The sequence below is a fragment of the Hymenobacter sp. BT18 genome, from assembly GCF_012273015.1.
Taxonomy (GTDB): domain Bacteria; phylum Bacteroidota; class Bacteroidia; order Cytophagales; family Hymenobacteraceae; genus Hymenobacter; species Hymenobacter lutimineralis.
Genome location: NZ_CP050954.1, coordinates 3,350,423 through 3,578,303 on the forward strand (window position 1 = coordinate 3,350,423; position 227,881 = coordinate 3,578,303).

Annotated in this window: 205 protein-coding genes, 1 tRNA gene and 1 pseudogene (1 of these 207 only partly in view); 98 read left to right on the forward strand and 109 right to left on the reverse strand. The window is 61.0% G+C overall.

The features are described 5' to 3' along the window. The first annotated feature begins 40 nt into the window (after window positions 1-40). The gene (locus HER32_RS14365) at window positions 41-358 is read left to right on the forward strand and encodes a thioredoxin (protein WP_149072175.1); all 318 of its coding nucleotides are present in this window, start codon (window positions 41-43) and stop codon (window positions 356-358) included. Between the two features lie 129 nt (window positions 359-487). Here the strand turns inward: HER32_RS14365 and HER32_RS14370 are convergent, their stop codons facing one another. Together HER32_RS14370 and HER32_RS14375 are read right to left on the reverse strand one after the other, a co-directional pair. Further along, window positions 488-874: a group III truncated hemoglobin gene (locus HER32_RS14370; protein ID WP_149072174.1), complete on the reverse strand. Its 387-nt coding sequence runs from the start codon at window positions 872-874 to the stop codon at window positions 488-490. A 20-nt stretch (window positions 875-894) separates the two neighbouring features. Then, window positions 895-1,386 (reverse strand): hypothetical protein, encoded by a 492-nt coding sequence (locus HER32_RS14375; RefSeq protein WP_197748841.1) that lies wholly within the window; start codon window positions 1,384-1,386, stop codon window positions 895-897. Between the two features lie 183 nt (window positions 1,387-1,569). Here HER32_RS14375 and HER32_RS14380 point away from each other — a divergent pair, with 183 nt between their 5' ends. The 11 genes from HER32_RS14380 to hemF all read left to right on the forward strand — a co-directional run bounded on the left by HER32_RS14380 (window position 1,570) and on the right by hemF (window position 12,542). Continuing rightward, window positions 1,570-3,981, forward strand: a complete 2,412-nt coding sequence (locus HER32_RS14380; RefSeq protein WP_168682366.1) for a heavy metal translocating P-type ATPase — start codon at window positions 1,570-1,572, stop codon at window positions 3,979-3,981. 22 nt (window positions 3,982-4,003) lie between these two features. Continuing rightward, a complete protein-coding gene (gene ccoS / locus HER32_RS14385; protein ID WP_168682367.1) occupies window positions 4,004-4,153 on the forward strand; it encodes a cbb3-type cytochrome oxidase assembly protein CcoS in 150 nt (49 codons plus the stop codon). Between the two features lie 118 nt (window positions 4,154-4,271). Beyond that, window positions 4,272-6,482 (forward strand): cytochrome-c oxidase, cbb3-type subunit I, encoded by a 2,211-nt coding sequence (gene ccoN / locus HER32_RS14390; protein ID WP_232066263.1) that lies wholly within the window; start codon window positions 4,272-4,274, stop codon window positions 6,480-6,482. Window positions 6,483-6,517: 35 nt separating this feature from the next. After that, window positions 6,518-6,721, forward strand: coding sequence for a hypothetical protein (locus HER32_RS14395; RefSeq protein ID WP_149072170.1), 204 nt, complete (start codon window positions 6,518-6,520; stop codon window positions 6,719-6,721). Beyond that, window positions 6,715-6,981, forward strand: a complete 267-nt coding sequence (locus HER32_RS14400; protein ID WP_149072169.1) for a hypothetical protein — start codon at window positions 6,715-6,717, stop codon at window positions 6,979-6,981. The genes HER32_RS14395 and HER32_RS14400 overlap by 7 nt, the downstream gene beginning before the upstream one ends. Continuing rightward, window positions 6,975-7,835 carry a cbb3-type cytochrome c oxidase N-terminal domain-containing protein gene (locus HER32_RS14405; protein ID WP_168682368.1) on the forward strand — a complete coding sequence of 287 codons (861 nt, stop codon included), beginning with the start codon at window positions 6,975-6,977 and terminating at the stop codon, window positions 7,833-7,835. The genes HER32_RS14400 and HER32_RS14405 overlap by 7 nt, the downstream gene beginning before the upstream one ends. A 70-nt stretch (window positions 7,836-7,905) precedes the next feature. After that, on the forward strand, window positions 7,906-9,315 hold the full coding sequence (ccoG, locus tag HER32_RS14410) for a cytochrome c oxidase accessory protein CcoG (RefSeq protein WP_149072167.1): 1,410 nt from the start codon (window positions 7,906-7,908) through the stop codon (window positions 9,313-9,315). 41 nt (window positions 9,316-9,356) lie between these two features. Next, complete coding sequence (locus HER32_RS14415; RefSeq protein WP_168682369.1) at window positions 9,357-9,833, forward strand: FixH family protein; 477 nt, start codon at window positions 9,357-9,359, stop codon at window positions 9,831-9,833. Window positions 9,834-9,869: 36 nt separating this feature from the next. Further along, on the forward strand, window positions 9,870-10,625 hold the full coding sequence (locus tag HER32_RS14420; RefSeq protein ID WP_168682370.1) for a sulfite exporter TauE/SafE family protein: 756 nt from the start codon (window positions 9,870-9,872) through the stop codon (window positions 10,623-10,625). A gap of 40 nt (window positions 10,626-10,665) precedes the next feature. Continuing rightward, window positions 10,666-11,586, forward strand: coding sequence for a universal stress protein (locus HER32_RS14425; protein WP_168682371.1), 921 nt, complete (start codon window positions 10,666-10,668; stop codon window positions 11,584-11,586). Window positions 11,587-11,612: 26 nt separating this feature from the next. Then, on the forward strand, window positions 11,613-12,542 hold the full coding sequence (gene hemF / locus HER32_RS14430) for an oxygen-dependent coproporphyrinogen oxidase (RefSeq protein ID WP_232066264.1): 930 nt from the start codon (window positions 11,613-11,615) through the stop codon (window positions 12,540-12,542). A gap of 151 nt (window positions 12,543-12,693) precedes the next feature. Here hemF and HER32_RS14435 read toward each other — a convergent pair whose 3' ends face one another. Further along, window positions 12,694-13,902 (reverse strand): acetate/propionate family kinase, encoded by a 1,209-nt coding sequence (locus HER32_RS14435; RefSeq protein ID WP_149072162.1) that lies wholly within the window; start codon window positions 13,900-13,902, stop codon window positions 12,694-12,696. 614 nt (window positions 13,903-14,516) lie between these two features. Here HER32_RS14435 and HER32_RS14440 point away from each other — a divergent pair. After that, the gene (locus tag HER32_RS14440) at window positions 14,517-14,936 is read left to right on the forward strand and encodes an SRPBCC family protein (RefSeq protein WP_149072161.1); all 420 of its coding nucleotides are present in this window, start codon (window positions 14,517-14,519) and stop codon (window positions 14,934-14,936) included. 18 nt (window positions 14,937-14,954) lie between these two features. Further along, window positions 14,955-15,416 (forward strand): MarR family winged helix-turn-helix transcriptional regulator, encoded by a 462-nt coding sequence (locus HER32_RS14445; protein ID WP_168682372.1) that lies wholly within the window; start codon window positions 14,955-14,957, stop codon window positions 15,414-15,416. 118 nt (window positions 15,417-15,534) lie between these two features. Here the strand turns inward: HER32_RS14445 and pta are convergent, their stop codons facing one another. Further along, window positions 15,535-17,628, reverse strand: a complete 2,094-nt coding sequence (gene pta / locus HER32_RS14450; protein WP_168682373.1) for a phosphate acetyltransferase — start codon at window positions 17,626-17,628, stop codon at window positions 15,535-15,537. Next, the gene (locus HER32_RS14455) at window positions 17,625-18,644 is read right to left on the reverse strand and encodes a universal stress protein (protein ID WP_168682374.1); all 1,020 of its coding nucleotides are present in this window, start codon (window positions 18,642-18,644) and stop codon (window positions 17,625-17,627) included. Before HER32_RS14455 ends, pta begins: the two co-directional genes overlap by 4 nt. A gap of 360 nt (window positions 18,645-19,004) precedes the next feature. Between HER32_RS14455 and HER32_RS14460 the strand changes: the two genes are divergently transcribed. Next, a complete protein-coding gene (locus HER32_RS14460) occupies window positions 19,005-20,330 on the forward strand; it encodes a cystathionine gamma-synthase family protein (RefSeq protein ID WP_168682375.1) in 1,326 nt (441 codons plus the stop codon). Window positions 20,331-20,447: 117 nt separating this feature from the next. Here HER32_RS14460 and HER32_RS14465 read toward each other — a convergent pair whose 3' ends face one another. The 5 genes from HER32_RS14465 to HER32_RS14485 all read right to left on the reverse strand — a co-directional run bounded on the left by HER32_RS14465 (window position 20,448) and on the right by HER32_RS14485 (window position 24,746). After that, window positions 20,448-20,810, reverse strand: a complete 363-nt coding sequence (locus HER32_RS14465; RefSeq protein WP_168682376.1) for a hypothetical protein — start codon at window positions 20,808-20,810, stop codon at window positions 20,448-20,450. Between the two features lie 24 nt (window positions 20,811-20,834). Further along, complete coding sequence (gene uvsE, locus HER32_RS14470; protein ID WP_168682377.1) at window positions 20,835-21,755, reverse strand: UV DNA damage repair endonuclease UvsE; 921 nt, start codon at window positions 21,753-21,755, stop codon at window positions 20,835-20,837. Between the two features lie 84 nt (window positions 21,756-21,839). Further along, entirely contained in the window at window positions 21,840-22,517 is a 678-nt protein-coding gene (locus tag HER32_RS14475; RefSeq protein WP_168682378.1) for a carboxypeptidase-like regulatory domain-containing protein, read from the reverse strand. A gap of 165 nt (window positions 22,518-22,682) precedes the next feature. Beyond that, window positions 22,683-23,345, reverse strand: coding sequence for a hypothetical protein (locus HER32_RS14480; RefSeq protein ID WP_149072153.1), 663 nt, complete (start codon window positions 23,343-23,345; stop codon window positions 22,683-22,685). A gap of 162 nt (window positions 23,346-23,507) precedes the next feature. Then, entirely contained in the window at window positions 23,508-24,746 is a 1,239-nt protein-coding gene (locus tag HER32_RS14485) for a metallophosphoesterase (protein ID WP_149072152.1), read from the reverse strand. A gap of 149 nt (window positions 24,747-24,895) precedes the next feature. Between HER32_RS14485 and radC the strand changes: the two genes are divergently transcribed. The 6 genes from radC (at window position 24,896) to rny (ending at window position 31,602) form a co-directional block, all read left to right on the forward strand. Then, a complete protein-coding gene (gene radC, locus HER32_RS14490; protein WP_149072151.1) occupies window positions 24,896-25,633 on the forward strand; it encodes a RadC family protein in 738 nt (245 codons plus the stop codon). 81 nt (window positions 25,634-25,714) lie between these two features. After that, window positions 25,715-26,362, forward strand: a complete 648-nt coding sequence (locus HER32_RS14495; RefSeq protein ID WP_168682379.1) for a DUF1684 domain-containing protein — start codon at window positions 25,715-25,717, stop codon at window positions 26,360-26,362. A gap of 112 nt (window positions 26,363-26,474) precedes the next feature. Continuing rightward, the gene (gene pheT / locus HER32_RS14500) at window positions 26,475-28,910 is read left to right on the forward strand and encodes a phenylalanine--tRNA ligase subunit beta (protein ID WP_168682380.1); all 2,436 of its coding nucleotides are present in this window, start codon (window positions 26,475-26,477) and stop codon (window positions 28,908-28,910) included. 262 nt (window positions 28,911-29,172) lie between these two features. Then, a complete protein-coding gene (locus tag HER32_RS14505; protein WP_168682381.1) occupies window positions 29,173-29,469 on the forward strand; it encodes a hypothetical protein in 297 nt (98 codons plus the stop codon). Between the two features lie 30 nt (window positions 29,470-29,499). Next, window positions 29,500-29,790 carry a cell division protein ZapA gene (locus HER32_RS14510; RefSeq protein ID WP_149072147.1) on the forward strand — a complete coding sequence of 97 codons (291 nt, stop codon included), beginning with the start codon at window positions 29,500-29,502 and terminating at the stop codon, window positions 29,788-29,790. 114 nt (window positions 29,791-29,904) lie between these two features. Beyond that, the gene (gene rny, locus HER32_RS14515; protein ID WP_168682382.1) at window positions 29,905-31,602 is read left to right on the forward strand and encodes a ribonuclease Y; all 1,698 of its coding nucleotides are present in this window, start codon (window positions 29,905-29,907) and stop codon (window positions 31,600-31,602) included. A gap of 122 nt (window positions 31,603-31,724) precedes the next feature. On the opposite strand, the gene HER32_RS14520 is transcribed toward rny, so the two are convergent. Next, window positions 31,725-32,465, reverse strand: a complete 741-nt coding sequence (locus HER32_RS14520; protein WP_168682383.1) for a hypothetical protein — start codon at window positions 32,463-32,465, stop codon at window positions 31,725-31,727. A gap of 448 nt (window positions 32,466-32,913) precedes the next feature. On the opposite strand from HER32_RS14520, the gene HER32_RS14525 reads away from it, so the two are divergent. Continuing rightward, entirely contained in the window at window positions 32,914-33,663 is a 750-nt protein-coding gene (locus HER32_RS14525; RefSeq protein ID WP_168682384.1) for a hypothetical protein, read from the forward strand. Between the two features lie 151 nt (window positions 33,664-33,814). Here HER32_RS14525 and HER32_RS14530 read toward each other — a convergent pair whose 3' ends face one another. Then, the gene (locus HER32_RS14530) at window positions 33,815-34,252 is read right to left on the reverse strand and encodes a hypothetical protein (protein WP_168682385.1); all 438 of its coding nucleotides are present in this window, start codon (window positions 34,250-34,252) and stop codon (window positions 33,815-33,817) included. A 131-nt stretch (window positions 34,253-34,383) separates the two neighbouring features. Next, window positions 34,384-35,787 (reverse strand): mercuric reductase, encoded by a 1,404-nt coding sequence (locus tag HER32_RS14535; RefSeq protein ID WP_168682386.1) that lies wholly within the window; start codon window positions 35,785-35,787, stop codon window positions 34,384-34,386. 123 nt (window positions 35,788-35,910) lie between these two features. On the opposite strand from HER32_RS14535, the gene HER32_RS14540 reads away from it, so the two are divergent. Together HER32_RS14540 and HER32_RS14545 are read left to right on the forward strand one after the other, a co-directional pair. Continuing rightward, complete coding sequence (locus HER32_RS14540) at window positions 35,911-36,642, forward strand: hypothetical protein (protein ID WP_168682387.1); 732 nt, start codon at window positions 35,911-35,913, stop codon at window positions 36,640-36,642. Between the two features lie 175 nt (window positions 36,643-36,817). Continuing rightward, the gene (locus HER32_RS14545; protein ID WP_149072140.1) at window positions 36,818-38,050 is read left to right on the forward strand and encodes an NADP-dependent isocitrate dehydrogenase; all 1,233 of its coding nucleotides are present in this window, start codon (window positions 36,818-36,820) and stop codon (window positions 38,048-38,050) included. A gap of 100 nt (window positions 38,051-38,150) precedes the next feature. On the opposite strand, the gene HER32_RS14550 is transcribed toward HER32_RS14545, so the two are convergent. From HER32_RS14550 to sucD, 3 genes are all read right to left on the reverse strand, one after another. After that, entirely contained in the window at window positions 38,151-38,951 is an 801-nt protein-coding gene (locus HER32_RS14550) for a hypothetical protein (RefSeq protein WP_168682388.1), read from the reverse strand. Between the two features lie 279 nt (window positions 38,952-39,230). Continuing rightward, the gene (locus tag HER32_RS14555) at window positions 39,231-39,599 is read right to left on the reverse strand and encodes a DUF4870 domain-containing protein (protein WP_168682389.1); all 369 of its coding nucleotides are present in this window, start codon (window positions 39,597-39,599) and stop codon (window positions 39,231-39,233) included. Window positions 39,600-39,747: 148 nt separating this feature from the next. After that, window positions 39,748-40,629, reverse strand: coding sequence for a succinate--CoA ligase subunit alpha (gene sucD / locus HER32_RS14560; RefSeq protein ID WP_149072193.1), 882 nt, complete (start codon window positions 40,627-40,629; stop codon window positions 39,748-39,750). 246 nt (window positions 40,630-40,875) lie between these two features. Between sucD and HER32_RS14565 the strand changes: the two are divergent. Next, window positions 40,876-41,850, forward strand: a pseudogene (locus HER32_RS14565) (PLP-dependent cysteine synthase family protein); the annotation flags it as partial. A gap of 44 nt (window positions 41,851-41,894) precedes the next feature. Continuing rightward, the gene (locus HER32_RS14570) at window positions 41,895-42,302 is read left to right on the forward strand and encodes a response regulator (RefSeq protein WP_149072136.1); all 408 of its coding nucleotides are present in this window, start codon (window positions 41,895-41,897) and stop codon (window positions 42,300-42,302) included. 103 nt (window positions 42,303-42,405) lie between these two features. Here HER32_RS14570 and ade read toward each other — a convergent pair whose 3' ends face one another. Beyond that, a complete protein-coding gene (gene ade, locus HER32_RS14575; RefSeq protein WP_168682391.1) occupies window positions 42,406-44,061 on the reverse strand; it encodes an adenine deaminase in 1,656 nt (551 codons plus the stop codon). Window positions 44,062-44,342: 281 nt separating this feature from the next. On the opposite strand from ade, the gene HER32_RS14580 reads away from it, so the two are divergent. The 7 genes from HER32_RS14580 (at window position 44,343) to HER32_RS14610 (ending at window position 49,225) form a co-directional block, all read left to right on the forward strand. Further along, window positions 44,343-44,981: a hypothetical protein gene (locus HER32_RS14580; protein WP_149072134.1), complete on the forward strand. Its 639-nt coding sequence runs from the start codon at window positions 44,343-44,345 to the stop codon at window positions 44,979-44,981. 16 nt (window positions 44,982-44,997) lie between these two features. Next, complete coding sequence (locus tag HER32_RS14585) at window positions 44,998-45,393, forward strand: hypothetical protein (RefSeq protein ID WP_168682392.1); 396 nt, start codon at window positions 44,998-45,000, stop codon at window positions 45,391-45,393. A gap of 129 nt (window positions 45,394-45,522) precedes the next feature. Then, the gene (locus HER32_RS14590; RefSeq protein ID WP_149072132.1) at window positions 45,523-45,936 is read left to right on the forward strand and encodes a hypothetical protein; all 414 of its coding nucleotides are present in this window, start codon (window positions 45,523-45,525) and stop codon (window positions 45,934-45,936) included. Continuing rightward, window positions 45,933-46,661 carry a (d)CMP kinase gene (gene cmk, locus HER32_RS14595; RefSeq protein ID WP_149072131.1) on the forward strand — a complete coding sequence of 243 codons (729 nt, stop codon included), beginning with the start codon at window positions 45,933-45,935 and terminating at the stop codon, window positions 46,659-46,661. Before HER32_RS14590 ends, cmk begins: the two co-directional genes overlap by 4 nt. A gap of 65 nt (window positions 46,662-46,726) precedes the next feature. After that, window positions 46,727-47,611 (forward strand): 4-hydroxy-3-methylbut-2-enyl diphosphate reductase, encoded by an 885-nt coding sequence (locus HER32_RS14600; RefSeq protein WP_168682393.1) that lies wholly within the window; start codon window positions 46,727-46,729, stop codon window positions 47,609-47,611. A gap of 81 nt (window positions 47,612-47,692) precedes the next feature. Continuing rightward, the gene (locus HER32_RS14605) at window positions 47,693-48,244 is read left to right on the forward strand and encodes a DUF502 domain-containing protein (RefSeq protein ID WP_149072129.1); all 552 of its coding nucleotides are present in this window, start codon (window positions 47,693-47,695) and stop codon (window positions 48,242-48,244) included. Window positions 48,245-48,433: 189 nt separating this feature from the next. Beyond that, window positions 48,434-49,225 (forward strand): alpha/beta fold hydrolase, encoded by a 792-nt coding sequence (locus HER32_RS14610; RefSeq protein WP_168682394.1) that lies wholly within the window; start codon window positions 48,434-48,436, stop codon window positions 49,223-49,225. Between the two features lies 1 nt (window position 49,226). On the opposite strand, the gene HER32_RS14615 is transcribed toward HER32_RS14610, so the two are convergent. Next, entirely contained in the window at window positions 49,227-49,790 is a 564-nt protein-coding gene (locus tag HER32_RS14615; RefSeq protein ID WP_168682395.1) for an O-acetyl-ADP-ribose deacetylase, read from the reverse strand. 163 nt (window positions 49,791-49,953) lie between these two features. On the opposite strand from HER32_RS14615, the gene HER32_RS14620 reads away from it, so the two are divergent. The 10 genes from HER32_RS14620 (at window position 49,954) to HER32_RS14665 (ending at window position 61,751) form a co-directional block, all read left to right on the forward strand. Continuing rightward, entirely contained in the window at window positions 49,954-50,244 is a 291-nt protein-coding gene (locus HER32_RS14620) for a 2TM domain-containing protein (RefSeq protein ID WP_149072126.1), read from the forward strand. A 66-nt stretch (window positions 50,245-50,310) separates the two neighbouring features. Then, window positions 50,311-51,435 carry a PQQ-dependent sugar dehydrogenase gene (locus HER32_RS14625; RefSeq protein WP_168682396.1) on the forward strand — a complete coding sequence of 375 codons (1,125 nt, stop codon included), beginning with the start codon at window positions 50,311-50,313 and terminating at the stop codon, window positions 51,433-51,435. A gap of 285 nt (window positions 51,436-51,720) precedes the next feature. Continuing rightward, window positions 51,721-52,194: an ATP-dependent zinc protease gene (locus tag HER32_RS14630; protein WP_149072124.1), complete on the forward strand. Its 474-nt coding sequence runs from the start codon at window positions 51,721-51,723 to the stop codon at window positions 52,192-52,194. Window positions 52,195-52,261: 67 nt separating this feature from the next. Beyond that, window positions 52,262-53,206, forward strand: coding sequence for a 30S ribosomal protein S6--L-glutamate ligase (rimK, locus tag HER32_RS14635; RefSeq protein ID WP_149072123.1), 945 nt, complete (start codon window positions 52,262-52,264; stop codon window positions 53,204-53,206). Between the two features lie 168 nt (window positions 53,207-53,374). After that, complete coding sequence (locus tag HER32_RS14640) at window positions 53,375-55,744, forward strand: hypothetical protein (RefSeq protein WP_232066265.1); 2,370 nt, start codon at window positions 53,375-53,377, stop codon at window positions 55,742-55,744. Between the two features lie 249 nt (window positions 55,745-55,993). Further along, on the forward strand, window positions 55,994-57,082 hold the full coding sequence (locus HER32_RS14645; protein WP_168682398.1) for a succinylglutamate desuccinylase/aspartoacylase family protein: 1,089 nt from the start codon (window positions 55,994-55,996) through the stop codon (window positions 57,080-57,082). Between the two features lie 109 nt (window positions 57,083-57,191). After that, window positions 57,192-57,824, forward strand: a complete 633-nt coding sequence (locus HER32_RS14650) for an OmpH family outer membrane protein (protein WP_168682399.1) — start codon at window positions 57,192-57,194, stop codon at window positions 57,822-57,824. A gap of 265 nt (window positions 57,825-58,089) precedes the next feature. Then, window positions 58,090-60,453 (forward strand): TonB-dependent receptor, encoded by a 2,364-nt coding sequence (locus HER32_RS14655; protein WP_168682400.1) that lies wholly within the window; start codon window positions 58,090-58,092, stop codon window positions 60,451-60,453. A 10-nt stretch (window positions 60,454-60,463) separates the two neighbouring features. Next, window positions 60,464-61,456: a DUF4249 domain-containing protein gene (locus HER32_RS14660; RefSeq protein WP_168682401.1), complete on the forward strand. Its 993-nt coding sequence runs from the start codon at window positions 60,464-60,466 to the stop codon at window positions 61,454-61,456. 67 nt (window positions 61,457-61,523) lie between these two features. After that, the gene (locus HER32_RS14665) at window positions 61,524-61,751 is read left to right on the forward strand and encodes a hypothetical protein (protein ID WP_168682402.1); all 228 of its coding nucleotides are present in this window, start codon (window positions 61,524-61,526) and stop codon (window positions 61,749-61,751) included. Window positions 61,752-61,815: 64 nt separating this feature from the next. On the opposite strand, the gene HER32_RS14670 is transcribed toward HER32_RS14665, so the two are convergent. From HER32_RS14670 to HER32_RS14695, 6 genes are all read right to left on the reverse strand, one after another. After that, window positions 61,816-63,183, reverse strand: coding sequence for a T9SS type A sorting domain-containing protein (locus HER32_RS14670; RefSeq protein WP_168682403.1), 1,368 nt, complete (start codon window positions 63,181-63,183; stop codon window positions 61,816-61,818). Between the two features lie 276 nt (window positions 63,184-63,459). Further along, the gene (locus HER32_RS14675; protein WP_168682404.1) at window positions 63,460-64,026 is read right to left on the reverse strand and encodes a hypothetical protein; all 567 of its coding nucleotides are present in this window, start codon (window positions 64,024-64,026) and stop codon (window positions 63,460-63,462) included. Between the two features lie 73 nt (window positions 64,027-64,099). Further along, on the reverse strand, window positions 64,100-64,768 hold the full coding sequence (locus HER32_RS14680) for an NAD-dependent epimerase/dehydratase family protein (protein ID WP_168682405.1): 669 nt from the start codon (window positions 64,766-64,768) through the stop codon (window positions 64,100-64,102). 68 nt (window positions 64,769-64,836) lie between these two features. Further along, entirely contained in the window at window positions 64,837-65,379 is a 543-nt protein-coding gene (locus HER32_RS14685; RefSeq protein ID WP_168682406.1) for a hypothetical protein, read from the reverse strand. Beyond that, the gene (locus HER32_RS14690) at window positions 65,379-66,209 is read right to left on the reverse strand and encodes a S1 RNA-binding domain-containing protein (protein ID WP_149072544.1); all 831 of its coding nucleotides are present in this window, start codon (window positions 66,207-66,209) and stop codon (window positions 65,379-65,381) included. Before HER32_RS14690 ends, HER32_RS14685 begins: the two co-directional genes overlap by 1 nt. Before the next feature lie 126 nt (window positions 66,210-66,335). Next, the gene (locus HER32_RS14695; protein ID WP_168682407.1) at window positions 66,336-68,237 is read right to left on the reverse strand and encodes a hypothetical protein; all 1,902 of its coding nucleotides are present in this window, start codon (window positions 68,235-68,237) and stop codon (window positions 66,336-66,338) included. 244 nt (window positions 68,238-68,481) lie between these two features. Between HER32_RS14695 and HER32_RS14700 the strand changes: the two genes are divergently transcribed. The 6 genes from HER32_RS14700 (at window position 68,482) to HER32_RS14725 (ending at window position 76,703) form a co-directional block, all read left to right on the forward strand. Continuing rightward, window positions 68,482-69,747 carry a putative DNA modification/repair radical SAM protein gene (locus tag HER32_RS14700; RefSeq protein WP_168682408.1) on the forward strand — a complete coding sequence of 422 codons (1,266 nt, stop codon included), beginning with the start codon at window positions 68,482-68,484 and terminating at the stop codon, window positions 69,745-69,747. 62 nt (window positions 69,748-69,809) lie between these two features. Continuing rightward, window positions 69,810-69,977, forward strand: a complete 168-nt coding sequence (locus HER32_RS14705) for a hypothetical protein (RefSeq protein WP_168682409.1) — start codon at window positions 69,810-69,812, stop codon at window positions 69,975-69,977. A 52-nt stretch (window positions 69,978-70,029) separates the two neighbouring features. Continuing rightward, window positions 70,030-70,908 carry an alpha/beta fold hydrolase gene (locus HER32_RS14710; RefSeq protein WP_168682410.1) on the forward strand — a complete coding sequence of 293 codons (879 nt, stop codon included), beginning with the start codon at window positions 70,030-70,032 and terminating at the stop codon, window positions 70,906-70,908. Window positions 70,909-70,918: 10 nt separating this feature from the next. Continuing rightward, window positions 70,919-71,872, forward strand: coding sequence for a TIGR03915 family putative DNA repair protein (locus tag HER32_RS14715; RefSeq protein WP_168682411.1), 954 nt, complete (start codon window positions 70,919-70,921; stop codon window positions 71,870-71,872). Window positions 71,873-71,913: 41 nt separating this feature from the next. Then, a complete protein-coding gene (rfbD, locus tag HER32_RS14720) occupies window positions 71,914-72,768 on the forward strand; it encodes a dTDP-4-dehydrorhamnose reductase (RefSeq protein WP_149072549.1) in 855 nt (284 codons plus the stop codon). A gap of 473 nt (window positions 72,769-73,241) precedes the next feature. Beyond that, window positions 73,242-76,703 carry an Ig-like domain-containing protein gene (locus HER32_RS14725; protein WP_168682412.1) on the forward strand — a complete coding sequence of 1,154 codons (3,462 nt, stop codon included), beginning with the start codon at window positions 73,242-73,244 and terminating at the stop codon, window positions 76,701-76,703. Between the two features lie 87 nt (window positions 76,704-76,790). Here HER32_RS14725 and HER32_RS14730 read toward each other — a convergent pair whose 3' ends face one another. Both HER32_RS14730 and HER32_RS14735 read right to left on the reverse strand, forming a co-directional pair. Beyond that, entirely contained in the window at window positions 76,791-78,005 is a 1,215-nt protein-coding gene (locus HER32_RS14730; protein ID WP_149072551.1) for an MFS transporter, read from the reverse strand. Window positions 78,006-78,108: 103 nt separating this feature from the next. Continuing rightward, the gene (locus tag HER32_RS14735) at window positions 78,109-79,038 is read right to left on the reverse strand and encodes an AraC family transcriptional regulator (RefSeq protein ID WP_149072552.1); all 930 of its coding nucleotides are present in this window, start codon (window positions 79,036-79,038) and stop codon (window positions 78,109-78,111) included. Window positions 79,039-79,241: 203 nt separating this feature from the next. On the opposite strand from HER32_RS14735, the gene HER32_RS14740 reads away from it, so the two are divergent. Next, the gene (locus HER32_RS14740) at window positions 79,242-80,768 is read left to right on the forward strand and encodes an aldehyde dehydrogenase family protein (RefSeq protein ID WP_168682413.1); all 1,527 of its coding nucleotides are present in this window, start codon (window positions 79,242-79,244) and stop codon (window positions 80,766-80,768) included. A 67-nt stretch (window positions 80,769-80,835) separates the two neighbouring features. Here the strand turns inward: HER32_RS14740 and HER32_RS14745 are convergent, their stop codons facing one another. Beyond that, window positions 80,836-81,210, reverse strand: a complete 375-nt coding sequence (locus tag HER32_RS14745; RefSeq protein WP_168682414.1) for a four helix bundle protein — start codon at window positions 81,208-81,210, stop codon at window positions 80,836-80,838. 75 nt (window positions 81,211-81,285) lie between these two features. Between HER32_RS14745 and HER32_RS14750 the strand changes: the two genes are divergently transcribed. Further along, window positions 81,286-81,684: a DUF779 domain-containing protein gene (locus HER32_RS14750; RefSeq protein ID WP_232066266.1), complete on the forward strand. Its 399-nt coding sequence runs from the start codon at window positions 81,286-81,288 to the stop codon at window positions 81,682-81,684. 82 nt (window positions 81,685-81,766) lie between these two features. Here the strand turns inward: HER32_RS14750 and HER32_RS14755 are convergent, their stop codons facing one another. Both HER32_RS14755 and HER32_RS14760 read right to left on the reverse strand, forming a co-directional pair. Further along, window positions 81,767-82,234 carry a YybH family protein gene (locus HER32_RS14755; protein WP_149072555.1) on the reverse strand — a complete coding sequence of 156 codons (468 nt, stop codon included), beginning with the start codon at window positions 82,232-82,234 and terminating at the stop codon, window positions 81,767-81,769. A 96-nt stretch (window positions 82,235-82,330) separates the two neighbouring features. After that, on the reverse strand, window positions 82,331-82,879 hold the full coding sequence (locus HER32_RS14760; RefSeq protein ID WP_149072556.1) for a glycine zipper domain-containing protein: 549 nt from the start codon (window positions 82,877-82,879) through the stop codon (window positions 82,331-82,333). Between the two features lie 209 nt (window positions 82,880-83,088). Here HER32_RS14760 and HER32_RS14765 point away from each other — a divergent pair, with 209 nt between their 5' ends. Then, on the forward strand, window positions 83,089-83,373 hold the full coding sequence (locus HER32_RS14765) for a hypothetical protein (protein ID WP_168682416.1): 285 nt from the start codon (window positions 83,089-83,091) through the stop codon (window positions 83,371-83,373). Window positions 83,374-83,375: 2 nt separating this feature from the next. Here HER32_RS14765 and pbpC read toward each other — a convergent pair whose 3' ends face one another. Next, on the reverse strand, window positions 83,376-85,676 hold the full coding sequence (pbpC, locus tag HER32_RS14770) for a penicillin-binding protein 1C (RefSeq protein WP_168682417.1): 2,301 nt from the start codon (window positions 85,674-85,676) through the stop codon (window positions 83,376-83,378). Between the two features lie 24 nt (window positions 85,677-85,700). Next, window positions 85,701-86,165, reverse strand: coding sequence for a hypothetical protein (locus tag HER32_RS14775; RefSeq protein WP_168682418.1), 465 nt, complete (start codon window positions 86,163-86,165; stop codon window positions 85,701-85,703). 203 nt (window positions 86,166-86,368) lie between these two features. Here HER32_RS14775 and HER32_RS14780 point away from each other — a divergent pair, with 203 nt between their 5' ends. After that, window positions 86,369-87,016, forward strand: a complete 648-nt coding sequence (locus HER32_RS14780) for a Uma2 family endonuclease (protein WP_168682419.1) — start codon at window positions 86,369-86,371, stop codon at window positions 87,014-87,016. Window positions 87,017-87,072: 56 nt separating this feature from the next. Here the strand turns inward: HER32_RS14780 and HER32_RS14785 are convergent, their stop codons facing one another. From HER32_RS14785 to HER32_RS14795, 3 genes are all read right to left on the reverse strand, one after another. After that, window positions 87,073-92,604 carry an alpha-2-macroglobulin gene (locus HER32_RS14785; RefSeq protein ID WP_168682420.1) on the reverse strand — a complete coding sequence of 1,844 codons (5,532 nt, stop codon included), beginning with the start codon at window positions 92,602-92,604 and terminating at the stop codon, window positions 87,073-87,075. A 117-nt stretch (window positions 92,605-92,721) separates the two neighbouring features. Next, on the reverse strand, window positions 92,722-93,471 hold the full coding sequence (locus HER32_RS14790) for a YqjF family protein (protein ID WP_197748842.1): 750 nt from the start codon (window positions 93,469-93,471) through the stop codon (window positions 92,722-92,724). Window positions 93,472-94,137: 666 nt separating this feature from the next. Then, window positions 94,138-94,347 carry a hypothetical protein gene (locus HER32_RS14795; RefSeq protein ID WP_149072564.1) on the reverse strand — a complete coding sequence of 70 codons (210 nt, stop codon included), beginning with the start codon at window positions 94,345-94,347 and terminating at the stop codon, window positions 94,138-94,140. Between the two features lie 340 nt (window positions 94,348-94,687). Between HER32_RS14795 and HER32_RS14800 the strand changes: the two genes are divergently transcribed. From HER32_RS14800 to HER32_RS14810, 3 genes are all read left to right on the forward strand, one after another. Further along, a complete protein-coding gene (locus HER32_RS14800) occupies window positions 94,688-95,593 on the forward strand; it encodes a LysR family transcriptional regulator (RefSeq protein WP_168682421.1) in 906 nt (301 codons plus the stop codon). Between the two features lie 69 nt (window positions 95,594-95,662). Then, complete coding sequence (locus HER32_RS14805) at window positions 95,663-96,859, forward strand: threonine synthase (RefSeq protein WP_168682422.1); 1,197 nt, start codon at window positions 95,663-95,665, stop codon at window positions 96,857-96,859. Between the two features lie 56 nt (window positions 96,860-96,915). Further along, window positions 96,916-97,464: an RBBP9/YdeN family alpha/beta hydrolase gene (locus HER32_RS14810; protein ID WP_168682423.1), complete on the forward strand. Its 549-nt coding sequence runs from the start codon at window positions 96,916-96,918 to the stop codon at window positions 97,462-97,464. 22 nt (window positions 97,465-97,486) lie between these two features. On the opposite strand, the gene HER32_RS14815 is transcribed toward HER32_RS14810, so the two are convergent. From HER32_RS14815 to proB, 3 genes are all read right to left on the reverse strand, one after another. Continuing rightward, window positions 97,487-98,536, reverse strand: a complete 1,050-nt coding sequence (locus HER32_RS14815; protein WP_168682424.1) for an alkane 1-monooxygenase — start codon at window positions 98,534-98,536, stop codon at window positions 97,487-97,489. 129 nt (window positions 98,537-98,665) lie between these two features. After that, a complete protein-coding gene (locus tag HER32_RS14820) occupies window positions 98,666-99,910 on the reverse strand; it encodes a glutamate-5-semialdehyde dehydrogenase (protein WP_168682425.1) in 1,245 nt (414 codons plus the stop codon). 265 nt (window positions 99,911-100,175) lie between these two features. Further along, the gene (proB, locus tag HER32_RS14825) at window positions 100,176-101,267 is read right to left on the reverse strand and encodes a glutamate 5-kinase (RefSeq protein ID WP_149072570.1); all 1,092 of its coding nucleotides are present in this window, start codon (window positions 101,265-101,267) and stop codon (window positions 100,176-100,178) included. A gap of 137 nt (window positions 101,268-101,404) precedes the next feature. Here proB and HER32_RS14830 point away from each other — a divergent pair, with 137 nt between their 5' ends. Continuing rightward, a complete protein-coding gene (locus HER32_RS14830) occupies window positions 101,405-102,403 on the forward strand; it encodes a M28 family peptidase (protein WP_232066267.1) in 999 nt (332 codons plus the stop codon). Between the two features lie 3 nt (window positions 102,404-102,406). Here HER32_RS14830 and HER32_RS14835 read toward each other — a convergent pair whose 3' ends face one another. Next, on the reverse strand, window positions 102,407-103,612 hold the full coding sequence (locus HER32_RS14835; RefSeq protein ID WP_168682426.1) for a tetratricopeptide repeat protein: 1,206 nt from the start codon (window positions 103,610-103,612) through the stop codon (window positions 102,407-102,409). Window positions 103,613-103,654: 42 nt separating this feature from the next. After that, the gene (locus tag HER32_RS14840) at window positions 103,655-105,028 is read right to left on the reverse strand and encodes an ATP-binding protein (RefSeq protein WP_149072572.1); all 1,374 of its coding nucleotides are present in this window, start codon (window positions 105,026-105,028) and stop codon (window positions 103,655-103,657) included. A gap of 252 nt (window positions 105,029-105,280) precedes the next feature. On the opposite strand from HER32_RS14840, the gene HER32_RS14845 reads away from it, so the two are divergent. Then, entirely contained in the window at window positions 105,281-106,663 is a 1,383-nt protein-coding gene (locus HER32_RS14845) for an ammonium transporter (protein WP_168682427.1), read from the forward strand. Window positions 106,664-106,831: 168 nt separating this feature from the next. On the opposite strand, the gene HER32_RS14850 is transcribed toward HER32_RS14845, so the two are convergent. From HER32_RS14850 to HER32_RS20325, 9 genes are all read right to left on the reverse strand, one after another. Beyond that, window positions 106,832-107,629 (reverse strand): ZIP family metal transporter, encoded by a 798-nt coding sequence (locus HER32_RS14850; RefSeq protein WP_149072574.1) that lies wholly within the window; start codon window positions 107,627-107,629, stop codon window positions 106,832-106,834. A gap of 51 nt (window positions 107,630-107,680) precedes the next feature. Next, on the reverse strand, window positions 107,681-107,944 hold the full coding sequence (locus tag HER32_RS14855) for a DUF167 domain-containing protein (RefSeq protein WP_197748843.1): 264 nt from the start codon (window positions 107,942-107,944) through the stop codon (window positions 107,681-107,683). 8 nt (window positions 107,945-107,952) lie between these two features. Further along, complete coding sequence (locus HER32_RS14860) at window positions 107,953-108,153, reverse strand: hypothetical protein (protein WP_149072576.1); 201 nt, start codon at window positions 108,151-108,153, stop codon at window positions 107,953-107,955. Window positions 108,154-108,270: 117 nt separating this feature from the next. Then, on the reverse strand, window positions 108,271-109,020 hold the full coding sequence (locus tag HER32_RS14865) for an endonuclease III domain-containing protein (RefSeq protein ID WP_232066268.1): 750 nt from the start codon (window positions 109,018-109,020) through the stop codon (window positions 108,271-108,273). 84 nt (window positions 109,021-109,104) lie between these two features. Beyond that, entirely contained in the window at window positions 109,105-110,007 is a 903-nt protein-coding gene (locus HER32_RS14870) for a hypothetical protein (protein WP_168682429.1), read from the reverse strand. A 196-nt stretch (window positions 110,008-110,203) separates the two neighbouring features. Beyond that, a complete protein-coding gene (locus HER32_RS14875; RefSeq protein WP_149072579.1) occupies window positions 110,204-110,620 on the reverse strand; it encodes a response regulator in 417 nt (138 codons plus the stop codon). A gap of 18 nt (window positions 110,621-110,638) precedes the next feature. Further along, entirely contained in the window at window positions 110,639-112,165 is a 1,527-nt protein-coding gene (locus tag HER32_RS14880) for a sensor histidine kinase (RefSeq protein ID WP_168682430.1), read from the reverse strand. 118 nt (window positions 112,166-112,283) lie between these two features. Then, entirely contained in the window at window positions 112,284-114,044 is a 1,761-nt protein-coding gene (locus tag HER32_RS14885) for a gliding motility-associated C-terminal domain-containing protein (RefSeq protein ID WP_168682431.1), read from the reverse strand. 83 nt (window positions 114,045-114,127) lie between these two features. After that, the gene (locus HER32_RS20325) at window positions 114,128-114,250 is read right to left on the reverse strand and encodes a hypothetical protein (protein WP_262888168.1); all 123 of its coding nucleotides are present in this window, start codon (window positions 114,248-114,250) and stop codon (window positions 114,128-114,130) included. A 252-nt stretch (window positions 114,251-114,502) separates the two neighbouring features. On the opposite strand from HER32_RS20325, the gene HER32_RS14890 reads away from it, so the two are divergent. Beyond that, a complete protein-coding gene (locus tag HER32_RS14890) occupies window positions 114,503-115,318 on the forward strand; it encodes a TrmH family RNA methyltransferase (RefSeq protein ID WP_168682432.1) in 816 nt (271 codons plus the stop codon). A gap of 34 nt (window positions 115,319-115,352) precedes the next feature. Continuing rightward, entirely contained in the window at window positions 115,353-116,831 is a 1,479-nt protein-coding gene (locus HER32_RS14895; protein WP_168682433.1) for a hypothetical protein, read from the forward strand. 224 nt (window positions 116,832-117,055) lie between these two features. On the opposite strand, the gene HER32_RS14900 is transcribed toward HER32_RS14895, so the two are convergent. Further along, window positions 117,056-117,607 (reverse strand): hypothetical protein, encoded by a 552-nt coding sequence (locus HER32_RS14900; protein ID WP_168682434.1) that lies wholly within the window; start codon window positions 117,605-117,607, stop codon window positions 117,056-117,058. 126 nt (window positions 117,608-117,733) lie between these two features. Between HER32_RS14900 and HER32_RS14905 the strand changes: the two genes are divergently transcribed. Next, window positions 117,734-118,012, forward strand: a complete 279-nt coding sequence (locus HER32_RS14905) for an acylphosphatase (RefSeq protein WP_168682435.1) — start codon at window positions 117,734-117,736, stop codon at window positions 118,010-118,012. Between the two features lie 149 nt (window positions 118,013-118,161). On the opposite strand, the gene HER32_RS14910 is transcribed toward HER32_RS14905, so the two are convergent. The 6 genes from HER32_RS14910 to allB all read right to left on the reverse strand — a co-directional run bounded on the left by HER32_RS14910 (window position 118,162) and on the right by allB (window position 124,181). Then, complete coding sequence (locus HER32_RS14910; protein WP_168682436.1) at window positions 118,162-119,592, reverse strand: DUF6986 family protein; 1,431 nt, start codon at window positions 119,590-119,592, stop codon at window positions 118,162-118,164. A gap of 149 nt (window positions 119,593-119,741) precedes the next feature. Beyond that, a complete protein-coding gene (uraH, locus tag HER32_RS14915) occupies window positions 119,742-120,080 on the reverse strand; it encodes a hydroxyisourate hydrolase (protein WP_168682437.1) in 339 nt (112 codons plus the stop codon). Beyond that, window positions 120,077-120,583, reverse strand: a complete 507-nt coding sequence (uraD, locus tag HER32_RS14920; protein ID WP_168682438.1) for a 2-oxo-4-hydroxy-4-carboxy-5-ureidoimidazoline decarboxylase — start codon at window positions 120,581-120,583, stop codon at window positions 120,077-120,079. The genes uraH and uraD overlap by 4 nt, the downstream gene beginning before the upstream one ends. Window positions 120,584-120,715: 132 nt before the next feature. Continuing rightward, the gene (gene allE, locus HER32_RS14925; RefSeq protein ID WP_168682439.1) at window positions 120,716-121,462 is read right to left on the reverse strand and encodes a (S)-ureidoglycine aminohydrolase; all 747 of its coding nucleotides are present in this window, start codon (window positions 121,460-121,462) and stop codon (window positions 120,716-120,718) included. A gap of 120 nt (window positions 121,463-121,582) precedes the next feature. After that, window positions 121,583-122,842 (reverse strand): allantoate amidohydrolase, encoded by a 1,260-nt coding sequence (locus HER32_RS14930; RefSeq protein ID WP_232066269.1) that lies wholly within the window; start codon window positions 122,840-122,842, stop codon window positions 121,583-121,585. Window positions 122,843-122,846: 4 nt separating this feature from the next. Continuing rightward, window positions 122,847-124,181 (reverse strand): allantoinase AllB, encoded by a 1,335-nt coding sequence (gene allB / locus HER32_RS14935; RefSeq protein ID WP_168682440.1) that lies wholly within the window; start codon window positions 124,179-124,181, stop codon window positions 122,847-122,849. Window positions 124,182-124,402: 221 nt separating this feature from the next. On the opposite strand from allB, the gene HER32_RS14940 reads away from it, so the two are divergent. After that, entirely contained in the window at window positions 124,403-125,809 is a 1,407-nt protein-coding gene (locus HER32_RS14940; RefSeq protein ID WP_197748844.1) for a urate hydroxylase PuuD, read from the forward strand. 136 nt (window positions 125,810-125,945) lie between these two features. Beyond that, window positions 125,946-126,497 carry a fimbrillin family protein gene (locus HER32_RS14945; protein ID WP_149072876.1) on the forward strand — a complete coding sequence of 184 codons (552 nt, stop codon included), beginning with the start codon at window positions 125,946-125,948 and terminating at the stop codon, window positions 126,495-126,497. 297 nt (window positions 126,498-126,794) lie between these two features. Here the strand turns inward: HER32_RS14945 and typA are convergent, their stop codons facing one another. After that, window positions 126,795-128,603, reverse strand: coding sequence for a translational GTPase TypA (typA, locus tag HER32_RS14950; RefSeq protein ID WP_149072877.1), 1,809 nt, complete (start codon window positions 128,601-128,603; stop codon window positions 126,795-126,797). Between the two features lie 255 nt (window positions 128,604-128,858). Between typA and msrB the strand changes: the two genes are divergently transcribed. The 3 genes from msrB to HER32_RS14965 all read left to right on the forward strand — a co-directional run bounded on the left by msrB (window position 128,859) and on the right by HER32_RS14965 (window position 130,802). Further along, window positions 128,859-129,416 (forward strand): peptide-methionine (R)-S-oxide reductase MsrB, encoded by a 558-nt coding sequence (gene msrB / locus HER32_RS14955; RefSeq protein WP_149072878.1) that lies wholly within the window; start codon window positions 128,859-128,861, stop codon window positions 129,414-129,416. A gap of 161 nt (window positions 129,417-129,577) precedes the next feature. Next, entirely contained in the window at window positions 129,578-130,381 is an 804-nt protein-coding gene (locus HER32_RS14960; RefSeq protein WP_168682441.1) for a DUF3050 domain-containing protein, read from the forward strand. Window positions 130,382-130,457: 76 nt separating this feature from the next. Further along, the gene (locus HER32_RS14965; protein ID WP_168682442.1) at window positions 130,458-130,802 is read left to right on the forward strand and encodes a hypothetical protein; all 345 of its coding nucleotides are present in this window, start codon (window positions 130,458-130,460) and stop codon (window positions 130,800-130,802) included. 80 nt (window positions 130,803-130,882) lie between these two features. Here HER32_RS14965 and HER32_RS14970 read toward each other — a convergent pair whose 3' ends face one another. Then, window positions 130,883-131,464: a hypothetical protein gene (locus tag HER32_RS14970; RefSeq protein WP_168682443.1), complete on the reverse strand. Its 582-nt coding sequence runs from the start codon at window positions 131,462-131,464 to the stop codon at window positions 130,883-130,885. 198 nt (window positions 131,465-131,662) lie between these two features. On the opposite strand from HER32_RS14970, the gene metG reads away from it, so the two are divergent. Further along, window positions 131,663-133,711 carry a methionine--tRNA ligase gene (gene metG / locus HER32_RS14975; protein WP_168682444.1) on the forward strand — a complete coding sequence of 683 codons (2,049 nt, stop codon included), beginning with the start codon at window positions 131,663-131,665 and terminating at the stop codon, window positions 133,709-133,711. A 106-nt stretch (window positions 133,712-133,817) separates the two neighbouring features. Here metG and pth read toward each other — a convergent pair whose 3' ends face one another. From pth to HER32_RS15005, 6 genes are all read right to left on the reverse strand, one after another. After that, the gene (gene pth, locus HER32_RS14980; protein ID WP_168682445.1) at window positions 133,818-134,384 is read right to left on the reverse strand and encodes an aminoacyl-tRNA hydrolase; all 567 of its coding nucleotides are present in this window, start codon (window positions 134,382-134,384) and stop codon (window positions 133,818-133,820) included. A 198-nt stretch (window positions 134,385-134,582) separates the two neighbouring features. Then, a complete protein-coding gene (locus HER32_RS14985; RefSeq protein ID WP_149072884.1) occupies window positions 134,583-135,155 on the reverse strand; it encodes a 50S ribosomal protein L25/general stress protein Ctc in 573 nt (190 codons plus the stop codon). A gap of 454 nt (window positions 135,156-135,609) precedes the next feature. Then, entirely contained in the window at window positions 135,610-136,701 is a 1,092-nt protein-coding gene (locus HER32_RS14990; protein WP_168682446.1) for an alkane 1-monooxygenase, read from the reverse strand. Window positions 136,702-136,841: 140 nt separating this feature from the next. Further along, window positions 136,842-137,903 carry an acyltransferase domain-containing protein gene (locus HER32_RS14995; RefSeq protein WP_168682447.1) on the reverse strand — a complete coding sequence of 354 codons (1,062 nt, stop codon included), beginning with the start codon at window positions 137,901-137,903 and terminating at the stop codon, window positions 136,842-136,844. Window positions 137,904-138,023: 120 nt separating this feature from the next. Continuing rightward, entirely contained in the window at window positions 138,024-138,953 is a 930-nt protein-coding gene (locus HER32_RS15000) for a ribose-phosphate pyrophosphokinase (RefSeq protein ID WP_149072887.1), read from the reverse strand. A gap of 93 nt (window positions 138,954-139,046) precedes the next feature. Then, window positions 139,047-139,119, reverse strand: a tRNA-Gln gene (locus tag HER32_RS15005). A 277-nt stretch (window positions 139,120-139,396) separates the two neighbouring features. On the opposite strand from HER32_RS15005, the gene atpD reads away from it, so the two are divergent. From atpD to HER32_RS15030, 5 genes are all read left to right on the forward strand, one after another. Further along, a complete protein-coding gene (gene atpD, locus HER32_RS15010) occupies window positions 139,397-140,902 on the forward strand; it encodes a F0F1 ATP synthase subunit beta (protein WP_149072888.1) in 1,506 nt (501 codons plus the stop codon). Between the two features lie 102 nt (window positions 140,903-141,004). Beyond that, complete coding sequence (gene atpC, locus HER32_RS15015; RefSeq protein ID WP_149072889.1) at window positions 141,005-141,244, forward strand: ATP synthase F1 subunit epsilon; 240 nt, start codon at window positions 141,005-141,007, stop codon at window positions 141,242-141,244. Between the two features lie 97 nt (window positions 141,245-141,341). After that, complete coding sequence (locus HER32_RS15020) at window positions 141,342-142,469, forward strand: trans-sulfuration enzyme family protein (RefSeq protein ID WP_168682448.1); 1,128 nt, start codon at window positions 141,342-141,344, stop codon at window positions 142,467-142,469. A gap of 290 nt (window positions 142,470-142,759) precedes the next feature. Continuing rightward, entirely contained in the window at window positions 142,760-143,227 is a 468-nt protein-coding gene (locus HER32_RS15025) for a DUF2147 domain-containing protein (protein ID WP_168682449.1), read from the forward strand. Window positions 143,228-143,232: 5 nt separating this feature from the next. Continuing rightward, window positions 143,233-144,264 (forward strand): DUF6268 family outer membrane beta-barrel protein, encoded by a 1,032-nt coding sequence (locus HER32_RS15030; RefSeq protein ID WP_232066270.1) that lies wholly within the window; start codon window positions 143,233-143,235, stop codon window positions 144,262-144,264. Between the two features lie 310 nt (window positions 144,265-144,574). Here HER32_RS15030 and HER32_RS15035 read toward each other — a convergent pair whose 3' ends face one another. From HER32_RS15035 to HER32_RS15045, 3 genes are all read right to left on the reverse strand, one after another. After that, window positions 144,575-145,717 (reverse strand): DegT/DnrJ/EryC1/StrS family aminotransferase, encoded by a 1,143-nt coding sequence (locus tag HER32_RS15035; RefSeq protein ID WP_168682450.1) that lies wholly within the window; start codon window positions 145,715-145,717, stop codon window positions 144,575-144,577. 148 nt (window positions 145,718-145,865) lie between these two features. After that, entirely contained in the window at window positions 145,866-146,570 is a 705-nt protein-coding gene (locus HER32_RS15040; RefSeq protein ID WP_168682451.1) for a NeuD/PglB/VioB family sugar acetyltransferase, read from the reverse strand. Next, window positions 146,567-147,217: a sugar transferase gene (locus HER32_RS15045; protein ID WP_168682452.1), complete on the reverse strand. Its 651-nt coding sequence runs from the start codon at window positions 147,215-147,217 to the stop codon at window positions 146,567-146,569. The genes HER32_RS15040 and HER32_RS15045 overlap by 4 nt, the downstream gene beginning before the upstream one ends. A gap of 82 nt (window positions 147,218-147,299) precedes the next feature. On the opposite strand from HER32_RS15045, the gene ispE reads away from it, so the two are divergent. Further along, entirely contained in the window at window positions 147,300-148,112 is an 813-nt protein-coding gene (gene ispE / locus HER32_RS15050; RefSeq protein WP_168682453.1) for a 4-(cytidine 5'-diphospho)-2-C-methyl-D-erythritol kinase, read from the forward strand. Window positions 148,113-148,130: 18 nt separating this feature from the next. Here the strand turns inward: ispE and HER32_RS15055 are convergent, their stop codons facing one another. The 3 genes from HER32_RS15055 to tgt form a co-directional block, all read right to left on the reverse strand. Next, window positions 148,131-149,063 (reverse strand): DMT family transporter, encoded by a 933-nt coding sequence (locus tag HER32_RS15055; RefSeq protein ID WP_149072829.1) that lies wholly within the window; start codon window positions 149,061-149,063, stop codon window positions 148,131-148,133. Window positions 149,064-149,180: 117 nt separating this feature from the next. Next, window positions 149,181-150,257 carry an LptF/LptG family permease gene (locus HER32_RS15060; RefSeq protein WP_168682454.1) on the reverse strand — a complete coding sequence of 359 codons (1,077 nt, stop codon included), beginning with the start codon at window positions 150,255-150,257 and terminating at the stop codon, window positions 149,181-149,183. Between the two features lie 113 nt (window positions 150,258-150,370). Then, window positions 150,371-151,501, reverse strand: a complete 1,131-nt coding sequence (gene tgt, locus HER32_RS15065; protein ID WP_168682455.1) for a tRNA guanosine(34) transglycosylase Tgt — start codon at window positions 151,499-151,501, stop codon at window positions 150,371-150,373. 219 nt (window positions 151,502-151,720) lie between these two features. Here tgt and HER32_RS15070 point away from each other — a divergent pair, with 219 nt between their 5' ends. The 3 genes from HER32_RS15070 to rsmG all read left to right on the forward strand — a co-directional run bounded on the left by HER32_RS15070 (window position 151,721) and on the right by rsmG (window position 154,639). Beyond that, complete coding sequence (locus tag HER32_RS15070) at window positions 151,721-152,890, forward strand: glycosyltransferase (RefSeq protein ID WP_168682456.1); 1,170 nt, start codon at window positions 151,721-151,723, stop codon at window positions 152,888-152,890. Further along, on the forward strand, window positions 152,881-153,504 hold the full coding sequence (locus tag HER32_RS15075; protein ID WP_149072825.1) for an RNA polymerase sigma factor: 624 nt from the start codon (window positions 152,881-152,883) through the stop codon (window positions 153,502-153,504). The genes HER32_RS15070 and HER32_RS15075 overlap by 10 nt, the downstream gene beginning before the upstream one ends. A gap of 508 nt (window positions 153,505-154,012) precedes the next feature. Further along, window positions 154,013-154,639, forward strand: coding sequence for a 16S rRNA (guanine(527)-N(7))-methyltransferase RsmG (rsmG, locus tag HER32_RS15080; protein WP_168682457.1), 627 nt, complete (start codon window positions 154,013-154,015; stop codon window positions 154,637-154,639). An 11-nt stretch (window positions 154,640-154,650) separates the two neighbouring features. Here the strand turns inward: rsmG and HER32_RS15085 are convergent, their stop codons facing one another. Beyond that, on the reverse strand, window positions 154,651-155,640 hold the full coding sequence (locus HER32_RS15085) for a YheT family hydrolase (protein WP_168682458.1): 990 nt from the start codon (window positions 155,638-155,640) through the stop codon (window positions 154,651-154,653). 200 nt (window positions 155,641-155,840) lie between these two features. On the opposite strand from HER32_RS15085, the gene rpsT reads away from it, so the two are divergent. Continuing rightward, the gene (gene rpsT / locus HER32_RS15090; RefSeq protein WP_149072822.1) at window positions 155,841-156,098 is read left to right on the forward strand and encodes a 30S ribosomal protein S20; all 258 of its coding nucleotides are present in this window, start codon (window positions 155,841-155,843) and stop codon (window positions 156,096-156,098) included. Between the two features lie 162 nt (window positions 156,099-156,260). Here the strand turns inward: rpsT and pyk are convergent, their stop codons facing one another. Next, window positions 156,261-157,697, reverse strand: a complete 1,437-nt coding sequence (gene pyk, locus HER32_RS15095; protein ID WP_149072821.1) for a pyruvate kinase — start codon at window positions 157,695-157,697, stop codon at window positions 156,261-156,263. 152 nt (window positions 157,698-157,849) lie between these two features. Then, a complete protein-coding gene (locus HER32_RS15100; RefSeq protein WP_149072820.1) occupies window positions 157,850-158,272 on the reverse strand; it encodes an IPExxxVDY family protein in 423 nt (140 codons plus the stop codon). Window positions 158,273-158,427: 155 nt separating this feature from the next. On the opposite strand from HER32_RS15100, the gene HER32_RS15105 reads away from it, so the two are divergent. The 7 genes from HER32_RS15105 (at window position 158,428) to lgt (ending at window position 165,096) form a co-directional block, all read left to right on the forward strand. Beyond that, window positions 158,428-158,664 carry an acyl carrier protein gene (locus tag HER32_RS15105; protein ID WP_019948606.1) on the forward strand — a complete coding sequence of 79 codons (237 nt, stop codon included), beginning with the start codon at window positions 158,428-158,430 and terminating at the stop codon, window positions 158,662-158,664. Window positions 158,665-158,764: 100 nt separating this feature from the next. Beyond that, window positions 158,765-160,015, forward strand: a complete 1,251-nt coding sequence (gene fabF, locus HER32_RS15110) for a beta-ketoacyl-ACP synthase II (protein ID WP_149072819.1) — start codon at window positions 158,765-158,767, stop codon at window positions 160,013-160,015. Next, window positions 160,015-160,764, forward strand: a complete 750-nt coding sequence (rnc, locus tag HER32_RS15115) for a ribonuclease III (protein ID WP_149072818.1) — start codon at window positions 160,015-160,017, stop codon at window positions 160,762-160,764. Before fabF ends, rnc begins: the two co-directional genes overlap by 1 nt. Before the next feature lie 188 nt (window positions 160,765-160,952). Beyond that, the gene (gene nadE / locus HER32_RS15120; RefSeq protein ID WP_168682459.1) at window positions 160,953-162,887 is read left to right on the forward strand and encodes an NAD(+) synthase; all 1,935 of its coding nucleotides are present in this window, start codon (window positions 160,953-160,955) and stop codon (window positions 162,885-162,887) included. Window positions 162,888-163,087: 200 nt separating this feature from the next. Further along, complete coding sequence (locus tag HER32_RS15125) at window positions 163,088-163,723, forward strand: RNA polymerase sigma factor (protein ID WP_232066271.1); 636 nt, start codon at window positions 163,088-163,090, stop codon at window positions 163,721-163,723. After that, window positions 163,716-163,997 (forward strand): hypothetical protein, encoded by a 282-nt coding sequence (locus HER32_RS15130; RefSeq protein WP_168682460.1) that lies wholly within the window; start codon window positions 163,716-163,718, stop codon window positions 163,995-163,997. Before HER32_RS15125 ends, HER32_RS15130 begins: the two co-directional genes overlap by 8 nt. A gap of 145 nt (window positions 163,998-164,142) precedes the next feature. Beyond that, window positions 164,143-165,096 carry a prolipoprotein diacylglyceryl transferase gene (gene lgt / locus HER32_RS15135; protein WP_168682461.1) on the forward strand — a complete coding sequence of 318 codons (954 nt, stop codon included), beginning with the start codon at window positions 164,143-164,145 and terminating at the stop codon, window positions 165,094-165,096. Window positions 165,097-165,344: 248 nt separating this feature from the next. On the opposite strand, the gene fbaA is transcribed toward lgt, so the two are convergent. The 3 genes from fbaA to yidD form a co-directional block, all read right to left on the reverse strand. After that, the gene (gene fbaA / locus HER32_RS15140; RefSeq protein WP_168682462.1) at window positions 165,345-166,430 is read right to left on the reverse strand and encodes a class II fructose-bisphosphate aldolase; all 1,086 of its coding nucleotides are present in this window, start codon (window positions 166,428-166,430) and stop codon (window positions 165,345-165,347) included. A gap of 171 nt (window positions 166,431-166,601) precedes the next feature. Next, the gene (locus HER32_RS15145; protein WP_168682463.1) at window positions 166,602-167,498 is read right to left on the reverse strand and encodes a hypothetical protein; all 897 of its coding nucleotides are present in this window, start codon (window positions 167,496-167,498) and stop codon (window positions 166,602-166,604) included. 182 nt (window positions 167,499-167,680) lie between these two features. Then, window positions 167,681-167,902: a membrane protein insertion efficiency factor YidD gene (gene yidD, locus HER32_RS15150; RefSeq protein ID WP_149072812.1), complete on the reverse strand. Its 222-nt coding sequence runs from the start codon at window positions 167,900-167,902 to the stop codon at window positions 167,681-167,683. A 433-nt stretch (window positions 167,903-168,335) separates the two neighbouring features. Here yidD and HER32_RS15155 point away from each other — a divergent pair, with 433 nt between their 5' ends. After that, window positions 168,336-169,178, forward strand: a complete 843-nt coding sequence (locus HER32_RS15155; RefSeq protein ID WP_168682464.1) for a hypothetical protein — start codon at window positions 168,336-168,338, stop codon at window positions 169,176-169,178. Window positions 169,179-169,207: 29 nt separating this feature from the next. Here the strand turns inward: HER32_RS15155 and HER32_RS15160 are convergent, their stop codons facing one another. Both HER32_RS15160 and HER32_RS15165 read right to left on the reverse strand, forming a co-directional pair. Beyond that, on the reverse strand, window positions 169,208-169,729 hold the full coding sequence (locus HER32_RS15160; protein ID WP_168682465.1) for a hypothetical protein: 522 nt from the start codon (window positions 169,727-169,729) through the stop codon (window positions 169,208-169,210). Window positions 169,730-169,745: 16 nt separating this feature from the next. Next, window positions 169,746-170,711, reverse strand: coding sequence for a carboxypeptidase-like regulatory domain-containing protein (locus HER32_RS15165; protein ID WP_168682466.1), 966 nt, complete (start codon window positions 170,709-170,711; stop codon window positions 169,746-169,748). Between the two features lie 465 nt (window positions 170,712-171,176). On the opposite strand from HER32_RS15165, the gene HER32_RS15170 reads away from it, so the two are divergent. Beyond that, entirely contained in the window at window positions 171,177-173,318 is a 2,142-nt protein-coding gene (locus HER32_RS15170; protein WP_168682467.1) for a helix-hairpin-helix domain-containing protein, read from the forward strand. 4 nt (window positions 173,319-173,322) lie between these two features. Here HER32_RS15170 and HER32_RS15175 read toward each other — a convergent pair whose 3' ends face one another. From HER32_RS15175 to HER32_RS15195, 5 genes are all read right to left on the reverse strand, one after another. Next, window positions 173,323-176,538, reverse strand: coding sequence for a reprolysin-like metallopeptidase (locus HER32_RS15175; RefSeq protein ID WP_168682468.1), 3,216 nt, complete (start codon window positions 176,536-176,538; stop codon window positions 173,323-173,325). A 218-nt stretch (window positions 176,539-176,756) separates the two neighbouring features. Continuing rightward, window positions 176,757-178,688 (reverse strand): DUF3857 domain-containing protein, encoded by a 1,932-nt coding sequence (locus tag HER32_RS15180; protein WP_168682469.1) that lies wholly within the window; start codon window positions 178,686-178,688, stop codon window positions 176,757-176,759. 1 nt (window position 178,689) lies between these two features. Further along, window positions 178,690-180,705, reverse strand: a complete 2,016-nt coding sequence (locus HER32_RS15185; protein WP_168682470.1) for a DUF3857 domain-containing protein — start codon at window positions 180,703-180,705, stop codon at window positions 178,690-178,692. A gap of 33 nt (window positions 180,706-180,738) precedes the next feature. Then, window positions 180,739-182,712 (reverse strand): DUF3858 domain-containing protein, encoded by a 1,974-nt coding sequence (locus tag HER32_RS15190; protein WP_168682471.1) that lies wholly within the window; start codon window positions 182,710-182,712, stop codon window positions 180,739-180,741. Window positions 182,713-182,925: 213 nt separating this feature from the next. Beyond that, window positions 182,926-184,128 (reverse strand): MFS transporter, encoded by a 1,203-nt coding sequence (locus HER32_RS15195; RefSeq protein ID WP_149070163.1) that lies wholly within the window; start codon window positions 184,126-184,128, stop codon window positions 182,926-182,928. Window positions 184,129-184,234: 106 nt separating this feature from the next. Here HER32_RS15195 and HER32_RS15200 point away from each other — a divergent pair, with 106 nt between their 5' ends. Then, window positions 184,235-186,112, forward strand: a complete 1,878-nt coding sequence (locus HER32_RS15200; protein WP_168682472.1) for an ABC transporter ATP-binding protein — start codon at window positions 184,235-184,237, stop codon at window positions 186,110-186,112. A gap of 177 nt (window positions 186,113-186,289) precedes the next feature. On the opposite strand, the gene HER32_RS15205 is transcribed toward HER32_RS15200, so the two are convergent. The 5 genes from HER32_RS15205 to HER32_RS15225 all read right to left on the reverse strand — a co-directional run bounded on the left by HER32_RS15205 (window position 186,290) and on the right by HER32_RS15225 (window position 192,828). Next, window positions 186,290-187,069 (reverse strand): MBL fold metallo-hydrolase, encoded by a 780-nt coding sequence (locus tag HER32_RS15205; RefSeq protein ID WP_149070160.1) that lies wholly within the window; start codon window positions 187,067-187,069, stop codon window positions 186,290-186,292. Between the two features lie 342 nt (window positions 187,070-187,411). After that, window positions 187,412-188,410: an XdhC family protein gene (locus HER32_RS15210; RefSeq protein WP_168682473.1), complete on the reverse strand. Its 999-nt coding sequence runs from the start codon at window positions 188,408-188,410 to the stop codon at window positions 187,412-187,414. A 134-nt stretch (window positions 188,411-188,544) separates the two neighbouring features. Beyond that, window positions 188,545-189,042, reverse strand: a complete 498-nt coding sequence (locus tag HER32_RS15215) for a hypothetical protein (protein WP_149070158.1) — start codon at window positions 189,040-189,042, stop codon at window positions 188,545-188,547. Further along, on the reverse strand, window positions 188,991-191,321 hold the full coding sequence (locus HER32_RS15220; RefSeq protein WP_168682474.1) for a xanthine dehydrogenase molybdopterin binding subunit: 2,331 nt from the start codon (window positions 191,319-191,321) through the stop codon (window positions 188,991-188,993). The genes HER32_RS15215 and HER32_RS15220 overlap by 52 nt, the downstream gene beginning before the upstream one ends. Window positions 191,322-191,379: 58 nt before the next feature. Next, complete coding sequence (locus HER32_RS15225) at window positions 191,380-192,828, reverse strand: FAD binding domain-containing protein (protein WP_168682475.1); 1,449 nt, start codon at window positions 192,826-192,828, stop codon at window positions 191,380-191,382. Between the two features lie 228 nt (window positions 192,829-193,056). On the opposite strand from HER32_RS15225, the gene HER32_RS15230 reads away from it, so the two are divergent. Next, window positions 193,057-193,641 (forward strand): DUF4136 domain-containing protein, encoded by a 585-nt coding sequence (locus tag HER32_RS15230; RefSeq protein WP_168682476.1) that lies wholly within the window; start codon window positions 193,057-193,059, stop codon window positions 193,639-193,641. Window positions 193,642-193,666: 25 nt separating this feature from the next. Here the strand turns inward: HER32_RS15230 and HER32_RS15235 are convergent, their stop codons facing one another. Beyond that, complete coding sequence (locus tag HER32_RS15235) at window positions 193,667-194,584, reverse strand: hypothetical protein (RefSeq protein WP_149070154.1); 918 nt, start codon at window positions 194,582-194,584, stop codon at window positions 193,667-193,669. Window positions 194,585-194,738: 154 nt separating this feature from the next. Between HER32_RS15235 and HER32_RS15240 the strand changes: the two genes are divergently transcribed. Together HER32_RS15240 and HER32_RS15245 are read left to right on the forward strand one after the other, a co-directional pair. Continuing rightward, window positions 194,739-196,706 carry a peptidylprolyl isomerase gene (locus HER32_RS15240; RefSeq protein ID WP_168682477.1) on the forward strand — a complete coding sequence of 656 codons (1,968 nt, stop codon included), beginning with the start codon at window positions 194,739-194,741 and terminating at the stop codon, window positions 196,704-196,706. Then, window positions 196,706-197,533 carry a phosphatase PAP2 family protein gene (locus HER32_RS15245; protein ID WP_168682478.1) on the forward strand — a complete coding sequence of 276 codons (828 nt, stop codon included), beginning with the start codon at window positions 196,706-196,708 and terminating at the stop codon, window positions 197,531-197,533. Before HER32_RS15240 ends, HER32_RS15245 begins: the two co-directional genes overlap by 1 nt. Before the next feature lie 89 nt (window positions 197,534-197,622). On the opposite strand, the gene HER32_RS15250 is transcribed toward HER32_RS15245, so the two are convergent. Then, window positions 197,623-197,964 (reverse strand): cupin domain-containing protein, encoded by a 342-nt coding sequence (locus HER32_RS15250; RefSeq protein ID WP_168682479.1) that lies wholly within the window; start codon window positions 197,962-197,964, stop codon window positions 197,623-197,625. Between the two features lie 173 nt (window positions 197,965-198,137). On the opposite strand from HER32_RS15250, the gene HER32_RS15255 reads away from it, so the two are divergent. From HER32_RS15255 to HER32_RS15265, 3 genes are all read left to right on the forward strand, one after another. Further along, the gene (locus HER32_RS15255) at window positions 198,138-198,980 is read left to right on the forward strand and encodes a serine O-acetyltransferase (protein ID WP_232066272.1); all 843 of its coding nucleotides are present in this window, start codon (window positions 198,138-198,140) and stop codon (window positions 198,978-198,980) included. Window positions 198,981-199,089: 109 nt separating this feature from the next. Beyond that, window positions 199,090-200,010 (forward strand): cysteine synthase A, encoded by a 921-nt coding sequence (gene cysK / locus HER32_RS15260; protein WP_168682480.1) that lies wholly within the window; start codon window positions 199,090-199,092, stop codon window positions 200,008-200,010. Between the two features lie 341 nt (window positions 200,011-200,351). Then, a complete protein-coding gene (locus HER32_RS15265; protein WP_168682481.1) occupies window positions 200,352-202,493 on the forward strand; it encodes a carboxy terminal-processing peptidase in 2,142 nt (713 codons plus the stop codon). Window positions 202,494-202,599: 106 nt separating this feature from the next. On the opposite strand, the gene HER32_RS15270 is transcribed toward HER32_RS15265, so the two are convergent. The 9 genes from HER32_RS15270 to HER32_RS15310 all read right to left on the reverse strand — a co-directional run bounded on the left by HER32_RS15270 (window position 202,600) and on the right by HER32_RS15310 (window position 209,957). Next, window positions 202,600-203,721, reverse strand: a complete 1,122-nt coding sequence (locus HER32_RS15270; protein WP_168682482.1) for an acyltransferase family protein — start codon at window positions 203,719-203,721, stop codon at window positions 202,600-202,602. Between the two features lie 909 nt (window positions 203,722-204,630). Further along, window positions 204,631-204,780 carry a hypothetical protein gene (locus HER32_RS15275; protein WP_168682483.1) on the reverse strand — a complete coding sequence of 50 codons (150 nt, stop codon included), beginning with the start codon at window positions 204,778-204,780 and terminating at the stop codon, window positions 204,631-204,633. Between the two features lie 6 nt (window positions 204,781-204,786). Then, the gene (locus tag HER32_RS15280) at window positions 204,787-204,894 is read right to left on the reverse strand and encodes a barstar family protein (protein WP_168682484.1); all 108 of its coding nucleotides are present in this window, start codon (window positions 204,892-204,894) and stop codon (window positions 204,787-204,789) included. Between the two features lie 446 nt (window positions 204,895-205,340). After that, window positions 205,341-207,152: an ABC transporter ATP-binding protein gene (locus HER32_RS15285; RefSeq protein ID WP_168682485.1), complete on the reverse strand. Its 1,812-nt coding sequence runs from the start codon at window positions 207,150-207,152 to the stop codon at window positions 205,341-205,343. A 347-nt stretch (window positions 207,153-207,499) separates the two neighbouring features. Further along, window positions 207,500-207,637 carry a hypothetical protein gene (locus HER32_RS15290; protein WP_168682486.1) on the reverse strand — a complete coding sequence of 46 codons (138 nt, stop codon included), beginning with the start codon at window positions 207,635-207,637 and terminating at the stop codon, window positions 207,500-207,502. Window positions 207,638-208,299: 662 nt separating this feature from the next. Then, the gene (locus tag HER32_RS15295; protein ID WP_168682487.1) at window positions 208,300-208,440 is read right to left on the reverse strand and encodes a hypothetical protein; all 141 of its coding nucleotides are present in this window, start codon (window positions 208,438-208,440) and stop codon (window positions 208,300-208,302) included. An 11-nt stretch (window positions 208,441-208,451) separates the two neighbouring features. Next, complete coding sequence (locus tag HER32_RS15300) at window positions 208,452-208,832, reverse strand: hypothetical protein (RefSeq protein WP_149070146.1); 381 nt, start codon at window positions 208,830-208,832, stop codon at window positions 208,452-208,454. 115 nt (window positions 208,833-208,947) lie between these two features. Next, the gene (locus HER32_RS15305) at window positions 208,948-209,346 is read right to left on the reverse strand and encodes a hypothetical protein (RefSeq protein WP_168682488.1); all 399 of its coding nucleotides are present in this window, start codon (window positions 209,344-209,346) and stop codon (window positions 208,948-208,950) included. A 230-nt stretch (window positions 209,347-209,576) separates the two neighbouring features. Next, on the reverse strand, window positions 209,577-209,957 hold the full coding sequence (locus HER32_RS15310) for a hypothetical protein (RefSeq protein WP_149070144.1): 381 nt from the start codon (window positions 209,955-209,957) through the stop codon (window positions 209,577-209,579). A gap of 355 nt (window positions 209,958-210,312) precedes the next feature. On the opposite strand from HER32_RS15310, the gene HER32_RS15315 reads away from it, so the two are divergent. Further along, window positions 210,313-212,688, forward strand: coding sequence for a PAS domain-containing hybrid sensor histidine kinase/response regulator (locus tag HER32_RS15315; RefSeq protein WP_168682489.1), 2,376 nt, complete (start codon window positions 210,313-210,315; stop codon window positions 212,686-212,688). An 80-nt stretch (window positions 212,689-212,768) separates the two neighbouring features. Here HER32_RS15315 and HER32_RS15320 read toward each other — a convergent pair whose 3' ends face one another. Beyond that, window positions 212,769-213,512, reverse strand: coding sequence for a LytR/AlgR family response regulator transcription factor (locus HER32_RS15320; RefSeq protein ID WP_168682490.1), 744 nt, complete (start codon window positions 213,510-213,512; stop codon window positions 212,769-212,771). 111 nt (window positions 213,513-213,623) lie between these two features. Then, entirely contained in the window at window positions 213,624-214,016 is a 393-nt protein-coding gene (locus tag HER32_RS15325; protein ID WP_168682491.1) for a hypothetical protein, read from the reverse strand. Between the two features lie 1,308 nt (window positions 214,017-215,324). On the opposite strand from HER32_RS15325, the gene HER32_RS20445 reads away from it, so the two are divergent. After that, entirely contained in the window at window positions 215,325-215,504 is a 180-nt protein-coding gene (locus HER32_RS20445; protein WP_410503878.1) for a T9SS type A sorting domain-containing protein, read from the forward strand. A 301-nt stretch (window positions 215,505-215,805) separates the two neighbouring features. On the opposite strand, the gene arsS is transcribed toward HER32_RS20445, so the two are convergent. The 6 genes from arsS to HER32_RS15360 form a co-directional block, all read right to left on the reverse strand. Next, window positions 215,806-216,852, reverse strand: coding sequence for an arsenosugar biosynthesis radical SAM (seleno)protein ArsS (arsS, locus tag HER32_RS15335; protein WP_168682492.1), 1,047 nt, complete (start codon window positions 216,850-216,852; stop codon window positions 215,806-215,808). A 121-nt stretch (window positions 216,853-216,973) separates the two neighbouring features. Further along, window positions 216,974-217,312: an arsenosugar biosynthesis-associated peroxidase-like protein gene (locus HER32_RS15340; RefSeq protein ID WP_168682493.1), complete on the reverse strand. Its 339-nt coding sequence runs from the start codon at window positions 217,310-217,312 to the stop codon at window positions 216,974-216,976. Between the two features lie 64 nt (window positions 217,313-217,376). Further along, window positions 217,377-218,258 (reverse strand): SDR family oxidoreductase, encoded by an 882-nt coding sequence (locus tag HER32_RS15345; RefSeq protein WP_168682494.1) that lies wholly within the window; start codon window positions 218,256-218,258, stop codon window positions 217,377-217,379. Continuing rightward, window positions 218,251-219,252 (reverse strand): NAD-dependent epimerase/dehydratase family protein, encoded by a 1,002-nt coding sequence (locus HER32_RS15350; protein WP_317169641.1) that lies wholly within the window; start codon window positions 219,250-219,252, stop codon window positions 218,251-218,253. The genes HER32_RS15345 and HER32_RS15350 overlap by 8 nt, the downstream gene beginning before the upstream one ends. Continuing rightward, window positions 219,252-219,944 (reverse strand): TIGR04283 family arsenosugar biosynthesis glycosyltransferase, encoded by a 693-nt coding sequence (locus HER32_RS15355; protein ID WP_168682495.1) that lies wholly within the window; start codon window positions 219,942-219,944, stop codon window positions 219,252-219,254. The genes HER32_RS15350 and HER32_RS15355 overlap by 1 nt, the downstream gene beginning before the upstream one ends. A 45-nt stretch (window positions 219,945-219,989) precedes the next feature. Next, complete coding sequence (locus HER32_RS15360) at window positions 219,990-221,081, reverse strand: BamA/TamA family outer membrane protein (protein ID WP_168682496.1); 1,092 nt, start codon at window positions 221,079-221,081, stop codon at window positions 219,990-219,992. Between the two features lie 108 nt (window positions 221,082-221,189). Here HER32_RS15360 and HER32_RS15365 point away from each other — a divergent pair, with 108 nt between their 5' ends. From HER32_RS15365 to HER32_RS15375, 3 genes are all read left to right on the forward strand, one after another. Further along, window positions 221,190-221,972, forward strand: a complete 783-nt coding sequence (locus HER32_RS15365; RefSeq protein WP_168682497.1) for a DUF547 domain-containing protein — start codon at window positions 221,190-221,192, stop codon at window positions 221,970-221,972. A gap of 244 nt (window positions 221,973-222,216) precedes the next feature. Then, complete coding sequence (locus HER32_RS15370) at window positions 222,217-222,843, forward strand: DUF6134 family protein (protein ID WP_232066273.1); 627 nt, start codon at window positions 222,217-222,219, stop codon at window positions 222,841-222,843. A 323-nt stretch (window positions 222,844-223,166) separates the two neighbouring features. Beyond that, a complete protein-coding gene (locus tag HER32_RS15375; RefSeq protein WP_168682498.1) occupies window positions 223,167-223,574 on the forward strand; it encodes a hypothetical protein in 408 nt (135 codons plus the stop codon). Window positions 223,575-223,674: 100 nt separating this feature from the next. Here HER32_RS15375 and HER32_RS15380 read toward each other — a convergent pair whose 3' ends face one another. The 3 genes from HER32_RS15380 to HER32_RS15390 all read right to left on the reverse strand — a co-directional run. Then, on the reverse strand, window positions 223,675-225,138 hold the full coding sequence (locus HER32_RS15380; protein ID WP_168682499.1) for an IPT/TIG domain-containing protein: 1,464 nt from the start codon (window positions 225,136-225,138) through the stop codon (window positions 223,675-223,677). Window positions 225,139-225,337: 199 nt separating this feature from the next. Further along, window positions 225,338-227,581, reverse strand: a complete 2,244-nt coding sequence (locus HER32_RS15385) for a DUF2309 domain-containing protein (RefSeq protein ID WP_168682500.1) — start codon at window positions 227,579-227,581, stop codon at window positions 225,338-225,340. Between the two features lie 17 nt (window positions 227,582-227,598). Continuing rightward, window positions 227,599-227,881: the 3' portion of a proton-conducting transporter membrane subunit gene (locus tag HER32_RS15390; protein ID WP_168682501.1), read on the reverse strand. The gene runs 1,055 nt beyond the window's last position; 283 of the gene's 1,338 nt are visible here — the last part of the coding sequence; the start codon falls outside the window, past its right edge; it ends in the stop codon at window positions 227,599-227,601.

Genomic DNA, 227,881 nt, shown 5'->3' on the forward strand with positions numbered 1-227,881 from the left:
CAGCAGGTAATTTTACGGCTACACGTTAATTTCTTCGTTGATGCCCTTTTCTCCGCCCTCACCTGCCTTGTCCTCCGATACGGCTGTGCTGCTGGTGCTGTTGGCCCCGGCCAGCGAAGCGCAGCAGCAAACGCACGTGGCGGCCAGCCTGCGAGCCTTGCAGCGGCGGCTGGGAACTGCCGTGCGCGTCATGAAAATAGATGAGGCCCGCCACCCCACCGTGGTACGCAGCTTCGGCACCCCCGAGCTGCCGGCCTGCGTGCTGGTACGCCAGGGCGTGGAGCTGTGGCGGCAGCAGGGCCTGCCCGAAGACGAGGCCAGCGTAACCAGGCTGCTGGCCGCCGCCGGCCCGGCCTGAGTTGGCCGCAGTTCCCTGCCACCCCGCAAAGTCTAGGCTTACGTACTTGAAACGCCGTTCTCGTTCGGCAGCAAGCTCCCAGCGGGCGTTGCCGCCGAACAAGAACGGCGTTGTTTGCTAAGCCAGTGCTTACAGCAAAGACAGCGGATTGGGGCGCAGTCGGCTTTCAAAAACGTGGGCAATGTTTTGGGCCCGCAGCTTGGCCTCGGCGGCTACCGGCCCAGCAAACAGCTCATCAACGGTAGCAAAAAACAGCTCGAGCCAGCGCTGGAAATGCTCCCCCGCAATGGGCAGGGGAATGTGCTTGAGGAAGGGCCGCCCCCGGTAGCGGGAAGTGTGCAGCAGGAGCCCACTCCAGAAATCGTACATCTGCGGCATGTGGGCTTCCCAGTTCACGCGGGCAAAGTCGTTGAAGATGGGCGCCAGCAGCGGGTCGGCATTCACCTTGTCGTAGAAGGCGTCTACCAGCGTTTTTACGTCGGCTTCGGTGTGAATATCGGGGCGGAATGGGGGCATGGCAAAAGCAGAAAGGAATACTACGAGAAAACGGCAGGCCGGGGCTGCACCGCGCCAACGGCGGCTGGGGCCGGCTGGAGCAGCCAGTAAAACGCCGTGCTGCCGGTGTACAACAGCGTCAGCAGCTTGGTAATTTCCAGGCCGATGTAGGAAGGGTGAAGCAGGGTGGGGGCCACCTCCCGGCCGGCTTGCAAAGCCAGGGCGCGGGCATCGAGGGCGGGCAGCAGCCCCACAGTTTGTACTAGCAGTACCAGGCTCAATACCCCCAGGCCCCACCACACCCGCGTCGGGGCGCGCAGCCCGGCCGCGCTTAGTAAGACCACGGCGCACAGGCCAAGCTCTAGTTTGTTGAGGGCGGCAAACACAATGCGCCCGATGCCGACGCCCAGCACGGTGGTGATGTGCGGAGCCGTAAACTTCAGGGGAGCTTCCAGAAAGGAAATACCGACCACCAGCCCGGCCCACAGAAACAGGGCGGCTACCAGCAGCAGGGCAAGCAAAGCGCGTGACATAACGAGAAAGAAAAGAGAGTAGTACGAAAAGAGAAGGCACTATCGGGAAGCGGCACCTTGCTGCAAAGATGTGGCACGCAGGCCTACGAGTACCTGATATCAATCATGGCGCGGCGTGACATCCCTCATCGGACCGGGCGCCACCGGGGCGGAGCTTTGTAGCTAAACTTTTCTGTGCCTGCCGTGCCTGCCGCTGTTCTTGCTTTCCCCGCTACTCACCTTGCCTGCGCCCACTGCGGCGACGACTGCCCGCCCGAGCCGCTACTGCTGGGGGAGGTGCCCTTTTGCTGCGCCGGCTGCCGCACCGTGTACGAGCTGCTGGAGGCCAACAACCTGTGCACCTACTACCGGCTGGATGCGCAGCCCGGCCTGAAAGTGCAGGACGTGGAGCTGCCCGTCCGCTTCGACTACCTCGACACCGCATCGGTGCAGGAGCAGCTGCTGGCCTTCCGCTCCGACACGCGCGCCCGCCTCACGCTCAGCATCCCGCAGATGCACTGTACCTCCTGCATCTGGCTGCTGGAGCACCTGCCCCGCCTGAATGCCGGCATCGTGGAGGCGCGGGTGCAGTTTCTGCGCAAGGAAATTACCATCACTTACCTCACCGCTGAAACCAGCCTGCGCGCCGTGGTGCAGCTGCTGGCCTCCGTGGGCTACGAGCCCCAGATTACCCTGGCTGCCCTGGGGGCCCAGCCCCACCGCGCCAGCCGCACCCTCTACTACCAGCTGGGGCTGGCCGCCTTTGCTTTCGGCAACGTGATGCTGCTGGCCCTGCCCGACTACTTCTCCTTCGTGGAAAGCTTGCAGCAGGGGTTCGGGCGGTTTTTTGGCTACCTCAGCTTGCTGCTGGCTTTGCCCGTGCTGCTGTTCAGCGCCCAGGGCTTTTTTCGCTCGGCCTGGCAGGGCGTGCGGCAGCGCTACATCAACCTCGATTTTCCCATCAGCCTGGGGTTGGCCTCCCTGTTTGGGGTGAGCACCTACGCCGTACTCACGGGCAGCGGCCCCAGCTACTTCGACTCGTTTACGGGCCTGGTTTTCTTCATGCTCATTGGCAAGTGGGTGCAGCAGCACACCTACGACGCCCTGCGCTTCGACCGCGACTTTACGTCTTATTTCCCCGTGGCCGTCACCTGGCTCACGCCCGCCGGCGAGCAGCCCATTTCGGTGAAGGAGCTGAAACCGGGCTACCGCATCCGGGTGCGCCACCAGGAGGTTATTCCGGCCGATGCCGTGCTTTTGCGCGGGGCTGGGCAGATTGACTACTCCTTTGTATCGGGGGAAAGCACGCCGGTGGCCCGCGCCTCGGGCGAGCTGGTGTACGCGGGCGGGCGGCAGCTGGGCGAGGCCATCGACCTGGAAGTGACGCGGGAGGTGTCGCAGGGCTACCTCACCCAGCTCTGGAACAACCCCGCCTTTGCCAAGGAAGAAACGCACCGCACCCTCGAAACCTACGCCAACCGCGTGGGCCGCTACTTTGTGGCCGTGACGCTGGTGCTGGCGGCCGGAACCCTGGCCTACTGGGCCCCACGCGACCAGGCCCTGATGTGGCAGGCCTTCACCTCGGTGCTGGTTATTGCCTGCCCGTGCGCGCTGTCGTTGGCCACGCCGTTTGCCCTGGGCGCCGCCCTGCGCGTGTTGGGCCGCCACAAGCTCTACCTGAAAAACGCGGGCGTGGTAGAAACCCTGGCCCGGGCCGATACGCTGGTGTTCGACAAAACCGGCACCCTCACCGACGCCCACCAGGCGGAAGTAGCCTACGAGGGCCGACCCTTATCAGAAAAGGAAAAGCAGCTGGTGGCCACGGCCGCAGCTCAGTCTACGCACCCGCTAAGCCGGCGCCTGGCCCAGGAGCTGGACGTAAAACCACTGCAGCCGACGGACTGCCGGGAAGTGGCGGGGCTGGGGGTAACGGCGGTGGTGGAAGGGCAGGAAGTTCGGCTGGGCTCGGCGGCTTTTGTCGGGGTGGCTCCGGCCGCCGGCGCTACCTCAGAAACCCGCGTGTACGTGGGGCTGAATGGGGAACCGGCCGGGTACTATACGTTTCACAATGTGTACCGGCCGGCCTTACCGGCCTTGCTGGCCAGCCTCAAAGGGCGCTACGCGCTGGCCGTACTTTCGGGGGATACGGCCGCCGAGTATAATAGGCTGCGCACTCTGTTCGGGGAAGATGCCGAACTGCACTTCCAGCAGACGCCCGCCGACAAGCTCGCCTACATTGCGGCGCGGCGCGCCCAGGGCCACACCGTGGTCATGATCGGGGACGGCCTCAACGATGCCGGGGCCCTGCGCGCGGCCGATGCTGGCATTGCCCTCACCGACAAGCTCACCAACTTCTCCCCGGCCTGCGACGCTATTCTGGACGTCAGCGCCTTTGGGCAGCTTACTACGTTTCTGGGTTTCTCGCGGGCGTGTTTGCGGGCCGTGCTCATCACCTTCGCCCTATCGTTTGCCTACAACGGGTTTGGCCTGGCCATGGCCGTGCAGGGCAAGTTCACGCCCATCGTGTCGGCCATTCTGATGCCCATCAGCTCCCTGAGCGTGATGGTGGTGGCCACCCTGCTCGTGCGCTGGGCAGCCCGGCGCTATCGTCTCTAACACCTATCAAGCCCCAAGCCCCATGACCATTATATTCCTGTTGATTTTCGTGAGTCTGCTGGTGGCCCTCACGTTTCTGGGGGCTTTCCTGTGGGCCGTGCGCAGCGGGCAGTACGACGACGCCTACACGCCCTCGGTGCGCATGCTCTTTGATGAGGAAGAGCAGCCGTAGGTGAATTTGAAAAGCGGGCGGTATTGACATCTATCAAGCGGGGCCTTGACGTTCGTCATGCTTCCGGCGGGCAGCAGGCAAGACCTTTGAAGAAGTAAAACCACTACTTCTTCGCCCCATGCAAGCTGCCTTTACTTCGCCTCTCACCGCTCCTGAGCCGCCGCTGGTTCAGAACCGGGTGTCCCGCGCGGTCGACGAGTTTTTCTACGACAACCAGATTGTCCGCGACTTCGGCATTGCCACCATTTTCTGGGGCATTGCCGGCATGTTGGTAGGTATCCTGGCCGCGTTTCAGCTGGCCCAGCCCGATGCCAACCTGCACACCTCGTTTACCACGTTTGGGCGCATCCGGCCCTTGCACACCAACGCCGTCATCTTCGCTTTCGTGGGCAACGGCATCTTCATGGGGGTGTACTACTCGCTGCAGCGCCTGTGCAAAGCCGCCATGTACTCCAAAACCCTGAGCCGGGTGCACTTCTGGGGCTGGCAGCTCATTATTCTGAGCGCGCTGATTTCCCTGCCCCTGGGCTACACCACCAGCAAGGAGTACGCGGAGCTGGAGTGGCCCATCGACATTGCCATTACCTTGGTGTGGGTGGTGTTTGGCTGGAACATGTTCGGCACCATTGCCCGGCGCCGGGAGCGGCACCTGTACGTGGGCATCTGGTTTTACATTGCCACCTTCCTGACCGTAGCCGTGCTGCACATCGTCAACTCCATGGAGGTGCCGGTGAGCTTCATGAAAAGCTACTCGGCCTACGCCGGCGTGCAGGATGCCCTGGTGCAGTGGTGGTACGGCCACAACGCCGTGGCTTTCTTCCTGACCACGCCCTACCTGGGCCTGATGTACTACTTTCTGCCCAAGGCCGCGGGCCGGCCGGTGTACTCGTACCGCCTGAGCATTATTCACTTCTGGTCCCTGATCTTCATTTACATCTGGGCCGGTCCGCACCACTTGCTCTACACGTCCCTGCCCGACTGGGCCCAGAGCCTGGGCGTGGCCTTCTCCGTGATGCTAATTGCGCCCAGCTGGGGCGGCATGATCAACGGTCTGCTCACCCTGCGTGGGGCCTGGGATAAGGTGCGCGAGGAGCCCGTGCTCAAGTTCATGGTGGTGGCCATTACGGCCTACGGCATGGCCACCTTCGAAGGGCCCATGCTCAGCCTGAAGAACGTCAACGCCATTGCCCACTTCACCGATTGGATTGTGGCGCACGTACACGTAGGCGCCCTGGGCTGGAACGGCTTCCTCACCTTTGCCATGCTTTACTGGCTGTGGCCCCGCCTGTACCGCACGCCCTTGTACTCTAAGAAGCTGGCCAACGCCCACTTCCTGATTGGCACCCTGGGCATCCTATTCTACGCCCTGCCCATGTACTGGGCCGGCTTTACCCAGGGCCTGATGTGGAAGCAGTTTAATGCCGAGGGCATGCTGCAGTACCCCAACTTCCTGGAAACCGTGCTCAACTTGGTGCCCATGTACTACCTGCGGGGCATTGGTGGGGTGATGTACCTGAGCGGCGTGTTTCTGATGCTCTATAACCTGGTGAAAACGGCCCAGGCCGGCTCCCTCCTGGCCGCGGAAAAAGCCCAGGCCCCCGCCCTGCTGCCCGCCGCCGAGGACCCCCACGCCGACGCCGGCCACTGGCACCGCTGGATTGAGCGCCGCCCCGTGCAGATGGCCGTGTGGGCCACCGTAGCTATTGCCATTGGCGGGGCCGTGGAAATGATTCCCACCTTCCTGATCAAGTCGAACGTGCCCACCATAGCCTCGGTGAAGCCTTATACCTCGCTGGAGCTACAGGGCCGCGACATCTACATCAAGGAAGGCTGCTCGAACTGCCACACCCAGATGGTGCGCCCCTTCCGCTCCGAAACCGAGCGGTACGGTGAGTACTCCAAAGCCGGCGAGTTCGTGTACGACCGGCCCTTCCTGTGGGGCAGCAAGCGTACCGGTCCCGACCTGCACCGCGTGGGTGCCAAGTACCCGCACTCCTGGCACTACAACCACATGCTCGACCCCACCAGCATGTCGCCGGGCTCCATCATGCCGCCTTACCCCTGGCTGTTTGAAAACGACATCGACTACTCCACCCTACCCAAGAAAATACGGGTGCTGCAGCAGCTGGGCACGCCATACCCCGCCGGCTACGATAAGCAGGCCGTGGCCGATGCCCGCCGCCAGGCCCAGGGCATTGTGCAGGAGCTGAAGAAGGAGGAAATCGAAGTAAGGTCGGACAAGGAAATCGTGGCCCTCATTGCTTACCTGCAGCGCCTGGGCACCGATATCAAAGTGAAGCCGGAGCAGGCTGCCGCGGCTGCTCAGTAAAGCCCGGTACCTACCTCCCAACCTGCGCTACTGCCATGTACAAGAACGTTTTGCAATCTATTGCCGGCATTGAGATATACCCGCTTATCTCCTTCGGCATCTTCTTTCTCTTCTTCCTGGGCTTGCTGGTCTGGGTGGTCATTGCCAACCGCCAGCACCTGCACACCATGAGCCTGATGCCCCTGCTCGGCGACGACGAAACCGCGGCCCCTCACTCCGAACCCGACGCGCTATGCTAACCAAACGCACCGTGCTGCTGACGGCTACCGGCCTGCTTACCGGCTACCTGGCGGGGGCGCAAACCCCCGCCGCGGCCCCCGCTACCTCGGGCTCTACCATTCTGTTCTGGCTGCTGCTGGGCGTACTAGGCATCGTGCTGGTGCTCACGCTGGTGGCCGGTGCTTCGGTAGCCTCCGCCGTGCAGCGCCCCCCGGCCGCCCAAACTCCCGCTACTCAAGACCAAACCCCCTCCACGCAGAAAGGAGCTGCTGTATGTTAAGTTTTTCCCTGACTTCTCTTCGGGCGCTGGCCGCTGCGGTCCTGCTGTTGCAAGCCGGTACCGCCCTGGCGCAAGCCCCAGCCGAATCCGCCAAGCCCGCCGGGGCCGACACGCAGATGCTGCTGTTCTGGTTTTTGCTGAGTACCCTGGCACTGGTGCTGCTGGTGTTTGTGCTGTTCTTCACCATGATCATCGTGAAGATGAAGCCCCAGCTGCGCAAGCTCTACGAGCTGCCCACGGTGCACGACACCTGGAGCGGCCAGGTACTGGGCCTGCTCATCGGCGACCCGGCCCTGGTAACCGGTAAGAACAAGGATGAGCTGATGGGCCACGACTACGACGGCATCACGGAGTTCGACAACGACCTGCCGCCGTGGTGGAAGTACGGCTTCTACGTCACCATTGTGTTTGCGGTGGCTTACATGGGCTACTACCACGTGGCCCAGGCCGGGCAGCTGCAAACGGCGGAGTACGAAACCGAGATGCAACAAGCCACGCTGCTGGTGTCGGCTGATAACGACGACCCCAACAAGCTGACTACCTACGCGGCCCTGAAAGCCCCCGCCGACCTGGATGCCGGCAAAACCATCTTCACCACCAACTGCGCGCCCTGCCACGGCCCCAACGCCGAGGGCAAAGTAGGCCCCAACCTGACGGACGAGTACTGGCTGCACGGCGGCGAAATCAACCACGTGTACAAAACCATCAAGTTCGGCGTCACCAGCAAAGGCATGGTGGCCTGGAAGGGCAAGCTCTCGGGCAAGCAGATTCTGCAGGTGTCGTCCTTTATCGCAAGCCTGAAAGGCTCCAAGCCCGCCGGCGCCAAAGAGCCTCAGGGCGAGAAGGAGCTCTAGCCCGGGCTGCCCGCCCCGCATTTCCTACCCACCGTTCAGGCGCCGCAGCCACCCGCTCGCGCCACCCGCCATGTCCGTTACCACCTTTCATCCCAACGACGACTTCCGCGACTCCATTGCTACGGTGGATGCTGACGGGAAGCGCGTGTGGCTGTACCCGAAGCAGCCCAGTGGCCCGCTCTACCGCGCCCGTAAGTGGATCAGCTACGGCCTGCTGGCTTTGCTGTTTGCGGGGCCCTGGCTGCGCTTCCGGGAGCTGCCCCTGCTGATGCTGAACCTGCCCGAGCGGAAGTTCATCATCCTCGGGCAGATCTTCTGGCCCCAGGATTTCTTTATCCTGCTGATAGGGGCGCTGACCTTCCTGCTGTTTATCATCCTGTTTACGATAGTCTACGGCCGTATTTTTTGCGGGTGGGTGTGCCCCCAGACCATCTTCCTGGAGTTTGTGTTCCGGCGTATCGAGTACTGGCTGGAAGGCGATGCGCCCCAGCAGAAAGCCCTGGACCGCGCCGACTGGACCTGGAACAAAATCTGGCGCAAAACCAGCAAGCACGCGCTGTTCCTGCTGATTTCGTTTCTGATTGCCAACACCTTCCTGGCTTACATCATTGGCTCGGATGCGCTGGTGAAGATTGTGACCGATCCGCTAACCGCGCACCTGGGCGGCCTCACCTCCATGGTGGTGTTCACGGGGGTATTCTACGCGGTGTTTGCCCGGTTTCGGGAGCAGGTGTGCACCATTGCCTGCCCCTACGGCCGGCTACAAGGTGTGCTCCTGGACAAAGACAGCCTGGTGGTGGCCTACGACTACAAGCGTGGCGAGCCGCGCGAGAAGCTGCGCAAAAACCAGCAGCGCACCGCCGGCGACTGCATCGACTGCCACCAGTGCGTGCAGGTGTGCCCCACGGGTATCGACATCCGCAATGGCGCCCAGCAGCTGGAGTGCACCAACTGCACCGCCTGCATTGATGCCTGCAACAACATCATGGCCATGATAGATCTGCCGAAAGGGCTGATCCGCCACGCCTCGGAAAACGACATTGCCAATGGCACCACGTTCCGGCTGACGGGCCGCATGAAAGTATACTCGGGGGTGCTGGTGGTGTTGCTGAGCGTGCTCACCTTTCTGCTGGTGTCGCGCTCCAACGTGCAGGCCACGGTGCTGCGCACCCCGGGGCAGCTGTTCCAGAAAACGGAGCGGGGTACCATTTCCAACCTCTACAACATCTCCGTCATCAACAAAACCAACCGCCCGTACCCCATCACCCTGCGGGTGCTGGAGCCGGCCGGCGGCACCATTGCGCTGGTGGGCAAAGACGGCCTCACGCTGCCCGCCCAGGGCCTGACGGAAGGCGTGTTTTTTGCCGAGCTGCCGAAGTCGGCCCTGCACGCTACCAACCAGGAAATTCGCATTGGGGTGTTTAGCGGCGGCCAGCTCATTACGGAAACCGATACCAAGTTTCTGGGGCCGCCGCAGTAGCCCGCGCTCTGCCTCCCCAACGATTCTCACCCTTCTTTGCCATGGTTACCCCAGCTCCTCCTAAACGCACCCTCTGGCCCTACGCCATTATTGCGGCCTTCGTGCTTTTTGCCGGCTACATCGGCTTTATGGTGCAGCAGGCCATGCGCACCACCGTCGACCTGGTAAGCCCCGACTACTACCAGCAGGAACTGGCCTACCAGCAGCGCATGGAGTCGGTGGCGCGCACGGCGGCCCTGCCCGCGCCGGTGGTCGTCACCCACGAGGCCGCAGCTCACCGCCTGAAGCTGGCGCTGCCGGCCGGCCTGAGCGGGCAGGCTATTGAGGGCACGCTGCACTTCTTCCGGCCTTCCGATCAGAAGCTGGATTTCAAGCTGCCCTTTGCGCCCACTGGCACTCCGGCCCTGCAGGAGCTGAACACCAGCAAGCTGCAGCCCGGTCTCTGGCGCCTGCGGGTTGATTTCACGGCCGGCAACCAGCAGTATTTCCTGGAAAAAGAGCTTTCTATCAGCGAGTAAGCGGGCTTACTGCCGTATCCATTCCCTCCTTCACGTATGCTCTGGGCTGGTTTCTTATTTGGGTTTTTGGGTAGCTTCCACTGCGTGGGCATGTGCGGGGCTATTGCGCTGGCGTTGCCGGGCCAGGGCAACCCCGTGGGCTGGCGGTACGTGCGGGGACGGGTGCTCTACAACCTGGGCCGCGTCACGACCTACTCGCTGCTGGGCGCCGTGGCCGGTATGGTGGGGCAGGGGTTGCGGCTGGCTGGCTGGCAGCAGGGACTTTCTATTGCCTCGGGCCTGCTTATTCTGCTGCTGGTGGCCGTGCCGGAACGCTACACCAGCCGGGCATCTATGGCGCTGGGGCTGAGCCGGGGGCTAGGCGCCGTGAAAAACCAGCTGGTATACTACTTCCAGCAGCCCACGGCCCGGGCCCTCTACACCACCGGCCTGCTCAATGGCCTGCTGCCCTGCGGCATGGTGTATTTGGCCCTGGCTGGAGCCATCAGCGCCCCGGGGGTGCCAGGCGCCGTGCTCTACATGGCTTTGTTTGGGCTAGGCACCGTGCCGCTTATGCTGGCTTTGTCCCTGAGCGGGCAGCTGGTGCCGCTGCCGTGGCGTATGCGCCTGCGCCAGGCCGTGCCGGTAATGGCCTTGGGCCTAGCGGCCCTGTTTATCCTGCGCGGACTAGGGCTGGGTATTCCGTATCTGAGTCCGCAGCTGGGCACGGCCGGGGCAGTAGCGGCGCCCGTAGGCCAGCCCGCCTCGGTGCACTATTGCCAGAGCGTGCCTCAGGCCACCTCCGCGCGCTAATTGCTTCTCCCGTTTTCCTTTTCCTTACCTCTTTCTCCCGATGCAGACCCTCCTCGTGCCCATTGACTTTACTGCCGCCGCCGAAAACGCGCTGGGGTATGCCAACAAACTGGCGCTACGCCTGCCCGCCGAAATTGTGCTGGTGCATAGCTGCCCGCCGGGTACCGGGGCCGAGGGGCGGGCGGCGCTGCTGCGGCAGCTGCAGGCGTTGGCCGAGCGGCTGCGCTACCAGCAGCTAACCCGGCAGAGCGGCCGGCGCATCACCTATCACTATCATTTGCTGGCTGAGCCCCTGGCCCAGGGCCTGGAAGTGCTGGTGAATGGTTACTGCGCGAGCCTGGTGGTGCTGGGCCTCACGCTCATGGACTGCGCCACGGCCACGGCTGAAGGCACCACGCCCATGCTGCTGCCGGAACACGTGAGCTGCCCGGTGCTGGTGGTGCCGCCCGGCCGCCACGAGCTGCCCAGTCGCGTGGTGGTGTCGGGAGATTTTACGCACCTCGATGCGCGCCGCCTGCCTTTCCTGACCCAGCTCACGCGCCCGGCCGGGGCCCACTTCGACCTGGTACAGTTCTACGCGCCTACCCACGTGGGCTTAGCGCCCCTTAAAAAGGCGTTGATGGAAGCCCGGGCCCACCTGCCCGAGGCTACCGGGCACTTGCTGCCGGAGGAAGACGCCCTGGAAGGCCTCAGCGACTTCTGCGCCCAGCAGGCGGCTCAGCTGCTGGTGCTGGCTACTGCCGATGGCTGCCTGGTGCGCCGCTTTTTTCACCCGCACTACACCAAAACCAACGCCTACCATCTGCGCATTCCGCTGGTGCTGCTGCCCACCAGCCAGCTGCCCACCGAGTCCTGCTGCGCCCAGTGCCACCTGCGGCAGGCGGCCGAGAACCGGCGGCTGGCCCAGGCTATGCCCCTTATGCCAGCGGTGGGGCGCTTCATCCCGGTTACGGCCGGCTAATCCTGCCGCCTTTTACGTTTTCTTGTATGATACTTGACAATCAAACAATGGTCGCGCCGCCCGCCGTGCGGGCTACGGTAGCGGAGTGGATGCGCTGGTTTCAGGACTGGCTCTGTGAGCAGCTGGCAGCGGCCGACGGCGGCGCCGCGTTTCGGGAGGATACCTGGGTGCATGCGGGTGGGGGCGGAGGCCGCACGCGCGTCATCAGCAACGGGGCCGTGCTGGAAAAAGGCGGGGTGAACTACTCGGCCGTGTGGGGCGAAATGAGCGAAGCGGCGGCCCGCACCCTGCTCATGCCCGACCCCAGCTACTTTGCCACGGGCGTGTCGGTGGTGCAGCACCCGGGCAGCCCGCACGCGCCCATTTCGCACATGAACGTGCGCTACTTCGAGGCCGGCAACGGGGAAGCCTGGTTTGGCGGCGGGCTGGATTTGACGCCCATCTACGTGGATGAAACCCAGGCCCGTTGGTTTCACCAGCAAATCAAGCAGGTCTGCGACCAGCATAACCCGGCCTACTACCCGCGCTTCAAGCAGTGGGCCGATGAGTACTTCTACTTGCCCCACCGCCAGGAAACCCGCGGCATCGGCGGCATCTTCTTCGACCGGCTGACGGTGGGCCAGGATGGCACGTTTGAGGAGCTGTTCGCCTTCGTGCAGGCCGTAGGCGAGGTGTATGGGCGTACGTATTCTACCCTTATGCGCCAGAATGCCGGCCTTCCTCACACCGAGCGGCAGAAGCAGTGGCAGTTGGTGCGCCGGGGCCGCTACGCCGAGTTCAACTTGGCCATCGACCGGGGCACGAAGTTTGGCCTGGAAACCGGCGGCCGCACCGAAAGCATCCTGATGAGCCTGCCGCCCCAGTGTGAGTGGCACTACAACTTTCCCATCGAGCCCGGCTCCCCCGAAGAAGCTACCCAGCATTGGCTGCGCCCTGGCATCGACTGGCTGAGCTAAGGGCGGGTTTGGGAAGTATGCTGCTTTGGCTGCGCTTAGCATGACGTAACGAGTGTTTGGCGCAATCTTCAACCACGCTTCAAAGACCAGTATTTCCCGCTGCTAGCGTACCATTACGGTATACCAGCAGCGGGAAATTCGTGCTTCTGGCTTAAGCCAGCAACTGCGCGCACTGCCGCGCAATTTCCAGCTCCTCATTGGTCGGCACCACCAGAATCTTCGCCCGGGAGGAAGGCAGGCTGATTTCCCGCAGGCCAGGGATGCGCTGCTGATTGGCTGCCTCATCCAACTCCAGCCCAAAGAAGCCCATGTCCTGGCACGCGAGGCGGCGCACCAAGGCGTCGTTTTCGCCCACACCGGCCGTGAAGACTACCGCATCCAGTCCGCCCAGCACGGCCACGTAGGCCCCAATGTACTGGCGGATGCGGTAGGCGTAGAGGTCGTAGGCCAGTTGGGCGCGGGCGTCGCCAGCCGCCAAGGCCGCCCCGATGTCGCGCATGTCGCTGCTACCCGTGAGGCCCAGCATCCCGCTTTCCTTGTTCAGCAGGGTGCTCACCTGCTCGGGAGAGTAGCCCAGCGGCCCCAGCAAATGCAGCAGCACGGAAGGGTCCAGGTCGCCGGTGCGGGTGCCCATCACCAGGCCGGCCAGGGGGCCAAAGCCCATGCTGGTATCCAGGGAAAGGCCCCCGCGCACGGCCGCTACGCTGCAGCCGTTGCCCAGGTGTACCGTAATCAGGCGGGCATCGGGGAGGCCCAGGTACGCTGTGGCCTGGGCGGCTACGTACTGGTGGCTGGTGCCGTGGAAGCCGTATTTGCGGATGCGCTGCTCGGTGTACAACGCCTCGGGCAGAGCGTAGCGGAAGGCGTACTCGGGCAGGGTCTGGTGAAAAGCCGTGTCGAACACCGCCACCTGCCGGGCCTGCGGAAACAGCTGCTCCGCCACGTCGATGCCCAGCAGGTTGGCCGGGTTGTGCAGGGGGGCCAGGGCAAACAGCCGCCGGATTTCGGTTTTCACTGCTTGCGTAATCAAAGTAGTAGCCGCAAATGCCTCCCCGCCGTGCACCACCCGGTGGCCCACCACGGCAATGTCAGCCGGGTCCTGAATCACGCCATTGGGGGCGGCCGTGAGCAGGCGCACAACTTCTCGCAAACCGGCCTCGTGGTTGGGTAGGGGCAGGGTGAGGCGCTGCTCAGTGGCCGGCATCTCCGGAGCATCCAGCGCAAAGACTTTGTGGGTGATGGTGGCTTGGTCCGCGCCGATGCGCTCTACCAGCCCGCTGCACACGGGCCGCTCCTGGGGCCAGCGAAACAGCTGGTACTTGATGGAAGAGCTGCCGGAGTTGATGACGAAGATGTGCATGTAGATCCTGAGGAGGGTTGTACCGGGTTTGGCAAGTTTCTATGGTTAGTTAGTTGCCATAAGCAGCAAAAACAAAGTAACGCTGGTCGGCTACCAGTATCTGCTTCCGAAAGCTTGCTTCTGCAGCACTGATTTCAGACGCCGGCAAAACTAGCAGAGAAAGTAGGCTGTGTGCGAAGCTTGTATCAACTGACTGCGTGTACTTGCCCTGCGGTAAGCTCGTTGTCATAGTGTCTGAAATGGCTCCTGATGGGATTAAAAAGTACAAGAGGTTAATCCATAGTTACTGCTCGTCTTCCTAAGGAAGACAGAGCCGCGAAGTGACCTATGTAGTCGGTATATAAGTTGGTATACTCAGTATGAGCTGTATGAAATACGATGTCTAGCCTATAGAAGGCCATTCATGGCAGAAAGCGTTAAGTAGACATTGTTTCTAAAAAAGCTTACGGTGTAATTGATTAATAACAAATAAGTTGCGTGCTATTTATAAGCGTTATGCTGCGCGGCAATGTCCTGGCCGTGTGGTTAAGCAGTAACTCAGAGCGAAAAAGTCATAGTTGATGTTTGATATGATATGTATACATATTATATTTGTACATATCATATCAAAAACTATGTGGACTAAGTCGCACTCAATCGTCACCACTGCCGTGACCAAAGAACAAATGTGGAAGCTCTTTGCTGATGTCAACAACTGGCACCAGTGGGACGAAGGCATCGAATTTGCCCGACTGGAAGGCCGATTCGAAAAGGGCAGCCACTTTACTTTAAAGCCCAAAGGTGGCCCTAAAGTGAAAGTGAAATTGTTGGAAACGGAGGTTAACCAACATTTCCTCGACGTGACCAGCTTCCCACTGGCTAAGATGTACGACAAGCACACGTTTGAAGAAACGCCCGAGGGCCTGCGCATCACCAACACCTTATCGGTTCAGGGGCCTTTGTCCTTTCTATGGATTAAGCTTGTTGCGCAGACTATTGTGGACGCATTGCCAACTGATATGCAGAAGCAGATTGAAACCGCCAGCGCGCTGTAAGGGCTTTAATCAGTCGATATGAAAAAAGTAGCTAACGACTTCAGCGTAAACGCGGCCGAGGAAAGCTCCGGCTTTCTGCTTTGGCAGGTGACCACCCTTTGGCAGCGAGGCATCAAGAAGGCACTGGATGGTATTGACTTAACCCACCCGCAATTCGTCATACTGGCCAGTTTGCTGTGGTTGTCGAAGCAGAAAGACAGCATTACCCAGATTGATTTATCGGTGCACAGCAAAATCGACCCGATGACGACCTCCACCATTATCCGGACGCTACAGCGGAAACAGCTAGTCAACCGGCAGGAGCATCACTCCGACACGCGCGCCAAGACCATAACCCTCACGCCAGAAGGAGCAGCAGCAACCAAGCGCGCCGTGGGACTAATCGAGCAGTTCGATGCGGATTTCTTTGCCGCTCTGGAGACAAAGAAATCCAGCTTCAACCAAGAGCTGTTGACTCTGCTGAAAGCCCACGCGAAGTAAGCGCGGGCCGAAAATCCCATCATATTGCTGCGCGGGTTATTGAAATTTGCTGCTTCGTAGGGTTTGCCACACTAGTGAGATGGTTCGGCTCCGCTCAGCATGGCGTTCTAACGTCTTTTCACCCCAGCTGGCTCTGAATAGCCGTAATCACCACGGTGTTAAACACGTCGTCCACGGTGCAGCCGCGACTGAGGTCGTTCACGGGTTTGTTGAGGCCCTGTAGTACCGGGCCGATGGCCAGGGCGCCGGTTTCGCGCTGCACGGCTTTATAGGTGTTGTTGCCGGTGTTCAGGTCGGGGAAGATGAGCACGCTGGCCTGGCCGGCCACTTCGGAGCCGGGCAGCTTCTGACGGCCCACCAGCGGGTCCACGGCGGCATCGTACTGGATGGGGCCTTCCACTTTCAGGTCGGGGCGGCGCTGGCGCACCAGCTCGGTGGCCAGGCGCACCTTCTCCACGTCGGCTCCGGCGCCTGAGGTGCCAGAGGAGTAGGAAAGCATGGCGATGCGCGGCTCAATGCCAAAGGCTAGGCTGCTTTCAGCCGAGGAAATGGCAATTTCGGCCAGCTGCTCGGCCGTGGGGTTCGGGTTCACGGCGCAGTCGCCGAACACGGCTACCCGGTCGGGCAGACACATAAAGAACACCGACGACACCACTGACACTCCCGGCTTGGTTTTGATGAACTGCAGGGCTGGCCGGATGGTGTGCTGAGTAGTATGCACCGCCCCCGACACCATGCCATCGGCGTGGCCCTTGTACACCATCATCGAGCCGAAGTACGACACGTCGCGCAGCAGGTCGCGGGCCATGTCGTGGTTTACGCCCTTGTCTTTGCGCAGCTGGTAGAAAGTTTCCACGTAGTCGGCGTAGTACTCCGAGTTCACCGGGTCGATGACGCGCACGTGGCCGGCTGGCAGCTGCACCCCCAGGCGTTTGGCCGAGGCAGCCACGTCGGCGGGGTTGCCCAGGATGGTCAGGTCCACTACATCCTGATGCAGGAGCAGGGCGGCGGCCCGCAGAACCCGGTCGTCGTTGCCCTCGGGCAGCACAATGTGGCGGCGCTGGCGGCGGGCCCACTGCAGCAGCCGGTATTGGAACATGTGGGGCGTAATGCCCTCGGGCTGGAAGCTGATGAGCTTTTCCTCCAGCGCCTTTACCTCCACGTACCGCGCAAAGGTGCTGATGGCCAGCTGAATCTTCTTCGGGGTATCGGGGGTGATACGGGACTTGATGGCGCCCACGCGGGTGGTGGTTTCGAAGGTGCCGGTGGGCATGGTAAGGATGGGCACCACGTTGGGCAGGCCTTCGAGCAGGCGCATGATGGGCTCGTCGGGTTCGGCCCCGGCCGTAAGCACAATGCCCGCCACGCGCGGGTAACTGGCCGACTGGTTGGCCTGCAGGGCGCACACGATGATGTCGCCCCGGTCGGCGGGCGTCACAATCAGTACGTTTTCCTTGAGGTAGTTCAGGAAGTTGGGTACCTGCATGGCCCCAATCACGTAGTTATCGACCTGGTTGCCCAGCCCGGCTTCCCCAAACAGCAGCTTACTGCCCAGCCCGGCGTGAATTTCGCGCATAGTGGGGTGGCGCAGCTGCGGATCCTCGGGAATCACGGCCAGCAGCACCTCCTCGGGCAGCTGGGCCCGCAGCAGGGCTTGCACGTCGGCGGCCTGCTCGGGGGCCACGCGGTTGGCCACGGCCAGCAGCACCGGCACCTCGCGGGCCTCGAAGGTGCGCAGCAGCGTCAGCACCGAGCTGACCACCTGCGCCGTGCTCTTTCCTTCGCCCGACACCACTAGGATAACCGGTACGCCCAGGTTTTTGGCCATGGACACGTTGGCGTCGAACTCAATGGCCGTACCCGGCCCCAGGAAGTCGCTGCCTTCCACCACCGTGAAGTCGTAGGCTTCTTCCCACTGCTTGAACTTGTGAATGACCACGTCAATCAGCTCGCCCTGGGCATCGGCTTCCAGCAGCTGCAGGGCCTGCGGCCGGGTGTAGGCGTAGGTATCGGCGTAGGCGAAGGGCAGCTTAAAGTACCGGGCAACGGTATCGATGTGCGGGTCGGGCTCCTGGGCGGGGTCGTAGTCGATGATGGGCTTGAAGTAGCCCACCCGGCGTGCCTGGCCCAGAAGCATGTTCACCAGCCCTAGGACTACCAGGGACTTGCCACTATACGGTTCGGCGGTAGCAATGAAAACGGCTTTCGTCATGCCGACTGTAACGTAGCACCCGCGGCCGGTGTTGGGTCGGCCAGGCCGCGGCTATGTCCCAGCCGGAACGTGAGCACCGGCGGAAAGGCGTGGGTGGCTACCTGCTCGGCAATGCTGGACTGCAAAAACCGGCTCAGGCCCGTGCGGCCGTGGGTGGGCAGAATAACCAGCCCGGCCGGCACCTGCTGGGCATACTCCGGAATGCCCACGCTGGGGCTAGCCGCTTCTACCACCGCCGACAAGGTGCGCGCCAGCTGGTGGCGGTGGGCAAACCGGGTAATTTTCTCCAGGGCCGGGGCGCGCTGGGCCGCACTTGGTACCACGTTTAGCAGGTGCAGGGTGGCCTCCGGGAACAAAGCCAGCATGGCGCGGAGCTCCGGGGCCGCGCAATCGGCTTCGGCCGCGAAATCAGAGGGGAAAACAAGGTTCTGCACGTCCAGATTGGGCATGGGGTGCTTCACGGCCAGCACCGGGCAGGGTGCGGTGCGCACCAGCCGCTCGGTGTTCGAGCCCATAAAGAAGTGCTCGGCTACAGTATGACCCTGGGCACCCATCACCACCAGGTCGATTTGCTTTTCCTCAATCACCTGCATAATGGCCGTATGCAGGCGGGTGGTGTGCACCATATCCTGCACCGGCACCCCGGGAGCCAGCTCGGCGGCTTCGGCTATCAGCTGGTGCATGCGGCGCTTGGTAGCCTGCAGCAGCTTCAGCACGAATACATCCTCCAGGCTGCCGTGCGCACCCGTGGTATCACCGCCGGCCACGGGGCCGCCATAAGTGCTAAACTGCGCGGTTTCGGGCATCTCTACCACGTGCAAAACCAGGACGCGCCCGCCCGTGCGCCGGGCCAGTTGTACGGCAACTTCAAAGGCATGATGGGCCTCGGGCGAAAAATCGGTGGGAACGAGGATGTTTTTCATGGTGGTAGAGAAAAAGAGGTAGGACAGCTGGCCCGCCAGGATCTGGCCCCGGAGCTGCGCACAAAGGTGCCGCCCCCCGGCAACCAGCTCCATGACTGGTATCAGTAGTTTACCTGATTTTTCTCACGTTTCAAAGCCGAGCTTACGGCTTTTTGCGGGTTGTTGAAAACGCCTTCAGCGTGCCCGCCGTCACCGGCCTAAGCAGGAGCTTGGGCCCGCGCCCCTGGGTGAAAAAACAGCCGCAATGAGCCTTAACGAGGTAGTATCTACGGCCGCTGGTAAAAAGTAAGCCCTGGGTATTCCTGCTACAGCAGCGACTGGCAATAGGCGGGTGTTGCAGCCCGGGTTTGGGGCCAGAGCAGCTCGACGGTAACGCGTTGCAAGCCGATAAAGTACCGCCAGCTATAAGCAAATTTCTACCTTCGCAAACCCATCCACCCATCCCCACCCACCATGAAACCCTTACAGGAAGCGGCCGAAATCAACGGCCACCGTCTCCGGCCCGAGAGCCTGATGATGAGCTACGGCTACACCCCGGCCTGGAGCGAAGGCGCCATCAAGTGCCCGATTTTCCAGACATCCACCTTTGTTTTCAGGAACGCCGAGGAAGGCAAGGCTTTCTTTGAGCTGGCCTACGGGCTGCGCCAGGCTAACCCCGACGAGGAAATGGGGCTGATTTACTCCCGTCTCAACAATCCTAGCCTGGAGATTCTGGAGCACCGCCTCACGCTATGGGACGGGGCCGAGGAAGCAGCCTCCTTCGCCAGCGGCATGGCCGCCATCAGCACCACGCTGCTAGCTTTGCTCAAGCCCGGCGACGTGATCCTGCACTCCGAGCCCGTGTACGGGGGCACCGACTTCTTCCTCAAGCAGGTGCTGCCGCGCTTTGGCATCACGGCCGTAGGCTTTTCGCCCAAGGCCAGCCAGGAAGAGCTGTCGGCGCAGGTAGCCGAAATTGTGCAGGGCCGCCTAGCCATGATTTACGTGGAAACGCCCGCCAACCCCACCAACCACCTGGTGGATCTGCGAGCCTGCGCCGAAGTAGCCCACCAGCATGGCTCGGAGGAGCATCCCGTCCGCGTAGTGGTCGACAACACATTCCTGGGGCCCGTATTTCAGCACCCCCTGCACCACGGGGCCGACGTGGTGCTGTACTCGGCCACCAAGTTCCTGGGCGGCCATTCCGACCTGATTGCCGGGGCCGTGCTGGCCTCCAAGCCCTTGATGAAGGAAATCAAAGCCATGCGCACCTTCATGGGCACCATGTGCGACCCGAACACGGGCTGGATGCTGATGCGCAGCCTCGAAACCCTGAAACTGCGCATGGAGCGGGCCGCCCAAAGCGCCCAGGTTATTGCCGACTGGCTGCGGGAGCACCCGCAGGTGGCGCGTACCTACTACCTCACGCACCTGGAGCACGACCCCGCCCAGCAGGCCATCTACGAGCAGCAGTGCCTTTCGCCCGGCTCCATGATTTCCTTTGACATCGAAGGCGGCGAAGCCGAGGCTTTCCAGTTTCTCAACCGCCTCAAGCTGATCAAGCTAGCCGTGAGCCTGGGCGGCACCGAGAGCCTGGCCGAGCACCCGGCCACCATGACGCACTCCGACATCATGCCCGAGGTGCAGCGCGAAATGGGCATTTCTTCCCAGATGATTCGGCTGTCGATAGGCGTGGAAGACCCCCAGGACCTTATAGCGGATCTGGCCCAGGCCTTCGGCGCAGAAACCGATGGCGTTGCCGCCAGCTACCAACCCGACGCGTACGCTATGTACATCTAGCCTGCCCGGTAGCCGGAACACAAAACCGCCTCAGCGTCCTGCTAAGCAGAATGCTGAGGCGGTTTTACGTTCGGATGGTTTTAAAGCAGAAGCTGCTCTGGCCTAGCAGTAAGAAGTTTATTGACCGTTGTTGTCGGTTTCCAGCTCCCCGCCCAGGCGCAGCAGTAAGGTGCTCAGCTGCGAGAGGCCCAACTGGCGTTCGGCCGGGGCCGCCGCCGTTTGCTGGCTTACCTGGCTGCCCAGCAAGCTTAGGGAGCGGCCAATGGCGGGACCATTCAAAGGCTTTTCCGTCAGCAACGACTGCAGGTTGCCGATTTCGCGGGCTATGTCCTGGAGCTCCGGCTGGCCGCTTTGCAGGAACTGCTGCTGCCAGGCCTCGGTAGCATCCATGGCCGCGCTGAGAGGTACCTGCGTAAGCCCCGATTGCAGGGCATGAATGGTGCTGGCCAGCATATCGGCCGATGTGGGGTCCTGTGCCATATAGAGAGGAAAGGGAATTAGGAGTTAAGATGAAACAGTGGGCGAGGCGGCGCGCACCAGCAAGCCTATATCGTGCATGATGGCGCAGGCGCGGTGGGCACTGGCTTCCTTGTCTTTGATTTCGAGCATGATGTCGGCGTCGTGGCCGTGCAGGTGGGTGAGAAACTCCCGAAACAGCTCCTCGTCCAGCGAAGCCGTGTGCTTGCCCTTCCGCTCGCCAACGGACTGCGCGCTGTAGTCCATCATGGGTACGCCGTCCCGGGTAGGATGCCAGGTGGCAAACGCCATTCGTAATGCCTCAGCCATAGGTTCCCCGTGGTTGAGGCACTCGTGGTGCAGGTTGTCGAAGAGAATCGGCACGCCCACGGCTTCGTGCAGGCGCAGGCAGTTGCGCAGGCTGTAGAGCCGGTCGTCGTTTTCCACTACCAGGCGGGCTTTCACGGCATCGGGCAGACGGTGGTAGGTGGCTATCCAGCGCGCCAGCGCCGACTCCATATCCCCGTACAGGCCCCCGGCGTGAATTTGCAGCTTCATGGTGGAGTCCAGCCCCATCAGATCCAGCAAGGAACCCTGGTATACCAGCTCCTGGATGCTGCGCTCGACAATGCCCGGGTCAGGCGAATTCAGCACCACAAACTGGTCGGGGTGAAACGAAACCCGGAGATTGTTGGCTTTGATATAGTCGCCTATAGAACGCAGTTCGGCCGCAAAGTGCGTTTGCCAGGGAAAGGTGTTGATAGGGTGGGAGCCAAACGGCACCAGACCGGAACCCATGCGGAAAAACAGCAGCCCGTGCGCTACGTTGTACTTCAGGATATTTTGCAGGCACGCCAAGTTGTTGCTGACGGCCTGTACCAGCCGCTCCTCGGAGTAGGAGGCCAGCCGGAAAGTGGAAGTCGAGGTGCACGGCAACGATTCGTTGACGCAGGGATAACCAATTCGCATACCCCAACTGTACGGCAGGCTGGGTGAATGGTTGAAGGTAACTGCCGCGGAAATGACCACATTGGGCCCTGACAGCATCAGCCCTTACTCCACCTCGTAGCCCGTATTATCCTTGAAGTTACGGTTGTATTGCTGGCGGGCTTTGCGGTTTTTTGCCGCTTCCGCGGCGGCCTGCTCGGCCGCCTGAATCTCTTCCATTTTGCGCCGCTGCTTGCCTTCCCGCGAAAACTGGTCGTAGAGCAAGCTTATCGGGCTTTGCAGGGAGGGAGTCGGGGGCTTGGGCGCCATGGAATCGACGGGGAACAGGGGCTTGGGTGCCGGGGGGCGTTTCACGGCGCTGGTGGGAGCCGTACTGGGGCGCTTGATATTGCGCAGGGCCCGGTTGATGGTAGCTTCGTCGGGGCGGCCACTGCGCACCTTCACTTCGCCCAGCTGGATACTGTCGCGTACCAGCTTGATCTGCACGATCAGCTGCGACAAGCCCGTGCCACCCAGCGGCAACCGCTGCGACTTAAAACCTACGGCCCGAAAAATGAGCGTGTCGGTGCGGCCGGCTGTAATGCCGAAGTCGCCGTCCTCGTTGGCTACTACGCCCTGACGCGTGCGCTGCACCACTACCGAGGCCCCGGGAATTGGCTTGCGCGTAGCTGCTTCTTCTATGGAGCCCGTCACGCGTACCTGGGCCGCTGCCTGACTAGCGAGCAGCAGGCCCAAAAAGCCCAGTAGGGTGCGTAAAACAACGGGCAGCAATCGAAAAGACATCCTGGGTACAAAGCTAATACAACCCCCGGGCAGGAGCTCAGGGAAAAACGCCCAGCCGGCCGTTTTCATCGACGGGCTGGCTCCAAAGGAGGCAAAAAAAAGCCACGCCGTTGCACGGCGTGGCTTTTGAAGAGCAAGGATCCGGCCAAGGCAGCCGGACTGAGCTTACTTAATAACGGTTTTGTCGCCGTTCTCCGGCTTGTCCTTCACGGTGCCGTCGTCGGCGTCCATTTTGGTTTTGTTGCCTTCGGCGTCTTTGATTTTTACGTCACCGTCGCTTTTTACTTTCACTTTCGAGCCATCGTCGTACTTGGTCTTCGAGCTGGCTTCCATGCTGGCATCGGAAGAGCCGGAAGCATCAGCCGACATGCTCGTGTCGTCCATGTAATTGGTGTCGTAGTAGCTCATCCGGTCGGTTTCGTACTGCGTGTACATGGCCGGATCTACGAATACCTGCTTCATTTCCATATCGGCCTCGCTGTATACGTTGCGCATATCAGCGGCCATGCCGGTCGTATCAGAAGCGTATTTGTTGGCCAGCTCGCTCATGCGCATGCCGCGGTTCACATAGACGGTCCGCACTTTGGTGCGCATGGCGTCGTCCAGCTTCATCTTAGCTGCCATGTCAGCCGCCATCCGGTCGGCGCGGCTTTCCACGGCTTCCTTGGTGTACATAGCCGGCGACATCGTCGTTGTCGTCGTGGTGGTGGTGGTCGTCATACCGTCACCTTCCATGTTGGTGGTGGCGGTGTCGGTTGTTTTTTCCTGCGAACAGGCGCCCATCGTCAGTGCCACGGCACACGAGAGCAAAAGCAAGGTCTTTTTCATTTGATAAAGAGCAGTTTGGTGGGAGGGGGAAGGGAGAGTTAGGGAAGATGGAGCCTATACGGTAGTGCTTGGAGCACGGTTACCAATAGGGCTAACCCCTACAACGAAAACGCCACTGGGCAAAAGACCAGTGGCGTTTCAGAAGTAAACAAAAAGAACGGCTTAAGCGCGCTTCAACTCGAACACGGTGATTTCGGGTAGGAAGCCCACCCGGCCGTGGTAGCCGATGAAGCCCAGCCCGGTGTTTACGTACAGGTACTGCTTGCCGCGCTGGTAGAGGCCCGCCCACTGCTTATAAGCGTACTGCACCGGGCTCCATTTCAGAAACGACAGGTTGATGCCGAACTGCATGCCGTGGGTGTGGCCCGAGAGCGTCAGGTCGATATCGGGGTACTCGTGCACCTGGGCATCCCAGTGGGAAGGGTCGTGGGAAAGCAAAATCTTGAACGGGGCGTCGCCGGAAGTGGCGTGGGCCTTGGCCAGGTTGCCGTACTTGGGAAAGCGCATCTGCGCGCCCCAGTTCTCCACCCCGATGATGGAAATCTTTTCGCCGTTGCGCTCCAGCGTGTGGCTTTCGTCGAGCAGCAGGCGCCAGCCAATCTTGGCGTGGTTTTGCTTAAGGCGGTTCAGGTTGGCCACCTTTTCCTCGCGGGTGGGCCACTCCACGTAGTCGGCATAGTCGTGGTTGCCCAGAATGGAGAAGATGGGCAGTTTGGACTGGATGCCCGCCAGCGTATCGATGTGCTCTTCTACTTCCGTGGCGAGGTTGTTTACCAGGTCGCCGGTCATCACCACCAGATCGGCCTGCTGCTGGTTGATGAGGGCCACGGCCCGCTGCAGCGGCTCCTTGGTGTGAAAAGAGCCCGAGTGCAGGTCAGAAATCTGCAGCAGCTTGAACCCGTCGAACGAGGCCGGTAGGTTGGGAAAACGCAGCGTTACGCGCTTCACCGTGTAATCGGTGCCGCCCTTCACCATGCCCCAGAGCAAGGACACGAAAGGCACGGCCCCGGCCAGCAGTGCGGCTTTGCTCAGAAACTCACTCCGCGAAATAGCGGGCCCGCTGCCGCTACCCGCTGGCCGGCTCACCGCCTGCCAAACCCAGCGGCCCAGGCGCACCAGGTCTTCCAGCAGCAGCGGAATGAGCACCACCAGCTTGGCGGCCAGCATGGCCAGCAGCACCCCGCCCAGGTACGACTTAAAGGAAGGATGCTCGCGCCGGTTGCTCATGGCCCAGATGCCCAGCGCCCACACGGCCACCGTCAGCAGCCAATAGCCGGCCAGCACCAAACGGCGTGCCGGGGAGCCGGGCGCGGGGGCCAGGGCCCGCACGGCTTGAAAACTATACCATTCGGCCGCCAGCAAGGCCGCCAGGAAGAAAAGAGAACCAGTTAGTCGAGACATATCAGGAGGCAAAACCAGGCGCAAGTCTTTTAGTTCAGGGGCGCCCTGGCAAAAGTAGAAGACGAAAATTTTGGCTTTTTACTTTATTGATCTGGGTGTTATTGTATTTTTTGCATAATTCCGTCGGATTCTATCTTAGGCAGCCTTCTATGACGCTATCCGAATTAATATCCGACACGGCCCCCCTGCACTACGCGACGCCGACATCCTTCAGCATCAAAGCCTGGGCCGAGGAAGACCGGCCCCGTGAAAAGCTGCTGCAAAAAGGCCGGTCGGCCCTTTCCGATGCCGAGCTACTGGCCATTCTGCTGGGCTCCGGCACCGCCCGCCTCTCGGCCGTAGATGTAGCCAAACTGGTGCTCAGCGCGGTGCAGAACGACTTAAACGCGCTGGCCCGCATGTCGGTGAAAGAGTTGATGCGGCAGAAAGGCATTGGCGAGGCGAAGGCTATTACCATTGTGGCCGCGCTGGAGCTGGGGCGGCGGCGCAAAGAAACCGAAGCCGCGGCCCGCCCGGTTATCGGCTCTTCCGCCGATATCTACCGCGTCATCAAGCCCCACTTGCAGGACTTGCCCCACGAGGAGTTCTGGGTGGTGCTACTGAACCGGGCCAACGTGGTGATGCGCACGGTCAGCATCAGCCGCGGCGGCGTAGCAGGCACGGTGGCTGACCCGAAGCTGATTTTCAAGGAAGCCCTGGAGCAGCTGGCTTCGTCGGTTATTCTGGTGCACAACCACCCCAGCGGGAACCGTAACCCCTCGGCGGCCGACATTGCTCTCACCCGCAAGCTCAAGGAAGCCGGGCAGTTCCTGGATCTACCCATTCTCGACCACCTTATCTACACCGACGCGGGCTACTACAGCTTCGCCGATGAAGGCATGCTGTAAGGTGAACTGGCCATTAGGTGAGTAGGGCCTAATCTGGAAACGGGCTACGGACAACAGGCAACGAGCAATTACCTTTGCCGCATGCGCCTTACTCCCAAATTCCTCATCGGCCTGGGCCTGCTGGTTGTTATCGGCTACTTCCTGACCGACCTTGTTTTCAACGATAACCAGTACGCCGTGCGCCTGCGCAAAACCCGGCAGGAGAAAAACGACGCCTTCCGCCGCGTAGATGGCTCCCCGCTCAGCCAGGAGCAGCGCGACACCTTCGACAGCCTGCGCTATTTTGCCCCCAACCCGGACTACCGCGTGGAGGCTCAGCTGGAAGTCTACACCCGGCCCGATACGGTGCGCATGGCCCTGACCGATGGCAAGGCGGAAAACTACCTGCGGTGGGGCCGGGCGTCCTTTCAGCTCAACCAGCAGCCCCAGCAGCTCACGTTATTTCTGAAGGCCGATGGGCAGGACTCCACCTTGTTTGTGCCCTTCACCGATAAAACCAACGGCTTCACCAGCTACGGCGGGGGGCGCTACCTCGATGCGGCCCTGCCCCCAGCCGGTGCCACCGAGCTGGCGCTGGACTTCAACGAGGCCTACAACCCTTACTGCGCCTACAACGACGCCTACGCCTGCCCCGTGCCGCCCACCGATAACCGGCTGCCTATTGCCATTGAAGCCGGCGAAAAGGAGTTTCACGACCACGCCGACCACGCTGCCGGAGACAAAGAGTAACCTGACCGTAGGCAAAAAACCGGGCGTTTTGCGGTAGCGCAAATCCGTACCTTTGCCTGGCCTGTTGGCCTGGACCAACGCCAATTACTGATTTCTGACGACTGCATTTCTAATGAAAATTTCCCTCGACTGGCTCCGTACCCTGATTCCAACCGACAAACCCGCTGAGGAAATCGGGCGCCTGCTCACCGGCTCGGGCCTGGAAGTAGAAGGCATTGAGGAGCTGGAAAGCGTGCCGGGCGGCCTGCGGGGTGTGGTGCTGGGCACGGTGCTCACTTGCGAAAAACACCCCGATGCCGACAAGCTCAGCCTGACGACGGTGGACGTGGGCGACGCTACCCCGCGCCAGATTGTGTGCGGTGCGCCCAACGTAGCGGCCGGGCAGCGGGTAGTAGTCGCCCTGGAAGGCGCTATGCTGTATCCCAGCGAAGGGGAGCCGTTCAAAATCAAGAAATCCAAGATTCGGGGGGCGGCCTCCGAAGGCATGATCTGCGCCGAGGATGAAATCGGGCTGGGTCACTCGCACGCCGGCATTATGGTGCTCACCACCGACCTGCCCAACGGTACTCCCGCCGCCGAGTACTTCGGCCTGGGCTCCGATTCAGTGTTCGAGATTGGCCTGACACCCAACCGCGCCGACGCGGCTTCGCACTTTGGTGTGGCCCGCGAGCTGCGTGCCCTGCTGCGCCAGCCCTGCCACCTGCCCGATATTAGCGGCTTCCATGCGCCCGCTGAGGCCGCGCACAACATCCGCGTGACCCTGGAAGATGCCGCGGCCAGCCCGCGCTACGCCGGCTTGCTGCTGGATAATGTGCGCGTAGGTCCCTCGCCGGAATGGCTGCAGCGTCGCCTGCGCAGCATTGGCCTCTCGCCCATCAACAACGTGGTGGACGTGACCAACTTCGTGCTGCACGAGTTGGGCCAGCCCCTACACGCCTTCGATGCCAGCCAGATTACCGGCAGCCACGTACGCGTGAAGCGGGCGGAAGAAGGGGAGAAGTTCGTGACGCTGGACGGCGCCGAGCGTACCCTCAAAGCCGCCGACCTCGTCATTGCCGACGCGGAGGGCCAGCCTATGGCCCTGGCCGGGGTGTTCGGGGGCAAAACCTCCGGGGTGTCGGAAGGCACTACGCGCGTGTTCCTGGAAAGCGCCTATTTCAGCCCCGCCGTGGTGCGCAAAACCGGCCAGACCCACCAGCTCAAAACCGATGCTTCCTTCCGCTTTGAGCGTGGCACCGACCCCAACATGGTGCTCATTGCCCTGAAACGCGCTGCCCTGCTGCTGCAGGAAGTAGCCGGCGCAACCGTGGCCGCGCCCATCGTAGATGAATACCCGGCGCACATTGGCCACACTCTGGTGCGCCTGCGTCTGCCCCGAGTGGAAAAGCTCGTGGGCCAGTTCATTGCCCCGGAGCACATCCGCCAGATTCTGACGGACCTCGACATCCTCATCAGCGAGGAGCTGACCGACGAAGCTGGCCAGGCTGAGTGGATCCTGTCGGTGCCGCCGCACAAGGTGGACGTGACCCGGGAGGCGGATATTATTGAGGAAATTCTGCGCATCTACGGCTACAACCACGTGGCGCTGCGGCCGTACAACTCGGCCAGCTACCTGGCCAAGTTCCCGAATCCCGACCCGGAAATCATCCGGCAGAACACGGCGCGCCTGCTGAGCGGGCAAGGCTTCTCGGAAATCATTACCAACTCCATCACCAACTCGCTCTACTTCGAAAAGAACGGGGAGCGGGACGAAACCCTGGTGCCGCTGCTGAACTACAACAGCGCCGAGCTGAACGTGCTGCGCCCCACCATGCTGCACAGCGGCCTGGAAGTGGTGCGCTACAACGTGAACCGTCGCCAGCGCGACCTGAAGCTCTACGAATTCGGCAAAACCTACCACCGCCAGGCCGATGGCCAGTACACCGAGCAGAACAAGCTGGTACTCTACCTGACGGGCAATGCATCGGCGGAAACCTGGCAGCAGAAATCGGAAAAAGCCTCTTATCACCAGTTGGCGGGCGCGGTGCAGCAGGTGCTGGCCTCGCTGGGCTTTGGGCAGCCCGCTTCCCAGCCCGTGCAGCACCCCTACTTGGCCGGTGGGCTCACCCTGCTGGCCCAAAACCAGCCGGTAGCGCAGCTGGGCGCCGTGTCGGGCACGGTGCTCAAGCAGCTGGACGTGTCGCAGCCGGTGTGGTACGCCGAGCTGGACTGGGACTGGCTGATGCGCAAGTACAAGAACACGCTGGTGGCCCGGGAGTTGCCCAAGTTCCCGGAAGTGCGCCGCGACTTGAGCTTGGTAGTTGATAAAACCGTCACCTTCGACCAGTTGCAGCAGATTGCCCGCCGGGCCGAGAAAAAGCTGCTGCAGCAGGTGAATGTGTTTGACGTGTACGAGGGCGAAAACTTGGGCGCCGGTAAAAAGTCTTATTCCGTGAGCTTTCTGCTGCAAGACCCTACCCAAACCCTCACCGATCAGGCCATCGATGGCGTAATGCAGCGCCTCATTGACCAATTCGAGAAGCAGGCTGGCGCGGTCATTCGCCGTTAAGGAAAACGGGTATCGTATACTTCCTGGCTGCCAACGAACCAGCCGGGAAGCCAGCTGCCTTGGTCCTGTGCTGGTATCGAGCAATGGCGCTGTCGCGTCTACTTAGGACATCCAGGGTCTGGAGCCAGGTTCCGCTGGAAACGAGGGAAGAAAGGAGTTGCGGTGATTGGGAGTGGGCAGGAAGTTAAAGCGCAACTTTAAGTGCGGAGTACTACAGCCCGTAACTTCGTCTTACATTAGCTTCCAAAATATTTCCCAGTCAATGGCCTCCACTCAGCAACTTGCCCAACTCGACCGCCTGGAGCGGCAGGTAACCACCTTAGTGGCTGCTTATCAGCAGTTGCGCGAGGAGTTGGCCGATGCCCACACCACGGTTCAGCAGCTGCGCGCCGAGGTGCGCGACCGGGAGCGGCAGTTGAAGGATTTCCAGAATCAGGAGAATATCACTAAACTTGTCAATACCATAGCAGGAGAACCTGCCAACGTTAACGAGCTAAAACTTCGCCTCAACGAATACATCCGCGAAATAGATAAGTGCCTTGCCTATTTGAGGGAGTAACGACCATCTACCCTGCCAGCCCGCCTGCTGATGACTGAATTATCCATCAAAATCCGCGTTGCCGACCGTGACTACCCCATGCGGGTGGCCGCCCAGGACGAAGAGCGTTTGCGCCTTGCCGGGCGCATGCTGAACGAGCGGCTACGCGAATTCAGGGACCAGTACGGCATTCAGGACAAGCAGGACCTGCTGGCCATGTTGGCCCTGGCCACCATGGCCGACCGCCTGAAAGTGGGCAAGGAGAAGGACGGTACCGATGCCGCTCTAACCGAACGCCTCGCGCGCTTGGATGAGCTGTTGTCGGGGGTAGTACTCGGGTAGCGGCGTAGCCGCGTGCGTTTAGGAGCCCGCGGGGCCAGGGAGCAAACGGCTCCGTGGCCCCGCGGCTTCGCAGTTCTCTGCTATGGTTTTCCTCACCATCCAACACCATAGCTCATGTCCGAAACTCTTTATATTGTCTTAGCTGCCGTCGTAGCCCTTGTGGTCGGCGTGCTGCTGGGGCGCCTGCTGGCGGGTAAAGCCCGGCAGGACCACGAAGCCGACGCCAAAGCCCGCGCGCAGCAACTGCTGCAGGAGGCCGAACAGCAGGCCAACCGCATCCGCGACGAGCGGATTCAGCAATCCAAGGACAAGTTCCGCAACCTCAAGCAGGAGTTTGAGCAGGAAAGCCGCCGCCAGAAGCTGGCCCTGGAGCAGGAGCTTACCGAGCGCCGCGCTACTGTAGTAGAGCAGGAGCAGAGCATCAAGCAGCTCACCCAAACCACCCAGAAGCAGCTCGAGCAAATCCAGCGCAAGGAAAAGGAGCTGGATATTGCCCGCGAAAAGATTGAAACCCAGGCCCAGCAGCAGCGCGAGCGGCTGGATGCCCAAGATGAAAAGCGCCGCCAGACCCTGGAAAACCAGCTGGCTAAGCTGGAACAGCGCGAGCGGGAAGTAGAAGACGAACTCGAAACTACCCGCCACGACCTCAGCGAAAAGCAGCGTCTGGTGCAGCAGCAGCTCGAAGCTATTTCTGGGCTCACGGCATCCGAAGCCCGCGAACAGCTGGTCGAAAGCCTCAAGAACGAAGCCCAGATTCAGGCCAGCTCCTACATCAAGGACGTAGTGGCCCAGGCCAAGCTCACGGCAACGAAAGATGCCAAAAAGGTAGTGCTCGAAACTATTCAGCGCACCGCCGCCGAGCACGCCATCGAAAACTGCGTGAGCATCTTCAACATCGAAAGCGACGATGTGAAGGGCAAAATCATTGGCCGCGAAGGCCGCAACATTCGCGCCCTGGAAGCCGCAACCGGCGTTGAAATCATTGTGGACGACACGCCCGAGGCCATCATCATCTCCGGCTTCGACCCGGTGCGCCGCGAAGTGGCCCGCCTTTCGCTGCACCTGCTGGTGAAGGACGGTCGTATTCACCCGGCCCGCATCGAGGAGATTGTGGCTAAAACCCGCAAGAACATCGACGAGGAGATTGTCGAAATCGGGGAGAAAACCATCATCGACCTGGGCATCCACGGCCTGCACCCCGAGCTTATCAAGATGGTGGGCCGCATGCGCTTCCGGTCCTCCTACGGTCAGAACCTGCTTCAGCACTCCCGCGAAGTAGCTAACCTCTGCGCCACCATGGCCGCCGAGCTGGGCCTGAACGTGAAGCACGCCAAGCGCGCCGGTCTGCTGCACGACATTGGCAAGGTAAGCACCGAGGAGCCCGAACTGCCCCACGCCATCCTGGGCATGGAAATGGCCAAGAAGTACAAGGAGCATCCCGACGTGGTCAACGCCATTGGCGCCCACCACGACGAAATCGAGATGACGGCCATGATTTCGCCCCTGGTGCAGGCCTGCGACGCCATCAGCGGCTCCCGCCCCGGCGCCCGCCGCGAGATGATGGAAAGCTACATCAAGCGCCTCAAGCAGCTGGAAGAAACCGCCGTGAGCTTCGATGGGGTGCTGCAGTGCTACGCCATCCAGGCTGGCCGCGAGCTGCGCGTGATGGTGAATGCCGACAACGTAACCGACGACCGCGCCCAGGAGCTGAGCTACGAAATTTCCCAAAAGATTGAAAAGGAAATGCAGTATCCCGGCCAGATCAAAATCACCGTTATCCGCGAAATGCGCGCCGTATCCTACGCCAAGTAGGGGAGAGGTAGCAAAAGCGCAAACGCCCGCCGCGACAAGAGTTGCGGTGGGCGTTTTGTATATGAAGATGAAGCAAAGGCGGCTTAGCCTACTATTGTTTAAACGTATTGCGCGGGGAGGAGCTACGGCAACTGCGAAGCCAGATACCATACAAACAGCAACGAAAGCCCCAGTGCCGACAGCCGCAGTAATTGTCTGGTGCTACCCTCCAGGGTGGGGGTAGGCACCGTTGATTGAGCCTGGAGCAGCAGGGCTACTACCCGGACGCGCTCCGTCCAAAGCAGAAACGCTAGCCCCAGCGTCAGCACCATCGACTGCACTAGTGCTCCGGCGTTCAGGTGGTAGAACACGTTAATCAGCACCAAATTGCCCATCACGGCCAGCAGCACAAATACCCCCAGCAGCAACGTTCGCCGAAACAGGAGCAGCCCGGCACCCACGATCTGCAACCCGGCTATAATCAGCCCAAATGCGGCTGAATACCCGAAGTAGTACCACGTCAGCCACTCGCCCGACTGCTGGTTCATGGGCTGCGCAGCTACTTCGGTGGGTACCACAAACTGCAGCCCGAAGAGCTTCTTCCAGCCGAAGCTGGCAATGTTGAAGGCTAAGCAGTAGCGGATAATTCCGAACAACCATCCGTAGACTCGCTCCGAGTTGATGCGCTGCCGTCTTTCCAGTCCCTGCCACACCATCGGAAATACCAGTCCCGCCAGCAAAGCTGCCCCCACCAACGAAAACACCACCACTGGCGGAAACCACGCTAGGCTGCCGCTATTGCCCAGCACCAGCAGCAGCGCCACCACCACTAGGGCCGCTACAAGGCAGGTAGCAAATTTTTGGAGGAAAGAAGTGCCTGCCATATCGCAAAAGGAAAAGAAGAGGGATGGAGCCACCCAGCGGTGGCAGTATGTCTTGCTGACTAGTTTTCTCGCCCAGCCGTTGCCCAGCCCTACTCTTTTCTATTTCCTATCCGTCACCCGCGCCGGCGCTGGGTGCGCCACCGAAGCAGACGCGCAGCCCAGTTACTTGAGCATAAAAGTCACTCGGCACAGCCGAGCGACGGCGGCAGTGGGGAAATGCAATACCTTGGCCCGATAAAAATCACAATTATTTGCTGAATGTGCGCCGTATCCTACACCAGGAGGCGCGGCCCAATACATTCAAAGGGGCGGTACAACTCCAGGTTGTGCTGCCCTTTTTTGTCTATTGGCAGTGGTGGCCGCACCACAAGCTAGCGGGGTATTCGTCTCTGTGTTTGTGGTTTATGTAGTTTCTGCTTACATAGACTGATTATTTCATTTGTTACTTGTGCGCTTTATCCTTCCGCTTTTTTTATCGGTCCTGACGAGCTGCACGATCTACACGCCGTTGCAGCCACCCGCTCCAGCCATTCGGGCCAAGGGAGACCTGGATGCCAGCGTGGGTCTGCGGCTGAGTACGCACGTCGAGGGTTCGGCTACGTACTCGCCGCTGAACCATGTGCTGGTGCGCTTGGCCGGTGGTGGTACACCCCTACCGCCGGCTGGACCCACGGTGCAGTTTGCCATGGCTCAGGTTGAAGGCAGTTTAGGTACGTATTGGCCGCTGGGGCCGCGGTGGATGGCCGGCGGCTTGGCTGGTCTGGGTATTGGCCGGAGCCGGTTGCGGTATCCACAGAGCATCTACGGCGAGAATTACCGGGCCCGGTTCCGTCGCCCATACGGGGAAGTGTATCTGCAGTGGTACGCCTCGCCTTACGTAGCAGTAGGCACCACGTACCGTCTGACCCAGGCACGCTACTCGTCCTTTACCAATGCCGGCGTGCCCACCGCAGTCCGCAATGTGGTGCGCAGTGAGCCGCTGCTGTTCGTGCGGACTGGCCCCGACCGGAACACAGCATCAGGGGCCATCCAGGGGCAATTGTCTATCGGGCTGTCGACGGCGCACGGGCCGCGTCAGCACCGGACGGGTGACATAACGGCCCCGCCTATGTACCAGGCCAAACTCAGTACCATCTATACGACGCTCTGCCTTATCGTGCGGCCGCACTTGCTGTGGCAACCGAAAAGTAGGCTCTAAGGCTGTGCCTCCCCGTCAGCACAATCCCCAAACGGCGCAGGTCTGATCTGCCGCGTTGCGGCGGTAGAGGTGCAACCTCCGCGCTATAGCTGGGTACGGGTTACGCTGCGTTAACCTCGCGCCAATTGAGGAGGCGGTTGCGTGTTGAACGCTACTGTCGTCGGAGGTCTAGGTACTTTGCGTCGCAGTTGCCGAAGCGGGTGTAGTCATTCATCGAGTTGCCGTAATTCTGAATGCGCAAGGTGTTGTCTTCCCAGGCAGCAGAAATATCTTCTGCGGGTTCCTGCCCCTTCAGACCAATAAAGGTGAAATAGGTGCCGTCCGCTTCTTGGCTGATTTCCACTCTGCCGCTGGTGGTAAGGCCATTGGTGCAAGAAAACGAGTAGGTGCTGCCGTGCCGGGTAATCGTGATGGACAACGGGCAGATGGCGGTATCCAGTACTGCGTAAGTACCGGTGTAATCCGGTGCAGGTTTGGGCGAGGCGGAACCAGCTGTGGCGCTGTCGGCCACCTTGGCAGCTGGGTGCGGTAGGCGGGCAACAGCGGGGCTACTGGTAGCCGTAGCAGGTGGCGCCGATTCGCAGGCCATGAACGAGCATAGCGCAGCTAAGGCAGACAGTCGGGTGCAGCATTGGAACATACGGGGCAGGAAATTGAGAAAGTACAGCGGCAAGGTTGTAAAAAAGCCTGCATGCTGCTAGTCCTGCCGCCTACCGGCTGCTATCTGGCTTTCACCAGCTTCGCAAACAGGTTGTTTAGCGCCTCGGCCCAGGTGGGGTGGGCAAACACCGTGTCCTGGAGCTGCTCACAGGTAAGCCGGCCCGCCATAGCCAGCTGAATCATCGACATGATTTCTCCGCCCTGCTCGCTGAAAATGGCCGCCCCGATGATGCGCCGCCGCTCGTCTACCAGCACTTTCATAAAGCCCGTGGTGTGCCCCGTTTGCAAGGCCCGGCCCACCACCCGCACCGGCATGGAAGCTACGTGGTAGGGAATCTTCTGGTGGCGCGCCTGTTGCTCCGAGAGGCCAATGCGCCCGAGCTGCGGCTCCGTGAACACCACGTAGGGGAGGGGACGGGCCTTGGCCGAGCGCCGCTTGCCGTGCAGGAGCGCGTCGCGCACCACCCGGTAGTCGTCGTAGGCCAGGTGCGTGAACTGCGGCCCCGGGTGCACGTCGCCCAGGGCATATATGCCCCGCACATTGGTTTGCAGCCGCTCATTTACCTGGATATAGCCCCGCTCATCCACCTCGATGCCAGCTTGGTCTAGTCCCAGGTCGTCGGTGTTGGGCGTGCGGCCGGTGGCTACCAGCAGGTGTGTGCCCTGCAGGCGCCGCTCCCCAGCGGGGGTGCTGGCCGTGAGCGTATACTGCCCCGCCTTGTTGCGCGACACCCGCCGTACCTCGGCGCCCAGTACCACCGCCACGCCGTCGGCTTCCAGCTGCGCCTGCATGGCGGCGCACACGTCCGAGTCTTCGTGTTCCAGCAGGCGGTCGGCATGTTCGATGATGGTCACGCGGCTGCCGAAGCGGCGGAACATCTGCCCGAACTCCAGCCCCAAATAGCCTCCACCCAGAATCAACAGATGTTCCGGCAGCTCTTTAAGGTCCAGGATTTCCACGTTCGTCAGGAATCCGCTTTCCGCCAGCCCGGGTATGTCCGGCACCGCTGCCCGCGTGCCCGTGTTGATGAAAATCAGCGGGGCCGTCACCAGCTGCTCCTGACTACCCGTGAGGGCCACCTGCACCGTGCGCTTGTTAGTGAACGTGGCGTGCCCGTGCAGCACCGTGATGCCCGACTGCTCTTTGGTGAGGTTGCGGCGCACTCCGTCGCGCATCTGCTGGATGATGGCGTCCTTGCGGGCCACAATAGCCCGCAGGTCGGGCCGGGGCGCACTGGCCTGCACGCCGTACTCGGCGGCGGTTTCTACCTGCCGCACCCGCTCGGCTGAGGCCAGCATGGCTTTCACCGGCGAGCAGCCGTAGTTGATGCAGGACCCGCCCAGTAGGTTTTTTTCCACCAATACCACCTTCCGGCCGGCTCGGGCCAGAGCCGTTGCCAGCGGGTTGCCGGCCTGGCCCGAGCCAATAATCAATGCGTCGCAGGAAAGAGTAGCCGCTGCCATAGGAAACCAAGTGAAGCCCGACGGTAGTGCCGCGCTGCCTTCCATACGGGGCTATGGGGGCCACGGCTACACAACGAAACCGGGTTTTTGTCGTTCTGCCCCCGACCATCCCTCCGAAACCTCATGCAAAATGCCTTCCGAGTTGCCCTGGCCGGTGTGCCGCTGCTGCTGAGCAGCTGTGCTTCTATGTACTTTCCACCCGCCCCCAACGCGCCCCTGCTCACGCAGAAGGGCGAATTTAGCGGCGGGGCTCACGTCAACTTTCAGGGCAACTTCACGGCGCAGGGAGCTTATGCGGCCACCAACCACCTGGGCATCATCGGCACAGCGTCCTTTCTGCACACCGATAAAAAGAAAAAGGCCCTGGACCACGACTTCGGCGAGTTTGGCGTGGGCTACTTCACCCGCCTGAAGGACAAGCGCGTCATCGAGGCCTACGCCGGCTACGGCTTTGGCACCAGCAGCCGCACCGAGCGCACCCGCGAAGGCGAAGTGACGGAACGCCGCGACGCCCGTCTCGAAAAGTACTTCGTGCAGGTGAACTACTCCTCTAAGGACAGCAAAACCGTGCGCCTACTCCAGCGCGACTGGCCCATCAGCTACGGCACGGCCCTACGCGTGAGCTATATGAACATGTACGACTTCCAGCTCAACAACCAGCCCGGCCCCTCGGAAACCAACATTCTGCTGGAGCCCATTACCTGGACGCGCGTGGGTTTGTTCGGGCCGGTGCAGTTTCAGTTCATCAGCGGCAGCAACTTCGGCTTGCGCCACCGCAAGTACATGAAGGCCGCCAACTCGGTCTTCAATTTCGGCCTCATCTTCAGCGTAGGCGGGCAGGAAGGCCGGCGGTAGTCGGGCGCAGTAGAGTCATTTTGGGGTAGTTCATTTGGGCTGGGTAGTGAGTCATGAAGAATACTCACTTATTATTGAAGCCGGAAACGTGCACTCTATGCTGGCCCAACTCGGTGCTGGCGCGTATGACACTGCGCTCTTCCCGCCATAATACCCGCTAAACCCGCTCACCAACATGACCAAAATCAAAGTAGCCAACCCCGTAGTAGAGCTTGATGGCGACGAAATGACGCGCATCATCTGGAAGTTTATCAAGGACAAGCTGATTACGCCCTACCTCGACCTCGACATCAAGTACTACGACCTCGGCATCGAGTACCGCGACGAGACCAACGACCAGGTGACCATCGACGCGGCCAACGCCATCAAGCAGTACGGCGTGGGCATCAAGTGCGCCACCATCACGCCCGACGAGGAGCGGGTAAAAGAATTCAACCTCAAGCAGATGTGGAAGTCGCCGAACGGCACCATCCGCAACATCCTCGACGGCACCGTATTCCGCGAGCCTATCGTGATGCAGAACGTGCCGCGCCTGGTGCCCAACTGGACCGCGCCCATCTGCATCGGCCGCCACGCCTTCGGCGACCAGTACCGCGCCACTGACTTCGTAACCAAGGGCAAGGGCAAGCTCACCATCACCTTCCAGCCCGAGGACGGTGGCGAGGCGCAGTCGTTTGAGGTGTTCAACTTCAAGAGCGACGGCGTGGCCCTGGCCATGTACAACACCGACGAAAGCATCCGCGGCTTTGCCCACGCCTGCTTCAACCAGGCTCTGATGAAGGGCTGGCCGCTGTACCTGAGCACCAAGAACACCATCCTGAAGAAGTACGACGGCCGCTTCAAGGACATCTTCCAGGAGATTTACGAGCAGGATTATCAAGACAAGTTCAAGGCCGCCGGCATCACCTACGAGCACCGCCTCATCGACGACATGGTGGCCTCAGCCCTGAAGTGGAACGGCAACTTTGTGTGGGCCTGCAAAAACTACGACGGCGACGTGCAGAGCGACACCGTGGCCCAGGGCTTCGGCTCACTTGGTCTGATGACGTCCACCCTGGTAACGCCCGATGGCGGCACCATGGAGGCTGAAGCCGCCCACGGCACCGTGACGCGCCACTACCGCGACCATCAGAAAGGCAAGCCCACGAGCACCAACCCCATTGCCTCCATCTTCGCCTGGACGCGTGGCCTCGAGTTCCGCGGCAAGCTCGACGGCAACCAGGAGCTGATTGACTTCTGTCACGCCCTGGAGCAGGTGTGCATCGAAACCGTGGAAAGTGGCAAGATGACCAAGGACCTGGCCGTCTGCATCCACGGCAACAAGGTAGAGCACGGCCGCGACTACCTCTACACCGAGGAGTTCCTGGAGGCCCTGGATACCAACCTGAAAGCCAAGCTGGGCCAGTAAATACCGCCTTTCCTTAAATAAAGCGCCCGTCCGGCTATCCGGATGGGCGCTTTTGTAGGTGGGAAGCTGTGGCGCAGGCAGGCGCACCGCGTACGGCCGCTCAGAGTTCCTCTACTTCCAGCTCCAAGTCGAAGTTGTAGTCCAGCGCGTAGGTAGCTTTGGGCTCCCGCTGGCGCAACGCCGTTTGTGTTTCCGTTACGGGCATCCACCGGGCGGGCTGTTTGAGAGTCGGAGCTCGCCACACCCAGCTCTGGCACTGCCCAGGGTTTTCTACCATGCGGTAGGCCAGGGTCGGAAATAAACTTTCTGCCACCAGCCGGGACGCGCCAGCAGATGATGCAACCTCCGCGTAGAAATACACGCGTGCGCCCTCGCCTTTTCTAAGTTTGGGGTTCTGTAAATCCAACTCTTGGGGCACTGATTTGCTATTCAGTGGATGCGACAGCCAGTGGCGGCGCACGTAGGTTTCCTTCGGGTGTGTGGTCAAACCTTCGGCCACAATGAACAGCCCCTGCGCCGGCACCACCACCCGTTGATCGGCCACATCGAAGCGCAGCCAGCCCTTCTTTTCGCCCGCATTATCGGGCGTCAGCAGCAGCTTTTGCGCCAGCAGGCTCTGGGCATCGGTGGGCGCTTGGGCGCGGGCGCCAGGGCTAAGCCAAAGCGCCACGCGGCCTTCCTGAAAGTTGCGCCGCGCCGCAAACATACCACTGGCTTTTTCGGGCATTCGGGAGCCCAGCCGCACGCGCACCGCCCGCACCAGGTAGGTGTGGGCCGTGTCCGGTGGGCCATGCCACACGGCCACGCGGCTGGTGGGAAGCAGCTTGTGGCCAAACGACGTGTACAGGCCGCGCGTTTCGCCGGGTGCGCTCAGCAGCCGCGCCTTCGGATGTACGCGCACGGCTACTTCAGGGAGGATAACATGCCGGTAAGCCGAGTCGGACGTAGCAACCTGGCTGAAACCCGGCCAAGGGCTTAATAACCCCACTAGCAAAAGGACCCTCCGGAGGTTAAAAATGCATCGACACATAAAACGATAAATAGCTTATCACTCAAACCCGGCTTCCTGCAGCACCACCGATTGCCCCACGCGACTCTGTCGCCACTGCTGCGTCACGGTGTCGCGGTACCAGCTTTCGGCCGTTTACAACAGAGCAGATAAGGAAGCGCCCGGCTGCGTCTAGGAAATAAGCTTCAGACACAGCGGATATGACCACAGAACCCCGTCCCGGGCCTTTACTGCGCCAACGATGGGGAAGATAATGGATATCAGCCCCAGGGCCATCAGCAGCGGAATACCGATCAGCACGATGCACAGCAGCGCACCTACCGCCCCGTAAATCAGAGTGCTGATAATCCAGTTGACGACCATTTTGCCGTGGGCATCGAGGCCCGGTATTTCATCCTTCTTGGTCTGCCACAGCACAATCGGGACGATGTAGCCCGCCCCGGGCACCAGCAGCCCGGCCAGCTGGGAAAGATGCAGGTAAGTTGCCCATTCGCGCAGGTTGGCGTCGGCGTGCAGATTGTCCGTATCCAGATTGTTCATGTAGCAGGGGATAAGGCGAAAAGATGGCGCAAAATAAGAGTCGCTCAATCATTAACATCCTGGCCCGACGAGATTATCTAAAACAAAAAACGCGGCGCCTCCCAGCCAGGGGAAGCGCCGCGTTTTAGCTTACGGAGAAAGCCGAACTCTACTTGCCGCTCAGCACGCGCAGCATGGTGTCGCCAATTTCGGCGGGCGAGTCTACCACGTGGATGCCGCACTCGCGCATGATGGCCATTTTCGCGGCGGCCGTGTCGTCGGCGCCGCCTACGATGGCACCGGCGTGGCCCATGCGGCGACCGGGAGGGGCCGTCTGGCCGGCAATGAAGCCAACTACGGGCTTCTTGTTGCCGGTTTCCTTGATCCAGCGGGCGGCCTCGGCTTCCATGCCGCCGCCGATTTCGCCAATCATCACGATGCCTTCGGTTTCGGGGTCGTTCATGAGCAGCTCCACGGCTTCCTTAGTGGTGGTGCCGATGATGGGGTCACCTCCGATGCCGATGGCCGTGGTCTGGCCCAGGCCGGCTTTGGTGAGCTGGTCAACGGCTTCGTAGGTCAGTGTGCCCGACTTTGACACGATGCCTACGCGGCCTTTCTGGAAAATAAAGCCGGGCATGATGCCCACTTTGCACTCGCCGGCGGTCATTACGCCGGGGCAGTTGGGCCCGATCATGCGCAGACCTTCGCGGCCCTTCAGGTATTCTTTCACCGCAATCATGTCCTTGGTGGGGATGCCCTCGGTGATGGTCACGATAACCTTGATGCCGGCATCAGCAGCTTCCATGATGGCGTCGGCGGCGAAAGCCGGGGGCACGAAAATGATGCTGGTATCGGCGCCGGCCTGCTCTACGGCCTCGGCCACGGTGTTGAACACGGGCCGGTCGAGGTGCTGGGTGCCACCTTTGCCGGGCGTCACGCCGCCTACCACGTTGGTGCCGTACTCAATCATCTGCTGGGCATGGAACGAGCCTTCGGAGCCAGTAAAGCCCTGCACAATCACTTTGGAATCCTTGTTGACCAGAACACTCATAGAAGTGGGGTTAGCGGAAAATTGCGGGTTGAGGGTGGGAATTTCGCCGGCAGCCAAAGGCATCGGCGGGGCAAAAGTAGGCTTTTTTAGGTGGAGCGCGAAGCCTTGTTTGCCATGGGCCGGGCGGGGCAGAAGCCGATGGGGCTTGGCGGGTGGAGGACTTTCCAGGAAAGCCGGCCCGGCCCCCGGGCTACGGCGGCAAATCCGTACCTTTGCCGGCTCTCACCCAGATGACCTTTTCTGATAATGTACCTGAATAATATTGTTGAAGCCATTGGCAACACGCCCCTGGTCAAGCTCAATAAAGTAGCCGACGGCATCAAAGGCACCGTGCTGGCCAAAGTAGAATACTTTAACCCCGGCAACTCGGTGAAAGACCGCATGGCCGTGAAAATGGTAGAAGATGCCGAGAAAGCCGGTATTCTGAAGCCCGGCGGCACCATCATCGAAGGCACCAGCGGCAACACGGGCATGGGCCTGGCGCTGGCCGCCATTGCCAAGGGCTACCAGTGCATCTTTGTGATGAGCGACAAGCAGAGCAAGGAAAAGCAGGACATTCTGCGGGCCGTGGGTGCTCAGGTAGTGGTATGCCCCGTAGACGTAGCCCCCGAAGACCCGCGCAGCTACTACTCGGTGGCGCGCCGCCTGAGCCAGGAGACGCCCAACTCGTTCTACCCCAACCAGTACGACAACATGTCGAACACGGCGGCCCACTACGAAAGCACCGGCCCCGAAATCTGGAAGCAAACCGAGGGCACCATCACCCACCTGGCCTGCGGCGTGGGCACCGGCGGCACCATCTGCGGCACGGCCAAGTACCTGAAAGAGCAGAATCCTAACCTCGTGGCCGTGGGCCTCGACACCTACGGCTCGGTGTTCAAGAAGTACAAGGAAACGGGTATTTTCGATGAAAACGAAATCTATCCATACAAGACGGAAGGCATCGGGGAAGACATTCTACCCAAGAATGTTAACTTCGACCTGATCGACCTGTTCATTAAAGTAACCGACCAGGATGCGGCACTCATGACGCGGCGCCTGGCCAAAGAAGAAGGCTTGTTCGTAGGCTGGTCGTGCGGCTCGGCCGTCCACGGTGCCCTCGAATACGCGAAAGAGCATCTGCAGGAAGGCGACACCATGGTCATTATCCTGCCCGACCACGGCACGCGCTACCTCGGTAAAATTTACAACGACGACTGGATGCAGGCCCAGGGCTGGCTTTAAGCTACCCTGTACCTTCTCTTGCCGGCTTTATCCTCTTCCTTATGACGCAGAAGTTGCAGCGCATTGTGCTGGTAGATGACAACGAAACCACCAGCTTCCTGAATAACCGCCTGCTCAACCGCCTGGAGGTAGCCGAGCAAATCCAGACCTTTTCCAAAGCCGAGCAGGCCTTTCAGGAACTCTGGGGTGGGCCGAATGCGCAGCCCCGCGCCGATGCACCCAACCTGGTATTCGTGGACCTGAAAATGCCCGGCATGGACGGCTTTGAGTTTCTGGAGCTCTTCAACAAGCTGCCTGATGCCGTGCGCGGGCAAACCGTCATGGCTGTGCTCACCACTTCCATGCACGCTGCCGATACCGCCCGCGTGGCCCAGTACCCCGATGTGGAGTACCTGGCCAAGCCCCTGACGGAAGAAAAAATGCAAAAGCTGCTGAAAAAACGGTTTTAACCAGAGTAAAACTAATAGCAGTGAGAGGTGAGCCTTTCGTTCTGGCAACGCGCCGTTGAACGAAAGGCTCACCTCTCACTGCTATTAGTTTTACATCTGAACCTTACACCACGGCTTCTACAAACCGGAAGGCTTCGCCATCGAACAGGCCTTTGTCGCTGAGCTTAAGGCTGGGAATCACCAGCAGGGCCATAAACGAAAGCGTCATGAACGGGGCCTGCAGCGGGGAGCCGAGCTGTTTGGCCAGCGCATCGACGGCGGCATAGGCCTCGGCCACGTGGTAGCCTTCCCGGTCCGACATCAGGCCTGCCACCGGTAGTGGCAAAACTAGCTCCTGCCCGTCGGGGCCGACGGCAGCCAAGCCACCGCGGGCTTCCATTACCAGATTTACGGCCCGGGCCAAGCTTTCGTCGTCGCAGCCTACGGCCGTAATGTTGTGCGAATCGTGGCCCACGGAACTGGCCAGGGCGCCGCCTTTCAAACCAAAGCCCTGGATAAAGGCCACGGCCGGCGCGGCCGGTTGGTAGCGGTTCACTACGCTCAGCTTGAGAACGTCCCGCGCTACCTCGGACAGTACCATACCATTTTCCGTGCGGGCGGGTACGTCGTGGCGGGCCGTAATCAGCTGCCCGTCGAAGCACTCAATCACGCGCACCGTAGCGGCGGGCTGGGGCGCAGGCAGTTGAAAATCCTCGGCCCGCACGGTGGTGGCCACAAAGTTATTGACCACGGCCACCGGCCCGGCCGGAATGCGCGTCTGCCCATTTTCAGCCACCAGCTGCCCATCCAAGTAGGTCTGTTGCACCCGGAAATCGGTAAGGTTGTCGACCACGATAAAGTCGGCCGCGTCGCCCACGCGGAGGAGGCCCACGGGTAGGCGGTAATGCTCCACGGGGTTGCGGCAGGCCACGCGCAGCACCTTCAGCACGTCCTGGCCGCGGGCCACGGCGCGCTGCACCAGCTGGTTGATGTGGCCCAGCACCAACGTATCGGGGTGCTTGTCGTCGGAGCAAAACATCAGGTTTTCGTAGTGCTCCGGCAGTAAGTCAATCAGGGCCTCGAAGTTGCGGGCCGCTGAGCCTTCCCGGATCAGGATTTTCATGCCCACGGCCAGCTTGTCCAGGGCTTCTTCGGCCGTGAAGCACTCGTGGTCGGTGCTGATGCCGGCTTCGGCGTAGCGGCGGGCGTCCTCGCCGCGCAGGCCGGGCGCGTGCCCATCCACGGGGCGGCCGTACTGCTGGGCCAGCCTGATTTTCTCCATCACGCCGGCGTCGCGGCCGAGTACGCCGGGCCAGTTCATCATCTCGGCTAGGTAGCCGATTTCGGGGTACTCTTTAAATAATAGCTCAATGTCGGCGGCGGTTATTTCAGCCCCGGCCGTTTCGAAGGGCGTGGCCGGCACGCACGATGGCGCCCCAAAGCAAAACTTGAACGGCACCTGCGCCGCGCTCTGAAGCATGTACCGCACGCCTGCCACGCCCAGCACATTCCCGATTTCGTGCGGGTCGGACACCGTAGCCACGGTACCGTGTGTTACGGCCAGCCGGGCAAACTCTGCGGGCACCAGCAAGGAGCTTTCCACGTGCACGTGGGCATCTACAAAGCCAGGCAGGGCGTAGGGGAGGGAGGCGTCGGGCTCGGTGGCGCCGGTAGGCTCAACGGCCGCAATGCGCCCGGCCGCTACGCGTACCGTGGCCGGGCGGATGGTGTTGGCAAACAAGTCGACCACATTGGCCAGCAGGGAAAAATCAGCAGACATAGGCAGCATACTACAAGGGCAACGGGTGGCGTTGCGGGGTAAAGAACCTTAACTTTACGTACATTTTAGCAAGGTTTCCGCCGTGAGAAAGAGTATTTCCCTGTTTTTGGTCGCGTGCATGCTGCTTCTGGTGGGCAGTGCCGCTACGGGCTGTGCGCGCAACTCGTCCCTGCAAAAGAAAACGGCCTCCTACAAGCGCAAAGCCAAGAGCGGTAAGATTCCGTGCCCCTGCGAAAGTCATTAGGGGGCAGGGGTTATTCTAATGCCTAAACTATGTCCATATGAAGCATACTACTATCTATAAGCTGCTATTCTCCGCTGGGTTGGGCATGCTGGCCGGCTCGGCGCAAGCCCAGTACGGAAATAATGCCTTGCCGAAAATTATTACGTACAAGCCAGGTGTCTACCAGCTGCAGGATGGGAGCTGGCGTGCTGGTCAGCTGTACGCTGATGCTGGTGAGCATCTGCGGGTGCGCAACCCCGACGATAAAAAGATTACGGAGTACCAACCCAACGAAGTGCAAACGTTCGTGTTGGCCCTCGACACCTTCAGAGTGGTGCGGGGAGTAGATATTTCGGCCCGACGTCGCTTGTCCAGCGCTTTTGCCAGGCAGCTTTACCGGGCAGGCAGTTTCACGGTTTTTGAGTTGGAGCATAGTGTGCCCGGGGCGGTGGGCGTCTTGGCTCTCGGCGTCACGGAACAGTATAGCCTGGTCGTCCAGCCACGTACCGGCGACGGAGTGCGGGTCCCTGCTACCAGAGGCGCTTTCGAAAAAGCCATGCTGCCACTCGTTGGTGATTGTCCGGAACTAGCCACCAAAATCAAGGCAGGCAAACTAGGGAAGCAACACCTGCGCGAAATCCTGACCACCTACATCCAGTGGGAGCGTACAAAATCACAACCCACCGGCCAGCAATAGTTCTAATTGATCATTCATGTCTTCCGAATCTCCCCTTGCCTCCCTGCGTGCCGCTGCCGAAGCCGTACGCCAGCAGCTCCAGGTAAATGCCTTCGACGCCGCCGCCGTGCAGCGCCTTTCCGACCTGATTGAGGTCCAGCGCCCAGCTATTCAACCGGCCGACCGCGAAGGCGTGGTAATGGCGCTGGGCTGCTTTCTGGGGCAGTGCATGGTAGACACGTATCAGGGCGAATGGGCCGCCGGGCCCGATGGCAGCACGGGCGTGGGGCTGGCCGGAAGACTATTTTTCAACCCCTTCTTCTTGGTAAGCGAGCAGCTGAAAAAAGGCTTAGAGCAGTCGGTGTCTACCTTTTTCGCTTCTATTCCGCAGCGCTTAGCTACGCCGCAACAGCGCAAAAGCTGGATAAAATAAGAATTTTTGAAGAATAATTTCATTTTTCCGCGCTGATTAAATATACTTACTCAACCCACCCTGAGTCCACCCGGAAACACACCTATGGTTGAGTAAACTGGTCAGCTGAGAAGCTGGTCGCAATGAGCAGTGGAAGAATTACGTGCAGCCGCCGAAGCAGTGCGGCAAAACCTGAACATTTCGTCCTTCGACGAGAAAGCCGTGCAAACGCTGGCGCAGTTTATTGAGAAAGAACGCGCTAGCGTGCCCGAAACCGAGCGGGCCGGCGTCATCAACGCCCTGGGGTGCTTTCTGGGCGAATGCATTGCCCGCAGCTTCGGGGGCCAGTGGCACCGGGCCGACAACGGGGAAGTAGGCATCCGGCTCGGCAGCCGAACGTTTGTCAACCCGTTCGGCTCCGTTGAAAAACAATTGCTGCACGGCGCCGTCGATGCCGTGCTGAGCTTGTTTCGGGAGGTGGCGCCCACATTAGCACCGGCAGCTGTAACGCGGAGAACGTGGATACCGCTACCTTTGCCCCCGCGCCGATCCATCTCATCATGAAACAACTCGTCATTGCCATTGATGGCTACTCCTCGTGCGGGAAAAGCACCACGGCCAAGGCCGTTGCCGCTGAGTTAGGCTATGCCTACATCGACACGGGAGCCATGTACCGGGCAGTGACGTTGTACTTGCTGGAACACAGCATTGGTTTCGAGGAGCTGCCGCGCATTGAGCAGGCCCTGCACGATATGACGATTTCGTTTAAGCGTAACCGCCGCACGGGCCGCAACGAGCTGTGCCTGGACGGAGAAATTCGCGAGGATGAAATTCGGCAGATGCGCATTTCCAACTCCGTAAGCGAAGTTTCGGTGATTCCGGCCGTGCGCCATGCTATGGTACGCCAGCAGCAGCGCATGGGCCGCAAGCGCGGCATCGTGATGGACGGCCGCGACATCGGCACCACCGTGTTTCCCGATGCCGAGGTGAAGATTTTCATGACGGCCGATACCCGCACGCGCGCCCTGCGCCGCCAGGAGGAGCTGGCCGTGAAGGGCGAGCAGGTAGAACTCGAAGCTATTATCGACAACCTCGTCAAGCGTGACCACCTCGACTCCACGCGGGCCGAAAGCCCCCTGCGCCGGGCCGCCGACGCGGTGCTCCTCGATACGTCCCATATTACCATCGACGAGCAGGTGGATTTCGTCCTGGAGCGCGTGTCGGCCGTATTATTGGCTACTGCCGCGGCTAACTCCGGCCACTGGGCCGGCAGTGAATCCGTGCGCTAGCGGCCCGTACATTTCGGGCGCGAAAGTTGCACCACATCTTGGCCAGCGTTGTTGAGAAAGAATCTATGAACGTTACCATCGATAAACATTCCGGGTATTGCTTCGGCGTCGAGTTTGCTATTCAAATGGCGGAAGACGAGCTGGCGCACCAGCCCACCCTGTACTGCCTGGGCGATATTGTGCACAACCGTATGGAGGTGGAGCGCCTGCATGCGTTGGGCCTGCGCATCATCGACCGGGAGCAGCTAGGAACGTTACACGACTGCAAAGTGCTGATTCGGGCCCACGGCGAGCCACCGGAAACCTACCAGCTGGCCCTGGAAAACAACCTGGAGCTGATTGATGCTTCCTGCCCGGTGGTGCTCAAGCTCCAGAACCGCGTAAAGCACGCTTTTGATGCTACCACCCGCCAGGATGGGCAGATTGTGCTTTACGGCCAGCCCGGCCACGCCGAAGTGACGGGCCTGAACGGGCAGACGGGTAACCGCGCCATCATCGTTATGAACGAGGAGGACCTCAGCCAGATTGATTTCACGCGTCCCGTTACCCTGTTCAGCCAGACCACCAAAAGCACTGCGGGCTTCTACCGCATGAAGCAGCTGATGGAGGAGCGCATTCAGGCGGCCGGGGGCTCCCTGGAGGCCTTTGATGCCAACGACAGCATCTGCCGGCAGGTAAGCAACCGCGAGCCGGCCCTGCGCCGCTTTGCCACCGAGCACGACATTATCATCTTTGTGAGCGGGCGCAAAAGCTCCAATGGCAAAGCTCTGTTCTCCGTCGTCAACCAAACCAACCCGCGAAGTTACTTCGTGGAAAACGAGCAGGAGCTGGATGAAACCTGGTTTGAGGGCGCGCACTCGGTGGGCATCTGTGGGGCTACCAGCACGCCCATGTGGCTGATGCAGCGCGTAGCCGACCGAATTTCCGCTGTGCCCGAAGCGGCCGTATAGATCCGTCGCCTGATTCGCGTGTAGTCATTTTCTCAGGCCCGGCCATTTTGGCCGGGCTTTCTTGCGTAGCTTCCGCCTGCTATGGGTAAACTCATCAAATATTTCCTCAACGGGCTGCTGCTGGTAGCGCCCATCGTGCTGACGGTGTACATCCTGGTGGCCCTGTTTTTCTGGGTTGATGGGCTGATGAACATCGACAGTGAAAAATACCCCGGCCTGGGGCTGCTCACCATGTTTGTGCTTGTCACGGTGGTGGGGTTTGTTGCCCGCTCCCTGGCCGTGCGCCCCTTGCTGGTGCTGGCCGAGCGGATTTTGCACCGCACGCCCCTGGTCAGCATTATTTATTCCAGCCTCAAGGACCTGTTCGACGCCTTCGTGGGCGACAACCAGAAGTTTAACCGCCCGGTGCTGGTGTGCGTGAACCAGGAAACCAAGGCCTACCGCCTCGGCTTTGCCACCTGCGACGACATTGCCGGCCTGCACCGCCCTGAGCTGATGGCCGTATACTATCCGCACTCCTACAACTTCTCGGGCGAGCTGCAGCTGGTGCCCAAGGAAAGCGTAACCTACCTGGAGCTGCCCAGCAGTGAAGTCATGAAGTTCATCGTGTCCGGCGGCGTATCGAAGCTGTAAATGGCTGATGAGGTGACAGGTAAGGGGCGTTAGGGGCTGGCGGCAGGCCTAGCCAGCTTGCTGACGCGTCTGCCCGCCGAAGAATAGAAGCTAGTCTTTTGACTGTCGGCCGTTCCAGCGGCCATCCACCGCCCGCGCCCCATCAGCCGTACACGGCTTTTACGTGTCACCTCACCTCCATTCAACCCCATGAAAACCCTGCTCAACTACCGGCGCTACGGAACCGGGCCGCGGGTGGTGCTGGCGTTTCACGGCTACGGGCAGCAGGAAAGCTACTGGCGGAGCTGGCTGGATGTACTGGGACCGGATGTTTCAGTGCTGAGCTTCGACCTGTTCTACCACGGCCGCAGCCGCCTGGCCCGCCCCGATGCTCCGCTCAACAAAAACCGCCTGGGCGAGCTGCTGAATGATGTACTGGTGCAGGAAAACGTGGGCAACTTCGGGCTGCTGGCCTTTAGCATGGGCGCTAAGTTTGCCCTCACCCTGCTGGAACAATACCCCGCAAGGGTAGAAAAGCTCTGGCTGATTGCCCCCGACGGCCTGCAACGGCAGTTCTGGTACTCGCTGGCTACGTATCCGCCCTGGATGCGCGGGGTGCTGGGCCGGGCCGTGCTGCGCCCCCAGCGCCTGCTGGGCTGGCTTGATACCCTGGAGGAGCGCCGCCTGGTACACAGTGGCCTCGTGCGCTTTGCCCGCTGGCAGCTCGACAGCCGCGAAAAGCGTCTGCGCGCGTACCGCAGCTGGCTGGGCTTTCGGTCGCTCACGTTTCAGCTCTCAAAGCTCAGCCGGCTCCTCAATCAGCACCACATACCCGTCACATTCTTCCTGGGCCGCCACGACCAAGTGATTCCGCACGCTGGGCTGGCGCGGTTTATTGCCAGCATCAAAGGAGCCCAAACGGTGCTGTTGGACACTGGCCACGGTGGGCTGCTCTACGATGTGGCCGCCTACCTGCGCCGGCACCCCGAGGTGCGCTGGTAGCTCAGGCCTGCAGCGCTTGTTCGTAGAAGCGGCGGGCTTCCTCATCAAAAACCACGAAAACCACGGTGCCGGGAAACGCATGCTCCGCCAGAAACGCCCGCGCCTCTCGCACCGCTATAGCCGCCGCCTCAGCCTTGGGATACCCATAGATGCCTGTGCTGATACCCGGAAACGCTACGCTTGCTACTTGCTGCTGCTCGGCCAGGGCCAGACTATGGCGGTAGCAGCAAGCCAGCAGCTCCGGCTCCTGCTTGTGGCCACCCTGCCAAACCGGCCCTACGGTGTGAATAACGTAGCGTGCCGGCAGGCGGCCGCCGGTAGTCAGCACGGCCGCGCCGGGTTGGCAGCCGCCCTGCCGCGCCCGAATCTGCCGGCACGCTTCCAAAATGGCCGGGCCACCCGCCCGGTGAATGGCGCCATCAACGCCTCCGCCTCCGAGTAGGCTGGTGTTGGCGGCATTCACAATGGCCTCGGTGTCGAGCTTGGTGATGTCGCCCTGGTAGAGGCGGATGCGGCCGAAGGCGGGGGCGTCGCGCCAGGAAGCAAGTGGAGTAGGAGAGGGCATAAAATTGGCAGAAAGACAGCTTCAGTATAAGGCGGATTTTCGTTCGGTAGGTGGTTTCGACGCCTCAACCCGGAGAATCGACGCTTCGGCAAAGTAAAAGGGAAAAGCGTGGCCGCGTCGGGTAGGTTTGAAGCATCAATCACCTCAAAACGACGCCTGCCCCATGGAAACGACCACTACTCCCCGCGACCCCCAACTCTGGCGAATGGCCAAAGCCCGCGCCAAATTCAAGTCCCATCTGTTCACGTACGTGGCGGTGAACTCCCTGCTGTGGGTTATCTGGTTCGTGACGGGCCGCGACGCCGACCCGCTGCCCTGGCCTGTGTGGTCGACACTTTTTTGGGGCATTGGCGTGTTTTTTCAGGGGTTGGGTACCTACGGAAATCTGGGCCGCGGGCAGCTCTCCGAACGTGAGTACGAGCGGTTGCTGCGCCAGCGCGAGGGGCAACAATAAGTACTGCTAATGCCAGCTCAGGGTAACTGACGCAACCTTAGCGGCGGCGGGCTGGTTTCAGGCAGTATGAAACTGCGCCACCTTCTTCCGCTTGCCGTGCTGGCCCCGCTGGCTTTGGCTTTTACGACGGCCCCCGCGCCCACGGCCGCCGATACCAACCTCACCAAAATCAAGCTCCCCAAGGGCTTCGTCATCAGTTACTTTGCCCAGGGCGTGAAAAGTGCCCGTGAACTGGCCGTAGGCCCTGATGGCACTGTGTACGTAGGCACCAAGGACGACAAAGTGTACGCCCTGCCCGACCGCAACAAAGATGGCCGCGCCGATGAAGTGGTGACGGTGGCCACCGGCCTGAACTCGCCCAACGGCGTAGCCGTGCGCAACGGGGCCCTGTACGTGGGCGAAATTCACCGCATTGTGCGCTACGACAACATTGCCGCGCGTCTCCGGCAGAAGCCCAAGCCCGTGGTGGTGTACGACAAGCTGCCCAACAAAGAGTGGCACGGCTTCAAGTACATCAGCTTCGGGCCCGATGGCAAGCTCTACGTGCCGGTGGGCGCGCCCTGCAATGTGTGCGAGCCGGAAGAGCCCATCTACGCCACCATCAACCGCCTCAACGCCGATGGCACCGGCCTCGAAACGGTAGCCTACGGGGTGCGCAACACCGTGGGCTTCGACTGGAGCCCCCAGGACAAGGCCCTATGGTTTACCGATAACGGCCGCGACCAGCTGGGCGACAACCTGCCCGCCGACGAGTTGAACCGCGCCACCAGCCCCGGTCAGCACTTTGGCTTCCCGTACTTCTTTGCTGGCGACGTGCGCGACCCGCAGTTTGGCACCGGCAAAAACCAGGGCACCTACGTGGCCCCAGCCCAGAAGCTGGGGCCGCACGTGGCGGCGCTGGGCATGAAGTTCTACACCGGCAAGCAGTTCCCGGCTCAGTACCGCAACCAGATATTCATTCCCGAGCATGGCTCCTGGAACCGCAGTAAGAAGCTCGGCTACCGCATCAGCCTCGTGCGCCTCGATGCCACCGGGAAAAAGGCGCTAGGCTACGAAACCTTTGCCGAAGGCTGGCTGCAGGGCCAGCAAAGCTGGGGCCGCCCCGTGTGCCTGTTGGTGCTGGCCGATGGCTCCTTGCTCGTCTCCGACGACCAGAACGACGCCGTGTACCGCATCAGCTACAAAGGATAGTTAATGGGCGAATGTGGTTGAATGTGCTGCGCTTCGCTAAGGTGCTAATGAGGAACTGTCATGGCGAGCGGCGCGAGCCATCTGTCCTGCACAAAACCAGACACGACCTTTTACCAAAAAGCCCTTTCTCGTACGCAGCGGGAAAGGGCTTTTACATTTCAGGTCTGACACGTTGCCCAGGACGGATAACGTCGTGCCTCTTCGCCATGACCGCCCCTCATTAGCACCTTAGCAAAGCGCAGCACATTCAACCACATTCGCCCATTAGCCTCTATCTTGCCCCGCATGAGAAAGCAGCGAGTACCCAAGCGCGTAGTAGGGCGGCGCGAGTTGGTGGACTTCCCGGAGTTCCAAATCTGGGGCGTAGAGGCAAAGGTGGATACCGGCGCTTATACCGGGGCCATTCACTGCTCCAACATGCACGTGGAAACCCGCCCCGATGGGCGGCAGGTGCTACACGTGCAGCTGCTCGACCCCTCACATCCCAACTTCGACGGCACGCCCATGCAGTTTGCCTCGTTCTCGCTCCGGGATATTCGCTCCTCCAACGGCGAGGTGCAGGAACGCTACGTTATCCGGGCGGTGTTACGGCTGTTCGACGAGGATTTTGAAACAGAATTCTCGCTTTCCGACCGTTCCGACATGCGCTACCCCGTGCTTATTGGCCGCACGCTGCTGCGCCAGGGCCGTTTTCTGGTGGACGTGATGCGGCGTAACGTTTCGCACCGCATGGCCCAGCGTCCGGCCCATCAGCGCTAATCCAGGCGTCGTTTCGCATCTTTGCAGTCCGCTTCGGCTCCTTCTACCCCCTCTAAGCACTCCTCCAATGAAACTGGCGATTTTGTCGCGCGAGCCGAAGCTTTACTCCACTACCCGCCTGGTAGAGGCCGCCGCCCAGCGCGGCTACGAGGCGGTAGTGGTTGATCATCTGCAGTGTAACCTGGTACTCGAAAAGGGTGCCCCCAGCATTATTTACCAGGGCCAGCCCCTCACCGGCTTCGACGCTATTATTCCCCGAATTGGGGCCTCCGTTACGTTCTACGGCACGGCCGTGGTGCGCCAGTTTGAGATGATGAAGGTGCGCACGGCCATCGAAAGCCAGGCCATTGTGCGCAGCCGCGACAAGCTTCGCTCCATGCAGATCCTGAGCCGGGCCGGCGTGGGCATGCCCAAAACGGCCTTCACCAACTCCTCCGAGGAAGTGCCCGAGATGATTCGGCAGGTGGGCGGGGCCCCCGTCATCATCAAATTGCTGGAAGGCACCCAGGGCCTGGGCGTGGTGCTGGCCGAAACGGAAAAAGCCGCCCAGTCGGTTATTGAGGCGTTTCACAACCTCAAGGCCCGCATCATTGTGCAGGAGTTTATTGCCGAAAGCAAGGGCGCCGACCTGCGGGCCTTCGTGGTGAACGGGGAAGTGGTGGGCGCCATGAAGCGCCAGGGCAAGGAAGGCGAGTTTCGCTCCAACCTGCACCGGGGCGGCACCGGCAAGCTGGTGAAGCTCACCCGGGCCGAAAAGGCCGCCGCCCTGCTGGCCACCAAAGCCCTGGGCCTAGGCATCGCCGGCGTGGATATGCTGCAAAGTGCCCGCGGCCCGCTGGTGCTGGAAGTCAATTCCTCGCCTGGCCTCGAAGGCATCGAAAAAGCCACCGGCCTCGATATTGCCGGCAAAATCATCGAATACACCGCCGAAATAGCCCGCAAGCGCAAGCCCAAAGCCACCAAATCCGGCAAGTCCGCCCCCAAGGCCATGCCCGATACCCAGGCAGACTAAAGCGGGTTGCCACTGGGTAAAATACCGGCAATAGGAGAGCCGTATCCCCCGGGTATTTCATTAGTTTCGAGGCCGGTAATGCTACCGGCCTCATTATTTATGTTTATGCAGCACTTATCCGCTACCCGTGTTCGGTTTATCCGCACCTCTTTCCGTTTACTGACTGTTTTGGCGGTACTTCTGGGCGGTGGCCGGCACGCTGCCCAGGCTCAGGAGCTGGCCGCTGGAACCAATCATTCACTCTTCATTCATCCCAACGGAACCTTGTGGGCCTGGGGAGATGATACTTATGGGCAGTTGGGTATCGGTAGTGCTTCTGTGCAGAGCGAGCCGACGCAGGTAGGAGCCTCCTTATGGCGCACGGTAGGTGCGGGCGAATATTATACCATGGCCATCCGGGCCGATGGTACCCTCTGGGCCTGGGGAGCTAATACCGGTCAGCTTGGCGATGGTACCCGGACTATGCGCAAAACGCCGGTGCAGATAGGTACGGCCACTAACTGGCAAAGTGTCAGCGCCAATTCCTGGCACACCGTAGCTATCCGAACCGATGGTACGCTTTGGGGCTGGGGATATAATTACGGGGGAGTGCTGGGAGACGGCACTACTGTTGACCGTAATGCCCCGGTACAGGTAGGAACGGCTACCAACTGGAAAAGCGTGAGTACCGGCTTTCTATACACGGTAGCCCTCCGTACCGATGGTACCCTCTGGGCCTGGGGTAAGAACCAACTCGGGCAGTTGGGCGATGGTACCACCACCGACCGGACCGCGCCCGTGCAGATAGGCACGGCTACCACCTGGCAAAGCATCAGCTGCAAGGACAACCACACGGTAGCCATCCGGACGGATGGTACGCTCTGGGCCTGGGGCCTCAACGGGGCCGGCCAGCTCGGGGATGGGACCACCACCGACCGCAGGGCCCCGGTACAGATTGGCAAGGCTACCAACTGGCAAAGCGCCAGCGCTGGCCGCGGCTACACCTTGGCTATCCGGCAGGATGGTACGCTGTGGGGGTGGGGAGGCAATGACGTCGGCCAGCTTGGGGATGGGACTACTACCAACCACCTTACCCCAGTGCAGGTTGGCACGGCCAAGACGTGGAGCTACGTTTCCTCCAGCACGCAGACCCTTGCCTGGCGCACGGATGGTACCCTCTGGGCCTGGGGCAACAACACGGACAGCCAGGTAGGCTTTCCGGCTCTGCCCAGAAATACCCGGGTATTGCCTATGCAGATAGGTAACGCGGCCACCTGGCAAAGCATTAGCGCGGGCAATGAATACACGATGGGTGTCCAGGCCGGCGGCTCTTTATGGACCTGGGGCTCTAATAGCTTTGGTAAGCTCGGTAATGGTACTCCCAACGAAGGCCAGTCTACTCCCACGCAAATAGCAGTCGGCCCGACCTGGAAAAGTGTAGCTGCTGGTATTAATCAATCCGCCGCCATCCGGCCCGATGGCACCCTGTGGACCTGGGGATTCAATTTTTACGGTGAGCTGGGTGATGGTACCACGACCAGCCGAAGTACCCCTACGCAAGTGGGCACCGCTACCAACTGGAAAGCTGTAGCGGTTGGCGAGATGCACACCGATGCAATCCGTACAGATGGGTCGCTGTGGACGTGGGGTCGTGTTCCGGAGGGTGGCTCAGCTACTATTCAAACGACGCCCCAACAAGTAAGTGCTGCTACCAGGTGGCAAAGTGTTGCGGCGGGCACGGGCTACACCGTGGCTATCCGTACCGATGGTACGCTCTGGGCTTGGGGAGGTAACACCGGCGGGGTATTGGGCGATGGTACCACTACCAACCGGGCTACGCCCGTGCAGATAGGCACCGCTACTAACTGGCAAAGCGTAAGTGCTGGCATAGCGCACACGCTGGCGGTGCGCACTGATGGGTCGCTGTGGGCCTGGGGAAACAATAGTCGGGGGCAGCTAGGGGATAGAACCACTACAAACCGGGCCATGCCTGAGCGAATTGGCACAGATGCTACTTGGTACAGTGTAAGTGCCTATAACCATCATTCGACGGCTATCAGCACCGATGGCACTTTGTGGACTTGGGGAGATAACCGCGCGGGCCAGCTCGGCGACTTGTTGCCGAACCATACTACCCCCGTACAACTGGGCACGGCTACAACGTGGCAAGAAGTGAAGACAGGATCTACACATACCCTGGCTATCCGCACTGACGGCACCCTCTGGGGCTGGGGAAACAACGCCGGCGGTCAACTTGGTAATGGCCAGCAGGCATACAGCCCCGTGCCCCTGCTCATCTTTGGCTCCTTGCCCACCGTTACCACACCCACCGCCTACACCGCCGCCCTGCACTTGGCTCCCAACCCCGCCCACGACTATGTGAGCCTGCCCGAGCTACCCACAAACGCTAGCCTGCGCCTGCTCGATACCCAGGGGCGGCAGGTGCGTACCGGCCGGGGGCCGCGCCTCTCGGTGCGGGGTCTGGCCCCCGGCCTCTATTTGCTGCAGGCCACCGCGCCCGCACAGCCCGCCCGCACGGCCCGCTTGGTGGTAGAGTAGATCTGCCCCCAAAGCATTGCTTACTCATTTTGCCATTGGGACCCCGCAGAGGCGTTCTATTGCTAAGGTAACTGCGGTCAGACCTCAGCAAGAAGGGTGTTGCTTTGAGCCGTTTCCCACGATGATATAAGCAAAGTTCCTAAGCCCTGCGGGCTGGGCGTATAGTGCTGGATTGACGGCCGTAGCGTACATTCCGTATTCTGATTCGGCCAGCGTACTGCGCCTTATCCCTGCCTTATTTCCTGCTGCATGCTCTCATCCGCCACCTTTGCTCCGCCCGCCGACTTCCACCTCAACGGCCTTACCATCAAACCAGGGGAGCGGGTGACTACGCGGCTGGTGATTTCCAAGCTGCCTTCCGGCACCGTTATCGATGTGCCGGTGAACGTGTACCGCTCTACGGTACCGGGGCCTACGGTGCTGCTGATGGCCGGCATGCACGGGGACGAGGTGAACGGCATTGAAACCATCCGGCGCCTGATTCGGCGGGAACTGCTGCAGCCCTTGCGAGGCTCCATCATTGCCATTCCCCTGCTCAATATTTATGGCTTCCTGAACTTCTCCCGCGAAGTGCCCGACGGCAAAGACGTCAACCGCTCGTTTCCGGGCAACCCGCGTGGGTCCCTGGCCAGCCGCGTGGCCCACCGCTTCATGCGCGAAATCATGCCCTTGGTCGACTACGGCATCGACTTTCATACGGGCGGGGCGGCCCGCTCCAACAGCTCCCAGGTGCGCTGCCTGCTGGGCGAGGACCCCGAGACGGATGCGCTGGCGGCGGCCTTTGCGGCCCCGTTTACCTTGCACTCCGGGCTGCGGCCGGGCTCTTTGCGCGAGGCGGCCATGCGGGAAGGCCGGCGCATTATCGTGTACGAAACGGGGGAGTCGCTGCGGTTTGACGAGGCCGGCATTGAGCTGGCCCTGGCCGGGACGTTTCGGGTGCTGCACTACCTGGGCATGGCCCCACCGGCGGCGGCGCCGGCCCGGCCCAGCATCATCTGCCCGCGTCATACCTGGCTGCGGGCCAAGTTTGCGGGCCTGTTTCGCAGTGAGGTGCCGCTGGGCGCTTACCTGGAGAAAGGCCAGGTATTCGGCACCATTACCGACCCCTACGGCGAAATGTCGGTGAAGCTGGAGTCTATTGTCAGTGGCTACGTGGTGGGCCTCAACCATATGCCCGTCGTTAACCAGGGCGACGCTTTGCTGCACGTGGGGCGCACCGATGCAGCCCCGAGCCGGGTGGATCTGAGCCCGCCTTTTGAGGAAAAGCCGGCGCGCAATACCGAGCCTGAGCCGGAGGATGATGAGCCCGATGCCACGGCCACTCCGGCAGTAGCGTAACAGCGGCGAGAAAGATATCCGGGCAGCGAAATGCGGGAGCTTACCGCATTTTCCGTTTCTTTGGGTAGCCGTTATTGGGCTGATTTCTCGTTTTCTTCTTTTTTCACGAATGAATAACCCCCTTCGCCTCGTCATCGATGCGGTACTGGTCATTGCGGTGGCCGTATTGTTTTACCTGCACTTCGCCAGCAAGCCCGCCGCCGCGCCGGCCCCGGCCCGCAAAGTGGCCGTGAGCACCGACTCTACCAGCCAGGCTACCACCGCCCTGGAAGCCGTAGCCGATACGGATAAAGTCGCCTACGTGGAGTCGGAAAAACTGCTGGAAGGCTACCTGGCCATGAAGGAGGCCAAGAAGAGCTTCGAGGCTAAAGTAAAGCGCTGGAGCGCCCAGAACGACGCCATTGGCCGCCAGTTTCAGAGCGCCGTGCAGAAGTACCAGCAAACGGCTGGCGCCCTCACCCAGGAGCAGCGCGCCGCTACCGAGCAGCAGCTGGAGATGCAGCGCGTGAAAGGCGGGCAGGAGCAGCAGAAGCTGCAGCAGCAGGCCGCCGAGGAAGAAGCCCGCATGACCAAGCAGGTGCTGGACCGGGTAGATAAACAGGTGGAAGCCTACGGAAAAGCCAACGGCTACCGCCTGATCCTGATTTCGGCGCCCGGCGGGGCTATTGCCTACGGCCGCAAAGACATCAACATCACCAAGGAAGTACTGGCCGACCTGAACGCCGCCTACCAGAAAAAATAGGCAGCCAGCTGGCTGCGCCGGGCCCTTCGTTGCGCTGAGCAGCAAAAAGCCCCCGATGACCGTGCGGTGTCGGGGGCTTTTTGCTGCCGCGCAACGAGCTGATACTTACGGAATATTGCGCCTGGCTTTTTTCTGTAAAGGCGGTAATACGCTTCGAAAGCCCATAAAAGTGCTGAGCCGGTTGCAACCCGCCAGCCCGGCGGGGGCTCTTGCCAAAGGCAAGTTGCTCCCCGTTTGCTACGCTCTGCTACCTCTACTCTACGCTATGAAACAACCATTACGCGGCTGGCTGCTGGGCCTGCTGCTCGTGCCGGGCTTTGTCCAGGCTCAGCAAAAGCAAACCATTAGTGGCTACGTGCGCGACGCCGCTACCGGAGAAAACCTGATTGGGGTGGCGGTGGTGCACCCGTCCTCGGGCCAGGGCACGGCCACCAATACCTACGGGTTTTACTCGCTCACGCTGCCCGCCTCCGCCGACTCGGTGCGCCTGGTGGTGAGCTACCTGGGCTACCAGAAGGGGCGGTGGGCGGCGCCGGCCAAGGCCAGCCAGACCCACGATTTCCGGCTGCAGCCCTTGTCGGCGGAGCTGGCCGGGGTAGAAGTGGTGGGCAGCCGGGAAGAGAAAATTGCGCAGAGCACGCGCATGGGTACCATCAACGTGCCCATCACCCAAATCAAAACCCTGCCCGCCCTGCTCGGCGAAACCGATGTGCTGAAGGTGCTGCAACTGCTGCCCGGCGTGCAAAGCGGGGGCGAAGGCACCAGCGGCCTGTACGTGCGCGGCGGCTCCCCCGACCAGAACCTGATCTTGCTGGACGGTACGCCGGTGTACAATGCAGCTCACTTGTTCGGCTTCTTTTCCGTGTTCAATGCCGATGCCCTCAACAATGTGGAGTTGATCAAGGGGGGCTTTCCGGCCCGCTACGGGGGGCGCCTGTCGTCGGTGCTGGATATTTCCATGAAGGAAGGCAACATGGAGAAATTCCACGGGGAGGGGGCCGTGGGCCTTATTGCCTCCAAAATCACGCTGGAAGGCCCCATCAAGAAAGATACGGCTTCCTTTATCTTCTCGGCCCGCCGCACCTACATCGATATTCTGGCCCAGCCGCTGATTAAGGCGGGGCTGTCGAGTGAGAACAGCAGCGGCTCCCTGGGTTACTTCTTTCACGACCTGAACGGCAAGCTCAACTGGAAAATCAGCTCCCGCGACCGGGTGTACCTGAGCGCCTACACGGGCTACGACAAGTTTTACTCCCGCATCCGCGACAAGTACCAGGACGAAGACTACAACAGCAACAAGGCGGGGCTGGGCTGGGGCAACCTTACCTCGGCCCTGCGCTGGAACCGGGTGCTCAACAACCAGCTGTTTCTCAATACCCACCTCACCTACAGCAAGTACCAGTTCAACATTGGGGTGGAGGAGGAAAGCCGCAACCAGGGCGTCACCGACAAGTTCAGCCTCCGCTACTTTACCAACATCCGGGACATCAGCCTGAAGTCGGACCTGGACTACCTGCCTTCGCCGGATCATTACATCCGGGCCGGCGGGCAGTACATCCTGCACTCCTTCAAGCCGGGCGCTATCCAGGCCAAGGGCTCGGTGGAGGCGGAGGCCTTCAACTCGGTAGCCCAGCTGGGGGCGCACGAAGCCTCCCTCTACGCCGAGGACGACTACCGCGTGAGTGAGCGGCTGAAAGTAAACGGGGGCGTGCGCCTCAACGGCTTTCTGGTGGATGGTAAATTGTACCCCTCGCTGGAGCCCCGGCTGGCTGCCCGGTTTCTGCTCACCCCCGAGTGGGCATTTAAAGCTTCCTACGCCCGCACCACCCAGTACATTCACCTGCTGGCCAACAGCGGCATTGGGCTGCCCACCGATTTGTGGGTGCCCTCCACGGCCCGCGTAAAGCCCCAGCGCGCCCAGCAGCTGAGCGTGGGCGCCGCCCGCACCCTGCGCCACCACGACCAGGACTACGAGCTGAGCCTGGAGGCCTACTACAAGCCCATGCACAACCTGATTGAGTACCGGGAAGGCGCCAGCTTCCTGGGTACTACCGACAGCAATTGGGAAAACCAGGTGACCAGCGGCCGGGGCTGGGCCTACGGCGGGGAAATCTTCCTGCAAAAGAAGAGCGGCCGCACTACCGGCTGGATTGGCTACACGCTGGCCTGGAGCGAGCGGAAGTTTTCGGCCCTGAACCAGGGCCGGCTGTTCCCCTTTAAGTACGACCGGCGCCACGATGCCTCCCTGGTGGTTATTCACAAACTCAAGGAAAACCTGTTGCTCTCCGGCACGTGGGTGTACGGCACCGGCAACGGGGTAACCCTTTCGGAAGGGCGCTACCGCCTGGGCGTGTACGACCAGTACGACGACTTCGGCCCGCGCAACTCCTACCGCATGCGCGCCTACCACCGCATGGACCTGGACCTGAGCCATACCAAGAAGAAACGCTGGGGCGAAGTGGTAAACAGCTTCTCCCTCTACAATGCCTATAGCCGCAAAAACCCCTATTTCCTGTACCTGCGGGAGGGCCGCACGGATCAGAATGGCAACGAAGTCGAGAAGTCTTCCTACCGGCAGATTTCGCTGTTTCCCATCATTCCGTCCTTCAGCAAAAGCTTCCGCTTCTAACACCGCTGCTATGAAAACTATAGCTCAATGGCTGCCGCTGGCAGCACTGCTGGGGCTGGCCAGCTGCGAAACCACCGTAGATATCCCGGCCCCCGAGCATACGCCCCGCCTGGCCCTCAGCTACGTGCTCAGCAACCAGCAACCCGACTCCCTGTACTGGCAGACGTACCCCCACCGCCTTCTGACGGTAAGCGTCAGCCAGTCGAACTTCAACACCAAGCCGGTGCGGCAGCCGGTGAATGCGGTGGTGGAGCTGCTGGACGCAAATGGCCAGGTGGTGGAGCAATTCCGGGGGCGGTACCGCTACTACAACCCCACTACCCAGGACAGCCTCGACGCTTACTACGTGCCCCGCAACGGCTTTGCGGGGCAGCCGGGCCAGCGCTATACGCTGCGGGCGACCCTGCCGGGCCTGGAAACGGCGGAAAGTACTATGGCCCTACCCGCTCCGGCCACCATCAGTGAGGCTTCCTTTGTTCGCCGCACCACCGACCAGGGAGAATACGCCTTTGCGGGCCGCCTCACGGTGAACGTGCCCGACAACGGCGCCACCGCCGACTACTACCTGGCCACGGCCCGGGTGCTGGATGCCAATGGCCGCTTCTGGGGGCCGCTGGGACCTGATTACCGGGATGAGGACGAAAACGACAGTGGGGTGGACGTTGAGCGGTTCCGGCTATCGGCCAGCTACAACTCCCGGCCCGAAGTATACGCCGACCTGAACGTGAACGGCCGCACCATCGTGCTGGGGCAGAACGTGCAGGGCTACTTTACGGGCGGCTACAACCCGACAAACCCGGGTATTCCTGCGCCGGCCTTCGTGGAAGTAACCATCAGCACCATCACCCGGGAAACCTACAACTTCTACCAATCGGTGCAGCGCTACGAGGAAAGCTACGGCAACCCGTTTGCGGAGCCGGCTCCGCTGGCCTCGAATGTGCAAAAGGGTTACGGCCTCTTTGGGGGAGCTACCGATGTTTCCTACCGCATTCCGATTCAGTAAGGGCTGTTAAACCTGGCCGCTCTTTCAGCCTCTAAGCCAGTGTTGTTTCGTCTCACCAGCCTGGCTTATGCGTATTCCTTCGTTTCTTCCGGCCGCCGTTTTGCTCTTTGGGTTGAGTGCCGCCGTTTCCTCGTGCGTAGCTACTGCTCCGGTAGTAGCCGGACCACCCCCGCCGCGCCGGGTAGTGGTAGTACAGCCGGCTCCCGTAGTGGTGCGGGCCCGGCCGCTGCCTCCTCCGCGCCGCTACTACCGCCCGGCCCCCCGGCGGCCGTCCCGGATTATTGTGGTGCCGTAGCCCGAACAAGCAAAAGGCCCCATCAGCTTAGCTGATGGGGCCTTTTTACGTACGCAGCAGAATGTTAACGGTGCAGCAGGGGCTTGGTCACGAGGCCCTCGGGAGTGTGGGCGCGTACCAGGTACGTACCGGCGGGCAGGCCACTAAGCTCCAGCGTAACACGGGTAACGCCGGGCTGCGTGCGCACGGTGGTGGTCCGCAGCACCTGGCCCACACTGTTCAGGATTTCCGTTCGCACCAGGCCCGCTTGCCGCAGGGCCGGCAGCTCCAGGGTGGCAGCGTTGGTAGCCGGGTTGGGATAAAGGGTGCCCTGGTTTTCGCGTACCGAGGCGCGGCTGGCCGTTATCACAAACGCCTGGAAGTTGCTGTGGTTGGTGCGGGAGCTGTTCTGGTAGGTGTTGGTGTTCAGGTCCAGGTCCTGCTCTACCGAGCGCAGAATCCGGTTGTTAGCCCCAAAGTAGTGCACAATGCGGGTTTCGGAGTCTACATCCCAGGCCGTGCCCTGCCAAATTTCCATGCGGTGGCCTACATCGTTGCCCAGGTTATCGTACAGGAAGGATTCGCGGGTGTCGTTTACCCAGGCGTTGTTTTCGCGCACCTGCAGGGTTTCGGTCGAAGATCCGTTGGCGGTGTAAGTATAAACGTAGCGGACAACATCCTGCCAGGCGTTGTTTTTCCACTCCTGCTCCTCATAGGAAGAAGGGGTAAGGGTAGCCCAATCGGCCCAGGCAAAGTTTCTTTCCCGGGTGGTGTTTACCCACTTGCTGCCGTCCCAATCCTGGTACATTACCTCACTATAACGGTTGTTGCTGATGGTGTACACTTCCCGGCTGGCTTTGGCGTAGGTGCCGTCGGGCTGCAGGTCTTCTTCCATTACTTCCTGCCGGAGGCCGGCGGCGTTGCGCGTGATAGTGTAGCGGATGCCAATGACGGGCACCCAAGCGTTGGCCACCCAGCTTTCAAGAAAGAAAGTCTTCAGGTCCCCTTGCGCGTCAAACTCATACCGCAGTTGGGAGGCATTACTCCAGGCGGTACCCGTCCAAGCTTCCATTTTCAGGACGGCCGGCCGACCCTGGTTGTCATAGGAGTAGGTTTGGCGCATCTCAAGTACCTTGGTAACCGAGTCAGCGTACACTATCTGTTCGGGGCGGGCCTTGGCATCGTAGGTGAAGGTCGTTTGCTTGGCGTCCGACCATTTCTTGGTTTCTTCATCCCACTGGTACATCACCGATTGGCCGGGGCGATATACGGTGGTTTGCGCCTGAACTGCCTGTCGGGTGTGCCAGGGGGTGCGGCTGGGCAGCTGCACGGTGCTGTGCAAGGAGGCAGGCAGGGCGCGCAGCAGGTAGGCCTGGGCCAGCTGCTGGGCAAAAGCCAGGCTGGAGCTGAGCATGCTGACAGCTACCAGTAAAAGGAGTCGAATGTGTTTCATAGCGTGAACTGGGCAGATAGAATGGCTGAACAAAGGTGCCGTCGCAAGCTTGGCTTTTGAGGAGCACCGGGAACAACACAAAGGTCTGCCTGGGGCACAGGGGCCACAATCGCATAATAATGTGGTGAGCCCGCCAAAAAGGTGCTTGCAGCCTGCGGCTGCATAGGGGCTTTATCACATATTATGGCTTTACGTGGGGTACGGAGGCCGGCAAATAAAAAGCCGGCTACCAACTGTGCGTTGGTAGCCGGCCCTGGCGGCGAGGTAGGCTCCCCGCTAGAAAATCACGCGCAGGCTGAGGGCCGCGTCATTATACACGCCCACGTTACCATCAAATACTTCGAAGAACGGCTTGTAGTCGACGCCCAGCACGAAGGGCAGATCGGGCATCTTATACTCCAGGCCCAGGATCAGATCGGCGCCCAGTGCCACGTAGCGGGTATCATCTTCGTAGTACTGCGTGTAGTAGTAGGTGCGCCCCTTTTTCTGATAGTACCGCACTTCGCGGTAGTAGTAGCTGCCCCGGTAGGCGCCTGCGTGGGCCCCGGCCCCATAGTAGTAGGCCAGGCCTTTGATGTCCTTGATGGAATTTTGCTTTTCCAGCAAGACCGTGAGCCGGGCGCCCCGGGCCTTGTACTCGGTTGTTAGCAGGCCCTCCACGGCCACGCCGTTTTTGCCGCTGAGGAAATGCTTGACGGTGAGCCCGGAGGAGTAGCCGCCGGCGCGCAGCCCGATGCCGGTACCGTAACTGGTGCTGGCACTGCTCGTACTTTTTTTCTGGGCCCAGGCGCTGGTGCCGGCCATCAGCACCACCAACAAGGTAACCAACCAACTCTTTTTCATGCGTACTGCGAAAAGGAAACAAACAAGTGAACCGTAAAGGTAGCACCAGAAGCTTCAACCCCGGAGCAGCGGCCTACCCGTCGGAGCGGATGCCGGCCGCAATTTCATCGGATAAGTACACGCGGGTACCGCCCCCATCCTGGCCGGCCGCCCCCAGCATAGCCCGGGCCACGGCCTCCGCCGACACCGCCCGGTACTTGCGTAGGGGCCCCAGCAGCAGGGATTTTACCAACTGCAACATCACCGCGCCCACTTGCTCGCCCAGTCGTTTTTCCGCCCGGTTACCCAGCAGCAGAGAAGGCCGGAAGATGTGGATGGCCCGGAACGGGGTCTGCCGCACGGCGTCTTCCATTTCGCCCTTCACCCGGTTGTAGTAGAAGCGCGAATCCGCGTCGGCCCCCATGGCCGAAACGACCATCAGCTGGGCCGCGAAGTTGCCCGCCGTGAGAGCCGCCAGCTTCACCACGTAGAGGTAGTCGACGGCGTAAAAGGCTTCTTTGGAGCCCGCCTGCCGGATAGTCGTGCCCAGGCAGCAGTACACGTCGTCGGCAATGAGCTTGAGGCGCTGCTCTTCCAGGTGGTCGAAGTCTACCACGCGCTGCTCCAGCTTGGGATGCACCTGCGGCAGGGCCCGGCGTCCCACCGCAATTACTTTGGAATACCGGTCGCTGGCCAGCAACAGCGGCAGCAGGTGCTGGCCTACCAGGCCGCTGGCGCCGGCAATAAGGGCAGTTTTGTTCATGGAAGCTGGGATATTCACTGGCATGTTCACGGGGCGAACCGGTTCCGACTGTAGACGGCAACAGTCGGCTATGGGTTGTCTGGCAGTGGATAGACCGGGCAGTCTGTACTCAGATAGGAGTTAGCTGGGTCAGCTTTCGAAAACAGCACCACATAGGTGTGGTCCAGATAGGCCGTCTCGTATGACTCCTGGCGACTTTGGTTGGCAAACGCCGCAAGTGCCGGAAGCTGCATATAGCCGTAGTATAAGTGCCCCTGAAACGTAAAATAGTACCGCGCGCCGTAAGTTGTCATCGAGCGAAAACGGTACACGCTAAGAATACGGCCCGTGGCTACGGCCCCATTGCGCAAAACGTCCTGGGTGGCAGCGTGTTTTTTCAGCGCGTGGTAACCTATATACAGCCATACGCTCACCAGCAGTATTATGCCGGTAATAGAGCCGTTGGCGGAAGAAGAGAGGCGTGAATAATGACGCCAGCTCAGCCAGGCTATAACCAATAGTAGCAAGCCCTCCCCAATTACGGCAAAAGCCCATTCGGCTTCTGTGTACAGCTGCTGGGCCATGGTGTCGCAGGAGCCCAGCAGCTGCGGCAATTCCCAGGTACCATCCATTATTTATCTACTAGCCGCGTGTGGTCGTCGGCGAGCTGCACCAAGCCGCGCTTATAGAGCGTGCCCAGGGCCTTCTTGAAGAGCTTTTTGCTGATGCCCAGGCGGCGGTAGATGTCATCGGGCTCACTTTTATCGGAAAGCGGCAGGGTGCCGCCGGCTTTCTGGATGGCCGCCAGCAGCTGCTCCGCCACGTCCAGAGCTTCGTCGAACCCCACTTTCTGCAGGCTCAGGTCCAGCTTGCCATCGGGACGCACGCGGCGCACGTAGCCAGTGTGCACGTCGCCCAGACGCAGGGGCTTAAACACTTCGTTGTGGTAGAGCAGGCCTTGGTGGGTGCCATCCACAATGACTTTGTAGCCCAGGTCGGTTTCTTCAGCCACAAACAAATCGGCCGCGTCGCCTTCCTTGCCGGGGTAGGGCTGGTCGCTCAGAAACCACTCCCACTTGGCCGAGGCCACAATCCGGTCGGTGGTTTCGTCGAGGTACACGAACACGGTGGCCCGCTCCCCCGGGCGCAGGTTGCGCCGCTGGTTGCGGTAGGGCAGCAGCAGATCTTTCTCCAGGCCCCAGTCGAGGTAAGCCCCGGTGGGGGTCACGTCGCGCACGCTCAGGGCCGCAAACTGGCCCACGCGGGCGTAAGGCTCCAGGTTAGTGGCAATCAGGCGGTCCTCGGAGTCGCGGTATACGAACACGCGCACCACGTCGCCCACGCGCGTGCCAGCCGGAATGTATTTGCGGGGCAGGAGCAGGTCACCGTCGTCGGACGTCAGGTACATTCCGAAGTCTACTTCGCGGGCTACTTCCAGGTCGTTGAAATCACCGAGTTGCATGGGGCTGAGTGGGGCTGGGTACCGGCCGGCTGGTTTGCTGCGGCCATGGCCCAAAGGTACGGGAATTGGTGGGGTAGGGGTTAAGCGGCCGCCCTCGGCGTGGGGTGGGCGCCGCTTTTCATAGCCCTACTGGTACTGCGTAATGCCGGGCTGCCCGAAGGTGAAGTCGCTGAAATCGTAGTAGGGCCGGGCATTCTCGAAGATGCGCAGGCCGTTGCGCGTGTATTGCCCGCGCGGGTAGAAGCCCAGCAGCAGCTGGAAGGTGCGCAGCACGGTGTACTCGTTGCGGAAGCGCAGGCCCACGCCGATGCCCGTGTACGGCTTGTCGTAGAAAGGCAGGTCGCGGCCTGCTTTGGTGTTAAGCCAGGCCGCATCCAGAAAGCCCACCGCCGCCACCCGAAAACCCAGAAAAGAGAAAGGCGTGTACACCGTGGTTTCGTAGTTGATGACGAAGCGGCTAGTGCCGCGCAGCAGGCCGTCGGAGGTGAAGCCGCGCAGGCCCCGGTCCCCTTCAATGGACAGGGGCCGCTCGTCGGGGCGGCGGTTGAGGCCGATGAGGGCGCGGTTCCAGAAAAAGTGCCGCCACTGGAAGTTGCCGGTGTGGTAGAGGCGGGTGAAATACAGGATTTCGCTGCTGGCCAGGCCCTGCTGCCAGTCGTTGCGGCGGCCCTGCACGAAGGAGCTGAACTCCCCACCCACGTACAGATAGCCCCGGCGCGGGTGGTAGCCGGCCCCCGCCAGGTGCACGCCCACGTAGCGGCGGTTGCCGGTGCCGTTGAATTCGTAGCCCGTGGTCAGGCTGGCCTGGGAACCCGTGGGAATGTCCTCGGTGCGGCCAAAGCCGAATAAGTAGGTATCCTTATAATACCGGCGTACGCTGTAGCCCACGGTGCCCAGCACCAGCTGGTTGTTCACCTGGGTTGGTAAGTACGACTTAGCGTAGGTAGTGCGCAGGTAGCGGCCCGAAACAATCAGGCGACCGGGGTTTTCGTAGCCCAGGTCGTAGCTTTTTAGGGGCAGGGAGCGGCCCAGCCAGGCATCCTGCACATTGTACTGCACCGGCTTAAACACGTAAGGGTCTTCCGGGCTGCCCACCCCGCTCACGGCCTCCAGCCGGTCGAAGAAGTCGTAGCCCAGGGCCCCGGCGTACTTGGTGGTGATGGAGTAAAAGTCGCGGGAAAACCGGATGCTGCCCTGGCGGTTGCGGGTTTCGTTGAGGTAGCGCGCCTGCCCGTTCACGAAGTGCCGAAACGGCACCAGGTAGCTACCCTCGTAGCGCCAGGACTGGGCCCCGGGGTTTTCATCCACGCTGCGCCCGTACTCGTAGCGGTTGCGAAACTGGTGGCCCTGCCCCAGGAAGTTCACGTCGCGCAGGCCAATGACGCCGGCCTTCACGTCGCGCAGCTGCACCGAGCCGCTAAGGCTGAACACGTCCTTGGTCACGACTTCAATATCGACACTGTCGCGGGAGCTGGTTTGCTCGTTCACGAACACGCGGGCATCCAGCAGCTCCGCCGTCTGGCGCAGCAAACGCTCCGACTCGGACAGGGCCTGGGGCTCCAGCTCGTCGCCGCGCCGGAACAGCAGCACCTGGCGCACCCGGGCCCGGGAAGTTTTCATGTGCAGGGCATTGCCGCCTTTTTCCAGGATGTTGCGCGGCATCCGGCCCGGGTCGTTGATGCGGTAGCCAAAGGCATCGAGGGTGCGGATGTTGATGCGCCGCACGATTTTGTAGTTGTGCCGGTCGTACTGCCGGTTCAGCAGCTCGGCGTCGAGCCCGGCCTTTTCTTCCCGGCGCTCCGTGAAGTTGAAGATGGCCGCCGCCGCTTTGCCGGCAATGGTCTTGCGCTTGGTATAGGCCTTCAGCTGGGTTAAGAACTGCTCCTGGTCGAAGCGGCGGCGCAGGGAGTCGGCCTTGGTTTCGCCGATGGTGTCGGGGGCGGCGCTGGGTACGGGCTGCTGGGCGGCGGCCGGCAGCGCCAGGCCCAGCACCAGCAAGAATACCCCAATCAACGTCCCGTAGCTCATAGTCATTCCGCAGCCTTCCGGGCAAGATACAGCCTGTGGCGCTTTGATGCATAGTTCCTGGCGGACCACTGCCCGGGACAAGTCGGGTCGGCAACTAGCCTGATTGGCAGCCACCGGCAGTTTGGCGGGCAAAGTATCCGGTAAAGTTGCGGTCTGTTGCGGAACGATTCTAATGAAATTAGTCTTATAAACTATTGTGTGGTGAAGCGCAAGCTGCTATTTTTAAGCCCAGAAACCAGTCCGAATGAACGAGCGAATTCAGGAAAAGCTAAGTATTTTGGCAGATGCCGCGAAGTACGATGTTTCGTGCTCCAGCAGCGGCGGCAAGCGTAAAAACGTGGACAAGGGCTTAGGCAACGCCGAAGGCATGGGCATCTGCCACAGCTACACCGAAGACGGGCGCTGCGTGTCCCTGCTCAAGATCCTGCTCACCAACCACTGCATTTTCGACTGCGCCTACTGCGTGTCGCGCCGCTCCAACGACCAGAAGCGCGCCGCCTTCACGGTGGAGGAAGTGGTGGATCTGACCATGAACTTCTACCGCCGCAACTACATCGAAGGCCTGTTTTTGAGCAGCGGCATCTTCTCCTCGCCCGACTATACCATGGAGCGGCTGGTGCGCATCATCAAAAAGCTGCGCACGGAGCACAAGTTCAACGGCTACATCCACGTGAAAGCCATTCCCGGCGCTTCGGAGGAGCTGATTCAGGAAGCCGGCCTGTACGCCGACCGGCTGAGCGTGAACATTGAGCTGCCTTCGGAAATGGCGTTGACGACGCTGGCGCCCGAGAAGAACTACCAGGAAATTCTGACGCCGATGGCCCAGATCCGGGACGGCATCATTCAGAATAAGGAAGAAAAGTCTCTGTTCAAGAAAGTACCCCAGTTTGCCACGGCTGGCCAAAGCACCCAGCTTATCGTGGGCGCATCGGCCGAAAACGACCTGCAAATCATCAGCTTCTCGGACTCGCTCTACAAGGGTTACGGTCTTAAGCGCGTGTACTACTCCGGCTACATTCCCGTGACGGATGATGCCCGCCTGCCCCAGGTCACGCAGCCCCCGCTTATTCGGGAGCACCGCCTGTACCAAACCGATTGGCTGATGCGCTTCTACGGCTTCCAGGCCGACGAAATCCTGGACCCTGCGCATCCCTACCTGGATCTGGAGGTAGACCCCAAGCTGGCTTGGGCCCTGCGCAACCGCCACGTGTTTCCGGTAGATGTGAATACGGCCGACTACGAAATGATTTTGCGCATTCCTGGCGTCGGGGCCCGCTCGGCCAAGCGCATTGTGGCCGCGCGCCGCTTTGCGCCCCTCACCCTGGACCACCTGCACAAGTTTGGGGTGGTGCTGAAGCGGGCCAAGTTCTTTCTCACGTGCCGGGGCCAGGCCCTGGAGCGGCGGGAGCTGGACGAGCAGGCCATCCGGCGGCAGATACTGTTTGGGGCCGGCTCCGTGCGCTCGGCCCTGGTCACCCAGCAACTCGACTTGTTCGCGCAGGCTTCTTAAGGCTATTGCATCCTACCAACAGCCATTCAACCAGAAACAGCCACTTACAACGCCCGCTTCCCATGACCATTACCCACCGCGCCGCCGACGCGTCGGCCGCTCCCAAATCAGAAAAAGTTGCTCGTCTGGCCTGCTGCTGCAAGCTCTCCGACCTGCTCCCGCTGGTACGGCAAATGCACCAGCAGGCCGCCCGCGCCAACGCGGCCCGGCAGGAGCAGCAGGCAGCCTAGGTTTGCTGAGGGCGGGGCGTAACCTTTGCGTCCCCGCCTTGGTAGGCTGACTATGGCCTTTCCCCTGGAGCACCACGACATCCGTACCAATGGCGTCACCCTGCACGTGGCGCAGTGTGGCCCTGCAAACGGTCCACTGGTGGTGTTGCTGCACGGGTTTCCGGAGTTCTGGTACAGCTGGCGCCACCAGATTGCGGAGCTGGCCGCCGCGGGCTACCGCGTGTGGGTGCCCGACCAGCGCGGCTACAACCGCAGTGAGAAGCCGGCGGGCATCAGTGCCTACCAGTTGAAGCAGTTGGGGGCGGATGTCCTGGGGCTGCTGGATGCGGCTGGCGTTGCGCAGGCCGCCGTGGTAGGCCACGACTGGGGCGGTATTGTAGCGTGGTGGCTGGCCGCCTGGCACCCCGAGCGTATTTCCCGGGCCGCTATTCTCAATGTTCCGCACCCGGCCGTGCTGGGGCAGGCTGCGCGGAAGGTGCCGCGGCAGCTGCTAAAAAGCTGGTATGTGTTTTTCTTTCAATTGCCCTGGCTGCCCGAGTGGCTTTTCCGGCGCCGGCAGTTCCGCTTCGGGCGAGGCGTCCTGCGGGGCACCAGCCGCACGGGTACTTTTTCTAGCGAAGATCTGGTACGCTACGTAGCTGCCTGGAATCAGCCCCGGGCACTAACCAGTATGATTAGCTGGTACCGGGCGGCGCTGCGCCAGCCAAGCCGCACGGGCCGGGTAAGCATTCCGCTACTCTTGCTCTGGGGCAAGCAGGATGCCTTCCTGGAGCCGAGGCTGGCGGCATTGAGTCTGCAGCAGTGCGCCCAGGGCCAGCTCGTGTATTTTGAGCAGGCTACGCACTGGCTGCACCAAGAAGAGCCAGCCGCCGTAAACCGCCACCTGCTGGATTTTCTGCGCCCCGGCCTGCCTGTTTCCTTTCCCGTATAAACTTCGCTGCGTGTCCCAGTCTTTGCCTTTTCGCCGCCCAGCCGCCAGCGTGGGCCCTGCCGCTACCCGCCGCCCCGGGGTGCCGGAGCTACGGCAGGCGCCGCTTGATTACACCTACGACGGGTCGTTTGAAGGGCTGCTGACGGTGCTCTTCACCATTTATGAGCGCAAAGCCGCCCCCAACAGCATTCAGGCCCACGGTGCCATGCAGGGCGGTTTGTTTGCCCAGCCCGTGGCCGTAGCTACCGATGAGACCCTGTCGGCGCGGGTGTGGAAGAACCTGCTGCGCTACCTGGATAAAGATGCCCGTACGCGGCTGTTTCACGTGTTCCTGAGCGAGGCCCCCGACCGGGAGCTGCTCATCTTTCGCTACGCCGACCTGGCCATGCGCACCGGGCGCGACATCTCCGAAAACTACGCCGACGACAACGTGCGCCGCGTGCAGCGCCTGGCCCAGCAGATGTACCGCGAAAAGCACCGCATGGAAGCCTTCGTGCGGTTCGAGAAAACCCAGGACGGCCTGTTCCACGCCACCATCGAGCCCGATTTCGACGTGCTGCCGCTGATTGCCGCGCACTTTACCAAGCGCTACGCCGACCAGCGCTGGCTGATCTACGACCGGCGCCGCCGCTACGGCCTGTACTATGACCTGCACCAGACCGATGTAGTGGAGTTCGACTCGGCCACGCCCCGGCACAGCAGCGCCGTGTCGGCCACGGTACTGGACGAGCGGGAACCCCTTTTCCAGGTGCTGTGGCAGGCCTACTTCGACCACGTAAACATACCCGAGCGCAAAAACCTGAAGCTGCACCGGCGGCACATGCCCTTGCGCTACTGGCGCTACCTCAGCGAAAAGCAACCCCGGGAGCAGCGCTTTGCGGCTATCCGCAACAAGCGCCCGGTGCAGTCACCGACCACCGCGTCTTTGCCATCAACTACGCCCGACGGAAACGAAAAGGACTAGCTTGCGGTATCTTTCTACCCTAGCTACTTATCGAAGTTTTTATGGGCGTAACGCTTGTTTTTGGAGCCGCGGGCCAGTTGGGACAATGCCTGCAGCAGCTGGGTCGGGAGCGGCAGCTGACGAACCTGATCTTTCTGCCCAGGACCCAGGCCAACATCCTGGATGAGGCCGCGCTGCAAAGCGTCTTTACGCAGTATCGGCCCACGTACCTCATCAACTGCGCCGCGTACACGGCCGTAGATAAAGCCGAGGAAGAAGCCGACACGGCCCGGCGCGTGAACCGGGACGGCGTGGAAAATCTGGCCCGCCTGTGCGGGGAGTTTGGCACCACGCTGCTGCACGTTTCCACCGATTTCGTGTTTGCCGGCACGGGCAACCAACCCCTCATTGAAACCGACGAAGCTGCGCCCATCAGCGTGTACGGCCGCACCAAGCTGGAAGGCGAGCAGGTGATTCCGGCCCACACTGGCCAGTACTTCATCCTGCGCACCAGCTGGCTGTATTCCCGGTACGCCGGCAACTTCGTGAAAACCATGCTGCGCCTGGGGCAGGAGCGAAGCGAAGTACGCGTCATCTGGGACCAGCTGGGTACTCCTACCTACGCCCTCGACCTGGCAGACTGCCTGCTGCATATCATCGACAGCGGAAGCACGGCCTATGGACTTTATCACTATAGCAACGAGGGCGTGGCTTCCTGGTACGATTTGGCGGTGGCCGTTTTCGAGCTGAGCGGTTTGCCCACCCGGGTGGTGCCTATTCGCACGGCCGAGTATCCTACTAGCGCTACGCGGCCCACGTTTTCAGTGCTCGACAAAACCAACGTGAAAGCGGCTCTGGGGCTGGCCATTCCGCACTGGCGGGAAAGCCTGAAAGCCTGCTTGCGCCAGTTGGCGTAAGAACTGCCACCTGATCATCCGGGGCCCCGCCCAGCCGCTTTGTTGTTGCTGGGCGGGGCTTTTTTGTGTGCGCGCCAAACAGGGAAACGAGACAGCAGGGCGCTGGATAAATAGGTTTTATGGCCGCTGCTGCCCATTTTACCAGGTATGACTCCAGGAAAAATTGCGTTAGGACGTCCGTTTTATACGCTTGCAACACACGTGTGCCTACAGGGGAAACCGGCCTGCTGGCCCGGCGGCGGCGGCTTCGCCGGGCGGGATTTGCGTTTGGCGGAGGTAGCCCATGCGCCATACGCACAAGCCCCGCCGCTCAGAAACCGGCGGGTAGCCCTGCCGCCGCCCAGCTACTGCGCCGGCACAGTGGCTGGCACACGCTGAGAAACTCGAAAAAATGACCTGCGCCGAAAATAAATAAGCCGGGTATCACCGGCCGCCAAACAGCCTTCTACTCATCTGCTAAACCCCCACCACGCATGAATCAAACGACTACTACCACCCACTTCTGGCGCCGCTTAGCGGGCCCGCTGCTAACCGGCGCGGTGCTACTCGGCAGCACCCTCAGTGCCAATGCTCAGACGCTGGTCTGGGAAGAAAACTTCGACGGGAACGCCATCAATCCGGAAAGCTGGACCTTTGACTTTGGGGACGGCTGCGAGCGGGGGTTATGCGGCTGGGGCAACCAGGAGCTGCAGTACTACACCAGCCGCTCCGAAAACGCCCGCGTAGAAAACGGCAGCCTCGTCATAGAGGCCCTTAAGGAGAAATTTCAGACCCGCGACTTCACCTCTGCCCGCCTTAAAACGCTGGGGCGCGTGCAGTTCAAATACGGCACCCTGGAAGCTCGCATCAAGACGCCCAACCTGAAAAATGGCTTGTGGCCTGCTTTCTGGCTGCTGGGCGCTACGGGCACCTGGCCTGCCAGCGGCGAAATTGACGTAATGGAAATGGGGTCGAAGGAAGCGTATCCCAGCAACGTGAATAACTGGGCCGGCGGCGCCCTGCACTGGAGCCTCGACGGTAAGCACGAGTACGCGGTGCAAACCTACAAAGGCACCACTAGCCTCGCCGACGAATACCATGTCTACAAGCTGGTTTGGACGGCCCAGGCCATCAAGATGTATATTGACGGGACGGAGTATTTCTCCAAAGACATTACGCTGGCGGCCAATGCCGACATGGAGGAGTTTCATAAGGCCCAGTTCATTCTGCTGAACATGGCCGTGGGCGGCGTATATACGGGCATCGGCGACGGGGGCGGCATCACGGCCGCACTGCCGGCCAAGATGCAGGTGGATTACGTGCGCCTCTACCAAAACCCCGGCGACGAGTTGTACCTGGGCAAAGACCACGCCTACACCGGCAGCTTCGGCATCTACACCGAGCAGGCCTCCATTACCAACAAGCTGACCCTGGGCACCAACGCCGAGCTGTACTACTGGAACAACCTTACCAACATCGAGCCGGCCCCGGCTGCCTACGAAGGCACCGAGGTGCTGGCCGTGCATGCCAACGCCGGCGACTGGTTTGGCATGGGCTTCGACCACGCCCCGCTGAATATGCTCAACTTTGCCGAAAACGGCGCGCTCAAGTTTCAGTTCAAGAGCAGCTATAAAGGCCAGTTCAAGATAGGGGTGAAAAGCGGGCATGGGGAAAGCTGGATCAACTTCCCGGCCAATGGGGCCACCCAGTACGGGCTGGTGCGCGACGGTGCCTGGCACGAGGTAAGCATTCCGCTTAGCGCCTTCAACCAGCCCAACATGGGCATGCACATCGACCTGGGCTCTATGACCAGCCTGCTGATGTTTGCTGGCGACCCAGCCACCGGCGCGGCCGACTTCTTTTTTGATGATGCCCGGCTAACCGGGGGCGTAGCGGCCAATCCTTCGCCCACTGTGTCCATCACCGCGCCGGCGGCCGAGGCTGTGCTCACGACGCCCGCCAGCATAACCATTAGCGCCACGGCCGCCGACGAGAACGGCTCGGTGGCAAAAGTGGAGTTCTACCAGGGTACCACCAAGCTGGGCGAAGACACCAGCGCGCCTTATAGCTATACCTGGGCCAGCGCCCCGGCCGGCGTATACGCCCTCACGGCTAAAGCCACCGACAACGAAGGCGCCGCGACAACCTCGGCACCGGTAACGGTATACGTGGCCGCGCCCAACAATGCGGCGCCTACCGTGAGCCTGACGACCGACAAAGCCAGCTACCTCACGCCCGCCAGCATCACCCTCACGGCTACCGCTACTGATACTGATGGCTCCATCTATAAGGTAGACTTCTACCAAGGCACCACGCTGCTGGCTACCGACATGACCAGCCCGTACACCTACACCTGGACGGGTGCCGCGGCCGGCACCTACGCCCTCACGGCCAAAGCCACCGACAACGGCGGCGCGGTGAAGACGTCTGCTGCCGTGAGCATCACCGTGGCCGACCCGGTGAAGCCGACGGTGACGCTGACCGGCCCCGTGGCAACCGATAAGTTTACCGGGCCGGCTACCATCACGCTCACGGCCACGGCCGCCGATGCCAACGGCACCATCAGCAAAGTAGAGTTCTATAACGGCGACACTAAGCTGGGCGAAGACACCTCGGCACCCTATGCCTATGAGTGGAAAACCGTGGCGGCCGGCACCTACAGCCTCACGGCCCGGGCCACCGACAACGACGGGTACACCACCACGTCGGCGGCCGTGCAAGTGGAGGTGAAGGCCCTGGCCTGTACCGGCACCGCCGCCAGCGGCGACTACAGCTACGAAGTATACAGCCAGGATGGCAGCGTAACTTACGTTTTCCACCCGCTGGGCGCGGTAGCCGGGGGCAACCTAGCGCTGGTCTTCATTCAGGAAGGCGGCGTGGGTGGCTACCCGGGCTACACCATGACGAAAAAGGCCAACGGGGACTTCACTTTCAGCAAGCCCATTGCCAATGACGTAGCTACCAGCTTCTATTTCACCTACCAGGTGGGTGCGGGCGGCCCCGAGCGCAACAGCGCCGACAAGCCCCATGCCTACACGGCCGGCCAGATCTGCAACCCGGATAATAGCTCCCCCACTGTGGCCCTCACCAGCCCGCAGGCCAACGCCACGTTCACGGCCGGAGCCACCATCACGCTCACGGCCACGGCCACCGATACCGATGGTACCATCACCAAAGTGGAGTTCTACCAGAGCGGCACCAAGCTGGGCGAAGACACTACCGCGCCCTATACCTACGAGTGGAAAGACGCCGCCGTGGGCCAGTATGACCTCACGGTGAAAGCCACCGACAACGGCGGCAACAGCTCCACCACCAGCGCCGTGCGCATCAACGTGAGCTTGCCCGCGGAAGCCGGCTACTGTGCTACCACCGCCGACTACAGCTTCAAAGCCGAGACCAGCGGCGACGAGGTGACCTTCACCTTCCACCCCCTGGGCGCGGTAGCCGGGGGCACTTTGGCGTTGGTGTTCATTCAGGAAGGCGGCGCGGGTGCTTACCCGGGCTACAACATGACCAAGGCTGCCAATGGGGACTTTACCTTCAAGCGCACCATCGCCAGCGGTACGGCCCTGAGCGTGTACTTCACCTACCAGGTTGGGGCCGGCGGCCCCGAGCGCAATTCGGCTGCTACCCCGCACAGCTACGTGGTTGGAGCCAGCTGCGCTACTACTACGGCCAGCAAGCAGCCCACCAGCCTCACGAGCGTAACGGTGTACCCCAACCCCAGCGTCGGGCGCACGGTTATTGCGTTTACTTCGCTAAAAGCCAGCGTCTACACCGCAGAGCTCTACGACCTGAAAGGCACCTGCCTTCGCCGCATTGGCACGGGCCGCGCGTCTGGCAGCCAGCCGGTAGCCCTGGAGCTGAACGCGGCGGAGTTGGCCAATGGCGTGTACCTCATCCGGATAATAACTGACACGGAAGCCGTAACCAAACGCCTGGTAATAAGCCGGTAGGCTTCTGTCCATCCATTATAAAAAGCCCTGGCCAACAATGGTCGGGGCTTTTTTGTGTGCCGAGAAACGGTGAAAGCAAGCGGCTGGCTACCGGCCGTACCAGCGGTTTATCAGGTAAGCCGCCGCCACAAAGGCCAGGCCCAGCCCGCACACGCCCCACCAGTGGAAATGCGCCCAGGCCTGCCCGCCCAGAAAGGAGCCCAGCGAGGCCCCGATAAAGCAGGCCGTCATATACACCGTGTTGAGGCGGCTGCGAGCCTCGGGCAGCAAAGAGAAAATGCGGGCCTGGTTGGAAATGTGCGCCATCTGCTGGCCTACATCCAGTACCAGCACACCCAGCACCAGCACGCCCAGGTACTGCCCGCCAAAAGCCAGCACCACGTAGGCGCCCATAAACAAGAGCACGCCCAGGTTCAGGGCGTAGTCGGGGCCTTTGCGGTCGGCCGATTTGCCGGCAAAGGAAGCGGCAAAGGCGCCGCTGGCCCCAATGAGGCCAAACAAGCCGGCTACTTCGCTGCCGTAGCGGTAGGCAGGGCTTTCCAGGAAAAACACGAGCGTCGTCCAGAAGGCGCTGAAGCCGGCAAACAAGCACAACCCCACCAGGGCCGAGCGGCGCAGCACCGGCAAATCACCAATAAGGGTGCCCAGGGAACGAAGCAGGCTGCCGTAGCTGCCCGGGAAATGTGGCTGATTGCGCGGGAGCATACGGGCCAGCACCGCCGTGAGGACTACCATCACGGCGGCGCCTACCCAAAACATGCTGCGCCAGCCGAAGTGGGCGCCCACGTAGCCGCTGATGGTGCGGGAAAGCAGCACGCCAATCAGCAGGCCGCTCATGATGCGGCCCACCACGCGGCCCCGCTCTTCCTCACTGGCCAGCGAAGCCGCCATGGGTATCAGCAGCTGCGGCACCGCCGAAAACAGCCCGATCAGCAAGCTGGTGCCCACCAGCATAAGGAACGTGGGCGCGAAGGCGGCACCCGCCATGCACACCGCCGCGCACAGCAGCAGCCCCAGAATCAGGCTTTTTCGCTCGCGCTTATCCCCGAGCGGCACCACAAACAGCAGCCCCAGCGTGTAGCCCACCTGCGTGGTGGTAGCTACCAGGCTGGCCCGGCTTTCGGTAAGGCGGAAGTCACGGGCAATTTCGGCCAGCAGGGGCTGGTTGTAGTAGATGTTAGCCACCACCAGCCCGCAGGTCACGGCCATCAGCCAAACCAAGCTGGGCGCGAGTGGGGGACTTGTAGGAGGCGGAAGCTTTTCGGCGGGGGCCGAAGCCGCCGCAGGAACAGAAGAAAGCATAAGCAGATACTGTCGGCCGCCGCAGCATAGCGGCGGGCCAAACAGCCCCTACTAACCGATTCCGGCGCCGAAGGTTGCAGTCGGCGGTAGTAGCCGGAGCCGCTTAGCCCACCACGCACTGCTTTTTGTACAGGCCCGGCGTGATGCCTTCGTACTGTTTGAAGAGCTTCTGGAAGTAGGCCGTGTTGTTGAAGCCCGCCCGGAAGCATACGTCGGCCACGGTGGCGACGGGGTTGCGCAGCAGGCGCTTGGCCTCAGCCAGCCGCTCCTGAATGATGTACTCCACCGGCGTGAGGCCCAGCTCCCGCTTGAATACCCGGAAGAACGTGGCTTTGCTCATGCAGGCCAGCTCCGAGAGTTTCTCCACAGTAATCTGCTCGGTGAGGTGCTGCTTGATGTACTGCACCACGGCCGCAAACCGGTGAGAGGTGGCGTGCCGCTGGTAGTTCTGAAACAGCAGCTGCCGGGCCTGGGTCTGCATTAGGCGCACCAGCATTTCCTGGATGGTGAAGTTGGCCAGCACATCCTTTACCCGGCCGGTATCGTGGGAAAGCTGCACCAGGCGCTCCAGGGTGCCGGTGAGCTCGGGCGTGTTCCGGAAGTGAGCGTGGTCGGTGGTATCGAGGTGCCAGGGCAGGTGGGCCTCGGCGCGGGGTTGCTCCTCGTTCAGCAAATCCACCGTCTGCCGGATGGTATCCGTGGGAATGGCCACGGCCAGGCACTGGGTGGGGTGTTCCTCATCGGCTTCCGGGAAGTCAATCACCATGGTCTCGTTTTCACCTACCACTACCGACTCCCCGGGCAAGTACTCGAAGGCGGGGCGGCCAGGCAGGTGCATTACCTTTTTGCCGCGCAGCATGGTCGTCAGCACCACGTGTCCCATACTGAGCGGGACCTGATGAGCCTGGCGGTGGGTTTCGAACACGTTCAGCTCAAAGGCCTCCAGCGAATACACCGTGCGGTTTTCAACCAACGACGTGAGCTGCTGGGGCGCGCGCAGCGCGATGGGAGCGGGCAGATGAGGGTTTGGCATGAGGCTTTAGCTAAACAAACCAGGATGACAACGGGAAGTCGAACTACAAGATAGTGAGTCCTCACTAAGTAGGCTATAGCTGAACTGTGGCCTCGGCGAGAAGTTGCGACGATAGGCGGCTTTTGTGAGACAATACTACACCTGTTTCGGCCCCCGAAGGCCCTAGCTTGGACTATCCCAAAACTCCTCTAATTCCACGCAGTATGGAAACCCTCGAAAAACCCACCACGCTCGTTGCTCGTCCCCAGTTTAAGCCGCACTACGATAACTTCATCGGCGGCAAATGGGTGGCCCCGGTCAAGGGCCAGTACTTCGACAATATTTCGCCCATCGATGGCAAGGTCTTCACCAAGGTAGCCCGCAGCACCAAGGAAGACATTGAGCTGGCCCTCGACGCGGCCCACGCGGCCTTCGAGACCTACGGCAAAACCTCCGCTACGGAGCGCAGCAACCTGCTCAATAAGATTGCCAACATCATCGAGGAAAACCTGCCCCACCTGGCCGCCGTGGAGTGCGTGGAAAATGGTAAGCCCATCCGCGAAACTACCCTGGCCGATTTGCCCTTGGTGGTGGACCACTTCCGCTACTTTGCCAGCGTAATTCGGGCTGAGGAAGGCAACGTGACGGAGCTGAACAGCACCACCGTGTCGATGAACATCAACGAGCCGCTGGGCGTGATTGGGCAGATTATTCCCTGGAACTTCCCGCTCCTGATGGCGACCTGGAAGCTGGCCCCGGCCCTGGCTGCTGGCTGCACCGTGGTAATGAAGCCCGCCGAGCAAACGCCCTCCAGCATTATGGTGCTGATGGAGCTGCTCCAGGACGTGCTGCCCGCCGGCGTGGTGAACGTGGTGAATGGCTTCGGGCTGGAAGCCGGTAAGCCACTGGCCTCGTCCCCGCGCATCCAGAAGGCCTCCTTCACCGGCGAAACCACCACCGGCCGCCTCATCATGCAGTACGCCGCCGAAAACCTGATTCCCGTGACCATGGAGCTGGGTGGCAAGTCGCCGAACATCTTCTTCAAGAGCGTGCTGGACGCCGACGACGACTTCCTCGACAAAGCCATTGAAGGCGCTGTGATGTTTGCCCTGAACCAGGGCGAAATCTGCACCTGCCCCTCGCGCATGCTGGTGCACGAAGACATCTACGACGAGTTCATGGAGCGCGTCATTGCCCGCGTGAAGGCCATTAAGCTGGGCAACCCCCTGGATATGGAAACCATGATGGGCGCCCAGGCCAGCAACGACCAGTTCGAGAAAATCCTGAGCTACCTGGAAATCGGCAAGGCCGAAGGGGCCGAAGTGCTGACCGGCGGTGAGGCCTATTCCCAAGAAGACGGCGCCCTGGCCGAGGGCTACTACATTCAGCCCACCATCTTCCGGGGCCACAACAAGATGCGCATCTTCCAGGAAGAAATTTTTGGCCCGGTGGTGTCCGTGACGACGTTCAAAACCACTGAAGAAGCCATTGAGCTGGCCAACGACACGCTTTACGGCCTGGGTGCCGGCGTCTGGACGCGCGACGCCCACGAGCTGTACCAGGTGCCCCGCGCCATTCAGGCCGGCCGCGTGTGGGTGAACTGCTACCACGACTACCCCGCCGGTGCGCCCTTCGGTGGCTACAAGTCCTCGGGCTTCGGCCGCGAAAACCACAAGATGATGCTGGCCCACTACCGCCAGAATAAGAACATGCTCATCAGCTACAGCCAGCAGAAGCTGGGCTTCTTTTAAGCAATAAGTGAATGGGTGAGTGGTCGAATGAGTGAATGAACAATTACTCATTCGACCACTCACCCATTCACTTATTGCTCCGGTGTGTGCTACGTGCTTTTTCCAGGATCATTACGATTTCCAGGTATTCCTGGCGCAAATCGGCCAGTCTATTTTGGGGGATGATTCCTGCTTCATCCAAGAGTTCTAGCCAAAACAGGCTTTCGTCAGCCTCCTCGACGCAGATGCACAGTTTAGCGTATTGTTCCTGACTTGAGCGTGCGCGGCAAACCGCCCGGTAGTTAGCTGCTACCGATGTGGCCGAACGAAGCAACTGTTTGCCCAGAATCTGGGATTCTGCAGTAGCAGGCAGGCTTTGGTATAGCTTGATAATCCGAACTGCGGCCGTTTTGGTTCGTTGACGAAATGCCTCAACGAACTCGGCTTTTGACGAATAGGGCATAAGAACAGCATGAAGTTCATTCTCCAAAGTAGCCCAACTCACACATTTTCTCATTCACCCATTCACCCATTGAACTTGCCTACTCCCCGCGTCCTCGTAACCCCTGCTGCCGAAGCTACCATTGATGTGCTGCGCGACGAGCACGGCCCACTTATGTTCCACCAGAGTGGGGGCTGCTGCGACGGGTCTTCGCCCATGTGCTTTGCCAAGGGCGAGTTTCGGGTGGGCACCAACGACGTGTGGCTGGGCCAGATTCATGGCTGCGACTTTTTCATGAGTGCCGCTCAGTTTGAATACTGGAAGCACACCCAGCTTACGGTAGATGTGGTAAAGGGCCGCGGCGCCAGCTTTTCCCTGGAAATTCCGCTGGGCGTGCGGTTTCTGATTCGCTCCCGCCTGTTTACCGAGGAAGAAGAGCAAAACATGGCTCCCGTGTACGATGGAGAAGAATACCTGGAGCACGTGGTGGAGTAAGAAAAGGCGACCTGCCTAAACACAAAATGCCCCGTTGGCTCAGCCAGCGGGGCATTCTTGGTGTATAGCCGAGCGCAACGAGCTATTTCACGCGCACTGGCAGGCCTTCGAGCTGGGCGTAGCTCAGCTTCCAGGCGTTTTTGGCGTTCTTCTTCCAGAGCAGGATGAAGTTGCCTTCGCCAATGCCGCGGGGCTGGGTGCGGTCCTCGGGCACTACTTCCACCTCAAAGGTACCGGCCTCGTAGGCCGTGGCGGCGTCGTTGCCGGAGCTCACGGGGCTTAGCTTGAGGTCGTTGATGGTGCCCACGGTTTCGCGGATCCACTTATCCGACACTTCCGACTTGCCGCTGAAGTGCGACTCGCCTTGCAGGTACTGCACATCATCAGCCAGCAGCGTATCCAGTTGGGTGGTGTTGCGGCTGTTCCAGGCGCCAATGAACTGCTGGTTGAGGGCGTGTACATCGACGGCCGCGGCGGTGTCTTCTTTCTTGGTTTGGGTGCAGGCGCTCAGCAAAGCAAAACCGAGGCCTGCCAGGAGGGAGTAACGCATGAGAACAGGGTGTTGGTGAGGGAGAAAGGGAGAGAAAAGAACCAGAAAACCCAGGCCCGCAGGCCTGGGTTTGGAAACAGAAAGACTCGGGAGCAATTACCAGCTCTTGCGACGAACCTGCGAATCGGGATAAGCCGAGTCACGGTCACCGTAGGAGTCGTTGGGCAGGTAGGCAAGGCCGCTGGCGCTGGTACCATACGGTACGGGGTTGCCGTTGGCATCATACAGCATAGCAGCACCTACGCCGGCACCGGCAGCCAGGGCCATGGGAGCAGCGGCCGAAGTTTTGGTAGCTACCGTGGTGGTTTTAGCTTGGTTGGCGCGGGCTACGCTGGCCCGGTAAGCAGCGCGGTCGGCGGCGGCCCGGTTGGCAGCGGCTACGCGGGCGGCTTCCGCCTTGCGCTTGTTGTCGACGCGCTTCCCAATTACGTAGCCTACGCCGGCACCGGCGGCGCCACCTACTGCACCCCCTACAACCCGGTTGCGCTTATGAATAATAGCGCCGGCTGCGGCCCCACCCAGGCCACCAATGATGGCGCCTTTGGCTTGTGGGCTTACTTTCTTTTTATCCTGGGCGTGGGCAAACTCACCGAAAACCGAGGTGAAGAGTATGACGAGGGCGAAAATCCAGCTGATCTTTTTCATGACGAAAGACTATTAAGGGTCAGAGGTGTACTTGTTGATTCTGGGAGGGATTTTACAAGCACCATGCCAGTACGGCCCAAGGAACGGTTGGGTTCCGGGTTTTGTCATTTATATATAATTGTCTTGATATAATGAAAATGGCCGCTTACTGCGCTGGAATAGCCACTATTTACGTACAGCGTGGGATGAAGGAGCACTGCCTGCTACGCGTGGAAAAAAGTTTTAGCCTGCCGGGTTTAGGCGTGTTGCTACTGGCCGAAACCATGGTATCGAGGCTAAGTGAGCTGGCCTTGCACAGCGCTCTGGCCGTGCAGCTCCGCTACCCCGATGGGCGCGTGGAGGCTGCCACCGCTACGGTGGAAGAAGTATCCAGGGAAGCCTCCACAACAACAGAAAGCTCAACCACGCGGGCGCTACTGCTTACCCACGCCGAAGCTGCGCCCGTGCCGGCCGGTACCGAAGTATGGTGGGCGGGCGAGGAGGCCGCTTGGTAAGCTTACATTTCCGTCACGGTCACCAGCACATCGGTGTTGCGGCCGTGGTCGTCGGCGCAGGAGATTTTGAGCGGGCCGGGCTGGGGCCGGAAGAACACCCGCTCGGTAGCCGCGGCGGTCCGCAGAAACTGGTCGTTCACGTACCAGTGCACCTGGCGCACTTCGTTGTCCGTGGTGCAGGAAAGCAGCAGTTGCTGCTGCTCGTGGCGGTTGAGTACGTACTCGGTATTGGCGGCCGGGGAGGTGATGGTAGGCGCCCGCTCGGTGCCGCGCACCAGCTGGCACTGCGGGTTGTGGGGCGGCAGTCGTCGGTACGGAATGCCCTGGTCTTCCTTATACGCCGCCACTTCCGGCAGCAGATTCGGGTACAGCTCCCGCCGGTAGCCCGCCGCCGGGGCGCAGGTACGACAGTACGTAAAGCTCCCATCGGCCGACACGAGGACTTCCCGCACATGCTGGCACCGTAGCCCGTTTGATATACCTGGCAGGAAATAGTCGATAACCTGATTGGGGCAGTTCTCCCCTGGCACCAGCCCGCTTTCGGCGCATACCAGCCGGAAGTCCAGCGTAGCGGGCGGCACAAACCAGTCGTTGGGCGAGTTGTAAGCCAGGGTGTTGAACAAGTCGAAGAGCAGGGGCGTGGCTACGTCGGCGCCCGTGAGGGCCGGGCTGCCCTGGCCGCTGAAGTTGCCCACCCACACGCCAATGGTATACTGCCGGTTGTAGCCAATGCTCCAGGCGTCGCGGCGGCCGTAGCTGGTGCCGGTTTTCCAGGCAACTTTGGGCAGGCGCATACTGCTGGCCGCGCCAAGCGGGAGGTCGGGGCGCGTGAGCTGGGCCAGGATGTCGGTGGTGAGAAAGGCGGAAGCTTCCGAAAATAGCGCCGTCTTCCGCTTGCTGAATGGGGCAGACACAAGGCTTAGTGGCGCATACTTTCCCGCAGCGGCCAGCGTCACGTAGAGGTTCGTCAATTCTTCCAAGTTGGCCCCGCAGCCGCCTAGAATACTGCTAAGGCCCAGCCGGGCGCGGTTGCGCGTGACGCTCTGAAAGCCGGCCTGGCGGAGCTTATCGGTGAAAGTAGGCACGCCCAGCTGGTTGAGCACGCGCACGGCCGGGATGTTGAGCGAAAAAGCCAGGGCCCGCTCCAGCGTCACTTCGCCGCTGCAGTGCTTGTCAAAGTTCTCGGGGCGGTAGCCCTGGAAGTTGGTGGGCACATCGGGCAGCAAGAGCTTGGGCGTGACGAGGCCGCGGTCCATAGCCAGGGCGTACAGAAAGGGCTTGAGCGTACTGCCGGGGGAGCGGACGGCCACCACGCCGTCGTTCTGCCCCTGGCTCGCAAAATCCCGGAAATCGGCCGAGCCCACGTAGGCTTCCACCTGCCGGGTGCGGTTGTTCACTACCAGCACGGCCGCCTGGGTGATGCCCAGCTCGTGGAGGCGACGCACGTAGTTGCGCGTCAGGTCTTCGGCCTTGCTTTGCTTGCTGCGCTGCAGGCTGCTGCGGATGATGGCCTGCCGCGGAAACTGCCGCACCAGCCGGCGCGAAAGGTGGGGGGCCAGCACAGGCGCGGCGTGGCGCTGCACGTCTAGGGGCTCCAGCAGGGCATCTTCCACATCGTCTTTGGGAAAAAGCCCGGCCGCTCCGAAGCGCCGTAGCCATCGGTTGCGCTCCTGAAGCACAGCCGCGTTGTTCTTGCCCAGCACCAGCCCGCGCGGCCGGTTCGGAATGATGGCCAGCGTCACGGTCTGGGCCAGGGAAAGGTAGTCGGGGGGGTGCTGGAAGTACAGCAGGGCCGCCGACTTTACGCCCTCCACGTTGCCGCCGTAGGGCACCAGGTTGAGATAAAGCTGCAGAATCTCGTCTTTGCTGTAGTGGGCCTCCAGCTGGGTGGCGCGCAGCATTTCCAGCAGCTTGTTTGGGAAGGTACGTTCCTTGGGTTCGAGCAGCCGCGCCACCTGCATGGTAATGGTGCTGGCCCCGGTGGTGCGCCCCTTGCCAAACAGGTTGCGCCCGGCAGCCTGCACCAGCGCCACCGGGTTCACCCCAAAGTGCCACCGAAACCACCGGTCTTCCTTCTCGATAATGGCCTTGCGCAGTACGGGCGTAATCTCGCGCAGCTCGGTTTTCATCCGCCACTTCTGGGTAGGGTTGAGGTAGGCGTGCAGCACCGCGCCATCGGCCGCCAGCACCAGGGGCGAGTACTGCGGCGCGGGCGGCAGCGGAAACGCCCAGTCCAGCCCCAACAAGAGCAGCAGCAACAAGCCGAAGCTCGTCAGCAAGCGGTAAACGGGGCGACGTTTCATGCTTTGCAAGGATGCCAAGAGGCGTTATTGTACACGCACCGCTTTTCTATTACGAAACCAAATAGTCAGAACCTCCGGGCGGTCCAGGGTAGTTAGGGAAGGCGGGTAGCCGACGGGGTAGAGCAGCTTGTTGGGCATGGAGCTACCAGCAAGGCTTGATTCTCCCAGCAGCTGCCGCACCTGGACGGGCGACAGGCCAATCAGGCGCCGGGATTGAATCAGGTTTTGCCGCATTGTGTACCGCTCCATCGGGTGCCCGTCCCAATAGTCGGGGTTGAATTTCTGGTGGGTATAATGCAGAAAAAGCCAGAGAGAACCACCTGCCGCCACTAGCAACAAAGGGGCAAGCGTCAGCCCAATGACCAGCCCCGGCGCCAACCGCCGCGGATGGCGGCGGCGCAGAAACGCCAGCAGCAACAGAAACCCCGGGGTACCAATGGCCAGCAGGAGCACGAAAAGGACACCAATCAGTTGCCGGTCATCCTGCATGAGCGAGTAGTGGGTTTAAGATGTTTAGCCGGCGTCAATTTGCCCACGGTTGGCCTGAAAATAGCGGAAGGTAGCGGCCTCAACTATCACACCAAGCCAGGGCTATTGTGTTGTTTCGACATGGCAAGATAGGTACTGCCCGCAAGGCTTCAGCAGCGGGTTAGCCGTATATTCGTTCTGTTCTCTATTCCATTGCCGCCGTCATGCCCGTCATCACCGATATTTCCCAGCTCGACCTCACCAAAACCTACACCTATGCCGATTACCTCACGTGGCGGCTGGATGAGTTTGTGGAGTTGATTCGTGGCAAAGTGCGCCGTATGAGCCCCACCCCGCGCGTACGGCACCAATCTATTTCCTTCAACCTGGGAGGAGCAATCAGAACAGCCTTGCGCAGTAAGACCTGCCGGGGCTTCGCCGCGCCGTTTGATGTTCGCCTACTCAAAACCTCCGCCAACGGCGACGCCCAGACGACCACCGTGGTGCAGCCCGACCTCTGCGTAGTTTGCGACCTGGCCAAGCTGGACGAGTACGGCTGCGTGGGTGCGCCCGACTGGATTATCGAAATCCTGAGCCCCGGCAACACCGCCCACGACAGCAAAACCAAGTTCGACCTCTACGAGGAAAACGGTGTGCAGGAGTACTGGATGGTAGACCCCGGCCAGAAAAACGTCATCGTCTACACACTCCAAAACGACCGATACGAGCTGCAAGGTGAGTTCTATCAGCCCGGCCTAATTCCGGTAGCTACCCTGCCCGGCGTGGAAATAGAGTGGGCTGAGGTGTTTGAGGGGCTGGAAAATATAAACCCACCTGTCATCCTGAGCGGAGCGAAGGACCTCATTACGTAAGCGTTTTACCTACGTGATAAGGTTCTTCGCTCCGCTCAGGATGACCGTTTTTTAGGTTACCGCACGCGCACCACGCCGCTGCCGTTGTAGCTGTGGTACTCGGCGTTGTACATGGCATTGGCACTGACGGGGCCGAGCTTGAACGTGCCTTTGCTTACGGCGCGGCAGAGGTAGTAGAACGCCTTGGGCGCGGGCGTGACGGTGGTGAACAGGTTAATCCGGTCGTCGCGCACGTCGAGGTAGTCGGGTTGGGCGGCGTCGGTGGCCCAGGCCAAGTCGCGCACCGCTCCGATGCGTGGGTTCTCGATTTCCAGCCCGGCGGGCAGCAGGTCGGTAATGGCCACGTTCTTCACTTCCCCGGCTGATTCGGCCGACTGGATGGTGATGCGTACGACTACCAAATCGTTCTGGCGGAAGCTGGTAGTGCCCACGGGTGCCCCGTTACGGTCTAGGAACTGGCGACGCACCTGCAGGTAGGCATCTTCCTCGCGCACCTGGCCGGTGGGCGAAATGCCCTCGGTTTCCCAGAAGTAGTAGAGGCTGCCCTTGCCGCTGGTGCGCAACGCCAGCTGGCGGTTGGCCACGTTGCTTACGGTGAGGTCTTTGCCCGAGAAGTTGCCAATGGCCTTGCCGTCTGCCAGCAGGCTAGCCACTACCGTGCTGCCGGCGTTTTTCTTCGCCAGCTTACCCAGGGCCAACAGGGAGAAGGCCCGCTCCTGAGTGTTGAGCCAGCCGGCCTGCTTTACCTGACGGCTGAGCTGGCGGGCTAGCGTGGTTACCTGCGGGTTGGCGGGGTCGGCGGCGAGCAGGGCGTTGAGCACCAGGGCCTCGTCGCGGATGGGAGAGGAGAAGGCCCCGTCGAGCTGACGGCCGGCAATACTGGGCGAGGCCCCGAAGCGGGTGGGCACCGTGCTTTGGTAGCCGCGCTGGTTGCCGCTCAGAGCAAAGGCCGCCGCCAGCAGGTAGCGCGAGTCCTCGGCCAGTTGCGGGCGGTTGGCTTTGTAGTAGTTCAACCCCACGGCATCGGGGCGGCCGGCCAAAGCCAGCACGTAGAGCGAGTAGGCAATTTCCTTTTTAGCCAGCGTCACGGGCTGAATCACGCCGCCGGTCTGGATGATGTTGTAGGTGTCGGTTTCGCGCTTGCGCACCCGGGCCTGCAGGTAGCGCAGCACCCGGTCCAGCACGTTTTTATTTACATCAAAGCCGGCTTGCTGGGCTTCCAGCAGGAAGTGGGCGGCGTAGGTGGTGGCCCACCAGTTGTCGTACTCGCCGCCGGGCCAGTAGCTGAGGGAGCCATTGTACATCTGCTGGGCTTCCACCTTGCGGATGGCTTCCTGCACGTGGTAGTTGGGATTGAACAGGCCCGCCTTGCCCGTCTTGCCGGTTTTCTGACCCAGCGTGGCCGCCAAATCCCCGTAGTACAGCTGCGGGAAAGCGGCCGACACAGTTTGCTCCAGGCAGCCGTAGGGGTACTGCAGCAGGTAGCGCAGGTCCTTGGAAAACTCCGTCATCGGCGAGCGGCTCACCACCAGCTGGCTCCGCAGCGAGGAAGGCAGAAAGTCGGTTTTCAGATTCAGCTGCTGGGCCGCGCCGCCTGCTACCACGCCACTGCCAGTACGCTTCTGCAACGGAGAAGCCGGCCGGATAGGCAGCTCGATGGTTTCGCCAAATCCATCACTTCCATCAACTTTCTTATCGAGTAAAAAGGATACTTCTAATTGAGCATTACCAATTTTATCTGCGACTAAGTGGAATACTACTCTGCGTTCAGCATTAGGAGGAAGGGTAGTAGCAGGCGTAGGCGTATCAAAGTTGATAGGAATAATGTGGGCAGCATTATTATCTGGTACTCGTTTCAGCCTGATTGCAACGGTGCCTCTTAAATTGTTCTTAGTCGTATTCGTCAGCGTGACGGGCACGTCAATGGTGTCGCCGGGGCTAAGGAAGCGGGGCAGGGCCGTTGAAATAACCACCGGGTCGGCCACTTTCATGGTGTGCTCGGCCGAGCCGAAGGCGTCGTCTTTGTAGGCCACGGCCATGATGCGGATGGCCCCGCTGAACTGGGGCACCAGCAGCTTGTAGCGCACCTTGCCGCTGGCATCGGCGGTGAGCACGCCACTCCACTTGGCGAGCAGGCGCACGCGGCGGTTGGGCACGGGCGTGGTGCGGCGCGAGAGGTCGTAGCCGTCGCCGCCGGTGGAGCTGGAGCCCAGCTCGGGCAGCAGGAAGGGGTACACGTCGTAGGCCTGCACTTCCAGGGCGCGCTTCTGGTAGAAGTAGCTATAGGGGTCGGGCGTCTGGTAATCCTTCATCTGCAGAATGCCCTCGTCCACCATGGCCAGGGTCACCTGGGCGCCGGGGGCGGTGGTTACCTCAATCAGCTGGGTGGTGCGGGAGCGGCTTTGCGCGGGCGCATTGATGGCCACCTGCAGGCGCGCACCGGGCTTCTCCACCGTCAGCGGCACGAAGCCCCGGGCCACCGTCAGCGGCAGGCGGTTGTCCTTGATTTCGCGGATGGCGGTGGCCGTCACGTAGATGTTGGGCACGTGGTTGCCGCGGATGGGCACGTCCACCTTCGCCGATTTCTCGTCGGTGTTCACGTAGAAGTGTTCGAGCACCCGGTCGCGCTCCACCGTCACGAGTACGCGGCCAGGGAAGGGCGTTTTCAGCAGCAGGTGGGCCACGTCGCCAGGCTCGTACTTGGGCTTGTCGGCCTCAATGGTCACCTCCCCCTCATTGTTTACCTCGAAGGAGTTGCTCTGGGTGTCGCCGTAGCCATAGGCGTACACGCGTCGGGCCACGTACGTAACCGCACCTGGCCGGGAAACCCGGATTTCGTACTCGCCGGAGTACGTGGGCGAGAAGCCCAGGCCGGCGTCAGACCCCCCGCTGGCTACCGTCACGCTGCGGTTGAGCACCAGCTGCTCGCGCTTCTGCGAGTTGTAGATATAGCGGCCGCCCTGGCGCTCAATCACCGTTTCCCAGAGCAGGCGCACGATGGAGACCCGGGCCTGCGCCGCGGTAGGCTTGCCGGCCGGGGTAAGGGCCGCCAGCTGCACGGCCAGGGGCTTGCCGGTGCTCACCAGATCATCGGCGCTCCGGATACCGAACAGCACCGGCTGGGTCTGCACCTCAAACGTGGCGAGGCGGTTCACGGGGCGGCCGGTTTCGTCGAACACGGTGGTGAAGGCCGCGCCTTCCAGGGTGCCCAGGTCGGTGTAGTCGGGCACTTCGTAGGTGGCGGTGCCGCGGCCGTTGGCGTCGGTGGTGCCCTCGCGGGTGGTTTTCTCGAAGCGGTTGGAAATGGGCGTCGATTCCAAGTCGCCGTAGGCCCCGCGCTGCTTGTCGCCGCTGTTGATGGCGAAGGTGTACTGCTCGTAGCCTTTCGGACTGAAGCTCTTTTCCTTGAGGGAGAATTCCACCTCAAACTTGCGGTCGGCGGCGGGCGGGCCAAACAGGTTCTGGGCCGTAATCAGCGCCGAAACCGTCTGCCCGGGCTTCACCACGGCGCGGTCGGTTTTCACCGTCACCTTCATGCGGTCCGGAATAAACTCTTCCACCGAGAGCTTGCGCGAAGCCAGCAGCACGTCGTTGCCGGTCAGCACTTCCAGGGTGTAGAGGCCCGTCATCACGGCCGGAGGCAGCAGGAAGCGCGCCTCAAAGGAGCCGGCCCCGGATAGTTTCTTCTGTAGGCTGGCGTACTCCTTGCCCGTGGGCAGCAACAGCCGGATTTTCACCGGCAAGCCCTTGGGCGGGGCCTGCCAGTCCTCGGTGCGAATGACAGTATTGGTTTGGATGGTGTCGCCGGGGCGGTACAAATCCCGGTCGCCGTAGAGGAAGGCCTGGTAGCGGGCGGCGTTGCTTTGCAGCCCGCCCACCTCGAAGCGGGAGGTTTCCACGCGGCTGCGGTTCAAATCGAGGAAGGTGAAGTCGGAGCCCTGCTGGGCCATTACCATGCCCAGCTTGAAGCGGCCGTTGGCGGCGGTGCTGTCGAACTTGGCCACTCCGTCACGGTTGGTGATGCCGGTGCCCATCACCTGGTTGTTGGTGCTGATAAAGCGCATTTCCACTCCGCTCAAGGCCTTGGCATTGCGGATGGAGTTGGCAAATACCAGCGTGCTGCCGGCCTTGCCCTGCTTTACAATCAGCCCAATGTCGGACACGGCCACCAGCTTGCTTACCTGCAGCCACTGCCGCTCGGTGTCCTGTACTTTGATGATGTAGAGGCCTTTCAGCCCGCCCGCAAACTCCAGGTCTTTCAGGTTCAGATTCAGTAGCCGCAGCCCCTGGGCTTTGGGGAGGCCCGACACGGTGTAGGTGCGCTCAGTGAGGACGTTGCCCAGATTCTCCACGTCGTAGTACTGGAAGGAGCGGTCCACGTACTCGCCGTCCTCACCTTCCTCCTCGTAGCCTTCGGAGTCTTCCCCATCGTAGTCGGGGTAGCCGTACTGGGTGCCCCCGCGCAAAAGCTGCTGGATGTTGTTGGCGTACACCTTGGCAATGGTCACCTTCACCTGCCCTACCTCGTTGATGCGCACGCCCAGGTTGCGGGAGCCCAGGGCATCGAGATACATGGCCTTCTCGGCGCTGGCGAAGGAAATAGTGGGCCGCTCATCGGAGAAGCTTACCGTCTGGGTGAAGTTCTCGTTCAGGATGCCGCCCAGCCCGCCGCGCAGGCCCTGGCGCAAGCTCACCTGGTAACTTTTGCCTACCTCGAAGCCGCCCTTGAGCCGGAAGCCGTTTTCCAACTCCTCCACCTCGTAGGCCACCTGCGGCGACACCGACAGGGCGCTCTGCAAATCCACCGTGGTGACGGGCTGGTTGGTGAGGATGGTCACCAGCGGGTCGGCCGACTGCATTGTGCCCGTGATGGAGCGCACTTCCAGGGCCTGGGGGTCGGGTACTTCTACCTGCTTTTCGTAGTCGGCCTTGGAGGGCTGGTCGCTGCCCACGGCGTGCAGGCCTTGGGCCAGGGCCACCGTGAGCGGGGAGCCAGGGCGCACCTGCTGGTTGAGGCTCACGCGCACCGTCTGGCCCGGCTCACTGCTGGCCACCTCGAAGGCCACGGGCTGCCCGTCCTGGGTTACGCGCAGCAAAGGCTTCACGTCGGTGGGCTTCACGGGGTAGTTGAAGGGCAGCTCCACGCGCATCTCGGCGGTGCCGGCGGCCCGCTCCGAGCGGCCCCAGAAGGCCTGCGGCTCCTGCAGCTCTAGGTAGGGCGTGTGAAATTTCTGGCGGTTCTCGGGCAGCTCTACGTTGCGCTTGCCTTCCGGCAGGGCATCCGTTTGCAGGGTGGCCTTGAAAGAAGTGCTGGGCCGGAATGGGGTGCTGGGCGAGAAAATCAGCTCCCTATCGGAGCTCCACTTGAACTTGCCGCGCACGGCAGGCTCGAACTTCACTACCTGCACCGTGTCCCAGCGGTCCTGCAGCTCGGGCGTTACTACGGCATCCGTGAACTGAAATACGAGGTTCTGGTACGGGCCAATTTCCTCGCCGTTCGGGTCTTGTTCGGTATCGGAGCCCAGCTTGGAGCAGGCGCATAGCAAAGCCAGCAGCACCAGCAGCGGCAGGCGAGTAAAAGTTTTCAATAGCATGGATAGGGAGGCGCTTGAATGGAGGCCGGAAGGTATGGAAAAACGGGACTCGCGCTAGGTATTGTATAGGTTTGAGGTAGAATATTTACATGCAGTAATTATACAGGAATGTCAAACGCGTCGCAGCTCTTCCACCCACACGTCCAGCGGGTCGGCGGCGTGCAGCACGGGTGACCCTAGCGGCGTAGGCAGACCGTGGCTTTCCACCAGCGTGGATTCCCAGCGAGTGAAGGTAGCCTCGCGCAATGACCAGGGCCGGTGCCAGAGCCGGCCCCGCCATAAGTCAGCCCCGTGCCGGCCGGCCCGTACCGTGTGGCCCGCCGTGTAGAGGTGATACCGCTCCGTGAGGAAATAGGCCAAAGAGCCAGGGCAGGCCAGCGGCAGTGCGGCTCCTGGCTGCCAGGAAGCCGCAAACGTAGCCGCTGGTTCGCCGCGGTGCGTACGTGTGGCCGTGGCGTGCAGAACTCCATCGGGCGTATGGGTGAGCTGCATGCGGGCGTGCAGGTAGGGCAAGTGAAACAACGTTCGGGCGGCCCACACGCCCAGTGGCTGCGTGGCATCCAGCGACAAAAACCACACGCCCGGCACCCCGTCGAGCGTGGCGTAGGTGCGCACGTTTAACTCGTGCAGGGCGCTCAGGCCCGGCACGGCCGGCAAGCCCAGTGGTCGGATGTGACTCATGGTAAAGGGCACCACGCCCAGCCACGCCTGTCCCTCAAACAAGTCCAGTTCCAGGCGCGGCGGCAGGTAAGGCCGCAACAGTTCCGGCGCTACCGGCCAGTGAGCAAACAGCAGGTTGCTCCAGCGCTGGCGCATCAAGGACCAGCGGGGCGGGTGGAGAGCGGGCAGAAAGTCGGACAAGGGAGGAGAGGAGGAAAGCAGGAACGAACTACGGACAGACTGGGCTTACAACCGCGCGCCTGGCAAAAGCTCCCGCGCAGTGCCCGGAATGGGTTGTCGAACTATCGAGGGGGTTACCCTGCCTGCTTGCTCACTAGGCGGTGTGGACCATAAGCAAAAAACGTCAAGCAGAGTGTTCGGCTCGTCATGCAGAGCGCAGCGAAGCATCCCGCGGGTGTAGTAATCAGATTCCTACTCCAACGGCCGCCAACGAGCAGCTTCGGCTCGGCTTGCTGCGCAGAACGCTCGGCAGGACGTGTTTGGTTACGGTCCACACGGCCTGGACCATGCAGCAGTTACGGGACCTGCGCTGCCGCGACGCCGCAACGCGGCTACACCCTTCGGGCTAATTATTCTGACGGCTAAGTTAAAGACTCGGGTTTGGGATTGGTGCGGGGCTAGCGTGGGCTCCGTGTAGCAGGAGTGCCGTCTTCGCGCCCAGAAGCCCAAGGCAGTATTCGGCCACGCCATTCTAATCGTAGCGCTAGAACTTGCTTTTGGTGTTGTGGTGAGCATGGCTCTATCAACGAGCAAGCCCGCCATTCCTCTTCTCATGTCGCTTGCAGGCGGAGAAAAAGGAACGGCGGGCACATCACCTGGCTCACCAACCAGTAAAAAGGCTATTGCCTAGAAGCTGAACATGCGCTTGCGACGGCGCAGGGTCTGCTTGCGCTTGCTCACGCGGCTCTTCTCGATGGTCTTCTTGCCAAACAGCGGCAGCTTCGCCGTGAGGGAAGAGGTAGCGGAAGGAGCTTTTTCGGGCGCGGCAGCCTGAGTAGCGTGGAGCGGAGCGGAAGCCAGCAGGGCAACAACGAGGAGGGATGCGAAAGTTTTCATAGCGTATGGAGAAGAAGTGTGAAGCGAAGAAGTGCGCTGGAGTAGTGCGCTGATTACGTCACAATATTACCGCGCATTGTTGGTTAAGTACAATCACATGATGATGTGGCAGGCCCGTCACCCACTACATGGGAAGCCGGTAAAACCGCGTTTACAGCGCGGGATTCGTGTTTTTAGCAGTGCATTGCAGCCTTTCTTATCACCCATATTGGGTGGCTTAGGGGGCAGAGTGGGTTAGCTGGCGTAAGCGCGCTGGCCACGGAATCTGGTTAGCTGCCTGGAATAGAAGCCTGACGTCGCATTATCAGCCGCTGCTCCGGGCAAGTTGTACCTTGCAGCCATGCTTTCCCACGCCCACGAAATCTTTCTGGAAGTAGCCCGGCAACTGAGCTTTACCAAGGCCGGGCAAACGCTGTTTATGAGCCAGTCGGCGGTGAGCAAGCAAGTGAAAGCTCTGGAAGAGCACTACAAAACGGGCTTGTTTGAGCGGCTCGGCAACAGCGTGGCCCTGACGGCCGCCGGGGCGCTGCTGTACCAAAAACTGCTGGCCGCCAAACAGCTGCAGCACGAGCTGCACCAGCAGTTTGCCGCGGTAAGCCCAGGCTTTGCCCCGCAGGTGCGCATGGTTATCGGAGCCAGTACCACCATTTCCCTGTACGTGATACCGCCGGTTCTCTCGGCTTACCTGCAGCGCTACCCGGGCACCCAGCTCACGCTCAAAAACCGCAACAGCGAAAACATCCTCAAAGCCCTGCTGGAGCACGAAATCGACCTGGGCATCATCGAGGGTATTCACAAGGTCAGCAACGTGACGTACACGCCCCTGCTCACGGATGAGGTGGTGGCCGTGTGCTCGGCGCGCCACCCCGGGCTGCCGGACGAGCTGGTAGCCCAGGACTTGTACCACACCCCGCTGGCTTTGCGGGAGCAGGGCTCGGGCACTCTGGCCGTGCTGGAGCAGGCCCTGGCCGAGCAGAACATCAAGCTGACGGACCTGCCGGTGAAAGTGCGGCTGGGCGGCACTGAGGCCCTGAAAAACTTTGTGCGCGTGGATACCTGCCTGGCCTTTCTGCCCCGGCAGGCCGTGATGAAAGAGCTGGCTTCGGGCGAGCTGCGGGAGGTAATTATCCGGGACCTGCGTATGGTGCGCCACTTCGATTTTGTGCAGCGCAAGGGTACCGAAAACAACCTGCCCTACAAAACCTTCGTGCAGTTCACCAAGCGGTACTATTCCAAACAGGCATAGGCTATTCCATAAGGCCATTTGCGTTCGGCATACCGAACCGGAAGCTTTGCGTTTCCATTCCCTATGCACATGCAAAGCACCCTCGAAACCATCAGCCGCCTTCATGTCCTGGAGTGTTCGGTATGCCGGGCTACCTATTCCGCCACTGTCCTGCAGCGTACCTCTGCCTGCTGCGCTGCCCCCTTGCTGGCCACCTACGAGCTACACGAACCCCTTAGCCCCGCAGCGGGCATCGACTTACACGAGGGCAGCATGTGGCGCTACCGCCGCTTGCTGCCCTTGCTCGATGAGGCCAACCAGGTAAGCCTGGGCGAAGGGTTTACGCCTCTGCTGCCCCTCACCAGCCTGGCGAGCCGCTACAACCTGGCGGAATTACTGATCAAGGATGAAGGGCAGAACCCTACCGGCTCGTTTAAAGCCCGCGGCCTGAGCATGGCCATTTCCAAAGCCAAAGAGCTGGGCGTAGCAGGCTGTATTATTCCCACGGCCGGCAACGCCGGGGTGGCCATGGCCGCCTATTGCGCCAAGGCCGGCATGCGCGCCGTGGTCGTCATGCCGCGCCACACGCCCCAGGCCTTCAAGGAGGAGTGCTACTGGTATGGGGCCGAAGTACATCTGGTGGATGGCCTGATCAACGACTGCGCCGCCCGCGTGCGGGAACTCAATAGTGCGAACGAGCTGCTCGATGTTTCCACGCTGAAGGAGCCCTACCGGCTGGAAGGCAAAAAGACGATGGGATACGAGCTGGCCGAACAGCTGCGCTGGACGCTGCCCGACGTGCTCTTGTACCCGGCGGGCGGCGGCACCGGCCTGATTGGTATCTGGAAAGCCTTCCGTGAGATGCAAGCCCTGGGCTGGCTGCCCGCTGAGGTGCCGCTGCCGCGCATGGTAGCCGTGCAGGCAACGGCCTGCGCCCCGCTGTGGGCCACGTACACCGGCCAGCAGGCCAACAGCCAGCAGTACGTGGGGCAGCCGACCATTGCCAACGGCCTGGCCGTGCCGCGCCCCCTGGGCGAAGCCCTGATGCTGCAAGTGCTGCGCGAGTCCCGGGGAACAGTAGTGCCCATTGACGACCAAGAGATGCTGACCGGCATGCGCGAGCTGGCTCGCCACGAAGGCTTATTCGTGGCCCCCGAAGGAGGAGCCGTGTGGATGGCTGCCCGCAAGCTGGTGGATGCCGGCTGGATAGGCCGCCACGAGCGGATGCTGCTGCTGAACACAGGCTCGGGGCAGAAGTACCTCGAAAATGTGATGGGTCAGGCCTGAGCATACCGGGCAACTGACGTCGGCCGCTTACCTTGCCGCCGTTAATCGTACCCGCTATGTCTGCTCTATCTACTGTACTGCTCCTGCCGGGCCTGGGCAACTCTGGCCCCCAACACTGGCAAACCCGGTGGGAGCAGCACTACGGCTACCTGCGCGCAAACCAGCACAACTGGGACCAGCCTGACTGCCACGACTGGGTGCACACGCTTGACCAGGCCATTGCGGCGGCCGGGCCGGAGGTAGTGGTAGTGGCCCACAGCTTAGGCTGCGCGACGGTAGCTCACTGGGCTGCCACTACGCACCGGACCATCCGGGCTGCCCTGCTGGTTGCCCCCGCCGACGTGGACCGCCCCGACTTCCCACCCGAAGTCACTGGTTTCTCGCCTATGCCCCGCACGCTGCTGCCGTTTCCGAGCATTGTGGTAGCCAGCACCAACGACGAGTACGTAACGCTGCCGCGGGCCCAGGCATTTGCCGAGTCCTGGGGCAGCCGCTTGGTGAATGTGGGCGCGTTGGGGCATATTAACTCAGCCTCCGATCTGGGCTTATGGCCGCAGGGGCATGCGCTACTGCGGGAGCTGGCCGGGTCCGCGCTACGAAGCTAAATGCCAGCCCGGCTTCGGGCGCTTAGCTGGCTGTCGGAACTGGAACCCGTGGGTTCATGACCCGAAACCAGAGCGGCGGCAGGGCCGCCAGCAGCATCATGCCGGGGTAGCCGGTGGGCATCTGGGGAGAGGCGGGCTGGTGGCGCAGCGTGTGGTAAGGCCGCGAAGCCAGGTAATGATGGTCGGAGTGACGGGTAAGCTCATACAGCAGGATGCGGCCCAGGGCATGCTCCGAGTTCCAGGAATGATGGGGCTGCACCCGCTCGTAGGCGCCGCTGGCGGTGCGGCGGCGCTGCAAGCCATAATGCTCCACGTAGTTCACCAGCTGAAATAGCACGGCGGCCACGGCCGCTACGCTCAGCCACGCGAGCAGGCCGGCCCAGCCCAGCACCACGACAATGACTAGGCCCAGCTCCAGCTGCACCACCTGAAACTGGAGTAGCTGGTTGCTTGGCGTCCAGGGCGAGGGGGCGCCGGCTCGGTGCAGCCGCGTCGCTTCCAGGTGCCAGGCCGAGCGAAACTCGCCCACCAGAGCCCGTGGCAGGAAAAGCCAGAAGGACTCGTGCAGGCGGGCGGTGGCAGGGTCCTGAGGCGTGGCCACGTGGCGGTGATGCCCCCGGTTGTGCTCGATAAAAAAGTGCAGGTACAGCACGCTGGCCAGTAGTACCTGCGCCAGCCGCTGCTCCAGAGCCCGGGGGCGGTGCCCCAACTCGTGGGCCACGTTGATGCCCAGGGCCCCGCCGGCAATACCCACGCTCAGGGTTAGCCCAACTACTTCGGTGCCGGTAAGTTGAGTCTGGGTGAAAACCACCAGGTACCAGCCCAGTAAGCCCAGGTATAGCGGCACATTCAGGTAAAGCAAGCCGTCGAAGAAGGGGTGGCGGAGCGGGCCCGCCGTGGCTAGTGCCGGCTCTGGCTGCGGGTGGGGCGGCCAGGTCCATTCCAGCAAGGGAACCAGGCCAAATACGAACAGGGGGGTAAGCCACACCCACGGCCCCCGGGCCTGCAGCCCCACCGCTACGCAGGCAGGTACCAAGTAAGCCAGCAAATAACGAAGGTCGGCGGGGCGCATAGGCAGCAGGAAATGGCTGCAGAAGATAAGGTAAAAATTTGGGCAGGACAATGCGCCCTTGGCTAGCAGCCCGCCGCCTCGGCTCACTTGCTACCACCGGGCTTGCTGCCAGCTTCTGCGCCAGGCCGCTTACGTAGTGCGCACCTGCCCCTGGCCGCGCACCAGCCACTTGTAGCTGGTGAGTTCTTCCAGACCCATGGGGCCGCGGGCGTGCAGCTTCTGGGTGCTGATGCCAATTTCGGCGCCCAGGCCAAACTGAGCCCCATCGGTAAAAGCCGTGGAGGCGTTGGCGTACACAGCGGCGGCGTCTACCTCGGTCAGGAACTGCTCGATGTGGGCCGCATCCTCCGAGATAATGGCCTCGCTGTGCCGGGAGCTGTGCGCGGCAATGTGCGCCAGGGCTTCCTCCAAGTTGTCTACCGTTTTTATGGCCAACTTCAGGGACAGAAACTCGGTACCGAAGTGCGCGGGCCGGGCCTGCTCCAGCAACGCCGCTGGGTACAGCCCGCGCAGGGCCGGAAACGCCCGCTCATCGGCATACACCACTACGCCTGCCTGGGCCAGGGGTGCCGTAAGCGCGGGCAGGTCTATCAGGCGCGCCTCGTGCACCAGTAGGCAGTCGAGGGCATTGCACACGCTCACGCGGCGGGTTTTGGCGTTGGCAATGATGGCGCGGCCTTTCGCTAAGTCAGCAGTTTCATCGAAGTAGGTGTGCACAATGCCGGCCCCGGTTTCAATAACTGGTATTCGGGCGTGCTGGCGTACGTAGTCAATAAGTGACTGGCTGCCGCGCGGAATCAGCACATCTACGTAGCCCACCGCCTGAAGCAAGGCTTCGGTGGCCTGGCGGTCGGGCGGCAGCAGTGAAACCGAGGCGGGATGAAGTCCGTGCCGCGTCAGCACCTTCTGAATAACGGTGCTGATGGCCTGGTTGGAGTGCGCAGCATCGGAGCCGCCCTTGAGTAGGCAGGCATTGCCGGTTTTCAGGCAGAGGGCGGCCACGTCGAAGGTGACGTTGGGGCGGGCTTCGTAGATAACGCCCACTACGCCCAGCGGCACCCGCACCTTGGAAATCTGCAGCCCATTGGCCAGTTCCTGGGCACTCAGCACCTGGCCCAGCGGAGAGGGCAGCGCCGCTACGTTGCCCATATCCTGGGCTATGCCTTCCAGCCGCGCCGCCGTCAGCTGTAGCCGGTCGTACTTGGGGTCGTCGGGCGACATCAGGGCTAGGTCCTTGGCATTCTCGGCCAGCAGAAACGGCGTTTCCGCTACGGCGGCCGCGGCCAGATCCAGCAGTACGGCCTCGATGGCCGCCGGGGAAAGCAGCCCCAGGGTGCGGCTGGCCTGCTGGGTAGCTTGGAAGATGTCAAGCATAGGTTGAATGTGCTAATGTGAGAAATGTGCTGCGCTTCGCTAATGTGAGCAATGTGGGAAATGTGTCATGGCGAGCAGGGCGAAGCCATCCGGCCTGGGCAACGTGCCCAGCTTCGGGGTGTGACAAGCCCCTATCCTGCGCCGCCCGCGTTGGGGCTTGCTGATAGAAAGATGCGTCTGGTTTTGTCCAGGACGGATGGCTTCGCCCTGCTCGCCATGACGCGTATTATCAGCCCATTATTCACATTTCTTCCACATGAGCACATTACCCCAGCTCTGCCGTCAGGAACAGGTAGTCGTAGTGCACCAGGGGCTTCTGCTGCTGCTGGCCCAGGCGCTCCAGGGCTTTGTCGGAGCCATACTCGGCCAGGCCCAGGCCCAGGGGCTTGCCGGCCTCATCCAGGATGCGGATAATGTCGCCTTTCTGGAACGTGCCCATAATGGCCAGCACACCTACCGGCAGCAGGCTGGTAGCCTGGTGCGGGGTGAGCAGGGCCGTTTTGGCACCGGCATTAATGAGGACCGCGCCTTTGGCCGCCAGGTCAGAATGCGCAATCCACTTTTTCTTGCTGGAAGCGGTTTTATTGGGCAGGAAGTGGGTGTTGACGACCTCCCGGCGCAGCAGGCGGGGCAGTACGTTTTCGGTTTTGCCGTTGGCAATGTGCACGGAAATGCCCAGCTGCGCTACTTTATGGGCCATATGGCACTTGGTAATCATGCCACCCCGCCCGAACTGGGAACGTTGGGTGGAAACAAACGACGAGAAGCTGGTGGTAGTGGGCGCAATTTCCGGGATAAGCTCGGAAGCCGGGTCCTGAGGGTTGCCGTTGAAGATGCCATCCACGTTGCTCAGAATCAGCAGGGCATCGGCATCGAGCATAGTAGCCACCAGCCCGGCCAGCTCATCGTTGTCGGTGAACATCAGCTCCGTGACGGAAATGACGTCATTCTCATTCACGATGGGGATGATGTTGTTCTGCAGCAGGGCCCGAAAGCAGTTCTGCATGTTCAGGTAATGCTGCCGGTCACGAAAGTCTTCCTTGGTTACCAGCACCTGGGCGCAGAGCAAATCCTGCCGGGCCAGCAGCTCGGCGTAGGTAGCCAGCAGCTTCACCTGGCCCACGGCGGCCAGCACCTGCCGGCTGGTTACGGCGTCGGCTTTCTCCGAAACCTGTACCAGGCTGCGCCCCGACGCCACCGCCCCCGACGAGACAACAATAATTTCCTTGCCCTGCTTTTTCAGGTCGGCAATCTGGGCTACCAAGTGGCTGATGCGCGTCAGGTCGGGGAAGCCGTCGGCCTGCGTTAGCACGTTGGAGCCGATTTTTACGATGATGCGGTGGTAAGCAAGCGCCATACGCTGTCGATGAGGTCTGGGGCGTAAGGTAGGGCCGCCGTGGCAGTGATACCCAATCAATACTAGGTTGAGCTACAAAGTCTACCACTTATTGGCGGAAGATTCGTTGTAGTACCGCCCGCTTCTGTTTGCTGCTTATGCCTCTTCTTCCGCGCTTTTTTCAGTGGCTGTTGCTTACACCCGTGGTGTTGGTGGCTTGCGAGTCGGGTGGGGCGCAGCAACGTACTACGTCTACCAATTCTCCATCTGCCATGCAAACTGCTCCCACGCGCGCCGATACGAGCCGCCTCTATTCGGATGTTGAGTTTCTGACGTCTTTGCAACCCGCCCGCAACTATCGCAACCTGACTTCGCTCAACCAAGCCGCCGATTACATAAAGGCCGAATTCGAAAAGCTGAATGGGCGCGTGGAAGAGCAACTTTTCAAGGCGGATGGCCGGCAATATCGCAACATCATCTTCTCCCTAGGTCCGCCGGATGCTCCGCGCATTATTGTGGGCGCCCACTACGATGTGTGCGGCGACACGCCCGGGGCCGACGATAACGCCAGCGCCGTAGCGGGCCTGCTCGAAACGGCCCGCCTGCTGCATCAGTCGGCTGGGCAGCTGCGTAACCGCCTCGACTTGGTGGCCTATGCCAACGAGGAGCCGCCCTACTTCGCCACCCGGCACATGGGCAGCGCCGTGCACGCCAAGTCTCTGCACGATGCCCAGGTTGCGGTGCGGGCCATGCTGTGCTACGAAATGATTGGGTACTTCCGCGACGAGCCTGGCTCCCAGCAGTTTCCCAATGCCCAGTTAGCGGCGCTGTACCCCAATACCGGCAACTTCATCATTGTAGTAGGCCGCACCGGACAGGAGGCCTTCACGCAACGGGTGCAGAAGCTCATGCAGCCCGCCGCCGACCTGGATGTGCAGCGCATCAACCTGCCTATGGAAATGGGCCTAGCTGGTTTATCGGACCACCGTAGCTATTGGGAATATGGCTACGATGCCCTGATGATAAACGACACGGCTTTCCTCCGCAACCCCAATTACCACTTGGCCTCAGACACTATTGAAACCCTGGATTTTGGGCGCATGGCAGAGGTGGTGAATGGGACGTACGCCGCGATTCTAGGGCTGCAGCAACAGTAGCCCTTAGCTGGAGCGCAGGCCCAGCACCCACACGTACACCAGTGTGCCGCCCAGAAACGCCAGGAACAGCACACCGCTTCCGGGAAGCATCAGCGCTTCCGCAGCTACAGCCAGCGCCCCCACGGCCGCCAGCCCCCAGCCAAACCAGCGCGACTGTTGGCGCCGCTTGGAATGCCACTGGCGCTGGGTGCCCACCAGTGGGAACAGCAGGCCCAGCCCCACAATACCAGCAGTGGTGAGCGGGAGCAGCCGGCCGAAATGGCCAATTGCCAACATTCCCAGGCCGCCCAGCAGCAAACCCATAAACTGGTTGGAGTCGCGGGTGGCCTGCTCGCTCAGAGCAAAGCGGCCGTAGCGGTTCAGGCGCAACAGGGAGTTGAACAGGGGCTCGGCAAACCAGCTCATGTACACTATCACCAGGTACAGCGGCAGCAGCACCGGCACAAAGCGCGACAACACAAACATGCCGATAAATAAGCCCTGACGCATGCTTGGGCTCAGCGTCTGCGTCCAAACGGTGAAGCGGTAAAACCAGTTGTACACCCAGAATCGAGCTTTCAGCGACGCCACCAGCCCTTCACGGGCATAGTCGGAAGTGGGGGTAAGGCGCAGCGCTTCCTGAAAGTGGCCGGAGGCTTCTTTGGCGCGGCCGCGCTCCAGGGCCACCCAGCCCAGGTCGGCGTGGGTACCGGCGTCGGAGGGGCTTTGGCGCAAGGCTTCGTCGAGGTCGGCGGCGGCTTCGTCGCGGCGGCCCAGGCGCGCCAGGCACCGGGCCCGTAAGCCCAAGCAGTCCACGTGAACGGGGTCGGCGGCCAGCCCGGCTTCGGCTGCCCGCAGCGCGGCGTGCAGCTGCCCCTGCTGAAACCGAATCAACCCCAGCACATGGTGGTAGTCGGCATCCTCGGGGTCCAGGGCCAGGGCTTCTTCAATGGCTTGCAGGGCCAAGGGCAGCTCGTGCTGGCGCTGCAGGGCAGCACTCAGCACGTAGAAGGCAAAGCTGCTTTCGGGCGAGAGGTGAATAGCGTGCTGGGCCGCTTCCTGGGCCTGGGGAAGCTGGCCTTGCTCCATCAGCGCCAGGGCCAGCAGACATTGCAGGTAGCCGTTTTCCGGGTCTTGGTGGAGCAGCCGCCGTGCTTCCCGCTCCGCATCCTGCGGGCGTTTGTGCTGGAGCAGGAGCTGAACTCGGTTGAAGGCTTGGTAGGATTCCATAGATGATGCCGCTGAAAAACCGCTGGAAAGGGCGAAATCCGATTATTTCTTAATTCCCAGGTACGTCAGGATGTCGTCGTAGGTGCCGCCTTCGTTGGAGTACAGGGCGTAGTTTTTGGCGGTGGCAAACCACTCCTTGGTGCTGGGGCGTACCTGCTTGGCGGCGGCCAGCAGGTTGCTTTGCTGCACGGGCAGCGCCTTCCCGGCCTTCATCGACTCGCGCAGGCAGCTCTCCACCGCCAGGTCGACTACAGCCTGTAGGTCTGCACCCGAGAAGCCGGCCGTTTGGGCGGCCAGGGCCGCCAGGTTCAGGCCGGGCGCCACGGGCTTGCCGCGCAGCAGCACGTCCAGAATGGCCACGCGGGCGGGCTCGTCGGGGGGCGTCACCAGCACAATGCGGTCGAAGCGGCCGGGGCGCCGGAAAGCGGGGTCGAGGTGCCAGGGGGCGTTAGTGGCGGCCAGAATCAGCACGCCGTCGTTGGAGCTGCGGGCCCCGTCCAGCTCTTCCAGAAACTGGTTGATGAGGGTGCGGCCCGCGCTCTGGCGCAGGTCGTGGCGGTTGGCGGCCAGGGCATCTACCTCGTCAAAAAACAGTACGCACGGAGCCTGCACGCGGGCCAGCTCAAACAAGTCGTGGAGCTTTTGCTCGCTCTGGCCCATCCACATATCCAGAATGTCGTTGATGCCGACGTGGATAAACGAGGCCTTTACTTCCCCGGCCGTGGCGCGGGCCAGATAGGTTTTGCCGCAGCCCGGGGGGCCGTACAGCAGCAGCCCGCCCCCGGCGGCTTTGCCGTAGGCCTTGTACAGGTCGGGGAACTGCAGGGGGTGCACCATTTTGAGGTTGATTTCCTCCTTTACTGCGTCCATGCCCCCCACGTCCGAAAAGTTGATTTGCGGCTTTTCCAGCCCCGCAAACAAGGCCCGCTCGTCCAGGCCCGCCGCCGATACGCTGGCTTGGTACTCGGCGGGGGCGCCTCCACCGGCGGGCTGAGCGGCCGGTCGCAAGCCCAGCAGGCCTTCCAGCTCCGCATCGCGCAAAGAGGTGTCCAAGTGAAGGGCAGTTTGGTAGGCCGTACGCGCTTCCTGGGGCGGGCCGCCTGCCTGGGCCAGCAGGCGCGCGTGCAGCAGATGAGCGGCAGCCTGATCGGGGTGGGCGCGGAGCAGCTCTTCCAGCACGACTAAAGCCGCCGAAGTTTTCTGCAGAGCCGCGTAGGTTTTGGCTAGCCCCAGCTGCAGCTCGGCGTCGTCCGGGGCCTGGCGCAGACCCATGCGATAGTGTTCCTCGGCCTCCGCCAGCCGGCCGGCGTCCCGCAGCAGGGCCGCCACGTGCCGACGCAGGGGCACGTTGTCGGGCGAAAAAGATAAGGCGTCGAGCAGGGGTTGTAAATCGGAGGAATTCAGCGGCGCGGCCATAGCAATGCAGAAAGTAGATCGATAAGCAAGCTACGCACTATGGCCACACGGCACCAGCTTCGCGGGTAGAATGTGTTTTTGGGGAAGAAGCCGTATTATTTGATAGGCCTGAAAAATACGAGGGGTGCATGAGAATTTATTTGGTTTTCGGTAGAAAGTGTAGATAAACAAAAGGGGTGTTTTGGAAATGTGGCCATCATTTTTAGATTGGGCCATCAAAAAATTAACCAGGGGTAAAACTGCTGCATCTCTATGAGCCCGACTACTTCTTCGCGCCTTCCCGTTTCCCGGCTGCTGCTGCTGGGGCTGTTTCTGGCCGCGCTGGCTGCCGCTTTTATCGAATTGCCCCACCCCGCCGCGGTGGCTGGCTCCCTTAATAGCGCCGATATTGCCTGGATGCTCACGGCTACCGCCTTTGTGCTGATTATGACGCCGGGGCTGTCGTTTTTCTACGGGGGCATGGTGCGGCCCAAAAACGTTATCAGCACCATGCTGCAAAGCTTCGTGGCCCTGGGCATCATCACCATTGTGTTCTACTTCGTGGGCTTCTCGCTGGCCTACGGCGACTCCTGGCATGGTATCATCGGCAATCCGTTCACCTTTGCCATGCTGCGCAACGTGGGTACCGCGCCCAATCCGGCGTTTGCGGCTACTATTCCGTTTATCCTCTACTTCGCCTTCCAGCTTAAGTTTGCCATCATCACCCCGGCCCTGATTACGGGTTCGTTTGCCGAGCGGGTACGCTTTAAGGGTTACCTGGCGTTTATGGTGCTGTTTTGCCTGTTCATCTACTGCCCGCTGGCGCACTGGACCTGGCACCCCGAGGGCTTCCTGCGCAAGTGGGGCGTGCTCGACTTTGCCGGGGGCACCGTAGTGCACATCTCGGCGGGCATAGCTTCGCTGGCGGGCGCGCTGGTGCTGGGCCGCCGCACTACGCACCTGCGCAATACGTCTTTCTCTACGCCCAACGTGCCGTATGTGCTGCTGGGGACGGGCCTGCTGTGGTTTGGCTGGTTTGGCTTCAACGCCGGCTCGGCGCTGGGTGCCAATGAGCTGGCCGCCCAATCCTTTGTAAACACCAACCTGGCTTCGGCCGCGGCCCTCATTGCCTGGCTGCTGGTAGAGGTGGCCCGGGGCGGTAAGCCCACCGCAGTAGGTGCCTGCACCGGGGCAGTAGTGGGGCTGGTAGCCATTACGCCTGCTGCCGGGTACGTGAGCTACGGCCAAAGCGTGCTGTTTGGGGTAGTAGGGGCCCTGGTGAGCCACGCCGCCGTGCACTGGCAGAACAAGCGCACTACCATCGACGACACCCTCGACGTGTTTCCCTGCCACGGCCTGGGCGGCATTGTGGGCATGCTCCTCACGGGAGTTTTCGCCGACAAGGTGGGGCTTATCCATGGCACCTTCACTACTTTCGGCTACCACGTGCTGGGTCTGCTGATTGTGGTAACGTATTCCTTCGTGGGCTCCTGGTTGCTGCTCAAGCTCACCGGCCGCTTCTTTGCTTTGCGCGTGAAAAACCACGAAGAAGAGCTGGGCCTCGACCTAAGCCAGCACGAGGAGTCAACCTACCACGTGGATGAGGAATTTGAGAAAACATACCGGCGCGCCGTGCTGGAACCACTACCCGTCTGACCGAAACAGGCTGCTCTTCCTCCGGAAAGGGTAGCCCTAGAGGGGGGAATCTGACGGCATAACGCCGGAGCTACTGCTAGCTCCGGCGTTTTTCGTGGCAGGCACTTTCATGTTTTGATTTAGCGCAACCCTCCCCACCCAGCATCATATACTTTAACCTCTAACCTCTCATTCCCCCATCTTGCTCAGGTAAAAGGAAACCAGGAAGCCCAGCACGGTGATGAGGCCGGTGAAGTTGTGGGCCACCTCGAAAGCCTCGGGAATCATGGTGTCGGCAATCATGGCCAGTACGGCGCCGGCGGCTACGGCGGTGGTAGCGGCCACGATGTAGGGCGGGAAATGACTGAACACGGAATAGCCTACAAGGGACGCTACGCCCGAAACCAGGGCAATGCCCCCCCACAGCAAAAGCACGTACCGCGCCGGGCGCCCCGCTTTTTTCATGCCGGCGGCGCTGCTTAGCCCCTCAGGCAAGTTGGAAAGAAAAATGGCGACTACGGCTACCGTACTCACCGCGCCCCCGGCCAGCAAGCTAAGCCCGATGACAATGCTTTCCGGAATGCCGTCGAGGAGGGCGCCCACGGCCAGGGCCATGCCGTTATCGTCGCCGGGGGTGTTGCCTTCCGTCGCGCCGGCCTGCACATCCTGCCGCTCGGCCGCCTGCTGATGCCCCGAGCGTTTGCGGTGCTTCGCTCCGTAGCGCGCCAGCAGCCAGTTGGCGAAGGTGTAGCCCGCAGCGCCGCCCAAAAAGCCTACCGCCGCCGAGTAAAACCCGCCTTTGGTATAAGCATCTTCCATCAGCTCCAGGGAGAGCGTGGAAATAAGCACGCCGCTGCCAAAAGCCATGATGGCGGCCACTACCCGCTGGGGCACCTGGAAAAAGTAGCCGATGCCCGCGCCCAACAGCAGCGCCGAGCCCGAAACCAGGCCCCAGAAACCGGCCAGCATCCACGTAGGAAACGTCATAAGCAATAGAAGTAGCAAGGGGAAGGGTGGGAGGCCAGTACGCGCAAATGGCTAGGCTTGATGCTTGGCCAAGGTGGTGCGTAGCGCTTCGTCCGTGAGGGCAGTTACTTGCACTTTCTTATAGGGAGCTGTGTGGCCCGCCAGCAGCACTACGCTCGATTTGGGAACGGCGAACAACTTCGCCAGAAAGGCCAGCAGGCACTCATTGGCTTTGCCATCCTGGGCGGGGGCCTGCAGGCGCACTGTCACGGTGCCATCGGCGCCCACCAGCAGCTCCGTGCGCCGTGCCCCGGGCTTGGCTTTTAGATGCAGCACGGCCACGGCTAGGCAGGGTCGTTGTAGGCGTCATACACATTCCAGGCCCAAATCAGGAAAGGCACCACTATCGTCCAAGCCAGAAAAATGCCCAGTGCGCCTCCCACAGCCCAGATGAGAAAGGCCTTCAGAATCTGGCCTTTGATAAGCTGGCCAAGGCCAGGCACGAAGATGGACAGCAAGGCCGGTAAGCCGTAGGTTGGTTTCATAGGGTGATGAGGTGAGTAGTAGGCGGTGTGTAGTTGGAAAATATGGCAACTGTACTAGGTGTGTCAGCAAAAACACACACAACCACTTGCGCGTTGAGCAATGGTAGTTTTTTCTTCTCACTTCTCACTTCTCACCCGTAGCTGGCCCACGGAGCATAGGTCGAGCACCACGCAGCGGCCGCAGGCCGGCGTATGGAAATAGCAGCACTTCTGCCCATGAAACATGAGCGCCTCGTGGTGGTCGTATACCTGCTGGGCATCCCAGTCGGGCGGGAGCAGGGCCGCCAGGAGCTTGTGGGCGAGCTTCTCGTCTACTTTCGGCCCGATAAGCCCCAGCCGCTGCGCCACCCGGTGATGGTGACTATCGACGGGCATGGCTGGAATGCGGAGCGAGCTGAAAAGCAGGGTGGCTGCGCTGGTTTTGGGGCCTACGCCGGGCAGCTTTTCCAGCCAGGCCCGCGCCTCGTCTACCGGCAGCTCGGCCAGAAAAGCCAGGTCGCAAGGGCCCCCGCAGCGCTGACTTACCTCGCGCAGCACATGCTGAATGCGCGGGGCTTTCTGCTCGGGCCAGGTGCAGGCGCTGATGGCCAGCTGCACCTCGGCGGTGGGGGCGTCGCGCACGGCATCCCAGGTAGGAAAATGGGCGCGCAGCTGCTGGTAGGCTCGGTGGGAATCCTGGTTGCGGGTACGGTGCGAAAGCAGGGCGCTGATCAGCTCACTGAGCGGGTCTTTGGTGCTGAAAAAGCGGAACGGGGCCCCGTACTCGGCGCACAGCCGCGCGTGCACCAGTAGGGCCTTGGCCTGATGCTCGGCAAACTCAGGGTCGAAAGAAAGGGAAGAAGGCGGCACGGAGTTGCTTACGCGCAAGCGCCCGGTGCAGGTTGCTTGCCCGAAAACAAAACAGCGCAGCCTGGGGCAGGCTGCGCTGAGAAAAAGAAGCTGCAAACAGGGCTACTGCTGCGCGTTGTAGAGGGAAATGGCTTGTTTGATGTTGCGCTGCTGCTTGCCCTGGAGCACCAGCGGCACAATCAGCAGGGCGGGGGCGGCATATACCAGGGGCGAAATAGCCGAGCCCGTGTTGGTACCAGTCAGCGACGACAGCAGGCCGGCAGCCATCAGGCCACCCGCGCCAATGTAGCTGAGCGTGATGGCCGTGCGGGAGCGGCGGGCCTGGTCCAGCAGACTGCGGGCCCCGGGGTTGTCGGAGGTGGCAATGCTCAGGTTGCGCAGGTTCAGGTCCTGGACCGGGCCATTGTCTTTGCTGAAGTACTCCGTTTTCACGGTGCGGTAGCCACCGCCGTAGGGGTAGCCCATGCCCCCGTAGCCGAAGCGCCCGTAGCCAAAGGGGCTGCCGCCCATGTTGTTGTACTGGGTGGTGGTGATGGAATACAGGCTGATGCGGCCCGTCCGGTCGCGGCGTAGGGTGCTTTCGCGGGAGGAGCCGGGCAGGTTGGTGCGCACGTAGAAGCCCGTTTCGTCTTCGTAGTAGCGCACATCGGTTAGCTCGAGGCGGCGCTGCCCGTCCAGCAGCAGGTAGTTGCGGCCCAGCAGGGGCTGGCGGGTTTCCACGTCATACGCCTGCACTTCCTGGCCCGATTTCAAACCCACTCGAAACCGGGTGGCCTGAGCGGGGGGGAGGTTGCTGGGTTGAGGGCGGGCAGAGGGTACCTGCTCGGCCACGGGGGCCGGGGCAGGCGTGGGCTCGGCCGCGCGGGCCGGGGCTGCAACGGGCTGGCGCACCGAGTCGGGCAGCGTGGGCGGAGCGTTAAGCTGACGGGGACCGTCCTGAGCCAAGCCCCGGGTGGCGGCGCCCGTCGTGAGCAGCGCCAGGGTAAGCAGTAGGTGGAAGCGCATAGGAAGAAAAGCAAGGAATAATCCCGCCCCACGCGGAGCCGGGAATGCAAGACTAAAACTAGAAAGGAGAGAATAAAATTCGCGTGAAGGTTGCGCGGCAGTAGTTTCTCCTCTTGCGGGCTGCATTGGCTAAACGAAAAAGCGGAAGAAACCGTCTGTCTCTCCCGCTTTGCGTGATTAGAAAAGCCGTGCCTGCCTATTTCAGCAGCGTTTCCAGCAGGCTCATGCTGTCTACCAGGTCGCGGCTGGTTTCAAAGTCCAGGGGCTTGATGATGTAGCCCGTCACGCCCAGGTTCTGGGCACTGAGGCGGTCAACATCCATGGATGAGGTAGTGATAACGAACAGCGGAATGCTGGCCAGGTGCGGGTACAGGTTGCGCTCGGCCAGAAACTCGTGCCCATTCATCTTGGGCATGTTCAAATCCAGCAGAATTACTTCCGGCAGCGGGTCCATGGCTTCTACGCCATTGCGGCCCAGGAGCAGGTCCAGGGCTTCCAGACCGTTGAAGGCCGTTTGCAGACGGTGCGGAACACTGAATTTTTCGAAGGATTTCTGCACGGTCATCGTGTCAAAGAAATCATCTTCCACAAGTAAAACGGAACGGTCGGGCATACAGGGGCAGCAAGAAGATCAGGTACCGGCAGGGGCGGGCTCCGGGGAAGTGGGCAGCGCCTGCTTCGGCCACGTAAAGATAAAGGCTGCGCCCTGCCCCGCCGCCGATTCTACCCGAATACTGCCTTTCTGCTCGTCAATTATTTTTTTAACGATGCTCAGACCGATGCCCGTGCTTTCGGCCGTGTGCCGGTCGCGCAGGGTCTGAAACATGAGGAAGATTTTCTGGTGGTACTCCGGGGCTATGCCGGGGCCGTCGTCGGCTACGGTAAACTCGTAGTGCTTCTTCAGCTCCTGGCAGCTGACGGTAAGCGTGCCCCCGCCTTTGTGGTGGTACTTGACGGCGTTGCCGATCAGGTTGGTAAACACCTGCTGCAGGCTCAGCCGGTCGGCCACCAGGATGGGCAGCGGCTGGGGAATGCGCACCTGAAAATCGGGCGGCACCACCATGTCCGTCACTTCATCTACCAGCTCGGACACGTCTACCGGCTCCAGCTTCTGCTCGGTGCGGCCAATGCGGGCGTAAGCCAGCAGCCCGTTGATGAGGTCCTCGAGCCGCACCAGGCGGCCTTTCATCATGTCCAGGTACTGGCGCATCTTCTCCGACAGCTCCCCCGACAGTTCATCCTCAATCCACTTCACCACCGTCATCACCCCGCGCAGGGGCGCTTTCAGGTCGTGGGAGGCTACGTAGGCAAACTGGTCGAGCTCCTGGTTGCGGTTTTCCAGGGCCCCGAAGGTTTCGGATAACTGGCGCGTCATGCGGTTGAGGGAGCCGGCGAGGCGGCCCAGATTGTCGCGCTCCTCATCCTTGATTTTTACGGAATAGTCGCCCAGCACCACCTGCTCCGCCAGGTGCTCAATGATGCTGATGCGCCGGGCTACTTCGTCGTTTACCTGTTGCAGCTCCTGTTGCAGGGCGGCGTTGGCGGCCAGCTCCTGCCGGATGCGGCTTAGCAGCCAGCCCACAATCAGGAACGCGAGAATAGCCGATATAACCAGGGCAATAGGTGTGGTCTGGGCGTAAAACTCCTGATTTCGGTCGCGCTCCGCCAGCAGATTGTCTTCCGAGTACTTGATGCGGCCAATCAGAGCGCGAATGTATTCCAGGCGCTCCTGGTTGCGGCGGATCATGTCGCGGGCGGTAGGGGCGGAGGCGCTGCGGTCGGTCCACATGCGCAGGTCGCGGGTGTCGGCGTCGAGGGCCCGGCGCAGCGTATCCAGGCGCTGCTGCTGCCGGGGATTGTCGCGGGTGAGGTCGCGCAGAATGGTGTACTGCCGGCTGAGGTCCTGCTCGGCCACCTCAAACTGAGGCAGGTAGGTGGTGTCGTTGAGCAACAGGTAGTTCCGCACGCTGCCCTGGGCGTCGCGCACGTTGGTGCGCAGATCGGAGGTAGCCTGCAGCACCTGGTAGGTGTGCTGCACCTGCTGGGTGTAGTAGGCCAGGCGCTGGTTGCTGTAGTAAGCCACAAACGTGGTGAGCAGCAGCACGCCCAGCGCAATGCCGAAGCCCAGCAGGATTTTGGTATTCAGGTTCAGGCGCATAGGCTGCAAACCTACGGGTTTCCGGCCAAGGGGCCAGCCTGGCGCAAGCGGCGTAGCTCGAGGGTATCGGGCGGGGCCGCCTGCGCGGGTACTTCACCCGGCCCGCGGTCCGGGGCCCCTAGCGCAGCACTTCCACCCAGCCACGGTAGGTGCGCCGGTAGCGCGCATCCAGCACGTGGTAGTAGTAGAGACCGGGGGCCACGCCCGGCCCGGGCCAGGTATTCTGGTAGTCGGCGCGGGCGTATACCTGCCGGCCCCACCGGTCGTAGAGGCGCAGTCCCAGCGGGCGTTGGATGAGGCCTTGGACGACGAAGAAGTCATTGCGCCCATCGGCATTTGCCGTAACAACGTTGGGAATCTGCAGGGGGGCGCAATCCTGGGTCCGAACGAGCACCGTAGCCGTGGCCTGGCCGCAGGCTGTGGTCACCAGCACCGGCACCAGCCCGGCCCGGGTAGTGGTGTAAGTAAGCGCCTGGCTGCCGTCGGGCCAGGTGTAGGTGGTGCCGGGCGGTGGCGCGGGCAGGCGCAGCATCAGGGGTTCGGCGGCACACATGAGCGTATCGGCGGGCAGGGGCGGCAGCACTGGCCGGGTGCCGGCCAGCACCAGCACACTGTCCTGTACGGGGCAGCCCGCGGCGGTGGTAGCCGTAAGCCGGTACCAGCCCGGCTGGTACACGGAGCGGGTGGCACCGGTTGGGCCGTCGGCCCAGCGGTAGTCGGTAAAGCCAGCGGCCGCCGTGAGCGTAGAGGCGCTGCCGGGACACAGCGCGGCGGCGGGGGCGGGCAGCAGGCGCAGGTCCGCTGGCTGGCGGGTTACTACTACGGTATCCTGCACAGTACCGCAGCCAAAGTCGGCCGCCACGATGTAGCGGCCCGGCTCGGTTATGGTAATGCTGCGGGTGGTTTGGCCCGTGCTCCAGCGGTAGGCGGCAAAGCCGGCCGAGGCCGTGAGCGTGAGCGAGCTGCCGGCCTGCGGGCACAGCTGGCGGTCGGGGCCGGCGCTGAGGGTAAGCTCCGCCGGCGGCACGGCCACCACCGACACGTCGTCGATGGCGTAGCGGCAGGAAGAGACGGTCGGCTCGGTTGGCCGGGGCAGCAGGCGGCGCATCGTGGTTTGCTCAGTGGGGCGGAAGTTACCCAGCGTCAGGTACTGCTCGCCGCCCTGGGCCACGAAGGTGCCGGTAATGGGCACGTAGTTGACGGTATCGGTGAGCAGCTGGCCCCGGGCCAGCCCGGCCTGGGCCGGGTAGCCAATCAGGTTGGTGCCATCCGCGTGGTAGATGGCCTCCCGCGAAACGTAGGCGCTCAGTCCGTCGGAAGCCACGGGGGGAACCAAATCGGGTAGCTTGCCGACTAAGCCCAGCAGCCGGGCGTAAAACGTAATGCGGTAGGTACAGCCAGCCTGCAGCGGGGCCAGCAGCTTGGCCTGGGCGTAGGCGTGGTCCTTGTCGTAGGTGGCGTTGCTGCCGGGTACGTATTCTCCATTAACGTATATATAGATGTAGCCCTCTCCCGAGTGGGGCTGAAACCAGGGCCGGGGCGGAGCCGGCCACAAAGGCTCTACGTTACAAGGCAATAGATGGCCCACGCCCCCGGTAAGGCTCTGCCAGCCCGGCGAGCCGGTACCATAGGTCCCATCGCCGGGTTGGGTGCCGAACCCTCGCATTCCATTGCCTCCCGTAGTAGAATAGCCCTTCCCACACAGTACATACTCCTCGAAGCCAGGATTAGGTACTAGGTTCTGGGCCCGCAGGTTCAGGCAGCAGAGGCAACCAGCCAGCAGCAGTATGCTCCGCAGCCGGAGCAGCCAGTGCCTAATGCGGCAGGTGCCGGAATACGCCTCCGGCCGGAGCCAGGAGGCGTAAATAACGGAGTCCATGGCGGGCTAGCGGGTTTTCAGCAGCCGGCCGGTTTCCAGCCGGTCGGTGAGCAGGTGGTAGTAATAAACACCCGGGGGCAGGCCTACTTGCGGCGGGTGGTGGATAGCACCCAGTTCTTCATCTGGGAAGATTGGGCTACTGCCGGAGCCGGGAGGAGCAAGGCCACCCCGAGGGCGCGGCAGGCAAGCCGTAAAAGCGGTTTCATAGGAGTATGGAAGCAAGTAAATAAGCCAAATGCGTATTGCGGCAATAGGGTGGGGCAGGGTACCCCGCTGGAGGGGCCACGAAAGCCAGTGCGAAGAAAGCGAAAAGTACTATCGAAACCCCGGACGGTCCTACTGCCGCCCGCAGAAAGCGCATAGGCTGCAAACCTACGGGTTTCCGGCCAAGGGGCCAGCCTGGCGCAAGCGGCGTAGCGGGAGGGTGTATCTTCGTGGCTGGTATGTTTGCTTTCCCTATGGCTTTTCCCTCCGACCCCATTACCTCCCCGCAGAATCCGCGCATCAAGAACCTGCTCAAACTCCAGCAGAAGTCGTCGGAGCGCCGAACCCAGGGGCTTACCATTATTGAAGGGCTGCGGGAGCTTACCATTGCCCATGGGGCGGGCGTGGCCGTACCGGCCTTGTTTGTGTGCCCCGAGCTGGCCGGCACCGAGCGGCTGGCGCAGCTGCAGGCGCTGTTTGCCGAAAGCCGCCCCGAATGGTTTGCCGTTTCCCGGCCGGTGTTCGAGAAAGTGGCCTACCGCGAAGGCTCCGACGGGGTGCTGGCCCTGGCCCGCCCTCCGCAGCGTAGCCTGGCCAGCCTCCAGCTGCCGAAGGCCCCGCTGCTGCTGGTGCTGGAGGCTGTGGAGAAGCCCGGCAACCTGGGCGCTATCCTGCGCACCGCCGACGCGGCCCAGGCCACGGCCGTCATCGTCTGCGACCCGCGCACCGACTTGTTCAACCCCAACGCCATTCGCAGCTCCATCGGGTGCTCGTTTACGGTGCCCACGGTGGCCACCACCCGCGAGGAGCTGCTGGCCTGGTGCCAGCAGCACGGCATCCGCACCTACGCCGCGGCCCTCACCGAACACGCCGTGCCCTACACCACCTGCGACTTCCGGGGCCCCACGGCCCTGGTCATGGGCACCGAAGCCGATGGCCTCACCCCCGAACTTCGGCAGGCCTGCACCCAGACCATCATCATTCCCATGCGCGGGGCCATCGACTCGCTGAATGTGAGTACTGCCACGGCCATTCTTACCTTCGAGGCCGTACGCCAGCGCGGCGCATAGCGTATTCGCCGTATTTCCCGCCTATTCTCTCCCCATGACGCTATCCGGCCCGCCGACCGCCACCCTTCCCCAGCCGCCCGCGGGGGGCTATTACTGGTGGCTGCTCGTACTGGTGGTAGCGGTATTCGTGGGGAGCCTCTACCAGCGCGTGCTGCACGGCGACGAGGCCTGGATAGGGGAGCAGGCCTACTGGGCGGCCAAAGAAGGGCGGGTGCGCTCCGAGCTTTTCCGGGGCCTGCTGCACGCCGAGCAGCGCCAATGGGTGTATCACTGGCTGTTTGTGTGGCAGGGGGCCGGCGTTATTCGGCTCGTGGGCTGGTCGGCCCTGGTGCTGAAGCTGATCAGCCTGACGTATCTCGGCGCTTTCCTGCTCGTCAGCTATCGCCATCTGCGGGCCCATTTCCTGCCTACGGCCCCGGCCTGCTACCTGTTCTATGCCCTGCTGCTGGGCAACACCCTGGTAGTGGAGTATGGCTACGTGTTCCGGCCGGAGGTCATGCTCATGTTCCTAGGGTTTGGCTCCTGGATTTTTCTGCAGCGCTACCTGCACACTGCCCAGCCCAGAAGCTTATACGTGCTGCTGGCGGCCCTGCTGGCGGGACTGGCGGCTCTCACCCACTTCAATGGGCTAATCTTTGTGGTAGCCGGGGCCGGGCTGCTGCTTTTGCGCCGGCGCTTTGGGGCTATGCTGGTGTTTTCGGGTGTGGCCCTGGGCGTGTTTTCCGCCTGCTTCTGGGACGTCATTGCCCACGAGGCCTGGGCAGTGTACATCAGGCAGCTGACCCCGGCCATGAAGCACGCCCAGCCCCGACTGCTGACGTACCTGGGCTACGTTTTGGATGAGCAGAAGCGGTTTTTTCACTCACCCGCCGAAGTAACCCTGAGCCTGCTGGTGCTAACTTCGGCCGTGGTGCTCTACAAGTCCCGCTACCGCACGCCGCGCCTGGCCGATGCCGTGCTCTACCTGTTGTTCATGATAGGGGCGCTGGCCTGCCTGGCCCAGGGCAAGACCACAAAATACCTACTGCTCTACCTGCCCCATCTGTGCCTGGTTATCACCCTGGCGTTTGTGCACCAGCCCCCGCGCCCCGCGTGGCTGCCCAAGGCCCTGCAGGTCCTGTTGGCCCTGTACCTGGTTGCCAATATTGGTTTCACGGGCTACCTCTTTAGCCAGCATGAAGACCAGCCCACTCAGAACCGGCAGCTGGCGCAGCAACTAACCCGCTACCGCCATAGCCGGGTGGTGGCTCCTCTGGAGTTTATCTTCCACGAGATGGAGGCCTTTTCCATCCAGGGAACCACCTGCTATAAAGTGCTGATGGAAACCGGCCAGATACCCGATGGCGGCCTGAGCTTGTTCGAGGAAGCTGCCCGCTTCCAGCGGCAGGTCATCATCCTCGACGAGAATTCCCGGCACGTACTGGGGGTGCCCGTCCCCGTGCCCGGGCAGCGCTACGGCCAGTACCGCTACGCCTACCGCTTTCAGAAATTCTACGTGTACGAGCTGCAGTAACCCGAAGCGGGCTGCCCTGGGCTGGGCCTGCTGCTTCCCCCAGCCCGGAGCAGGCAGAACACCGCCGGGCCGCAGACCCGTAGGCTTGCAAACAAAGAATTAGCACTATGCCTGGAAATGCACGGCCTCTGTCAGCGTAGTAGCTTCGGTGTTTGTTCGTTGTAGGTTCGATGTAGCTTCGTATAAGCTGCGTAGACGGGTGAGGTGCGGCTCGATTGTACTTTTTAGAGAATGGCAACCGCCTGCACAGTGTTGCCGGGAAAGCCGGTGAGGGTGAGGTAGACCTGTAGGCTGGCCCAGGAAGGTAAAGCAGCTGTGGGCGTGTACTGCCAGGCATTAGGCCGGGGCAGCGGCTCGGCCGGGCCCGCGGCCAGCACCTGCCCCGCCGGGGTCTCAAGGCGCACGTCCACTCGGTGCAGGGCTACCGGGTTGCTTACCAACAGGTGCAGGCGGGTTGGGCAGGTGGGGTCGGGCCCCACGCTCAGCAGGCACGGGGGCGTCAGGAAATCGGCCAGGCAGAGGTTGTGGGGGCGGCGCCCGGTAGCCTGGGCTGCCGCCGTATACAGCGCCCCGAGGGCAGGGTCGGCCAGGGCCGCCCGGGCGTAGCGGGTGGCCGCCTGGAACTGCTGCTGCCGGGCCAACTGGGCCTGGGAGCGGGGCTTGCCCGAAGGTGCGGGGGCCGCACACACCAGGGTTTGCCCATCGGCCAGCTGCCGCACCACCAGTTGTTTGCCCAGCATTCCGCTCAGGCCCTGGAGAAGAAGGTTGTGTCGCACTTTCGCCATCGGAAGAAAGGCTGAGGGGGAAGAGGGTGAAGAAGGAACCGCCAGAACGAACTAGGCCGCGCCCACCGTATACTGGCAGGCAGTAGCTGCCGCGCACCCCCCCGTATCTTGCTTCCCATGAGCCAACTCCACCACCGCATCTTCCACGTCCACGGCCGCGTTCAAGGCGTTTTCTTCCGCCAAAGCACCCAGCAGGAGGCCCGCCGCCTGGGCCTCAGCGGCTATGCCCGCAACAACTCCGACGGCACCGTCACCATCGAAGCCGAAGGCATCCCTGAGGCGCTGGACGCGCTGGAAGCCTGGTGCCGCCACGGTCCCCCGCTGGCCCGCGTCGAAAAAGTAGAGCCATCTTCCGGCCCGGTGCAGGGCTACGATGGGTTTGAAGTTCGGCGGTAAGAGAGTAGAAAAACGCCTGTTATCCTGAGCAAAGCGAAGGACCTTCCCTCGTCAGAACGACCATCGTAAATACGACTTGTTCTAGCGTGATAAGGTCCTTCGCTTTGCTCAGGATGACAGGCAGCTTCTATGGCCAACCAGCCAACCCTCTATTTCTTCCGGCGGCCTTCGAGGATGCGGAAGAAGGAGCGGGACTGAATTTCTTCCTGGGTCAGGCCGGTGGCCAGCACTTCCTCCTCGGTGATGGCGCCGCAGTTCTGGGCTTTCAGGAAGAAATTGAGCAAACCCTGGCCCGTAGCCGCATCATCGAAAATGTCGCCGGTGAGGGTGCTGATGGCGGCCCGCTCGACAAAAGTGCGCAGGCGGTGCAGGGCATCTTCGTAGGAGCTCAGGAAGAAGGCGTAGGTGGCCGCGTAGCGCATGGGCAGCTGGGCGGGGTTCAAATCCCAGCCCTGGTAGAGGCCATTGATGAGCGAGTGGGTGGTGTGCGCAAAGCCCTGCCGCCAGGCGTTGTGCACGGACTCGCGGTTTTCGCGCAGCTGCTCGTAGCTCAGGTTTTCGCCCCGGTGCGGGCCAATGGGCATTACGTTGGTAGCACCGTCGGAGAGGAAGATGCCGGTGCCGCCCAGGGCCACCTTGGTCATGTGGTGAGCAAAGTCGCAGACGGGGTGGGCCATGGTCTGGTACCGGGCCGTGATGCCGGCCGAGGCGGTGTAGTCGTAGGTGCCGAAGTGGGCCGCCACGCAGCGCCCCTCGCTGGCCCGGATGATGCGCATGAGCGGGTTGCGGCCTTCCTCGTCCATCACAATCTGGGTGGCCTCCACCATCGTTTCCATGCGCAGGGTGCCGGGCGCGAGGTGGTTGGCTTTTTCCAGCAGCTCAAACAGGCGCACCATGGTGCTCATCTGCTCGGGAATGGTCACCTTGGGCAGCATCACCACAAAGTTGTCGGGCAGCTTGCCGCCGGTTTCAGCCAGCAGGGTGCTCAGGAAAATGTCGAGCGTACGCACGCTCCGGGCCTTCAAATCCTCGGTGAAGGGCTTGATGCGGATGCCGATAAAGGGGGAAAGCGTGCTGTTCTGCATACCCACGGCTACTTCCCTGGCGGCCTGCACGGCCGTGGCGTCTTCCTCGTCGTGGGGCCGGTTGCCGAACCCATCCTCGAAGTCGATGCGGAAGTCTTCCACGGCTTCGGTCTGGAGCTTGCGCAGCATCTTGTTGTAGACGGAGTACGCCAGCCAGGCGGGCTGCTTTTTGCGGTCTTCCTCGCTCATAGCATCGAGGCGCTGGGTAAGATCGGCCACGTCGGCGCCCAGGGTAGGCAGGTGCTCGTGTCCGCTCAGCCGCAGCACGCGGGCCAGCTCCACGAAATTTGGTGCGTAGGTGCGCAGGCTGCCCAGGGCAATTTCACCCATGCGCACGCAGGTATCCGACTTAAACAAGTTGGCCCCGCCGTACACGGTATGCACCGGCTGGCGGTCGGGCCGGTCGCCGGGGTACACCTGCTGGAAATGACGGTTAGCCACGCCCAGTTGCTCAAGCAGCTGGTTTTTATCGGCTTCGGGAAGACTGAGTTTCATATGGAGGGAGAGGTGGGAAGGGGAAGTTTGTTGTAGTAGAACGTCATGCCGAGCGCAGCCGAGGCATCTCGCTCGTGTAGTAGAATCAACAACATCAGCACGCGAGATGCCTCGGCTGTGCTCGGCATGGCGGACAACCAATATAGGAATCAGCTGCCGCGGTAGGTGGTGTAGCTGAACGGATTCAGCAGGAGGGGAATATGGTAGTGCTCGGGGCCGCTGATGGTGAAGACGATTTCCACGAAGGGGTAGAACGTGGCCGTGCCCAGGCGGGCGAAGTACTCGGCGGTGAAGAACTTCATCTTGTAGTTGCCAACTGGCAAGGCGTCGTCCGTGGGCAGCAGGTTGGGGATGCGGCCATCCTGGTTGGTTTGCCCGCGGGCCAGCTCCTGCCAGCTCTCGGCCTGCTCCCCGTATAGCGCAATGGTCACCCCGGCCGCGGGGCGGCCCAGGGTCGTATCCAGAATGTGGGTAGTAAGGTGGCTCATGCGGTCAGCAGCTTCTTCAGCCTGATTTCGGTGATTTTGCGTTGCTCTTCGGCGGCCACGCGGATTTCCTCGGCCGGCTCGTTCGGCAGCCGGTCCTGCAGCAAGGCCAGCATCTCATCGGCAGACTTCCCGGTGGCGCACACAATGAAGATATAGCCGAACTTTTGCTCGTAGGCCTCGTTGCCGGCGGCCAGCGCGTGCAGCGTTTCCTCCGAAGCTTGAGCCACGGCGCCCTGCTCCCCGGCGGCCCAGGCGCTGGTACTGGCAAACTTTTCCTTGAGCGAGGTCACATCCCCGATTTTGGGATGGTGCGTGAATGCCTCGCGCCAGTCGGCTTCGGTCAGGTTGTTCCAAATACGAGAGGCTTCGGCCAGCAACGTGGCCTCATCGGCTACGGGGAAAAGGTTGGCCATCTGCGTCACCCAAGCTTCGGCCCCGCAGCACTTGCGCAGAGCTTCCGTCAGGGCCGGGCGGGGGAGGTGGTTGAGTTCGGTTAAGGTCATAGAACTTGAAAATCGTCTGTCATGCTGAGCGAAGTCGAAGCATCTCTACCGCTTCGTAGAGCGACTCCAACGAAGCGGTAGAGATGCTTCGACTTCGCTCAGCATGACGTTCATTTCTGCCTGTTGCGGTAGTTACTTCACCGTGGGGAAGCGGTTCACGTTTTTATAGTAGATGTACACCGAGTCTTCCTGGCCCATGGCGGTGGCCCACTGCTGGCAGTAGGGCGCCATCCAGATTGAGTCGCCCTTCTTTACGGGGTACCACTGCTGGTCGAGCATATAGATGGCCTGGCCCTGCAGGTACAGCAGGCCATGCTCCATGATGTGGGTTTCCACCATCGGCAAATGCCCGCCGGTGCTGTAAGTGAAGATGTTCACGGCCATGTCGAAGCCCAACTCATTCGGCAGCAGTTCTTGAATGCGGAGGGCTTCGTCGTTCATGTACACCGGGGCCTTGGCAATGTCCCGCTCCCCAAACACCACGCCCGGCACCGCGTGGCCCGCCAGCGGCTCGTAGGTTTTGTGGAACGTCAGCACCTGCGTGCCTTCCGTGGGCTGCTGAAACAGGTAATCCTGCTCAATGGGCACGTACACGTACTGGCCTTCGGTGAGGGTGCGGTCCTGCCCATCAACAGTGATCTGTACCTGGCCGGCCACTACGTAAAAGAAAATCTGTGCGGCCTCCGTGCGGCCCGTCAGCTGGCCGCCTTCGCGCAGGGTAATCAGCGTCTGAGCCAGGCGGGCGCCCATCTGCTCGTTAATGATGACGTTAACGGTGCAGTTTGTCCAGCCCGGCACATTGCTGTTGATGTAGCCATCCGGGGCAATAATGGCGTGGTTACGCTTGACAACGGACCGGGTAAGAGCAGAAATTTCCATATCAGGGAAGGATGAAATGACGAATAAAAACGGAGTCGTCCTGCTGAGCGCAGCCGAAGCATCTCTCCCGCTTCGTTGCAGTGATATTCAGACGAAGCGGGAGAGATGCCCCGAGTCCGCTCAGCAGGACCCAGGCGTATGTTGGTGAAGTATTCGGGTGAGGAAACGCTCCGCTACTTCGAGGGCTGCCGCCACGTCAGGCAGCTCCACGTTTTCGAGCGGGTTGTGGCTGATGCCTTTGTAGCAGCGAATGAACAGCATGGTAGCCGGAGCCACCTGCGAAATGGGCACTGCATCGTGGCCGGCCCCGCTTACCAGGGAAATAACCTCGTGGCCGGCCTCGGAAATGGCCTGAGCAAGCTCCGCGTTCAGGGCAGCGTCGCAGGCAACGGGCGCGGTTTGCTGAATAAGGTTCCAGCTCATCTCCACCTGGCGGCGCTGCCCAATGGCAGCGGCCTGGGCCTGCAGCTGCGCGTAGGCAGCGGCCAGCTGGGTTTCGTCGGGGCTGCGCAAGTCGAGGCTGCAGACGACTTCACCGGGAATCACGTTGCTGGCCGACTGCGGCAAGTACAGCTTGCCCACGGTGGCCACCAGGTTCTGGCCGTGCTGTTGGGCGAACTGCTCGGCGGCCAGCACAAACTCGGCGGCGGCCGTCAGGGCATCCTGGCGCATGCGCATGGGCACGGTGCCGGCGTGGCCGGCCATGCCCCGGAACGTCAGCTCTACGCGGCGCTGCCCGGCAATGGCCGTTACCAGCGCCACCGGGGCGGGCCGCTCCCAGAGCACCGGCCCCTGCTCGATGTGCATTTCAAAGTACCCCAGCCAGCTTTCCGGCGGCAGCGCGTCGGCGGCTAACTCCTCAGGCCTTCCGCCCATAACCGTTAGTACCTCGGCCAGCGTGTGGCCGTGGGCGTCGGGGCGCTGGAGCAGGCTCGGGTCGAAGGAGCCGGCCACAACTTTGCTGCCCAGGTACGTGGTATGAAACCGCACGCCTTCTTCGTCGCTGAAGGCTATGAGCTCCAGGTGAAAAGGCAGCGCCGCTGGCTGGATGGCCAACTGTTCCAGCAAATCCAGCCCCAGCAGTACACCCAGCGGGCCGTCGTACTTGCCGGCATTCACCACCGTATCGATGTGGGAGCCGATGACGAAGGTTTTGGCGGCAGGATCAGGGCACACGAGGCGGCCGCGCACGTTGCCGATGGCATCGAGGCGCGTTTCCAGGCCGACCGCACGCATCCAGCTTTCCACCAAAGCCCGGCCCTGCTGGAAGGCCTCGGTGCCGAACGTGCGCGTTACCCCCTGCGCATCCTCACTGATGGCGGCCAACTCCTCAATGTGTCCCAGCACCCGAGCGGCGCGGGCAGAATAGTCGGTCATCATAGGGCTAGCGGGTAATGACCTGGCCCTGGTGCAGGCTGATGAACTCGGGACGGTTGTACACTATCTGGCCGGCCAGATAGGTTTGCTCCACTACGCCGCGTAGCTGCTGGCCCACGTAGGGGCTGGTTTTGTGGCGGTGGTGGAGCAAATCCTCCGTGACGGTGAACGTGGCTTCCTCATCGAGTACCAGCAAATCGGCATCGAAGCCCGCGGCAATCTGGCCTTTGCGGTCATCCTGGCCGATAAGCTTGGCGGGGTTGGCGCTCAGCCAGTGCGCTAGATCCACTAGGGAAGCGCCGCGCGGCTGGGCCGCCGTCCAAAGCACCGGCAAGGCCAGCTGCAGGGAGGCAATGCCACCCCAGGCCGTGGTGAAGTCGCCGGAATCGAGCTGCTTGAGGTCGGGTGGGGCGGGAGAATGGTCGGTAGCTACAAAGTCAATGAGGCCGGTTTGCAGGGCCTGCCAGAGCTGCTCGTTGTTGGCTTGCTCGCGGATGGGCGGGGCGCACTTAAAGCGGGTTTGCCCGTCGGGGATGTCCTCGGCAGCAAAAAATAGATAGTGCTGGCCAGTCTCCACTGTAATGGGCAGCCCTTCGGCCTTGGCTGCGGCCAGCTGGGGCAGGGAGTCAGCCGAGGAAAGGTGTACGATGTGCGTGCGGCAGCCAGTTTCCCGACACAGCCGGATCATCAGCGCCACGGCTTCGTCTTCCCAGCTCCTGGGGCGGGAGGCCAGGTAGTTCGGGTACGACTGCTTGTCACCCTGCTTCCAGGTGTCATCGTCCTGGCTTAGCTCGCAGTGCACCAGCAGGGGCAGGCCATGGCGAGCCAGCAGGGGCATCACGGCGCGCAGATCGGCCTCGGTAGCATTCGGAAAATCGTCGATGCCGGAGTGAGTCAGAAAGGCCTTGAAGCCGAGCACGCCGTGGGCAATCAGTCCTTCCACCTCCGCTGCATTGCCGGGTACGATACCGCCCCAGAAGCCCACGTTGGTGTGCAGGTTCTGGCGGGCAGCGGCCAGCTTCAGCTCCAGGCTGGCTACCGAAGTCGTGACGGGTGCCGAGTTTAGGGGCATGTCCACGAGCATGGTAAGGCCGCCGGCCAGGGCGGCGCGGGTGGCTGTGTCGAAGCCTTCCCAGGCAGTACGCCCCGGCTCGTTGATGTGCACGTGCGGGTCGATGAGGCCCGGCAGCAAGGTCCGGTGGCCCAGGTCGATAATGGGCATTTGTACAGGCACGCCGGGCTCCAGCACCGCCGCGATGCGCCCGGCCTGCACGACCACCAGCGCCGGCTGCATGCCGGTGGGCAGCACCACTTTTTTACTAACTAAGGCGAAATCCTGCATGAAGTGTAGTGAACTGTGCTACAAAATGAGAATATTTCAAACACGAAGTGCTGCCTGCGCGGCCTTTCACGGGCCGAAACCGTCAAAATCAAGTGCAAAGGGTAGCTCTTTAGAGAGGCTAACGGCTGGCAGATAGCATTTTGGCGGGTTCCGGCCGTTTGATTTACAGCGTATTTACCTTTTCCCGAAACGGAGTTTCGGGACGCGTTCCTGTTTGCGTTATGATGCACGTCGTGGTTTTGTTGGTGGTGGCGGCAGTGTTTTTCCTGATTCTGGGCGCCAGCTGGGTGCTGCACCGGGTAGCCCGCACCCACCGGCACGGTGGGGCCCTGGGCGAGGGTGGCCTGACCATGCAGGGCTTCGGCTATGGCCTCACGGTGCTGGCCGTGCTGTTTCTGCTGCTGGTATTCTACCTGCTGGTGCAGGGCACGCCTTGGGAAGGCCACCTCATGGAGTGGCTCAATATTGTGGTGCGCCTGATGCACGTCACCTTCGGTATTGCCTGGATTGGGGCCTCCTTCTACTTCGTGTTTCTGGAAAATGCCCTCAACCGCACCGAAAACGTGCGCGAGGAGCTGGCGGGCAACCTCTGGGCCGTGCACGGGGGGGGCTTCTACTACCTGGAAAAGTACAAGCTGGCCCCACCCCAGATTCCCAAGGCCCTGCACTGGTTTAAGTACGAAGCCTATTTCACCTGGCTTACCGGCTTCAGCTTACTGTGCGTGGTGTACTACTTCAACGCCGGTGCCATGCTCATCGACCCGCAGGTGCTGGCCATCAGTCCGCTGGCCGGAGTGGCTATTGGGGTAGGCTCCTTTGTAGTGGCTTGGATGCTCTACCATGTGCTGTGCCGCACCCCGCTGGTGAAGAACGGGCTGGTTATGGCCGTGCTGGGTTTTTTGATTTGCACGGCCTTCGCGTGGTTTTACTGCCAGGTGTTCAGCGCCCGGGCGGCCTACCTGCACTTCGGGGCCATGCTGGGCACGCTCATGGTGGGCAACGTGTTTTTTATCATCATCCCGGCCCAGAAAGCTATGGTGAAGGCCGCCACCGAAGGCCAGCCCCTCAACCCCGAGCTGGGCAAGCACGCCGGCCTTCGGTCCCTGCACAACAACTACTTCACGCTGCCGGTGCTGTTCGTGATGATCAGCAACCACTTCCCCAGCACGTTCGGGCATAGCTACCCGTGGGCAGTGTTGGCCGCCATTGCCCTGGGCACGGCTGGTATCAAGCATTGGCTGAACCTGCGCGAAAAGCACCAGGCCACCGGGCTGGTATTCCCGTTGGCGGCGGGCCTGCTGCTGGCCGTGGCCTTCGTCACGGCCCCAAAAACCGAAACCGGCGCGGGCCCTGCCTGTACGCCCAACGTGGGGGTGGCCCAGGTCCAGGGCATCGTGCAACTGCGGTGCGTGCGCTGCCACTCCGCTCAGCCTACTGATGAGGTCTTCACTACTGCGCCCAACGGCGTGATGTTCGACACGCCCCAGGACATAGCCCGTCTCAAAGACAAAATCATGCAGCGCGTGGTCGTAACCAAAACGATGCCCCAGAACAACAAAACCCACATGACTCAGGAGGAGCGGGACCTACTACGATGCTGGATAGAGCAAGGAGCGAAGGTGGAGTAGGGCTAGCCAGCCTGGACGGGTAGAAAAACAGAAGCTTTCGTTTTGTATGAATATTCATAGAAAATAGGGGTTTTAATGAATATATTTTTACCTTGTTCGGCTTTTAAACACAGTCCCCTTACAAACCTCTTGCTTCATGAAACACTTTTTCTATCAAGCACTTTGCTGCCTGGCGTTGTCCCTGGCCGGCTGTTCCTCAAAAGAGTCGGATGCGGTGCAGCCGCTGGCGGCCCGTGTTGGCGCTGACGCCAAGGCGGGGGCCCTTTCTACCCCCACCCTCAGCCAGGCATTTACCAATAAAACCTTCATCGGGGTGCAGGTTACGGCCGGCGCTACCGGGGCACCAGCTGGCTTTTCCTTGCAGTGGATGACGGCCGCCGATTTTGCTGCCAGCGGTGGTGTATGGAACGATGCGCTGGCGTGCAAAGCCTCGTTTAGCGGTAACGCCCGGGACTCCCGCTACGCCCTGGCCGCCGGAGAATCGGCGGTGGTCAACGTTGGCAGTCTGTTGTTGGATAACGGTGCTTCGGCTTCCTGCACCGATGCGCTGGCCTGCGGGACAACGTACGTATTCCGGGCTTTTGCCCACGCCGAGAAGTCCAGCAAGCGCAGTGCCTTCACGGAAGTAAGCTACTTCAACACCCTGAGCTGCTTTGGCTTCCCTACTGGCGAAGAGGAAGTAGACTAGTCTTCGGTGCTGAGCACTTAGCGCCGTATCTGCTTACGGAACCGCGCGACATAAACAGTACTCCTTCAAGCTAAAATGCCCGGCACGCTGAGTGTGCCGGGCATTCTAGCTTGAAGGAGTACCAGGCTGCGGCCGGGTTTGGCTTAGCGGCCAAGCCGGGGCGCAGCCGTTGAGTTGCTACCGGACTGGTAGCCCGGAAAATGGCACTGGCTGCCTTCAACAAAAGAGGCGCAGCCTCTGGCCGCGCCCCTTTCCAGACCAACGGCGCAAAGCCATTGGCTAACAGACTATAGAAAACTAGTCTACTTTCTTGGCCGAACGCAGACGCTCGTTTTCGTCGAGCAGGATTTTACGCATCCGCACCGACTTGGGCGTTACTTCCAGGTATTCATCCTTCTGGATGTATTCCATGGCTTCTTCCAGGGAGAACTGGCGCTTGGGCACGATTTTCACGTTTTCGTCCGAGCCGGAAGCACGCATGTTGGTGAGCTTCTTGCCTTTCTGAATGTTGATGGTCAGGTCGTTGGGGCGGGTATGCTCGCCGATAACCTGGCCAGCGTACACTTCCTCGCCTGGGTCCACAAAGAACTCACCGCGGTCCTGCATCTTGTCGATGGTATAAGCAGTGCCGGCACCGGTGTCCATCGAAATCAGCGAACCGGAGATACGGCCGGGGATTACGCCCTTATACGGCTCGTAAGCCGAGAAGCGGTGGTTCATGATGGCCTCACCCGCGGTGGCGGTCAGCACGTTGTTGCGCAGGCCAATTAGGCCCCGGGCCGGAATGTTGAACTCCAGGTGCTGCAGGTCGCCCTTGGGCTCCATGATGGTCAGCTCACCTTTGCGCATGGTCACCAGCTCGATAACCTTACCAGCGGTTTCCTCGGGTACGTCTACCACCAGGTGCTCAATGGGCTCCAGGCGGTTGCCTTCCTCATCCTCGCGGAACAGTACCTGGGGCTGGCCTACCTGCAGCTCGAACCCTTCGCGACGCATGGTCTCAATGAGTACCGACAAGTGCAGAATGCCGCGGCCGTACACCAGGAAGGTGTCTTCGCGGTCGGTTTCCTTCACGCGCAAAGCCAGGTTTTTCTCGGTTTCCTTGAACAGCCGGTCACGCAGGTGGCGCGAGGTCACAAACTTGCCTTCCTTACCGAAGAAGGGCGAGTTGTTGATGGTGAACAGCATGTTCATCGTCGGCTCGTCGATGCTGATGGTGGTCAGCCCTTCGGGGTTCTCGGCGTCGGCGAGGGTGTCGCCAATGTCGAAGCCTTCGATGCCGGTTACGGCGCAGATTTCGCCCGAGCTAACTTCGGAAACCTTGGTGCGGCCCAGGCCTTCGAATACCTGCAGCTCTTTGATTTTTACTTTCTTGATGGTGCCGTCGCGCTTCACCAGGCTCATGTTGGCGCCTTCCTTCAGCGTACCGCGGTGCACGCGGCCGATGGCGATACGGCCCACGAACGAGGAGTAGTCAAGCGAAGTAACCTGCATCTGGGGCGTGCCATCCAGCTGGGGGGCAGGGGGGATGGAAGCCACCACGGCGTCGAGCAGCGGGATGATGCTGTCGGTCTTTTGCTTCCAGTCGGTGCTCATCCAGCCCTGTTTCGAAGAGCCGTACAGGGTCACGAAGTCCAGCTGGTCTTCGTTGGCACCGAGGTTGAACATCAGGTCGAACACCTGCTCGTGCACCTCATCGGGGCGGCAGTTTTCCTTGTCAACTTTGTTGACCACCACGATGGGCTTCAGGCCCAGGTCAATGGCTTTGCCCAGCACGAAGCGCGTCTGGGGCATGGCACCTTCGAAGGCATCCACGAGCAGCAGTACGCCGTCGGCCATCTTCAGTACGCGCTCCACCTCACCACCGAAGTCGGCGTGACCAGGGGTGTCGATAATGTTGATTTTAACGTCTTTGTACCGTACCGAAACGTTTTTGGAGACGATGGTAATGCCCCGCTCACGCTCCAGGTCATTGTTGTCCAGAATCAGGTCGTCGAACTGCTGGTGCTCGTCGAACAGCTTGGAGGCGTGAATGATCTTGTCCACGAGCGTAGTCTTGCCGTGGTCAACGTGCGCGATGATGGCGATATTGCGAATGTTCTGCATACAATGGGTTTTCCGGGTGCAAAGGTACGGAATGTTTGGCGCAAAAACTTGCAGGTAATTAATTGTTACTGAGTGAGGAAGAAACGGCCGGCGAGAACTAAGACAACTAATTGGGCGCCTGCGGTTCCGAAATAGGACGGGCAGCAACTTTCTAAATGGGCCAAAGCCGAACCGTAGGCGGGCTGCGTATGTTGTATTCGAAGCCCGGTTCTGGCCTGGGTTTCCGCTCATTGTCTTTACTTTCTCTTCTTGCTCATGCGTTCTTCCTTCCTCGTTCTGCTGCTATCGGTTTTCACCCTGAACTCGGCCTGCTCACAGAAAAAAAATGTGGCCGTAGAAAAGCCCCAGGCGCCCACCCAGCCCACAGCCGCGGCCAAAGCTTATCCGAAACCCCGGCTCGTGACGGGCAAGCCCGATGAGTTTCCCATCCGCAAAACCGATGCGCAGTGGAAGGCCCAGCTCACGCCCGACCAGTACTTTATTTTGCGGCAGCAGGGCACGGAGCGGGCCTTCACGGGCAAGTACCACGACAACCACGAGAAGGGCAACTACTACTGCGCCGCCGACCACAATCTGCTGTTCTCGTCCGAAACCAAGTTTGAGTCGGGCACGGGCTGGCCGAGCTTCTGGGCCCCGGCTTCCGAAAACAGCCTGAAGGTAACGGCCGACAACAGCTACGGCATGAGCCGCGACGAGCTGGTATGCGCCAAATGCGGCGGCCACCTTGGCCACGTGTTCAACGACGGTCCCCAGCCCACCGGCCTGCGCTACTGCATGGATGGCAACGGCATGGTATTCGAAAAAGCAAAATAAAACCGCAGCTGACCGGTAAGCGTTGGGCCCGTCAGCTACCGGCAGCCGCTAACTGACGGGCTTACTACTTTTGCGGGCGGCCCGCTGGCAATCCAAGCCGGCGGGCCGTTTCGTTTGTTGCGTTGGCAGCGCCCCGTAGGCACTGTCCTTTTGCTTTTCTCATGCCACCACTTTCTTCCCCCAACGACCCTATTGCCAACCTGCAGGCCGCCCTGGCGCCGGCCCGTCAGCACCTTATCGACCACGGCGTGTACCAGTCGCTGCATTCCCTGGATGACTTGCGCGTGTTTATGCAGCACCACGTGTTTGCGGTGTGGGATTTTATGTCCCTGCTCAAGGCCCTGCAGCGGGAACTCACGTGCGTGGCGGTGCCCTGGGTGCCGCGCGGCAACCCGGTTACCCGCCGCCTCATCAACGACATTGTGCTGGAAGAAGAAACCGACCTGGACCCCGAGGGCCGACCGGCCAGCCACTTTGAGCTATATCTGCGCGCCATGCGGGAGTGCGGCGCCGATACGGCGCCCATCGAAAAGCTGCTGGCTGCCCTGGCGGCCGGCGCTACCGTGGACGCGGCCCTGCAGCAGGCGGAAGCGCCGGCTTCGGTCCGGGCGTTTGTGCTGGAAACGTTTCGCATTATTGAGGCCGGCCAGCCCCATGCCGTTGCCGCAGCCTTCACCTTTGGCCGCGAAGACGTAATTCCCGCCATGTTCCGCCACCTAGTGCACGATTTGCGCCAGCGTTTCCCCGGTCAGCTCGACACGTTCACGTATTACCTCGACCGCCACATTCAGCTCGACGAAGAAGTACACACCCCTTTAGCCCAGCAGATGGTGCGCGAGCTGTGCGGCCACGATGCTGCGCGCTGGACCGAGAGCCGCGAAGTGGCAGCCCGCTGCATGCAGGCCCGCGTGGCGCTGTGGGACGGAATCCGGGCGGCACTCCGGCAGCCGGCGGCGGTAGGGTAGGCGGCTCAACTTCTGCGCCCCTGCGCCGTTGTAAGAAAGGTTAGCCGGGTTTCGGCTACCTTCTTTTTTTGCCTCGATGAGACTTCCCTCTAGTTCTTTCCGCCTGTTGCTGCCAGTGCTGGCGGGTATGCTTTCCTGCACTACGGCCGAAGAAAGTGCCGTGGAGCGGGAGCGGCCGACTGCGCCTGCTTCCATTACCACCGACGCCGACCGGCAGGCAGCCTACAATAGCAACGCGGGCTACGGGGGCTCCGTGCCCGATGCTACCCCGGGCCGCGTACCCATCCGGGAGCAAAGCAGCGGCATCAACTCGCGCAAACGGCCCGAAACCCTGAACACCGACGACCCCAACAACTCGACCCCCGAAACCCGGCTGCGCCGGCTGAATGGAGCTCCGGTAGATACCCTGCGCCGGCCCTAGCGAGGCTAGCAATAACAAGAAAAACGGTCTGCCTGCCTTTTGTGAGGCTAGTAGACCGTTTTCCTGCTTTTGGGCTGTTGCTAAGCGGCGTCCGTGCCCGAAGGCGCTTCCGCGGTGGGAGCGGCTGGCTTGCGGGACGTGGCGGGGCGGCGGGGGGCGGCCTTAGCAGCCGGAGCAGCCGGCTTGGCGGCGGGTCTGGCGGGGCGGCGGGGCGCTGGCGCAGCGGCTCCAGCCCCTTCGGGGGCGTTGGCGTCCTGCGCGCTGGTATCAGTAGAAATGCTGTCGGAGCCGGCGGGGGTGCCGGTGTCGTAGTGGCGCACTATCGTGTGCAGGGCTTGCTCAAACATGCGCTCCGTATCGGCGTCGAGGCGGCGGGTGGCTTCCTTTACCACTTCCTTGAGCTTGGCTTTCGTTTCCAGCCGAATGCGCTTCACTACTTCGTCCATGCGCTTGTCGAGCTCCTGCTGCAGCTGTTTGGCCGCCGATTTCAGGCTCTTTTTCTGGCTGGCTTTTTTGGTAGAACGGGCATCCGTGAGGGCATCGGTGGTGCGCGTCGCGGCTTTGCTGGCCTTGTCGGCTTTGCGCTGGGCCTTGTGCTCCGCTTTCTGCGCAGGGGTTTTCTTCACCTTCTTTTCAGCCGGCGCTTTTTCAGTTTTTTTCATGGGAAGAAGAGGTTTGGGAAAATGGTTGAGCTTACGTACGCGGAGTAGCCTGAGCAGTTAGTGACTAAAGGTAAATGGTTTCGTCAGCAAATTGGCGGTGAATACGCGTTTGGCCGGATATACTGCATTTTCCTTGTTCCTTTGTGGTCTGATGCCCGCGCTGCCGGGCCGTTGTGCCGCTTTCTCGCTTGTTTTCGCATGTCTGCTACTTTTCCCCAACGCTATACCGTTACGGCCGCGCTGCCCTACGCCAACGGCCCCGTTCACATTGGCCACCTGGCCGGCGTGTACCTGCCCGCCGATATCTACGTGCGCTACCTGCGCGCCCAGCAGCGCGACGTAAAATTCATCTGCGGCTCCGATGAGCACGGCGTGCCCATCACCATCCGGGCCCAGAAGGAGGGCGTCACGCCCCAGCAGGTGGTGGATAAATACCACGCCATCATCCGCGACTCGTTCCAGGAGTTCGGCGTGTCGTTCGATATCTACTCGCGCACGTCTTCCCAAACTCACGCTGAAGTAGCCAGCGGCTTCTTCAAGAAGCTCTACGAGGAAGGCAAGTTCATTGAGCAGACCTCCGAGCAGTATTATGACGAGAAGGCCGACCAGTTTCTGGCCGACCGCTACATCGTGGGTACCTGTCCCAACTGCGGCAACGAAAACGCCTACGGCGACCAGTGCGAGAAGTGCGGCACCTCGCTCAGCCCCACCGAGCTGATCAACCCCCGCTCCATGCTCTCGGGCAACCACCCCGTGCTGCGCGAAACCAAGCACTGGTACCTGCCCTTGGATCAGTACGAACCTTGGCTGCGCGAGTGGATTGTGGAAGGCCACAAAAACGACTGGAAAGCCAACGTGTACGGCCAGTGCAAATCGTGGATCGACCAGGGCTTGCACCCCCGCGCCGTGACGCGCGACCTGGACTGGGGTGTGCCCGTGCCGGTGGCCGGGGCCGAGGGCAAAGTGCTGTACGTGTGGTTTGATGCGCCCATCGGCTACATCTCGGCCACCAAAGACCTGCTGCCCGATACCTGGGAAACCTACTGGAAAGACCCCGAAACCAAGCTGGTGCACTTCATCGGCAAGGACAACATCGTGTTCCACTGCATCATCTTCCCCACGATGCTCAAGGCCCACGGCGACTATATCCTGCCCGATAACGTGCCTGCCAACGAGTTCCTGAACCTGGAAGGCGACAAAATCAGCACGAGCCGCAACTGGGCCGTGTGGCTGCACGAGTACCTGCGGGATTTCCCCGGCCAGGCCGATGTGCTGCGCTACGTGCTCTGCGCCAATGCCCCCGAAACCAAGGACAACGACTTCACCTGGAAAGACTTCCAGGCCCGCAACAACAACGAGCTGGTGGCCAACCTCGGCAACTTCGTGAACCGGGCCGTAGTGCTCACCCACAAGTTCTTCGAGGGCAAAGTACCCGCCGCCGTGGGCTTCACCACCGAGGACGAGGACGTGCTGCGCCAACTGCAGGAGTTCCCGGCCCGCATCGGCGAGCTGATTGACAACTACCGCTTCCGCGACGCCCTGAACGAGCTGATGAACCTCTCGCGCCTGGGCAACAAGTACCTGGCCGACCAGGAGCCCTGGAAACTCATCAAAACCGACGAGGCTCGTACCGGCACCGTGCTGCACGTTTCCTTGCAGCTGGCCGCCGCTATGGTTACGCTACTGGAGCCCTTCCTGCCCGAAGCCGCCGCCCGCCTGGGCCGGATGCTCAACACCGAGAAAGGCACCTGGCCCCAGGCCGGCCGCCCCGACGCGCTGCCCGCTGGCCATCAGCTAGCCGAGGCCGCGTTGCTGTTCACCAAAATTGAAGATGCCACCGTAGAGGCCCAGGTGCAGAAGCTGCTCGACACCAAGAAAGCCAACGAGCTGGCCGCCGCTGTGTCGGCACCCGCGAAAGAGGATGTGAGCTTCGAGCAGTTCCAGCAGATGGACCTGCGCATCGGCACCATCGTAGCCGCCGAGAAAGTGGCCAAAACCAAAAAGCTGCTGAAGCTCTCCGTTGACCTCGGTTTCGACGAGCCCCGCACCATCGTATCAGGCATTGCCGAGCACTTCCTGCCCGAGGCCCTCATCGGCCAGCAGGTACAGGTACTGCTCAACCTCGCCCCCCGTGAAATCAAAGGTATCCAAAGCCAGGGCATGCTCCTGATGGCCGAAAACGCCGACGGCGTCCTCAGCCTCATGCAGCCCAGCTCCCCCGTGCGGCCCGGTTCCGGCGTGGCATAAGAAGAGAAGCGAGACCTAAGAAGGTGAGGAGTGAGACTTTCGTTCTGAAACCCGGTTGGGCAAACAGAACAGAAGTCTCACTTCTCATTTCTCACCTTCTCAGGTCTCATTTCACGTTTACCACATTCATAGCCCGCTCCACGCCCATAGCCCCAAAGGCCAGCACGGCCTCGGCGGCTTTTTCCAGGCGGCCCTCTAAATCAATTTGCTCATCGGCGGAGAAGGGGCTGAGTACGTAATCTACCTGCCGGCCCTTCGAGAAGCTGGAGTCGATGCCGAAGCGCAGGCGGGCGTACTCGTCGGAGCCCAGGGTTTCCTGGATGTGCTTGAGCCCGTTCTGGCCGCCGGCCGAGCCTTTGGCTTTCAGACGCAGCTTGCCAAAAGGGAGGGCCAGGTCATCGGTTACGACGAGCATATTTTCCTTGGTGAGCTTGAGCGCGCTCAGCCAATGGGCTGCCGCTTTGCCGCTCAGGTTCATGTAAGTAGTAGGCTTCACCAGCACGTAGGTGTGGCCCTTATGCTTGATTTCGGTGGTGAAGGCGTGGCGGCCCAGCTGCCAGGGCGCGGCCTCGTGCTTGCGGGCCAGGTAGTCGCCCACCATAAAGCCTACGTTGTGGCGCGTGTTGGCATACTCCGGCCCAATGTTGCCCAGGCACAGAACAAGAAACTTCATTAGTATAACGGGTTGAGGTAAGGTAGCCAGTAAGCACATGCGCTGCTGCGGGCCCTTCGTGCCTGCAAAGATGGCAGGACCAGCAGTGGCCTCGGTAGTCGGCTATAAAAAAAGCCGTTCTGCGAACAGAACGGCTTTTCAAGTGGCAGTAAGCGTTGGGAATTTGCGTCCCCGCGGCTACTTGCCGTATAGGATAAACTATTTTTCGGCGTTGAGGGTGCCTTTGAGGGCACGGGGGATGGTAACGGTGGCAATAGGCGCCTGGGGGTTGGTGAGGATGGTGTAGCCCTTCGGCTCTACTTTGCTCACTTTGATAGACTTGCCAAGGCCCAGGTCCGAAATGTTTACTTCCACGAAGTCGGGCAGATTTTCGGGAGCGGCCTTCACTTTCAGCTTACGCAGCTTGCTTACCAGCTTGCCACCCTGCTGTACGCCGGGCGAAGTGCCGATGTACTTCACGGGAATATCCATTTTCACTTCTTTGCCAGCTTCCAGCTCCAGGAAGTCAACGTGGAGCAGCATTTCGTTCACGGGGTGGAACTGGGCGTCCTGCACGATGGCGCGGTACATGGTACCTTCCACGTTCAGGTCTACGATGTGCACCTCGGGGGTGTACAGCAGCTCACGGAACAGGATGGCGGGGGCGGAAAAATGCACTTGCTCGGTACCGCCGTACAGTACGCACGGTACGTACGATTCGAGGCGGATGGCCTTGGCATCTTTCTTACCGAGATTCGCTCTTTTAAACCCTACAATCTCGAGGCTTTTCATAAAGGAGTGTGTTTGGAGAAATCCGCTCACCCACAGCAGGTAAACGGGCCGCAAAGATAAGATAATCTTGTTTAGAATTGTCTACTTGACCAAAGAAAGGTTCTTTAGGCTCGGCTCCCTCTTCCACATGCAAGCCCACAATCACCATAAGCATGAACACTAACCAATAAACAAGCATACAACCAAGAACTGCTACCCCTAAACGTACTGGCGCCTTTACAATACCAGCGGAAAATACCCATCGGAGGGAAAACAAGAGCAGGACTAGTGATAGATAGATTAAGGTTTCTGGAGAGATACTGTTTAAAGACATATAGTTCTGTCATATAGGTAGCTGAATCTTGAACGAACAACGAATTGATTGACTGTTTCGCCACCACGTTGTGAGTGGACTGGGTAAAGAGGCTTTGGTTTTGCTGTGGAGCGGGCGGGGGCCAAATGAAACCGTGTCAAATCAATGGAAAGCAGTTGTGCGCGGTACGTTCACGGGTTCTGCTGGCTGCGGAATCCGCTTATTCATCACCCGAAACCAAAGCGGCGGTAGCATGGCCAGCATCATCATGCCGGGGTAGCCGGTAGGCATGCGGGGGCTGGTGGGCTGGTAGCGTAATACCTGATAAGGGCGCGAAGCGAGGTAGTGGTGGTCGGAGTGGCGGGTAAGCTCGTACAGCAGCAGACGGCCCAGCTTGTGGTTGGAGTCCCAGGAATGGTGGGGTTGCACCCGCTCGTACCGGCCGTTGGGGTTGAGCTGGCGCTGCAGGCCGTAGTGCTCAATGTAGTTGACCAGCTGAAACAGCAATAAACCAACAACGGCCGCGCCAAGCCAGGCGGCTACTACGGCGCCACCAAGCGTCAGGCCCACTGCCGCCAAAACCACCAGCTGCAGCAGCTGAAAGCGCAGCATTTGGTTGGCAAAGGACAGCCAAGGCAGTCCTTGCTTGGCGAGTCGTACCTGTTCTAAGTGCCAGGCCGACCGATACTCGCCCACCACGGAGCGGGGGAAAAACAGCCAGAAAGGCTCATTTAGCCTTGCGGTGGCCGGGTCGAGGGGGGTGGCCACGTAGCGGTGGTGGCCCCGGTTGTGCTCAATAAAGAAGTGCAGGTAGAGGTTCGTGAGCAAAAGCAGCTTGGCTAGTACCTGCGCCCATCGGCTACTCCGGTGGCCCAGCTCGTGGCCTACCCCAATGCCCAGAATGCCTAAGCTCAACCCCATCGTAACCATGGTGCCCGCGACTTCTGCCGGGGAAAGCGGCCGGCTTACCAGGGTATGCGCGAAAAGGGCCCACAGCCCGTAAAGCACGGGGACGTTCAAGTACAACAGCCAGTTGTAAATGGGACTGGCAGTGGGTATTGCGGCCGCAGTTGCCGGAGTCTTGCGGCGGGACTGCCGCTGTTGCCGGCCCGGGCGGTCCAGCAGCGGAATAATGCCAAAGATGGTAACCGGCGACAGCCACAGCCAGGGGCCGCCCGCCGCAAGCCCAGCGAAGGTGAGAGCAGGAATAAGGTAGGCTACGCTATAGGAAAGCGCCTGACGGTTGAAAAGCATGGCCTAGGATGGCAAGCTCGGAATGAAACGAAAGTAGCAGCTGGCGAAGATACCGACAGAAGGAGGGCATTGCCAACTTGCTTGGCTTCTCTTCGGGGCGTTGGGGCAACTCCTGCGGGGGCATGGGCGGGGCCGATGCCCTAGCGGGCTAACCCCAGTTGCCGGAGGCGGCGGCGGGTGTCGGAGAAGAGAGCGGCCTCGGGGGTGCCGCGGCGCATGGAGTCCAGCACCAGCAGCCCCGGCGGTAGGGACAGCGCACTTTTCTGCTGGGTGCCGCTCAGAAAAGGGTGAGGACCAATGTGGGTAACAACGTCTATGCCATCGGCCCCCAGGGCCTGCACCAGGCTGTGCAGCAGGGTAGGATTGGTAACCATCTCAAACCAGTATTCCCGCCCGATAATGGTACTGGCCGGAATCACTGCTCCGAGCCGGCTGGAATAGAATGCGCATCGCAGGGGCAAAGGCTCTATCTCGGTCAGCAACGCGCTAAACGAGGGCTGGTGGTGGGCCAGGAGTGGGGTATGCGTGGGCCAGGAGCCTACCCGCGTGAGGGGCTCCCAGTGGTAGCCTTGCTGGTGCAGAAAAGCGGTGGCAGCTGCCTCGTCGTCGCTGTGAAAAAAAACCAGACAGGTCTGCGCATTCAGCTCCACTACAGGGTAAATCGGCACTGGGGAAGTCAGGCAGGCCGTTTGGGCCGAAGCCAACGCGGTATGCACGTAGAAATACAGGAAATCCTTAGCCAAGGGAAAAAACATCCGGACTACGGCCGTGCACACCCGGATGGCGTCCGGTAGGCTCAAACCCCCGGCTGCGTATACACCCGCTATTTCTCCCAGGCTAAGGCCCGCAATGGCATCGGGCTCCACCTGATAGGCTTTCCATAATGCCACCTGGGCCACTTGCACAGCCATAATATAATAGGTGACCTTACCCTGCATGAATTGTTCATCGGCCTGCCCGGCAAATAAGGGCACAAGGTCGCAATCCGCTATTTCGATTAGTAAGTCGTTGAACTCATGAACCATGGCCCGAAAGGCGGGCTCGGTCCGGTACAACTCCTGCCCCATGCCCAGCCAGTACAGGCTGCGGCCGTTAAAAGCGAATACGTGGTGCTTGGGCTGGTAAGCGCCACCCGCTCGGCTTCCGCGGTTAAGCAGGCCGCCTGAAATGCTTTGCAGCCAGGACAATAGAGGAAGAGCCATAAAACAAACAGCAGTAACTACCGGGGGACCAAACCGACTTCCCGCAAAGGTAATAGCCGCTTAAAGCAAAAAACCACCCGGCAGCAACTGCCGGGTGGTTCTGTAGAAGGAGGACGCTGCTTAAATAAACAGGGAGCTGATGCTCTCGTGCGTCACCACGTTGCGGATAGCCTGGGCGAACAGGTTCGACACCGAAATTACCTTGATTTTGGGATTTTCCTCTTTCAACGGAATCGTGTCGGTGATGACCAGCTCTTCCAGCACCGAGTTGCGAATCCGGTCGTGGGCTGGGCCAGAAAGTACCCCGTGCGTAATCACCGCTCGCACCGACTTGGCGCCGCGCTCCATCAACAGCTCAGCGGCTTTGCAGATGGTACCAGCCGTATCCACGATGTCGTCGATGAGCACCACGTTCATGTCCGTTACGTCGCCAATCACCTGCATAGAGGCAATTTCGTTGGCCCGCAGGCGCATCTTGTCGCACACCACAATTTCGGCCCCGAACTTCTTGGCGAAGCTGCGCGTGCGCACCACGCCGCCCACGTCGGGGGAGGCGAAAATGAGATTTTCCAGGTTCAGCGACTTGATGTAGGGCGCCGAAACGGTAGCCCCGTCGAGGTGGTCTACCGGAATATCGAAGAACCCCTGGATCTGGCCCGCGTGCAGGTCGCAGGTCATCAGGCGGTCGGTGCCCACGCTCTGCACGAAGTCGGCCACCACTTTGGCGCCGATGCTCACCCGGGGCTTGTCTTTGCGGTCTTGCCGGGCATAGCCGTAGTAGGGCATGACCACGGTTACCGAGGCGGCCGAGGCGCGCTTGGCCGCGTCCACCATCAGCATCAGCTCCATCAGGTTTTCGGCCGGCGGGTTGGTGCTCTGAATCAGGAACACGGCGCAGCCCCGCACGCTCTCGTTGAAGCTGGGGCCAAGTTCCGTATCGGCAAAGCGCTGAATGCTCAGGTCGCCGAGGGGCTGGCCGAAGGCGGCGGCAATCTGCTGTCCTAGCTCGCGGGAAGCATTACCTGCAAAAATTTTAACCTGCTGTGGCATAATGAAGGAGGGGAAAGGGAGAAGGCAAAAAAGCGAAAGGCGCTGACTCTTCCGGAGAGGAAGACTCAGCGCCTTTCGCTTTACTTTAGTCGGTTGTCCGACCAGGGCTCGAACCTGGACTTTCTTGAATCAAAATCAAGCGTGTTGCCAGTTACACCATCGGACAATTTCCCATTCGTAAAACCGGTGTGGTGTTCCGTTTGGGTGTGCAAATGTACTACGGGTTTTTTGGCAGCCAAACTTTCCGGCAAAATTTTTTTCGGGTAGTTCGGCCTTCACGGTATCTAAAAGGCCTTTTCCACGGCTTGAGTGCCTGATTTTCAAGGACGCACGCGCCGGGCAGCAGTTGGTAAATTTTCTCGGCGGGCGGACTTTGGCAAAGCGGCAATTAAGCCGTAGTTTTGCGGCCTGAAAACGTTGCCCACTCACTATAAAGAAACGCAATGGCGAATACCGGCAAAATCACCCAGGTTATCGGGCCCGTCGTAGACGTGAGCTTCGCGGGTGAAAGCTCCAAGCTTCCTAACATCCTCGACGCACTCGAAGTCACGAAAGACAACGGCCAGGTGGTTATCCTGGAGGTCCAGCAACACCTGGGCGAAGACCGGGTGCGCACCATCGCCATGGACTCGACCGAGGGCATGACCCGCGGCGCCGAAGTACGCGACCTGGGTGCGCCCATGTCGATGCCTACGGGCGAAGGCGTAAAAGGCCGCCTGTTCAACGTGGTAGGCTATGCCATCGACGGCATTCCCCAGCCCAAGAGCGACGGTCCGCTGCCGATTCACCGCCAGCCTCCGCCCTTCGAGGACCTGGCTACTTCCTCGGAAGTTCTCTTCACCGGTATCAAAGTAATTGACCTGCTGGCTCCCTATGTGAAGGGTGGCAAAATTGGTTTGTTCGGTGGCGCCGGCGTAGGCAAAACCGTACTCATCATGGAGCTGGTAAACAACATTGCCAAGGCCTACGCTGGTCTGTCGGTGTTTGCCGGTGTGGGTGAGCGTACCCGCGAAGGCAATGACCTGCTGCGCGAATTCATCGAGTCGGACATCATCAAGTACGGTGAGGAGTTCAAGCACTCGATGGAAGCCGGCGGCTGGGACCTGACCAAGGTTGACCAGAACGAGCTGCTTAAGTCGCAGGCTACCCTGGTGTTCGGCCAGATGAACGAGCCCCCCGGAGCCCGGGCCCGCGTAGCCCTGTCGGGCCTCACCATTGCGGAAAACTTCCGCGACGGCGACGGTTCCGGTGCCGGCCGCGACATCCTGTTCTTCATCGACAACATCTTCCGCTTCACCCAGGCAGGTTCCGAAGTATCGGCTCTGCTGGGCCGCATGCCGTCGGCCGTAGGCTACCAGCCCACGCTGGCCACCGAAATGGGTGCCATGCAGGAGCGGATTACCTCCACCAAGCGCGGTTCCATCACATCGGTACAGGCTGTATACGTGCCGGCCGATGACTTGACGGACCCGGCTCCGGCCAACACCTTTGCTCACTTGGACGCTACCACGGTACTGTCGCGGAAGATTGCCGAGCTGGGCATCTACCCGGCCGTAGACCCGCTGGACTCCACCTCGCGTATCCTGTCCACTGAAGTTCTCGGCGACGAGCACTACAACACGGCCCAGCGCGTGAAGGAGATTCTGCAGCGCTACAAGGAACTGCAGGACATCATCGCCATCCTGGGCATGGACGAGCTGAGCGAAGAAGACAAGCAGGTTGTAAACCGCGCCCGCCGCGTGCAGCGCTTCTTGTCGCAGCCGTTCTTCGTGGCCGAGCAGTTCACCGGTCTGGCCGGCGTACTGGTTGACATCAAGGATACTATCAAAGGCTTCAACGCCATCATCGACGGTACCTATGACCACCTGCCCGAGGCAGCTTTCAACCTGGTAGGCACCATCGAGGATGCCGTTGCCAAAGGCGAGAAGCTGATTGCTGAGGCCAAGTAATTTTCTAATGTGGGGAATGTGCTGATGTGGGAAATGTGAAAACTACTTTCACACAACCCCCAGCACATTCATCACATTTCCACATTTCTCACATTAGAAACCATGCATCTGGAAATCATTACCCCCGACCGCAAGGTATTTGAAGGCGAGGTTTCGTCGGTTCAGTTTCCGGGCACCGACGGCCTGTTCGAGGTACTGAATGACCATGCTCCGCTGATTTCGGCGCTGCAATCGGGTAACGTGGTGCTGAACGGCGGCTCAACTACCTTCCGCATCGATGGAGGAGTAGTTGAAGTACTCCGCAACAACGTTATTGTACTCGCGGAGGGCGCTTCGGCGTAATTCCTGGTTTTAGCTTGCTATAAAAAGCCTTTCCTTTGCGGGAAAGGCTTTTTTATTGCCTTTCCCAAGCCTCATGCCTTCAGCTGGTTCGTCTCGTATGAAAATAAAGCCCAAAATCACCCCGATCTACCAGACTTCGGTTTTCAAGTTCGAGGACCTGACAGAGCTGGAACTCTATTTCGGGGAGCCGGGCAGCCGCTACCTGTATTCACGTAACGGGAATCCCAACTCCGACGAACTGGCCGATAAGGTAAACGAGTGGGAGCAAGGCGCCGGGGCCGTGGCTACCGGTTCGGGCATGGCCGCCATCCTCGCCGCCCTGATGGCGTGCTGCCAGGCCGGCGACCATGTGCTGTGTGCGGCCGATATCTACGGAGGCTCTTCGTCCTTGCTCAACCAAGAGCTCAGTCGGCTGGGAATAACCGTGACGTACGTGCCGTTTGAGCATTTGTACGAATTGAGCCCATTTGTACAGCCCACTACGCGCCTGCTGCTGTGTGAAACCATCAGCAACCCGCTGCTGCGCGTGGCCGACCTGCAGCGCCTGACGCAGGAGTGCCACCAACACAGCCTGAAGCTGGTAGTGGACAACACCTTTGCCTCACCCGTCATCACGCGGCCACTCGCGCTGGGTGCCGACCTGGTGCTGCACAGCGTGACGAAGTACCTGGCTGGGCATTCCGATGTAACAGCCGGCGTGGTGGTAGCCGCCGACCCGGCGCTGGCGGCGCGCCTCAGGCAGATTGGCGTGCTCTATGGACTTACTCTTAGCCCCATGGAAAGCTGGCTGGCGGTGCGGGGGCTCAAAACGCTTCGGCTTCGGATGCGTGAGCATAGCGCCAATGCCTTGACTATTGCTGAATTTCTGCAGCAGCAGCCGGCGGTGCGCGCCGTATATTATCCAGGGCTAGCGGCCCACCCTCAGCACGAACTGGCCCGGGCACAGGGTGCAGGCCAGTACGGCGGGATGCTCTCTATTCTGCTGGCCGATGATACCGAAGTTGTCAATCGATTTATTAGAGCCTGCCAGCGCTTCCCCTTTGCGCCTTCCCTGGCCGGCGTCGATTCATCCTTATCGTATCCCTTGGGCACTTCACACCGCTACCTGACCAGTGAGCAACAAGCCGAGCTGGGCATCACCGTGGGCCTTGTGCGCCTGTCGGTAGGAATTGAGCCCGTTGAGGAACTGCTGGCCGATCTGCAGGCGGCTTTGCAAAGCCTGTAGCCGCTTACTAGTTGATAGCGGAATATTAAGCCTTGCCCGGGTGACTTCTGCGGAAGTAGCCGGGTAAGGCTTTTTGGCTGATAATAGGTGCGGGTAGCTCAGTTCCTACATAAATGCCGCCATGCCGGGCAGCAGGCTTCGATCAGGTAATAGGCGTTCATTTGTGTGGGCAGGCCGCACCTGGGGTAGCATCCCTGCAATGCGAGATGAACGAGATTAAAATTGGATTAAAGTAATATCATTATATATAATAGTATTACTTTTATTGTGAACCCACTATACACCCACTCATGAACTGGTTACGAAAAACTCAACTCACTGCCTTCCTGCTACTTGTCACTCTGTCCCTGGCCCTGGCTGGCCGGGCGGCCAACCCCGATGCCGTACTGGGAGTTTGGAAAAATGGGGAGGGTACAGGTATGGTGCAGATTTACAAAAAGGGAGACAAGTATTTCGGGCGCATTGTGTGGCTCAAAGTGCCCAACAACCCCGATGGCACGCCCCGTACGGATGTAAATAATCCCGACGAAAGCAAGCGGAAGGTTCCGCTGAAAGGGCTGGAGAACATGCGCGGCTTCAGCTATTCGGGGGACAATAAATGGGAATCGGGCAGCATCTACGATCCTAAAAACGGGAGTGACTACTCCTGTGAGATGACGCTCGTGGACGAAAACACGCTGGAAGTGCGCGGCTTTATCGGTGTGTCCCTGTTCGGGCGTACCGACGTGTGGAAGCGGCAGATCAGCAAGAAGAAGTAGCCGCTATGCGAACTTTCTACTCCGTGGTAGCCGCGCTGGTGCTGGCTACCGGCGCGCAGGCGCAGGACACGCCCGCCCCACCTGCTGCGCCCGCGCCCGCCGATTCACTGGACTTCGGTGAGTTTGGGGATGCCGATGGGCAGGCAGCCCGCACGTTTGCTACCCAGAAGGTGCTTTACCTAAGCCCCACCAAGCTGATTTCTCTGGGCTACGAGGGGCAACCTGGCTTCGACCTCACCACCAGCGGGCAAACCTTCGACCCTCCACTTACCCAGGAGGTAGAGCGTTTCCGGGGGCTGCGTCTGGGCGTGAATGCCCCGGTAATTTCGCGCTCCAATTTTATTCTTAACCTCGGCCTCACATACTGGAACACGAGCGTGCAAGTGCCCGGCTCCCCAGGTTTGTGGCAGGCCCTGAACAAGGGCCTGCGCTCCACGGGCGTGAATGCCACCGTATTTAAGCCCTTCGATATCAAGCGCTTTTTGCTACTGCAGGCCAGTGCCGATTTGAATGGCAATTACCGTAGCTTCGGCGATGTGAGCAGCCAGGCCCTCACGTACAGTGGCACAGCCATCTACGGCTGGAAGCCCAACGACAACTTTATGTGGGGCTTGGGAGTGACACGCACCTACCGGGCCGGCCAGCTGCTGCACATACCCGTGGCATTCTACAACCGCACCTTTAGCCCGCGCTGGGGGGTAGAAGCGGTGTTTCCGGCCCGGGCTAACCTGCGGCGCAGCTTTGGCACCAGCTCTTTGCTGATGCTGGGCTACGAAATAGAAGGCAACGCCTACTATCTGGGGCCAGTAGATGGGCAGGATATCTTTCTGCGCCGCGGGGAGCTGAAGCCGCGCATTACCTACGAGCGGCAGTTGGCGGGCTTTGTGTGGTTATCGGCGCAGGTAGGCTACCGCTACAACTGGCGCTTTGATGGCTTTACCACCCAAAACCCCACCGGCGACGATAAGCCGCTATTTGAGAACACGCTGGGCAACCCACTTTACTTCAACGTGAGCGTTAATCTGGTAAGTCCCTAACCTGAAAACCAGGAGCCGTTTCCCCCGCGCTGAGGCTAAGGCACATGGAAAAGGCCTCTAATTTTGCTGGTACTTAGAAAGCCCGCTCCTTACTTGAATCCATCAATCGGTACGCCCGAATAATGCGGTTCAAGCTAGGGTGCGGGCTTTGTGCGGAAGCTTATTTCCAAGCTATGATAGAGAGCCACTGATGCTGCTCGGTTTTATACCACAGCGGATGCAGGAATACTAGTGAGAAACCTTTTGTGCGTTTTGTGCCGGATAATGAACTTTATGTGCGGCAAACAAGCAAGGTATACCTGCTAATGGGCTAAAATGCCTCCTCAATGGCATCGGCTACTCGCCGCAAATCACCTTCCGTCATGGCTGAGCCGCTGGGCAGGCACAAACCGCGGGTAAATAAGTTTCCACATACGGCGCCACCATACATGGGCGCATCGGCAAAGAGGGGCTGTAGATGCAGGGGTTTCCAGAGGGGGCGGCTTTCGATGTTACGCGTTTCCAGGTGCAGCCGGAGGTGCTCGGGCGTGACGGCGGTTTGTTCCGCCTCGAGCAGGATAGTAGTCAGCCAGCGGTTGGAGCGGCTGCCGGCCGGTTCCGCGGGGCCAAATGCCAGGCCGGGTAGGTGGCGCAACTTGTCGCAATACCAGAGGTAGATTTCGCGGCGCTTTTTTACCCGGTCTTCCAGCAACTCCATCTGGCCCCGGCCTATACCGGCTAGCAAGTTGCTGAGCCGGTAATTATACCCCAGCTCCGAGTGCTGATAATGGGCTGCCTGGTCCCGGGCCTGGGTAGCCCAAAATCGTACTTTGGCCGCCCACTCGGGGCGGTTGGTTACGAGGGCGCCCCCGCCGCTGGTAGTGAGAATTTTATTGCCATTGAAGGAGAAAACTCCAACATCTCCAAACGTACCCAGAGGTTGGCCCTTGTAACGTGCCCCCAAGGCCTCGGCTGCGTCTTCCAGCACTGGAATGCCGTACTCGCGGGCCACCGCCAGTAGCTCATCCAAGCGGGCGGGCATGCCATACAGGTGCACGATAATAAGCGCCTTTGGCAGGCGCTGACCGCCTGCCACGCGTGCCTGCAAAGCTTCGCGCAGCCGCTGTGGGCACATGTTCCAGGTATCCGGCTCACTGTCGATAAACACTGGGGTGCCGCCACAATACACGATGGGGTTGGCTGTGGCCACAAACGTGAAAGAGGAGCATAGCACTTCGTCGCCGGCTTCAACTTCCAGTAGCTTCAGGCCCAGGTGAATGGCGGCCGTGCCGGAGGAAAGGGCCACGCAGGCCTGGGTCCCGGTAAACTCGCAGATGTCCCGCTCGAAGCCGTCGAGGTTGGGGCCTACGGGTGCCACCCAGTTGTCTTCCAGGGCCTTGTGCAGGTAGTTGATTTCGTGGCGGCCGAGGTGAGGCGGGGAGAGGTATAGTCGGTCGTAATCCTGGCTGCGCATAGGTGATATAAGGAAAGAAAGCAGAGCAATGGAGCCGCTGATTTTGGTGCCAGCACTTGAATAAGATACGCCACAAAACAGGCGAAATCAGTAGAATAAGGCAGTTTCTTTTAAATTGATCGATATGTCTGAGGTAGTCGTCTGATAGTCAGGAGACAGCAGTGTGCTGTTTTACCACGGTGGCCGGTACGCCTACGGCCGTGCAATCAGCGGGTAACTGGCGCACTACTACGGCTCCGGCCCCAACCACTGTGCGTGGCCCCACCTGTACCTGCTGAATCACGGTGGCGTTGGTACCTAGGTAAACCTCCGGGGCCAGGTGCGCTCCACCGCCCACGTTGGCGTGGGGCATCAGGGAGCAGAAATCCTCCAGCACGGCATCGTGCCCAATGGTGCAGCCCAGGTTCAGCAAAACGTGCCGGCCCAGGGTAATGTCGGTCGTAAGCACGCACTGCTGGCTGATAATGCACCCCTCGCCCAGACTAACGTGCTGGTAAGGCCGCAGCATTACGCCCGGGTGAACCAGCGTGGCGAAAGAAAGTTGGGGGTTGCTCAGCCGCTGCACTACGGCTGCGCGGCTGCGGCTGCTGCCTACGGCCACGGTTACGTGCAGGGGCTCCGGCCACTCGTTCAGGTCGTGAATGGTGCCCCGGTACGGCACTCCGTGAATAGCGGAAGCTGCCGGGGTCTGGTCGTCGAAAAAGCCAATGACGTCCCAGGTGGGCTGCACTTCGTTGAGCTGGCGGATGAGCAGCAGCACCTCCCGGCCCAGGCCGCCAGCCCCCACAATGGCAATGGGCTGCGTGGGGCCACCTTCCGCGTTGTACAAGTCAGAAAAGAAAAGCTGGGTCATAGGGTAGGGGTATCAGATGGGGGCGTGCCGCGGAAAGCTTCCATGGTAGCCTGGCCGTGGGCCGAAATGTCCTGGGCCGCCACCACCCGGCCCAGGGTACGCCAGAGAATACGCAAATCCAGCGCAAACGACACATGGTCGACGTACCAGACATCATACGCAAACTTCTGCTCCCAGCTGATGGCATTGCGCCCGTTTACCTGCGCCCAGCCCGTGATGCCTGGCCGCACGGCGTGGCGCCGGGCCTGCTCCGGGGAGTAAAGCGGCAGGTACTGCTCCAGCAACGGGCGCGGCCCCACCAGGCTCAGGTCGCCGCGCAGCACGTTCCAGAGTTGGGGCAATTCATCCACGGAAGCAGACCGCACCCACCGGCCCAGGGGCGTAAGCCGCTCGGCATCGGGTAGCAACTGCCCCGCGGCATCACGGCGGGAAGTCATGGTCTGCAGCTTGTAGAGCGTGAAGGAGTGGCCCAGCCAGCCCGGACGGCGCTGCCGGAAAAGCCACGCGCCGCCGTTTTGCGCGGCCAGGGCCACCGCCACGGGCAGCAGCAAGGGCAGCACCAGCACCAGCAGGGGCGTGGCTACCAGCACGTCAACGAGACGCTTTCCCCAGCGCAAGTACCAGGAAGAAGGAGCAGCAGTGGGCATGAAGGAAGGAGCGGGGCTGAAAGGTCAAAAATAGAGTTTGTGTTGGAAGCCGTAGTTTTCGGGACTTTAACGCCTGCCGTTCATGCTCGTTTTTCCCAACGCCAAACTCAATCTAGGCCTGTACGTGACCGGTCTGCGCCCCGACGGCTTCCGCAACCTGGAATCGGTGTTTGTACCCCTGCCCTGGAGCGACGCCCTGGAGGCCCTGCCCGCCTCGGCTACCACGCTCACCCTCACCGGCATTCCTATTCCCGGCGAGCCGGCCACCAACCTTTGCCTGCGCGCTTACGAGTTGCTAAAAGCTGACTTTGACTTGCCGCCCGTGCAGCTGCACCTGCATAAGGTAGTTCCTATCGGGGCCGGGCTGGGCGGCGGCTCCGGCGATGCGGCCTTTGCCCTACGTGTCCTCAACGACCTGTTCGGGCTGGGCCTGCCCGCCGAAACCCTGGAAAGCTACGCCTGCCGCCTGGGGGCCGACTGTGCCTTTTTCATTCAGAACAAGCCCGTTTTCGCCTTCGAGAAAGGGGACGTGTTCGAGGCCATTAGCTTGAACTTGGGGGGAATAGCCTGCAAGGTGGTTTACCCGGGCCTCCACATCAGCACGGCCGAGGCCTACGCCCGGGTGACGCCGCGCCCCCCCCGCCACGACCTGCGTACGGCCCTGCAGCAACCCTTGGAAACGTGGCGGCATACCGTCGGTAACGACTTTGAGGAGGCCCTTACCCCGCATTATCCGGTGCTGGGGGACATCAAGCAGGCCCTTTACGCCGCCGGGGCCGCGTACGCCAGCCTTTCCGGGTCGGGCTCGGCTGTGTACGGGCTGTTTCCCGGCGCGGCGGTTGCCCCGCAAATTTCCTTTCCGGCGCCTTATACCGTGTGGGACGGGCGGCTGTAGCAGGGCAACGGGTAGCGGCTATACCAGCACCTCGGCGGCTTCCCGGCGCCGGGCGCGGCGCTGGTTCCACTGGTCGAGCACGGGGTGAATGAGCACGCTCAGCAGAATAACCACGGTGCCCAGGTAGAACCCGGTAGAAAGCTTTTCCTGGCCAAAGCCCGGCACCCGGAGCGTGTACATCAGCACGGCCAGCACAATGCCGTACACGGGCTCCAGGTTGATGGTGAGGTTGACGACGAAGGCGGAAATGCGCTTCATCAGCTCCACGGAGGTGGAGAAGGCGTACACCGTGCAAACGCCCGCCAGCAGCAAAAGCCACAGCCAGTCGAGGCCCGCCAGCCGGAGCTGCAACCCCGCGCCATCGGTGTAGTAGTGGCTGTAGAAAGGCATAAACAGTACGATGCTCAGGCAAGCGCCAGCCATTTCGTAGAGCGTGAGCTGCAGCGGCGTATGCTGCTTTACCAGTTTGGAGTTCAGCACGCTGAACAGGGCGGAGAGGCCCGCCGAGAGAATAGCGACGAGCAGGCCCGCCAGCTGGTCAAGCTCCGCTTGCGAAACCAGGTACAGGCCTACCATCGTGAGCAGCCCCAGGCCAACCTCGTAGAACCGCACCCGGCGCCACAGCACCAGGGGCTCCAGCAAAGAGGTCCACAAAGCCAGCGTAGCCAAGCCCGCCAGGCACACACTCACCGAAGAAAGGCGCGCCGCCAGAAAAAAGGTTATCCAGTGCGCTGCCACGAGCACCCCAATACCGAGCATCTTCAGCACCTCCCTGGCCGGAACACGCCAGGGCTGGCCCCGCACCAGCAGCAGACCCGCCAGGCCAGTAGCGGCCAGCAGCGTGCGCCAAAACACCAGCTCTACCGGCGGCACGGAAATCAGCTTGCCCAGAATGGCCGTGAAGCCCCAGAGCAACACGATGAAATGCAGACGCAAGTAGTCTTTAAGCATGTTTTTAGCCGTTCACTATTGGCCGTTAGCGGTTAGCCTCCTGATAGGTTCGCAAGCCAAGCTTATGAATTGAAAAAGCAATTAGCCATTCGCTGACAGCTGATAGCTAGGCGACTTTTACTTTGGTACCAGGCGGTACAGCGCGGCTCCAATCAGGGTGAAGACGGTGCTGGGTACCCAGGCCGCCACCAGCGGGGACAGGTCGCCGACCAGGGCCAGGTTGCGACTCAGAATCACGAAAATGATGAACACGAAAGCCAGGGAAAAGCCCAGCGCAATCTGCCCGCCCACGCCGCCCCGGGATTTGCGCGACGACAAAATCACGCCGATAGTCGTGAGAATAAGAATGGCGAAAGGATAAGAATATCGCTCGTACTTCTCAATGAGGTAGGTTTCGGTGTCGTCGGCGCCGCGGTCAATTTTTTGCTGGATGTAGCGGTTCAGCTCGGGCAGCGTGAGGGTTTCGGCCAGGCGGTAGGTGCTAGCAAAGTCCTTGGGGTAGAGGTTGAGTGTGGTGTCGCGGGCGGGCAGGCTCCGCAGCGTTTCCTTGTCGCCGTTGAAGGTGTGCACCAACTGGGCCGAGAGCTGCCAGGCCTTGCGGGTAGAGTCCCACTGAATGGTATTGGCCGTGAGGCGACGCTTGAGCAGGGTGCCTTCAATGGTCTCAAGCGCGAAGCGGTAGCCAATGTTGCTCACATTGTCGTAGCTCTCCATGTAGGCGTAGCTGTTCGGGCCTATTTTGATGTGCACGTTGCGCCCCTTAAAGCTGTAGGGGTTCTTGATGTAGGCCTTTTCGAAGGCTACGCGCGTCTTGTTGGCGTTGGGAATCACCCAGCCAATCAGCCCAAATATGGAGATGCCGATAATGGTAGCCCCCATCAGGTAAGGAACCAGCAGCCGCTGAAAACTGATGCCGCTGCTCAGAATAGCCACAATTTCGGTGCGGGCTGCCAGCCGCGCCGTTACAAACACCGTGGCAATAAATACCGTGATGGGTGAGAGCAGGTTGGCGAAGTACGGAAACAGGTTCACGTAGTACTCCGAAATAATCTGCCACGCGCCCAGGTCGTGCTTGATGAAGTCGTCGTTTTTCTCCGTGAAGTCAATCACGCAGATTACCGACACCAGCATCACCACCGTGAAGATGTAGGAAGTCAGAAATTTCTGGAGGATGTATTTATCGAGCAGCTTCACGTTAGTACTTAAGTTATCGGAGCCTCCTGCTTAGGTGTACAGGCTTGAGTGCTTGCGCTTGAAAGAAACGAGCCGGATGATGTTCCTTAGCACGAAGCCGCCGCACCAATGCACTACAATCGTACCATCACCTGCTTTACCATGCGCTCCTTCCACTCACGGAAGGTACCGGCCATAATTTGTTGGCGCGCCTCGCCTACCAGCCAAAGGTAGAACGTGAGGTTGTGCACCGAGGCAATCATGCCGGCCAGGTACTCGCTGGCCTGGAACAGGTGGCGCAGGTAGGCCTTGGAGTAGAAGGTGCTGGCGTAGCCGCCTAGTTGCGCATCAACCGGCGAGAAGTCGTCGGCCCACTTCTTGTTTTTGATGTTGATAATGCCCTGGGTGGTGAAGAGCATGCCGTTGCGGGCATTGCGGGTGGGCAGTACGCAGTCGAACATATCCACGCCCAGGGCAATGTTTTCGAGGATGTTGGCCGGCGTGCCCACGCCCATCAAGTAGCGCGGCTTGTCCTGGGGCAGGATGTCGCACACGATTTCCGTCATCTCATACATCAGCTCGGCCGGCTCGCCCACGCTCAGGCCCCCAATGGCGTTGCCTTCCCGGCCCTGAGCCGCTATAAACTCTGCCGAGCGCACGCGCAGGTCCTTGAAGGTGCTGCCCTGCACAATAGGAAAAAGCGTCTGCTGGTAGCCGTAGAGGCCTTCGGTGCTGTCGAAGCGTGCAATGCAGCGCTGCAGCCAGCGGTGCGTCATGTCCAGGGAGCGGCTGGCGTAGCTGTACTCGCAGGGCCAGGGCGTACACTCATCAAAGGCCATGATGATATCGGCCCCGATGACTCGCTGAATGTCCATCACGCCCTCCGGCGAAAACAGGTGCTGGGAGCCGTCGATGTGGGAGCGGAACTTCACCCCGTCCTCCTTGATTTTGCGCGTCTTGCTGAGCGAGTACACCTGGTAGCCGCCCGAGTCGGTGAGGATGGGCCGGTCCCAGCCGTTAAACTTGTGCAGGCCGCCGGCCTGGCGCAGCACATCCAGGCCCGGGCGCAGGTACAGGTGGTAAGTGTTGCCGAGAATAATCTGGGCCTTGATATCCTCTTTCAATTCGCGCTGGTGCACGGCCTTCACCGAGCCCGCCGTGCCAACGGGCATGAAAATCGGCGTTTGAATGCTGCCATGGGCCGTGTGCACCACGCCGGCGCGGGCTTTGGTTTGCGGATCTTGCGCTACAAGGTCAAAGGTCATGCGGGGAAGGGAATCAGTTATTCGTTGCTAGTTGTCCGTTGCTAGTTGACAGGGAATATCATGTCAAAAACGACCGTCATGCAGAGCGCAACGAAGCCTCTTGCTAGTGTCGTCATCAGATTACCATTGCAACGTCAGCAAGCAAGAGGCTTCGCTGCGCTCTGCATGACGACCTCTGACAACTAGCAACGGACTACAAAGGTAGCCCGCTGCCGCCGAATGCCTACTTTTGCGGGCTTCACCCTGTCCTGTGCCGTGCTCAACCTGTTTTCTCCCCTTGTTTGGCTGCTGATTGCCTGCGTGCTGGTGCAGCTCTACTACCTGGGGTACTACGTTTGGGCGTTTGCCCGGCGCCCCGCCGAACTCGCAGCCGACGAGTCCGCGCCAGCCGCCGAAGAGCCTATATCCGTACTGGTGTGTGCCCACAACGAGTTGGAGAACCTGCGCCGACTGCTGCCCTTGCTGCTCCAACAAGATTACCCGGTCGGTTTCGAGCTGATTATTGTGGATGACCGCTCCGCCGACGACACGTTTCTGTATGTGCAGCAGCTTACCCAGTACTATCCGCACGTGCGGCTGGTGACGGTAAACCGTACCCCAGAGGGACTTTCACCCAAAAAATATGCCCTCACGCTCGGCATAAAATCGGCCCGAAATTCCCGGCTGCTGTTTACGGATGCCGATTGTATTCCGGCTACCAATCAGTGGATCAGGCTGATGCAGCGCGGCTTTGCAACCCCGGCCGATCTGGTTGTCGGGTACTCGGCCTATGCTCCCGAAACCGGGTTTTTAAATAAACTCATCCGGTTTGAAACCCTGCTGAGCGGGGCACAGTATCTGTCCTTCGCGTGGCGGGGCCACCCCTATATGGGCGTGGGGCGCAACCTCGCCTACACGCGGGCAGTCTTTCAGTCTACCAAGGGCTTTGCTTCCCACATCCGCTCCCTCGGCGGCGACGACGACCTGCTGGTGCAGGACGCGGTGCAGCAGGGGGCGCGGGTAGTGGTGGTGGCCGAGCCCGCGGCGCATACACTCAGTGAGCCTGCGGGCAGCTGGCGGGCGTGGTGGCGGCAAAAGCGGCGGCACTTGGCCGCTGGTCGCCGCTACCGTTTGGCCGACCGGGTGCGCATCGGAAACTTTATCGTCAGCAATGTGCTTTTCTACGGCATATCGGTGGCGCTACTGTTTTCCCGGCCCGATTGGGTACCTTTGGCGGCAGTGTGGCTGGTCCGGACTGCAGCTATTTGTGCAACATATGGGCAGCTCGGCCGTCGGCTCGACGACCAGCTACCCGTAGGAATGCTACCCATTCTGGACGCTGTCTACTTTTTTTATTATCTAGCTCTGGGAATTTCACTGTTCCTCTACCGCTCTCTCCGATGGAAGTAAACAATCAGGAAATACAGAAGCAGTTTTCTGCTAAAGCCAAGCACGATTTCAAGCTGATTCGGGCTGCTGTGGAAAATGGCGACGAGAAGGCCTACGCCGAGCTGATGCAGATCTACAAGAAGCCCGTGTACCACGTGGTGCTGAAGATGGTGCGCAACCCCGACGACGCCGAGGACCTTACCATCGAGGCTTTTGCCAAGGCTTTCCGCAACCTGCACAAGTTCAACCCCGAATTTGCCTTCAGCACCTGGCTGTTCCGCATTGCCACCAACAACTGCATCGACTTTATTCGCAAGAATAAAATCAAGACGATGTCGATTGATTCGGCCATCAAGATTGACAACGGCGACGAAATCACCATTGATTTCCGTGACAACAACCTGAACCCCCAGGAAACCGCCATCAAAAACCAGAAAATCGAGATTATGCAGCACGTGGTAGCCCGCCTACCCGAGAAGTACCAGCGGCTGGTGTCTTTGCGCTATTTCGATGAGCTGAGCTACGAAGAAATTGCCCAGGAGCTGAAAGCCCCGCTCGGCACGGTGAAAGCCCAGCTGCACCGCGCCCGCGAGTTGCTCTATGACATGGTGAAAAACAAAAAGCATATCATCTAAGCGGAAAAGCCCCGGCGCAAGTCGGGGCTTTTTTGTTGGTATTTGTAACAAGAATTAGGTAGATCATAGGGTGTTAGTCCCGCTAGTAATTTATTGCCTGCTGCCCTTGGTTGGCGTTGCGGCCTATTGGTATCTATGCCGGCGCATGGCCAAGGACATGGTGGAGTTACCTGAGTGGCATTTGTTCGTAGTAATGGCCACGTACGGGGGGTGGTTGCTAGTTTTGTTGACGACCATGTTTTGGCAATGGTCGGGTATGGCGTCTCTGGGTATGCTGTACCTTCTAGGTATAGCTCCCTTTCTGATGCTGTTCATCGCACTTAAAACTGCCCGCCAGCCGCAGCTTTCAGTTTATCACCGCTGGATTTTTAGGGCCAGTGCACTATATCTACCTATTGTTGGTGGGGGGCTACTGCTTGCTTTACTGCGTTGAGCAAGTAGCCTACTTTGTGCCCGATTCAGCGGCATTTAGTAGCAAGCCGCTAACTGGAGCTGCTATCTTTGCCCGATGGATATCATCACCCGCTACTTCCCGCACCTCACCGACCACCAGCGCGCCCAGTTCGGGCAACTTATCACGGAGTTTCGCGGCTGGAACGAGCGGCTGAACCTGGTAGCCCGCACCGACGTCGACAACCTGGCCGAGCGGCACGTGCTGCATTCCCTGGGTATTGCCAAAGTAGTGGAGTTTCCGGCGGGCAGCGCTGTACTCGACGTGGGAACGGGCGGGGGCTTGCCCGGCCTGCCGCTGGCCATTCTGTTCCCTGAGGTGAAGTTTCACCTCATCGACAGCATTGGCAAGAAGATTCGGGCGGTCCAGGAAATGGCCCACACCCTTAAGCTCTCGAACGTAACGGCCGAGCAAATCCGGGCCGAGCAGGTGCGCCCCAAATTTGATTTTGTGGTGAGCCGGGCCGTAGCACGGCTGGCAGCCTTTCACCCGTGGATTGAACACCGCTACAAGCCTCACGGACTGCCCAACAGCGGCCTGTACTACCTGAAGGGCGGCGACCTGCAGGAGGAAATCGAAGAATCGGGCCTGGCGGCCCAGGTTTTCGACCTGTCTGATTACTTCAAGGAAGACTTCTTCGAAACCAAAAAAGTAGTGTTCGTGCCGACTAACCGGCAGGGGTAACTGAATAAGGCTTACCTGGGCGTTTCGGCCGTGAGAAAGTCCAGCGCGCGGCGCTCCGAGTAGTAGCTGCCATCGGGGGAGCCTTCGGCAAAGCCCACGTGCCCACCTTCGTGCGGCGTCTCCAGGTACACGAACTGGCTCTGGGCAGCCACCTCCCGCGGAAAGCAGGCCGGGGGCAGGAATGGGTCGTTTTCGGCATTCACCAGCAGGGTCGGAATCCGGATGTTGCCCAGGTAGCGCCCGGAGCTGGCATGCTCATAGTACTCCTCCGCCGATTTGAATCCGTGCATCGGGGCTGTGTACTTGTCGTCGAACTCCGGGAAAAAGCGCAGCTCATCTAGGTTCGAAACGTCTACCTGGCCGGGGAGAATTTCGGCTTTTTGCCGAATTTTCTCCCGCAGGGTGCGCATGAAGTTGTTGAGGTACAGGCGGTTTTCGAAGCGGGAAATATGGTTGGAGCTGGACTTCAGGTCCGTAGGCACGGAGAACACGGCCGCCCGCTGCACTTCCCGCGGCACCCGGTCGGGGTTTTCGCCCAGGTACTTCAGCGTGACGTTGCCGCCGGCGGAGAAGCCCGTCAGAAAAATGCGGCGGTAGCGCAGCTTGCTCAGGGCGTGGCGCACGACAAAGTCCAGGTCGTCGGTGTCGCCTAAGTGGTAGGAGCGGAGCAGGCGGTTCATTTCGCCGCTGCAACTGCGGTAGTTCCAGGCCAGGGCATCGAACCCCGCCCGGTTGAAAGCCTGCACCATGCCGCGCATGTAAGGCCGGCCGGCGCTGCCTTCCAGCCCGTGCGAGACGATACCCAGTGTGTCGGAAGCAGGCTGGGCCGCCGGCAGCCGCGACCAGTCGAGGTCCAGAAAGTCGCCATCCTCTGTTTCTACTCGTTCCCGCTGGTAGCGCACGTCGGGGCCCGTGCGCAGCAGGCTGGGCACAATGGTCTGCAGGTGGCCGTTGAACAGGTAGCGTGGCGGCTGGTAGGAGGAAGAGGAAATAAGCGGCATTGGGAAGACCTGAAATTACGGCAACGGACTACAGCCGTAGAACAAGGTACGAAAAAGGCGGCATGCATACTATTATGGGTAGCAAAGTAGGAATTGCTGACGCACTATTTCACCGCTGGTATTTGCAGATTCAAACCAAAGCCCTACCTTTGCCCACCCAATTGAACTGATTTCGAGCAGAACGTCACTTTACCATACCCATGGCAAACCATAAATCGGCCCTCAAGCGCATCCGCTCCAACGAAGCTAAGCGCGTACTGAACCGTTACCAAGCAAAATCTACCCGTACGGCTATCAAGAAGCTGCGCGCCACCACCGATGCCTCGGCTGCTCAGGAGCTGCTGAAGCGCGTATCGTCGATGCTGGACCGCTTGGCCAAGAAGAACATCATTCACAAGAACAAAGCCGCCAACAACAAGTCGAAGCTGGCTAAGTTCGTGAAGTCGCTGGCTGCCTAAGCGGCAACAAAGTCAGCGTTTCTGCTCCGATATAGAAAAGGCCCGTTGCGCAAGCAGCGGGCCTTTTCGCGTGACTAGTGTTAGCCAGTACGTGCTGGCAAACGGCACAAAAAAAGCCGGCCCAACTGCATGGGCCAGCTTTTTAGTAATCACCTAACTAGGCTAAACAATCGTCACCTTCATCATATTGGCCTGGCCGTGCTCCGTGATGGGCATCGAACCAGTGGTAATGAAGGCGTCTCCGGCCTGCAGGTGGCCGGTGGTCGTCAGGATGTACTTGATATCGGCAATAGTACTGTCGGTGCTGTTGAACCGGTCGTAGTAGAAACCACGCACACCCCACACCAGGCTCAGGGCCGTGAGCAGGGGGCGGTTATCGGTGAAGATGAAGATATCGGCCTTGGGACGGTACTTCGAAATCTGGAAGGCCGTGTAGCCTTTGTGCGTTACGCCGGTCAGTGCCTTGGCCTTGGTATTGCGCGACAAGTGCACCGACGCCGAGAGCACGCTGTCCACCATAAACGAGGGTGAGTTGGGGTCGATGGGGTAGAAGCGGTGAAACACTTCGGCCTGGCTTTCCACGCTGCGAATGGTGGCTACCATGGAGCGGATAACTTCTACCGGGTACTGGCCTACGGCCGTTTCGGCAGAAAGCATCAGAGCATCGGCTCCGTCCATCACGGCGTTGGCTACGTCGCTGGTTTCGGCGCGGGTGGGGCGGGGGGCCGTAATCATGCTTTCCATCATCTGGGTAGCTACAATTACCGGCTTGCCGAGCTTGTTGCACTTCTGCACAATCATCTTCTGCGACATCGGCACCTCTTCCATCTTCACTTCCACACCAAGGTCGCCCCGGGCTACCATCACGGCATCCGTAATGGCAATGATTTCGTCGAGGTTGCGCAGGCCTTCGGGCGTTTCAATCTTAGCTACTACGCGGGCTTCCTTGCCGCTTTCGGCAATCAGGCTCTTGATAAAGCGGATGTCCTCGGCACGGCGGGCAAACGAGAGGGCAATCCAGTCAACGCCGTTTTCGAGGCCAAACTTCAGGTCTTCGATGTCCTTCTCCGTCATCGACGGGGCCGACACGTCGGAATCGGGCAGGTTGATGCCTTTGCGGGGCTTCACCAAACCGCCGTAGATTACTTCCACATCTACTTCCTTGTCGCGGTCGGTAGCCAATACGCGCAGCTCAATTTTGCCGTCGTCAATGAGGATCATGTCGCCGGGCTTCACGTCGCGGGCCAGACCCAGGTAAATCGTGCTCAGGCGCGTGGCCGTGCTGATTTCCTTTTCGCCGCACACCAGCTTGATCTTGTCGCCAGGCTTGATTTCCACGCCTCCACCTTCTACATCACCCAGGCGAATCTTGGGGCCCTGCAAATCCTGCAACAAGCCCACGTTGGTGCGCATGTCCTTGTTGAGACGACGCACGGTGTTGATGACGGCTAAATGCTCTTCGTGGGCCCCGTGCGAGAAGTTCAGCCGGAACACGTCCACGCCTTCGCGGATGAGGGTGCCGAGCTTCTCATAGGTGTTGGAGGCGGGCCCCACGGTGGCCACAATTTTGGTCTTGTTGTACTTGGGAAATGATTCCATGCAGGAAGGTAACAGGTGACTAGTAACAGGTGATGAAGAAGGCGGCACCAAGTGGTAGGCCGGCACGCGAAGCTCCCGGTGCAGACATCGGGCGCGTTAAGGTAAGCAACCTCACACGACGATGCGCACGGCGGGAGCTTCGCGCTACAATCTCAAAAGAGTAGATTTTCTTTGAATTTTAAAGAATTCGGGTCGAACTGGCAGGCATACTGCACGGTAGGCAGATCGGTAAGCCGCGCCAGCAGTTCTTCTCCCGCCAGGCTGCCCGTGCCGTTGCTGACTTGGAGCAGGTAATCATACTCCTTAATATCGGGAGCCAGGTAAGGCTTTTTCAGGACCGAGGGGTCCACGCTACGGTTGCGCAGCAGGCGGAGGCTGAGCGTCTCGGTGGCGTGCAAGTAGTTGCTAATCACCAGTCGACCCCGATTCAGCAGGTCGTAGATCAGGTCCTGCTGCTTTACCAGGCGCAGGCGCAGGGCGGTGTTCAGCGTCCAAGCCAGGGTGTGTTCCCGGCTGGAAGAAACGATGCCGAAGAGGTCGAAGTCACAGTCGTACTCAACGTCGAGAGTGAGCATGGCAAGAAGGAAATATAGCTACCAGGGCCAAAGATACAAGCCAGCCGGGGCGGTTCCGCGCAACGTCCGATGCCCAGACAAGATTGCGTCTTTGTTTGACAATGTTAGGGAAGATAGTGTTATTTGTGGCGAGTTTTCTTTAAACCCCCACGGAAATGTCTGAAATCGCAGAAAAAGTAAAGGCCATCATCATCGACAAACTCGGCGTAGAAGCTTCGGAAGTAACTCCGGAGGCCTCCTTCACCAACGACCTGGGTGCCGACTCGCTGGACACCGTCGAGCTGATCATGGAGTTCGAAAAAGAATTCAACGTGTCTATCCCAGACGATCAGGCTGAGAACATCGGTACCGTGGGCCAGGCTATCAGCTACCTCGAAGAGCACGCCAAGTAATCGGCGAGCTACGCTCTCCTCCCTTTAGCGCTTACCGGCCGGCTCGCCGCCGGCCGTTTTGCTTTTTTACCTTTTTAGTTTCGCTTCTCTGCGCCAGCCTATGTCTCTCCGGAGAGTTGTTGTGACCGGCCTGGGTGCCATTACCCCGCTCGGTAAAACCGTGCCCACCTACTGGGAAGGCCTTCGGGCGGGTGTAAGCGGGGCCGCCCCCATCACCCGTTTCGACGCCAGCAAGTTTAAAACTCGCTTTGCCTGTGAAGTAAAAGGCTATTCCCCCGACGATTATTTTGATCGGAAAGAAGGCCGGAAGATGGACCTGTTCACGCAGTTTGCCGTCATTGCCTCCGATGAAGCCATCAAGGATGCTGGCCTGCACGAAGGTGTAAACAAGGACCGCGTGGGCGTTATCTGGGGCTCGGGCATTGGGGGGCTGAAAACCTTCCAGGACGAGTGCTTCACCTTTGCCAAGGGCGACGGCACCCCGCGCTACAACCCGTTCTTCATTCCGAAGATGATTGCCGACTCCTCATCGGGCAATATCTCCATCAAGAACGGATTCCGGGGCCCCAACTTCGTGACTACCTCAGCCTGCGCTTCGTCGTCCGATTCCATTGTGGCTGCCTATAACTTTCTGCGCCTCGGCATGGCCGACGTGATTGTGACGGGCGGCTCGGAGGCGGCCATTACCGAAGCCGGTGTGGGCGGGTTCAACGCCCTGAAAGCTATGAGCGAGCGGAACGACGCCCCCGAAACCGGCTCCCGCCCCTACGACAAGGACCGGGACGGGTTTGTGCTGGGTGAAGGCGCTGGTGCGCTAGTACTGGAAGAGTACGAGCACGCCAAAGCCCGCGGTGCCAAGATCTACGCCGAAATCATCGGCGGCGGCCTGTCGTCGGATGCTTACCACATCACAGCACCCGACCCCACGGGTGAAGGCGTAGTGCTGGTGATGCAGAACGCCCTGCGCGACGCCGGCATCCGGCCCGACGAGGTGGACTACATCAACACCCATGGTACCAGCACGCCGCTGGGCGATGGTGCCGAAATTACCGCTATCCAGAAGGTGTTCGGCGAGGCTGCTTACAACCTCAACATCAGCTCCACCAAGAGCATGACGGGCCACCTGCTGGGCGGTGCCGGCGGTATTGAGGCGGTAGCCAGCATCATGGCTATGCAGCACGGCATCGTGCCGCCCACCATCAACCACTTCACCGACGACCCTGAATTGGATGCCCGCCTGAACTTCACGTTCAACAAGGCCCAGGAACGGGAAATCAACATTGCGGTCAGCAACACCTTCGGGTTTGGGGGGCACAATACGTCGGTGGTGTTCAGTAAACTCCGCGACTAATGCCGAGGCCCGGTCAGCCCTTGCCGCTTTTCGGCTTTTTTCGCCGGTTGCTGGGGCAGGACCGGGCTTTTCGGCAGGCCATTGCCACACTCATCGGGCGCACACCCGACAACATTCGCCTGTACCAGCTGGCTTTCACGCACTCCTCGCTGGTACGCCAGCAGGGGGAACAGGCCCGCCACCAAAGCAACGAGCGGCTGGAGTTCCTCGGCGACGCCGTGCTGGGCACGGTGGTGGCTGAATATCTATTTCAGAAATACCCGTACGAGCAGGAAGGCTTCCTGACGGAGATGCGCAGCCGCATCGTGAACCGGGAAAGCCTGAACGGACTGGCCCTGAAAATCGGGCTAGACAAGCTGATTCAGCTGGACGCCACCCAGGGCCGCTCTACTCGGTCGCGCTCCGTGAACGGCAATGCCCTGGAGGCGCTGGTAGGCGCCGTGTACCTCGACCAGGGCTACAAAGCCGCCCGCAAGTTTGTGCTCAGCCGCCTGATCAAGCCCTTCGTGGATGTGAAGGCCATGACGCAGACAACCACGAACTTCAAGAGCAAGTTGATTGAGTGGGCCCAGCGCCACGGCAAAGCCATCCGCTACGACCTGCAGGGGGAAGCGCGCCCCGGCGGCGTGATGGAGTTTACCGCTTCTGTGGTGTTGGAGGATGAAGTAGTAGCTACAGGCATGGGCCTAAGTAAAAAGCAGGCCGAGCAGCTGGCCGCCGAGCGGGCCCTGACGGCGCTGGGGGTATAAAACCTCAGCGCCTTCCGCGTAAATCTTCTGCGTCCTCTGCGGGCTAAAATCGGTACAACGACTTGCGTCCTCTGCGGGCTAAAATCGGTACGACGACTTTAGCCCGCAGAGGACGCCGTGTTTATGCCGAGGCAACCCAATCCGGGGAAATGGAGTTGATTTGTAGTGTCAACTACCTACCCCACCTCATGCGAATAGCCGGCGCCGCCCTCAACCAAATTCCCTTCGACTGGACCCACAACCTGCGGAACATCCGCGAGGCCATTGAGCAGGCCCAGGCCGCCGGCGTAGAGCTGCTCTGCCTGCCCGAGCTGTGCCTGACGGGTTACGGCTGTGAAGACCTGTTTCTGAGCGAATGGCTGCCCGAAGCAGCGCTGGAGCACCTGCAGCTGATCCGGCCCTGGACGCAGGGCATCTGCGTGGTGGTGGGCCTGCCGGTGCGGCTCAACCACCGCACCTACAACACGGCCGCCGTGCTGCGCGACGGGCAGATCATGGGCTTCGCGGCCAAGCAGTTTCTGGCCAACGACGGCGTGCACTACGAGCCGCGCTTTTTCCACGCCTGGCCCGCTGGCGAAACAACGAGCGTACTGTGGAAAGGGGAGGAGTGGTCACTCGGGGATATGATTTTCGAGCACCAAGGCGTGAAGTTCGGCTTTGAAATCTGTGAGGATGCGTGGCGCCCCGACGACGTGCGCCCCGCCTGCCGCCTTGTGGACCGGGTGCAGCTGATTGTGAATCCCTCGGCCTCGCACTTTGCCATGAGCAAGACCGACGTGCGCTACCACCTCGTAACGGAGGCTTCCCGCAACTTCCGCTGCACCTACCTCTACGCCAACCTGCTGGGCAATGAAGCCGGCCGCATCACCTACGACGGTGAAATTCTGGTAGCCCGCCACGGCCATCTGCTGCTGCGCAATCAGCTCATGAGCTTTAAAGAAGTGGATATGGAGTGCGTGGATGTGGATTTTACTCAGCCCCTTGAACCCGCCGAAACCATCGTTCCACTACCTGAACCCGATGAATACCGGGAGCTAAACCAGGCGCTGAGCCTAGCTTTGTTCGACTATCTGCGCAAGGCCCGCAGCCGGGGCTTCGTGCTGAGCCTCAGCGGCGGCGCCGACTCCTGCCTGTGTGCCGTGGCCGTAGCCGAAATGGTGCGGCTGGGCACGACGGAACTAGGTACGGCCGAGTTTATGCGCCGCTCGGGCTGCTTCACGGCCGAGGAAATAGCGCAGCTGGCCGGCCCCGTGGCCCCGGTGCCCGACCAGAACGCGCCCGGCCCAAAGGATGCTTCCCTGACGGACCCCAGCCAGCAGCAGAAAACCATTAACCAGCAGCTAATGGCGCGCCTGCTGACCTGCGCCTACCAAGGCACCGTCAATTCCTCCGACGACACTTTCAACTCCGCCAAAGAACTAGCCGATTCGCTGGGAGCTGTATTCTACAATTGGGAAATTGATGCCGAAGTAACCGGCTACACGGGCAAGATTGAGCAGGCCATTGGCCGGCCGCTGACCTGGAAAACCGACGACCTGGCGTTGCAAAACATTCAGGCCCGGGTGCGGGCCCCGGCCATCTGGCTCTTGGCCAACGTGCAGAACTGCCTGCTCATCACCACCTCCAACCGCTCGGAAGCCAGCGTGGGCTACTGCACCATGGACGGCGACACGGCCGGCTCCATTTCGCCCATTGCGGGCGTGGATAAGGACTTCGTGAAGAAGTGGCTGCGCTGGGCTGAAACCGAGCTGAACTACCCGGCCCTGCGCCACGTGAACGGCCTGCAGCCCACCGCCGAGCTGCGCCCCTTGGAAGAAAAGCAAACCGACGAGCGGGACCTGATGCCCTACGTGTTGCTCAACCGCATCGAGCGGCTCGCCTTCTACGACCGGCTCAGTCCGCGCCAGGTGCTGGCCACGCTGGTGCAGGAAGACCCCGCCGCCGATGCCGAGCAGCTCAAAACTTACGTGAAGCGCTTCTACTCGCTCTGGAGCCGCAACCAGTGGAAGCGTGAGCGGTACGCCCCCAGCTTCCACCTCGACGACTATAACGTGGACCCGCGCTCCTGGCTGCGCTTCCCTATCCTCAGCGGCGGTTATACTGAGGAGTTGAATGCATTATAGCAGCTTGCCCGTCGGTATAAGTGGAACTGCGGCGCTTTGCTGAAATAATAAAGCTCATTGCCAATACATTGCGGAATAATTGGCCCGGTTAGCGCAAGTTTTTTGTGCTAACCGGGCCTAAGCTTGCGTGACCCCAGTGCTTGCGGCAGCAGCCGAAGACTTTTAGGGTCCTTTTCTATTCTTCCGTTTCCGCTTCACTGGTGTACACTCTTCCGCTGCCTGTCGCTACGCATCAGCCTACGCTCTTTGAGCATCCGGCCGTTATTTCCGCTGATGCGGAGTTGGTAGCGCAGTTGCAAGCGGGTAGCGAAGCAGCATTTCGGACCTTGGTGGAACGATACCAGAACCGCATCTACCGCACGGTGCTGGCCTTGCTACGGTCGCCGGAAGAGGCGGAAGATGTGGCCCAGGAAGTCTTCGTGGAAGTGTATCAAACCATTGGCCGGTTTCGCGGCGAAGCGGCACTAAGCACTTGGCTTTACCGGCTGGCTACCTCGCGCGCCCTGAAACACCGGCGGCGGGCCCAGGCCCGGAAGCGGTTTGCCTTTTTCACCAGCCTGCTGGGCTTCGACAACAAGTTAGTGCCTGAGCCAGCGGACAATGCCCACCCGCAAGCGCAGCTGGAAGGCCAGCAGCAGGTAGAGCTTCTGCTGGCGCACATTGCCCGCCTGCCCGACCAGCAGCAGGTGGCTTTCACGCTACGCCACGAGCAGGACCTGAGCTATGAGGAAATAGCTGCTGTACTCAACACGACGGTACCGGCCGTCGAGTCGTTGCTGTTTCGGGCCCGGAAAACGCTGCGCACCCACCTTCAACCTTCCCTGCGCTATGTCTGATTCAGCTCCACGTCCCCAGGCCGATGAGGAATGGGAAGACCTGCTGCGCCAATGGCGCGAGCAGCCCGCACCGCAACCCCGCCCGTACTTTTACAGCCGGGTGCGTGCCCGCCTCATAAGTGAAACGGCAGCGCCCCAGCTGCAACGCACCTGGGTACGCTGGCCCGCCTACGCCGTGATGCTGGGCATTGTGCTGCTGCTGAGCGGAGACGGAGCGGCCTTGCCGTCAGCTGACCGAGACGCCCCGCCCGAAACGCCGCTAACTGGTCGGTAGCCCCCGTTGCCAACTCGCTAGTTAGCTGATTGCCTGCCTACGTCAGCTTGGATGGCTTGTGCGCTAATACGCCCTTGGAAAAGCGCTAAGTCGAATGTCTGACTACCTTTGAACCCTTCTTCTTTCTTTGTAAACCATGCCCTCTATGCTTGCTTTTGTTCCCTGGGACGTGTCGCCCATTATTGCCCATCTTGGGCCGCTAACCTTGCGCTGGTACGGCGTGCTGTTTGCGTTGGGCTTCGTGTTTGGCTCGTTTATCCTTACGCATATCTACAAAGCCGAGCGGGTAAGTGAGCGGTGGGTTGATGTCATTACCATCTACATGATAGCCGGCACGGTGCTGGGCGCGCGTCTGGGACACGTGCTCTTTTACTCCCCGGAATATTACCTCACCTCGGAGCACTTCCTGGAAATCTTCAAGATCTGGGAAGGCGGCTTGGCCAGCCACGGCGCTACGCTGGGCATTTTGCTGGCCGTGTGGCTTTTCAGTCGCCGCAACAAGTTCGATTACCTCTGGGTGCTCGACCGGATTGTAATTGTGGTGGCCGTAGGTGGAGCCTGCATCCGTCTGGGCAACCTGATGAACTCCGAAATTGTAGGGCGGCCTACGGACGTGCCCTGGGCTTTCGTATTTCCCCGCGACACGGAGCATTTACAGCGTGTTGAAGCGGGCCAAACGGTGCCGGCCGGTTCGTTGCTGGTGCGCCGTACTCAGAATCCTGATAATACCGTGAGCATCGAAACCTCACCGGCCGATGCTACGGTAGCGGCGCCTTCGGAAGTAGCGGTGCCGCGTCACCCCACGCAGATTTACGAATCCCTGTTTTGCGTATTCCTGTTCGTGCTGCTGTACGGGCTCTGGAGCAAGTACAAAGACCAAACCCCGCGGGGCCTGCTGTTCGGCCTGTTTGTGGTGCTGCTGTTCTCGTTCCGCTTCCTGGTGGAGTTCTTGAAAGAAGAGCAAGTGAGCTTCGAGAAAGGCATGACCCTGAACATGGGCCAGTTGCTGAGCCTGCCGCTGATTCTGGTGGGCTTGTGGGTACTGCTGCGCGCCGGCAAAGACCCCAACAACCGCCACGGCTACGCTGTGCGGGAGTAGAAACCACGGATTCGCGCGGATTTTCCGGATTTCACGGATTTTGTGGACGGCAAAATCCATGGCTTAGATACCAGGCAGCAAAAGCCTCTTTACAAAAGGCTTTTTATCGTTTGTCATCCTGAGCGGAGCAAAGGATGACAAACGATAAGATTAAGGCAGCTTAACAAAAAAGCCTCGCACACTGCGAGGCTTTTTTGTTGCCGAAAATCGTCTGCGAAATCCGCGCAAATCCGTGGTTCTCGGCCTTGCTAGAAGCGGCGGTTTACGGCGTTCAGGTCTTCGAAGGCCGACTTGAGGCGGGCAATGAAGGTTTCCTCGCCTTTGCGCAGCCACACGCGGGGGTCGTAATACTTCTTATTGGGCGAGTCTTCGCCGGTGGGGTTGCCGATCTGGCTTTGCAGGAAGCCTTCGTTTTTCTGGTAGTACGCGCGGATACCATCCCAGAACGCCCACTGCAGATCGGTGTCGATGTTCATCTTGATGGCGCCGTAACCGATGGCCTCGCGGATTTCCTCCTGCGAGGAGCCCGAGCCGCCGTGGAACACGAAGTTGATGGGGCGCTCAGCTTCCAGGCTATATTTCTCCTTCACGAAGTCCTGAGAGTTTTTCAGGATTACGGGCTGCAGCTTCACGTTGCCGGGCTTGTACACGCCGTGCACGTTGCCGAAAGCGGCGGCAATGGTAAAGCGCGGGCTTACTTTGCTCAGCTCCTCGTAGGCATACGCCACTTCCGAAGGCTGGGTGTAGAGCTTGCTGGAGTCCACGTCGGAGTTATCCACGCCGTCTTCCTCGCCGCCGGTCACGCCCAGCTCAATTTCCAGCGTCATGCCAATCTTGGCCATGCGCTCTAGGTACTCTTTGCAGATTTCGATGTTCTCCTCAATGGGCTCCTCCGAGAGGTCGAGCATGTGGGAGGAGTACAGCGGCTGGCCATGCTCGGCGTAGAACTTTTCGCCGGCATCGAGCAGGCCGTCAATCCAGGGCAACAGCTTTTTGGCAGCGTGGTCGGTGTGCAGAATCACGGGTACGCCGTAGGCTTTGGCCATCAGGTGCACGTGATGGGCACCCGAGATGCCGCCGGCAATGCTGGCTTGCTGCTTGTCGTTGGCCAGGCCTTTGCCGGCAAAGAACTGGGCGCCGCCGTTCGAGAACTGGATGATAACGGGCGAGTTCAGGTCGCGGGCCGCTTCCAGCACGGCGTTTACCGTGTCGGTGCCGGTTACGTTCACGGCGGGCAGGGCGTAGCCATTGGCTTTCGCGTGGTCGAAGAGCTGCTGCACTTCGTCGCCGTGCAGCACGCCGGCGCGCAGGCCGGTAAGGGTTTGGTCAGCCATAAGGAAGGCAATGTGGCGCTGCCTCCGGTGAGGCCCGCGCCAAGGTGATGAATCAGAGGTCAATGATAGGGAAAAAGTGTGGCCCGCAGCGGTTTTCTATCGGGGTAGTTACAATTTCTACCGGATAAAAAACTGCCACAGGCCAGCGAAGACACGTCCACTAATGCCTTGTTAGAGCTTGTATTGATAGATGGCGCCCTGCTCTGTGCTGATAACCAGCGTGCCATTATCCGTGAAAACTACCCCTTCCGTCTGACCGGCCCCACTCAGAGAAATTACCTTGGGCGTGGCCTTCAGCGCTTCATCAAGGCTGTTGCCCTCCAGCAAAAACAACTGCTCCCGACCCAGCAGCGCCAAGTGGCGGCCATCGGGGCTGAGGTCGGCGCCGGTTACTTCCCCGGCAATAGACAGCTTAGTGAGCAACTTGGCCGTGTGCTTGCCAGGCTGGTCGGGCAGGGTATAGACTTTGCTGGTGCTGTGTTGGGCGCGGTCTTTGGTGAAAAGGTACAGCTGGCCGTTGTGCCACAGCGAGGCTTCACAATCGAAGTTACGGTCGGACTTAGTGGGTGGAAACTCACTTTGGTCGGCGTAGGCAAAGCTGATACGACCTACCTGCTGGGGCTGGCTGGGATTGAGGCGGTAGATGACCAAGTCGCGGCGGCTGTTGTTGTTGTTGCCGGCATCCGTCACGAAAATGTTGCCGCTGTTGTCCTGCGCCAGGCTTTCCCAGTCGGTGTTTTCCACTGGCAGCTTCAGGCTGTTGAGCAGCTTGCCCTGGGCGTCTACTTCAAACAGCACCGGAGCATTGCCAGCGTCGGCGTGGGTGTAGAACGTGCCGGGGCGTGGGCCGCGGGCCAGGCCCGAGCTTTCCGGTACCCCTCCGCTCAGCTCGCCCAGGCGCTGCAAGTCGGCAGTGGGGGCGTTACCTTTATTTTTCTTACCCTTTTTACCTTCCTTTTTGCCTTTGTCGGCTTGGTTTTTCTCCGTTTCGCCCGACGACTGTGCTTCGGAGCAGCTGCTGGTGAGCAGTAGTCCGGCCAGAGCCGAGGTAAGAACTGTCAGACGCATAGTAATGCCGTAAATGCTGAAAAAAAGCCGCGGCAGCCATTGGCTACCGCAGCAAGTCAGGCTCTTATACGGGAGTGAGGGGAATTGGTGAATAAGTCACGGACGTTCGACCGTTTTGCCGCGTGATATAGGCTTAACAGAACATTAAAGGCCTGTCATTACGCACGTATCCTTGCAGCGCCTTACGGCACGGGGTCGTAGCCGTGGCCGCCCCAGGGGTGGCAACGGCCGATACGACGCAAGGCCAGCCGTCCGCCGCGCCAGGGCCCATGCTTCTGCACCGCCTCGGCCGCGTAGGCCGAGCAGGTGGGCGTATAGCGGCAGCTGGCGGGCGTGAGCGGCGAAATCAGGTGGCGGTACACCCAAATCAGCCCCAGCAAGAAATAGCGAACCAGAAAACTCATGAGCGAGGGTAGGCCAGGCTGTTTTCCGGCTATTGCCGCTGGCACCAGCAAAGGAACAGGTTTGCCCGAAACTTGCGTTCCGCGTGCCTTGCCCACGCCTTCCTTCCAGCCGCTTCGGGCGGGCCGTTAAGCCGCGCGGCAGCTAGTACAGGCGGCCTTGGTATCGGCTCAGCAATGATCCGGAAAATCGTAGCCACCAGCACAGGCGCGGCCGTGACTTGGTGCTTCCTAGTGCCTCTGCATCTGTGCCGCGGCAACCGAACTGCGGCCTCCCAGAGCAAGGTGCCGAGGCAGCTGAGGACCTGACATTATACTGGAAATACGAAATAGAATATGCCGAAAAATTAATGCCCAAGCCCTTGCGCAAAGTCGGCTAGCCCAGTACCTTCCGATTATGCGAAAGATATACTTATCAGTGACTTATTGTATGTTGATGGCTCAATGGGCCTTTGCCCAAGGCGGTGGGCCCGGTACGGCAGGGGCACGGGCCGCCGGCATGGGCCAGGCCGCCGCCACTCTGTCCGATGTATGGGCAACCAGCAATAACATAGCCGGACTAGGCTCGATAAGCCAGCTCGAAATTGGCGTGGCCGCCGAGAACCGGTTTCTGACGAAGTCTCTTTCTACCGCTACCCTGGCGGCGGCGGCTCCTCTTGGTCGCACCAGCTCCGGTAACGTGCCCGGCCGGTACGGGGTGGTGGGCGTCACGCTGCAGCGCTTCGGCGACCGGCTCTACAACGAGCAGCGCGTAGCCGCGGGCTATGCCTACCGCACCGGCGTGATGAGCGTAGGGGCCCGGGTAGATGTATTGCAGGTGAGCCTAGAAGGGTTGGGCAGCCAGCGGGCAGTAGCTGCTTCGGTGGGCGCCCAGGCCGAGCTGTTGCCCAGGCGGCTGGTATTTGGTGCCTTCCTCTACAACCTGAACCAGGCGAAGCTGGCTTCTTATGAAGACGAGCGGGTGCCTACCGTGCTGCGGGCGGGCCTCTCATACCGGCCTACCGATAAAGTGATGCTAAACGCCGAGGTAGAAAAGGACCTCGACCGCGCCGCCGGGTTTCGGGCGGGCCTGGAGTACCAGGCTCTGCCGGCCCTGGCGCTGCGGGCCGGTGTGCTGGGCCTTTCCGAACAGCTGACGGGCGGTGCCGGCCTGAAGGCCGGCCGGTTTCTGTTCGATTACGCCGCAGCCTGGCACGCCTCGCTGGGGTTAAGCCAGTTTCTGACAGTAGCCTTCCGGGTTACCGCTGCTCCCGCTCCAGCTACGCCGGTACAGCCATGAAACCGTCGGAATTGTTGTAGGCAGACGGGCTACGTCCGGGCAGCCCGTTTATCATAGCGCATAAAGAAGGGAATAAGGCCTCCGGAGCCCAGTAAAACGGCTACCCCCCCGCACAAGAGCAGCACGAGCTCCTCGTAGTGGTAAGTCTCGTAGTCTTGGGCATCACGTAGTAGCTCCCGCTTGATCTGCGGGGGAGGGCTCCAGTGGTCAATCTGCTGCTCCTGGTAGCGCATCCGCCGGGGAAAATAGTCATCTACATAATAAGCGTACAGATGCACGAATACGGTGGCTGCCAGCACACCACCCACGCCCACCAGTAGCCCCCTTTTAAGAAACCAGGCTGCGGTACCCTGGCCTTCACTGAGCATTGGGCGCAAGGCGCGGTAATACAGTAAGATGACAACCAGTACGCCCGCCATCAGGGTGATAATATACGTGAGAGGGTCTTGGTACAGAGAGCTGCCCAGGGCACTACAACCTACAAACACGCCTAGTAAAAGTATACCCAGGAGGGCAGCGTAGAGGAGGGTGGTTTCGTAGAATGATTTCATCGAAGAACAGATTGGGCTACTGGGTGAATACCGTCAGCTCGGCCCGGATATTGGTGGTAATGCCGGCGTATTGCTTCCAGGGCCGGGTCGCATCCAGCCGCGACCAGGTAGCGTTGCTGCCCTTCAGGCGCTGGCCTTGCAGGGTAGGGTACGTACTGGCTTCTACCTGATGCGTAGCGCCCGCAGTGGCAGGAGAAGAAGAAAGTAATACTTTAATGGAGCCTTTCCCATTCTTCGGAAATGAGTAGGAGACAACCTGATCGGCGGGATTGGTTGGCAGGCATTCCACTACCACAAATACGCCCGATGGGGGGAGTTGCTGCCCATGCTGGCTGACATCCAATACCAGCTGACCGCGCCGCAGCCCGGCCAACTGGTCCGGGCCATACTCCATAGGCTGGGGAAGCAGGTCGGGGCCCAGCGGGGTAGGCCGGCCGCTGGAGTCGGGGCGGGCTTGCAGCAGCCGGACGCGCAGTCGTCCTTCGGTAGGTTGGTTGGCCACAAACAGCCGCACCTGATCCAGGTAGTAGGGCTGCTCAGCTGGGGCCGGTGGGAGCAGCAACATGGCTACTGCTTGGCCCGGGTTCAGGCTGCGCGTCATTCGGGGGCCTTTGGCCAGCACAGTAGAAAGGGTTACTACCTTTTCCGGACGTATGGTAACGGTCTGAAGCATAAAGGCCTGTTGCGTAAGGCGCAGGGTGTCGGGGTGCTCGGCGGGATAGGCCGACCGATGCACTTCCAGGGGAGCATAGCCTAGTAGTTGCAGGCGCAGATGCACAGGCGCCAGAGCAACCGCAAAACGGCCAGCCTCATCGGTGGTAAGCGCCCCAAATGGTGTTGGCGCCTGCGTGTTTTCTACTCGTACACCACGCAAAGGCTGCCCCGAAATAGCGTCTACTACAACGGCATGATATGCATGGGGTACAGGTGGCTGCTGACAGATACTGCTCGCCAGCCAGAGCAGCTGAAGATAAAAAAGCATAGGGAAACGAAGAGAAAAGCACCTGAAAAAGGAACCAATACACTGGCTTCCCCAAAGGAAAGGAAGCCAGTGCAACAAGGCTTCGCCGCGTTGGCTACTTACGACAGGTAAAAGTAGCTTGCCGGAGGCTGTCTGCTATACTGCCCGCAGAAGGGGCTTGCCAACGCTCGTTACCGGCTTGGATATGGGAGCGTCTAAAAACCTGAAAAAGCTCGTTGCTTACGTCGAGAATATTTCTAGCCTGAACCGCCAGCTACCATGGTAAAATATTGCAGCCACTGGCTTGGACAAAGAGTCAGTGTCTGTTAACTTCCTGCTACGGCATAAGCCAGGCATTGCTACGCTTACGGATAGTCATGCACTAGGCTGCTGTGGCGCTGGATGAGGCATCCGGGCAGCGCTTCTTATGGTTGATATACTTAACAGCAGACAGGGTACTGTTGCTGGTAACGTGGCTTGCTTGTTATGACAGGAACCTTTACGCCCGGCTACAGCCGCCGCCTTATTTGCCTGGGTGGGTTACTGCTGGGGCTGAGCATCTGCTCAGAAACCCAGGCCCAGGAGTACGTGCGCCCTCAGCCCGACCTTGACAAGCTCATGCAGGAGCTGTTTGCCGAGCCCCAGAGCGACCAAGTGCCCTACGAAGACCTCTACGAAACCCTGGTTCAGCTCTACCAGACGCCCCTTAACCTGAATACGGCCACGGCCGAGGAACTGCGCTCCTTGCTGCTGCTTTCCGAGCCGCAGATTGCCGCCCTGCTGCAACACCGCAAAGACTTCGGGCCGCTGCTCAGCATCTATGAGCTCCAAACGATTCCGGAGCTGGATATGCGGGCTATTTACCGCGTGGCCCCCTTCGTAACGGTGGTCAACGTGAATCCCAACGCTACCCGGGGGCCGCTTTGGCAGCGCATCCTGCAGGAAGACAACAACGCGCTGTTTATTCGCTACGAGCGGGTGCTGCAGCAGCGGGAAGGCTACACTGCCCCCGATACCACCAGTAGCGGGGCCCTCACCAGCCGTTACCTGGGCTCTCCCGATAAGCTGCTCATTCGCTACCGTACCAGCCACACCCGCGACTTTAGCCTGGGCTTCGTGGCCGAGAAGGATGCCGGCGAGCAGTTCGTGTGGGACCCCGCTGCCCGCCGCTACGGCGCCGACTACGTCTCGGCGCACTTTGTGGTGCAGGAGCGGGGGCGTCTGAAAACCCTGGCTCTCGGCGACTACCAGCTGCAGTTTGGCCAGGGCTTGTTGCTGTCGTCGGGGCTGCAGGTGGGCAAGGGTGCCGAAACCATTACTTCCCTGCGCCGCAGCTCTTTGGGCGTGCGCCCGTATTCCTCGGTGCTGGAAAGTACTTTTTTCCGGGGCGCCGCCGCTACTGTTACGCTGGCGCGCGGGCTGCAGGCCACCGTGTTTGGCTCCCGCAAGCGAGTGGATGCCAACGTGCAGGCCGCTACGGACACCCTGGCCGCGTTCGACGAGTTTTCCTCCGGAGTGCTGCTGACGGGCTTTCACCGCACGGCCTCGGAGCTGGCCAACCGCAAGCAGCTGCAGGAAACCATCGGGGGCGGCAACGTCACGTATGTCAACCGCGACGGCAGCTTCACGGCCGGCGCTACGGCCGTGCACACGTCTTTTAACAAGGCTCTGCAACGCCGCCCCGAGCTGTATAACGCTTACGAGTTTCGAGGTAAGGACAATACGGCCCTGAGCATCAACTATAGCTACGGGCGTGGCAACGTCAACTTCTTCGGCGAAACGGCCCGCTCGGCCAGCGGGGGCGTAGGCACCGTAAATGGCTTGCTACTCAGTCTGGCTTCCAACGTGGATGCCTCGGTGCTGTACCGGCGTTATGCCCGCGACTTTCACACCTTCTACGGCAATGCCCTCAGCGAAAATACCCGCAACATCAACGAAACGGGGGTGTACCTGGGGCTGAAAGTACGGCCCGTGGCGCGGTGGGAGCTGTCGGCGTACTACGACCAGTTTTGGTTTCCGTGGCTCAAATACCGCGTGGGCGCCCCGTCCCAGGGCCACGACTGGCTGGCCCGCCTCACGTTTTCGCCCACCAAAACCAGCACCCTGTACGTGCAGGTGCGCACCCGCACCAAGCCCTACGACTCCGACGCTGACCCCAGCCGCCTGCTGCCCTTGCCCGAGCCCACGGTGCGCCGCAGCCTGCTGGGGTACTACAACTCTGATGTGACGCCCATCTTCAGCTTGCGTACCCGCGTGCAGGGCACCCGCTACCAGGAGGCCGGTGGCCCCTGGCGCACCGGGTTTCTGCTGGCGCAGGATGCCTCCGTGGCTATTGGCCGCCCCTTGCGCCTCACGGCCCGCTACGCCCTGTTCGACACCGACGACTACGACACGCGCCAGTACGTTTTCGAGCAGGATGTGCTGTACGCCTTCTCAGTGCCGGGGCTATCCGGCCGGGGCACGCGCATGTACCTGCTGGCCGAGGGACGCCTGAACCGCCACCTCACCCTGTGGGTGCGTTACGCTACCACCCGTTTCCGCGACGTAGACACGGTGGGCTCCGGGCTGGAAGAAATACAGGGGCCCGAGCGTTCTGAGGTGAAGGCGCAGCTGCGTTACCGCTTCTAAGAGGCTATTCTTTGATTAACCGGCTGGTGGTGGGGGCAGAAGCGCCAATCTGGATGCGCACCAGGTACAAACCGGCCGGTAAGTCCGTCAGCTGGAGAGGGCGCTGCACCCGGCTGCCCGGCTTGACAAAAGCCTCGCGTCGAACTTCGCGCCCGACGGCATCCAGCACCTGCAGGACCACTGGGCCGCGCTGGGCATTATCTAGCAGCAATTGAAAGTCGCCCGACCCGGGATTGGGGAAGACGGAGATGCCCGCCAGGGCGCTGGCCGAGGTAGTGGCCGTGGCCGTGTTGCGGATGGTGCACAGCTCCAGCGTCCAGCCCTGGATGCTGCCCTTCAGGGTAGTATTCAAATCCTGAACGGTCAGCGTCCAGGTGCCCCCGGCGGCCAGGCCCTGCAGGGACGCCAGCGTGCCCGTGGGCCGCACCACCGCATTCTGCGTGAGGGGGCAGCCAAGAGTGGTCGTGGCCTGATCATCAAAGGAAGCCTGCAGATCGGCGCGGCCGGCGCAGGCGCTGGAAGCCAGCACCACCCGCTGACCAGTTGGCGCAGTAAGGGAAATAACCAGCTCTCCGGTATCCGGGTAAGTAAGGTTCAGGTTGCGCACGTTCACGTCGGCTACTTTGTCGGCCGCGGTTACGACCACGGTAGAAACCACGGTGGAGGAGCTGCCGCCTAGGGCTTTGGGTACGTCAGCACTGGCCAGGGTCTGGCAGTCGATGGTGCCTACTGTGAAGCTGCCCACGCTGGAAAAGGGCCCGGCTCCGCACAGGTCACTGCGGCCGCGCACGCGCCAGAAGTAAGTGGTGCCTTCCGCCAAGGCCGCGGGAAGCACCAGACTAGTGCCGCTGAGCGAGGGCTGGGAAAAGGCAATTTGCTCGAAGTCAGCGTCCTGGGCAATCTGTAGCTCGTAGGCTGTGGCGTTGGGCACGGCCGCCCAGCTCAGGGCCGGCAGGGAAGAAACCGCGGTGGCCGTGGGGGTGGGCGTTTTCAGGGCGGGTGCTGCCGTAACGGCGGCTGGTACCCGGAAGCTGATGAGCTGGGAGCGGCTCTGGCTGCCGGCCGTGGCCGTGACGGTGAGCGAGTAGGTACCGGTAGCCAGCGTGGCCGGGAGCTGGAGGGTGAGCTGCGTAGTGCCGGCAGCCACTACGGTAGCCGGCGAAAAGCTGGCCTCAACCCCACTGGGTATATTCGTGGCTGCGAGAGAAATGGTACCGCTGAAGTTCTGCAGGGCTGTGAGGCCCAGCTCCGTGGAAAGACTAGTGCCGGGGCAGGTAGTCAGCTCCGTCGGCTCGCCCGAGCGGCTCAGCGAAAAGGTGGGGGAAGCCGGCTGCTCCAGGGTAATGTTGCGGGGAGAAATAGCGAAATACACGTTGCCCACCGCCGCAATCTTGATGCGCACCTGCGTGGAGGCCCCAATGCCCTGGGGAATTGTTACCAGCTCGGCTCCATCGTTGGGGGTATTTACGGCCAGCGAGAACGGAAACGTCTGCCCCCCGTCGGTAGAAAGCATAATCGTCACCCGGTCGGTGCTGATGGGGGCCAAGTTGGTGCCGGCTACATCCCAGGCAATGCGCTGCGGGGCCCCGGCCAGCCACACTTGCGCCGTGGTGGGCTCCGTAATTCTAAAAGGGCCAGCCGTGCTCACCACCGGCAGCAGCACCGTGTCGGCAGCAAAACCGCCCCGGTTGTCGCGGGTGGTAAGGCGGAAAACCAGCCGCCGGGCGTAGGCAGGGAGCAGTTCCCCCAGGCGGGTGGTATTGTTGAGCAGGTCGGTCAGGCGAGGGAAGGTGCGCGTAGCACTGGTAGTAGGCGCAAACGACCGGAAAAGCGGTGCGTTACCCTTAGGGGCCGTGGGTGGACCAGTCGCGCCCAGGTCAAACTCTTCCCAGCAGTAGGTGAGCGGGTCGCCGTCGGCATCGGTGCCGCTGCCCGTGAGGGCAAAGGGCGTACCGATGGGCAGCACGTAGCGGCTGCCGGCCGAAGCCGTGGGCGTGCGGTTGCCGGTGGCCGTCATCACTGGGCAGGCGCTGCCCGTGCCCGTCGTCACAAAGTCACTGATTTCGTCGAGGCTGATGCCGTGGAAGTACGGGTCGGAATTGGCCTGAAGGTTCTGCGGGGCACAAATACCCGCGTAGGCCATGATAGTGGAGCCGCTGCCGGGCTCGTAGGCCGTACTGGCTTCGCGGTTGCCGCCGGCGCAATTGCTCGTGGAGCCGTTGAATGTGTGGTTGGCCCCAAACTGGTGCCCGATTTCATGGGCTACAAAATCTACGTCGAAGCCGTCGCCGGAAGGATCGGGCAGGCCTGTACCGCCCTGGGCCTTATAGCCATTCAGGCACACCACGCCCAGCTGCGCCAGGCCTCCATCGGCGGTGCAGAACAAGTGCCCGATGTCGTAGTTGGCCGAGCCAATCCGGGTATCAATAATCCGCTGGTTGGTCGACAGCGCATTGCCATCTATTTCGTTGGAGTAGGGGTCGGTAGCGGGGTTCAGGTAAATAAGGGAATCTTCCTTCTCCACCAGCTGGAAGCGAATGGCCAACTCTTTCTCGTAAATACCGCTTACACGGTTGATGGACGTAGTAAGCGCGGCCAGGGCCTTGGCCCGGGTACCCCCTTTTATCTGGGTATACTCACCGGTGCAGGCCAAGGCAAGGCGGTAGGTGCGCAGCTGCTCGCCGGGGCTGTGGGTTTGCGCCCGCGCCGCGGTCGAAGCTCGCCCCGTGGCGTAGCACACGGGGGCCGCACCCGTGGCCGCCGATCGGTCGTAGACGACGTGGGTGCTGGCGCCGGCAGTAGCCGGATCGATGTACACGGTGCCCTCCGCCGAGAGAATCTGCGCATGCAGGCCCGCCGGCGTCAGGTCGAGGCGCACGGTGGCGGTGGGGTCGTCGAGGCCCTGGCCGCTGTAGGTCGTAATCTGGGGGTAGCGCGCCGCCAGCCCCGCGGGCAATACGGGTACCGTGGTGAGCTTAAAACGACCGGCCCGGCCGTTGGGGAGAGGCAGGGAAACAACCGTTGCCGCGCTACGCCGCGCCGGGCCGTCGGGACTAGGCGCGGTGGCCAGCACCTGGCGCATCGTAGCCAATTGCACGGCTACCGTGCGGTAGGGGCCCAGGCGCTTGGCAGCGGGCAACGGGGCAGTTAGCGGGGCAGCATCGGCCCAAAGCACCCGCTGCGCCAAGCTGCTGCTGAAGCTCAGCAGTACGAACAGCATTGTCAGCCAGAAACCACGCGCCGCACCGCGCCGCAACAACCAAGGCTCAGAAAAAATCATCAGCAAGCAAATCGTTGGCTACAAGGGCCTTGAAAGTACGGAAATGCCGCTGATTTACTAGTAGGGCCGGGTGGGTTAATCGGCAAAACGAAACCAGCCCGTCCCCTACGAAAGAGGACGGGCTGGAACAACGCTGTGGCAAGCTGGCGGCAAAGCCCTCAGACGTCGTTTTTTAGAAACACCAACGGCGTTTTATCGGCTTTATTGATGCGCCGACGAAATTCCAGGTACGCCGGGTAATCGGCCTTGGGAAACCGCCCCCGGTTCATCTGCAACCGCCGGATGTACTGAATACTGCCATCGGATAACGCCTGCAGCTGCATGGAATAGGTGCCGAACGCCGTAGAAAGTTGCACGGGGGCCGGAAGGTTTTCGGGGCGGAAGCCGGCCGGGGTTTTCAGCTGTACTGTATCGGCATCCAGGTAGGCAAAGCTCTGCCACACGTCCGTCTGTCGCTCACCCAGTTGGGGCGTGGGGGCCGCCGACTGATTCAGCACGTTGGGCACCACAAACACGCGCTTGCCCGTTACGGTGGCGTAGCGCGGCAAACTCAGCTCTAGGTGTTCTACCATCACGGGCACTGGTACCGTAGCCCCCGGCTTAAGGGTGTAGCGGCTGATAGTAAAGCTGGGCAGCGAAATCTGGCGGTAGGCCTGCTTTTTTTGGTCTTCGGGGGTGAGCTGGTGGTATACCTGCGACAGATCGTCCTGCTGCAGGGCCGCGCTACGGGTGCGCACCGAGGCGGTGGCGTTTCCCTGATCATCGAGGCGAAGCTCGGCGCGCCGAAACTGGGTGTTGTCGGTAGCTTTGTACACCGGCGTGCGCACCAGCTTGCCGCCCGCGGGCGTGAGCAGCAGCACGTGCCGGCCCGCAGTAAAGCCGCTCAGGTAGTTGAAGGGGGATGTTTGCGACGTGCACTCCAGCCACACCGTGTCGGGCCGGGCGGCCGGCAGGGGCACGCACAGAATCACGTGGTTGAATTGGTTGCTGGGAAAGTCCGTCTGGATGTCCGGTCGGTCGGCTCCGGCCAGGGCACAGTACGCCGGCACGCCCGCCGCCTTTAGCAGGGCCATACCGTAATTCGACAGGGCTTTGCAGTCGCCGTAGCCTTTGGCGGCCACTTCTGCTGCCGGGATGGTCTGCCAGCCGCCCAGCCCCAGCTGAATGGAAATATAGCGGGTGTTGGTTTGCAGGTATTCGTACACCTGCCGCACCCGCTCCCGCACGTCGGGCACGCGCTGGGCCAGTTCCTGCATCCGGGCCAGCTGCGAAGCAGGCAGTTCGCCCCGGCCTTCGTTGAGGGTATATTCCCAGGTACCGAAGCCTTCCCAGGAAGACAGGTTGCCGGCGTGGTTTTGCACTTCAAACGTAGCGGGGGCCGTGTATACTGCCGGCAGCAGTTCCCAGGCTGGCAGGCTATACGACTCAGGCTCGAAAGCAGGTAACCCGGCTACCGACCATTCATACACGGTGTAGTTACCCTCGGCACTTTGCCGCACTTGGCTGCCAGTGGGCAGGTTCTTTTCACGGTAGCGGAGGGCTGGTAGGCTTTTGGGCATTTTTACCCGGAACTGAGACTGCTCCACGCCCAGGTGCGTGGACGACACGGGGTGCCATACCGGGTAGAACAACGTGTTGGAGGTCGTGTATTCTTCCTCAAACTCGACGGTGTAAGGGTAGCGTCCCTGCTGCAGGTTGGCAATACGCGCCCGGCTATCCTCGGCCAGGCTGATGTCGGAAGTGGTGCTCACGTCGCGCACGTCGGCCGCGCGTAAGGTGCGCAGCAGCTTTCCCTCGGCATCGTACACGCTGCCGCGCAGGTAGCTAATGCTCTTGAAACGGTCATAGTCAACCTGATCAACGGCATGGTCGTCGCCGTCGGCATCCAGAATGGTAATGGCGTAGCGCAGCGTGCTCACCGCCTGCCCCGCCGACTTCACGGTGAACGTTTCATCGTGGAGGCGTACCACGGCGTGGGCGTTTTCGCGCAGCGCGCTGGGGATGGCCGCAACCGGGTATTTGGGCGCGGTGCCGGCCTGGGCGGCGGTACTCACCAGCGAAACGACTAGCAGTAGGGAGAAACGGTTCATGTTACGGCTTCTTTTTCAGGACGATACGCTCGGCGTGCTTGGCCACAATCAGGCTGTAAAACTCGCGCAGGCTGGCGTATTCCTCGGCCGAGTAGGCCGCCTTGGTAAAGGAAATGCGGCTCACCACCTGCAGGCCGCCCGCCGTTGGGGCTACCACATATTGGAATCGGCCGCCGTTATCAGGCAGGGATATGGCGGCACTCTTGGGCAATTCCTCCACTTCGTAGCCCGTGGGCAACTGGAAGGTCAGCATAAGAGTTTCTTCGCGGCCGGCCCCGAAATCCACCGGGAACTGCCGGTTTACGAGTTTGAACGGATTTTCATCCTCCCCAAAATTACGCATGGGGCTGAAGTACAGCGTCCCGTTCGGGTCCTCGTCGCCGGGGGCTTCCACTTCCATATCCACGGCTAGGGGCTTGGCCAGCAAATCGGCTTGCTGCACGGTGTATTTGGGCACCGCCCAGCCGTCTTTCTGTTTCAGGTAGTTGGTCTCGATGTACTTCTTCTCGCCAAGTTTCTGCAACGAGGCGCGGGCGCTCAGGGCGTTGTAGCCGGCGTGTTCGTCGTGAATTTTACCTTTCCAGCCTCCCCGGTCGTCGAGCTGCAACTGGGCCGTCTGGAAATGTACATAGCGCTGCCGGGAGGCTACCGTCAGCCAGTGGTCTTCCAAGCTTTTCTCCGTTACCAGGTGGGCCCGCGTGTTAAGCACCCGTTCCGGGAGCATCCCAAAATCGGCGTGTTTCTGGGTGGCATCCAGCAGCAGCGCTTCTGCCTGGCCTGGGAGCGTCACGGCTGCCAGCACGTAGTTGAAGCGGCTCATCATGGGGGAGCTTTCATCCAGCCGGCCATGGTCGCGGGTGCTGAGGATGGCAGGGTTGGCGGTAAGCCCCACGTTGCGTAGCAGCCCAATCAACAACAGGTTGATGTCGGCCGAGTTGCCGGTGTGTTGCTCGTAGGCCTTGCGCACGCCTGCGCTATACATGCGGTCCAGGTCGTTGTACTGCACATTGGTCTGCACCAACTGCTGCACGGCGGCGGCGCGCGCCAGGGGCTCGGTGTGCTTGGCCATAATGGCCGCTACTTCGGCCTTCAGGAAGCCCGTGCGGTTTAGCTGGGTACCAAAGTTTTCAGCGGCCAGGAGCTCACTATTTATTTTGTTCCAGTTGCCTGTGGCTTCCTCGTAGGGTTGTTGGGGAAACTGCGTGCCTCTCAGCTCAAAATCGATGCGGGAAACGTAGTCCCGGGTGGTTGTGATAAAAGGTTCCTGCCGGAAGCCCGGCACGTCTTTCATCACCCACCGGTACGTCTTGGTGCGGGCGGTAATGTTTTCCATGGCGCCGCCTTCCTGGCGCACCGTAAACTGGGTGTTGCCCTCGTTCTGTTCACTGGCAGCTAGGGGCTCGTAGCCCTGCATAGCCATCCGGTAATCGAAGTACTCAGGAATGCTGGCCCGGTACTCGCTCCAGCGCACGGGCACCGAATACTGAAACTGCCAGTCCTGAAAATTAAACCAGAAGTCTGACGACACGTTGTAGGCATACTCGATGATTGAGCCTTCCTTGACGTTGGGCAGCGTGAATTTGCGGACGGAGTAGTTGGCATCGCGCTGTTCCGTAAAGATGCCCGACGATTCCAGTTTCTCCTTTACCAACTGGCCATTCACCAGGTTGTAGGTAAAGCCCCGCAAGTTGCTCAGCCGCTCTTCATTGCCATTCTTCCGGTACAGCGGAACACTGACCGTGGCCATGTCATAGCCTGCTTTCTTGAGAATCTTGATGCGGGTAACGCGTTCAAATACAACCTTGAACTGGTTCTGCACATACTCAAAATGCGTCCGTCCAAAATCGGCCATCACCACAGCTTCGGCGGCGGTGTCGGCCGCAAAGTTCTTGGCATCAAACTCTTTCAGATCGAGCTTGCCAAATTTGATGGGTTCTGCCTGGGCTTGGGCCGATGGAGCCGTTGCGCAGCCCAGGCCCAGAGCCAGTGTGATAAAGGAAAGTACACGTAGTATCATAGGGAGAAGGCAAAGGTGACGGTAGATTTAAAACTAAGGGCGGGCACCGGTGCTGAGCACCAGCGGCTCGGCGTGTTTGGCCACGATGCGGGCGTAGAACTCGCGCAGGTTCGCATATTCGGCCGCGCTGTACTGTGCTTTGTTTAGCTGCAGCCGGCTCATAAACTGCACCGTGCGGCCTTCCTGAGCGCAGAGGTAGGTAAACCGGCCGCCATTATCGGGCAGAGCCAGGCTTTGACTTTGCGGCTTTTCGGTCAGTGTAACCCCATCTGGCAGGGTAAGCGTGAGCTGGTGCGTTTCGTCGCGGGTAATACCAAAGTCGACGGGGAAGTAGCGGCTTTCGGCGCTGAACGGGTTGCTGTTTAAACCCAGGCGGGCCAGCAGCGCGAGGTAGGTGGTGGTAGCCTGACCTTCCGTATTGTCCATCTGCAAGGGCAGATCCAGCTGCAGCGAGTGGGCTGGTTCCCGCTGGTGCTGCCACACGGCGGCCGAAATAGGAGTGGTATCGTCGCCCAACTGCTGCTGAAGGGTGCGCACCAACTGAGCCGGCTCTGTAGTGCGGGCTTCAGCAGCCGCGTAGCCGCTCCATTCCCAGTGCGTTTTGCCCTGCAAAGATCCATCGGGCTGCAAGGTGAGCGTGGTTTTACTGAAATAAGCCTGCCGTTGCGTTGGAGCCAACGAAACCCACCGCCCGAGGGCCGCCGGTGCCGTTAGCAACCGTCCGTTGCCGTTGAGGCAGCGCTTCGGCAGCATCCCCAGCGGCACTACGGGCTCCGTAGCGTCTACCAGCAGCTCCGTGTTATCAGGAAGGCGTACGTGGGCCACTACGTAGTTGAAGTTGTTGAGCACGGGCATCGATTCCAGCACATGACCGTGGCTGCGGGTGCTCAGCAGGAGAGGATTTGCATCCAGCCCGGCCGCCCGCAGGCTTTGCACCAGCAGCAGATTTACATCGGCCACGTTGCCCTGGCCTCGTTGGGTAGCTTCTTTTAAGGTTTTAGTCAGGTAGAGCTGTTCCTGCCCGTTGTACTTCATGGTTTGCTGCACCAGGGCCACCACGGCGGCGGCCCGTTCCCGGGGCTCCGGCAAGCGAGCTTTCAAAGCGCTTATCTGGGCGGTAAGCGTTGATTTCTGATACAGGTCGCGGCCAAACTGCTCCTGCTGCAGTAGTTCGGTGCCGATGGCTTCCCAGGTAGCTGCTACATCCCGGGGCTCCTGGTTGGGGTACTGAATGGTCGACAGCTCAAAATCAACCGAAGAGAAATAATCAAGCTGGGCGGTCATGAAAGGCTCTTCGCGGAGCGCGGGCACATTCTTCATAACCCAGCGGCTGCTCAAGGCCTGGGTATTGATGTTGTATTCCTGGGCCGGCGCCAGTCCCTCGAAGCTGTGGGACATACGGGTATTATACGGTACGGGCTTGTCTTCCTGCACCGCGAAGGGCAGATAGCTCCGCGTAATCTGTTTGTAGCGGAAGTAGGCTGGAATAACCGTGCGGTACTCGCTCCAGCGGGTGGGGATGGTATGCTGAAAGCGCCAGGCCTGCAGGTTAAACAGGAAGTCGGACTCTACGGTGTAGGTGAACTCGATGATGGAGCCCTCCCGCACGTTAGGCAAGGTAAAACGGTAGCTCGTGTGATTTTTGTCTTGTTCATCCTTGAAGACAGCATTTTCGGCCATCTTCTCCTGGATCAGCTTGCCATCAACCAGGTTGTAAGTAATGCCTTTCAGCTTTTTGAAGCGTTCCGTCTGTTCGTTTCGGCGGTAGAGGGGCACCTGCACGGTGGCCCAAGGGTAGCCAGCCTTGCGCCGAATCAGAATGCGGGCGGTACGCACGTATTCCAGCTGAAAACCCTCGCGGCCACCCACAATTCTTGACTGGCCGAAGTCGCAGAGCATGACGGCCGGGGCGGCGGAGTCGGCGGGAGCGGCCACGAAATCGGCTGCGGTAACCTTACCGAAGACGAGGGGCACTTCCTGGGCCAGCGCGGTGGGGGCAGCCAGCACCAGCAGGCATAAAATAGCGAGCCGCCCGGATAAAGTGAATGGCCTGATAATCACCCGAAATATTATTTAAATCAGACAAAAGATAAACCTCTAAAGAACTGGCCAAATAGCTTTTAGCCAGCGTATGCTCAACTTAGACGTTCTTCATCAAATGTACATAATTCGGTCAGGTGCATAAATACGCCCCACCGTTTTGGCCTGAAATATTTTGGCTTACTGCGCTGCCGGGCGGCTGCGCACAGCCACCAGCAGGTACACCAGAGCCACTAGCAGGAGGGCCGCGCTCAGCAGGTGCACGTAGGGCAGGCGGGCCGTGGTGTTGTCGTAAAGCCAGCCGGCCAGCAAGGCTCCCAGGCCAATGCCTACTTCCAGGGCAATGTACATGGTGGCCACGGCCCGGCCGCGCCGCTCGGGGTGGCTCAAGTCTACCGTCCAGGCATACAGCGTGGGGGAGTTGAGGCCTGCACCCAGCCCAAACAAAACCGCGCCCGTCAGAAACAGCACCACCGACTGGCCCATAAACGCCAGCACCAGCAAGGCCAGCAGCAGCAGGCCCGCCGACACGCGCAGCACCGGCACGCGGCCGTAGGTATCGGAGGCGCGGCCCGCCACCAGGCGCACCAGCAGGGAAGTAAGCGTGTAGGAGGTGTAGAAAAGTCCTTTGTCGGCGCCTTTCAGGCCCAGGGCCACGCTTTGGTCGGGCACCACCGTGAGGATGGCGCCGAAGGGAAACAAGCACAGCATGGTAATGAGGGCGGGCTTGAACACGCGGGGCTCCAGCACCTCGTGCCACTCCAGGCGCAGCAAACTCCAGCTGAAGGGCTGGCGCTGGGCGGCGGGCAGGGTTTCCGTCATGGTGCCCTGCACGGCCAAACTCAGCAGAGCCAGCCCCGAAGAGCAGTAGAATAGGGTGTTGAGCGAAAACGTAGCCGTGATATAGGGCCCCAGGGCCGGGCCGGCAGCCATGCCAAGGGAGCCCGCCACACCCAGTAGCCCCATGGCCTCCCCGCGCCGGGAAAGCGGAATGATGTCGGCAATGAAGGCCGCCGTGCCGGTGGGCTTGAAGCCGGTGCTGAAGCCGTGGACCAAGCGCAGCAGCAGAAACCCGGTGACGGTAGTAGCCCAGGGGTAGAAAAAGCCGCAGACAAAGCACACCAGCGAGCCAAACACCATCACCGGAATGCGTCCCACCGTGTCGGCCAGCTTGCCGCTGAAGGGCCGCGAAAGGCCCGCCGTGAGCGTAAACAAGGCAATGATGTAGCCCTTATAGTCGCCGCCGCCCATGCGCGCCAGGTAATCCGGCAGCTCGGGCAGGAGCATGTTGAAGCTCATGAAAAAGAAAAACGACGACAGGCACATCAGCCAGAAGCCGGCCGTGTAGACCTTGGGCGAAGCAGCAGAAGCAGGAGTGGGCATTGCGGCAAAGGTACGCCGGCCGGCTTGTACTGCCCGACATAACGGGCTTTTCTGCCAAAACGGCTTCTTTCAGCTTCCGGCCCGAAGTGTGCCGTAGAAGCTTCCTATGTCCTGGTTTTCTGATTTCCTGACCACCATTTCCGCCAAAAAGCCCCGCCCCGACGGCAAACCCGCCCTCTCGGTGCGGGAGCGGGTGTCGGCCCTGCGCAACCTGCCGGCTTTTCTGCGCCTGATCTGGGAAACCAGCCCAGGCCTTACCCTGGGCAATGCCAGCCTGCGGCTGGTGCGGGCCGCGCTGCCGCTGGCCATGCTCTACGTCGGCCAGCTGCTGCTCGACGCGGTGGTGCAGCTCAGCCGCCTGCCCGCTGCCGAGCGCACCCTCACGCCGGTGCTGGGCTTGCTGACTCTGGAGTTTGGGCTGGCCATTCTGTCTGACGGTCTGGGCCGGGCAGTGGCCCTGCTCGACTCCTTGCTGGGCGACCTGTTCGCCAACCGCTCCTCGGTGCGGCTGATGGAGCATGCCGCCGAGCTGGACCTCGACCAGTTTGAGGACAGCACCTTCTACGACAAGCTGGAGCGGGCCCGCCGCCAGACTCTCTCGCGCACGGTGCTCATGGCCCAGGTTCTTTCGCAGGCCCAGGACGTCATTACCATGCTGTTTCTGGCTGTGGGGCTGGCCGCCTTCAACCCCTGGCTGCTGTTGCTGCTGCTAGTGGCCGTTATCCCCGCCTTCCTGGGTGAGTCGCACTTTAATGAGCGTAGCTACTCCCTGGTACACGGCTGGACGCCCGAGCGGCGCGAGCTGGACTATCTGCGCCAAACCGGCGCCTCCGACGAAACGGCTAAGGAAGTCAAGATTTTCGGACTTTCAGGGTTTCTGATTGACCGGTTTCGGCTGCTATCCGACGAGTTTTACCAGAAAAACAAGCGCCTCGTGATTCGGCGGGCCGGTTGGGGTGCTTTCTTCGCGGCAGTTGGCGCGGCCGGCTACTACGCTGCCTATGTGTATATCATCACCCAGGCCGTAGGCGGGCGCATCAGCATCGGGCAGCTCACGTTTCTGGCCGGCTCGTTTGCCCGCATGCGCGGTTTGCTCGAAGGCATCCTGAGCCGGTTCAGCACGGTGGCCGAGGGCGCATTGTATCTGCAGGATTTCTTTGACTTTTTCCACCTGCAGCCCCGCATCCGCCGCGACGATTCGCGCCCCGTGCGCCCGTTTCCCCGGCCCATTCAGCAGGGCTTTACCTTCGACAATGTAGGCTTCAAGTACCGCAACGCGGAGAAGTGGGCCGTGCGCAACCTGTCCTTTACCCTGCAGGCCGGGGAAAAGCTGGCTCTGGTGGGCGAAAACGGCGCCGGTAAAACCACCCTCGTCAAGCTTCTGTCGCGCCTCTACGACCCCACCGAGGGTCGCATCCTGCTCGACGGCCACGACCTGCGCGACTACGACCCGGCCGAGCTACGCCAGGAAATCGGGGTGATTTTCCAGGATTTCGTGCGCTTCCAGCTGTCGGCCGGCCAGAACCTGGCCGTGGGCCGCATCGAGCAGAAAGATAACCAGCCCCGCATCGAGCAGGCCGCTGCCCAGAGCCTCGCCGATTCGGTGGTGCGCAAGCTGCCCGAGGGCTACAACCAGATCATCGGCCGGCGCTTTGCCAAGGGCGTGGACCTAAGCGGGGGCGAGTGGCAGAAAATAGCCCTCGGCCGAGCCTACATGCGCGACGCCCAGCTCCTGATCCTCGACGAGCCCACCGCCGCCCTCGACGCCCGCGCCGAGTACGAGGTGTTCCAGCGCTTCAAGGATCTGACCCAGGGTAAAACCGCCGTGCTCATCAGCCACCGCTTCAGCACCGTGCGCATGGCTGACCGCATCCTGGTCATCGAAAACGGGCAGTTCGTGGAAATCGGCTCCCACGAGGAGCTGCTGGCCCGCGGTGGCCGCTACGCCGAGCTGTTTCAGCTGCAGGCAGCGGGGTATCGGTAAATAGGCAGCTGGCAAGCTTTCGTTTAGGGCTGTGTCTGAAAATTCCTAAATGGTCATGCTTCGACAGGCTCAGCATGACACTTCCTAACTACACTCTAAATGAGAGTAGCTGAATTAAAACCAAAAACGTCCTGCCAGATGCTAATCTGGCAGGACGTTTCGTATAGTTTTGGGGAGTTACTGAGCGGCCGGGTACCAGTTGCGCAGGCGCACGTCAATTTTCTTGTTGGCAGCGTTTACCGTTTTCTTGAAGGCGTCCACGTCGCTCAGGCCGTTCTGGCCGCGGTAGTGGTAGGGGTACACAATGCCCGGCTTAAAGGCCAACACGCCCTGGGCGGCTTGGTCCACGTTCATGGTGTAGGGCAGGTTCATGCACACAAACGCCACGTCGATGCCTTTGAGGGCGCGCATTTCGGGAATGTCTTCCGTGTCGCCGGAGAGGTACACGTTTTTGCCGCCCAGGTTCAGCACGTAGCCATTGCCCCGGCCTTTGGTGTGCATGGCGTCGGCGGCTTCGGGCAGGTTATACATGGGAATGGCCGAAACGCTCATGCCCAGGGTGTCGAGCTTCTGGCCGTTGCCGAGGATGCGGGCCTGGGTTTTGTACTCAGCCGGGAGTTGATCGGCCACGGCTTTGGGCACTACCATCAGGGCTTTGCCTACAGACAGTCCCGCTAGCGTCTTGGGGTCCAGGTGGTCGCCGTGGATGTCGGTAATCAGGATAACATCAGGGGCTGCCAGCCCGGCGTAGGCCTCGGCCCCGCCGTAGGGGTCCACGTAGATGGTTTTGCCGTTCCAGGTCAGCACCACGCTGCCGTGGGTGATGGGCTGCACGGTGAGCGGGCCTTTCTTGGTGGCAATCTGGTCGGAGGCTACGCGCGGTGGGGCAGTGGTCTGAGCTTGCGTCTGCAGGGCAAAAACAGCCAGGGCGGCCGTGAGCAGGAGGGTAAACTTCATCTGTTTTTTTAGGGGATTGGGGGGGTGAAAGTTGATGCCGGATTTGGCGGGCAGCGGGCCTGTAGGCATAGCCGCTAACCAAAAACCGTAGCAATAACCTGTTCACCGGTTACAAGTTCAGGCTAGCACCAGCCCTAGCAAAAACCTGGGCAGAAGTAAGCACATCGAATTGAATTTAGAACGTCATGCTGAGCGAAGCCGAAGCATCTCTACCGCTTTGTTGGATTACTACCACAACGAAGCGGTAGAGATGCTTCGGCTTCGCTCAGCATGACGGCCTTTTTGCTGCTGCTACTTTGTACGAAAACTTGTTATCTGGTCTATACCAGTCTATGCCCTACTTCATCCCGGGTTCCCGTTCCGCACCAGAACTAACTCCGCCGCAATGCTGATGGCAATTTCTTCGGGCGTGCGGCTGTGGATGGGCACCCCAACGGGCGCGTGGATGCGGGCTAGCGTGGCTTCGGCAACACCTTCGGTTCGTAGCGTCGCCCACATATCGGCAATTTTGGCCTGGCTGCCCAGCACGCCTAGGTAGCCCAGCTGGTGGTGCAGCAGCTGCTTCAGGGCCACATAATCGGTGCGGTAGCCGAAGGTCATCAGCACTACGAACTGGTCCAGGCCCTCCGTTACTGCCGGGGCCAGGGCCTCGTAGCGCACCGTGCGGCGCTGGTGGGCGTAGGGGTTGCCCACAAACGTGTTCAGCTCGGCCCGCTCTTCCAGCACTGTGATGCCGAAGTCCAGCGTAGCCAGAATGCGGGCCAGGGCCAAACTCACGTGTCCGCCCCCCACGATGGTCACATGCTGCCGGAAACCCAGCGGCTCGGTGTAGTGCCACTGCGGCCCGGGCTGGAAGGCGGTTGGGGCGGGGGTATCCGTGAGGTAAAGGCCCGCAGAACTAAGGTGCAGCTGCCCGCGCTGGGCCGTGCGTAGGCGCCGCAGGATTTCGGCCAGGACGGGCCGGTGAGTTGCTTGGAGGGGTAGCAGCAGCACAGTTTGCTCGCCGCTGCAGATCATGCCGGAGCGGTCTGCAGGCTCGTCGCGGCGGTGCACCTGGCGGCGGATTTCGGGCGCGGCGTTGGGTTGCAGGAAATGGGCGCGGGTTAGCTCTACCAGCTTGTGCTCCATCATCCCGCCCCCAATAGAGCCGGCCATGCCCGTGCGCGTCACGCTCATCTTAAACCCCTGCCGGCCCGGGCTGCTGCCCTGGCTGTGCAGCACGCACAGCAGTACTACCGGCTCCTGCTGCTTCAGCGCCTCAGCCGCGTGTTCCCAAACAGCCGCTTCACGCGGCACGGGGGCCTGGGTGCCGGGGCCGTAGTCGGGAAGGTCAAGCGGCATCAGGCAGAGCTAAGTGGTGAGAAGATGAGTAGTGGTAAGTTAGGTGCCGCGGCTGGTTGTGGGAAGCTGAACGATGGCGAGACGCATCGTTTCGTCAGTGAATAACCTCAGCAACTACAACACAAAGGTGTAGGCTACAGCCACACAGCGGCCAGGGCGTAGGAAACGGCCATTACGCCCGAGAACAGGGCGCTGACCATAAAGCGCCGCTGGGCCGTGACGCGGTTTTGAATATAGTAGTTAGCTGCCAACGACACCGGCGCGTTCAGCAGAAATGAGCGGCCCGCTACCGGGAGCAAAGCCAGGGAAATGGGCTCGGCCGCGCCCCCGAACAACCCCAGAAACGCGTAGTGGCGGGCAATCCAGAGCGGGTTGAAGTAAAGCAGCGACAGGGCGGCCCGTTGCCAGCGCTTCACGCGGGTAGTGGCTCCGGCAGCCGGTTGCTGCCGGTCGAGCCAGCGGAAATAGGCGGGCACCTCGGTGGAGTAGAGTATGCCACCCACGAGGGCCATGCCTAGCAGACGAAGCCAGGAGAACTGGTGCAGGAGCAGGGCAGCGGCCGTGTCGCCGGCGGCGTAAATCAGGAATCCTCGGAGGTGGTTACGGAGTTGAGTGGGGCGGGTGAGTTCCAAGCGGGGGTGGGGGCAGGCGTAAATTTGAAATCGGGGTGCAAATTTACGAGAACCTTCTCGGGCGTCATAGGGGCCGAAAAAGATATATCCGCCGCGGGGTTGAACGCCCGAATGGCGTCGCGCAGGGCAAAGTAGGTCCCGATGCCGTACATAAGCGGCGGCTCGCCCACGGCCTTGGAGCGCAGCACCGCCCGGGAGTGGCCGGGCGTATCAAGGAAGTGCACATCCAGCACCTTGGGCACCGAGTACAGGTCGGGGATTTTGTAGGAGTTGAGGGAGTTGCTGAGCAGGCGCCCTTCGTCGTTGAACACCAATTCCTCCAGGGTCATCCAGCCGATGCCCTGCACCGCGCCGCCCTCAATCTGACCCCGGTCCACGGCCGGGTTCATGCTCTGCCCGAAGTCGTGGGCAATCTGCACCGCCTCCACCTCGTAAGTGCCGCGCAGGCAATCGACGCGCACGGTGGTGAGGGCCGTGCCGTACACGTGGTAGGCGAAGGGGTAGCCCTGGTTGGTTTCAGGGTTGAAATGCAGGTCGGGCGTGGCGTAGTGGGCGTTTTCGCTGAGGCTGATGCGCTGCCAGTACGCGGCCGATACCAGCTTCTCCCAGGTCGTATCGGCGGGTTTTCCGGCGGCCAGCACCTGCTCGTTCTCGATTTGCAGGCCCTCGTAGTTTATCTTCAGCTCGGTGGCCGCGAGGCGCAGCAGCCGCTCGCGCAAAGCCAGACAAGCCAGTTGGGTGGCTTTGCCGTTGAGGTCGGCAGTGGCAGAGGCGGCGCTGGGGGAGGTGTTGGCTACGCGGGTGGTGTTGGTGCTTTCCACCTTCACCCGGCTCAGCGAAATGCCCAGGGTTTGGGCCGCCACCTGGGCAATCTTAATGTTCACGCCCTGGCCCATTTCCACTGCGCCCGTGCTCACGCCCACCGAGCCGTCGGTGTAGATGTGCACCAAAGCCCGGGCTTGGTTCATGGCGGTTTTGGTAAAGGAAATGCCGAAGCAGATGGGCATCACCGCCAAGCCTTTCTTCTGCAGCTTGTGCGCGGCATTGAACTCGGCCACTTCCCGACGCCGGGCGGACAGGTCGTACAGCTCGGCGGCCGTGTTCCAGGCCTGCTCGGCGTGGCAGCCCTCGGTGGGCTGGCGGTAAGGGAACAGGTCGCCCTCGCGCAGCAGGTTGCGCTGCTGAATGTCGGCCGGCGTCACGCCCAGCTTTTCGGCCGCGCAGGCTATAGCCGACTCTATCACAAACATACCCTGCGGTCCGCCGAAGCCCCGGAAAGCCGTGTTGGGCGGCAGATTGGTGCGGCAGCTGTAGGCCGTGGCCGTCACGTTCGGAATGAAGTAGGCGTTGGTAGCGTGAAACAGCGTCCGCTCCAGCACGGCCGGCGACAGGTCGGCGGCGGCCCCGGCGTTTTGGTAGAACGTCACCTCGTATGCCACAATCCTTAGGTCGGCGTCCAGCCCGATTTTGAAGTCGGAGGAGTAGGGGTGGCGCTTGCCGGTCATGCGCATATCGGCCATGCGGTCGAGTACCAGCTTCACCGGCCGCCGCACCACGAAGGCGCCCAGGGCGGCCAGGGCGCCCCAGGTGGTGGCCTGATCTTCCTTACCCCCGAAGCCCCCACCAAGGCGGGTCACGTCCACTTCCACCTGGTGCATGCCCACGCCCAGCACCCGCGCCGTGTGGCGCTGCACGGCCGTGGGGCCCTGGGTGGAAGAAATAACACGCACCCCACCCATTTCCGTTGGGAAGGCATACGCGCCCTGGGTTTCGATGTACAAATGCTCCTGCCCGCCCGATTCAGCTACGCCCTCAAACACGTGCGCGCACCCGGCCCAGGCTTCCTCGGCCGCTCCGATGCGGAAGGTGCGGGGCGGCACAATCAGCTCACCCTGGGCGGCAGCTTCCCGCGGATCCACGATGATGGGTAGCGGGCTGACCTCTACCCGCACATGGCGCAGGGCCGCGTGAGCCGCGTGCTCCGAGTCGGCCAGCACCAGGGCCACCGGCTGCCCGCGGAAATGGACATGGCCTTCGGCCAGCAGGGGCTCGTCGGGCACGATGCCGCCAATCTGGTTTTCACCGGGAATGTCCACGGCCGTGAGGACGCGCACCACACCCGGCAGCTGCAGGGCCGCCGTAGCATCTATGCTCAGCAGCTTGCCGTGCGCCACCGGCGACTCCACCACAGCCGCGTACAGGGTGCCGTGCTGCACCGGAATATCATCGAGGTACTGAGACTCGCCGCGCACGTGGCGGGCCGGATCGAGGTGGTTCATAGCGTAACGCCGACAGTTGGATGGCGCTTCAATAGAAATGACAAAATCAAAAGGGCTGTTATACCAGCTCCGGGAGCAGCGGTAGGAAATGCGCCGTCAGCAACTGGTGCAGCAAAAGCCGCTTGTAGTGCTCAGTGCCGCGCACATCTGAAATCGGGCTGATTTCCTGCTGGGCGAGGGTGAGGGCGTGCTCCACCGTTTCGGCGGAAACCGGCTGGCCCACTAGCCAGGCCGAGGTGCGGCGCAGCAGCAGCGGAATCGGCCCCACGCCCCCGGCCGAAAGGCGGGCAGCCTGAATCATACCTTTCTCGATGCGCAGCCACGCGGCCGAGTTCACGCTGGCAATATCCAGATGGGTGCGCTTGGATACTTTCTCGAAGTTGAACAGGTCGACTGGCTGCGGAGCCGGAAAGCGAATTTCGGTTACCTGCTCATCGACGGTTTTTGCCAGCTTCTTGTAATCGAGGTACAACTCCGCAAGCGGCAGCGCGCGGCGCTGACCGGCGGAATTTTCCAGCTCAACTTCCGCGCCTAACGCCAGAAACAGAATGGTCAGGTCGCCGATGGGGGAGGCGTTGATGAAGTTGCCGGCCACGGTACCCATCTGCCGGATGGGCGTACTGCTCACCAGCTTCAGAAACCGGGGCAGCTCGGGCAGCACCGCCAGCATCACCTCCGACTCCATCAGCTGCTGCGCGGTAGTGGCGGCGCCCAGTACAATAGTGTCACCCTCGCGCCGGATGCCGCGCAGGCTGTGCTGGTCGTACACGAGCTCCACGGGCACGGCGCGCACCTGCTCGGGGCGCTGCACCAGCAAATCGGTGCCGCCGCCCAGGATCTGGGCCCGGGCAGCCGCGGCGGCATCCAGGCCCGGGCCGGGCCGTAGTGCTTCGGACACTTCAGCTCCGCCCGTGGCCGCGCTGCGCAGGGCCGTGAGCTTGGCGGGCATATCAGCAAAGTACTGCGGCACAAAGCCTTCCTCGGCCAGCCAGGCTAGGGGAGAAGAAGCCGGGCGCTGCTGCAACTGCTGCTGCAGGTGCTGGGTAGCCCGCTCCAGGCTTTTGTAGCCTGTGCACCGGCAGATGTTGCCGTCGATGGAGGCCAGGGCGGTTTCCGGAGTAGTAGGCTTGGCACTAAGGGCGTGGCCAGTGAGTGACATCACGAAGCCCACCGTGCAGAAACCGCACTGCGAGCCGCCTTCCTGCACAATAGCCTGCTGCACCGGCGTGAGCGTACCCCGCGCCGCGTTGATGCCCTCTACCGTGACTACGTGCTTGCCCTGGGCGTTGCCCAGGGGCGTGAGGCAGGACGTCATGGATTGATACTGCACCGATGTGCCATCCGGGGCCAGCTCGCCTACCAGCACGGTGCAGGCCCCGCAGTCGCCCTCGCGGCACCCGATTTTGGTGCCTTTCAGGTGCTGGTGGTAGCGCACGAAATCAAGGAGGGTACTGCCAGCGGGCTGGTCGGTACGGATGAGTTGGTCGTTGAGGTAAAAGGGCAGCATAGCAAGGCAAAAAGGCCGGGAACGGACAGGGAAGATAGGAATTTCCGGGTAGGAGCTGAAAGCATGGGGGAAATACCCGCTGAAAACTGCGGGTGCGCGCTGTCCGGGCTTCCGTCTTTAGGCCAAAATTTTGTTGATATTTTTCGCTGGACCGCCTTAAAATCAGTGGGTAAGCTTTCGTATATCTAGTAATTTAAACGCCTTCATTTCTCGCCTGACCGTCTGCCTATGAAACCTGCAACGATTACGTTGTTTACCCTGGCTTTGAGCCTGAGTGGGTGCTTTGCCGCCCGCGAGGCCCGAATTGAATCGGACTATAGCTATAGTGGTAATTTCCGGCGCTACCGCACCTACGACTTCGTGACCGGCAACGAGCTGGCTACCGACAGCAGCGCCCTGGGCGAGGTGCTGCGCGACGCCATTCGGGCCCGCCTCCGCTCCCAGGGCTACAAGCCCGCCAAAAACCGCCCGGATCTGCTGGTAAGCTTCCGCCTCTACGAAGGGGACATGCGCTTTCGGGGCTTTGCTCAGGAGGAACTGACGGCCTGGCTGGCCTCGGGGAAGGAAGAAACTGACGAAACCCCCAAAGATGCGCGCAAGGGCTACCAACCGCTGCGCCTGCTGTTGCGGGAAGGCACCCTGCTGGTCACCCTCATCGACTACCGCACCAACCGCGCCGTCTGGAACGGCTATGCCTCGGGGGTGACCGTGCCCAAAGGCGCCCAGGGCGAAGCGGTGGTGCGGCGCAGCGTCCGCTCCATCTTCGACCAATACCGGGTGTTCACCGAAGGCTACCTCGAATCCAACCGCTAGGGCAGGGGCCCCGCTCCGCCCAGGGCTACCGGCCGCGGCCGGTGGGAATGCGGAACTGCACGCCCAGGGACGGAATAATGGTCACGCCCTTGAGCTTGGTGGTGCTGGCCTGGTTGAGCAGCTGGTACGTGCCGTAGTTCTGGTAGTACACGGCCAGGGCGGGCAGAATGTAGGCGTAGCGGTAGCCGAATTTGCCATTGACGAACAGGCCAAAGGAGGCGAAGTTGTTTTTCGCCTTCAGCTCCCCGATTTTGGTGTTGGTGCCCGGTAAAAACACTTTGGTGGGGTTGAAGCCATAAGCAATAAACGTATGGTTGTAGACGGCTCCATAGGAAATAGCGCCGATTTCCTCCTCCCGGCCCAACGACGTGCTAAAGATGAGCGGCACCATCAGGTCGCGGCGGGTAGCGCCAAAGTTTAGCAGAGACGCCACGTCATCGAGAAACGGCACGTTGGGCAGCTTGGCGCGCTGGGTGGCAAACTGCAGCCCAATGCTGCCGGAGGTTTCACCAGACTGTCCCTGCGGATTTTCCGGCGTACCGGTCGAGCCCAGAAACTGGTACATGGCATCGAAGGCATGCGCCCCGAAGGCGTATTTATAGCCCACATCCACCCGGGGCAGGGCGCCGTAGCGGATGTAAAAGTCGGAGCTGGGCTGTATGGGGTCAAGGATATAGGCAATGGCCGCCGTTTGTATGCGCACGAACCGCTGGCTGTAGTTGACAGTGTCCTTACCGGCGGCGGCAGCCACTTCGTCCTTCACGGCCCCGCCCAACTCGCTGATTGTTCGCGTGCCGATGTTGAACACCATGTCGCCGCCTACTTTAAACTGGCCCTGGGGCGTGACCTTACCTGAGTTGATGACGGCACGCGGGGCGGTGCAGGCGGCGGCCAGCAGTAAAAAGGCCGCCGGCAAAAGGGAACGGAATGAGCGTGTTGGCATAAAGTAAAAATGAGTACGGGGACAAAAGTCAGGATTTTCGGCCCACTACGAAAATCAGGCCGTAAGCGTAGCGTAACCTTCTCTCGCCGGAATTTGGCTATTTTGGCCCGATATGCATTGTCTTTCAATTTCCCGTGCTGTGTTGCCGTTGGCTATGGCTACGCTGCTGGCTGCCGCCGGCTGTGCTACCCGGCCCCGGGTTGCCACTGCCCTGCCAGCGCCGGTCAGCCCCCCCAATAAGTTTGCCGACGCTACGCTGCGCCAGTTGGCCACGGCCCAGGATGAGCGCAATACCGCAGCCTTGCTGCCTTACCTGCAGCGGCCCGAAGCGCAGTACCGGCGGGAGGCAGCCCTGGCTTTTGCCTCGGTGCAGGACCGGGCGGCCGTGCCGGCCCTTGCACGTTTGCTGGCTGCTGATACCGAGGCCGACGTGCGCCGCGCCGCCGCGTTTGCCCTGGGCCAAACCGCCGATACCACGGCCACTACGCAGCAGGCTCTGCTCAATCAATTGACCACGGACCCCGACCGGGCCGTGCGGCGCTACGTGCTGGAAGCCATGGGCCGCTGCGCCACCCGCGCCTCCCTGGCCAATCTGGTTCGCCTGCCCGCCGCCCTGGCCGCCGATACCAGCGCCCAGGTAGGCCAGGCCTGGGGCTTGTACCGCGCGGCCCTGCGCGGTATCACCTCCGAGGCAGCCGTGGGCCGGGTGGTGCAGCTGCTGCCCCTGCCCGTACCTTATCGGGCGCGGCTGGCGGCGGCCAGTACGCTGGCGCGCATCCGCAACCTCAACCTCACGCCCTATACTCCCCAGCTGATTCGTGCCGCTCAAACGGACCCCGACTACGCCGTGCGGGCGGCCGCTACCCTGGCCCTCGGCAAATCAACCGACGCTACGGTGCCGGCTACCTTGGCTTCCCTGGCCCGCCGCGATGCTGACTACCGCGTGCGGCTGAGCGCCATCCGGGCGATGAATGCAGCCATGTATGCGCCCGTGAAGGAAGCCGCCTGGGAGGCGCTGACCGATGCCAACGGACAGGTAGCGCTTACCGCCGCCGAATACTTTCTGACGCATGCCAGCAAAGAATCGGGGCAGCTGTTTTTAGCTAAGGCTGGCAAGCTTAACCAGTGGCGCGTGCGGGCTACGCTCCTGGGTGCGGCGCTCAAGCTGGGCGGCTCCGCCCGCGACACTATCCGCCAGGCCATTATGCAGCGCTACGCGGCGGCAGCCAGCCCCTACGAAAAAGGCTACTTGCTCAAAGCCCTCAGCGAGGATCCGGCCGCGTACAAATGGCTGGAAGAAGCCACGTTCACGCCCGGTCAGCCAGTCGTAATTGGTACTTATGGCATGGAGGCCCTGGTAGCCCTGCGGCACAAGCCTGACTTTCCGGCTAATCAGCACGCGGCCTTTGCCCGCACCCTGCAGCGGGGCGTCGGCAGCGGCGACCTAGCCATTATGGGTACTGCCGCCGAAGCCATCCGGGACCCGCAGCTGGCGTTGCGGCCCCGGTTTCCCTCGGCTGACTTTCTGCTGAAGGCCCGCAACCAGCTAACCCTGCCCCGCGACTTGGAAGCCTGGCAGAGCTTGCAGCTCACCATCGATTATCTGCAGGGTAAAGCAGCTACTCCGCAGCCCGTGGCCGCCGCGGCCACCCATCCCATCAATTGGGCGGTGGTGCAGGCCGTTCCCGTTGGGCAGAAAGCCATTGTACATACCGGACGCGGGCCTATTACGCTCACGCTGCTGGTGGAGCAGGCGCCCGGTTCGGTAGCCAGCTTCGTGGAGCTGGTACGGCAGGGATTCTACGAGCAAAAGAACTTCCACCGCGTGGTCCCCAACTTCGTAGCCCAGGGCGGCTGCCCGCGGGGCGACGGGTGGGGCAGCTCCGACTACAACTTGCGCTCGGAGTTTGCTGATTTACGCTACGTGGAAGGGGCCGTGGGGCTGGCTTCGGCCGGCAAGGATACGGAGAGCTGCCAGTGGTTTATCACCCATGCGCCCACCCCGCACCTGGACGGGCGCTACACCATTTTCGCGCAGGTAGAGCAGGGAATGGACGTGCTCAGCCAACTGGAAATCGGTGACCGGATTGATCGAATCGAATTACTTTCTTCGCCTAAGTAATGCCTACTATTTTTCGTCAACAGCCCGCCTGGCTGCTCTTTTTGTGGCTGACATTTCAGGGCGCTGTTTCGCCGGTGCTGGGCCAGGTTACGCCCCCGGCCGCTCCTGCCGACACGGCACACAAGTATGAGACGCAGGCGCCGCCCGCAGCGCGCCCACGCTGGTATCAGCATAAGCTGGTGCGGGCCACGGCTATTCCGGCAGTGCTCATTGGCTATGGGGTGTCGACCATCAACGGCAACGGGCTGTACAGCAGCTACGATGCGCGCCGCGACATCCAGCAGGCCTTTCCCAACTTCCACACCAAGGTTGATGACTACCTGATTCTGGCGCCCTACGCGGAGCTGGCCATTGCTACCCTGGCCGGCGTTGAGTCGCGCAACGACCGGCTAAACATGGCGCTGGTGGTGGTAAAGTCGGAGCTGATTTTTGCGGCGGCCGTCACGGCCCTCAAGTACACTACCGGCATCCGGCGCCCCGATGGCTCCAACCGGCAGTCTTTTCCTTCGGGCCACACGGCCCAGGCTTTCTTAGCGGCCAGCATCGTGCACACCGAGTTTCGGGATAAAAGCCAGTGGTACGGGGTAGGGGCCTACACTATTGCCACCAGCGTGGCCGCCCTGCGCATGCTCAACAACCGCCACTGGCAGAGCGACGTGGTGGCGGGAGCCGGGCTAGGCATTTTGTCGGCACACCTGGGCTACCTTACCCACCGCAACCGGTGGGGGCGCAAGCCCAACCTGGGCAAAAGTGTGGGGCACGTTTCAGCTTCGCCCTGGCAGTGGCAGGATGCTACTGGCGTGCGACTGGTAGTGCAGCTACGGTAAAAGCGCGCCGACCTCACAGCCGAGTAAAAAAGCAGGTCCGTTTCCCCGAACCATTGGGAGAAGCGGACCTGCTGCTATATAAGTAGATGCTACTCTTCGTCGCGGCCGTGCACCTGGGCGGGTGGGGAGGTAGCTTCAACGGCTGTGAAGGCCTCCAGAATGCGGTAGGTGTGCGACGAGCCTTTGGGCACCACCCAGGAGTTGCCGGGCTCCAGCAGCACCATCTGGCCTTCGATGTGCAGCTCGGCGCGGCCCTGAATAACGTAGCCAACGGTTTCGTAGGGTCGGGCGCTGGGCTCTTTGGCGTCAGCGGGTTGCTCATTCTCCCACAGGCGCATAGCTACGTGCACGCCCGAGGCCAGGTATTTTTCGCCTTCTGCCCCGTGCGGGGAGTGCGCTGAATCGATTTTGGTGATGGTGGTATCAGCCATGAGAAAAGGGTAAGAGAAACAAATAGATAAGTACTACCCGGCTTAACGCAGGCAACCGGCCCTCGGTTGTGGGCGGAGCTTCGGTTCCCGGCGCACACAAACCTTCCGCCGGGCTGCAGGTTGATGTCAATTGCCTGCGTATGTTTGGCCTTTCGCCTAACTAAGTTCTGCTCGTGTCGTCTTCTGTCTCAACTGCCGCTTTTGTGCGTACGCTCACGCACGCTCACCAACAGGCCACCATGCCGCTGCCGGGGGCAGCCTGGTGTCGGCTGAGTGAGCAGCTGCTGGGGCTGTTGTTTCCAGAGCGGATTGAGCGGCCTTTCTCCACCGAAGATGCCGTGGCCGCCACCCTACTCCAATTGGAGGCCGATATGCGCGTGCTGCTGCTGGCCCTGCCGCTGACGGAGCGCCCTGTCGAGGTAGCAGCCCGGTTTTTTGCCGCCCTGCCCCAGGTGCGGGAGTTGCTGCTGCTTGATGCCGCCGCCATTGCCGCCGCCGACCCCGCGGCCCACGGCGTGACAGAAGTAATTCGCACCTACCCGGGTTTCTACGCCATTGCCTTGCACCGCCTGGCCCACACGCTTTACCAGCTGCAGGTGCCGCAGCTGCCCCGCATCATCAGTGAGTACGCTCATACCCAGACCGGCATCGATATTCACCCCGGCGCTCTGATCGGGCCTTCTTTCTGCATCGACCACGGCACGGGCATCGTCATTGGGGAAACAGCCGTAATTGGGGCCCACGTGAAGGTGTTTCAGGGTGTCACGCTGGGGGCCCTCAGCGTAGCCAAGCACCTGCAGGGCATCAAGCGTCACCCTACCATCGAAGCCAACGTGGTGATTTACGCCGGGGCCACCATCCTCGGCGGCAGCACGGTAGTGGGCAGCCACAGCATTATTGGCGGAAATGTGTGGCTCACGGAAAGCGTGCCTTCCCACTCCCGCGTCTACCACCGGGCCCAGATTCACGTGACGCGCAGCGAAGACCCCAACGCCGACCTGACGTTCTCTATCTGATCAGTCTGGCTACGCGTTGGTATAAGGTCCTTCACTGCGGTATCTTCTCGGCCAGTTCGTAGCTTACTGCTTCCTCCTTCAACTCTTACGTTTCCAACTCCTCAGTTTCATGAAAGCTAATTCCATTCTCGACACTATTGGCAACACGCCGTTACTACGCCTGAACCGGTTATTTTCCCAGCGCCCGGATGTGGAAGTCTGGCTGAAGCTGGAGCGGGCCAACCCCGGGGGCAGCATCAAGGACCGTATTGCCCTGAGCATGATTGAGCAGGCCGAGAAAGACGGGTTGCTCACCCCGGATTCGCTGATTGTAGAGCCCACCTCCGGCAATACGGGCGTGGGCCTGGCCATGGTAGCGGCCGTGAAAGGCTATAAAATCACGCTCGTCATGCCCGAGAGCATGAGCATCGAGCGGCGCCGCCTGATGGCCGCCTACGGGGCCAATCTGGAGCTTACGCCCCGCGAGAAAGGCATGAAGGGCGCCATTGAGCGGGCCCACGAGCTGGTGCGCGAAACGCCCGGGGGCTGGCTGCCCATGCAGTTTGAAAACCCGGCCAACATCCAGGTGCACATCAAGGAAACGTCTGAGGAGATTTTGCGCGATGCTCCCGAGGGCTTCGACTTCTACATCACCGGCGTGGGCACGGGCGGGCACCTGACGGGTGTGGCTGAGGTGCTGAAGCCGAAATTTCCTAACCTGAAAGTGTTTGCCGTGGAGCCCGAACTCTCGCCCGTAATCAGCGGCGGCGCCCCGGGCCCGCACCCCATTCAGGGCATTGGGGCCGGCTTTATCCCTGAGAACCTGCACCGCGACTTGCTCGACGGGACTATCCAGGTGAGCCAGCAGGAAGCGTTTGACATGGCCCGCCGGGCCGCCCGGGAAGAAGGACTGTTCGTAGGAGTATCGTCCGGGGCCTCGCTGGCGGCCGTAGCCAAAAAGCTCGACGAGGTGCCCCAGGGCGGCCGCGTGCTCACCTTCTGCTACGATACGGGCGAGCGGTACCTTTCCGTGGATGGCCTGTTCGTGTAGCTGAAGCACCTCGGCTGCCACTAATTGCGTGCCCCCGAATTTGCTGTACGGCTTTCGTAGAGCAAATTCGGGGGCACGGTTTTATAAGGTGCATTCCCGCCCAAGCTACGGCCGGACGTAGCATCCGTCAACCCGGGCAACCATAATCCGGGGCACGGCCCAAGCGTGGCGCACTGTTTGCAGTTCCGGTAACCTGCCACCGAGTAGCTGTGCAACTTGTGCTTCTGCTCCGCGTCTTACTAGTACCTTAAAGCTTGGCCCGGTTGTGCTGCATGGCAGCCATCTGGCAGTAGCCCCGGGCATCTTCTGGATCTGTACTTACTTACTCCCCTGCGCATACTATGGCGTCGTTTCGTTCTTCGTTAGGCTTCTTCTCGGCCCTGTTGCCGGGCTTTTTAGTAGTACTGCCCGGCAGCTTTGCGCCCCCGGCTACCTCCGGCGACGTGCCGCCCCAGAAAAAGGAGGTGCAGGTGGGCATCGTCACGCAGGGCCTGAGCGTGGCCCACGTGCAGCCTGAGCAGCTCAACGACGCTTTTTCCCAGCGCGTATTCAAGCTCTACCTCGAACACCTCGACGGCAGCAAGCGGTTTTTGCTGCAGCCTGATATAGCTCAGCTCAAGCGGTACGAGACGGGCATCGATGACGAAATCAAGCAGGGCAAGCACGAGTTTCTGGATCTGAGTACCCAGCTCATCAACCAGCGGGTACTGGAGGCCCAGAGCATCTACCGGGAGTTGCTGCAGCAACCCTTCGAGTTCACGGCCCAGGAAACCTTCGAAACGGACCCCGATAAAGTACCCTATCCAGCCGATGCAGCGGCCCGGCGGGAGCGTTGGCGCCGTCTGCTCAAGTACCAAACCATGCTGCGCCTCTCGGAGCTGATGGACGAGCAAAGTCGGCAGCAAACCAAGTCGTTGGCTTCCACGAAAGCCAAGCCTTCCGGCGCGACTTTGTCGGCTGCCGTGCGCACGCCGGCTCAGCTGGAGGCCGATGCGCGCAAGCAGGTGCTTAAGTACTACGACGAGTGGTTTAGCGACTTGCGCCAGACCGATGAAAACGACCGGCTCAACGAGTTTACCAACTCCATTGCCAACACCTTCGACCCGCACTCGGAGTATTTTGCGCCCAAAGACAAAACCAACTTCGACCTGGCTCTGACTGGCCGGCTGGAAGGCACCGGGGCCCAGCTCAGCGAGAAAGACGGCCAGATAGTGGTGGCGGCTATTGTGCCTGGCTCGGCGTCCTACCGCCAGGGCGAGCTGAAGGTGGGCGACATTATCCAGCGCGTGGGGCAGGGCGCCGCCGAGCCAGTAGCGGTGGAAGGCCTGCGCATGGACAAGGTAGTACAGCTGGTGCGCGGCCCTAAAGGCACGGAAGTGCGCCTTACCGTGAAAAAGCCCGATGCCAGCGTGAAGGTTATTTCCATCATCCGCGACGTGGTGGTGCTGGAAGAAACCTACGCCCAGTCGGCCCTCATCAACCAGGGCGGGAAGAAAATCGGCTACATCATGCTGCCCAGCTTCTACGCCGATTTCAACAACAACGGGGGGCGCAACTCGGCCCAGGACGTGCGCCAGGAGCTGGAAAAGCTGAAGAAGGCCGGGGCCCAGGCCGTGGTGCTGGATTTGCGCTTCAACGGCGGCGGCTCCCTGCCCGATGCCGTGGAAATGGCCGGCCTTTTCATGGCCAACGGCCCCATGGTGCAGGTGAAAAGCCGGCAGGGCGCGGCCGAAGTCATCAAGGACCCCGACCCGAAGGTGCAGTACGACGGCCCCCTGGTGGTGCTGGTGAACAAGTATAGCGCCTCGGCCTCCGAGATTCTGGCGGGTGCCATCCAGGACTACAAGCGCGGCGTTATCCTCGGCAATACCACCTACGGCAAAGGCACCGTGCAGCGCATCTTCGACCTCGACAACATGCTCAATGCCGAGTTCAACAAGCTCAAGCCCTTCGGCTCCCTCAAGCTCACCATCCAGAAGTACTACCGGGTGAATGGCTCCTCCACGCAGTTTAAGGGCGTCACGCCCGATATTATGGTGCCCGACGCCTACAGCGCCCTGGCCGATGGAGAACAGGATACGGACTTCCCGCTGCCCTGGGACGAAATTGCGCCAGCTGCCTACCAGCCCTGGTCCTCGGTACCGCCCGTAGCCAAATTGGCAGCAGCCAGCCAGCAGCGCGTAGCCGCCAATCCATCGTTCAAGCTGCTCACCGAGGCGGTGCAAACCATGGCCCAGCGACAAAAAACTACCCAGGTTTCGTTGAACCTGGCTGCGTACCGGACCGAGCTGCAGGCGGGTCAGGCTACCAACGAAAAGCTCAAGCAGCTGCAGCAGCAGGCGCCTACGCTCGAAGTAAGTGCCGTGGCAGCTGCCACCTCCGCCGATAGTACGCTCAGCAGCCGCACGGCCCGCTTCCTGAAGCCCCTGCGCAAAGACCTCACCCTGCAGGAAGCCGTAGCCGTGCTTCAGGACGAGCTGTAGCCGGACCGGTAGCCCCGCCACGTAAAAAGCCGGCCTGTGCACCATGCACAGGCCGGCTTTTTTTGTAGGGTCGAGGCGGTCTTCTCTAGGGTGAGAAGGCCGCGCCCTAGGCCGCAGCAGTGGCCAACGCGCGGGGCGCTTTAGCGAAATAGCGCTGATAAAACCACCGCCCTAGCCGGATGGAAGGTTGCTCCAGCACGTGGTAGCTGACCCAGGCCACGCCGAAAAACAGCAGGAACGTAGTCGTTACCCCCAGGGCCAAGCTGAGCTTGCTGGTGTCGTCGTAGCTGAAAAACAAAATCAACTCCCGCATGAAGGGGTGGTGGAACAGGTAGATACTATAGCTGTATACCCCCACCAGCGCCATTGTTTTGGCCGCCAGCGCCCCCACGCGCGAGTCAGGGCGCTCCGGCCGGTGCAGGTACCAGTCGATGGTGCAAATGTAAAACAGGCCGAAAATGACCCGCCCGTACAAAGGGGAAAGCGGCGTCATCTTCAGCAGGAGCAGCAGTACGGCCGCGAGCAACAGGTAAACCGGCCGGCCCGTAAACAGCCGCCGCCCGTAATGAAGCTGTTCGGCCAGGTAGGCCCCCAGGCCCCACACCACCCACGTATTGAATGGCAGGTTAATCAGCAGGTGCTTGCCAGAAAGTATCACCGCCGGCACGCCCACCAGCGTGACGGTCCCAAGCCGCCATAGCGTACGCTTAAGCCCCCATTGGCTACGCATCCACAGAAAAGCCGGGTAGAGCAGGTAGAGTTGGGCCTCCAGGGCCAGCGACCAGAACGAAGGGTTGATGGAGATAATAGTGGACGGAAATAAGTTGTGGGTGAGGGTAAGATGCGTCAGAAAGCTGAACGCGCCCCCGCTGCCCACCGCTAAGCTGAAAAACAGTAGGGCCACCAGATACGGTGGATAAATACGCCAGAAGCGCTTATTGAAAAAAGCTGGCCAGCTGAACGCACTGCCGCTTTTCAGATACCCCCGGTGCAGCAAAAAACCAGACAGTACCAGAAATAGGGTGGTGCCTTGACCCGTCGATAGCGGTGTGAGGGTGAGTAGGATGCGTTTTAAGGGATATTGGCTGAAATTGTAGACCACCATGTACGGTTTGTAGTCATAGATTTCGAAGGTGCCGAAAACGCTGTAGATGGCGTGGTAGCAGAAAACCAGCAGAATAGCCAGGCCGCGTAGTATGTTAATCCGCTGGACTTGGGTTGTATTCATTCCAGGATTGGTAGGAGGCGTTGATGGGCCAGCGCTGACAGCTGGTCCAGAAGCCGGGAGAAGAATCAGCAAGAGCACTACTTAGCGGGCGTATGCAAAAAGGCTCCGGGCTAAATAGGGTTCTAAAAATAGAAAAAGCTTAGCTATAGCAGCCAATCATTTTGCTGAGTGGTGCGCTCCACCAGCCATGCTACGGTAGCACTTGTGCCCGCTTACCTGTGCACCTGGCTTGGGCAGCGCGCCTACGCTGTAATTAACCAGGGGGAACGATAGGCAAAAGCCCACGGCAAATAGGCCCGTGGGCTTTCCTGGTGGAAGCCCGGAAATAAAGCTAGGCAGGCTTCTGCTGGCAGTCGGTAGGGCAGGTTGCCTTAATACGAAGGCCGCTCAGGGTAAGGGGCATCCACAAGAAGTTGGCGCAACCACTGGCAACGCACGTGCCGACCAGCGCTGGGGAGCCGGCTCCCTACCTGCTCGCCGAGTACTCGGCAAGCACGCCAAGTGTGCCCCACGCCACCGCCGAGTACTCGGCGAGCATACCCCAAGGGCCTGACAGGCGCTCTGCGTACTCAGGGAACCCAACCGGAGTGCCTGGCCGGATTCCCGAGGCCTTGGCGGGCACTACCGCCAGTACAACCAAGGCGCGCTGCGTACTCGAGAGCGGCGCCCGGACCTGTAACCGCCGCCGAGTACCCGGCAGCGGCGGTAAGGTGGCAGCGGGGTTTTGACAGTGTACAAACCGGGGCCGTCTGGCCTGCTGGACTGCTACAAAAATGCCACGAAAACCCTCCCTCTATGCGGGGCTACTCCGACAATAAGCGGGGCACTTGCGACAGTGTGTAACTACTTTCTGCCCCACTCGACGCTTTCGCCGTCACTCGGCTATGTCGAGTGAGGACGGGGTGGCATTTAACCCAGTACAATACGCTTCGGGGCCATTTCCTCGGCGTAGTCCTGTATCACTTGCCGCAGAATCTCCATGTCGCGGGGGCAGTAACGGGCAAATTCCTCCCAGTTGGTCAGCGTGAGTACGGGCGGCATTTCCACGATGTCCACCACCGGATCCTAGAAAGCGTCCCACCCCGGGCCGTACCACTCTTCAAAGCCCAACTGCTCCTTGAACAGCTGGTGCAGCGCCGCTTTGCTGGCAATACCGGTGAGGTCGAGGGGCATTATTTCGCTTGTTGCCGGGGAGCCAATGCCTTCTGCGTTGCTTCAGGAATGGATAGGAAGTGTTGCTGTACGTAGCCGTTTAGCAGCGGGAAGCCAGCCTCCGGGAGTGACACCCGGCACCAGCCATCTGCGTGTATACTGTCCAAGTTCACAGTGGTACCTGCTGTGACTGTCCCAACGACGTGAGAGTCGCGTGCGGTATCAGTAGCCATTGAATAGACAGGTACTTGTTTGCCTGTTACTAACACTGGATGCTGAGCCATTCTTACCATGTGGCCAAGCCAAGCCATAACACTCAGGTTGAAAATACAAACCCATATAACTAGTGGTATCCAGTTGATGCGCCACTGGCCGTCACGAGTTTCTAGTGGCGTAATCTTAAATCCCATTCGTAGTTAAAAACTATGTGAGATTCAAAGGTAAGCAGACGATATGTTAGCCACGCCTCACCCCGCTGTATCCTCCACCTCATCCCCGTCATCTACCATCACCCGGGCCAGTTTCTCGATGTTGAGGCTGCGGGCAGAGGCGTCGAAGATTTCGCGGTAGGTGCCGCGTAGGTCGTAGAGCTGCTCGTGGGTGCCGCTTTCCACCATGCGGCCCTGCTTCATCACGTAGATGCAGTCGGCATCCACAATCTGGGCCAGGGAGTGGGAGATGATGACCACCGTGCGGCCCTTCTTGATGGCCTCCAGGGAGTTCTTGATTTGCTCGGTGGCAATGGCGTCGAGGGAGGCGGTGGGCTCGTCGAGGAAGATGATGGGCGGGTTTTTCAGGAACAGCCGGGCAATAGCAATGCGCTGCTGCTGCCCGCCCGAAAGCTGCTGGGCGTCGCTCTGGTAGCCTTTCGGCAGCTCCATAATCTGCTCGTGCAGGTAAGCCTGGCGGGCGGCCGCTTTGATCTGGTCGAGTGTCGCGTCCATTACCCCGTAGCGGATGTTTTCCTCAATGGTGCCCTTGAAAATGTGGTTTTTCTGGAGCACCAGCCCAATTTGCCGGCGCAGGGCGTGGGTATGGTAGTCGGCCAGGGGATGGCCGTCGAGCAGCATCTTGCCGCGGTCGGGGGCGTAGAACTTGCAGAGTAGGTTGATGATGGTGCTCTTGCCGGCCCCGCTCAGGCCCACCAGCGCGGTAGTTTTGCCGGCCTCAATGGTCAGGCACACATCGTGCAGGGCCTGGGTGCCGCTGGGGTAGGTGAAGTCCACATGGCAGATGTCGAAAGTGCCCTGCAGGTGGTCGGGCAGCAGCTGGCCGGTGGGTTCTACCGCGTCGTGGGCGTCGAGAATGTCGAAGAAACCCTCGGAGTAGGTGAGGGCGTCGTTCATCTCGTCGTAAATGCGGTGCAGCTGCCGGATGGGCGCCGACACGTTGTTGAACAGCAGAATGTGGAACATGATGGCCCCAATGCTGATCTGCCGGTCGAGCACTAGGTAGGCCGTGAGGATGATGATCAGCACCACCCCAATCTGCTCGGTAAACGTCTTGAGGCCGTCGTAGAGGAAGTTGGTTTTGCGGGTCTGGAGCTGGGCTTCCTGCAGGTTCTGCTGCACCTGGGCCTGCTTCTGTTCCTCGTAGTCTTCGCGCACGAAGCTCTTGATGACTACGGCCGAGTCGATGAGGTTCACGAGGCCCTGGCTGCGGGCTTCGCGCAGGCCACGCAGGGCGCGGCGGGTGCCATTGAGCTTGTCGGCCTGGCGGTAGCTCAGCCAGAAATACACCGGCAGCACCGCCACGGCCACCAACCCCACATACACGTTGGCCATGAACATAATCACCAGGGCCACGATGGAGTTGGCGAACAGCGGCAGAATGTCGATAAAGAAGTTCTGTACCAGCTTCATCAGGCTTTCCACACCTCGGTCGATGCGGGTCTGGAGCTTACCGGTCTGGTTGCCGCTGTCGGAGTAGAAGCCCAGCTCGTAGCTGAGCACCTTGTGCACCGCGTCTCGCACCAGGGTGCTGGACACGTTGATGCGGATTTTCTCCCCGTAGAACTTCTGCCCAAACTGAATGCCGGTGTTGATGATTTCCTTGCCCAGCAGCAGCGCAGTTACAATGAGCAGCAAATCGGCACCCTGGGTGAGGCCCTTGTTCTGGTTGAGCAGGCCCTGCACGGTATCCACGGTGTAGCGCAGTACAAACGGATTCACCTGCGCCGCCAACGAGCCCACCAGCGTGAGCAGCAGCGTAGCCAGCACCAGGGCCCGGTACGGCAGCACGTACGGGTACAGACGCTTGATAATTTCCCAGAGACTCATGCAGCAGCGGCTAGTGTGGTGGTAGCCGGTTAGACGAGCGGGGCAGGGGCGGGGTTTAGGCTTGCAGCTTTTTCACAAGTCCACTCAATGAGAGGGGCTGACTATGCTAGCTACTTTTCGGACGTTGTTTGAAATCGGGTTTCGAAGGGGGTGGGTGATTGGTGGCCCGACCGGAGCAGGCACCATGGAATTGCTAACGCTTGCATGGGCGCCCAGGCCGCCGCGGCTCACCTGAATAAAGCAGAAAGCAGTCTGCTATCCGTTCTACCCACGTAGGAAGCCCTTCTAAAAGAAAGCCCCTCCTACGTGGGTAGGAAGGGCTTTCTTGCGTTGAAGTTCGGCGGGAACTAGGGATTCACGTGCTTAAGCTTCCGGCGGCGACGCTCCTGGGCCTGCTTTACGCGGCGGTGCAGAGCCTCACGGGCGGTTTCAGTATGCTCAGCAGTGGCCGGGGTGCTTTCGGCTTTGATGGTCTTGGTCGACATATAAAAGAAAGTTAAGGTCTGCTCAAAGATACCCTTATCCGGCACATAGTGGCGCATTCTTCTTCCACGAACTAGTTACGCCCCCGGCCAATCATTCTTTATGAGGTGCTGGCGCAGGTCTTCGGGACAAACGATGCGGCGTCAAGATGGGCCTATGCAGAAAAGCTTTTCGTGACTTTGGGGGTACCCTTGTTGGCCCTGCAATTACATATCCTGCAAAGTGCTCATGATTGAATCATTCCCTTGCTTACATCTCGATGCGCCCATCCGTTCTTCTTTCGGCTTGCTCGTGAAAAGAGACAGACGCTGATTCGGACAAATTATTCCTATTAATTTATTCCTTCTATGCTTACTGCTCACGATTCGGGTTGGCAACTTTGTATTCCACTTTCCGCCGGTAGGGCTGGCTTAGTAGGTAGCGGAGGATGAACTTGGTTTTCCCCTTTGCCCGGGCCAGTTACGGTCTATGCGCAGCGCAAGCATATTCCTGGCGCTTCCTGGAACCACCGTCGCTAACCCTGGTGACGTGCGGTGAACAGTCTCGGCAGTTGACGACGAAGGCCGGTGGTACCGTGGAGTTAGTAACCCGATGCATGGCGCGGCAGTTGGCTGCTAAGGCGCCGGGGCCAGCAAGCTGAGGGCAGCACACATTACCTCGCAAGTCAGGCCAGTAGCAGGTCGGGAGCCTCGGTCAGCTGGTAGTGCAGCGCCCGGCAGGCGGCCTGTTGCCCAACATCAGCCGCCCCAGTCAGCACCAGGCGGTGCGTAACCGGGGCAGCAAGCTCATACAAACGCTGCAGCACGGCAGCGGCCGTTAGTTCAGGTTATAGACGTGAGAGCGTAGAACTTCCCGGGCAATGGCCAGGTTCGTATCGCGGGAGTTTACGACCAGGTAAATAAACTTCGAGCCGTTGTCGGCCAGCTTAATCAGGTGCGTCTGGTTCGTGAGCGAAATCAGAATATCCTCGATTTTCTCGCTGCCAAGCTTGAGCGCAGACATTGCTTTCTGCTTCTGTTTCACTACCTCCGTGTTGTAGGCAGCGGCCGTATCGGGGTTGAGTGCCGGCGAGTTGGAGTGTGAAGCCAGGCTCATGCCGGAATTGGCATCAACCACGGCCACGGCTACCAGGCCAGGCAGGTCGCCGATAATACCTTCTACGGTCCGACCGGCGGGGGAATTGTTAGAGTATGCCATGCGTGACAGGAAAATAAAAAAGGATGTAAAACAGTAGAAAAGGGGAAAGCTGAAAAGGATGATGTCGGCAATGCCTTGCCTGCTAGCCATTTTACCGGGCCAGCCGCCTGCTAGGCTAGCAGCCTGCGCGCTTCATGGCCATGCGCAGCACTTCGCGGGCCAGGGCCAGGGACAATTCATCGGCCTTCACGGCCAGATACACAAACCACTCGCCTTTGCGGGCTACGCGCAACAGGTGCAGGTGTCGCCGCATGGGGATCAGCATATCGGTAAGCTGTTCGGGCCGGCCGGGCCAGGCCTGCAGGGCCAGCTGCTGCTGCCGCACGGTCGTGGCATGGTGCTCGGCTACCCATTCGGCGGCCGGCGCCCTGGGCCGGCAGTAGCTGGCCAAACACTTCCCGCTAGCCACATCGATGGCGGCTACTACCCGCAACCCGGGCAGTTCCGCTTTGATAAGCTGGATAACTTTTTCCGGCTGGCTGGTCGCGGCTGACGCGAGCGGGAGCGGGACCAAACGGTGCGCCGCGTGGGGTCGTTTGGGGGGTAGCGAACTGTCAGAACTGGCGCCCGTCATGCTGTTGTCGGCTGGGGAAAAGGAGAGGCAACGGGCAGCTGCCCGTTGCCTGCTCAGTGAGCATTCATAGTCCACACGCCTGGTGTGGCAGCAGCAGGGCCCAAGGGTGAGGCAAGCGCCCCGGTCACTGCCGGAGGCCGGCACAGTGCCTGGGCAAGACCGGGCTGGTCTTAGTTCAGCAAGCCCGACTCTTGGCGGCACACATCGCGGGCAATAGCCAGGTTGGTGTCGCGGGAATTGACCACCAGGTAGATGAACTTTTTTCCGTCGTCGGACAGGTTAATCAAGTGAATCTGGTTGGAGAGCGAAATCAGGATATCGTCAATCTTTTCGTTGCCGAGCTTAAGGGCGGACATTGCCTTCTGCTTCTGCTTCACAACTTCGGTGTTGTAGGCTGCGGCGGTTTCGGGGTTCAGGCTGGGGGAGTTGGAGTGCGAAGCCAGGGCCATGCCGGAGTTGGCATCAACCACGGCTACGGCCATAAGGCTTGGCAGCGAGTTGATGATGTTTTGAACACACTGGCCAGCGGGGGAGGAGGTAGAGTAAGCCATGATACTGTTGGGAAAAAGGGTTGGAAAAGTTTAGGTGAACTTAGTCGGGTTGGCGGGGCGGTAAAACAAACCCGTTGACTTTGTCAGGTAGTCCCCCGCTGCGCCGCCGACAATACAAGGGTAAGGGTGGCGGCGAAATGAAGCATTGGGTTTTTGCTGAACCAACACGTATTTAAAGCGAGTGAACAGCTTTTTGAAGGGAGTGAAAAAGCCCTCCCCGTCCCTTCGCCAAATTTGACGCCGGCCGCAGGTCGGGACCGACGCATCCGGTGCTATTTTGGCCAGGAATTTCAGCTGGCCACGCCTGGCCCGGTGCCAAGTCTTTGCCCGCTATTTCGCTTCTCCAAGCTTCCCCATGCCATCCGACCGCGCTACTCTTCCTGCTACCGAGGCCTCGGCCCGCATCGCCGAACTGGAAGGTGCACTGCGGGAAGCCAGCGCCCGGGCCGCAGTGGCCGAACGTCGGCTGGCCAGCCTGGCCGATGTCGCCGGCCCTGGCCTGTTGCTGCTGAACCCGGACGGGACTATTCACCACGTCAACGAGGCGCTGTGCCTTTTGCTGGCCCTGCCGGAGCCGACAGAGCACTGGGCGGGTAAACCCGCCGACATCCTGTTTGCCCGCCTGCGTCACCTGGCGCTCGAGCCGGCCCAGCCAGCTCGCCTCCTGGCGGCGTTGCGCACCGGCCAGCAGCCCGCGCCCGGCAACTCTATCCCCCTGCGTGACGGCCGCTTGCTGACGCAGGACTACACGCCGCTGCCCGCCCCCGCTGGCAGCGCCCGCGCCGAGCTGCTAAGCTTCCGCTTACTGCTACCCTCGCCCCCAGCAGCTCCGGCAGCCGGGGCCCCCGGTCAGTCATTTTCCAATGACTTGGTGCAGTACCTGCCAGCTCCCGTAGTCATTCACTCCGCGGCCGGGGTAATTCTTTCCTGCAATCAGGCGTTTGCCCTCCTGCTTCAACTACCCCCCGATCAGCTGATCGGGCACTCACTCTCTGCGTTTATGCCGGCTGCGGGACTGGAGCTTGTCCTGCCTGCTTACTTAGCCCAGGTGGCCGCACGGCCGGCCGCGGCTGGCGTGCTGCCCCTGCTACCGCGCGATGGGCAGCCGCGTGAACTACTCTACCAGGCGCAGCGTATTGGACCGGCAGATCCAGCGGCCGACGTGCTGCTCTGCGGGCTCGACATCACCGAGCGGGCTCAGGCCGAGGCAGAGCTGCGACGCGCTAAAGACAAAGCAGAAGCGTCGGGCAAGGCCAAAGAAGCTTTTTTGGCCAACCTCAGCCACGAAATCCGTACCCCCATGAACGGGGTGCTGGGCATGGCCAGGCAACTAAGCAAAACCCGCCTCAACGAGGACCAACAGGAGCTGCTGCGCATCATTCAGACTTCCGGGGAGCATTTGCTCTCCGTCCTCAACGAGGTGCTCGACATGACGAAAATCAGCTCGGCGCGCCTGGAGCTGGAACAAGTACCGTTTGATTTGCGCGCCTCCGTAGAAGAGGCTTTGCGCCCCCTGGCCGTGCAGGCCCGCGAGAAAGGCCTGGCATTTCACGCGGCCCTGCTGGAGCATAGCGGCCCACTGCCGCGCGTAGTAGGCGACGCCTACCGCCTCAATCAGGTCCTGATCAACCTAACGTCCAACGCCATTAAGTTTACGCCGCCCGAGGGCAGCATCTCGGTGGGAGGGTTTCTAGTGTCGCGCACCGACACCCACCTGACGGTGTTGTTTCGGCTTACCGACACGGGCATTGGCATTGCCGCCGATAAGCTGGACTTCATCTTCGAGGACTTCGCCCAGGCCGGCGTCGATACCGCCCGGCGCTACGGCGGCACCGGCCTGGGGCTAGGCATTGCCCGCGCCCTGGTCGAGCAGATGGGGGGCGCGCTCACCGTGGAGAGCCAGCTAGGCAGCGGCAGCACGTTCTCCTTCACCGTGACGTTGCCCTGCGCGGTCGGGGCCGAAGCGGTGACCCGCCGGGACCCGCCGCTGGATACCAGCGCGCTGCGTGGCCGGCGGGTGCTCGTGGCCGAGGACAATGCCATCAACCGGGAGGTGGTCCGCCGGCTGCTCGAAAGCTGGGGCGTGGTAGTAGACGAAGCGGCTGATGGTCCTGCCGCACTTGCCCTGCACGCTGCCCGCTCCTACGATGCCATCCTGATGGATATACAGATGCCAGGCCTGAGCGGCGTAGAAGTTACCGCTGCGTTGCGTCGCCACCCCGATCCGGCGCGGGCGCAGGTGCCCGTCCTGGCGCTTACCGCCAATGCTTTCCGCTCCGACCTGGACCGTTATCTGCAGGCAGGCATCGACGACTGCCTCACCAAGCCCTTTAAAGAAGCGGAGTTCTTTCGCAAGCTGCTGGCGCTTGTGCATCCTGCCGAAGTGCCGCTCTATAATTTGGCCGAGGTGCACGAAATGGCCGATGGCGACGCCGTATTCACAGCGCGCATGGTACGCTCTTTCCTGGAGCATATGCCGCCCATTATGCAGCAGATTCAGACGGCGGCGGCAGCCGGTCAGTGGCCGCAGGTGGCCCGGCTGGTGCATCACATCAAACCCAACTTGGTGCAGTTTGGCGTGGCTGGCCTGGAGCGGGCCTTGCAGCTACTGATGCAAGTGCCCAAACCAGGCGCCAAAGTCCCCGCCGGCCGAGTCGCCGCCGTGCGCCAGTTGGTGCGGCAGGTGGAGCGCGTGCTTGCCAGTCTACCCGAGGAAAGTGAGACCCTGTAAGCCAGCCCCGAAGCTTAGAGAAAGCGGCAGATCCAGGGCTATTGCGTGCGCAGCCAGTGCTCTTCTTCTCTGCCTACTGGCTACAACGCCTGCAGACGTTGCGCAAAATCTTCCTGGTAGGGGCGGCTGACGGGTACTTCATGCGCGCCGAGCTTGAGCATATTGTCTACCATGGCTTCCACCCGGTGCATATTCACGATGTAGGAGCGGTGCACGCGCACGAAATGCCGGAACGGCAGCCGCTCCTCCATGTGCTTGAGCGTGCCGCCTACAATGTGCTTGCACTTGTCCGTAACCAGCACCACGTAGGTAGACAGCGCCTCGATAAATAACACTTCCTCGAAATTGATGCGCAAAAACTTGCCACTGGTTTTCACGAACAGGTCGGAGCCGGTAGACGAAATATCAGCGGGTGCCGGCTTCAGAGGCGGCGGCATACTAGCCGCCCGCTGCTCAGTTACCCGGGCAATGGCTTGGCAAAAGCGCCCGTAGCCAACGGGCTTAACCAGGTAATCAAGTACGCGAAGCTCGAAGGCATCAACGGCAAAACTGGCATGCGTGGTAACCAAAATAACGGCTGGCTTGGGCTCAGGCAGCAGCTTCACCAGTTCCAGGCCACTGAGGTGCGGCATTTCGATGTCGAGCAGCAACACATCGGCCGGACCGGCGGCGTGGAAATAAGCCAGCGCCTCTACCGCGTCGGAAAAAGAAGCCGCCAGCCTCAGCTGGTCGTGGCGCTGTACGGAGCGTTCCAGCGTCAGCCGGTTCATCTCATTATCATCGATGATGACACAGGCCAGGGGGTTTGCATCAATAGGGCTCATACATAGAATTATATTTAGCGACTAGCAGCAGGCACTGTTAAGGTCGCTTTTTCTGCTGCTCACTGGTCAGGTAAGGCATACTTAAACAGCTGTAGACAGTTAGAGCCGACCTTAGCCTTTACTTTCAATATCCGGCTTGCGGAGCCGGCAGGTCGCGCACCGGGCGCTTTGGCCCACCACTGGTGAGGCAGTCAGGACGCTTTTGACGCGAAAGTACGTCTGCTGACCAACGGTTACGGCTACACTGCCGGGCGGCCCGCTGCGGCTAGAAAAAAACAGGAAACGGCGATGCTTGGCCGGACGAGGCTGCAGCGTTGCCTTTTCCGTTTCTGCGCTGGCTTTTAACTCCAGATCAGCATATTCCGTTGCCGCGCTCATATCGGCGACATCTTTCATGACGGTCACCTCCGCTGCGCTCATACCTTTGGGCACCATACCGTTGCTAGTGGGCAAACTGGTGCCGGCCATAGAAGCGCCGGCGAACGGGGCCGCAATGCCGATCATGGCAGTGATCCGCTGCCGCAACTGTTGGTTGCTGCCAGATAAAGGTTAGCGACTTGTTCACCCACGAGGTGGGCTCTGCCACTTCGCCCTCCTGCGTCTTCATTGCGTGCCAGCACGTTACGGTAGCGTGCGCCGGGTCGGCATTGCGGTGCAGGTAGGCGTTGCGGTATATGAGGAGCAGTTCGCCGGTGCATACATCGAAGAGGAGTAGTGGGTTTCATAGGGAAAATGGGGGGATAAAAGGGCAATAATGAGTGGTTTGCGGACTGTTGACTACCCAGGTGAAAGCTGACTTTGTACCAGGTTTACACTTTTTGTATTGTCGAGCTTTAATTATATATTTTACATTTTTTGATTGTTTAAAATAAAATTGCAATAAAATAATAAAAACCATGTAGAGACATGCAAATACATAACTGAGTATGCCTTAACTAACTTGAATAGGCTAATTGCAGTTAATCGTTAGGAATACTGTTTTTTATAAGCATTTGACCTATTCTGCTGCACTCAAGTGTAACAAATATTACCAGAAAAATCACTTAAATAAATGACCGGCGTCATTTATTTAAGTGATTTTTCTTAGTTGTATAAGCAATGTTATTGTATAAAAATATGACTATTTTAATAATTTAATTACGTTTACAAGCGCCGTCAATCTATTAGGATTAATATTTACTATAGAAACAATGTGGTGGCCGGCTACAAGAAAGTAATACCCTGATTTACGGCTACCCCCTCATTCAGATCAAGTAGTATAGGCACAGACAGCAAATGCACTACGGCTGTGGCCCCGGTTGCCCACCGGGCTATGCAGGTATACTGGTGGGGAGCCTTCGACGTAGGCGCTAAACCACGGACAGTCCCATGAGGTAGCGAGAACAACCCCTAAACCGCGCTACGGGGGCGCCAGACCACGGATCTGTTTTCCTGGAAGCATCAGCCCAACAATCGGCCCACTAGACCGGAGAATGAACATCATTCTGGTAGCGGAGGGGCATAGGGCCGAGGAAATGGTTCGTAGACGGCACCCTGGTGAATACCGGGGACAAGGAATTGACGGTGTCCGCTGCTGAATTGGGGACTGGGGAACACACCGTGGAGCTACGGGTGAAAGATGAAACGCCCTTTGTACGCTCTCCTATCATCTTGCCAGGCCTCACCAAAACCCGCACCTGGCGCGTGACGGTGTCGCAGCCGCTTTCCTCTCGGGAAGAAATAGCCACAGACAAGGTATCCTTGACGTAGAACTACCCCAATCCCGCGCGTGAAAGCACCAGCTTTACGTTCAGGCTAGTCAAACCCGCTGCTGTGCGGCTGACCGTCCATGATCTGGTCGGGCGGGAAGTGGCCACCGTCGTGGCCGGCACCTTTGCGCGCGGCCGTCAGGAAGTAAAATGGCAAGCCCCAGACTTACCGGCGGGGCTTTACCTGTACCGGTTGCAGGTAGGATCAACAAGCATTACCAAGCGACTTATCCCTCAACGATAACCAAGCACGGTTAACCCGAGTGGGAAGCGGCAGACAGCCCTGCAGGAGCCGCTTCACGCTTTGCTGGCGTAGCGGGTTGACCAACTGGGCCTAGCCAAGGCGGGCGTGCTACTCGACGGGTTGGAGCTGGCAGTACAAACCCGCTCCCGCTGTTTATAGCCGTATCAGCCTCAGAAAAGAGAAGTCGGCTCCAGGCCGAACTTGATGCGCTCAACCGCCGCTTCGCCAAAAGCACCGGGAGGCGCGCTTGGCTGTTGCTGCCGTCCGGGCGGGCGCCGTGGTGCCCCTGCAGTACGGGAGTTTATGTTGTGGTGCCCCCGCAGCTGGAGCCGCTGCCGGCCGTGCAGCCGTAGCAGTGCTGGTTGACCACCACAGTACGCGCAGCCAGGGTGGCGGCGTCGAAGTCGCGGAGGTGGCGCACGGGGCTGGCGACTTTCAGGTCGAGCATCTGGTTGAAGTCGCAGTCGTAGAGAAAACCGTCCCAACTCACCGAAATGGTGTTGCGGCACATCACGCCGGCGGCGGCCACGGGGTTGAAGGCGTTGACCAGCTTTTCCATGTAGCCCGCGTAGTTGCCCGACTCGATGAGGTAGTCGAGGTAGCGGCTGACGGGAATGTTGGTAATGGCAAAGAGGCTGTTGAACACGATGCCGTGGTCCTTGAAGAGCATGCGCTTGAACTGCTCCTGCAGGCCCTTCTGGCTGCCCGGCAGAAACGCGCCGGCGGGGTTGTACACCAGGTTCAGCACCAGGCCCGAACCTTCCTGCCCGTAGCCCACGGCGTTGAGCATCTTCAGGGCCCGGATGGAGTCCTCGAACACCCCGTCGCCGCGCTGGCTGTCGGTTTTGGCAGCCGTGTAGAAGGGCAGCGAGCTGACCACTTCCACGCCGTGGGCCTTGAAGAACTCCGGCAGGTCGTGGTACTTCTTGTTGGCCACGATAATGGTCAGGTTGCAGCGCACGATGATATGCCGGCCCAGGGCATGAATCTGCTCCACAAACCAGCGGAAATCCGGGTTCATCTCGGGCGCGCCGCCGGTCAGGTCCACCGTCGGAATGTCGGTCTGAGCCAGCGCGTCGAGGCAGAGCTGCATCGTTTCGCGGGTCATGATTTCTTTGCGGTCGGGGCCGGCGTCCACGTGGCAGTGCTTGCACACCTGGTTGCACATCTTGCCCACGTTGATTTGCAGGACGGCCGGAGCCACGGGCGCCAGCGGAAACAGGCTGGCCTCCCGTAGCTTCTCGTGAAACGCGGGCAGGTGCAGCGTGTCCACCACTTCCTGGCGCAGCACGGTAAGCTGAAACGCGGGTTCCGCGAGTTGGTGGCCCGTAGCTTTGAGTGACTTCATCGGTTACTGTGCTAATGTGTTGGAATGTGCTGATGTGCTAATGCTATTATGCCAGAGTCGTTCATAAACAGGAGACGAACGGTTTTCACCAGCATATAAGCACATTAATCACACCGGCACATTACATGCTGAGCTCTTTGGCCTTGTTCATCATCTGCACGCCGTGGACCAGGGCGGCACCGCCCTTGATGGCGGCGGCTACGTGCACGGCTTCCATCATCTGGGCTTCATCGGCGCCTTTCTGCATGGAGTCCACAGTGTAGGCGTCGATGCAGTAGGGGCACTGCACAGCGTGGGCTACAGCCAGGGCAATCAGCGCCTTTTCGCGCTCCGACAGGGCGCCTTCCTTGAACACCTCGCCGTAGTAGTCGAAGAACTTGCGGCCCATTTCGGACTGCCACTCGGTGATGTTGCCGAATTTGGCCAGGTCGGCCGGGTTGTAGTAAGTAGATTTTTCCATGGGAATGTAAATGGGGAGTAAAGCGGGGGCACAGTATGTACGAGAAGGCGCAGCAAGCAGATTGTCACTCGTACCAGTGGCGGAAGCGGCGGAAGCTGGTGCGCACAAACCAGTCGCCGAGCCGGGGGAAATACGTGTGCACCAGCAGAATCAGCCAGCCCAGGGCCGAAATAACGGTGCGCTGCCGGCGGCGGCGGATGTGGCCGAGGATGATGCCGGCCACCTCGGTCTGCGACTTTTGCCAGCGCGGCGGGCGGTAGGCAATGGGCACGGGTTGCCCGCCGGCGTCGAGCACACGCTTGTCGGGGTCGTTCTGGGTGAAGCCGATGTGGACCACGCCCAGGTGAATGCCGGTGCTGGCCAACTCCAGCCGCAGGGTGTGGGCCAGGTTGCTGAGGGCCGCCTTGCCGGCGCAGTAGGCCGAGCCGCTGGGCATGCCGTTCAGCGCCGAAATCGAGGAAATAAACGTGACGCTGCCCCGCGCCTGGGTCAGCTGCGGCAGGGCGGCCATGAGCGGGTACACCGCGCCGTACACGTTGCTGTCGAGCACCTGCCGGAACACCTCGGGCTGCATGTCCACGAAGTAAGCCCGCTGCGAGATGCAGGCGTTGGCGACGAGGATGTCGAGCCGCCCGAACGCCTGCACGGCCGTTGCCACCAGGCGCTGGCAACTGGGGTAGTCGGTTACGTCGGCCAGGCAGCTGACCACGGCGTAGCCCGCTGCCTCGAAGGCCTCGCAGGTTTGCCGCAGCCGCTCGGGGTTGCGCCCGTTGAGCACCACCGCCGCGCCCTGCTGGCACAGCTGCCGCGCCGTTTCCCGCCCAATGCCCGATTCGGAGCCCGTCACGATGGCGACCTGTCCGCTGAACGCACCCGGTCGGGCCGGCGGCGCGGCGCCCAGCACGGGGGCGCGGCCGGGGGTAGAAGAGGACGTCGGCTCAGACATAGCGGTGGGCTTTAAACCAGTCGTGGGCCTCGGCTACGGCCTGCGCAATGGGCGTTTGGGGCAAGCTCAGCTCGGCCCGCGCCTTGGCCGCGTCGAAGTAGTGGCCGTCGGCCGCCACGGCGACCATACTGGGGTTCAGCCGGCCCGGCCGCCCCGTGAGCTGGGCCTTGAGCTGACTGGCGGCGCCGTACAGCCGGGCCAGGGGCGTCGGGATGGGCCAGCGCGGGGCGGGCACGCCCAGCACCTCGGCTATCAGCCGGAAGGCGGCGCGGTAGCTCAGGTTCTGGTGGCCCAGCACGTAGGATTCGCCCACGCGGCCCTGCGTCAGGGCGTTGACGGCGGCCACGGCCACATCCTGCACGTGCACATAGTTTTTGCCGCCGGCTGGGTAGCCCGGCACCCGGCCGCGCAGCAGCTCCAGCAGCAGGGCGTTGGAGGTGGGCTTGGCGTCGCCGGGGCCGAGCATGAAGGTAGGGTGCACCAGCACCGCCGGCAGCTGCCACTCGCGCACGGCCCGCGTCACCAGCTCGGCGGCGGCCCGCTTGCTGTCCATGTAGTCGAGGCCGTAGCGCTGGCCGGCGAAGGGGCAGGTTTCGTCGCCGGGGCGGGCCAGGGTGCCGAAGCCGAAGACGTTGGCTGTGCCCACGTACACGAAGCGCTGCACCGCGACCTGCCGGGCCAGCTGCAGCACCGTTTCGGTGCCGCCGTGGTTCACGGCCCACACCGCCGGGTTGCGCGCCGGGTTCACTTGCGCCAGTGCGGCCGCGTGGATGATGCCCCAGCAGCCCTCGGCGGCGCCGGCCACGGTGGCGGGTTGGCAGATGTCACCCAGCACGCACTCGACTTCGGTGGGATACTCCGGCTCCCCCACGGCCCCGGTCAGCGGGCGGCGCAGCAGGGCGCGCACGGCGTAGCCCTGGTGCAGGAGCTGCTGCACGAGGTGGCGGCCCAGAAAGCCGCCGGCACCGGTGACGAGTACGCGCCGTGTCATCATCAGCGGTAGTTGAGCAGGGCCTTGTAGGTGCGGGCAATGCGCGGCGGCGGCATCTTCAAAAAAAACATGGAAAAGGCCGTCAGATTGGCCAGCTGCACCCGCAGCCAGCCGTTAGTTTCATACTTGCGGGCCGACACCACCACGTCCTGGGGCACGACCAGAAACGCGGCCACCTGGCGGATGCGCCGAATCATGTCGAAATCCTCCATGATGCAGTAGTGCTCATCGAAGCCGCCGAGCTGCTCGAACAGCGCGCGGGTGATAAACATGGTCTGGTCGCCGCCGCGGCTCATCAGACCCTGGAAGCGGGTGCCGTAGCTGTTGATGCGCAGCAGCGGGTGCCGCGAATCGAAGCGGAAGCGGTAGCAGCCGGCCGGGTACCCGTCGCGTACGGCCCTCCGGATAGTGGTGACGTAGCCCGGATGCACCCGCACGTCGGCGTGCACGAAGTACAGCAGCTCGCCGGCGGAGTGCTGGGCGCCATGGTTCATCTGGGCGGCGCGGCCGGGCTTTGGCGCCAGCAGCACCGTGGCCCCGGCGCGGCGGGCCGCTTCGGCCGTGCCATCGGGGCTGCCGGCGTCGACGACAATGATTTCCACGTCGTGGCCCGGGTCGTGGCGGCGCAGCTCCTGCACCAGCCGGCCGATGTTATCGACTTCGTTATAAGTAGGAATGATGACGCTGATATTCATAGCGGGAACGGCGGGCGGAGGAACAAGTCAGGAGCGGGAAGATGGTTAAAAAGCTTCGCCGATGGTAATATACAGGCCGCTGGAGTGGCGCCCCAGGCCGTAGTCCACCCGCAGGTTCAGGTGGTCCCGGCGGTTTACGGTGAAGCGCAGACCGGCGCCATACGCGGCTTTGGGAGCGTTCAGGCGCAGCAGCTGCCGCTCGTCGCCCAGCGCGCCCACTCCGCCGAACACCACCGCGCCTAGGCGCCGGTACACCGGCAGCCGCAGCTCCGATTGCAGCACGGCCGCGTTCTGGTCGCGGTAGCGGCCCTCATAGTAGCCGCGCAGGCGCCGGGTGCCGCCCAGCAGCGAAAGGGCGTTGAACGGGGCCGTGCCGGCGGTGTAGCTGACGAAGTAATTCAGCGCCAACACGGTGCGCGGCGCGAGGCGGTGGTACGACGACACGTCGGCGGAAAGGCGGCTGAAGCGGATGGTTTCGCCGGCGGCCCCGGCGCCCGTGGCCCGGTTGCGGTGCAGGTAGGCCAGGTCGGCCACCACGCCCTTGGTGGGGAAGAATACCCGGTCGCGGGCGTCGAAAAACAGGCCCAGCCCGCCGCCAGTGAGCCGGCTGCCGCGCCCGCCAGGCACCCGGCCGCTGGCCAGCTCACCATCAGCCACTACACGGGTGACGCGGTAGTCCTCGTACTGGTAGCGCAGGCCGGCGTACAGCTTGCCGCACCGCCAGCCGGGCACGATTCGGCGGAATGCATTCATGCGGATGCGGGGAAAGTTGACGCCGTACAGCTCCCTGGGCACCGCCCGCTCGCCCACCCCGAAGAAGTAGTAGGTGTAGCGGTAGTAGCCGGCCTCGCCGTAGGCGTAGTAACGGTTGTGGTCGTAGAACACCTGGAAGGGCAGATACACGAGGAGCTGCCGGTTCTGGGTGTAGGCCACGCCGAAGGTGAGCTGCGAGGGGCGGGCCGTGGTGTCGCCGGTGTCGCGGCGGAAGCGCAGGGTAGCCGTGGCCGCCGCCCCGAAGGCCAGCCGCGTCTCGGGCGTGTAGTACACCACCGGCAGCGGAAACACCGATACGCGCTTGGGCAAGCTGTCGGGGGAAGTACCGGCGCCGGAAAGGCCGAACAGGGCAAGGAGCAACATGCGGTGAAGATTTCTATTCCATACGAAAGCCGGCGGGCAATAAGATTGCCCGTCTGGCAATCTTATAAGCGGCTATTTGCCGTATATAGGAGCTCAACTGTACTGCTTATGCGCCGAATCATTCTAACCGTATTGCTGGCCGGCGCCGTGGGCGCGGCGCTAACGGCCTTCGTGGCGCCCAAGCCGGGCCCAGAGCGAACTACCACCGCGGCCCCTATCGACCACGTGGTCTACGACCGGCTGCTGAAGAAATACGTCAACGACAAGGGCCTCGTCAACTACAAAGCCTGGAAGAACGACCAGCAGGAGCTGAACCAGTACCTCGACCGGCTGAGCAAGAACCCGCCGGCGGCCGGTTGGAGCAAGCCCGAGCAGATGGCTTACTGGATCAACGCCTACAATGCCTACACCATCAAGCTGATTCTGAACCACTACCCGGTGCAGAGCATCAAGGACATCGGCTCCAAGATCAAGATTCCCTTCGTGACCACGCCCTGGGCGGCCGAGTTTTTTCGCATCGGCGGCAAGAAGATGAGCCTCGACGACATCGAGCACGGCACGCTGCGCAAGAAGTACGACGACCCGCGCATCCACTTCGCGCTGGTGTGCGCCTCAATTTCCTGCCCGCGCCTGCGCCCCGAAGCTTACACGGCCGACAAACTTGACCGGCAGCTCGACGACCAGGGCCGTGACTTCCTGAACAACCCAAGCAAGAACAAGGTGGGCAAGGAAAGCGCGCAGCTCTCGAAGTACTTCGACTGGTACAAGGGCGACTGGAACCTGAACGGGCAGTCGGTGACCAAGTGGGTGAACAAGTATTCGACCACCAAGCTCGGCGACAACGCCAACATCAGCTACCTCGGCTACAACTGGAACCTCAACGAGCAGTAGGCGCAGCGCATCACGTCCCGGCCTGCCCCGGAGGAGTTGCCAATTCCCCCGCCAACGCCACGGGCTACTGCGAAATAAGCCGCTGGCCGTATGCGCCCCGAAACCGCCGTTCCCTTGGTAGCCCCGGGCCGCAACGATAGTTTCGTTTTGCCTTCCACTTACCATCATTATGGGGACGGCCGCTGCTCAGCGCCAGCTGCCCCCCGCCTGGTCAATTTACCGGCCGGGCGTTTTGTTTCCGCCCATGCCTGTAACTGCGATGCTAAAGCTGGGGCTGCTCGGCAGCAGCCTGGCCGCCACCCTACCCGCTTGGGCCCAAAGTCCGGCCGGCACCGAGCAGCACCGCTACAGCATCGAAGTGGCCGGGCTGCGCGTGGGCACGATGACAGCCACCCGCCAGCTCCTGGGCGCCGACGAAATGCGCTACACCCTGGTCAGCGACGTACAGGTCAACTTCCTGGTCTACCGCCTGAAGGTGTACTACAAGGTTATCAACCGCATCCGTGCCGGGCAGCTGCTGCTTTCGACGGTGGAAGCCCACACCAACCAGGGCGACTTTGCCTCGCGCACTGAGTGGAAGGGCGACCATTACGATATCGAGGCTAATCAGTACAAGCACCAATACCGGGCCACCCAAACGGAGCCTATCACCTACACGGTGACGGATATGTTCTTTGGCGAGCCACGGGAACAGCGCCGGGCCTTCACTGAATACTTCGGCGACTATTTCCGCCTGCAGCCCGCGCGCAGCGCCCAGTACCGCGCCCGGCGCGACGGCCGCGAGGATGAGTACCAGTACGCCAACGGAAAGTTGGTGACCATCATCAAGAAGAACCCGCTGAAGAACTTCATTATCCGGCAGCTACCCTAAGCGGGGAAGCATGCTGGCGACGCCTCTGCGGGTGGTATCTTGTAGGAAGCATACCCAATCTTTCCATATCGATTTTTAAGTGTCGTACCTGGCAGATTGCGGTAGCCCCCGTTATCACGGCTTCAGTTCTTCGTGAATTTGGGCATTGTGATTGACGCTCAGAAATCGGAACTGCCGTACTAAATGAGGGCCCATAAGCCGGGTCAGCGCAGCAGCGACGCGGTGATGGCGGCGGTGGGCGAACTTAGGGGCACGTGTGCGGCGTGGCGTGGAGCTGGCCCATGGTGCGAGCCGGGCTGTCCATGCTCGGGCTGTTTTCCTCCTTGAAGACGACCTACCTGCCCAGCTTCGCCCAATGGCAGCAGGACATTGCCAACGGCCTGGCGCTGGCCGACCAGCAGCGCACCTACGAGCACCTGCTGGCCCCGGAATCCAAGCAGGTAATTCGGGACACCCTGAGCCGGCGGACCCACGTCAATTTTCACCGGCCCCACGCCCCGCTATTGTTTCTGGCCGGCGGCGCCGACCGCCTGATGCCCGCCGTACTCAACTGGGCCAACTACCGGCGTTACCGGCACACTGGCTCCATCCGGACCTACTACGAACTCCCTGGCCGCAACCACGCCCTGCTGGGCCAGCCTACCTGGCGTGAGGACGCGCCGCTGGTGCTGCAATGGCTGACCAGCCGAGCAGGAGCCGTGGGAACAAGGTGCGCATCGAAGGTAACGTAGAAGGTGCAAAAGCTGGAATAAGACGTTATGGTCGGCGGCGCCCAGGGCGTGAGGCAGAAGGCAGCAAACCATGCGTTGTTTTGGCCGCTCCCGCTCCACACTACTCCACTGCCAGACGGCGGGCTTGCCCGCCGCTGCGCACCACGTACATGCCCGCCGGCAGCGTCAGGTGGGCCGTGCCTGCCGCGTCGGCCGTGGCGGTCAGCACCAGCCGGCCCAGCGGGTCGAACACCGTCACCATTGCGCCGGGCGCGGCGCCCTTGAGCACGGCCGCACCGGCCGTCGGGTTGGGGAAAATGGTAAGTGAGGAAGTAAGAAAAGGCGGAAGGTTTGCCAGGCGCACCGGTGAGTAGCTGGAGGTGCCATCCTGGTCCACCTGCTTCAGGCGGTAGTAGAGCGTGGCTGACTGGGTGAAGGGCGGAGCGGCGTCGAGGTAGGCATAGCCGGTAGGGTGGCTGGTGGTACCCTGGGCGGCTACCGTCCCGATGCGCGCGAAGGCTGTGCCGTCCGGGCTGCGCTCCAGCTCGAAGTGGGCGCTGTTTTTCTCGGAGGCCGTGCGCCAGGCCAGGGCCACAGCCGGGCCCTGGGCTTGGGCCGTGAAGGCGACGAGCTCCACAGGCAGCGGAGTGCTGCTGCCCGTCAGGTAGAACTCGGAGAAATGGTCGGCCACGGCGGCCTGAGCCACGAACCACGGTACTCCGCCGCTTGGCGTGCTGGCAGCCAGCGACAGCACCCGATACTCGCCGGTGGGGCTGTTGTTACCCAGCTCGCAGTCCTCGTTCGGGCCGTTGTACTGGGTGGCTTTCAGGCTGGCGTAGCTCAGGCCGGCGTCGGCGGTTTGCAAGCGGTCAAATTCGGCGGTCAGGCCGTAGAAGCGTACGTTCACGCTGCTGCCGGGAAAGGCTGGGGTAGTGGCCGTGAGGCGGAAGTTTCGATCGAGGTACTTGTTGCCCCGCCCGTCCTGGCGCACCGGCCCGGCCGGGCCAGTGGCCTGCAGGCTAACTGTAACTGTACCCAGCCCGGCGCGTGTGTCTTGCAAGGCGGCCAGCACGTCTCCGCCCGTGCTTAGCAGGTAGTGCCACTGCCCGTCTCCGGTAGTCAGGTAGCTGGCCGAGGCCAAGCAGGCGGCCGTCTCGTTGTACACTTGCAGTGCCGTGAAGGCACGGGGGCTGCTGGTAGTCCCAGCCGTGGTCACGGTCACGTTGGCGGCACCGGCGGGCACGCCGGCCGGCACCACGGCCGTGAGGCTGGTGGCTGAGGTGAACGTGACGCTGGCCGCCGGCACGCCACCGAAGCTCACGGTGCTGCCCGCCGCGAAGTTTGTGCCGGTGAGCACGACGGGCATACCGGGCAGCTCAGCCGCCGGGCTCACGGTGCTGATGATGGGCACAACGGGCGCCGGTTGGTTCAGCCGCACACTCACTGTGCTGTTACCATTGTTAGCCGTCACAAAATCCAGGTCGCCGTTCGCGTCGCCCAGCGCCACGTTTAAGTGGCTGATAACTACGGAAACCGCCGCGTTGAAGACAAAGTTACCCGTGCCGTCGTTGAGCAGTAAGCTCACGGCATTATCGTTGAAATTGGCTGCCAGTATACCTAGCGTTGACAGACCGATAAGGGCTTACGCCCGACAGCGCCACCCTTTTTAATGCTCGCTTTACCTTGTCAGTACTTCCCGGTTTCTTCCCAAAGGCGCCTGAAAACCATCCGAGTCAACTACTACAAGTGCAGTATATGGCTTCCGTGGTAGACGGACGGGCGTTTTACTGGGCTGTCTGCCATGCCAGGTCACGGGTTAGCAGATACGGTTGATGCGTTTCCGGGTCAAGGCATGCCAGTTGCACCCATCCATTCCCAAACAGTTTTTGTAGCACCGGCTGGGTGCTGATAATGGCATCCAGCACCGGGCGGGGGGCGTAGACGACCGTCATCAGGCGTTGGGGCTGATGATAGGCCAGGCGGTCAGTGGCATACACAGATTGTAGCGGCAGGCCGGTCATCAGGTCGCTGGCATTGCCCTGCATGATGCCGATTTTGCCGGTGATGTTCTGGGTTATTTTGCTTCCCCCGCCAAAGGCCACATTATCCAGCGTCGAAAACAGGTATTGCGTATTAATCCACTCGGCTACTACCATGGGCGCCGTGAGGATGGTGGTGAGGGCGCTGCCCGTTGGGTCCTGGGTATAGTCGTAGGAGTGCAGAAACGAGCGTCCTTCCAGATTCAGGCCCGCCGTCAGGTCACGCGGACCGACAATAAAGGCCGCATTGCGCGCCAGCCCCCATTCCGGACGAACCTGCGCCCAGTCCTGCGAACGTAGCCAGGTTTGCTGTGTCTCCTCGCCAGGACGAGCCGTTTGTTGCATCTGGCCAAGCCGCTCCAGGTTATTGGCCTGCCGTGCTTTGGCCAAATCCTGCGTTAGCGTGTCGAGCGCCTCAGACGGGGTATGGCCATAGAGGCTGACTTCGTCGGTGGTTGTGTTATGCTCGGCCGCAATAAACCGGGTGGTGTCAGGAATCGAAATCCCTGTTTGGCGGAGGTGCGTTCTGACGGCAGGTGTATTCAGGATTCCTGCCAGGATCCGGGCGTTGGGCGCACCATGTCGTCCTCCACAGGCCCCGCAGTCAAGCGCCGTTGCGTAGGCATTATTCTGGGTTGTGCTGCCGTGCCCGCAGAATACGACCAGCGGCGCAAAATGATGGGTAAGTCCCATCAACCGCAAGGCCCCTTCGGCATACACACACTGGTCTGCCAGCGAAAGGGTATCCAGTGACGACTCCCTCGCTATCGGTTTCCGAATTGCCTGAACGGCGCTGCTCTTGAGCTTAGACGCCATACCGGGGGCCAGACTGCGCAGGCCCATCCACGTACCGGTGGCTATTCCCAGACTTTCAACCAGCGCAAAAGGCGTCGTAAAGGTGTATTTCAGGGATTGGTAAAGCTGGTTGAGTTTCGTGAGCCGAACGTACCCCCGGCGGTCCTGCTCCTGCTCGGCCCGGCCACAGCCGGGCGCTTCCTTGACAATGTGTTGGGGCGAGAGCAGCACCGGACAGGACGCATACGATTCGCCCGTCACCGTATCGGTGATCTGCACCGGCACCCCGAAAAAGCCGGCGAAACCCAGCGTCTGGTAATCACCCGTTGCCTCCAGGGCCCGCCGAAAGGCCTCGGAACGGACATCGATACAAAAGACCAACTGGGCCTTGGGGACGCGTGGCGGATGTAGAGGCTGGGCGGCCAGTTGTGCCAGTAAAGGCAAGCGGTACGTACGTTCGGCCTGCTGAATTTGCTCCAGTACGGCTGGTTTCGACTGAACCCGTTCCAGCACCTGCTGATGCCAGGCTACCAACGCACCTGCTTCCGGCCATAGCAACCAGGTGATGATCAACCGGACGGCCAGATAGTCGGTCTGGGCTACCGGATGCGGATGCTGGGCGTCCAGTCCCGCCCAGTTGGTGCGGTACCGGATGTAGGAGGCCCAGCCCGGCAGGGTGGTCAGCAGGAGGGTCAGGAATGTCTGGTGTTCGGGACGGGCAATGCCCAGCTGAAGCAGGCAGTTCTGGATAGCCTGATGAGGGTTTTCGGGCAGGCTGGTCAGCCAGGCCTTTTTTTGCTCATCATGGTTATGCAGGCAGGCGTCGTGAACGGCCAGCTGCCGCCAGGCGGCATATAACCCCTCATGGCGCAGCGGCATGGGCAGGGTGGCCTGGCCGTCGTCAAAATATACCTGGAGCCATTTGATGGTTTGCCGGTTGACGGCCTCCATCGGCACTGGTAGCGCAGCCTGCTGAAAATAAGCTCTTCCCAGCGGTAAGGCTTCCTCCACCGGCAGGTCTTCCAGGCCCTGAAGGGGATTAACGGCAATCAGGTTTTTTAGGGGCCAGAAGGGCGCTATGGTGTTGAAACTACGCGCTACCTGCTCGGCTAAGCGGGTACTATCCCCCTGTTCTGCCTGGAGTATGTGTTTACGAAAGGACTTGGTCTTAACGCTCTTAACGGCTGTTTCCATGGTGGCTGATGGTGTCCTTATTGGTACTGATAGTGGTTACGGTGGGTCGTGACGGTGTCAGGGTGCGGCTGACTCGCGTTGAGCGCCGTCACATAGCCTTTCAGCATCCAGTCCGGAGCTTCTTTCTTCTCTTTTCTGAGGAACAGCCGGGACAGCCAAGCCAGCGTCAGGGTCAGCAGGCCAGCCACATGAAAGCCATTGAGCGCTTGGGGCTGCATCAGTTCCATCGGTGCCATAAACCAGCTGATGAGTTGGACGCTGCCCCCGTATACCAAACCGAACAGGCCGGTACCAACCAGG

Excerpts from the sequence above, each read along its gene's own strand:
- HER32_RS14365 (WP_149072175.1), top strand. The coding sequence starts at position 41 with ATGCCCTTTTCTCCGCCCTCACCTGCCTTGTCCTCCGATACGGCTGTG.
- HER32_RS14370 (WP_149072174.1), bottom strand. The coding sequence starts at position 874 with ATGCCCCCATTCCGCCCCGATATTCACACCGAAGCCGACGTAAAAACG.
- HER32_RS14375 (WP_197748841.1), bottom strand. The coding sequence starts at position 1,386 with ATGTCACGCGCTTTGCTTGCCCTGCTGCTGGTAGCCGCCCTGTTTCTG.
- ccoS (WP_168682367.1), top strand. The coding sequence starts at position 4,004 with ATGACCATTATATTCCTGTTGATTTTCGTGAGTCTGCTGGTGGCCCTC.
- ccoN (WP_232066263.1), top strand. The coding sequence starts at position 4,272 with ATGCAAGCTGCCTTTACTTCGCCTCTCACCGCTCCTGAGCCGCCGCTG.
- HER32_RS14395 (WP_149072170.1), top strand. The coding sequence starts at position 6,518 with ATGTACAAGAACGTTTTGCAATCTATTGCCGGCATTGAGATATACCCG.
- HER32_RS14400 (WP_149072169.1), top strand. The coding sequence starts at position 6,715 with ATGCTAACCAAACGCACCGTGCTGCTGACGGCTACCGGCCTGCTTACC.
- HER32_RS14405 (WP_168682368.1), top strand. The coding sequence starts at position 6,975 with ATGTTAAGTTTTTCCCTGACTTCTCTTCGGGCGCTGGCCGCTGCGGTC.
- ccoG (WP_149072167.1), top strand. The coding sequence starts at position 7,906 with ATGTCCGTTACCACCTTTCATCCCAACGACGACTTCCGCGACTCCATT.
- HER32_RS14415 (WP_168682369.1), top strand. The coding sequence starts at position 9,357 with ATGGTTACCCCAGCTCCTCCTAAACGCACCCTCTGGCCCTACGCCATT.
- HER32_RS14420 (WP_168682370.1), top strand. The coding sequence starts at position 9,870 with ATGCTCTGGGCTGGTTTCTTATTTGGGTTTTTGGGTAGCTTCCACTGC.
- HER32_RS14425 (WP_168682371.1), top strand. The coding sequence starts at position 10,666 with ATGCAGACCCTCCTCGTGCCCATTGACTTTACTGCCGCCGCCGAAAAC.
- hemF (WP_232066264.1), top strand. The coding sequence starts at position 11,613 with ATGATACTTGACAATCAAACAATGGTCGCGCCGCCCGCCGTGCGGGCT.
- HER32_RS14435 (WP_149072162.1), bottom strand. The coding sequence starts at position 13,902 with ATGCACATCTTCGTCATCAACTCCGGCAGCTCTTCCATCAAGTACCAG.
- HER32_RS14440 (WP_149072161.1), top strand. The coding sequence starts at position 14,517 with ATGTGGACTAAGTCGCACTCAATCGTCACCACTGCCGTGACCAAAGAA.
- HER32_RS14445 (WP_168682372.1), top strand. The coding sequence starts at position 14,955 with ATGAAAAAAGTAGCTAACGACTTCAGCGTAAACGCGGCCGAGGAAAGC.
- pta (WP_168682373.1), bottom strand. The coding sequence starts at position 17,628 with ATGACGAAAGCCGTTTTCATTGCTACCGCCGAACCGTATAGTGGCAAG.
- HER32_RS14455 (WP_168682374.1), bottom strand. The coding sequence starts at position 18,644 with ATGGAGCTGGTTGCCGGGGGGCGGCACCTTTGTGCGCAGCTCCGGGGC.
- HER32_RS14460 (WP_168682375.1), top strand. The coding sequence starts at position 19,005 with ATGAAACCCTTACAGGAAGCGGCCGAAATCAACGGCCACCGTCTCCGG.
- HER32_RS14465 (WP_168682376.1), bottom strand. The coding sequence starts at position 20,810 with ATGGCACAGGACCCCACATCGGCCGATATGCTGGCCAGCACCATTCAT.
- uvsE (WP_168682377.1), bottom strand. The coding sequence starts at position 21,755 with ATGCGAATTGGTTATCCCTGCGTCAACGAATCGTTGCCGTGCACCTCG.
- HER32_RS14475 (WP_168682378.1), bottom strand. The coding sequence starts at position 22,517 with ATGTCTTTTCGATTGCTGCCCGTTGTTTTACGCACCCTACTGGGCTTT.
- HER32_RS14480 (WP_149072153.1), bottom strand. The coding sequence starts at position 23,345 with ATGAAAAAGACCTTGCTTTTGCTCTCGTGTGCCGTGGCACTGACGATG.
- HER32_RS14485 (WP_149072152.1), bottom strand. The coding sequence starts at position 24,746 with ATGTCTCGACTAACTGGTTCTCTTTTCTTCCTGGCGGCCTTGCTGGCG.
- radC (WP_149072151.1), top strand. The coding sequence starts at position 24,896 with ATGACGCTATCCGAATTAATATCCGACACGGCCCCCCTGCACTACGCG.
- HER32_RS14495 (WP_168682379.1), top strand. The coding sequence starts at position 25,715 with ATGCGCCTTACTCCCAAATTCCTCATCGGCCTGGGCCTGCTGGTTGTT.
- pheT (WP_168682380.1), top strand. The coding sequence starts at position 26,475 with ATGAAAATTTCCCTCGACTGGCTCCGTACCCTGATTCCAACCGACAAA.
- HER32_RS14505 (WP_168682381.1), top strand. The coding sequence starts at position 29,173 with ATGGCCTCCACTCAGCAACTTGCCCAACTCGACCGCCTGGAGCGGCAG.
- HER32_RS14510 (WP_149072147.1), top strand. The coding sequence starts at position 29,500 with ATGACTGAATTATCCATCAAAATCCGCGTTGCCGACCGTGACTACCCC.
- rny (WP_168682382.1), top strand. The coding sequence starts at position 29,905 with ATGTCCGAAACTCTTTATATTGTCTTAGCTGCCGTCGTAGCCCTTGTG.
- HER32_RS14520 (WP_168682383.1), bottom strand. The coding sequence starts at position 32,465 with ATGGCAGGCACTTCTTTCCTCCAAAAATTTGCTACCTGCCTTGTAGCG.
- HER32_RS14530 (WP_168682385.1), bottom strand. The coding sequence starts at position 34,252 with ATGGCCTGCGAATCGGCGCCACCTGCTACGGCTACCAGTAGCCCCGCT.
- HER32_RS14535 (WP_168682386.1), bottom strand. The coding sequence starts at position 35,787 with ATGGCAGCGGCTACTCTTTCCTGCGACGCATTGATTATTGGCTCGGGC.
- HER32_RS14540 (WP_168682387.1), top strand. The coding sequence starts at position 35,911 with ATGCAAAATGCCTTCCGAGTTGCCCTGGCCGGTGTGCCGCTGCTGCTG.
- HER32_RS14545 (WP_149072140.1), top strand. The coding sequence starts at position 36,818 with ATGACCAAAATCAAAGTAGCCAACCCCGTAGTAGAGCTTGATGGCGAC.
- HER32_RS14555 (WP_168682389.1), bottom strand. The coding sequence starts at position 39,599 with ATGAACAATCTGGATACGGACAATCTGCACGCCGACGCCAACCTGCGC.
- sucD (WP_149072193.1), bottom strand. The coding sequence starts at position 40,629 with ATGAGTGTTCTGGTCAACAAGGATTCCAAAGTGATTGTGCAGGGCTTT.
- HER32_RS14570 (WP_149072136.1), top strand. The coding sequence starts at position 41,895 with ATGACGCAGAAGTTGCAGCGCATTGTGCTGGTAGATGACAACGAAACC.
- ade (WP_168682391.1), bottom strand. The coding sequence starts at position 44,061 with ATGTCTGCTGATTTTTCCCTGCTGGCCAATGTGGTCGACTTGTTTGCC.
- HER32_RS14580 (WP_149072134.1), top strand. The coding sequence starts at position 44,343 with ATGAAGCATACTACTATCTATAAGCTGCTATTCTCCGCTGGGTTGGGC.
- HER32_RS14585 (WP_168682392.1), top strand. The coding sequence starts at position 44,998 with ATGTCTTCCGAATCTCCCCTTGCCTCCCTGCGTGCCGCTGCCGAAGCC.
- cmk (WP_149072131.1), top strand. The coding sequence starts at position 45,933 with ATGAAACAACTCGTCATTGCCATTGATGGCTACTCCTCGTGCGGGAAA.
- HER32_RS14600 (WP_168682393.1), top strand. The coding sequence starts at position 46,727 with ATGAACGTTACCATCGATAAACATTCCGGGTATTGCTTCGGCGTCGAG.
- HER32_RS14605 (WP_149072129.1), top strand. The coding sequence starts at position 47,693 with ATGGGTAAACTCATCAAATATTTCCTCAACGGGCTGCTGCTGGTAGCG.
- HER32_RS14610 (WP_168682394.1), top strand. The coding sequence starts at position 48,434 with ATGAAAACCCTGCTCAACTACCGGCGCTACGGAACCGGGCCGCGGGTG.
- HER32_RS14615 (WP_168682395.1), bottom strand. The coding sequence starts at position 49,790 with ATGCCCTCTCCTACTCCACTTGCTTCCTGGCGCGACGCCCCCGCCTTC.
- HER32_RS14620 (WP_149072126.1), top strand. The coding sequence starts at position 49,954 with ATGGAAACGACCACTACTCCCCGCGACCCCCAACTCTGGCGAATGGCC.
- HER32_RS14625 (WP_168682396.1), top strand. The coding sequence starts at position 50,311 with ATGAAACTGCGCCACCTTCTTCCGCTTGCCGTGCTGGCCCCGCTGGCT.
- HER32_RS14630 (WP_149072124.1), top strand. The coding sequence starts at position 51,721 with ATGAGAAAGCAGCGAGTACCCAAGCGCGTAGTAGGGCGGCGCGAGTTG.
- rimK (WP_149072123.1), top strand. The coding sequence starts at position 52,262 with ATGAAACTGGCGATTTTGTCGCGCGAGCCGAAGCTTTACTCCACTACC.
- HER32_RS14645 (WP_168682398.1), top strand. The coding sequence starts at position 55,994 with ATGCTCTCATCCGCCACCTTTGCTCCGCCCGCCGACTTCCACCTCAAC.
- HER32_RS14650 (WP_168682399.1), top strand. The coding sequence starts at position 57,192 with ATGAATAACCCCCTTCGCCTCGTCATCGATGCGGTACTGGTCATTGCG.
- HER32_RS14655 (WP_168682400.1), top strand. The coding sequence starts at position 58,090 with ATGAAACAACCATTACGCGGCTGGCTGCTGGGCCTGCTGCTCGTGCCG.
- HER32_RS14660 (WP_168682401.1), top strand. The coding sequence starts at position 60,464 with ATGAAAACTATAGCTCAATGGCTGCCGCTGGCAGCACTGCTGGGGCTG.
- HER32_RS14665 (WP_168682402.1), top strand. The coding sequence starts at position 61,524 with ATGCGTATTCCTTCGTTTCTTCCGGCCGCCGTTTTGCTCTTTGGGTTG.
- HER32_RS14670 (WP_168682403.1), bottom strand. The coding sequence starts at position 63,183 with ATGAAACACATTCGACTCCTTTTACTGGTAGCTGTCAGCATGCTCAGC.
- HER32_RS14675 (WP_168682404.1), bottom strand. The coding sequence starts at position 64,026 with ATGAAAAAGAGTTGGTTGGTTACCTTGTTGGTGGTGCTGATGGCCGGC.
- HER32_RS14680 (WP_168682405.1), bottom strand. The coding sequence starts at position 64,768 with ATGAACAAAACTGCCCTTATTGCCGGCGCCAGCGGCCTGGTAGGCCAG.
- HER32_RS14685 (WP_168682406.1), bottom strand. The coding sequence starts at position 65,379 with ATGGATGGTACCTGGGAATTGCCGCAGCTGCTGGGCTCCTGCGACACC.
- HER32_RS14690 (WP_149072544.1), bottom strand. The coding sequence starts at position 66,209 with ATGCAACTCGGTGATTTCAACGACCTGGAAGTAGCCCGCGAAGTAGAC.
- HER32_RS14695 (WP_168682407.1), bottom strand. The coding sequence starts at position 68,237 with ATGAGCTACGGGACGTTGATTGGGGTATTCTTGCTGGTGCTGGGCCTG.
- HER32_RS14700 (WP_168682408.1), top strand. The coding sequence starts at position 68,482 with ATGAACGAGCGAATTCAGGAAAAGCTAAGTATTTTGGCAGATGCCGCG.
- HER32_RS14705 (WP_168682409.1), top strand. The coding sequence starts at position 69,810 with ATGACCATTACCCACCGCGCCGCCGACGCGTCGGCCGCTCCCAAATCA.
- HER32_RS14710 (WP_168682410.1), top strand. The coding sequence starts at position 70,030 with ATGGCCTTTCCCCTGGAGCACCACGACATCCGTACCAATGGCGTCACC.
- rfbD (WP_149072549.1), top strand. The coding sequence starts at position 71,914 with ATGGGCGTAACGCTTGTTTTTGGAGCCGCGGGCCAGTTGGGACAATGC.
- HER32_RS14725 (WP_168682412.1), top strand. The coding sequence starts at position 73,242 with ATGAATCAAACGACTACTACCACCCACTTCTGGCGCCGCTTAGCGGGC.
- HER32_RS14730 (WP_149072551.1), bottom strand. The coding sequence starts at position 78,005 with ATGCTTTCTTCTGTTCCTGCGGCGGCTTCGGCCCCCGCCGAAAAGCTT.
- HER32_RS14735 (WP_149072552.1), bottom strand. The coding sequence starts at position 79,038 with ATGCCAAACCCTCATCTGCCCGCTCCCATCGCGCTGCGCGCGCCCCAG.
- HER32_RS14740 (WP_168682413.1), top strand. The coding sequence starts at position 79,242 with ATGGAAACCCTCGAAAAACCCACCACGCTCGTTGCTCGTCCCCAGTTT.
- HER32_RS14745 (WP_168682414.1), bottom strand. The coding sequence starts at position 81,210 with ATGCCCTATTCGTCAAAAGCCGAGTTCGTTGAGGCATTTCGTCAACGA.
- HER32_RS14755 (WP_149072555.1), bottom strand. The coding sequence starts at position 82,234 with ATGCGTTACTCCCTCCTGGCAGGCCTCGGTTTTGCTTTGCTGAGCGCC.
- HER32_RS14760 (WP_149072556.1), bottom strand. The coding sequence starts at position 82,879 with ATGAAAAAGATCAGCTGGATTTTCGCCCTCGTCATACTCTTCACCTCG.
- pbpC (WP_168682417.1), bottom strand. The coding sequence starts at position 85,676 with ATGAAACGTCGCCCCGTTTACCGCTTGCTGACGAGCTTCGGCTTGTTG.
- HER32_RS14775 (WP_168682418.1), bottom strand. The coding sequence starts at position 86,165 with ATGCAGGATGACCGGCAACTGATTGGTGTCCTTTTCGTGCTCCTGCTG.
- HER32_RS14780 (WP_168682419.1), top strand. The coding sequence starts at position 86,369 with ATGCCCGTCATCACCGATATTTCCCAGCTCGACCTCACCAAAACCTAC.
- HER32_RS14795 (WP_149072564.1), bottom strand. The coding sequence starts at position 94,347 with ATGAAAACTTTCGCATCCCTCCTCGTTGTTGCCCTGCTGGCTTCCGCT.
- HER32_RS14800 (WP_168682421.1), top strand. The coding sequence starts at position 94,688 with ATGCTTTCCCACGCCCACGAAATCTTTCTGGAAGTAGCCCGGCAACTG.
- HER32_RS14805 (WP_168682422.1), top strand. The coding sequence starts at position 95,663 with ATGCAAAGCACCCTCGAAACCATCAGCCGCCTTCATGTCCTGGAGTGT.
- HER32_RS14810 (WP_168682423.1), top strand. The coding sequence starts at position 96,916 with ATGTCTGCTCTATCTACTGTACTGCTCCTGCCGGGCCTGGGCAACTCT.
- HER32_RS14815 (WP_168682424.1), bottom strand. The coding sequence starts at position 98,536 with ATGCGCCCCGCCGACCTTCGTTATTTGCTGGCTTACTTGGTACCTGCC.
- HER32_RS14820 (WP_168682425.1), bottom strand. The coding sequence starts at position 99,910 with ATGCTTGACATCTTCCAAGCTACCCAGCAGGCCAGCCGCACCCTGGGG.
- proB (WP_149072570.1), bottom strand. The coding sequence starts at position 101,267 with ATGGCGCTTGCTTACCACCGCATCATCGTAAAAATCGGCTCCAACGTG.
- HER32_RS14830 (WP_232066267.1), top strand. The coding sequence starts at position 101,405 with ATGCCTCTTCTTCCGCGCTTTTTTCAGTGGCTGTTGCTTACACCCGTG.
- HER32_RS14835 (WP_168682426.1), bottom strand. The coding sequence starts at position 103,612 with ATGGAATCCTACCAAGCCTTCAACCGAGTTCAGCTCCTGCTCCAGCAC.
- HER32_RS14840 (WP_149072572.1), bottom strand. The coding sequence starts at position 105,028 with ATGGCCGCGCCGCTGAATTCCTCCGATTTACAACCCCTGCTCGACGCC.
- HER32_RS14845 (WP_168682427.1), top strand. The coding sequence starts at position 105,281 with ATGAGCCCGACTACTTCTTCGCGCCTTCCCGTTTCCCGGCTGCTGCTG.
- HER32_RS14850 (WP_149072574.1), bottom strand. The coding sequence starts at position 107,629 with ATGACGTTTCCTACGTGGATGCTGGCCGGTTTCTGGGGCCTGGTTTCG.
- HER32_RS14860 (WP_149072576.1), bottom strand. The coding sequence starts at position 108,153 with ATGAAACCAACCTACGGCTTACCGGCCTTGCTGTCCATCTTCGTGCCT.
- HER32_RS14870 (WP_168682429.1), bottom strand. The coding sequence starts at position 110,007 with ATGCGCTTCCACCTACTGCTTACCCTGGCGCTGCTCACGACGGGCGCC.
- HER32_RS14875 (WP_149072579.1), bottom strand. The coding sequence starts at position 110,620 with ATGCCCGACCGTTCCGTTTTACTTGTGGAAGATGATTTCTTTGACACG.
- HER32_RS14880 (WP_168682430.1), bottom strand. The coding sequence starts at position 112,165 with ATGCGCCTGAACCTGAATACCAAAATCCTGCTGGGCTTCGGCATTGCG.
- HER32_RS14885 (WP_168682431.1), bottom strand. The coding sequence starts at position 114,044 with ATGGACTCCGTTATTTACGCCTCCTGGCTCCGGCCGGAGGCGTATTCC.
- HER32_RS20325 (WP_262888168.1), bottom strand. The coding sequence starts at position 114,250 with ATGAAACCGCTTTTACGGCTTGCCTGCCGCGCCCTCGGGGTGGCCTTG.
- HER32_RS14890 (WP_168682432.1), top strand. The coding sequence starts at position 114,503 with ATGGCTTTTCCCTCCGACCCCATTACCTCCCCGCAGAATCCGCGCATC.
- HER32_RS14895 (WP_168682433.1), top strand. The coding sequence starts at position 115,353 with ATGACGCTATCCGGCCCGCCGACCGCCACCCTTCCCCAGCCGCCCGCG.
- HER32_RS14905 (WP_168682435.1), top strand. The coding sequence starts at position 117,734 with ATGAGCCAACTCCACCACCGCATCTTCCACGTCCACGGCCGCGTTCAA.
- HER32_RS14910 (WP_168682436.1), bottom strand. The coding sequence starts at position 119,592 with ATGAAACTCAGTCTTCCCGAAGCCGATAAAAACCAGCTGCTTGAGCAA.
- uraH (WP_168682437.1), bottom strand. The coding sequence starts at position 120,080 with ATGAGCCACCTTACTACCCACATTCTGGATACGACCCTGGGCCGCCCC.
- uraD (WP_168682438.1), bottom strand. The coding sequence starts at position 120,583 with ATGACCTTAACCGAACTCAACCACCTCCCCCGCCCGGCCCTGACGGAA.
- allE (WP_168682439.1), bottom strand. The coding sequence starts at position 121,462 with ATGGAAATTTCTGCTCTTACCCGGTCCGTTGTCAAGCGTAACCACGCC.
- HER32_RS14930 (WP_232066269.1), bottom strand. The coding sequence starts at position 122,842 with ATGATGACCGACTATTCTGCCCGCGCCGCTCGGGTGCTGGGACACATT.
- allB (WP_168682440.1), bottom strand. The coding sequence starts at position 124,181 with ATGCAGGATTTCGCCTTAGTTAGTAAAAAAGTGGTGCTGCCCACCGGC.
- HER32_RS14940 (WP_197748844.1), top strand. The coding sequence starts at position 124,403 with ATGATGCACGTCGTGGTTTTGTTGGTGGTGGCGGCAGTGTTTTTCCTG.
- HER32_RS14945 (WP_149072876.1), top strand. The coding sequence starts at position 125,946 with ATGAAACACTTTTTCTATCAAGCACTTTGCTGCCTGGCGTTGTCCCTG.
- typA (WP_149072877.1), bottom strand. The coding sequence starts at position 128,603 with ATGCAGAACATTCGCAATATCGCCATCATCGCGCACGTTGACCACGGC.
- msrB (WP_149072878.1), top strand. The coding sequence starts at position 128,859 with ATGCGTTCTTCCTTCCTCGTTCTGCTGCTATCGGTTTTCACCCTGAAC.
- HER32_RS14960 (WP_168682441.1), top strand. The coding sequence starts at position 129,578 with ATGCCACCACTTTCTTCCCCCAACGACCCTATTGCCAACCTGCAGGCC.
- HER32_RS14965 (WP_168682442.1), top strand. The coding sequence starts at position 130,458 with ATGAGACTTCCCTCTAGTTCTTTCCGCCTGTTGCTGCCAGTGCTGGCG.
- HER32_RS14970 (WP_168682443.1), bottom strand. The coding sequence starts at position 131,464 with ATGAAAAAAACTGAAAAAGCGCCGGCTGAAAAGAAGGTGAAGAAAACC.
- metG (WP_168682444.1), top strand. The coding sequence starts at position 131,663 with ATGTCTGCTACTTTTCCCCAACGCTATACCGTTACGGCCGCGCTGCCC.
- pth (WP_168682445.1), bottom strand. The coding sequence starts at position 134,384 with ATGAAGTTTCTTGTTCTGTGCCTGGGCAACATTGGGCCGGAGTATGCC.
- HER32_RS14985 (WP_149072884.1), bottom strand. The coding sequence starts at position 135,155 with ATGAAAAGCCTCGAGATTGTAGGGTTTAAAAGAGCGAATCTCGGTAAG.
- HER32_RS14990 (WP_168682446.1), bottom strand. The coding sequence starts at position 136,701 with ATGCTTTTCAACCGTCAGGCGCTTTCCTATAGCGTAGCCTACCTTATT.
- HER32_RS14995 (WP_168682447.1), bottom strand. The coding sequence starts at position 137,903 with ATGGCTCTTCCTCTATTGTCCTGGCTGCAAAGCATTTCAGGCGGCCTG.
- HER32_RS15000 (WP_149072887.1), bottom strand. The coding sequence starts at position 138,953 with ATGCCACAGCAGGTTAAAATTTTTGCAGGTAATGCTTCCCGCGAGCTA.
- atpD (WP_149072888.1), top strand. The coding sequence starts at position 139,397 with ATGGCGAATACCGGCAAAATCACCCAGGTTATCGGGCCCGTCGTAGAC.
- atpC (WP_149072889.1), top strand. The coding sequence starts at position 141,005 with ATGCATCTGGAAATCATTACCCCCGACCGCAAGGTATTTGAAGGCGAG.
- HER32_RS15020 (WP_168682448.1), top strand. The coding sequence starts at position 141,342 with ATGAAAATAAAGCCCAAAATCACCCCGATCTACCAGACTTCGGTTTTC.
- HER32_RS15025 (WP_168682449.1), top strand. The coding sequence starts at position 142,760 with ATGAACTGGTTACGAAAAACTCAACTCACTGCCTTCCTGCTACTTGTC.
- HER32_RS15030 (WP_232066270.1), top strand. The coding sequence starts at position 143,233 with ATGCGAACTTTCTACTCCGTGGTAGCCGCGCTGGTGCTGGCTACCGGC.
- HER32_RS15035 (WP_168682450.1), bottom strand. The coding sequence starts at position 145,717 with ATGCGCAGCCAGGATTACGACCGACTATACCTCTCCCCGCCTCACCTC.
- HER32_RS15040 (WP_168682451.1), bottom strand. The coding sequence starts at position 146,570 with ATGACCCAGCTTTTCTTTTCTGACTTGTACAACGCGGAAGGTGGCCCC.
- HER32_RS15045 (WP_168682452.1), bottom strand. The coding sequence starts at position 147,217 with ATGCCCACTGCTGCTCCTTCTTCCTGGTACTTGCGCTGGGGAAAGCGT.
- ispE (WP_168682453.1), top strand. The coding sequence starts at position 147,300 with ATGCTCGTTTTTCCCAACGCCAAACTCAATCTAGGCCTGTACGTGACC.
- HER32_RS15055 (WP_149072829.1), bottom strand. The coding sequence starts at position 149,063 with ATGCTTAAAGACTACTTGCGTCTGCATTTCATCGTGTTGCTCTGGGGC.
- tgt (WP_168682455.1), bottom strand. The coding sequence starts at position 151,501 with ATGACCTTTGACCTTGTAGCGCAAGATCCGCAAACCAAAGCCCGCGCC.
- HER32_RS15070 (WP_168682456.1), top strand. The coding sequence starts at position 151,721 with ATGCCTACTTTTGCGGGCTTCACCCTGTCCTGTGCCGTGCTCAACCTG.
- HER32_RS15075 (WP_149072825.1), top strand. The coding sequence starts at position 152,881 with ATGGAAGTAAACAATCAGGAAATACAGAAGCAGTTTTCTGCTAAAGCC.
- rsmG (WP_168682457.1), top strand. The coding sequence starts at position 154,013 with ATGGATATCATCACCCGCTACTTCCCGCACCTCACCGACCACCAGCGC.
- HER32_RS15085 (WP_168682458.1), bottom strand. The coding sequence starts at position 155,640 with ATGCCGCTTATTTCCTCTTCCTCCTACCAGCCGCCACGCTACCTGTTC.
- rpsT (WP_149072822.1), top strand. The coding sequence starts at position 155,841 with ATGGCAAACCATAAATCGGCCCTCAAGCGCATCCGCTCCAACGAAGCT.
- pyk (WP_149072821.1), bottom strand. The coding sequence starts at position 157,697 with ATGGAATCATTTCCCAAGTACAACAAGACCAAAATTGTGGCCACCGTG.
- HER32_RS15100 (WP_149072820.1), bottom strand. The coding sequence starts at position 158,272 with ATGCTCACTCTCGACGTTGAGTACGACTGTGACTTCGACCTCTTCGGC.
- HER32_RS15105 (WP_019948606.1), top strand. The coding sequence starts at position 158,428 with ATGTCTGAAATCGCAGAAAAAGTAAAGGCCATCATCATCGACAAACTC.
- fabF (WP_149072819.1), top strand. The coding sequence starts at position 158,765 with ATGTCTCTCCGGAGAGTTGTTGTGACCGGCCTGGGTGCCATTACCCCG.
- rnc (WP_149072818.1), top strand. The coding sequence starts at position 160,015 with ATGCCGAGGCCCGGTCAGCCCTTGCCGCTTTTCGGCTTTTTTCGCCGG.
- nadE (WP_168682459.1), top strand. The coding sequence starts at position 160,953 with ATGCGAATAGCCGGCGCCGCCCTCAACCAAATTCCCTTCGACTGGACC.
- HER32_RS15130 (WP_168682460.1), top strand. The coding sequence starts at position 163,716 with ATGTCTGATTCAGCTCCACGTCCCCAGGCCGATGAGGAATGGGAAGAC.
- lgt (WP_168682461.1), top strand. The coding sequence starts at position 164,143 with ATGCTTGCTTTTGTTCCCTGGGACGTGTCGCCCATTATTGCCCATCTT.
- fbaA (WP_168682462.1), bottom strand. The coding sequence starts at position 166,430 with ATGGCTGACCAAACCCTTACCGGCCTGCGCGCCGGCGTGCTGCACGGC.
- HER32_RS15145 (WP_168682463.1), bottom strand. The coding sequence starts at position 167,498 with ATGCGTCTGACAGTTCTTACCTCGGCTCTGGCCGGACTACTGCTCACC.
- yidD (WP_149072812.1), bottom strand. The coding sequence starts at position 167,902 with ATGAGTTTTCTGGTTCGCTATTTCTTGCTGGGGCTGATTTGGGTGTAC.
- HER32_RS15155 (WP_168682464.1), top strand. The coding sequence starts at position 168,336 with ATGGCTCAATGGGCCTTTGCCCAAGGCGGTGGGCCCGGTACGGCAGGG.
- HER32_RS15160 (WP_168682465.1), bottom strand. The coding sequence starts at position 169,729 with ATGAAATCATTCTACGAAACCACCCTCCTCTACGCTGCCCTCCTGGGT.
- HER32_RS15165 (WP_168682466.1), bottom strand. The coding sequence starts at position 170,711 with ATGCTTTTTTATCTTCAGCTGCTCTGGCTGGCGAGCAGTATCTGTCAG.
- HER32_RS15170 (WP_168682467.1), top strand. The coding sequence starts at position 171,177 with ATGACAGGAACCTTTACGCCCGGCTACAGCCGCCGCCTTATTTGCCTG.
- HER32_RS15175 (WP_168682468.1), bottom strand. The coding sequence starts at position 176,538 with ATGCTGTTCGTACTGCTGAGCTTCAGCAGCAGCTTGGCGCAGCGGGTG.
- HER32_RS15180 (WP_168682469.1), bottom strand. The coding sequence starts at position 178,688 with ATGAACCGTTTCTCCCTACTGCTAGTCGTTTCGCTGGTGAGTACCGCC.
- HER32_RS15185 (WP_168682470.1), bottom strand. The coding sequence starts at position 180,705 with ATGATACTACGTGTACTTTCCTTTATCACACTGGCTCTGGGCCTGGGC.
- HER32_RS15195 (WP_149070163.1), bottom strand. The coding sequence starts at position 184,128 with ATGCCCACTCCTGCTTCTGCTGCTTCGCCCAAGGTCTACACGGCCGGC.
- HER32_RS15200 (WP_168682472.1), top strand. The coding sequence starts at position 184,235 with ATGTCCTGGTTTTCTGATTTCCTGACCACCATTTCCGCCAAAAAGCCC.
- HER32_RS15205 (WP_149070160.1), bottom strand. The coding sequence starts at position 187,069 with ATGAAGTTTACCCTCCTGCTCACGGCCGCCCTGGCTGTTTTTGCCCTG.
- HER32_RS15210 (WP_168682473.1), bottom strand. The coding sequence starts at position 188,410 with ATGCCGCTTGACCTTCCCGACTACGGCCCCGGCACCCAGGCCCCCGTG.
- HER32_RS15220 (WP_168682474.1), bottom strand. The coding sequence starts at position 191,321 with ATGAACCACCTCGATCCGGCCCGCCACGTGCGCGGCGAGTCTCAGTAC.
- HER32_RS15225 (WP_168682475.1), bottom strand. The coding sequence starts at position 192,828 with ATGCTGCCCTTTTACCTCAACGACCAACTCATCCGTACCGACCAGCCC.
- HER32_RS15230 (WP_168682476.1), top strand. The coding sequence starts at position 193,057 with ATGAAACCTGCAACGATTACGTTGTTTACCCTGGCTTTGAGCCTGAGT.
- HER32_RS15235 (WP_149070154.1), bottom strand. The coding sequence starts at position 194,584 with ATGCCAACACGCTCATTCCGTTCCCTTTTGCCGGCGGCCTTTTTACTG.
- HER32_RS15240 (WP_168682477.1), top strand. The coding sequence starts at position 194,739 with ATGGCTACGCTGCTGGCTGCCGCCGGCTGTGCTACCCGGCCCCGGGTT.
- HER32_RS15245 (WP_168682478.1), top strand. The coding sequence starts at position 196,706 with ATGCCTACTATTTTTCGTCAACAGCCCGCCTGGCTGCTCTTTTTGTGG.
- HER32_RS15250 (WP_168682479.1), bottom strand. The coding sequence starts at position 197,964 with ATGGCTGATACCACCATCACCAAAATCGATTCAGCGCACTCCCCGCAC.
- cysK (WP_168682480.1), top strand. The coding sequence starts at position 199,090 with ATGAAAGCTAATTCCATTCTCGACACTATTGGCAACACGCCGTTACTA.
- HER32_RS15265 (WP_168682481.1), top strand. The coding sequence starts at position 200,352 with ATGGCGTCGTTTCGTTCTTCGTTAGGCTTCTTCTCGGCCCTGTTGCCG.
- HER32_RS15270 (WP_168682482.1), bottom strand. The coding sequence starts at position 203,721 with ATGAATACAACCCAAGTCCAGCGGATTAACATACTACGCGGCCTGGCT.
- HER32_RS15280 (WP_168682484.1), bottom strand. The coding sequence starts at position 204,894 with ATGCCCCTCGACCTCACCGGTATTGCCAGCAAAGCGGCGCTGCACCAG.
- HER32_RS15285 (WP_168682485.1), bottom strand. The coding sequence starts at position 207,152 with ATGAGTCTCTGGGAAATTATCAAGCGTCTGTACCCGTACGTGCTGCCG.
- HER32_RS15290 (WP_168682486.1), bottom strand. The coding sequence starts at position 207,637 with ATGTCGACCAAGACCATCAAAGCCGAAAGCACCCCGGCCACTGCTGAG.
- HER32_RS15300 (WP_149070146.1), bottom strand. The coding sequence starts at position 208,832 with ATGGCATACTCTAACAATTCCCCCGCCGGTCGGACCGTAGAAGGTATT.
- HER32_RS15310 (WP_149070144.1), bottom strand. The coding sequence starts at position 209,957 with ATGGCTTACTCTACCTCCTCCCCCGCTGGCCAGTGTGTTCAAAACATC.
- HER32_RS15315 (WP_168682489.1), top strand. The coding sequence starts at position 210,313 with ATGCCATCCGACCGCGCTACTCTTCCTGCTACCGAGGCCTCGGCCCGC.
- HER32_RS15320 (WP_168682490.1), bottom strand. The coding sequence starts at position 213,512 with ATGAGCCCTATTGATGCAAACCCCCTGGCCTGTGTCATCATCGATGAT.
- HER32_RS15325 (WP_168682491.1), bottom strand. The coding sequence starts at position 214,016 with ATGATCGGCATTGCGGCCCCGTTCGCCGGCGCTTCTATGGCCGGCACC.
- arsS (WP_168682492.1), bottom strand. The coding sequence starts at position 216,852 with ATGAAGTCACTCAAAGCTACGGGCCACCAACTCGCGGAACCCGCGTTT.
- HER32_RS15340 (WP_168682493.1), bottom strand. The coding sequence starts at position 217,312 with ATGGAAAAATCTACTTACTACAACCCGGCCGACCTGGCCAAATTCGGC.
- HER32_RS15345 (WP_168682494.1), bottom strand. The coding sequence starts at position 218,258 with ATGTCTGAGCCGACGTCCTCTTCTACCCCCGGCCGCGCCCCCGTGCTG.
- HER32_RS15350 (WP_317169641.1), bottom strand. The coding sequence starts at position 219,252 with ATGATGACACGGCGCGTACTCGTCACCGGTGCCGGCGGCTTTCTGGGC.
- HER32_RS15355 (WP_168682495.1), bottom strand. The coding sequence starts at position 219,944 with ATGAATATCAGCGTCATCATTCCTACTTATAACGAAGTCGATAACATC.
- HER32_RS15360 (WP_168682496.1), bottom strand. The coding sequence starts at position 221,081 with ATGTTGCTCCTTGCCCTGTTCGGCCTTTCCGGCGCCGGTACTTCCCCC.
- HER32_RS15365 (WP_168682497.1), top strand. The coding sequence starts at position 221,190 with ATGCGCCGAATCATTCTAACCGTATTGCTGGCCGGCGCCGTGGGCGCG.
- HER32_RS15370 (WP_232066273.1), top strand. The coding sequence starts at position 222,217 with ATGCCTGTAACTGCGATGCTAAAGCTGGGGCTGCTCGGCAGCAGCCTG.
- HER32_RS15385 (WP_168682500.1), bottom strand. The coding sequence starts at position 227,581 with ATGGAAACAGCCGTTAAGAGCGTTAAGACCAAGTCCTTTCGTAAACAC.